This window comes from Ruminiclostridium cellobioparum subsp. termitidis CT1112 (assembly GCF_000350485.1).
Classification (GTDB): Bacteria; Bacillota; Clostridia; order Acetivibrionales; family DSM-1351; genus Ruminiclostridium; species Ruminiclostridium termitidis.
Genome location: NZ_AORV01000033.1, coordinates 1 through 191,869, shown reverse-complemented (window position 1 = coordinate 191,869; position 191,869 = coordinate 1). Strand labels below are relative to the sequence as shown.

Below are 191,869 nucleotides of genomic sequence, written 5' to 3'. Positions count from 1 at the left end.
AAATTATTTCTAAAACAAGAACTGTTGTAAATATCATTATAAAATATAACATTACAAAAGATAAAATCTTGATAGATAGAGTAGTTAATACATTAAACGATGTTAAAAAAGAAGAAATTGAAATTTTGAGTCAGTTGCTTTAAATAGACCAATAATATTATCAGAGTCGAAATATCTGCATCCCAACCTACTGAACAACTAAACATATAAACTTATAAGTCCAAATTAATAAGTCGCATAAATACTAAGATTCTTGCATTTGACCTATGCTTTTATATAAATAAGCCGATCAGAAATATGACTTGTCAAAGATTTCATTTTTTAATTAGAACAGGTCAAATTAAAAATAAAAAATATTAAAATTGCTTAATATTTTGGAAAAACAAATAAGGGAGAATAAGTATGATTTATTTAAACGAAGAAGATTTGCTAAAAATCGGTATAGACTGGACATCAACAATTAATATAATAGAAGATGCTGTGAGATGCTTAGAAAAAAAGGATTTTGCTCAGCCGATAAAGCCTTATTTAAGGTATAGAGATCTCAAAAATAGGATAATTGCAATGCCTGCGTTCTTAGGAGGTAATGTAAATGCCTCAGGAATAAAATGGATAGCCAGTTTTCCAGATAATATTTATAAAGGGATACCAAGAGCGCATAGCGTGGTTATTTTAAATGATATCGATACCGGTAAACCTGTTGTAATTATAAATACTGCCCTTCTGAGTATTATCCGTACTGCATCTGTGAGCGGGTTAATGATTAAGCACTATGATCGAATAAGAAATCTTAAAGATATAAAGATCGGCATAATTGGATGTGGTCCAATCGGACTGCATCACTTGAAGGTTTGTGATAAATTACTAGGAAACAGAATATCAAAAATTTACTTGTATGATATAAGACCTATTATAGATACAGAAAATATAGGTTATGTCGATAAAGATAAAATAGTTATTGCTAATAGCTGGCAGGAGGCTTATGATGGCGCAGACATATTTATAACTTGTACTGCATCCAAGGAGCCTTTCGTTGATCTACCTCCCAGAGAGGGATCGCTTCTGCTAAATGTATCACTTAGAGACTATAAAATAAACATCCTAAATTACGTAAGACAGTCAATTATCGTTGATAATTGGGAAGAGGTGTGTAGGGAAAAAACTGATATTGAAATGATGCATATACAAAAACAATTATTAAAGGATGAAACAAAATCCATAGTAGATGTTGTATGCAATAACTGTATGAAGGAGTACGAAAGAGACCAGACAATAATGTTTAATCCGATGGGGATGGGTGTGTTTGATATAGCTATGGGTTCTTATTATTATTATAAGGCGCTAGAAGAAGGTATAGGAATCAATCTTGATTAAAGATTTATTGAAATTGTAAGGAAACAAGGTAACGGTTTTTTAGTACCATATAATGAATGAAGGAAAAAATTAGAATTAAATTCACTTTTAGTAATAAAAATGATTGTCAAAATTAAGAAGAAATTTAATATTGAGATGGATTTAGATGAAGGCAATGTTGATATCTTGTATAAAATAGATTAAATTGAAAATATATGGTTTTATAAAAAGAAACTGGTTAGACTTAATTCCTTAGCAAAAAAATGCAATAATATTATTCATATGTGTAAAGCTTGGCGATGTAGAAAATCAAACAATGGTTTTCAGATGAGACGCATCTTATAACTGTAGCTGCGTACTTACTAAATATTTCCCAAGAGAGTGTCAACTAAGTGCTGTTTAGGACAGAAAGGAAAAGTAAAAAGTAACTAATTTTGGGTAAGAAAAAGGCAAATATAAAGAGGAGCCAAATGGAGGAAATGAATCAGATAAAACGAAACGCCTTTCTTAAAAAAGTTCTGGGATAAAATTAGAGCCAGACAAATTGGAAATGTCAAACATTCACTTTATAAACTGGAACGTAGATAATAATACGAGTCTGCAAATAGATATGAAGAAGTAGGCGGCCATACGTTTGAAGTAGCCCTGAGATATACTAGAGATTCAGAGAATGCTAGAGGGGGACGTAGTATACTTACCAAGGAAGAGAAAGGTCATATATTTAACTCGGGAAAGATTTTGGATAAAAGGAATTTAATAATTAATACCTTTAATAAAGTTTTATCAGCTCCATATTTCAACGGTATCAGTAAATTTGATGAATATGGTTATTACACTGTAAGCGGAAAAAATATAAATTTAGGTTGACTGAAAGCTCCTGGTTGCAGATAAAAGAAATGATTTCGCTGAAAGATGAGTCTAGAAAAAATGAACCCAAAGATACAAGAATTGGGATAGAGGAGTATTAAGTCACCTGATAATAATATATGGTGGTGGTTTGAAGCATATCTCCAGGAGTTACCTCAACTGCCCCCGTAAAATGTAGAAGAGTATTTTTGTCCGCACCCCCGTGTCCTAAATAAAAATATTTCCAGCCACCTTAAATCTCGCATATCTTAAGGATAACTGGAAATATTTAAATAAAATCATAAGTCAATTTACGCCTTCCCGATTAATTTCTTCAGCCTTCCCCCAAGAGAGGTGCTTTTTCGTTCTCTCCAGCTGGTGATATTTCTGTCGACCTCCTGGAAGTGTCTGTCAAGTTTGATCTCAAGTTTTCTTGAACTGTTTTCAACACATGCTCCCAGCTCAAGCTTCGATTTATGTATCTCCTTTGATATCTGTTCCCTGGTTGACAAAAGCTCTGTGGAAATATTATTAAAAACCTGTTCTTTCATTTTGTTGAGTGCATCGATAATTGCAGTAAGCTCGGTGCTGCTCAGTTGTGAAGCAGCATGGCCCATGACCGCGGGCAATTGAGCCTCATTAAGCTGAACTGATGAATTTAAAGCTGTACCCGGAGGACTGACCTTTATGATATGCTCATCTTCCAGTATTTTTCTTATGGCTTTAAGTTCGAGTCCCTGATCGCGCATATCCTTGATCTGGTACATGACATTGGCCAGCTCGGTGGTATAAAATCTTCTGCCTCTGCTGTCCTTGGGGATTTTCAGCCCGAACTCCTTTTCATAAAATCTTAAAGCATGATCAGTTATATTTAAACATTCGCTTAACTCTGTTATAGAATACCGATCCTTTAAAATATCCATATAAAATTCCTCCTGACAAATCCTTCTTCATTTGTAGAACCGGTATTTTAACCCGGCGCAAATCTATTTCATATGAAGATAGTAGCATATCAGGAGGTTGATGTAAAATATTTACAGACTATTTCGCATTATTTCCAGCACTGCCTTTATGTCCTGGGGCAGTTCAGCATTGAAGATAACTTCCTTACGGGTTTCAGGATGAACTATTTTGGTAATATGGGAATGGAGAGCCTGACGGGAAATTAATAAACCTGTATTTTCAGAATAAAGTGTATCTCCATATATGGGAAAACCCATGGCCTGGCAGTGGACTCTGATCTGATGGGTTCTTCCGGTTTCCAACTTAAATCTAAGTAAAGCTGCATTATGCGAAGGGAAACTCTCCATGACCTCATAATGTGTTACCGAAGGTGCTCCCGTCTCGGAAATATGTCTCAGCATAATGCTTCCCGGCTTTCTGTCAATGGGCAGATCAATGGTGCCTGCGTTTGAAGGTGGAATACCCTGGACAATGCCCAGGTACTCCTTTTCAAAAATTTTTGCCTTCATCTGCCGGATAAGTGCCTCCTGTGCAAACTGATTTTTTGCAAAGATAATAATGCCGGAGGTTTCTCTGTCCAGCCTGCTGACAGGTCTAACTTTTTTGGAAATGCCTTTTCCCTTCAGATAATAAACAATCCCGTTCGCTATTGTGGAGTCGGGATGGCTGCTGGTAGGGTGAACCACGGTTCCGGACTGCTTGTTCAGCACCAGGAGGCAGTTATCCTCGTGAATTATATCTATGGGAATGTCCTGTGGTTCGATATACTCACAGTCTTCTTCAAGTTCGAGTTCAACTCTAATCTGATCGTTTTCTTTTAAAATGTAATTTACGTGGACAGCTTCACTATTTACATAAATTTTATTTTGGAATTTTAGTTTTTTAACCAACCTTTCGGATATTTGCAGTCTGCCCTTCAGAATGTATTTCAGGGGCCTGCCTGCATCGGAAATATCAGCTTTGTGCTCTAAAATCATTATTTCCTCCATGGATAAACAGCTGTTATAAGATATATACATCTATTATACAGGTAAAGCACCATAAACTGCAACCTGCCTGACTATAGGGTATTGCCCGCACCTGGCCGTGAGGCACTGCCTGCCGGTATAATTTACTTCCGGACTGTTATTGCTTCTGGATGTTATCACTCCCGGAAGCATTATAAGCATTATTATAAAAGTATTTTGAACTGAAGAAATGCAGTTTTTCAGGTTAATATACGATAAAACTGGCGGGAAGGCGGTAAATGGTATATAATTCTATTAAAAAGCTAATTTTTATTCATACTTATACGAAAGAGGAATGGTTGATGGATTTTAAAATAAGGGAATATTTGAAACAGCACTTTGAAATTGAGGACAGGGTGATTGAACTGGCTGAGCAGGCCGAAAAGGACGCTCAGAAGGTTTTTGAAAGAATAGAGAATACCAAACAGATAAACCAGTTAAAAGTAATCAAGGCAATGCAGGACAATAAACTCAGCGATTCACATTTCAACGGAACTACCGGCTACGGTTATGATGACAGGGGAAGGGAAGTTCTCGACAGTGTGTATGCAAATATTTTTGGTGCGGAAGATGCACTGGTCAGACATCAGATAGTCTCAGGTACACAGGCTCTGGCACTGTGTCTTTTTGGCAATCTCAGACCGGGAGACCAGCTGGTGGCTGTTACCGGCAAACCCTATGATACATTGGAGGAAGTAATAGGGATCAGAGGTGAGAACTGCGGTTCTCTGAAGGAATTCGGAGTCAATTACAGACAGGTGGAATTAAAACCTGACGGGAAACCTGATCTGGAACAAATACGCAGGGTTGTCACGCCTTCAACAAAAATGGCAATGCTCCAGCGCTCAAGAGGGTATTCCTGGAGAGATGCATTGTGCATTGAAGACATAAAAAGTGTTATAAGCACTGTCAAGTCCATAAACAGTTCAATAATTGTCATGGTTGACAACTGCTACGGGGAATTTGTAGAAGAGGTTGAACCGATTGAGGCGGGAGCCGATATAATAGCGGGCTCCCTTATAAAAAATCCTGGAGGCGGACTGGCTTTGACAGGGGGCTATATTGCAGGCAGGAAAGAGCTGGTGGAGCAGGCTGCCTTTAGACTGACATCTCCGGGACTGGGAAAAGAAGTCGGAGCTTCACTGGGCAATAACAGGCTGATGTTCCAGGGCTTGTTCATGGCACCTCATGTTGTAGCCGAAAGCTTGAAGGGGGCGGTGTTCTGTGCTGCCCTTATGGAACGTGCCGGCTTTGAAACACTGCCTTCAGTCGATGTCAAAAGAAGTGACATAATTCAAGCTGTAAAATTCGATAACGAACAAAGCCTCATAGCATTCTGCCAGGGTATCCAGAAGGGTTCACCGGTGGATTCCTATGTAACACCCCAACCCTGGGAGATGCCTGGCTACGATTCCCCGGTTATAATGGCGGCGGGAGCCTTTGTTCAGGGCTCCTCCATAGAGCTCAGCGCCGATGCGCCAATAAAGAGTCCGTATATAGCGTATATGCAGGGCGGTCTGGTATATGAGCATGTAAAGCTTGGAAATATCATAGCGCTGCAGAAATTGTTCAATAGCAGGGAAAAATAGCCGCTGCGGAAATGGAGTTGTACATGAGTGTTTTTAAAAAGCAGAGTGTCAGAATAGGAACCCTCATAGCAGGTGTATTTTTGTTAATATACCTTCCGGCGCTGTTATTTATCATATATGGAAACGGTGTCGAAACTGACATACTTAAAATAGGCAAGATAGAGGATACACAGAATATAGACGGAGTTTTCATAAGAAATGAAGAACTCATTTTGTCTCCCGAAACAGGCAATTGTGTAATGGATGCGGTAGACGGGGAGAAGGTCCCTGCCTTTTACAGAATAGCTTCTGTAGTCAAAAATGTTCCGGTATCCACCTATGAGGAGCTAAAAACCAAGGAAATGGAGATTGAACGGGCACAAAAGGCACAGAAGGAAAATATAAATATGTTTTCCAGTGACATAAAAAAACTGGATTTGGAAATAATTGAAGAGGTTAAAAATCTTGCCCAGCAATCCATCCGCGGCAGCCTTGTTGAAAGCTACAACAGTCTTTCCAGCATAGACAGGATCGTTTACAGGAAGTCTGATATTTTTGGTGACAGCAGCAAGTCGGCGGCGTATATAAACAAGCTTAAGAATGAAAAAGCCGCTATACAGGGCAAATTGAACAACAATATCAAAGAAATACGGACAAAGAGTTCAGGATTGATATCCTATGCCATAGACGGCTACGAATCCATACTCACTCCTGAGACCATCAGGAATATTACACCGAAGGAGCTTGAGAAAATAACAACCAGGGAAACCAACAGGGATTTCAATGTCATTGATGCGGCCAAGGGGAAACCCGTTGCAAAGCTGGTCAAGGATCTGGACAGCTACATGGTGACGGCAGTTGATGAAAAATACTGCAAATCCCTGCAGCTTGATAAAACCGTCACCCTCAGGATCAATGATACGGGATTGAATATCGAAGCAAAGATAGTTTACAGCTCTGACCTTATTGACGGAGAAAGAATCATAGCCTTTAAATTTGATGCGGGCTTAAATGAGACAGTGGGTTTGAGAAGGGTAAACGCAGATATAATATTATCCAGCTATACGGGGTTGAAGGTACCCTACAGCTCATTGCAAAACATTGATACCAAAAATAAAACTGCGTTGATCACTGTTGTCAAGGGTCATACGGCTGCCATAAAAAAGGTGAGGATCGTAGGTATGAATGAGAGTGCAGTCATTATCGACAATTTAGAGGGCGAAAATACAAATACCATCGCCTTGTATAACACATATATCCTAAATCCTAAGAATATACAGGAGGGACAGACAGTTGATTGATACAGAGATTAAAAGCAATCTGGATAATATTTTTAAAAGGGTGGGAGCGGCAGCCGAAAGGAGCGGCCGCACAATGGAAGACATCAGGGTGATAGCCGTTACCAAGACTGTTGAGGCAGACAGGATCAAAAATGTATATGAATACGGTCTTCTCGATATGGGTGAGAACAGAGTGCAGGAATTAACCGAAAAATATGACAAGCTTCCTACAGACTGTAAATGGCATTTGATTGGGCATCTCCAGACCAATAAAGTCAAATATATAATCGATAAGGTTGAAATGATACATTCCGTGGACAGCATGGAGCTTGCCAAAGAAATTAACTCAAGGGCTGCAAAGCATGGGAGAAAGATCGATATTCTTTTGCAGGTCAATGTTTCAGGAGAGGATACAAAATTTGGAATAAGTCCTGGTGATGTAGATGAATACGTAGGTATAATTTCCCGGATGGAAAATATTTCTCTCAGAGGGCTTATGACCATAGCCCCATTTACTCAGGACCCACAGGTCATAAGGCCTGTATTTAGGAATCTTTATAATATATATATTGACATAAAGCATAAAAATATAGATAATGTTAATATGGATTATCTTTCCATGGGTATGAGCAACGATTTTGAGATAGCCATTGAAGAGGGGGCAAACATTGTCAGGATCGGTACCGGTATATTTGGAAAGAGGGATTACACAAAGAAGTAAATTTTACAAGCGAAAAGATTAAATAAATTACTAAAGACGCAGGAGGTATTTGAAATGTCAAAACTTCTAAACAAAGTTTTTAATTTCGTCGGATGGGAAGCAATTGACGAGGAGGAGGATGAAGACTTAGATCTTCGCGATACAGACTATAGGGAGGATATTAAAAGCGAACCTATTCAAACGCACTTCTTCAACAATTCCAAAAAGCAGCAGCAGTCAGGCAAAGTAGTAAATATTCATTCTGCAAATCAGTTTAAGATGGTTGTTTCTCAGCCGGATACATTTGATGATGCTCAGGATATCTGTGATCACCTGAAGAGCAAGAAGCCTGTGGTTATTAATCTGGAGGGCATAGAAAAAGCAGATGCCCAGAGGATAATTGACTTCTTAAGCGGGTCTATCTATGCCCTTGACGGAAGTATACAGAAGGTATCCAGTGATATATTTGTTATAGCTCCAAACAATGTGGATGTTAGCGGAGACTTGAAGGAAGAACTCAGAAATAAAACAGTATTTCCATGGGCTAAATAGGAGAACATTGACTGGTGATATTTGGGGCTGATAATAAGGTTTTCTTATTTCGGAGGAATTTTGATGGATGCAGTTTTATACGCTATAGATTGGGTATTGAAAATATTTGAGTTTGCACTTATTGCCAGAGTGCTTATCTCATGGCTGCCGGTATCAAGATATAACAAGGCAGTTGATTTGTTATACACAATTACCGAACCGGTGCTTGCACCCATAAGAAAAATGTTGAATCAATCCAGGTTATTGAACAATTCCATGCTTTCCATGATTGATTTTTCGCCCATAGTTGCATTTATACTTATAGGTGTGCTGAGAAGAGTAATTTATATTTTGTTTAATATGTTTTATTTTTGACGCTATATATGAATAAAAACGAATTATTAAAAATGGTTTCCGGGATTGAGGATAGGGTAATGGTTTCGCGTCTTCTGGATAAGGCAGAACAATGCCGTTATTCCTCTTTTGTATATTCGGATTTTCTTTCTCCCCATGAGGCGGTTATTGCCAAACGTGTATTGGACAAGGTCGAAGGGGTTTTTTATACCTTTATGGGTGGTTTTGAAGGAGCAGAGCGGGTCATGGCCGCTATGAGCTCTGACTTCATAGATGAAGAGGAAGCTCTGGACAATGCTCCCATAAGTTATCTGAGGATAACGCCTGTTATTGATAAGGACTTGTCTCACAGGGATTATCTCGGTTCGATCCTGGGCCTTGGGATAAAGAGGGAAAAGGTAGGGGATATACTTGTCTACGAGAACTATGGTGATGTATTTTTAATTGATAAAATTGCGGAATATATTTCATACAATCTGGACAAAATTGGTAATACAAAGGTTGAATGCGAACTTCAGCAAGTCTACCGGTACACACCTCCCGAAAGGAAGGAAAAAATAATCAATACCACAGTTGCGTCTGTAAGAGCTGATTCTGTGACTGCAAGCGGTTTTGGCATGTCCAGGACCAAGGTTATGGAGTATTTTAAAGCCCAGCGGGTAAATGTAAACTGGGAGCCGGTTTCAAACCCGTCGAAGCAGCTGTCGGAAGGCGATGTAATTTCCATTCGGGGCAAGGGAAGGATTTTATTGGACAAGGTTGGCGGAACTACTAAAAAGGATCGCATTAATATAATTATCAAACGTTTTGAATAAGGATATTATATCAAGGAACTTTTAGTTCCGTGGAAAGGTTGGCTTATTATGAACTATACTCCAAATGATCTTGATAATATCAAGTTTAAGAAGAACTTCATGGGCTATAAGGAAGACCAGGTTAATGAAGTTCTGGACAGCATTATACAGGACTACGAACTATACATAAAGGAAAACATTGAACTCAAAGACAGAATTTCTGTTTTAAACGAAGGAATACAACATTACAAAAATATAGAAGAGTCCTTGCAGAACACATTGATCGTAGCACAGCAGACAGGTGAAGAAATCAAGAAAAATTCCTACTCCAAAGCCGAAAATATTATTAAAGAGGCTGAACTAAAGGCCCAAAAGATTATCAATGATGCAAATCAGGAAGTAATTAGAATCCGTTTTGAGTATGAAGAAATGAAAAAAAGACTGCATTTGTTTAAAACCAAGTCCGAAACTCTTCTGCTGTCACAGCTTGAACTGCTGAAGCAGGTCTTTAGCACGGATGATGATCTGGAATAACTGACTATATGTATATTTCTCATAGTTACTCAAACCCCCAAAAATGAACCAGGCAGCGTTGAAGCTTGGTTCATTTTTGGGGGTTTTATATTAATAGATGGCAAAGAATCAGACTTTTGACGGGCATAATTTATAGTGCTATACTGAATTATCTAAAAAATACACATATATGGCTTGATAGGAGAATTTACATGGAATCTTCAAAAAAGTCAAAAAGGACCCTTTCTATCAGAACAAAGATATTTCTGTTTATGCTTGCGGTATCAATCATCCCTACCATTCTGATCACTGCGCTGGCTGCGTTCAATACCTATGATTCGCTATACAGGCAGTTGATTGCAATAAACAAGGATGGAATGCTGTGGGGCAGCGACAGGGTGTCACAGTTTTCAGACGAGTTAAAAAATACCTTTTATTCCATGGAGTTCGACAAAAGCTTCAGAAACGCTGTCCTCAAATGGGGTAAAGACAGCGATTCCTATCAGGACAGCGCAATTCTGCGAAATACCTTCAATGGGACCTTAAATAAAAATAACCTGTTCTCTTCCATAGAGCTATACCTTGTCAGTGACAGGAGTGTTATTAAGGCCAAAAGAGCCGGAACAACACTTCAAAGTGATGAGGAGGGTTTTTCCAATACCTTTAACCGCCCGGCCGAGATGCAGACCAATATGTATTTGAAACTAACCGGTCAGGGCCTGTATGCCGTACATAACATAAATACTTTCGAAGACCGCAACCTGGTTGCAAAACTGGCATTGCAGCTGCGGACGGGAGAACTTCAGGGAATTCTTGAAAAGCTTAAAACAAGTCAGGATGAACGGGTTTATCTTCTCAACGATCAGAGTGAAATTGTCATGTCAATTAATAAGGGGTTTGATGATGAGCAGCTTTTGGCAAAAAGTATAAGCCTCATCAATACCGGCGGTTCCGGAGAGTACTTTTCAATTGACAACAATATAGTATTTTACGGTCAGGACAGGGGCGGGAAACTTGGCATAATAAAAATAATTCCCCGGAATGAAATAGTGAAAGCCACCAGACCAACCGTATTTGCCGGTATCTTTATGGGTATTGCCTGTGTTTTTGCCGCAATAATGCTATCCGCATTGATTTCTTTTTATATAAGTTCTCCCCTCTTGAAATTGGCCGACAAGGTAAAGAATATACAAATGGCCACATTGGAGATAAAAACAGGTGAGTATTCCAGAAATGAAATCAGTGTGCTGGAAAATCATATAGCCCTCTTTGTTCAGCGTATTAAAGATCTGATACATCAGGAATACGTTATAAAGCTCCAGGCCAAATCAGCCCAGATCAAGGCCTTGCAGGCCCAGATAAATCCGCATTTTCTGCACAACACCCTGCAGCTGATAGGCAGCATATCACTGTCAAAGGGAGTCGGGGAGGTCTACAATATTGCAGGTGCATTAAGCAGCATGATGCGCTACAGTATGGATTTCGAGAGCGGGTTTGTGACACTGGGAAGTGAATTGGAGCATCTTGACAATTATTTGCTTATACAGAAGGAAAGGTTCTATGACAAATTCAGTATCGAGCTGGATATACAGGAGGAAGTAAAAAACTGCCTTATGCCCAAGCTCCTGCTGCAGCCCATAGTGGAAAACTGCTTTCAGCACGGGTTTGACAGGAGAACCGGAGATTGGAAGCTCTGGGTAAAAGCATATTTCTCTGAAGATAAAAAGGTTCACATTACAGTCCGGGATAATGGCGGCGGAATGAGCCGGGAACAGGTGGAGGCTCTGAATGAGGAAATGAAGGATGCCGCCTATGGAAGCATAAAGAGCAGCAGGCATATCGGACTTTTGAACGTAAATTCCAGGATAAGGCTCAACTTTTCTGAAAACGACGGGATAACCGTATACAGTGAAAAAGAAGAGGGAACCCGTATAGAGTACATATTTGATGCACAGGGAGTGGGGGAAGACAATGGATTACCGGGTAGTGATAATTGATGATGAAGCCTGGACAAGGGATACAATAAAGAGAATCGGTAACTGGCCGGAATATGGGTTTCAGATGGTAGGCGAGGCCGCCGACGGGGTTTCGGGTATAGAATGTATCAAACAGCTGAAGCCCCATTTGATAATCACCGATATGAAAATGCCGGGAATTGATGGGGCAGAGCTGCTTCAGCTGCTCTCACAGCAGAATATAAAGGCCAAGGTCATAGTTATCAGCGGCTATTATGATTATAACTACACCAGACAGGCGTTGAACAGCCATGTAATGGATTATTTGCTGAAGCCCATAAAAGAGGATGAATTCAACCGGCTGATAAAACGCTGTTCTGATGAACTGGACCGTGAAACGCTGATGGAAGAACAGAATGAAATAAGTCTGGTTGGCATTGCCGATACAAGCTGGTTGACGAAATATATCGAAGCACGGGATGACACCAGAAAATGCCTTGAAGGCCTCTCCAAAAAAGGAGTCCGGTGTGCTCTGGATAAAATGAAGGCTTTACTTGAGCAGCAAAAGGATGACAGGGCAAAGCTGAAACTGGTCATTAATATGAATTATGATCTGCACAAGATAGTGGAGGAAACAGTCATTGCCAAATATAATGCAGCCGTGGACCGGTCATTTGCGGTTGAGCTGCCCTTTACCATCAGAGAAAGCGGAACCCATGAGGAGTTTATCAGGCACTATACTGACATAGCGGATAAAATAATAGATGAAGTTAATTTGCAGAGGCAGAGAAAAAACAAGATAGATATTCTGGCAATCAAGCAGTTTGTAGATAATAATTTTTCCGGTAACATTTCTCTGGAGGAATTGGCCAAAACCAATTTTGTAACAAAAGAATATCTTTCTTCCGCATTCAAAAAGGAGTTGGGTATGACTTTTTCCGATTACCTGACCAGAGTCCGCATGGAAAAGGCAAAAGAGCTGATTGTGGAATATGGTCTGCCCATACAGGCTGTTTCGGACATGACTGGTTACCTGGATATTGCCCACTTCTACAAAACCTTTAAAAAGTATTTTGGAACGTCCCCGGGTAAAATGCGATAAAAAAGCTGAGAATTATGACATTAAAATTTGACTATACATGTGATTAATAAGGGCAAATGTAAATTTGTATTTTCCGAAGTATGATAATGGTACAGAGAATAATTTATTTAGGAGGAATTAAAATGAAAAAATTACTGTCGGTACTGTTAGTCATTTGCATGATCTCAGTAATGCTTGCAGGGTGCGGCAACGACACTCAAGGCACAAACGTAGCTTCAGCAGCGCCGTCTTCGGCTGCGGTTTCCGGTCAGGCTGCAGCCTCAAGCAAAGCAGAACCAACCAGGGCAACTCTTAATGTCATGATGAGTTTTCCACGTTTTACAGATCAGATGGAAGCATATTTGAACCAGTTCAAGGCAAAAATTCTGGCAGAAAAGAATATGGAAGCTGTAATAAACCTTGAAATGCCAAGCAGTGACCAATACGGAAATATTATTCAAACAAGACTTTCTTCCAATGATGCTCCTGATCTTTTTACACTTCACGCCTCTGCCGATCTGCCTACATACGTTAAAGCAGGTTATGTTGCAGATCTGACCTCACAGCCTCTGGCAGATAAGCTGTACGACGATGTACGCAAAACAGTTACCATTGATAACAAGGTTTATGCCGTACCATTTGAGAGTACTGTATGGGGCTATTTATACAACAAGGACATATTTAATAAATTAGGCTTAAAGGTCCCGGACACTCTCGACCAGATGAAGACAGTAGTAAAGACCTTAAAGGACAACGGGTATACTCCTTTTGAACTTGCCTTCCAGGAACAGTGGGTGCCGCAGCTTATGACCGCACTTACTCTGGGAGGAAAAGTGAGCGGAAGTATTCCTGACTGGACCGACAGAATGTACAAGGATCAGGGCTCCTACAAAGAGGTTGTTGAAATATTTGACGTAATTGACCTCATTATGCAGAATGGGACCAAAAATGCTCTGGATAAGGGCTCTGAACAGGGGGCCGCCGATTTTGCAAACGGCAAGGCGGCAATGTTTGTACAGGGAACATGGAGTGCCGAAAGCATATTAGGGGTCAATCCCGATATAAAAATCGGCGTGGGCGCACTCCCGGTAAATAACGATATCAACTGTACAAAGATAAATCTGGCTACAACCACTTCTCTTGCAGTGTATTCAGGCACGAAGGAAATGGAGACGGCGCTTGCTCTGGCAAACTATATGCTGGATGACAAGGATTCCTCAGCTTTATATAAGGAATTAAAATTTAACCCGGTGGCAAAATGCCACAGCTTTGAACAGTATTCCTGGGCAAAAGAGGCAAGCAGCTATGTTGAACAGGGACGTTCCTACCGGGATCTCGTATTGCCCAATGCCGTCACCGATGAACAGGGCAAGCTGCTGCAGAGCTACTATGCAAAGAAAACCACTAAAGATGAGTTCATAAAAGTTATGGATAAGACCTTCAAGGATGCCAACAGGGCAGCGGCCCAGGCCAAATAAATATAACAGGTGTGGGACCGGCTGTATCAAAAAATAAGACAATTGCAATACAAGATTTTCACATGTATTTCAATTGTCTTATTTTTGAGCAGAAATCATTTTTAATTCTAATTCAGCTGTGGGGTGGAATAATTGAACATTAATAAAAAACAATCTCAGAATTTTACCTTGATTTTATTCGTATTGCCCGCATTTATATTTTTTGCGGCCTTTAAACTGATTCCTGCGGTACTGGGCCTATGGTACAGCTTTACCAACTGGAACGGAATAAATCCTACATATAAAATTATAGGCTTTGAGAATTTTGCCGAGATATTTACAGGTGATGCGGATTTTTGGAGGGCTATGCTGTTCACCTTGAAATACGTAGGGGCAGCAATAGTTGCGTTGAATGTATGTGCACTCGTGCTTGCCGTATTGATTGAGTCTGCCCGCAAAGGCAGGAGCTTTTTCAGGACGATTTTTTATATGCCCAATATGATAAGCATGATTATAGGCGGGTATATGTGGAACTTTATATTTACACAGGTTCTTTATTATATTGCCGACAATACCGGGTTGGAGTTTTTAAACAAGTCCTGGCTGGGAGATCCGAAATATTCCTTCACAGCAATTGTTATTGTTGCCGTCTGGGGCGGTGCGGGCTACCTGATGGTGATTTATATTGCTGCAATACAAAGTGTTCCCACAGCATTGATAGAAGCGGCGGTGGTGGACGGTGCATCAGCCTTCAGACGGTTTATAAGTATTACACTTCCAATGATAAAGCAGGCCTTTACAATATGTCTTTTTGTTACCTTAAACAGTGCCTTCCAGGTTTTTGATGTGGTATTTTCCCTTACGGGAGGCGGACCGGGCAGGTTGACACAGGTGGTTGCCATCAATATTTATGAAGAGGCCTTTGGCCGTTCAAACAGGCTGGGCTACGCAACTGCCAAGTCAACAATACTGTTTTTGGTTATAATGCTGATTACGCTTATTCAATTGCGGGTTATGAAAAAGGGAGAGGAGGAAATGTAATATGCATTTGACCAAAAAAGCAAAAACGGGTACCGTCCTTGTAACGGTTTTTCTTTCTGGCGCATCGGTATTTTGCTTATTTCCCATATTAATGGCTTTAATGAACTCCTTTAAAACAAAATCAGAAATATTTACAAATATTCTGGCTTTACCGGCACATTTCAATTTTGACAACTATGTGCGAAGCTTCAATAAAATGAAGTATTTTACCAGCTTCTTCAACACGTTGGCAATTGTCGTCATTGGTATCCTGGGAATAGTTGTATTTTCCGCAATGGCAGGCTGGATTCTCTGCAGGACCAAAACCAGGCTGAGTTCCTTTGTTTTCGGGCTCTTTGTCTTCTCCATGCTGATCCCCTTCAATGCAGTAATGATACCCCTTTACAGGGTGGCAAAAATATTGCATTTCTCCAATAAAATATATGGAATGGGATCAATTTATGTAGGTCTGGGAGTGAGTATGGCAATTTTCATGTACCATGGCTTTGTAAAGGGAATACCGTATGAAATTGAGGAATCGGCTTATATTGACGGTTGCAGCAAGGCTCAGATGTTCTTTAAAATAGTTCTTCCGCTGCTGGGACCAATAACTGCCACAATAAGTATAATGAATGTCCTGTGGATGTGGAATGATTTTCTGCTGCCGCTGATCATACTTGCCACACCTCAAAAATATACTTTGCTGCTTTCCACAAATATGCTGTTCGGGCAGTATACCAGTGACTGGCCCGCAATACTCAGCGGACTGATCCTGACTGTGATCCCTGTAATACTTTTATATGCATTGCTGCAAAAAAATATTTTAAAGGGTGTTGTGGACGGAGCACTGAAAGGATAATGCGGATATGGAGCTTCTTAAAACATGCGGAACAAGAATAGTTAACAAAAGGAATGAGGAGATTTTACTGCAGGGCTTCGGTCTGGGGGGCTGGTTTTTGCCCGAAGGTTATATGTGGAAGCTTTATACAAAATGTGACCGCCCGCGGAGAATGGAAAAGCTCATAGAGGAATTATGCGGACCGGCATATGCTGAAAGCTTCTGGGAACGCTATCTGGACAGTTACATAACCTGTACGGATATTGCGTTCATAGCTCAAAAGGGTTTCAATTCGGTAAGACTCCCTCTAAATGCGAGAACACTTTTTAATGAGGAGACACAGTCATTTTATCCCGGTATGATCGCCCGCATAGATAAGCTCATTGAGTGGTGCCGGGAATTTGGAATATATGTGATTCTGGATATGCACGGTGCTCCCGGCGGTCAGACCGGTACAAATATAGACGACAGTGAAAATGACATGCCCGAACTTTTTACGGTTCAAAAACACAGGGAGGATTTAATACTGCTCTGGAGCCTGCTGGCCAGGAGATATAAAGATGAGGACTGCATTGCGGGATATGATCTGCTCAATGAACCGCTGCCAAATTGGTTCGGCAGGTATAACGGGCTGGTGCTTCCATTGTACAAAGACCTTGCAAAGGCAATCAGACAGGTGGATACAAGGCATATGCTCATACTGGAGGGTGTTCATTGGGCAACGGATTTTGAAATATTTGATGAACTGGAGAGCGGGGAATTTGACGGCAACTACATGCTCCAGTTCCACAAATACTGGAGCACCCCCGACATAGAGAGCATCCAGAAATATGTCGATTGCGCCAATAAACTCAATGTACCGCTTTTCATGGGCGAAGGAGGCGAAAACAATCTGGATTGGTATGCGGGATTCTTCAATATGCTGACCGGTCATGAAATTTCGTACAGCTTCTGGAGCTATAAGAAAATGAAATGTGACAACTCTCCCGTGACATTTGAAATGCCCGGGGGCTGGGATAGACTCATAGAGTATATGGACAACCGGGCAAAGCTTTTACTGCCGGAGGCATGTGACATATTTGACGGATTTATAAAAGAAATAAACCGCTCTGTAATTAATAATGATGTCATAAATGCTATCAGGAGGCAGATACCCGTATCAATACCGGCTGAATACTTTGATGAAGGCTATTCTGTTTCCCAAAGGGAAAAAGGTGCAGAAATCAGAATGACAGAGGGTATTACAATATTATTCGAAAACGGAAAAACCGGTGTTCCCGATTACAGGCGCTACGGTGGTGAAGTACAGTCCGATACCGAGCTTGTGGCTGTCAAACTTTTCGGTGGAGAATGGGTAAGGTACGATTTTGAAGTGCCGGAGGAAGGGAAATACCAGATACAGGTTCACTGCCGGGCCCGGGAGGATAATACCCTGGCATATATAGTGACGGACCGGGGCATTTCAGCAGACATAAAAATTGGTGTGCAAATGAGCGGAATAAATGCCGGTGGGGAATTGTTTCTTGAAAAAGGCCGGCATAGCATTAAGATTTGCTCCAAAGGCATTATTTACTTGAGTAAAATAAGAATTGCATGAAACTGAATAAAGTATTGTAAAAGAAGGGGATTTCTCAAAGTGAGATCCTCTTCTTTTGCATACTCTAAACCTGTGTGGAATAATTCTCGAAAATGTGATATAATTTCTTCGTGTGCCAGCAAAAGGCAATATATTTGGTTTATACTTAGATTAACTACTAATGAGGGGTGTTACTTTTGAAAGTCAAAAAGGTTCAAAAGAAGAAAAAATACAGGAGAGTTGAAAGCGGTTTTTCAAAGTACAGGAATGAAATTTTAGGCCTGGTGCTTTTTGCTTTTGGTGTTTTGGCACTTTTCAGTTTTATATTCAGCAAATCAATGGGCGTTTTCGGAAAAGCCGTTACTAATATTCTTCTGGGGTTTTTAGGTGCGCCAGCCTTTGCAGTTCCGGTCATTCTTATTGTTTACGGAGCTGCCATGATCTTTAAGAAGGACTCTCATATCTTTAAGCTTAGGGTTATTTATCTGAGCATTTTTATTGTACTTTTATCGTCGTATATCCATGTGGCCGGGTTCGAATATGATGAGTATGCCGGCAGGTCTTTTTACGCCAGCCTTAAGGAGTTCTACACCCAGGGTACTAAAATAAGCGGAGGAGGACTTCTGGGAGGACTTGTAACACTGCCGTTTCTGATGACTTTTCAGATATTGGGGACCATTATCATTCTCACAACAATATCCGTAATAGATATAATCCTTCTAACAAATGTTTCAATGGCGGCATTTCTTGGGAACCTCTCGGCTTTTTTATCAAAAAGGTTCAAAGCTGCAAATGAGACAAGAAAAATAAAGAAGGCTGAGAGACAGAAGGAAAGGGAAGCCGCACTTGAAAACGGAGAAACAGAGGCGGAAGATGAGGCAGCGGAAGGCGGGAAGCGTAAAATAATCAACTTTAAAATAGAGAGAGAAAACAGGGCAAACAAAGCTCCCAAAAAGCTGGGCAGGAGCGGGGAGGATGAAGCTGCGGCAGCGGCTGATCCGGAAGATACGGCCAATGCAGCCGTTGTGCCGGAAGAGGATTTCACTGTGGGGCTTACCGGTTTCAATGACGATATAGCTGAAGATATGGTGGTAGCTGATATAAAAGGCCTGGGGATTTCACCCGAAGGTCTGGCTGAAGCGGAACAGGACCTTGATATAGTAAATTCGGGAGTATCGGAAAATCAATCGGCCGGACATGGCAATATGAATGGAACCCAGGGAGCAAAACAGGATGTTGCCCACTCCGGAACCGGCAACAACCCTGATGACGGCGGAGATATAGTCATACCGCAGCAGGAGCAGACTAAACCGCTTATTTACAATTATCCGTCACTGGACCTTCTGGATGAGAGCAAGGACGACGCCACCAATGTAAAGGCATTGAAAAACACTGCCCTAGAAGGGGCGAAAAAGCTTGAGGATACCTTGAAAAGCTTCGGTGTAGAGGCAAGGGTGATCAATATCAGCCGCGGCCCGGCTGTCACCAGGTATGAAATCCAGCCAAGCCCCGGAGTCAAAGTCAGTAAAATAGTGAACTTATCGGATGACATAGCACTGAATCTGGCGGCAGCCGGGGTCAGGATCGAAGCACCTATTCCGGGAAAGGCGGCAGTGGGGATAGAAGTTCCCAACAAGGAAATGTCTGCGGTATTGTTAAAGGACATTCTGGAATCGAAAGAGTTTTCAAACCATTCGTCAAAACTGGCCTTTTCGGTGGGTAAGGATATCTCGGGAGAAACAGTTGTGGCCGACATCGGCAAAATGCCTCACCTGCTTGTTGCAGGAGCCACCGGTTCGGGTAAGAGTGTATGTATAAACAGCCTTATAATGAGTATTTTATTTAAAGCTTCACCTGAAGAGGTAAAGCTGCTTATGGTTGACCCAAAAGTAGTTGAGCTGGGAATTTACAATGGTATCCCCCATTTGCTGATACCTGTCGTCACTGACCCCAAAAAGGCCGCTGGGGCCTTGAACTGGGCGGTACAGGAAATGGTCAACAGATATAAGCTCTTTGCCGACAAGGGTGTCAGGGATTTAAAGGGTTATAATGCCATGCTGAAAGCAAACGATGAGCCCGGCATATTGCCTCAGATAGTAATTATTGTTGATGAGCTTGCAGACCTTATGATGGTTGCTCCCAACGACGTGGAGGATGCAATATGCCGTTTGGCACAGATGGCCAGGGCAGCAGGCATGCACCTTGTTATTGCGACGCAGAGGCCGTCTGTGGATGTCATAACAGGAGTAATAAAGGCCAATATACCGTCCAGAATATCCTTTGCGGTGTCGTCGCAGGTGGATTCCAGAACCATACTGGATATGAGCGGAGCCGAGAAGCTGCTTGGCAGAGGGGATATGCTGTTTTATCCGGTTGGGGAGCCAAAACCTCTGCGTGTTAAGGGTTCCTTCGTCTCGGACAGTGAGGTTGAAAAGGTGGTTGAGTTCATAAAGACCCAGGGCTATTCAAACTATGACGAGAATATTATTGAAAAAATAAATGACCACAGCGCAGGAAATGAAGAAAGTTCAGGCGACAATGACGAATTGCTGAATCAGGCCATCGATATGGTGGTTGATGCAGGACAGGCTTCTGTTTCACTGGTGCAGAGAAAGTTCAAGGTGGGTTATTCCAGAGCTGCCAGAATCATAGACCAGATGGAAGCGAGAAACATCGTCGGTCGGTTTGAAGGCAGCAAGCCAAGGCAGGTTCTCATTTCAAAACAGCAGTGGATGGAGATGCAGATGAATGAAAAAGACAAACAGAATGCCAAGCAGCAATAATTATATTTCCCTGGGTTAATAATTGTCTGGACTATTTAATATAATACAAAAAAAGGTATTAAATATTAATTTGCAAAAGATTCGGATTCGGGTACAGGTGAAAATATAGGGCTGCTTTGCCTGTTTTCAGCAATGACCCGGCCGGAAATACGCGGGGGTGCATGTATGTTTCTTTTAACTGCATTTAACATGGTTATTTTAGTTGTACTGCTGGTTTATGTTTTTTACAGGCTTCTCAAAACAAAAAGCCTTGTTACTCTTGTTTCCTTTACACTTCAGCTTTCTGCTCTGACAATAGTTGTACTGTCCCTGATCAATCAGGTTCAAACCAGCAATAATGTTGAACTGTTTTATCTGTTTTGCGGAGTGGTTTTGCCCTGTTTATTAATTGCATCCGATTATCGTTCAATGATAAGGAAAATTAAAGAAAAGGGAAGCTTTGAGGGCTTTATCACAGTCGATCAGAACACGGCCGATAGAAATGAAGATGCTGCGGAGATTATGAGTGTGATCAGCGACGAAACCTTTGTAAACGACACAATTTCCGAACTGGGATTCATTAAGGAAGAACTTTATAGGGGCATCAGGAAAAAGCTTGTACAGGCCGAGCACCTGTACAGCGACGGCAATTTTGACGATGCCTGTGAGCTTTACGGCAATTTGATAGCTTTAGTGGGTTCTTCATCAAATCTCTACTTCAGTTATGCCAATGCAACTTTTAAAAAAGGTATGTACAGTGAGGCACAGGGCTACTACAGAAAAGTGCTTGAACTTAACGGACAACTTATCGAACAGTTGAAGAAGGCAGCGCATAATTCTTCCAATTCCGAAGTTATCAGTAAAATTCAATCAAAACAATATCTGGTTTATTACAATATCGGCGTAACTTATCTGAACATTGGAAAGCTGGATTTTGCCCTTGAAAATTTCCAAAAGGCTCTTGAAATAAACCCGGGCTTCAATATAGCAAAAGAGGGTATAGGAAGGATATTCGCAGAAAGGGGCAACAAAATCGAGGCCGTTAAGTATTATGAAGATATTCTTGAAAAAGACGGCAATAACTACGTTATTTCTCTGCTGTTGGGAAAATTGTTCATGGAGTTGGAGGATATGGGTCAGGCAGAGACCTGCTTCAGAAAATGCATAAAACTTTCCCCCGAAAAATCCGAGGGATATGCCGAACTCGGCAAACTCTTGATGGCCCGGAAGCACTATGAGCAGGCTGCTAAAGTATATAAAAGCTATATAGCCATTAATGAAACGGATTATTCAGGACATTACAATCTGGCCGGCTGCTATTTCAGGTTAAAGGAGCCTGACAGGGCTGTTCTTGAGTATAAAAGAGCGCTGGAGCTGAATCCTGACAGCCATAACTGCCTTTTTAACCTGGCTTTGGTGTACGAGGATATGGGAGAATATGATAAGGCCATTGATCTATATAAAAGTGCAATTCTTATTAAAATAGACTTTGTTGATGCATATAATAATCTGGGAATATTGTTTTCAAAAATCCAGAGTCCCATGGAAGCTCTGGCTACCTATACAAATGGTATCAAAGCCTGTTCCGACAACGGCGGGTTATATTACAACATGGGTGTGGTACTGTTTGATCTGAGGAGATACCAGGATGCTGCAGATGTGTTCAGACGTGCCATAGAGAAGAATCCGGGGGATACGGATGTTTATTATTATCTGGGTGCATCGCTTACCGAAGCAAAGAAATATGACGAAGCCATAAAGGCGTACGGCAGGGCTCTGGATCAGAATATGAGCGAAGCAGAAATTTATTATAATATAGCTGCAGTATACGCACTGATGAAAAAACAGGACATTGCCATGGATAATCTGAAAAAGGCAATAAGCATAAACCCTGACATCAAACAGCAGGTATATGTAAACAATGTTTTTGACTTCTTGCAGGGGCAGCTGCTGATGCTGGAAGAAAACTAGCGGATGCCTGAAAAAATAGTATGATTTTTACCATTTTCAAACAATAACTTTTATGTTATAATGGACCTGTTATATTTATGTTGCTGCATCAGCGGGATGGGAGAGTTACATGGGTAATGACGAAATGTTACTGGCAATAAAAGAGATGTTTGATCAAAGTATTGACAAGGTTGAAAAGAAATTTGATCAGAAAATTAATGAAGTAAAAGTTATTCTGGAAGATCTTGACGATAAGATAAAGATTGTTGCAGAAGGCCATGATGTTTTAAATAACAAGATGGACTCACTTGAAAAAAGGTTTGACAAACTTGAACAAAAGGTTGACACTCTTGAAATCAAGTTTAGCATACTTGACAAAAAAGTCAGCTCAATGGATAAAAGACTTGACGCCATGGATAGAAAATTTGACTTAATGGATACAAGACTTGATGCCATGGATAAAAGATTTGATTCAATGGATAAAAGACTTGATGCCATGGACGGAAGATTTGATTCAATGGATAAAAGATTTGATGCCATGGACAAAAAGTTTGATTCAATGGATAAAAGATTTGATGCCATGGATTACAAACTGGATTCCATTGACAGGAGGGTTGGAAACCTCGAAAAAGATATGGTTATTGTCAAAGGCTATGTAATTGGGGTTGATGCCAAGCTGAATGAGCATGATACAATACTTAAACGAGTAAAGTAATATAGTATAAATTGCAGCGTTGAATAAAATTTAAAAAACTATAACGCCGGTTTTCCGAGCTCAGGTTATTAAGTCGGAAGCCGGCTTTTTGATGTTGTGAATCAACTTTGCGCTTAATGTAGTTTACTGCTTTCTTTTTTGTGCTAGAATAATACTGATTCATATTTGCTTTGTTCAGTATTTACTTCGGTTAAATTTTTTGAAAAGGACGATATAAATGGCTTTTTTACCTGTAAGCTTTGAGGATATGAATGAGAGAGGCTGGGAACAGCTGGATTTTTTATATATAAGTGGAGATGCATATGTTGATCATCCCAGCTTTGGTCATGCAATAATAATGAGAGTATTGGAAAGTGAGGGCTTTAAAGTTGGAATTATAGCACAGCCCGACTGGAAAAAGAGTGAGGACTTCAAGAGGTTAGGACGTCCTAAATACGGAGTTCTTATCTCATCAGGTGTTATAGATTCAATGGTCAATCACTATACCGCCGGTAAAAAGAAAAGATCAGGCGATCTGTACTCGCCGGGCGGGAAGGCCGGTTTCAGGCCGGATAGGGCTGTTATAGTTTATGCCAATAAAATCAAGGAAATCTTTAAGGATACGCCGGTTATAATAGGGGGAATCGAGGCCAGTCTCAGAAGATTTGCACATTATGACTACTGGGATGATAAGGTCAGAAGATCTATTCTGGTTGATTCCAAGGCAGACATTTTATCATATGGAATGGGCGAAAAACCCATTGTTGAAATTGCGAAACTTTTAAGGAAAGATGTTCCTGTCGCCAGTATAAAGCATACAAGGGGATGCTGCTACCTGGCCTCTTATGATGAACTGCCTGCCGAAATAAAAAATGCCCTGGATTCGAATGGTTCGAAGACAGTGGCAGTACTGCCTTCTTTTGAAGAGGCGGCAGAAGACAAGAAAACCTATGCCGAAGCATTCAAAATACAGTACAATGAGCAGGATGCCGTCAGCGGCAGGATTCTGGTTCAAAGGCACGGAGACAGATACCTTGTGCAAAATCCTCCTTCTTTACCCATGTCTGTTTCAGAGCTGGACAGGGTATATGCACTGCCCTACGAAAGAACCTATCATCCTGAATATGAAAAATTTGGCGGGATACCTGCCATATCCGAAGTTGAATTCAGCATAACCAGCCATAGGGGCTGTTATGGGGGCTGTTCCTTCTGTGCTCTTAATTTTCATCAGGGCAGAGTTATTCAAAAGCGCAGTCAGGCTTCGGTTATGAATGAGGCAAAAAAACTTATCTGGACCGAAGGCTTTAAGGGCTACATTCATGATGTGGGCGGACCGACGGCAAATTTCAGGAGCATAGCCTGTGAGAAGCAGGTTAAGCATGGAGTTTGCAAAGACAGGCAGTGTCTGCACCCGACTCCATGTAAAAATCTGATAGTGGATCATTCGGAATACCTGGACCTGCTGAGAAAGCTGAGAGCACTTCCCGAAGTGAAAAAGGTATTTATTCGCTCAGGAATCAGGTATGATTATCTGATGCTGGATAAAAACGATGACTTTTTTACCGAACTTTGTGAGCATCATGTCAGCGGGCAGCTGAAAGTTGCTCCGGAACACGTGGTTGACAGAGTCCTTGAAAAGATGGGCAAGCCTGACCGTCAGCTTTATGACAGGTTTGTAAAGAAATTTTACAATATCAACAGAAAAATAAATAAAGAGCAATACCTGGTCCCATACCTGATTTCAAGCCATCCCGGCAGTGATTTGAATGCTGCGGTTGAACTGGCGGAATATTTGAAGGAACATGGAATTAATCCCGAACAGGTGCAGGATTTTTATCCGACGCCGGGAACATTGTCCACCTGCATGTTCCATACAGGTTATGACCCAAGAAATATGAAAAAGGCATACGTTCCGAGAGCTCCAAAGGAAAAGGCCATGCAGAGGGCTTTGTTGCAGTACAGGAGAAAAGAAAATTATCACCTTGTTATTGAAGCTCTCAAAGAAGCCCATAGAGAGGATTTGATAGGCTTTGGGCAAAACTGTCTGGTTAAACCGCTGAAAGGTATGAAATTTGAAGCAGCGGATGGGAAACCTGCCGGTAAAAAGCCATCAGACAAGAGGTCATCGGGTAAAAAGCCTTTTGAAAAAAAGCCATCCGGCAGAAGACCAGCAGTTGACACTCCCAAGTCGGGAGGCAATAAAGCGGCTTCCGGAAGTAAAAAGTTGTCTGCCGGCAATGAGAAGTCAATAAAAAACCGAAACAGGGATACTGACAGAAATCCTTCATCGCCCGGCCGAAAGACTGGTGACAAAAAGAGGAAAGGCCGATAATACAATTTTAAATAAATTGACAACTAAAAATCCTTAAAATAAAATATATAGAGGATCTGTTTGGATTATTCTGGCACTTTCCATTCAGATTGTAAATTACAAAAGAGAGGAACATTTTTATGTCGGCAAAGGTATTAAATGGAACGGAACTCGCCGGGAAGGTTAAAGCTGAGCTTAAGGAAAAAGTTGAAGAGCTTAAGCAAAAGGGCATAAATACCGGACTTGCAGTAATAATAGTGGGAGATGACCCCGCCTCAAGAGTATATGTAAATCATAAAAAAAACGACTGTGCTGAGATAGGGATTAAATCCTTCGAATATGCACTTCCTGCATCGACTTCAGAGGATGAACTGCTGGAATTGATCGAAACCTTGAACAATGACAATAGTGTTAACGGTATACTGGTTCAGCTGCCCATACCCAAACATATTAACGAGGATAGAGTTATTGCGGCAATTAATCCTCTTAAGGATGCAGATTGCTTTCACCCTGTAAATGTGGGTAATCTGATGATTGGCAGGCCGCAGTTCCTGCCGTGTACTCCTGCCGGAGTTGTGGAACTGCTGGAGGCGAATGGTATTCAAATCGCCGGAAAGAATTGTGTTGTGGTGGGAAGAAGTAATATTGTCGGAAAGCCGCAGGCTATTTTACTTCTTGCAAAAAATGCTACGGTGACCATATGCCATTCAAAGACTGCCGATATTGCTGCCGTATGCAGGAGCGCGGACATTCTGGTGGTTGCAATCGGGAAGGCCGAATTTATTAAGCCTGAATATGTCAAACCTGGTGCGGTTGTAGTTGACGTAGGAGTATCTAGAGGGGCAGACGGCAAGCTGGTGGGGGATGTGCAGTTCCAGACGGTTTCCGAAATTGCATCTGCAATAACAAAAGTTACCGGAGGAGTAGGTCCCATGACCAGGGCGATGCTGATGAAAAATACGGTAAAAGCTACTTTGCTTCAAAACAATTTATATTAAGGTTTTGTTAAGTGTTTTGTTAAGTGTTTGGTTGTGCATTGGTTTTGCTTAAGTTTTTACGTATTATTTTGGATTTTTAATTTAAAATTTTAGTGAAATGTCACAAAAAAACACGGCAATAATCCATGAAATTTTTAATTCTTGACATAAAAATTAAAAAAGATTAAAATTAACTTGATTATGGCAAGTAAGTTGGTTGTATTGTAGAAGGTAATTAATATCAGAAAACACATTTGTCAGATTAATGACTTATTGAATATAAGCTTGTTTTAGGCTAATTTATATATGCAGGTTTGTTTTACATCTCATATCGAATTTGTGTACATTTTTTAATGTACAAATATAGCCATAGGCATAAATGCTTGTTTTTTGATCGTACTGTTTGCAATGCAGTAAGGATTTTCCAGTTTCCTATCCGACTTGTTTCCAGTCATATAAGTCAATTTCCTATGATACTTTGAACATCAAAGTTTATAATTGACTAACTATTTTGAATATGAATTTTGAAATTTGAGCATTGAAAACTGAATAAGGAGGAGGTGTGTAACAATCGAACTTACAAGCATTTTAATTGGAGTCGGTGGTGGATTGGTTATCGCAGTAATTGCTTCATTTATATCTTACAAAGTCTCTTTTAACAAAGGATTTGAGGCCAGAAAGAAAGAAGCTGAGGCCACAATCGGAAGTGCCGAGCAGGAAGCTCAAAGAATAGTCGGAGAAGCTTTAAAGCAAGGTGAAGGTAAGAAGAGAGAAGCACTTCTTGAAGCTAAGGAAGAAATTCACAAGAGCAGAATTGAACTCGACAGAGATATCAAGGAAAGACGTAATGAATTTCAGAGGCAGGAAAGAAGATTGGTTCAGAAAGAAGAAACCCTTGACAAAAAGGTTGAAGCCCTTGAACATAAGGACGAGGCTTTAAACAAAAAAATCAAGGATATAGAGGTTTTACAGGAGCGTTCAGAAGAGCTTGTTAAAAAGCAAACTGAGGAACTTGAAAGAATCTCCGGTTTATCTGTAGAAGATGCAAAAGAGTACCTTCTCAGAAATATTGAAAATGAAGTTAAACATGAGGCGGCAGCTCTTATTAAGGAAATTGAGGCCAACGCGAAGCAGGAAGCAGACAGAAAGGCCAAGGACATTCTGGCCACTGCTATTCAGAAGTGCGCTGCCGATCACGTATCTGAAGCTACAGTTTCTGTAGTACCTTTACCGAATGATGAGATGAAGGGAAGAATAATTGGCCGTGAGGGAAGAAATATCAGAACTCTCGAGACATTAACAGGAATTGACCTGATTATTGATGATACATCGGAAGCGGTAATATTGTCCGGGTTTGACCCGATACGCAGAGAGGTTGCAAGATTGACACTGGAAAAGCTTATACTTGACGGTAGAATTCATCCTGCAAGGATTGAAGAAATGGTTGAAAAGGCCAAAAAGGAAGTTGACAACACTATTCGTCAGGAGGGTGACAACGCCGCATTTGAAACTGGTGTTCACGGTTTGCATCCTGAGCTTATAAGATTACTGGGTAAATTGAAATTCAGAACTAGTTATGGACAAAACGTACTTAACCATTCAATAGAGGTATCTCACTTGGCCGGAATAATGGCGGCTGAACTGGGAGTTGATGTTCCTCTTGCAAAGAGAGCCGGTTTGCTTCATGACATTGGTAAGGCTATCGACCATGAGGTTGAAGGATCACACGTTACAATCGGTGCCGATGTAGCCAAGAAATATAAAGAGGGCGCTGATGTTGTAAATGCTATCCTTTCCCATCACGGCGATGTTGAGGCTACAAGTATAGTTTCGGTGCTGGTGCAGGCTGCGGATTCAATTTCTGCTGCAAGACCCGGGGCCAGAAGAGAAACTCTTGAATCCTACATCAAACGTCTTGAGAAGCTTGAAGAAATTGCAAATTCTTTTGAAGGAGTTGAAAAGTGTTTTGCAATTCAAGCGGGTAGAGAAATAAGAATCATGGTAAAACCTGAAGTTGTAAATGATGCAGATATCGTACTCAAAGCCAGAGAAATAGTTAAAAAGATAGAAGACGAACTTGAATATCCCGGACAGATAAAGGTTACTCTGCTCAGGGAAACAAGAGCTATTGAATATGCTAAGTAATTTATACGGACCTTTAGGTTGGTTATAACAGAAAAAGCGTGGGGGGAAACCCCCACGCTTTTTTGTTATAGGCTATAGTATATTAAACTGGCTTGGAAATTTACCATCAACTTCCAATATCAATATCGGCTTCTTCAGGCATACTGTACAGTGAGAAAATAAATTCTGACGTATTTAGTGTTTTGTATTACCAAAGTCAATTACGGTTGGAAGCCTTCGCCTTCCAGGGGAATATTGCTTTAAGCCGATAATAATTGACTTTTACGCGTTTCAATGAGGCAATGGTGTATGCTGACACCCTGGATATGCCCTCGCCGCCGAAACCAAAGAGGTAAGGGTCATCTATTGCCTCGTTATAAATGTTAATGGTATAATAATATATTAGCGGACCAGTTAAAGTGTCCGGTTTTATTTGTGATTACTGTACGGAATAACCTATCTATTAGTTTTGGAGGAAATGCTTTGAAGATACTTTTTATTGGGGATATTTATGGAAACCCGGGAAGAAAGGCTGTAAAGGAATGTGTACCGCAACTGAGAAAGGAACTTGACATAGATTTTTGTATTGCAAACGGTGAGAACTGTGCCGCTGGCAGCGGAATAACATATATTATAGCACAGGAGCTGTATAAGGCCGGAGTGGACTGCATTACAATGGGCAATCACACCTGGTCCAAAAAAGAGATTCTGAATTTTATTGATTCGGATGATAAAATAATCAGACCTGCAAATTTCCCGGACAATGTACCGGGAAGGGGACATACAATACTGAAATCAAATGGCAGGGAACTGGCGGTACTGAATCTGATGGGAAGAGTGTATATGGATAGCATTGACTGTCCTTTCCTCACAGCCGACAGAGAATTGCAGATAATAAAATCAAAAACAAAGGTTGTCTTTGTTGACATGCATGCCGAAGCAACTTCGGAGAAATGCGCGCTTGCCTGGTATCTGGACGGAAAGGTCTGTTGCGTGGCCGGTACGCATACACATGTTCAGACGGCAGATGAAAGGATTCTGCCCTTTGGAACGGCAATTATATCCGATGTGGGAATGACCGGTCCATACGACGGAGTTATCGGAGTTGATAAGGAATTGATAATTGAAAGATTCATTACCAGAATGCCGCAAAAATTTGAGGTCGCCAAGGGACGGGTACAATTTTGTGCCATTTATCTGGAAGTTGATGATAAAACAGGTAAAGCCGTTAAAATAGAGCGGATCAGCAGGCTTTTTGACGATCAGCAGCTGGCTTAGTTAAAATTGCACGCATATGGAGGCGTATATGGTAGAAAGTAATGACAGAATTATCGTGCAAAAGAAATCCGATTTAAAATTTTTAGAGTTCAGAAATCTGAAAACCCACCAGGACATATTGACCCATTGTTTTACAACAAGGCTTGGAGGGGTCAGTTCAGGTGAATGTACCTCACTTAATCTCAGTTTTAACAGAAATGACAGCAGGGAAAATGTATTGGCCAATTACTGTATAATTGCCGGGGCAATGGGAGTGGATTTTGATAGAATGGTGCTTTCCCATCAGGTGCATGGCAATAAAATAAGATATGTGGGTCCGGAGGATGCCGGAAAGGGTCTGGCAAGAGAAAGTGATATCATAGGCTGCGATGGGCTTACCACCGATGTGCCGGGTATACCTCTGGTAACATTTTATGCCGACTGTGTACCTGTGCTGATGCTGGATCCTGTAAAAAAAGCCATCACGGCGGTACATTCAGGATGGAAGGGCACTTTGGCAAATATTTCCCTGGAAGCGCTGAGGCTTATGGAAGAAAAATATAAAAGCAATATGGAGGACCTGCAGGTTGCTGTCGGGCCTTCAATATGCAAAAACTGCTTTGAAGTCGGAGCAGAAGTGTATGAGTTTTTTATAAACAAATATCCCTGGTGTGATATATACATAGACAGGTGTAATGAAAAGTATCATATCGATCTGCAGCAGATAATCAAACGGGTGCTGACGGATTATGGGGTGCAGGAAAAAAACATACTGTTAAGCGATACCTGTACGAAATGCAACAGTGATGTGTTTTTTTCCTACAGGGGAGACATGGGAAAAACCGGAAGCCTTGCTGCCATAATGATGCTCAGGGAGACAATTTGAGAAACTGGAAGCAATGGGGAAAATGCTTGCAGGAAAAGACTAAAGTACGGAGAAGATTATGAAAACAATCAGTAAATTATCAATATTATTTATCATAAGTATACTCCTGGGTGCCTGTACGGTAAATCTGGAGAGGAACAAGCCTGTAGAGGACGATGTATATGAAGATAAATACGATGTTATAGATAGAGGACCTGTTAAAGGGGGCTCAATCAGACTTTTTACAACTCCGGTGGACACCCTTAACCCTGTTCTTACAAATAACGTACATGTCCAGGATTTCCTGGGACTGGTATTTGAAGGGCTTTATGCTCTGGACAGCAGTCAGCGGCCTGTTCCGGTACTGGCCAAAAGTTCCTCGCTGTCAGCCGATGGCCTGACCCTGACAATTAACCTGAGGGAAAATATAAAGTGGCACGACAAAATGCCGTTTAAAGCAGAGGATGTTGTATTTACCATCAATACATTACTGGACACAAAGATTAACAGTGTGTATTCAGTCAATGTAAAACACATTGAATCGGCAGCTGCAAGCGGGAACAGCGTTATTATAAAGCTGAAACAGCCATATTCTTTAATTAGAAATGAACTGACTTTTCCTGTTATTCCGGCACATCACTTTGTAAATGAAAAGCTGACCGATAAAAATTCAAAGGCAAATCTCACACCTGTGGGAACAGGCCCATATAGCTTCAATTCCTATAATGCCAAGACGGGAGTTAAATTGAGGCTCAGTGAAAACTGGTGGAATGCTGAAGCCTCAGCAAGTGAGGCCTCAAACAATTCATCGGCCAAAGGTGCTGAAAATTTAAATTCCGATGTAAAAAAAGCTCCGTTGAAGCTGCCCTATCTGTCCAATATCGAGATAAAGGTTTTTAACAACATAAACAGTGCAAACGCAGGCTTTCAGGCCAGGGATATTGATGTACTTCCGGCTCAGTACGGCGAGTATAGAAAGTATATTGGCCGTACCGATATGAATTTGAAACGGTTTGAGAGTAGAAATTATGAGTTCTTAACCTTAAATATCAAGAAAGGACTCTTAACAGATAAGCGCCTCAGAAATGCTCTTAATTACTTAATAAATAAAAAGAAGCTGGTAGATGAGGCGGCGACAGGAATAGCCGTACCGGCAGAATTGCCCGTCGTCCCCAATTCCTGGGTTTATCAGCTTGTGGATTTTAATGAGAAGGACGCCTTGGGCAAGGCTAAGGAATTTTTGAATCAGAGCGGATATGTGCTGGATTCTAAAAATAAGTATGTCAATAAGACAAGCAGAAAGGCACTGACATTAAAGCTGATAGTAAACCAGGAAAATTCCTTAAGATTTAACACCGCTTCGGAAATAGCTTCACAGCTTGGGAAAAGCGGTATAACGGTTCAGGTGGTTAAACTTTCCTGGGATGCTTATAAAAATGCATTAAAAACCGGTGCATATGATCTGGCATTATCCGGATATAGAATTACATCAGTACCGGATTTGTCTTTTGCGTATTCCACCCAAGAAATTCAATCGGGCCTTAATGTGGCGGGATACAGCAATCCGGAAGTTGACGGGTACCTGCAGCAGATATTGACCGAGAACAATCCGGATGCACAAAAAAATATATTTACGAAATTATTGAATACCGTACTTGATGACAGGCCATATATAGGTTTGTACTTCCTCAATGACGGTATGATGTACAGCAAGAACATCAAGGGTACGGTCAATCCTTATGTATGGAACAAGTATAATGACATTACAAAATGGTATTTACCATAATTTAACTATTTATGTGGCTGCAAGGCAGCGGGACAGGAGACTATATGATTTGGGCATTAATAATCATTGCAGGATTTGTGCTGGACAGGCTGACAAAGATTTGGGTTGTGGATTCAATTGTAGGCAATCCCATAACAGTAATCAATAATTTCTTTTATATCAGGCATTTGGAAAACGAAGGTGCAGCCTTCAGCATTTTAGAGGGAAAAACCGTATTGCTGGCCGTTATGGTATCTGTTGTGGCTCTTGTGATTTTTGGGGTAATCATAAAAAATAAGAACAAGTTCCTTCGGACAACCCTTTCAATAATACTTGCAGGTGCACTGGGAAACCTGTATGATAGAATCTTCAATGATGGGAAGGTAGTTGATTTCCTGGAGTTCCATTTCGGAAGCTATACATTTCCAACCTTTAATCTGGCAGACTGCCTTGTTGTGGTAGGAACCATATTGCTGGCAATCTATATACTGTTTATATATAAGGAGGCCAAGCCTGAAGCCGGGTCGGTGGAAAAATCCGAAGCCGCAGGTACAGACGAGGATAAAAAATAATAATTGTTGTGAGTCTTGTTTAAAACATCTGTTAAAGATTATGATTAATAAAATGTAAGTAATATTTTATAGCGGAGGCAAATTTGAAAGAAATCATACTGGAATGCGATGAAAACTCAGCACGTATAGATGCATGGCTGGCAGGGAAACTGGAGGAATACTCCAGATCATATATTCAGAAGCTATGCCAGGACGGACATATTACAGTCGATGGTGTGGGGGTAAAATCCAACTACAGGCTTAAGACGGGTGAAAGGATAACCGCCCTGATTCCTGAGGCGGAAGTACTGCAGGTAACAGCAGAAGAAATTCCACTGGATATAGTCTATGAGGATGAACATATTATTGTTATAAACAAACCCAAGGGGATGGTAGTGCATCCCGCGGCCGGAAACTATACGGGAACCCTTGTCAATGCATTAATGAAACACTGCGGTGAAAGCCTGTCCGATATTAACGGAATTATCAGACCGGGAATTGTGCACAGGATTGACAAGGATACTTCAGGTCTGCTGGTTGTAGCAAAGAATAATCATGCCCATGAATTCCTTTCAAAAAAGTTAAAGACTCACGATATCAAAAGAGAGTATATCGCTTTGGTTGAAGGTATTATATATGAAAGCACAGGCAAAATAGATGCGCCTATAGGCAGACATCCTGTTGAAAGAAAGAAAATGAGCGTTAACGTGAAGTCGGGGCGGAATGCCGTAACCCACTTCAAGGTGCTGGATAGGTTTCCTGCTGCAACCTATCTGGAGCTAAAGCTGGAAACCGGCAGGACTCACCAGATAAGAGTACACATGGCATATATAAATCACCCTGTCATCGGGGATGAAGTATATGGCAGGAAAAAGCAGAGATTTGATACCCGGGGACAGGTGCTGCACGCCAGGAGACTCACCCTTGAGCATCCTGCGACCGGAGAGCTGATGGAATTTGAAGTACCTGTGCCGGATTATTTCACCCGGCTTATACAGGAGTTGAAGGAAGTAAGGTAATGGTGTATTAAACTCCCGTTAGTCAGGCAGGATTTTTGTTAAAAAAGTTATGGACAACATTAACTTGTTATGTTATGATTTTAAGAAATAAATGGTTTACCTTTAAATTAGTCCAGAGAGGCTATAAGGTGAGAGATATTAAACTTAACATGAATTCTTTATAATCAATGCTGATTCGGATAAAGTATACCTGTTCAGCATCCGGATTATATTTGATATGTTTAAGCTTCTTGCCTATGGCGGGAAGCTTTTTTGGTTCTGTTAAATTAAATCAACCGGCTGGATTTTAGCAGAAAATAATGCAATGAAAGAAATAAGACTTTTAAGAAATTGAAAATAGCTAATATTAAATAATTAAGATGGATTTTTAGCATAAAAAGAGAGGATGATCAGGATGCAGAAAACAGAAATAATGGATGAAAGCGCAGTAAGCAGGGCTATTACAAGGATTTCCCATGAGATAATTGAAAAAAACAAGGGAATTGAAAATCTTGTGCTGATTGGAATTCAGAGAAGAGGAGTACCGCTGGCCAAGAGAATAGCAGACAAGATCAAAAGTGTTGAGAACAGTGAAATTCCGGTAGGCATACTGGACATAACGCTTTACCGTGATGACCTGAGTTTGTTGAATGAGCATCCTGTAATTAACGGAACTGAAATTAATTTTGATATTGCCAACAAGAAGGTGGTTCTGGTAGATGATGTCATATATACCGGGAGAACAGTCAGAGCCGCAATTGATGCCATAATGGACATAAACAGGCCACAGATGATCCAGCTTGCGGTACTCATCGACAGGGGCCACCGTGAATTGCCCATAAGAGCCGATTATGTGGGCAAAAATGTACCCACCTCAAGAAGTGAGATAGTTCATGTAAATGTGCTTGAGATTGACGGAGAGAACAGTGTAACCATATCAAACAAGGAATAAGAAAGGCTAACGGAGGTTACTATGAATCTAAAATCTAAAGATTTGCTTGGACTTAGAGATATTACGGCAGAAGAGATAGAATATATCCTTAATACTGCAAAAACAATGAAATACATCATTACCACAAACAATAAGAAAACTGCTCATCTTCAGGGGAAATCGGTAATTACGCTTTTCTATGAAAACAGTACCAGAACCAGGCTTTCCTTTGAACTGGCATCAAAATACATGGGGGCCAACGCTGCCAATATTTCAGCTTCCGGCAGCAGTGTCCAAAAGGGTGAAAGTCTCATAGACACAGGAAAAACCATAGACAGCATGGGCTCGGATGTCATAATAATAAGACACCCCATGTCAGGAGCGCCCCATCTGTTGGCCCAAAACGTAAAATCCTCGGTAATAAATGCCGGGGATGGGATGAATGAACATCCTACACAGGCATTGCTGGACATGTTCACCATGGTTGAAAAAAAAGGAAGCCTGAAGGGCTTAAAGGTTGCTATCGTCGGGGATATTCTTCACAGCAGAGTGGCGAGAAGCAATATCTGGGGACTCACCAAAATGGGTGCCGAAGTAAATATAGCCGGACCGGCAACACTGATACCGCCCGGCATAGAAAAACTCGGAGTCAACGTTTTCAGCACAGTACAGGAGGCATTACTGGATGCCGATGTGGTAATGGGCTTAAGGATACAGCTGGAACGTCAAAAGAAAGGCTTATTCCCATCAATCAGAGAATATTCAAGATTCTTTGGTCTGGACGACAAGCGTCTGAAACTGGCCAGGGAGGATGCCATAGTTATGCACCCCGGCCCTGTTAACAGGGGAGTGGAGCTTTCATCAATGGTTATGGACGGAGATCAGTCCACAATAAATGAGCAGGTCACAAACGGTGTTGCAATAAGGATGGCTTTACTATATCTATTGACCAGGAGGGGAACAGCAAATGAAGTTATTGATTAAAAATGGACATGTTATTGATGCTAAAAGTGGCTTGGACAAGGTTACCGATATACTGGCGGACGAGGGCCTTATAGCGGATATCGGGGAAGATATAGATCCGACAGGCTGTGAAATCATTGAAGCAGACGGAATGTACGTTATACCCGGGCTTGTTGATGCTCACTGCCATCTGAGGGATCCGGGCTTTGAATACAAGGAAGATATAGAGTCGGGAACCAGAAGTGCCGCAAAGGGCGGTTTTACCTCGGTAGCCTGCATGCCCAACACAAATCCCGTACTTGATAATGAAGCAATGATCAAATACGTCATAAATAAGGCAAAAGCGGAAGGGCTGGTAAACGTATACCCTATCGGCGCCGTATCAAAAGGACTTAAAGGAGAGGAATTAAGTGAAATAGGCGAACTGAAATTTGCGGGGGCGGTTGCTCTTTCAGATGACGGGAAACCTGTAAACAACTCTTCATTAATGAAAAAAGCAATGCAGTACGCATCTATGTTTGATATAACCATAATATCACACTGTGAGGATCTGGATCTGGTGGATGAAGGACTTATGAATGAAGGCTATTACTCATCGGTACTGGGGTTGAAGGGAAATCCCGCACCCGCCGAGGAAGTAATGATTGCAAGAGACCTTATACTTGCGGAATACACCAGGGCAGCAGTCCATATAGCACATGTAAGCACCGAACTTGGAGTCGATCTCATCAGAAATGCAAAAAGACGCGGCGTCAATGTAACCGCAGAGACCTGTCCCCACTATTTTTCACTGACAGATCAGGCCTGTGAAGGCTTCAATACAAATGCAAAAGTAAATCCCCCCTTAAGGACTCAAAAGGATGTTGATGCAATTATTGAGGGCTTGAAGGACGGAACATTGGATATAATTTCAACCGATCACGCTCCTCATCACAGGGATGAAAAAAATGTTGAATTCAAACAGGCCGCAAACGGTCTGGTGGGCTTTGAAACGGCATTTCCTCTCGCAATAACCTGTCTTGTCAAACCGGGACATCTCACTTTAAAGCAATTGGTTCAAAAAATGTGTGCAAACCCCTCCAAAATGCTGGGCCTGAACAAGGGAACAATTGAAGTCGGATTCAGTGCAGACCTTATGATATTCAATATAAATGAACAATATACGGTTGACATCAACAAGCTGGAATCAAAGGGCAAAAATTCACCCTATAACGGCTATAAACTATTCGGACAGCCTCAATATACAATTGTTGGCGGCAATCCTGTAGTAAGGTCAGGACAGATAGTCTAGTACAATATTCTGCATACTGCCGGCCCTTTTGCAAACTATTTATGCCGCTGCCTGAAGCGGCGGAATGGAGAGAACGATTAATATGTTTATTGACAAACTCATTGAAAGTATCAAGGAAAAGAACAATCCAACGGTAGTGGGGCTTGATCCCAAAATTGAATATGTACCTTCCTTCATTAAGGAAAAAGCTTTTAAAGAATTCGGAGTGACCTTAAAAGGTGCGGCACAGGCCATCATACAATTTAACAAACAGCTTGTGGATGCGGTTTATGACCAGGTACCTGCAGTAAAGCCGCAGCTTGCCTATTATGAAATGTATGGTATTGAGGGTATGATAGCCTTTGACGAGACCTGCAGGTATGCCAGGGGCAAAGGCCTTCTGGTCATAGCAGACGGGAAGAGGAATGACATCGGTACAACAGCCGAAGCCTATTCAAGGGCATTTTTGGGAGAAACGGTTCTGGCGGATGGGATAAAACAAAAGGCCTTTGATGCGGATGCACTCACTGTCAGCCCATATCTCGGCATAGACGGTATCAAACCCTTTATAGACGACTGTGATAAACATGAAAAGGGTATATTCGTACTTGTCAAAACCTCCAACAAATCCTCGGGGCAGCTTCAGGACCTGGTTACACAGGATTGCAGAAGCATTTATGAAATAATGGCTTCATATGTAAATGAATGGGGAAAAAATGTCAGGGGACAGTATGGCTACAGCAGCGTGGGAGCGGTTGTGGGGGCCACCTATCCAAACCAGGCAAAGCTGCTGCGTTCAATTATGAAACACGCATATATTCTTGTACCGGGCTACGGCGCACAGGGCGGAACTGCAAGGGACTGTGTCAACAACTTTAACAGCGACGGTCTGGGGGCCATAGTCAATGCCTCAAGGAGTATAATGTGCGCATATATGTCGGATAACTGGAAGAACCTGTACAGTGAAGATAAGTTTGCAGAAGCTGCGAGAGCTGAAGTAATCAGAATGAAGGAAGATTTAAACAGTGCTCTTGCCGGATATAGATAAAAAGAAATAAAATTATTTTGTCCCGTATGACCGGTGGGACAGCCACCGGCACATGGGTGTCATGGAGGTTACAATGAAGGCATTTTTACTGCTTGAAGATGGAACGGTTTTTGAGGGAAACAGTTTTGGAAAGGAAGGAAAGGTAGTAGGTGAAGTAGTATTCAACACCGGCATGACAGGATATCAGGAAGTTCTGACCGATCCCTCCTACTGCGGACAGATTGTCTGCATGACTTACCCGCTGATAGGCAATTACGGAGTTAACCTTGATGATATTGAATCCGTAAAGCCCCAGGTAAAGGGGTTTATAGTAAGAGAACTTTGTAAGACGCCCAGCAACTGGAGATCCATAGAATCCCTCAATGAATATTTGAAGAGACATGGGATAATCGGGCTGGAAGGTATAGATACAAGGGCACTTACCATAATATTGAGAAACAGGGGAACAATGAAGGGGACCATAGTCACCTGTGAGACTCTTGAGGAAATTGAAGAAAAAATAGCTGAAGTTAAAGCCTATACCGTAAGCAATCCGGTTTTGCAGGTTACAACTCCCGAAATAAAACATTACAGCGGAGAAGGCTACAAAATCGCACTGCTGGATTACGGTCTCAAGAAAAACATCGTTAGATCACTGCAAAAAAGGAACTGTGAGGTATATGTATTCCCATGTACGGCTACTGCAGAGGAGGTTCTCACTGTTGAACCAGACGGAATAATGCTGTCAAACGGACCGGGAGATCCAAAGGATTGCAGGTTTCAGATAGATAATATTAAAAAGCTGATAGGTAAAAAGCCCATTTTCGGAATATGCCTGGGACATCAGCTCACTGCACTTGCCAACGGAGCCGATACCGAAAAGCTCAAATACGGCCATAGAGGCTGCAACCATCCTGTCAAAGATATTGAAAAGGATATGACTTACATCACTTCTCAAAACCATGGGTATACCATCATAAAAGAATCACTTGATCCGGAAATAATGAAAATAAGCCATATAAATATGAATGACGGAACCATAGAAGGTCTTAAATATAAAAATGCCCCCATGTTTACGGTGCAATTCCATCCTGAAGCATCGCCGGGACCGGGGGATACGGCTTATCTCTTTGACGAGTTTATTAAAATGATCGATGAAGCCGGCAGCTTGAACAAATAGACAAAACACAAATGCTTTTCGTTAGTTAATAACAGCCGCACAGCGGCAGATCGGAGAATAGAATGCCAAGACGTAATGATATTCACAAGGTATTGGTTATCGGGTCAGGCCCTATCATAATAGGCCAGGCAGCCGAGTTTGACTATGCAGGAACCCAGGCATGCCAGGCACTTAAGGAAGAAGGAATCGAAGTTGTACTTGTAAACAGCAATCCTGCTACAATTATGACTGATACAAATATAGCGGATAAGGTATATATTGAACCACTGAAAGCCGAGGTTGTAAAGAATATTATCCTGAAGGAAAAGCCGGACAGCATACTGCCCACTCTGGGAGGCCAGACCGGACTTAATCTTGCAATGGAACTGGCTGAATCAGGTTTTCTGGAAGCACAGGGTGTAAAGCTGCTTGGAACTGCAACCGAAGCAATTAAAATGGCTGAGGACAGGCAGGATTTCAAGGATACCATGGAACGCATAGGTGAACCCTGTATTGCCAGCAAGGTTGTCACTACCATAGAGGATGCCGTAGCTTTTGCAAAGGAAATTGAATACCCTGTCATTGTAAGACCGGCGTACACACTTGGCGGCACGGGCGGCGGAATTGTCAACAACGAAGAGGAACTGAAGGAAACAGGCGGTCATGGACTACGGCTCAGCCGCGTTCATCAGGTTTTGATTGAAAAATGTATTGCCGGCTGGAAGGAAATAGAATATGAAGTAATGCGTGACAGCAAGGGAAATGTAATCACCGTATGCAATATGGAAAACATTGATCCCGTCGGTGTACATACGGGTGACAGCATAGTCGTGGCACCTTCTCAGACCCTGGCAGACAAGGAATATCAGATGCTGAGGACCTCTGCCCTGAAAATAATATCGGCGCTTGGAATACAGGGCGGCTGTAATGTTCAGTACGCACTGCACCCCACAAGCTTTGAGTACGCAGTCATCGAGGTTAACCCAAGAGTCAGCCGGTCTTCGGCTTTGGCCTCCAAGGCAACGGGTTACCCAATCGCAAAGGTTGCCTCAAAGATAGCCATCGGATACGGCCTGGATGAGATAAAAAATGCGGTTACCGGCAAGACTTATGCCTGCTTTGAGCCCACCCTGGACTATGTGGTTGTAAAGATACCAAAATGGCCTTTCGACAAGTTTGTCAGAGCAAAAAGAACACTTGGGACACAGATGAAGGCAACCGGAGAGGTAATGTCCATCAGCAGCTCCTTTGAGGCGGCTTTAATGAAAGCCATACGGTCACTGGAACTGGGTATATTCACACTTGAACAGGATATTTATAAAAAACTTGAAGGAAATGAGCTGGTAAGAAAGCTCTCAGATATAAATGACGAAAGAATTTTTGTAATAGCGGAGGCAATACGCCGCTCGGTCACCCTGGAAGAAATTTATGAAATAACAAAAATAGATTATTTCTTCCTATGCAAGATAAAGGAACTTGTGTTGATGGAAGAAAAGCTGAAGTCCTATACACCCGGCCAGCTGACAGGGGATATTTTAAGAAAAGCCAAGAAAATGGGCTTTACAGACAGAGTAATCGCCAAACTGACGGGGACAACAAAGGAGAATATAACAAACCTGAGAAAACAGCAGGGAATTATGGCAGCCTACAAAATGGTTGACACCTGTGCGGCTGAATTTGAGGCGGCAACTCCGTATTACTATTCCACCTATGACAATAACTCCGAAGTCAAGCAATCCTCCAGGGAAAAGGTTCTTGTGCTGGGATCGGGCCCTATCAGGATCGGGCAGGGAATAGAATTTGACTACTGTTCGGTTCACTCTGTCTGGGCACTTAAGGAAATGGGTTACGAAACCATAATAGCAAACAACAACCCCGAGACAGTAAGCACCGACTTTGATACTGCCGATAAGCTGTATTTTGAACCGCTTACACCCGAGGATGTGCAGAATATAGTTGAAGCAGAAAATCCCAAGGGAGCTATAGTCCAGTTCGGAGGCCAGACAGCCATAAAGCTGACAAAAGCACTGGATGAGATGGGTGTAAGGATATTCGGAACAGAGCCTGAAAATGTAGACGCTGCCGAAGACAGGGAAAAGTTTGACGAAATACTGGAAAAGACAGGTATTCCGAGGCCCCAGGGCAAGACAATATTTACACTTGAGGAGGCACTTGCAGCCGCAAACGAGTTGGGCTATCCCGTACTTGTAAGACCTTCCTACGTACTGGGCGGGCAGGGTATGGAAATTGCCTTTAACGACAGGGATGTAGCTGAATTTATGGAGATAATAAACAGAACCGTGCAGGAGCACCCCATCCTCGTTGATAAATACATGATGGGTAAGGAAATAGAAGTAGACGCCATCTGCGACGGTGAAAACATATTGATACCAGGTATAATGGAGCACCTTGAAAGAGCGGGGGTACACTCTGGTGACAGTATTTCGGTATATCCCACCCAGACGGTCAGTGACAAAATTAAAAAAGTCATTGTGGATTATACTGAAAGGCTTGCAAAGGCTCTCAATGTAATAGGACTTGTAAATATACAGTATGTTGTCTACAACAATGAAGTTTACGTAATAGAAGTCAATCCAAGGTCAAGCCGTACAGTACCCTATATAAGCAAGGTTACGGGAATACCAATGGTAAATCTGGCTACCAGGTGCATGATGGGAATGAAGCTGGGTGATTTCAGATTTGGAACCGGTCTCTACAAGGAGCCCGAATATGTATCTGTTAAAGTACCGGTGTTCTCCTTTGAAAAGCTTCATGACGTGGATATCAGTCTGGGGCCTGAAATGAAATCCACCGGTGAGGTTCTGGGAATCGCCGATAATTTCCCTGAAGCGCTTTATAAGGGTATCATAGCATCGGGGATCAGGCTGCCTCAAAAAGGCGACGGAATATTGATGACGGTAAGGGATACCGACAAGCCCGAGCTTGTGGGAATAGCGGAAGAATTTGAAAAGCTGGGCTTTACCCTGTACGCAACAGGCAAGACAGCTCACATGCTGAACCACAACGGTATTGCCACAAATGCGGTCAAGAAGCTGGATGAAGGTTCACCCAACATACTTGACCTGATACAGTCAGGCAAGCTGGGAATGATCATAAATACTCCTACAAAAGGCAGAAAGCCGGACAGGGATGGCTTCAAAATAAGAAGAAAAGCCGTTGAAATGTCAATTCCATGTCTGACATCACTTGATACGGCTTCTGCAATAATCAGATGTCTCAAGCTGGGCAAGACCGAAGGCCAGCTTGAAGTGCTGAACCTGAGTATATTTGAATAGAAATGGAGATAACCATGAAGAAAGTTCTTACTGAACAGATTGCAGACCTGGAAAAGCTCTGTGACGATGTGTACAAAATGACCGTCAGATCGGAGTATGTGGCACAGAATGCTGCACCGGGCCAGTTTGTCAATGTGAAGTGCGGAGGCATAGAGGCTTTTCTCAGAAGACCTATAAGCATTTGCGACGTGGACAGGGCAAACAGCACCTTTGATATTGTTTTTCAGGTAAAGGGCAACGGGACCGAGAGGCTGAGCTGCAAATGTACAGGCGAGGTTGATATTATGGCTCCGTTGGGAAAGCCCTTTGAAATAGATGACAGGTATAAAAGCATTGTTGTTGTTGGAGGCGGAATAGGTACCTTTCCTCTGCTGTATCTTTTAAACAGCAGTAAAGCGGAAGAAAAGACAGCTTTGCTGGGTTTCAGGACAAAAACCTCCGTGGTGCTGGAAAACCGGTTCAGGGCCGCGGCACAGCATGTGGAAATAGCCACCGATGACGGTACTTACGGAAAGCAGGCTTTTGTCACAGAACTGCTGGAGCAGCGTATACTCGGCCAAAAGCCCGATATAGTGTATACCTGCGGCCCCGGCATCATGATGCGCAAGGTGGCAGCTATAGCAGAAAAAAATGGTATTCCCTGCCAGGTCTCCATGGAGCAGAGAATGGGCTGCGGAATAGGTGCCTGTCTGGTCTGTGCCTGCAAGACCAAAAAGGGAGAGGATGACTGGGGTTTCGCTCATGTTTGCAAGGACGGCCCGGTATTCTGGAGCACAGACATCTGCTGGGACCAATGCGAAGATAGCAGATAGTGCGTACATCACTTGCCTTCGCATATGAAAAACGCAGGCGTTTTTCCCCGGTGTAGTGCATAGAGGCATACGCCGGGGAGCTTGGCGCATTAAAAAACCACTGACATTTAGATGTACAGATTGGAGAGTAATATGTCAAATAACATTGATCTTAGTGTAAATATAGCAGGAATCAGTTTTAAAAATCCGGTCATCATGGCATCAGGCACCTACGGCTTTGGACATGAATACAGTGAATATATTGATTTGAATACTCTTGGCGGGATATCCGTGAAGGGACTTACCCTGAAAGAACGGAAAGGCAATCCTCCGCCCAGAATAGCCGAAACTCCGGCAGGCATACTCAACAGTGTGGGGCTTCAGAACCCGGGAGTTGAGGTGTTTAAAAAGCATGACCTGCCCTTTCTGAAACAATTCGATACAAGGGTAATCGCCAATATAGCCGGAAATACCATAGAAGAGTACTGTGAAATGGCCGAGATACTTGGAGATTCGGAAATTGATGCCATTGAGCTCAATGTTTCCTGCCCCAATGTAAAGGCCGGAGGACTGGCCTTTGGCACCGATCCGCTGCTTATTGAGGAAATAACGTCGGCTGTAAAGAGATACTGTAAGCAGCCTTTAATTGTAAAGCTCTCGCCAAATGTGGGAGACATAAAATCTATGGCCAGAGCGGCCGAAGCGGCTGGGGCGGATTGTGTATCACTTATAAATACAATACTGGGAATGGCAATTGATATTCATAGAAAAAAACCGGTGCTTGCAAATAATTTCGGAGGGCTTTCAGGGCCTGCCGTAAAGCCTGTAGCCGTAAGAATGGTGTATGAGGCCGCCCATGCGGTCAAAATACCTGTGATCGGTATGGGCGGCATAGCCTGCGGTGATGATGCGGTGGAGTTCCTGCTTGCGGGTGCGGCCGCGGTCATGGTCGGCACAGCCAACTTTATTAATCCTGCCGTACCTTTGGACATTATTTCGGGACTGAAAGAATACATGAAGAAATACCGATACAGTAATTTAAAGGATATCACAGGCAAGCTGGAATTAAATTAATCCTTTGTGCCGGTTAATAATATGTGAAAAGTTTGGTATAATTAAACCGAAGGTAACAATTTTTGCATTGGAGGATGAGATGATAACCAGACTTATTTTTGTAAGACACGCAGAGGCGGAGGGCAATATTAACAGACGTTTTCATGGATGGTTTGACAGCAGGATAACCGAAAAGGGCCACAAACAGGCCTTGAAAGTTGCCGAAAGGCTGGCTTCCATGCCTATTGATATAATATATTCAAGCAGTTTGACCCGTACCTTGCAGACGGCACAGTATATTGCCGATGTAAAGCAGCTTCCCATAATCCGTACCGATAAGCTGAGGGAGATAAACGGAGGGGATTGGGAGGATATGCCTTTCGATCAGCTTCCGGTACTGTACCCCAAAGAAAATAAAACCTGGGAGGAAGAGCCGCATCTTCATCAAATGCCTAACGGGGAATGTGTTTCAGAGTTTTATGACAGGCTTATTGGGGAAGTAAAGCATATTATCAGCAGCAACCCGGGAAAAAATATCTGTATTGTGACCCACGGGGCAGCAATACGCACCATGCTTTGCAGATTTTACGGACAGAAGCTTGAGTATATTAAAAATATATTCTGGCATGATAATACTTCGGTTACCGTAGTAGATTACGATGATAAAAAGGATGAATTTGAAGTGCTGATGGAAGGCGATACAGAACATCTTGGTTTTGAATTGAGCACAATAGAAAATCAGGAATGGTGGCAGGAATTTATGGAAGAAAAGCGCAAGCAAAATAAACTGAAATGAGAAATATAAACGGCAAGTGCTGTAAAGATGGATTTGTGCAATTTGCACATTGGCAGATTCATTTTTATTGTGCCAGCGGAAATGGAGCTTAAATGGAAAAAAATAAACTTATAACCTGGCTTTTCAAAACAAATGCAGTCAGAGTATGCCCTGAAAACAAGCCATTCTGGTACACATCATCCAAGATCGGCCCTTATTATATAAATACCCACTTCCTTTACGGCAGTGAGGAAAAGGCCAACAGCCTGCTGAAAGTGATTGATGTCTGCAAGGAAAACAAGCTTGGATGTTCTGAGATAGTTTTGCAGCTTGCCCGCAAAAATTTTGAAACCGATGAGATTTTCAAGGGTCTAATTTCTTCAATGTGTGAGTATATTAAAAGTAATTTCAATATGAAAAATATCGGTTACATATCAGGGGGAGAAAGAAGAGACTGGTTTTTTTCACTGATAATAGCGGATATGCTTAAAATTCCGCATATAACAATATTTAAGGACCTGACGGCTGTTTTGTTTCAGAAGGGTGTATCATCTGAGGTTAAGGATATAAAAAACGAAAATGTCCTTCATATAGCTGATATAATAACCGAGGCTTCCAGCTACACCAGAGCATGGATACCGGCTGTCCAGTCCCTGAACGGAAATTTGAAATACAGTCTGGTGGTTGTCGACAGACTTCAGGGCGGTGCAGAAAAGCTCAATGGTGCCGGAGTGGAATCACATGCTTTGATGAATGTTGACAAAGACCTGTTCAACGGGGCCTTGGATGAAAATTACATTACCGGGCAACAGCATAAAATGCTTATGGATTATCTTGAAAGACCCACTGAAACTATGAGGGCTTTCCTTGTGGAACATCCGGAATTCATTCAAAATTCTCTGCAGGCTGATCCAAAGACTGCCGAAAGAACAAGGATATGTATAGAACAGAACATTTACGGATTATCCTGATCGGCAGGTTAGGCACAAGGAAGATTCCAATGACGGATAATCCGGTTATTTATAGCTGGAAACGGGGATCGGTATGAAAAATGGCTTTTTACGAAACATAAAAAACAGCGGCAGAAAAAATATTATTACAGCGTCCATAGTATTGGCATTGGGATTTGCAGCTCTATTGGGCTACAACAAAATTGTTTATCTGGATGCTTTTTTCTTTTTAAAAGGTAAGGTTACTGTTGAAAAGATAGTTTGTGAAGGGGATATGGACGGGGATGGTATCTCCGACATGGATGACATAGTCCAGGGTGCCAGGAAGGAAGTACTTAACCGGACAAAATACCAGAGTACCTATTATGAAGGAGGATACCCTCCCGAGTGGGAAGGAGTCTGTACCGATGTTATCTGGCGGGCGTTGAAAAATGCAGGGTATGATTTAAAAAGCAATATGGACAGGGATATTCTTGACAATACTGAAGATTATAAAAATGGTGTAAAGGTACCCGATCCCAATATCGATTTCAGGCGTGTAAAAAACCAGATAGTATTCTTTGAAAAGTATGCCGAAAGCCTGACATGGGAAGTTAAACCCTATGACAAAAAGAACCTGTACCAATGGCAGCCCGGCGATATAGTGGTATTGAACAGGTCCGACCATGTGGCCATAGTGTCTGATAAAAGACGCAAGGACGGAGTGCCGTACATCATACACAATGCCAGTACCGTAGCGGTTGAGGAAGAAAATATTCTGCTGAAGTGGAGCAAGAGCGGCCGGATTATCGGTCATTTCAGGTTTCCAGAGGAGCAGCTGGAATAAAAGTAAAAAGGATATGGGGAAAGGGATTTTTTTTGATATACTGATGCAATAACAGGAGGAAACATCAATATGGGAATTCAAAAGACGAATGTTATGAGAATATTGGATAGTGCGCATATTCCATATAATACATATACCTATGAAAACAGGGACGGGGCTATAGACGGGGTTTCGGTGGCCAATAAGATCGGACAGCCCGAAGAAAAGGTATATAAAACTCTTGTTACAAGAGGTGCCAGCAAGAATTTCTTCATTTTTGTCATTCCTGTGGGTAAGGAACTGAATCTTAAGGCCGCGGCAAAATCGGTGGGCGAAAAGTCGGTCGAAATGATCAGAATGGATGAAATAAACAGGGTAACCGGCTATATTAGAGGAGGCTGCTCGCCCATAGGAATGAAAAAGGATTACACGACGGTTGTGGACAGCTCCTGTGGGAATATTGACTCAATAATATTCAGTGCGGGAAAAATCGGCTTTCAGGTAGAGATAAAGCCCCATGAGCTGGTTGATTTTATAAAAGCCGGTGTCGCACCTGTAATAGACTAATGTTCAGGACTTTGCTGTGAAGTTGAGTGTCATTAAACTCATTGCACCAATGATATTTTGTTTTGCTTTACAGATAGATTTAATTAGAATCAACTGGTACGTGAGTACAACTTCATGAAATAGGATGCACGGTTAAAAACAATTGAGATAAATTGTCGACGAAGGTAAAGCGGTTCTGCCGGCAAAGCAGCAGGAGGCGGCTTTGAGCTTCAAATCGAGACAGGATGTCGAGTTTGAGCGGCGGCAAAACCGCTTTAAATGAGGCGATACAATTTTCACAATTGTTTTGGGGCATCTCTATTTTATGAAGTTAGTACGGAAGTACAGTTGATATATATAATTACACAGGTAAAGCAAAATTTAAATAATTAGCGCAACGCGTTAAATAATATACTTTATCTCCCCATTCTCAAAAAGCTCTGATATCTCCTTCTGAAAAAACTCTTTAATCTGAGACATGGTTTCCCTGGGATAGACATATTTTCCATAACCGAATTGACCGTATTTAAACTGCCTGTTTCCGTTGTCCATGTCCAGGGTGGTTTCAGGAAAGATTTCAGTTATTTTATTTCTGGCTTTTGTGGTATACCTGTGGGAAATAACCTCAAAGGTCACAGGATTTGAGGCTGAGGCCGGAAATTCCTGCCGCAGTGCGGACAGAAGCTCTCTGTATTCCTTTTCCCAGCCCTCATAGATAAATACAGGTGCAATTATAAAGCCAACAGGATAGCCGGCTGAATATAATTTGGCACTTGCCCCAATACGTTTTTTTGCCGAAGCGGTTTTATGTTCGTACTTTTTTATTATGGACTCGGTATTCAGACTGAAGCGTATTTCTGTACGGTTTTTGTGTTCCAGGGTCAAGAGATCATCAATATCGGTATATTTGGTGACAAACCTGAAGCGGGCCTTTTCCTGGGCGGCAAAGTAGCGTATGGCCATTTTCAACGCCCCGGTATACGGTTCCACGGGAACAGGGTCGGAGGTTGCAGAACCTTCAAAGATAGTCTCCTCCGGTAATCTTTCACCAATATATTTATCGGCTTGCCGGAATATGTCTTCAAGATTTACATGAATTCTTATAAAAGGTTTGTCGCCCAATTGGGTATTGAGATAGCAGTATTCACACTGACCGATGCAGCCGCTTACCAGAGGCAGCTGGTAATGGGCCGAGGGCTTGCAGCTCTGAAAGCTCAAGCTCTTTTTTACACCCACAACAAGGGTGTTTTTTCCGCTTTGATACAAAGCAGCTGTTGTTTCTCCGGGAATATGACTTTTTACTTTATTCAATGAGCTTTCGATTATCTGAAGGTTGCCGGCTTTGAAGCTTTCATACAGCTGCCGTCCCAGGGGATAGTCCAGAGAGCCTGTTTCGAAAATTACTCTTTGCGGTACAAACATATATAACCTCTTCTAATGTTATTTTAATTTAGTTTGCACCAATCAGACAAAATTCATAATAAAAATTTCGGGAAAACCAGTTATTATTTCCAGCCATCGGTATAATCATCCTGAAATTCATCAGAAGAGGGAAGTTTATGGGCTTTGAATCCGGGTTTGACTCTTTCGGAAAACAAATAGGCGCATATGAGGGAGGTAACAGGAATGGTTACCAAAATACCGAAGCTGCCTATCAGTGCCTGAAGAATCTCAACCACGATCATCTCCTTGTTCATAAGCTCCAAAACAGAGCTATTATAGGATACCAGCAGCAGAACCACCGAAAGTGAGCTCCCGATATAGGCCAGGATCAAAGTATTGGCCATAGTTCCCATTATATCCCTTCCTATAGCCATACCGGATTTAATAATAAGGCTGAAGGGAGTGTATTCGAGTTTTTCCTTGAATTCGGCAAGGGCGGCCGCTATGGACATTGATACGTCCATTATGGCTCCGATGGCTCCGATAAGTATAGCTGCAAATATTATTGCCCTGAGATCTATAGGATGATTGGGATTGACTCGGATTACATAAAGGGATTCCTCACTGACCAGACCGGTAAGCTTTAATACGTTGTCCATTATAAGGGTAAGAAAACCTGACACCAAAATACCGGCAAAGCAGCCTATTCCAGCCGAAAGGCTTTTCTTGTTGGCACCATAAATGATAAGGAAGGACATTGTTATTATAAAAATGCAGGTTATTATGGACCAGAAATATATATTGAAGCCCTGGAGTACGGCCGGAATAAATACAGCAAAAATTGCTGCACAGGTAAAGATAAGAGAAATAATTGTATTGAAGCCTTTAAAACGTCCGAAAATCACAAGAAATACAAAAAAAGCAATTCCCATTATCAAAAGCGAATCAGATCTCAGGTACTCGCCCAACACCCAGTCATTATCGGAACCTTCGTTATCCAGCCTGTAAAGTATTACCTTGTCCCCTGCCTGAACCTCTTTCAGGGAAGCTCCGGTAAAAGGGTCTATGGTTTGCAGTGCCATAATCTCAGTACCCTTGTCATCACCGGATAAAACCCTGGCCTGAAATATGATTTCCTTGCCTGTATCGGGATTTTCGCCCCCCAGATCATATTCTGTCTTCTTTGTACTGACAACTTTTATGACCTGTGCCTTTTCAGCGGTAACTCCTTCTGCTCCGCTCAGCATGTTCAGGTTTTTGGTGGTCATTTTGTTGCCGGCTACCAGAATGACTACTGAAAAGATTATTGCTAGAAGATATACCAGGGTTTCTCTATTTAAAAATGATTTAACTTTTATTGACATGTTTCCTCCGGATACTGAAATGATCAATTGCATTATTTAATGATAGCACAGTAAATTTTTCAGTACAATAGGAGCAGCGGAGGAGAAAATCAAATTTGATAATCGGTATAGTCGGTATTCCGGAATTCCGAAGGACTTAATCCGTATATCTTTTTAAACTGTTTCATAAAATAGTTCAAGTCACGGTAGCCTATCTGAAAGCCTATTTCATAGGTTTTCAAGTTTGTACTTTTAAAAAGATACTCTGCACGGGTCATCTTGACCATGGTGACATAATCGTTGAAATGAATACCTGTTTTGGCCGGAAAGGAATTACTCAAATACGTATTGTTAATGAAGAATTTTTCGGCTATTACTTTCAGTTTCAGATCATCTTCAGGATTATTCAATATGTATTCGCAGATATGCCGGATATTTTCATCCTGAGTATCGGGCTGAAACTTTACAATAAACCTGATTAAATAATTTAATTTTCTCATATAAAACTCTTTAAAGGTATCAGTATCGCCGTCGTGTAAAAAATCCACTTCTTCAAAATAATTGATCCCGATAAAATTTTCAAGCCACTTAAATTCTTCATAAACTGCTTTTATAAGATTGTGATACAGCTTTTTGATAATAATATCTGCTTTAATAATGTTGTCGGATAAAGCCAGGTATAAATTTTCTGCAGTTGAACCAAACAAATGAACGGCCGAGAAGTCCCTGTTTTTAATATAATTAAAAATATTTTTCTCCTCAGCTGCCGGATATATCCAGTCATTGTTATCGGAAACATAGCTCGAGGTTTCCTTTAAAAAGTTCCCTGCTCTTTGCAGAACCTGCAGCAAACTTTCCTCGGCGGCAGGTTTTACGAGATAGTCAAATGCTCCCAAAACTATACCCTGCCTGGCATAGTTAAATTCACTGTATTCACTGATGATAACAACGCAGGAGCATAGATTCTCCTTTTTAATTTCCCTTAAAAGCTGAAGCCCATCAATTATGGGCATTCTAATATCTGTCAATACCAGATCGTATTCGTTATTTTTGAGTAAATCAATAGCCTGACTGCCGTTACTGGCTTTTCCGGCAACTTCAAAACCTGATATTTCACCCCATACCTTAAGGCGCTCCAATTCAATAAGAAAAATATCCCGGTCGTCAACGATTAATGTTTTGTACATTTTTGATTCACCTCAGTTCTATAATGCCCGCAGTTATTTCAATATATTTTCCTGGCTGATAGTAAAGTAAACACAGGCGCCTATTCCAACCTCACCTGTTATCCAGACTCTGCCTCCGGATTTTTCTATTATTTTTTTTACAATTGCAAGGCCTACACCGCTGCCTTCAAAATCATTTATGGAATGCATACGCTGAAACATACCGAAAAGATTCTCTGAAAACTTCATATCGAAACCGACACCGTTATCCCTTATGTAAAATCGGTTTTCATTATTGACAAGCAGATAGCCTACGGTAATGATTCCAATATCCACATTTCTGGTAAACTTTAAGGAATTTGAAATTATATTTGTAATTACCTGTTTCATCAGCACTTTGTCTGCCAAAATAAAAGGAATATCATCTTCAAACCTTAAAATCATTTTCTGATTTTTTGAATAACCGATTACAAGCTCATCGAAAACAGCCTTAACCATTTCCTTCAGATCCAATGCCTCCAGGATGGGCTCAAAATCAGTAAACCTGGTATACTCCAAAAGCTTGTTTATCAAAATCAGGGTATCACTGCATATACCTCTGATGTTCTGAATAAGCTCAATACCTTCTTGGGCAACGGTATTTTTGTAATCCTCGATAAAAATTCTGGCATAACCGTCTATCGCCCGGACCGGAGCCTTAATTTCATGAGATATGGTATAATTAAAGGCGTGCAGCTCATTATTTGAAATCTGAAGCCTGCTTGCTATTTCCTGAAAGTCTAAATTATTTAAATTTTTTATATCAGAATTATCTTTGTTATTTATAGAAATCACTCCAAAACGATTAATTCTTCAAGGTTCACGTTTTTATCCGCTATTATAAAACTTTTTAAAACAGGACTTTTACAGTTTTCGAGAGATAAAATCAAATAACTGATACCAGGATCAAAAGCCAATCGTATATCCTCTTCGGAAGGTCTTGCAGGAGAAGAAGGATGGCTGTGAAAATTTGCTAAAAGCTGCCACCGGTTTTTGCGTATATCAGATATTACTTTAAATTGTTCCTGAGTATCCATGGAAAAATGTTCGGGGCTCTGATCAATATTTTTTAAGGGATAAACTTTTTGAACAATTTTTTTATCTCCGTCAATAATTCCGCCCAAAAGACCACAGCTTTCATTTGGCAAGCCATTAATCGAATGGTTGAGTATATCATTGAAATGCCGTCTTTCCAATATAAACATAGCTAACCTCCAAAAAACTTATTTATCCCTAAATAACATACTATAAATATATGTATAATATATAATTTTAAGTATTATTTGTCAATTGCAATACCTACTAAAAATATTTGTTTAATAAGTATACTAGCACATTACTTTTTAAAGTCAATTTCAAAAAAGAATACCTAAATATAAACCACTTAAATTCTAAATTTAGTCTTGTTGCCAGTCAAAACCAGAAAAACTATAATTTATAAATGAAGAATTATCTGCAATGCGGCTTTTCATAATATTTCTGTCGCTGCATAGCAGCGGGATGAGGGGTTTATATGCAGAAAATAAAAGTTTTAATAATTGAAGAGTTTAAATATATTGCCGATTTAAATGTCCTTGAGCTCAAAAGAGGCGGATTTGAGGTGGAGAGTCTGTATGTGTGCAGTGAGGATGCCATGAGACAGGCTTTAAGCTTTAGCAGTTATGATATTATTTTGTCCGATAATTCAACACCCCACTTTAATGCAATCCAGGCCCTGTTTACCAGGAACGAACTGGCACCGAAAACGCCATTCATAATAGTTTCTGAAGATGTATCGCCTGAAAGCATAAAATTTGCCATGAAAAACAGCTGTTGTGCGTATCTGCTGAAGGAAAATCTTCATCAGCTTGCCATTCTTGTTAAAAATATAGTGAACCGTACTATATAATGTCGGCCAGGTGATGCAACTCATAGATGATAATTGGGAGATAAGTTAATGAGATTTATTGGAAAAGGCAGATCATGTTTAAACGTATGCGGTTAAAATTTTAAAAAGGAGAGTTGTATTATGTTGATTACTGTAAATGGAAAGGAAACTGAGCTTGAAAGGGAAGTAAACATTACCGGACTGCTTAATCAGGGATATGTTGAAATGCAGGAATATGTGACAGTTCAGGTCAATGACACCATAGTTCAGAAAAATGAATACGATGGATTCATTATAAAAGAAGGAGATATAATTGAATTCCTATACTACATGGGCGGAGGGAACTGCCCATAAAAGCTGCCGAAATAGAAGGAATAAATCTAAATTTAGTCTACTATTTATCAAAATTTACTCCATTGTAATGAAAAATGCATAATATTAAAATAAACATATCGGAATAGTATATATTTAATTGCAGCATGAGAGCAAGGTGATCGGCAGAGCATTTGGAGTGGAGCTGCAGCAAAGACGGAATTGATCAGAGAAATTGATTCTGCCTTATTAATAAAAATTAATATAAAAGGAGAAGTATTTATGGCTAGATTATTTACATCAGAATCAGTAACGGAAGGACATCCGGATAAAATATGCGATCAGATATCAGATGCAATACTCGATGCATTAATCGAACAGGATCCTTATTCAAGAGTTGCCGCTGAAACAACAGTAGCAACCGGTCTGGCTTTAGTGGTAGGTGAGATATCCACCAAGGCGTATATTGACATTCCCAAAATCATAAGAAATACAATCAGAGAAATCGGTTATACAAAAAATGCCGATGGCTTTGAGGCCGATTCCATCGCTGTTCTGACCTCAATAGATGAACAGTCTGCGGATATCGCACTGGGTGTAGACAGGGCATATGAGTCAAAGACGGGTGATTCGAAGGAGGACTTTGGAACAGGTGCGGGAGATCAGGGAATGATGTTCGGTTATGCAACAAATGAAACCCCGGAATATCTCCCCATTACAATTTCATTTGCACACCGCCTGACCAGAAGGCTTACAGAAGTAAGAAAGAACGGAACTCTCACATATCTGAGACCTGACGGAAAATCCCAGGTGACTGTGGAATTTGATGATGCCGGCAATGCTAAAAGAATAGATACAGTTGTCATCTCCACACAGCACAGTGAAGAGGCGGCATTGCAGCAAATCAGAGAAGATATTATAAAGTATGTAATCAAAGAAGTAATTCCTGCTGATTTGCTTGATGAAAACACCAAATATTTCGTTAATCCCACCGGCAGATTTGTGATTGGAGGTCCTCAGGGAGATGCCGGCCTTACAGGCAGGAAAATAATTGTTGATACATATGGCGGAGTTGGAAGACACGGGGGCGGAGCTTTTTCCGGCAAGGATCCTACAAAGGTTGACAGATCGGCGGCCTATGCGGTCAGATGGGTTGCAAAAAATCTTGTAGCTGCCGGGGTTGCAGACAAGCTGGAAATTGAAGTTGCATATGCAATAGGTGTTGCCAAACCTGTTTCCATCTCGGTTGATACCTTTGGCACAGGGAAGATCCCGGATGAAAAAATTGTTGATATCATCAGCAGGGAATTTGACTTGAGACCGGCCGCAATAATTGACTCGCTGGACTTAAGAAAACCCATATACAAACAAACCGCAGCATATGGCCACTTTGGCAGGCCGGATATTGATCTGCCCTGGGAAAGGCTTGACAGGGTTGCGGCTATTAAAAAGCATCTCTAAAACAAGATTAAAATTTTATTAAATAGCTGTATAGGTTTTTTAAATCGGACTAAAAGGAGATCGGTATCCAATGGCAGTTGAATTATTGAATAAAAAGCAAACTGAACTGACTCTGAAGGAGGTAATTGAAAAATACAGCGATATATCTCCATACGCAATAATTAAAGCAGATGTTCAGCGAAGAACGGTGGTATACAGTGAAAGGGCATTGGAAGCTGCCGATAAGAACATTCATCAGGTCCAGGCAAGAGGGATTTTTGCTTCGGTAGGTGAAAAACATGACTATATGCCGGTATCCTTGATACTGAGGGACGGCCTTTCCATACTTACAGGGCCTGTTCCTACCTTGAGAAATGCTCCCTATGTAGTGGATAAAATTGACGGAAAATTGTATCTCACCGATAATGGAGAGCTTGTTGAAGAGGTTGAATATTGGTATAAGCCTGATTTTCAGGATAAACTCACCTCCTCGGGAAAGCCAATGTGGCAGATAGCCACCGCAAGGCCTCAAAGGCTGGATATTGACCCCTACAGCTATTGCCATTTCTGGGATAAGGGAGACGGCTGCAGATTCTGTAACATGGGGGCTAATTTCAACAGGAGCAAACGTGAATTTAACAAGCCTGCCAGGCTGGATGCGGAGGATGTTTATGAAACAGTCCGTGAAGCATTAAAACAGCCTGGAAGGTTCACAAACATAAAAATGACGGCAGGCTCGATTTTGAGCGGTGAGGAGATTTTTGACGATGAGGTGGAAATGTATATCGAAATTCTCCAGGCCGTGGGCAGGAATTTCAAAACCAAAAGGTTTCCAAGCCAGATAATAGCTTCAGCGTTTTCTGAAAAGCAGCTGGCAAGGGTATATGAAAATACGGGGGTAATGTCCTTCACCTCCGATATGGAAGTATTGAATGAAAAGCTTTTTGCCTCGGTCTGTCCCGGTAAAAGCAAGCTTGTTGGCTACAAGGAATGGAAGCGCCGCATATTTGCAGCGGTGGATATATTCGGGAGAGGCTTTGTAAATACCGGAATCGTAGGCGGGGTTGAAACAGCGCAGCCCGGAGGCTTCACCACAGAGGAGGATGCTCTGAAGGCTACGCTGGAAGAGGCTGAAGACTTCGCTCAGCATGGTGTAAGTACGGTGCATTGTGTATGGGTTCCATATCCTGGGTCAGTGTTCCAGAATCAGAACAATCCTTCCCTTGAGTATTATGTCAGGTTAAGCAAGGGGCTTTATGAACTCCGAAAAAAGTATGACCTTTCAATCGATATGGATAATTACAGACGCTGCGGAAACCATCCTGACTCGGATCTGGACCGGGTACTGTAGAGAGGAGAAAAAAATATGGCTATACGACTTGAAAAAGATATCATTGAGCTGGTGGAAGAGGACAAAGCCGTCAAGGTGCTTGCTACCACTGATAAAGACGGTGTGCCGCATGTAGTTTTTAAAGGCTCCCTCAATGTTGACCGGGATGGAAATCTTGTTTTTCTTGAGCTCCTGGAATCCTCCAGAACCAACAGCAATCTTGTAAACAGTATCTGGTTTAAGAAAAAGGTTGCGGTATCTGTAAAATCAGAAGATGGCAGAAGTATACAAATAAAGGGCATTCCGGTCAAGTGCCATATAACCGGCCCTGTTTTTGAACACTATTACAAAATAATCAGCCAGAGGATTCCGGATGCCGATCTGGCTGCGGTATGGGTAATAGAACCCGAGGAAATACGGGAAGAGACCTATAAGATAAGAAAAGCGGAAGAGGAAAAAAACCATCCTCTTTTACTGCACCTGGATAGATTGGCAAAATAAAATTAAAAACCCAAAAATAAAGAGGAGGCATTTCCATGCTAAAAAATAAAATTATAAAAAGAATATTATCAACATCTTTATCTTTACTGCTCATTACAACAACAGCGGGATGCGGTAATACCTCCGGTGATACAAAGTCTGCAGCATCGACACAAAGCTCTGCCGTTTCAACGGCTCCGGCAGGTACATCACAGTCTCAGGCTGCCGGCACCTCTGCACAGAGCACTGAACAGGAAACCTCTGCAGATAAAAATATAGTTGTTAAATACGGTTATCAGCCGGGACATTCGCAAGTTGTAATAGCAGATAAAAAAGGTTTCTTTAAAGAGGAATTTGAAAAGGACAATATTACTTTTCAATTCAGCAAATTCCAGTCAGGACCTGCGCTGATCACCTCTCTTACAGCTGGAGAACTGGATTTCGGTCAAACAGGCGACATACCTGCGCTTTCGGCAAGGGCAAATAATGTAGATATTAAAATAGTGGGAAAATATATCAGTTCCGATCAGGTTAACAGCCTGCTTGTAACCAAAAATTCTGGAATAAAAACCATAGCAGAGCTAAAAGGCAAAAAGGTTGGTGTTACTATAGGTTCAACCTGCCATCAGTTGCTGTACATATATCTGGAATCAGCAGGTCTTAAGCCGGCAGACATTCAGCAGGTAAATCTGATGCCCGGCGACATAGTCTCAAGTCTGGTGTCGGGAAATGTTGATGCGGCGGTTACCTGGGAACCCTATGCCAGCATGACTCTTGCAAAGGGAGTTACAGATAAACTGGCTGACGGCGTGGGTTATAAAAAGGAAGTTGATGTCATTATTGCAAATAACCCGTTTTTGCAGCAGCATCCTGATGTAACTGCCAGAATTCTGAAGGTGCTTGACAAAGCTGGAAAATGGGTTGCACAAAATCAGGAGGAGGCACTTAAGATAGTCGGCACCGATGCCGGTGTTGACCCGAGCGTTTTAGCACCCATGTTTTCAAAAGTGGTTGTGGATGATATAGGCTTAAATTCCGAAGATATTGATTCAATAAAGAAATCCCAGGAATTCTTGAGAAAATATCAGATTATCAAGAAAGATGTGGACGTGGACGCACTTATTGATACTCAATATTTAAAATTGGCAGGTATTCAGAATTAGGCTTTAAGTGATTCCTCAAAAAAATCACTACATTGGTTTCAGACGTAAATAAATCTATAGAAATACCGCCTGAGCAGGGTGAATGTGTATTCATCCTGCCTGCGCTATTTAAGGGGTGAAATGTATATGAGTTTCAAAATGAACACTAAAATAAGCCGTTTTGATAAACGCCTGAATATTTTACTGATGTTTCTGACGCCTGTCCTGATAGTGGCAGCCTGGCAAATAGCCAGTGAAAACGGTAAAATCAATGCTTCGGTGTTGCCTTCACCTTTTACCATAGGCGGAACACTGGCTGCCATGGCACAGAGCGGAGAATTGTTTCAGCATTTGAGCGTTAGCCTGCTCCGGGTAATAAAAGGATATCTGCTGGGATGCATACTGGGCATAATAGCAGGAACACTTATGGGTCTCATAAGAAAATTTGAAAGTGCCATGACTCTGGTTTTTGGAATAATCAGACCCATTCCAATAATTGCATGGGTTCCCATATTAATTCTCTGGATGGGGATTGACGAATCGTCCAAAGTAACGGTGATAGCTTTCGGTACATTTTTTCCTGTAATGCTTAATACTGTTTACGGTATCCAAAGCACCGACAAAAAATATCTCGAGGTGGCATATTCTTTAGAAAAAAGTCCTGTCAGGATCCTGCTTAGAGTTATTTTTCCATCTGCTCTTCCTGCCATATTTACAGGAATACGCATAGGTCTGGGAATAGCCTGGATGAGTGTTGTGGGCGCCGAGCTGATAGCTGCTTCCTCAGGCATAGGTTATCTTATATCGTATGCGGGACAGTTATCCCAGCCTGATGTGATGCTGGCAGGAGTTATTTCAATAGGAATAGTGGGACTGCTGCTGGATATACTGCTCAGGGCGGTTGAAAGGCTGGTTTTGAAATGGAATATAACAAGCAAGTAAATATTCACCGTCTGTACGTTATAAATATCAATCGGTAAAACGGAGGTTAACCTGATGACTGATGCAAATAAAGAAATTCTTGAAATAAAAAATTTGAATATCAATTTTACAATTGATTCGGGTATGCTTCAGGTTTTGAACAATATAAACCTTACCATTTCAAAAGGTGAATTCATATGTATTGTGGGAGCCAGCGGCTGCGGAAAAAGTACTCTGCTTCGTATAATCGGCGGCCTGGAGCAGAGCTATACGGGCAGTTGCCTGTTTAAGGGACAGGAAGTAAGAAAGCCGTCGGTAGACCGCGGCTTCGTGTTTCAGGAATCGAGGCTCTTTCCATGGCTGACAGTTGAGAAAAATGTGGAATTCGGCCTCAGAGATGCTTCGGAAGAAAAACAAAATAATAAATTCAAAAAAGCAAAAGAAAAACTGTGCGGCAGCATCTGGAATTAGTCGGGCTTGAGAACTTCGGCAAGGCATATCCCAATCAGCTTTCGGGGGGAATGCAGCAGCGTGCCAGCATAGCCAGAGCATTGGTAAACAATCCCGACATGCTCCTGCTGGATGAACCCTTCGGTGCATTGGATGCTTTCACAAGGATAAATATGCAGCAGGAAATACTTAAAATCTGGCATAAGGAAAAGAACACAATGCTTCTGGTGACCCATGACATTGACGAAGCTGTTTATCTGGCCGACAGGGTTGTTCTGATGTCCCAGAGGCCCGGAACCATAAAGAGGATTGTCAGGAATGATGTTCCCAGGCCAAGAAACCGGAAAAATCCCGAGTATACAAAAATAAGGAATGAGATATTTGAAGAGTTTTTTTCAGAATTCGAGACCGATATTGAGTATTTTATTTAACCGGAGTAACAGGACTTTGTTAAAATTTTATTATTTTATAGCCGCTTACCGGCTCAAAGCCATAACACGGCTCATGGAGGTTAACATATGCTTAAATTTCCCAATGAGGGTTCGGATTTGAAGACAATTTATTCAAATATGGATGAACTCAAAATAAAAGATGGAAACTGGAAGGAAGGAAAGACCTGGAGTCTTGTATATTATGCAGGTGAAGAAATAACCAAAGTCGCCCAAGAGGCCTACTTGAAATTTTTCCATGCCAATGCCTTAAATCCTACGGTCTTCAACAGCCTGCGCCAGTTTGAAAACCATATTCTGTCCATGACTGCCGACCTGTTTCACGGCGGTGAGGAGACTGCCGGAAGTCTGACCAGCGGAGGCAGCGAAAGTATTCTTATGGCTGTTAAGACATACAGGGATGAGGCCCGGGCTCTTCATCCGGAAATCAGGGAGCCCGAAATGATTTTACCTGTGTCGGCCCATGCTTCCTTTGAAAAAGCAGCTCATTATTTTGGTGTCAAAGCAAAGCATATACCGCTGACTGATGAGTATAAAGCTGATCTAAAAGCACTTGAGCAGGCAATCACACCCAATACAATACTTATAGTGGGGTCAGCTCCGGCGTATCCACAGGGGATTGTCGACCCAATAGCTCAAATGGGTCAGCTTGCGCTTAAACATGGACTGCGGTTTCATGTGGATGCCTGCCTGGGAGGATTTATCCTGCCTTTTATAAAGGATATCGGTTACCGGGTTCCGGATTTTGATTTTTCTGTTCCGGGTGTAAGTTCTATTTCTGCAGACCTGCATAAATATGGCTTTGCAGCAAAGGGAGTGTCTGCCATACTGTACCGGAACAGCACTTTGAGGAGATACCAGTATTTTGCCTATGCCGATTGGCCGGGCGGCCTGTTCGTATCTCCATCGGCTACAGGCACCAGGCCGGGCGGTGCAATAGCAGCCGCTTATGCGGTTCTGAACTATTTGGGCCGGCAGGGTTATCAGAAGCTGGCCCGCACAGTTATGGACATAACCGGACAGCTGCAGAAGGGCATAACGGAAATTCCCGGACTGTTTATACTCGGGAAACCTGAAGCCGGCGTCTTTGCTTTTGGTTCAGACAGTATAAATATTCATGCCCTGGCAGATAAGCTGGAGGAGAAGGGGTGGGTAATAGATCAGCAGACAAATCCGGACTGTCTGCATTTTATGGTGACGCCGGCTCACGAGAATGTTGCCGAAAGTTTTCTGAAAGATTTAAAAACTGCTGCAGCAGAAGTAAAAAGCAATCCAGAAGCTTCGACGGGAAACAGTGCGGCGCTTTATGGTATGAAAGCGGCGCTGCCCCCGGGAAAGACCGAAGAATATCTGCTGGACAGCCTGAATAAGCTGATGGGACGGAATGAGTAATAGTTTGATGAAACGAAAAAATGAATGAATAGAATCAATTAATAGGACGAACGAACAGGATATTTTAATATAAATTAATCTGTTGTGCTAGTTGAAATTTTGTTTTGCTTTACAGATAAATTTATTTGGAATCAACTGGTACGCGAGGACAACTTCATGAAATAGGATGCATGGTTAAAAACAATTACGATAAATTGTCGACGAAGGTAAAGCGGTTTTGCCGACAAAGCAGCAGGACGCTGCTTTGAGCTTCAAATCGAGACAGGATGTCGAGTTTGAGCGACGACAAAATCGCTTTATTAATGAGGCGGTACAATTTTTGTAATTGTTTTGGTTGCGTCCTATTTCATGAAGTTAGTGCGGAAGTTACCAGTTGATATAAAGAATTACACAGGTAAAGCAAATCTAAATTAACTAGCACAACGTGTTAAATTATGTAAATTGATTGGGGAGTTGCAAATATGAAATTTGAAAATGGAGACTTTTTAATAAAGACAGCTGAGGAAAAGGACATTCCCGTAGTCTTGAATATGAGAAAGAAACTTTTCAGTGATACGGGTGTCCCGCGGGATGCGTTTAGGGACGATCTGGATTCTACTTTGCTGCAGGATTATACTGATGCATATAAAAGAAAGGATATGCTTCATTTCCTTGCCTATGACAGGGAAACGGACGGACAGCCTGCAGCAATTGCCGGATTGCTGCTGAAAAGGGACTTTCCCTACTATTTGTTTAAACCGGGTTATTACGGCTGGGTTATTGATGTTTACACCGAACCCGAATACCGCGGCAGGGGTCTGGCCACAAGGCTTCTGGAAAAGGTAAGGCTCTGGGGACAGGAAAAAGGGGTTGCCGAGCTGAAGCTTATTTCAGCCAGTCAAAATGCCCGTAAAATTTATGAAAAATTCGGATTCCGGCCCACTTCTGAGATGAGCATGAATATAGGAGGACAAAACACCTATAATGAACTTATTGACCTTGCAAATGGAATCAATAAACCTTAAGGGCTATAGTGAACAGGCAGGATTACAGGTCTTAATCCAAATATAGTCAGTTAAATATCTAAATTTAATCTATTGTTGCATAACCTGATTGTAAATATAATAATAAATATAAACATACATAGAGGAATTATATGACATAATTCATTTATAACACTGGCGGTAAAAAGAATTGAATATTTTCAAAATCCAATATATCTGATTAGAAAACTAAAGGATAATTGTAGTTAAATGCTGTGATTATTCTTTAGTTTTTTTAATTCCATAAAATAAAAAATAAATTTTTAAATTCAATACTAAAAGTAAAAGAAAGCGCGGGTGTAATATGAAAAACAAAAAATTCAAGCTTCCAGTTGCAGCTTTAATGATTATCAGCCTTTTGTCCGGTGGAATTACAGGCTGCGGCAGCAACTCAAACAGTGATTTGAAGGCTGCGGCACAAAATACGGAATCAAATTCTACAACAAAAGCAGTATCAGGTTCGGAAGATAAAGATACCTTCAAAATCAATATTGCAGTAGATTCAGGTACTTTTGCATATCCCTTCTGGGTTGCCAAAAACAAAGGAATACTGAAAAAATACAATATCGAAGCAAACTATCAGACTTATGCATATGGGATTGATACCATAAATGCAGTTCAGCTGGACCAGGCTGATATTGGAGAAGCCATGGATTTTGCGGCGGTAAGCCGGCTGGGCGGAGCAAGCGAGCTGCAATTTATTTCTTTTATCGCTGGTAATAAATTAAGTGCAGCAAAATTATATGTACTCAAAGACAATATTCAAAAAGTTGAAGAGCTGTCAGGTAAATCGGTAGTTGTACAAAAAGGAACCGTAAATGAATATGTCTGGGCACAGACTTATGACAAATTCGGTATTGATCCGAAATCGGTAAATCCTCTTTATATCAGCAGCACTGCAGAGGGGCTTGCACTCGTGAAATCAGGGGATGCCGATGCAATCTGGGCAGGAGCGGATATCAGCAGCCAGGTTGAAGAACTGGGAGGCAGAAATCTTGGTGATTACAGTCTAATAGGATTTGCTCCGCAGGGATTTCTGATGCTCAAAAAAGGATATCTTGAAAAAAATAATGAAGGCGTACAGCGTCTTTTGAAAGCTTTAAAGGAAGCAGTTGATATGATCAACGCTGATCCGGAGGAAGCTGCCAATATTGTAAAAGATAACTTTAAAATACCTGTAGAGAATATAGCAAGGGTATTGGGAGATACAATTTTTGATATCAGACTGAGTCAACAGGATGTGGACCAGCTGGACAGTGTTACAAAATGGTCAATCCGGAATAAATTGATCAAATATGATTTCAGTGTCAGGGATTATATATATTTAGAGCCTCTTCAAGCGGTATTCCCGGATACAATTACCTATAAAAAATAGACAATCTCAAAAAATCAATCTGTTAAGTACCGATAATAAAAAGAAAGTATGGTGAGCAAATGAGTATCAGCAGTGGCACATGCATTAAAATAGATAATCTCTCAAAGGATTATACAAATGATTTCAGCATAAAAAAATCTGGCCGTAATGTAATCAAGGATATCAATCTTGAAATAAAGAGCGGAGAGTTTCATATCATACTTGGTCCGAGCGGATGCGGAAAATCGACACTGTTGAATATTATTGCCGGATTTATTTCCAAATCTGAAGGCAGCGTCACACTGGGCGGTATTGAAATTAAAAAACCCGGACGGGATAGGGGTGTGGTATTTCAAAATGCAGATTCGGCAATATTTCCGTGGCTGACTGTCAGGGGAAATGTGGAATACGGCTTAAAAATGAAGGGAATCAAGTCCAGGGAGCGCAGACAGATATCGTCTGAATATATTAAGCTGGTCGGCCTTGAAAATCACGAGGACAAATATCCGGGGGAGCTGTCCGGAGGAATGAAGCAGAGAGTTCAAATGGCAAGAAGCCTCTCCAATGATTCTGAAATTTTAATTATGGATGAACCCTTCGGAGCATTGGATGCGCATACAAGAAGGATCATGCAGATCGAACTTGTAAAGATCTGGCAGAAAACCGGTAAAACTATTATTTTTGTAACGCACGATATAACCGAAGCCATACTTTTAGGACAGAGAATAAGCATTATGTCCAAATCACCCGATGCAACCATTTATAAAATATATGATAATGATTTGTCCTATCACAGAAACGTAACGTCTCCCGAATTCGTAAAGTTGTTCAAACAGATACAGGGACACTTTGATTTTGGGGAAAATATTTAAAATTTGTGTCTGACTTGTGCAGCACACAGGAAAGGAGAATCGAAGGTGGAAAGAGCAATAAAAATAACTGAGCCGGATATTACATCAAATGAAGTGAAGCACCCGGAAGAAGCCTATACATCAGTAAATAAAGAACCAGAAGCTCTTTACAGTACAGGGAATAACGTCAAAAGAACCGTCTGGTTTTTAGCGGAGAAAGGCATTTTGACCTGGTTGCTGTTATTCAGTATCTGGGGTATCGCCTCACTGGCGTATACAGTCGACTTTTTACCCAGTCCTTTTGAAACAATAGCAGGAGCAAAGGAAATAATACTTGACGGAACCTTGATAAAGTTTATTTTAATAAGCTCCCAAAGAGTATTGTCAGGCTGGGGACTTGGCATTTTATTTGCCATACCCGTGGGTCTGGTAATTGGTCGAATTGAGCTGTTGCGCAGGATATTCGAACCCTTTATTGATTTTCTCAGATTTATTCCCGCAATAGGTTTTTTGACATTATTCCTGATGTGGTTCGGAGCGGGTGAAAAATCCAAGATCATACTTATTTTTTATGCTACCGTGTTTGTAATTCTGATAAATACAATCGTTGGTGTTCTCAGTATTGACAAGAACAGGCTGCAGGCTGCCAGGTCGCTTGGTGCCTCGGAATTCCAGATTATTTATTCTGTTTTGATCCCGTCTGCACTTCCTCATATATTTACCGGGATCAGGCTTGGGCTTGGAGGGGCATTTACCTCCATCGTTGCAGCTGAAATGCTTGCAGCCAAGGAAGGCATCGGGTTTCTGATATATACCTCAAGGCTGTATTTCAGGACCGACTGGATATTTGTCGGTCTGCTGACACTTGGCTTGATGGGGTACATATCGGACCGGCTCATAAGATTATTCGGAAAGATAGTTCTGGGCCGCTATGGAATTAATGATACCAAGAAATTTGACTAAAAGACTGATATTTTTTTATGTAAAGGAGTTGCTGAAAATGAGTTTAAAATGCAAATTGTATGAGGAAGTAAGACTGAAAAATGAAGTTACCGTAGAGGGAATAAATATAACTGACGAAGTTGATTTACTGCTGAGAAATCTGGATCTGGGAGGAAAATATCAGGAAGAGGTTCACGGCATGTTTGAATATGACAGAGAGCCTCATGCAGGTATTGCCCATCCGGTAGGCTTCCGGTCTCCAAACGGGTTTTTGTTCCCTTTCAATTCGTACAGAAAATCCAGATTTTCCATTGGCTATGACAAGGGCTCATATATTCTCACAGAAAACGGGAATAAGGTTTTTGATATTGACTTTCTGGAGAGGCCGGAATATTACCGTCATACTACCAGTGACGGAGTTCAGATGAAGAATATAGCGGTATATAATCACGAGGGGGTTGTATTTGTTACATACAGCAATGAATGCCATTTGAAGGAAAAAGGTCTGGACTGCCTTTACTGCAATATTAATGCCACAAAGAGTACATATGCCGATGTGGAGGGTATCAAGTGGAAATATCCGAAGCAGATCGCCGAAACAGTAAAGCTGGCATATGAAGAACCCGGCAGACATCATGTTACTTTGACTGGAGGTTTTGTTCCGGAGCATCGCGAAATGGATTACTATTTTGATGTTGCCGAGGCTATTCAGAATGAAACCGGTTTGAATGATTTCAATGGAACGGCAGTAATCGGTGCGCCGGAGGACCATGGCATCATAGACAGATACAAAGAGGCAGGCTACCGCACACTGGCCATAAATATCGAATTGTGGGATAAAAACATTTTCAAAGCTATCTGCCCCGGAAAGGAACAGCTGAGCGGAGGCTGGGAAAACTGGAAATCCTCTCTTGAACATGCCGCAAAAGTATTTGGCCACGGAAGAGTACGTTCCAATATTGTGGCAGGTTTGGAGCCAAAGCGTTCAACACTGGAGGGAGTGGAATATCTGGCCTCAAAAGGTATAGTTTGTTTCGCAGGGGCCTGGTGCCCGAATCCGGGTTCCGAACTGGAGAACCATAGAAGCCCTGAACCTGAATGGCATTGGGACCTGGTTATGAAAATGTCCGAAATATTCCGCAAAAACGGGTTTACATATGATCAGCTGTATGATTGCAGTGCTTCTGCAAATTCGTGCATACATGATATTTATAGAATTGAGCATGGACTTTTACCTGTATTGAAACAGGCAATATAACCAAGGGATAAGCGTTAAGAAAAGAGGAAAAAATAAATGGGCAAAAGGATTTTAATTACCGGCGGAACAAAGGGTATTGGGCTGGAAACAGTGAATCAGCTGATTGACAGGGGGCACAATATCATAGTGATAGGAAGGGATTTTTCAAAATTTCCCTTTGAGAATTCAGGGCAGGTTAAAACTATAGCTTTTGATGTGAGCAAGGTAGAAGAAATTCCGGCGTTGGTTTCAGAAATCGGTGAGATAGATGTACTTATTAACAATGCAGGGATCGCAAAAGCAGTTTCTTATTTCGATTATACTCCTGAACAAAAGGAACATATCATAAAAGTAAATCTTGATGCTCCTGTTACTTTTATAAGGGAGGTATCCAGATATTTTCTGAAAAAAGGAGAAGGAAGAGTGGTTAATGTGGCCTCTCAAGCAGCGCAGGTCGGACATCCGGACATCTGGTACGGAATAACCAAAGCCGGACTTATCAATGCAACCATCAGCTTTGCCAATTTATTGGGTGAGAAAGGGATTGCAGTAAATGCAGTCGCTCCTGGACCGGTTTCTACCGATATGATAAAAACTGCTCCACCTAACAAAAGATTGGAGCAAGTGCTCCACCGGACCTATCTTGGACGGGCGGCGACTGCTGCCGAAGTTGCTGAGGTTATCGTATGGCTTGCAGCTGAAAGTCCTGCATATGTCAACGGTGAAGTTATAAATATCAATAATGGTGTTCAGTATGTAAAAAATATACTCTAGCCCGAAGACACTATTTCATAAACAAAGATCCATAAAAGGGCTGTTGCGAAACAAAATTGATTTAATAAAATTTGTTTTAAAACATGTCCTTTTATCCAAAGATAGTCTAATAAATATCTAAATATACTCTATTGTTTGCAAAAACGTATGATACTAAAATTAATGTAATAGAAATGACAGTTAAAACCTAGTAAATATATATGTGAAATATAATAACTTGCAGGAGGGATTGCATGGGAAGTCTTAAGGAAAAATTATACGAAGAACTAAAACTGAAATTAACGTTGTTCATTGAAGGAGTAAGCTATGAGGAGGGAATTTTTGACAAACTCATAAATAATGACAGTACTTTGAAGAAACAGGAATATTGTACCTGGGATAAGGAGCTTGTTACAAAGAAGAACTTTAACCTGCCATATACATTTACTCTGGAAAATGGATCCGGAGTACCAATTGTAGTAGATAGAAATTCCCCGTATAAAATAGAGGAAAATGAAGGCATATTCAGTCTTTCATACAAAAATAAAAAGATATCGGATATAACTTTTCCAAAGGCGCCGGAATTTTACTCAAAGTTCACCAGAGATGGTGCCAGCATGAGAAACATTGCCAGTGAAAGCTCATTTGGAAGTGAAGACAAAAGTATTATTGTTTCTTACAGCACCGAATGTTCGGTAAAGGATAAAGGCCAGACCTGTCTCTTTTGTACCATGAATGGGACAAAAGGACTGGAAAAGGGAGAGGAAAGGCCGCCATGGAAATATCCCAATCAGATAGGAGAGACAGTAAAAGCCGCCTACGATGAAGGCTTCAGTCATTTGACAATTACCGGGGGCTTTGTGCCCGAAAGGCGTGAAATGGAATATTATCTGGATGTGGCCGACAGTATCAAGGAAGCACTGGGCAGAGATGAGTTCAACGGTACTGCATGTATCGGAGCACCTCTTGATTTTTCGGTGATTGATAAATACAAGGAGGCAGGCTTCAGCACCATCGCGTTTAACACAGAAGTTTGGGGCAAAAACTACTTTGATATTATTTGTCCTGGAAAAGTGGAAGAATGCGGGGGCTTTGACAATTGGATAAAAGCAATTGAATATGCCGTACAGGTATTTGGCAGGGGAAAGGTAAGAAGTAACTTTGTATGTGGTTTGCAGCCAAAGGAAGTATTGTTGGAGGGACTTGAATACCTGGCTTCAATCGGGGTGGTTACCGTGGCATCCAGCTGGATTCCCGGCATAGGCTCTCCGCTTGAAGGTCACAGGTCACCTACAGTGGACTGGCATTGGGATGTACAGCTGAAGCATGCGGATATACTCAGAAAATATGGACGTACATATGAAGAAATTTTCAATGCCACACCCAATAGAAATTTTGCACATGAAATTTATCAGATAGAGGATGAGACCCTGCCAATATTTAAAAAGCAGGAGCTGCTAGCTAAATAAGCAAGACCGGACAATCGGAGCAGGTATGTATTCTGAAACAGTTATACAAAAAAAGTTAAAAAGGAGAGAGAGGACTATATTATGTCAATTAATAACGAGGAAATAACAGCCTATTTAAAAAATAGCAAGAGTCTGGTGCTGGCAACTGTGAATGAGGCGGGAGAGCCCGATATAAGAACTCTTGGCGGATACGGGGTATCGGGACTGGAAATTTATTTTGCCACAGCAAAAGAAAGCAGTAAAGCCAAGCAGTTGAAGGAGAGAAATGACGTTGCTGTTTTATTCCAGCACGAAAATCAGGTAATACCTGATTTTGTGAATATTACATTATACGGTAAAGCTGTCCTTACCGGCGGCGAAGAGTTCAATACGGGAAAGCAGCTTATATTAAACAGGAGACCCCAACTGTCGGCAGGAATTGATAATCTGAATATTTACCGGGTAAAGGCTGAAAGGATAAAGGTTTTGGATTTCAAGGCTTCCAATCCCGCTGAGAGAGTCCATACCATTACTATATAGAAAATAGCCCGGCAAAATTAATTAGGGGGACTTCAGATAATGAAAAAAATAAAAGTTATTCTACTCAGCCTCATCATACCTGTAACAGTGATTATGGTCTGGAGTATTGCAACAGCCAGGGGAGTTGCGCCCGAAGCCATATTGCCCAGCATAAAGAGTGTTTTGAATGCATTCAGGGAAAATCTGGCTTCGGGACAGCTTGCCAAGGATCTGGGAATAAGCCTCTCAAGAGTGGTAAAGGGGTATTTTGCAGCAGTACTGCTGGGAGTGACTCTTGGAACGGTAATGGGTATGTCAAATAACGTCAACCACATATTTTCCCTTACACTTAATGCAATACGCCAGATCCCGATGATGGCATGGATTCCGTTAATCATTCTATGGTTCGGTATAGATGAACTTTCAAAGATAGTTGTAATTATTCTGGGAGCCTTCTTCCCGATAATGGTCAACACTTTCAGCGGCATCAGAGGAACCCCTCCCGGTTACATAGAAGTTGCAAGGCTGTATAAATTGAGCCGTTGGAATACCTTTAGAAAAGTATATCTTCCGTCTGCAATACCACAAATATTTGTGGGTTTAAAACTTGGACTGGGAATTTCATGGATGGCGGTGGTTGCGGCGGAATTAATAGCATCCACCGAAGGAATTGGTTTCAGGATCAGTGATGCCAGGAGCATGATGAAGCCTGATATAGTGATTATGGGAATGGTTGTTATCGGCCTTGTGGGAATAGTGATGGATAAATTATTGACTTTTGTTTCGAAGAAATCCACTCCCTGGATAGGAAATAAGGGATAGGGCACATGGAGGTTAAAAAAATGAACGGGGGCGGAAGTATGCCGGAACACGTTTTAAGAATTAAAGACTTATATAAATCCTTTAAGGTTGGCAGGGAAGATATCCCGGTTTTGCAAAATATCAATCTGGAGTTCCGCAAAGGTGAATTTATTACAATCGTAGGGCATAGCGGATGCGGAAAGAGTACTTTGCTGAAAATCATAGCGGGGCTGGTGGAATATGAGGCAGGAGAGGTATCCTACTCGGGTAAAAGGATAGTTGAACCTGGAACCGACAGGGGAATGGTATTTCAGGAGCATAGACTGCTGCCCTGGCTGACTATTTCAGAAAATATAGGCTTTGGGCTATTTAATTTGCCTAAGGAAGAAAAAGAAGAATCAATTTCGAAGCATATTGAATTGGTGCAGCTCAATGGCTTTGAAAAAGCATATCCCAATCAGCTTTCAGGGGGAATGGCTCAGAGAGCGGCAATAGCAAGAGGTCTGGCAAGCAATCCGGAAATACTTCTGCTGGATGAACCCTTCGGGGCCCTTGATGCACTTACCAGAATTCAGATGCAGAAAGAAATCCTCAGGATATGGAAAGAGGAAAAAACAACTATGATCATGGTTACCCATGATATTGATGAGGCAATCTATCTGGGACAGAAAGTGGTGGTAATGTCTGCCAGACCGGGCGAAATTAAAGAAATAATCAATGTTGACACCTCCTCTCTAAAAGACAGGGGCAGTACTGAATTTGCACATATAAAGAAAAAAATATACAACCATTTCTTTCAGGATGAAAATATTGAAATCGAATATACCATCTGACTAAAAATCCAATTATTCAAACAGTTGCATAAGGGGGCAATTTTCATGAAAAAACTTACATTGAGGTTATTGTCATTAATTATAATAGTAGCATTTATAGCTGGGGGCTGCGGAGTAAATTCACAATCCGGAAGCGCTTTAAATTCAGATGCAGGTCAGAGCCCGGCAGCACAAAGTACATCGCAGCAAAATACTTCACCGCAAAATACACCTGCCGATTCAGGTTCAAAGACTGAAAAGAAAACAGTAACACTGGCAGTTGCACAGGAATCCAATGAACTGTCAGGAATCTGGGGCGTAGCCGATAAACAGAAATATATCGAGGAAGAGCTTGATAAAGTGGGCTATCAGCTTAAGATTCTGGGCTTTGCTGCGGCAGGACCGGCCGTAAACGAAGCTTTTGTATCAGGAAAGATCGATCTGGCATACTACGGTAATCTTCCTCCTGTGGTTTTAAAGTCAAAAGGTATTGATGTATCCATCGTTTCTATTGTTGATTCCCAATATAATTTTTCGGTAATTGTGCCGGCCGGTTCGGCAGTTAAGACGCCGAAGGATCTGGAGGGCAAGAGGGTTATAGTCGGGAAAGGTACGATTATTGATGAATATTGGGGCAATCTTGTAAAAGCCTATGGGATCGATGCAGGGAAAGTCAAAGTGATAAACGACGTGGCAAATGCAAACTCCACCTTTATCAGCGGTAACGCTGACGCTTTGATTTCAGCTGACTTTGCCGCTCATCTTATCAATAAGCAGTTCCCCATAAAGGTAATTGAAACAACCTCCGCAAGTCACCCTGAATTTGCAAGCCAGCTGGTTGTAGCTGCCTCAGGGAAATTCTCAAAGGAGCATCCAGAGGTTGTTACAGCATTGCTGAAGGCATATATCCGCGGCTATGACTATTCCCTGCAGCACAGGGATGAGGCATTGAAGGCTTTTGCCACAAACAGTATCCCTCTGGATGTAGTTGAAAAAGTATATTCCAACCGAGACAAAACCTTTGTAAATCTGGACGGGGGAATTGAACAGGCAGATAAGGAACGGTTAAAGAAATTGAATGATTTCCTGCTTGAGTATAAATACATAGAAAAAAGCGCAGATGTAAACAGTCTTGTGGACACCGGATTTTTTGAAAAGGCACTAAAGGAACTGGGGAAATAGCATCGGTCTGACCGGACAGGTTTGATGAATCAAGCATAATATATAAAACAAAAAGGATGATGTAAATGAGTAAAAAATCAAACATATTGCCATATACGGAAAAGGCGGCATCGGAAAATCCACAACCACCTCCAATATCAGCGCGGCGCTTGCAGAAGCGGGTTACAGGGTTATACAGATCGGCTGCGATCCCAAAAGTGATTCCACAAATACACTGAGGGGCGGCAATTATCTGCCGACTGTTCTTGACAGCCTGCGGGACAGCAGCAATGTAAAAATAGAGGATATATCGGTTGTAGGCTTCAAAGGGGTTTTATGTATTGAAGCCGGAGGTCCTGTTCCGGGAGTGGGCTGCGCGGGGAGAGGGATAAATGCCGCAATCACTCTGCTACAGGAATTGGACCTGTTTGAAAAGTTCAAGCCGGATGTGGTGCTGTATGATGTATTGGGAGATGTTGTGTGCGGCGGTTTTGCAGTTCCCATAAGAGAAGGGATAACCGACAAGGTATATGTTGTGAGCTCCTCTGATTTTATGGCCGTATATGCAGCCAATAACCTGTTCAAGGCAATCAGTAAATATGCACCGACGGGAGGAGCTCAACTGGGAGGCATTATTGCCAACAGCGTGCTTACACCATATGCAAAACCGCTGATAAACGACTTTGCTTCCAGAACAGGAACAAAAGTAGTCCAGTATGTCCCCAGGTCATCAATTGTTGCACAGAGTGAACTGCACGGAAAAACAGTTATAGAGGCAAATCCCGATGCGGAGCAGGCCGACGTTTACAGGGCTCTTGCAAAATATATAATTGAGGACCAGGAGGCAGCGGTACCAAATCCTTTAAGTGTCACCGAGCTCAGAGACTGGGCAAAGGATTGGGGAGACAGGATTTTAAAGATCGAAGCCGATGCGGCAAGTGATCTTAATGCCAATATTTAATCAATATACGACTAATATTCCGGTTATGGCCGCAGGCGGAGAATGGAGGCAATATGGCTGTTTTGAAGGGAAAGGCACCGGTAATCAGAGAAAAAAGTTTATCTGCCATCGGAGCTTATTATGGAACAGTAGAGGCTATATTAAGAGAATTTTATGACGGTAATCTGAAACAGCGTGTCAGAACCTTTTCTCAGGATACAAATTCGGATATTCTCTATGCTCTACAGGTAATAAATACCATTGAAAATGCAGGAATAATCATACATGGGCCCAGGGGCTGCGGGATAATTCAAAACCATTTCAATAACAGAAACTCGCTGGCCACCATGTGGGCAGTGACAAATATCGATGAGGAAGACTCTATTTTGGGCAGTGATATCAAGTTGAGAAAAACCGTAAAAAGTATTTATGAGGAAAATCATCCCGGGGTAATTTTTGTACTGACAACATCGGTAGTTGCTATAAACAATGACGATGTGGCCTCTGTTACCCAGGATTTGACTGAAGAACTGGGTATCCCTGTTGTTCCGGTATATACTGACGGGTTCAGATCAAAAGTGGGTGTAACAGGCTGTGATGTGGCCATTCATTCAATAGTGAAGTACTTAATTCCCAATAAAGCTGAAAAAGAAAATTTTATAAATGTTATTTCTGTGAATGAAAACAGGGAGAGCCTTGAGGAAATTGGCAGGCTTTTGGAGGCTTTGGAGGTTGAAACCAATGTGTTCCCGGGATTTTCAAAGCTTCAGGATCTGACAAGGGCGGGCAGTGCATTGTTCAACCTGGTAATCAGGAAAGGTGAGGGAGATTACTTTGCAAAGGTATTGAAGGATATATATGATATTCCTGAAATTGAGGTAAATGCACCTATAGGAATCAAAGCCACCGATAAATGGCTTGCCGGGATCGGCGAGCAGCTGGGAAAGGAACGGCAGGCAAGGGAACTGATTGAAAAGGAAAGTCTGTATACCGCCGATATCCTTGAAAAGTATAAATTGGACCGGACAAAGGTTTTTTTAAGCTGTGAGCCCGAATATGCAAATTCCGTAATCAGCCTGCTGGAGGATCTGAATGCCGAGATAACCGGTATTAAGGTACCCTATCTGGATATTACACATCTCAAGCATATGGAGAAGCTTTACAGAAAAAATCCGGAATTATCTTTGCTGATTGGAGAGGGGCAGCCCTATGAGCAAATAAATATTTTGAAGAAAACCGGAACTGAAATATTTGTAGGAAATGATCTGGCTGCCGGCTCAATAGCTGTTGAAGGCATTCCCGTTTTAAATATTGAGAACATAAATATTCTGGGCTATAGGGGCAGTATGGTTTTTGCGGAGAAATTGTATAAGCTGGTAAAGTACCGCGGTTTTGCAGAGAATTTCAAATATTCTTCAAACCGTCCCGTTTATCAAGCCGGGTGGCTGAAGAAAAATGCAAACTGGTATATCAAGCAGGAGGTGAAGTAATGGCAGATTACATAGAATTCAACAGGAATGGCTGTCTGCTGCAGGGAGCCGTGAGTGTTTTAAAGGCAATCGGCGGCGTTGTACCCATTATTCATTCGACCGCAGGCTGTGCAGTTCAGGAAAAATATATATCAAATGCTGCAAATGGATATGCTGCCGACAACTACACTCTTGCTTGTACAAATGTTATAGAAAAGCAGATAATTTTCGGAGGAAGCGCCAGGCTGAGGGAACAGATCAAAAATACCGTAAAGGTGCTGGAAGGTGAACTTTATGTGGTAGTCAGCGGCTGTGCCTCGGAAATTGTGGGAGACGACATGGGGGCAATGACGAAGGAAGCGGCGGAGCAGGGGTATCCAGTTATAAATATCAGCACTCCCGGATTTAAGGGCCACAGCTTTGATGCCTATGTAAAAGTAACCAGAGGGATAATAGAAGGTCTTTCCAGGAGCTATAACCAGGAATTGGCCGTAGACAGGGATTTAATCAATATATTCGGCATTGCTCCCAATATTGATCCCTATTGGGAAGGCAATCTGGGGGAGTTGTATAACTTGCTTGAAGAGGCAGGGTTCAGGGCAAATCCGCTGTTTGGTTACAGAAGCACCGTGGAAAACTGGAAGCAGATAAGAAATGCAGGCTTGAATGTGGTGTTTACGGGCTGGGGACTTGAAATAGCCCGTTATCTGGAAGAAAAGTTCGGCACTCCCTATATTTATATGGATGAAGTACCTTTCGGAATTGAAGGTATTGAAGAAATACTGGAAAGACTGGCCGATGCATACCAAGACAAAAAAGAGCTGCTTGACAGGATAAGGTGGCAGGCAAGGGATAAGTATCTTTATTTTCTGTCAAAATTAGCTCCCTGCTACTACAGACATCATATTCAAAAAGAAGCTGTGCTGGTGGGGCCTTCTTACATAGCCGCCCCGCTGGCAAAATTCCTTGAGAACGGCTTTGGACAAATCGTCAGGTCGGTAATCATTACAAATAATATACCACGACACGAGAAAGAGCAGCTTTTGAAAAAATTTGAAAATAGTGAAATTATTTTTTCAGAGGATGGCAGAAGAATAGAAGATAGAATCAGGGCCATAAGGCCTGAAATTATTCTTGGAAGCCAGCTGGAGACAAGCATAGCAAAGGAACTTGACATTCCCGTACTGTACATTTCTCTGCCCACAGAGGGGAGAATCATTTTGAACAAAAGCCTGCTGGGCGTGAGTGGAAGTCTTGCATTGCTGGAGGCATACAGCAATGCTTTTACCAGATAAAAAAGTATTGAAAATACTTTTTGGCGTGCCAAAGGCTTTAAAAAGAGCTCAATTCATTTTTGTGGCCACCAATGTGGCTTAAAGCCATACATGGCTCATGGAGGTTAATATGGGATTTCCAAGTGTAATACCTACAGGAACGACAATTTACAACAGGGATAAGGCATATGGCGGATATACCGTTTTACCCACACGAGAAGGAGCCCTGCTGATAGATATGAATGGAAGGGAATTAAAGCTGTGGAAGGGACTGCAGGGTTTTCCCAACAAATTGTTACCGGGAGGGCAGGTGTTTGGCTCCTCGGGTACCAGAAATCCAAAATACGGAATGCAGGACCAGATGGATTTATTGCAGGTGGATTGGGACGGCAATGTGGTTTGGAGGTTTGACAGGCTGGAGTACATTGCGGATCCGGGTGAAAAACCAAAATGGATGGCCAGACAGCATCACGATTTTCAGAGGGAGGGGTCGTCGGTGGGGTATTATGCACCCGGAAGCCTTCCGTTGACAGATAGAGGCAACACATTGATCCTTGTACATGAAAATGTTCATAATCCCAAAATATCCGACAAACTTCTGCTTGATGACAAGATAATTGAAGTTACCTGGGAGGGTGAAATTATCTGGCAGTGGAATGCAAATGAACATTTTGGGGAAATGGGCTTTGACGAGGCAGCCAAAAACATTCTGGCAAGGGATCCCAATATGCGTCCTGCAGGCGGAGGCATGGGAGACTGGCTGCACATCAATTCGGCATCTACACTGGGGGAGAACAGGTGGTATGACAGCGGTGACGTGAGATTTCACCCTGACAACATCATATGGGATTCCAGAGAAGCCAACATACTTGCCATAACAAGCAAGGAGACGGGCGGAATCGTATGGCGCGTAGGTCCTGATTTCAATGCTTCGAAAGAATTGATAAAACTGGGGTGGATAATCGGTCAGCATCATCTGCATATGATTCCAAGAGGTCTGCCCGGAGAAGGTAATTTACTTGTTTTTGATAACGGAGGCTGGGGCGGCTATGGAATTCCTAATCCGACTTCTCCCACCGGCCGCATGAATGCCAAAAGGGATTATTCCAGGGTGCTGGAATTCAATCCTGTCACTCTTGAAATTGTCTGGCAGTATACTCCTGCTGAAGCAGGCCTGGAAAATCCTCTGGATTCTTATAAATTTTACAGTCCGTTTATCAGCAGTGCTCAGAGACTGCCCAACGGAAACACATTGATAACCGAAGGCTCCAACGGGCGACTTATTGAGGTCACTGGCGGACACGAAATCGTCTGGGAGTACATAAATCCGTATTTTGGAGGCTTCGCCCCGTCAATGAACATGGTTTACCGTGCTTACCGTGCTCCCTATGATTGGGTTCCCCAACTTGCCGTTCCTGAGGAAATCAACATCGATAAGCTTGATATATCGAAGTTTAGAGTACCCGGTTCACCGGTTTATGACAAAACAAATGTAACTGAATTAGCCGGGGCCGAAAAGGAGGAATGGGCGGAAGAACCGGATAAAGCCGTATTCTGTGTTCTTTCCGATACCGAAAGAAATTCCTGACATTGCAAGACAAATTATTTAATTATATAAAAGGAGGCAGGGAATATGAGTGATCTGAAGGAACAACTGTATAAAGAGCTGAAACTGAAAATAGCCTTGGGTATTGAAGGTGTCAGCTTTAGTGAGGATGTCCTGAAAAAGCTTGCAGAAAAAAAGGAAATAAAAACGGTAGAATTCTGTGGACCGGGAAAATTTTCAGAAACTAAAAAACATCATTATTTTCCTCATGCAATTCATTTAAAAAATGGTTTTGGAGCATTCCCTCTGGCAGACCCCAATTCACCCTACGCTATAGTAGAGCGGAACGGAGTGTTTGGAATTGATTACAGAGGCAACTATCTGTCGGATATAAGTTTTGAAGAAGACCCCCGATTTTATTCCGGAAAAACAGAAGATGGGGCAAATATGAAGGATATTGCCCAGGACCGTTCGGTCAGCAGTTCCGATAAGAGCATAGTTGTCTGTTACAGCGAGGAATGTGCCGTAAAGGATAAGGGGCAGACCTGCCTGTTTTGTACCTTCAACGCAAAGAAGAAGTACGAGGACGGCCCCGACGGTCCAGTCTGGAAGTATCCCCGGCAGATAGGAGAGACAGTGAAAGCTGCATATGATGAAGGCTACAAGCATGTAACCATTACCGGGGGGTTCATACCCGAACGCCGGGAACTGGAGTACTATCTGGATGTGGCAGAAAGCATAAAGGATGCCCTGGGGAAAGATACCTTCAACGGCACGGCCTGTATAGGTGCACCGCTGGATTTTTCAGTAATCGAAAAATACAAGGAGGCGGGTTTCAGCACGATAGCCTTTAATACCGAGGTATGGGGCAAGGACTACTTTGAGATAGTATGTCCCGGAAAGGTGGAGGCCTGCGGCGGCTATGACAATTGGATAAAAGCCATTGAGTATGCCGTGGAGGTTTTTGGAAAAGGTAAGGTCAGAAGCAATTTTGTATGCGGCTTGCAGCCCAGGGAGGTTTTATATGAAGGCTTTGAGTATCTGGCTTCCAAAGGTGTGGTAACCATAGCCTCCAGTTGGGTCCCCTATGCGGGCTCACCGCTGGAAGGACACCGTTCTCCAACCATCGACTGGCATTGGGAGGTGCAGCTGAAACATGCTGAAATTCTGAGGAAATACGGACGTACCTTTGAGGAAGTGTTTAACGGGGCACCCGCAAGATTCCCCGTACATGACATATTTCAGATAGAAGACGGCACCTGGCCGGGCTCAGGTATAAAATAAATATTTTAAAATTATAAACTAAGGTTTTGGGATTCGGATATGTGTTTCTCAAAACCTTAGTTGCATTTGAGGGTTTATGCTGATTATACAGGTACATGAGTACAACTTTAAGGCTTACAAATATGTTGAAAATAAGAAAATTATGGTATAATATAAATTGTTATAAGTATTTCTCTAAAATGTAATACTGTTACCGGAATTATAAGAATTTATTTTTTATTAACTGAGGTATTTTCATGATGCTAAAAAATTGGAGTAGAATTTTATTGGCAGTATTCACATTTTCCTTAGTTCTATCATTGTCATTTACTGCTTCTGCATTTAGTATTGAAAAGCAAAAAAATATTCTGATAATTCATTCGTACAGTGAAGGTCTTCAATGGACCAGCGAGCAAAATGCGGGTATCATCGAAAATATCACCAAATCAAACAATAATTGTGCTATATTCGTTGAGTATATGGATTGGAAGAACTATCCCTATCAGAATAATCTTGATTCACTGTACAATTATTTAAAATATAAATATTCGGATAAAAAGCTGGACTTGATAATTACCACGGATGATGCTGCTCTCACTTTTGCATTGGAAAACAGGGGAGATCTTTTTTCCAATGCTCCCATTGTCTTTTCGGGAGTTAATCAGGAGAAAATATCCCAGATTCAGGGGAAATATGAAAATTTGACAGGTGTCATGGAAGAAATAGATCCTACCGATACAATCCGTATGGCCAGGAAAATCAATCCGGATATAGAGAATTTATATCTTATGGTTGACAATTCCGAAAGCGGAGTCACCACATCCAAGATAATATTGGAGAAAGTAAAACAAATGAATCCGGAAATAAAAGTCATTCCAATGAATAATATGAGTTTCAGCACCGTTATCGATACAGTAGGCAGGCTGGATAATAAGAGTATGCTGCTGTTTGCCACTTATTACAGTGATGGCACCGGCTCCATAATAGATTTTAACCTGGCATGCAGGGAAGTGAGCAAATACAGCGCCGTACCGACGTATCATCTGTATGATTTCGGCCTGAACAATGGTGCTTTCGGCGGTAATATGCTGAGCGGAAGATTATACGGTAATTATGCCGCCGAACTGGCTTTGAGGATTCTGGAAGGGGAAAGTGCCGATAATATCGCTATTTATTCACCAAAGGCAACCAGAAAGGTTTTTGATTACAACCAAATGAAAAGGTTTAATATTTCCCGGGATAAGCTGCCTTCGGATACCGAAATATTCAACGAGCCCTTTTCATTTTTTGAAACTTACAGGCTTCTGGTGCTGGCTGTGGCGGCAGTGTTCATATTTCTGATTTTATTCGTCATGATTCTTTTGATTTATATCAAGAAAATAAGAAGGATCCGAAAGGAGCTGCACATAAGCAACGAGGAATTAACCCAAACCTACGAGGAACTGGTGGCTACAGATGATGAATTAAAGAATCAGCTTCATGAGATTTCAGAGATACAGAGAAACCTGGCTGAAAGCGAAGAAAAATATACATATCTGGCACTTCACGATGTTTTGACAGGTCTGCCCAACAGGCGTTCGCTGTTCGAAGATGCAGACAGGATATTACATAAAGGAAATAAAAAAGCCGCCTTGCTTTTTATTGATATGGACAACTTCAAATATATAAATGATACAATGGGACATGAATTTGGCGACCTGCTGATCAAGGCTGCAAGTGACAGACTGTCCCTGGACCTGTTGGAAAAAAGCACTTTGTACAGGCTGGGCGGGGACGAATTTATAATCCTTGCGGAAGAGACCGGGCAGGATAGAGCCGAACAGCTGACTGCAGATATTCTGTACAGTTTTAAGGAGAATTTCTTTGTCAAGAATATAGGACTTCATATCAGTTTCAGCATCGGAATAGCGATATACCCCAAACACGGAAATAATATAGAGGAACTCATAAAATCCGCGGATATTGCCATGTACAAGGCCAAGGAGAGCGGAAAGAACAGGTATGTGCTATATGACAAAATCATGAATAAGGATTTTACCGAAAGGATGAATATTGAAAAACACCTGCATACTGCAATGGATAACAACGAATTCGAACTTTTTTACCAGCCGCAGTTTGATCTCAATACCAATAAGGTTACCGGACTTGAGGCTCTCCTAAGGTGGAGAAGTCCCGAACTGGGGCTTGTCTCCCCCATGAAGTTCATAAAGGTTGCTGAGGATACCCACCTGATAATTCAATTGGGGGAATGGGTTCTGATACAGGCCTGTGATTTTCTCAGCCATTTGCACAAGCAGGGTTTGACCGATATGAAAATGTCGGTCAATATCTCAACTCTACAAATATTCCAGTCTGATTTCAATACTAAAGTACTTAAAATTATTGATTACTTTAAACTCGACCCGAGCTCAATCGAACTGGAAATAACCGAAACAGTGCTTATTGAATCTTTTGAGGTGGTATATGATAAATTGCTGAAATTAAGGGAAAAGGGAATAGGAATTGCCCTTGATGATTTTGGAAAGGGTTACTCATCGCTGAGTTATCTGAAGCAGCTTCCAATAACCACATTAAAAATTGATAAAACCTTCATTGACAATGTTTCACTAATCCAGGAGAATAAAACCATTACCCAGCATATTATAAAAATGGGACGGTCAATGGGAATATCGGTCATTGCAGAGGGTGTGGAACATAACGATCAATTGGAATACCTTAAAAAATATGAATGTGATAAAATCCAGGGATATCTTTTTTCCAGGCCTTTGCCCAAGGAAGAGGTTGAGAAGCTTTTAAAGGGCTTGAAGTAGATTATTGGAAAAGTCCCATACCGGCAGCTGAAAAATGCTTCACGATATGGGACTTTTGCTTATTCGCGTACAAGTATTTTTTGAATTTCTGAAATATAGAGTGTATGATGGTCGGAATCGGGATAGAATTTGGAGTCAAGCTCGGTATCAATAAAGCATTCCGGCTTGTATTCCTGGGCATACAGCTTTTTGCATATAATAACGGTTTTTGCCTCGTCAAAATAGGGAACACCATTGTCATAAGAAACTATCAATTCCGTTTTGCCAATCTTATCCTCGTCCCTGCCCGAAACCGCACCAAGGTATCCCAACTGCTTTTTAAAGCTTCCGTCCAGGAAAGAGAGGGAAAACTGCTCCGAGCTGTCAATAAACTCCTTGGTAAAACGCTGCGGACGAATAACTATGAAAGATACATTTTTAGCCCACATCACGCCGAGACCTCCCCAGGAGGCAGTCATGGTATTGACTTTATCCGCTTTTTTGGCAGTCACAAGCATCCAGTCATGACCTATAATCCGAAATGGGCTCTGATCAAACTTCTCAGAACTGATTTCAATAAATTTATTCATATAAAAACTCCTTTTAACTATTTTCCTTTTAACTATTTATATTATGCTAATTATAATACTAATACAGGATTCAAAAAAATTCCAGTACTAAATAAATACCATGATTAAAATCCTGATACCGGCAATTCCAAGTGCCAGAGCCAGGCTCCTCACAATCCATCCGCCTTTAAGTCTCTTTGAAAGGCGGGCACCCAGCTGTGCACCAAATAATACACCTATGGAAAGGCCCGCTGTTTGCATGAGTCCGCTCGATAATACCCCTGTTGCCAAATGAACCATACTTCCGGAAAAGGACATGGAGGCCAAAACAAAATGGGAGGTGGCAGTGGCAAGATGTACCGGGAAATTAAGCACCTGAATCATGACCGGAACGTGGATGATACCTCCCCCAATGCCTAAAAGGCTTGAGAGAAATCCCACCAGTACACTTATCACAATCCCAAGTACAGGATTGTAGGAAAAGGTATGAACCACTCCGTCGATATCAGTGACAGACCGGATTACATCGCCTTTTGCAGACTTTCTGTCCCGGTTCTTGCTCTGAGGTTTTATAAAGAGGTAAACAGACCCTATTAACAATATCACTCCGAAGATCAGGTTGAAAATATTCCGGGGTATGAGAGAGGTGGCAAGAGAACCTAAAATCGATCCGGGTAAGGTTGCTATTGAAAAAATAATACCGGATTTGTAGTCAATTTTTTTCATCCGGGCATAAGCTACAGAGCCCGACAGTGAATTAAAAAATACAACTGCCAGAGATATGGCGGTGATGGTTTCAGGACTCTTATCCGGGTAGAGAAGCAGCATGACAGGTACAAGGATAAAACCTCCGCCTGCCCCAATCAGCGTGCCGAATGTCCCTACCATAAATCCCAAAGGTATTAGCCAAAATAATTGATACATATAAAACCCCTTTTATATACTTTAATACTTTGTAAATATATCAGAAAACCAATTTACATTTGTCCCGTAATAAGCTGTACACCTATGCTGGCGGCCGAAACGGCCATCCACACCAGCAAGCCCAGCAGCAAAGGCTTGAAACCGGTTTTCAGCATCTCCTTGAAATCTGCACTGAGCCCCACTGCCGACAATGCCATGACAATCATAAATTTGCCGGCTGAGGACAGGTGGGCCGCCATTGAAGGAGTAATTACAGAAAGTGTATTCAAAAGCGAGGTGGCAAGGAAACCGACAATAAACCAGGGAAAAATCTGCCTGAAGTTATAATTAACCATCCCGCCTGTTTTTGCAGCATTTCTTTTTTTCAGCATTGTAACAGCGGCAAATATTAAGGAAACCGGAATTATCATGGTGGTCCGGGTCAGCTTGACTATTGTCGCATATTCTCCCGCCATGCTGCTGAAAGCATAGCCGGCTGCAACTACCGAGGAAGTATCATTTACAGCGGTGCCGGCCCACAAACCGAAAGCTTTATCCGAAAAGCCGATCAAATGCCCAAGCGGAGGAAATATCAGTACTGCTATAATATTAAAAAAGAATATGGTGGATATGGAATAGGCAACTTCTTTTTCCTCTGCTTCTATCACCGGCGAAACTGCGGCAATTGCCGAGCCTCCGCATATTGCCGTTCCAACGCCGATCAGAGTAGTAAGATTATACGGTATCTTCAGCAGCTTTCCAAAAGCATATGCCGTTATAAATGCAATAGAGAGTGTAGCAAGCATTATATACAGAGATTCCATACCTGTTTTCCAAACCTGGGTCAGGCTTAATCCTGCACCCAGCAAAATTATTGCGTATTGAAGAACTTTTTTTGAGGTGAATTTTACACCTGATTTTGCCCATTCCGGTTTGCCAACGAAGTTGCTGATCAAAATTCCTAAAACTATCCCAAATACAGGTCCGCCTACCACAGGAAACAATCTCCCAAGCCATGATGCCGCAATTGCAAGCGATAACGAAAGTAAAATTCCTGCGATATTTCTTCTTAACCAGATCATTTTGAGTTCCACTCTGCCTTTCATTGTCAAATTTATTATGCCGGCCGGCACACAAAAATATTTATGATTTCCAATGCAAAATATTTTCTATAGATATTTTAGTGGTTATGTACTATAATTACAAATTATGATTTATTATAAATATATAAAAATAATTTATGATTGCAGTGGACAAATTTCATTATTTTTGTGACCGCGCTGTGGCTTAAAGCCACAACATGGCTTGGGAGGTTAACATGTTTGATTCCAAACTTCTCACTTTTATAAGTGTTGCAAGACTCAGGAATTATACACGGACGGCTGAAATTCTGAACATGACCCAGCCGGCCGTTACCCAGCACATTAAGCAGCTGGAGGAGTATTACTGCGTACAGCTTATAAAGAAAAAAGGAAGGCAGATAATATTGACTGAAGAAGGCGAAATGCTGTTAAAGTATGCAAAGGAACTGGAAGCAAATTCATTGAAATTTCAGAGGGCGCTGATAAATAAATCTGCAGTTGTCAAACGGTATGATATAGGAGCGACGCTGACTATCGGAGAATTTGTTCTGCCCGGACTGCTTGGAGAGCACAAACGGCTGTATGAAAACATTGATATTATATTGCATGTTTATAATCTGGAAGAAATCATAAAAAGGTTAAGTTTCGGACAATTTGATGTTGGAATCGTGGAAGGTCCTTTTGATAAGACCAGGTTCAAATATAAAAAATTAAAGGATGACGAACTGGTTTTAGCTGTATCGCCCCTGAGTGAGCTTGCTAAGAATGGGGAGGTGGAGCTTGCCGATATAATTACCGGCGGAAAGCTGATAATGCGGGAGAAGGGCTCCGGAACCAGAATAATATTTGAAAACAGGCTGCTGGAGCTTGGTATAAGCCTTGAGGAAATAAAAGTATACATGGAGGTGGGCAGTATAGGGGCAATTAAATCTCTGGTCGGGGCCGATCTGGGGTACACGGTGATCTCCAGGGAGGCTGTAAGGCAGGAAACAGAGGCTGGGACATTAAAAATAATACCAATTAAAGGTGTTAAAATAATCAGAGAATTTAACATCATATATCAGGATGACGTACAGAATGATTTTATCCGGGAGTTTATTGAATTTCTGACCGGTAAAAATAAATAAATAAAGTGGTAACAAAATATTAAATAATGCATATTATATATTGTAATATTTGAATATAACGATTGACAAATGTTATGTATTCAATTTATAATGTGTAAGTGAATACAAATATGTTTAAGGTATTAAAATTAATATACCGGAGGTATTTTATATGTCGGCTGTCAAAGCAAAAAATAATTATACGGGCCAGAGCGGATGCTCCAGAATGAATTGTGCACAGGCTGTATTGAGCGCTTTCAAAGAAGATTTTGACATAGATGAGTCTATGGTGGATACTTTTAAAGGTTACGGGGGAGGAAGAGCTCCCGGCGGCTTATGCGGCGCTTATTACGCTGTCAGGTATATCCTGGATGAAAAAGATCCTTCCAGGCTGGAAGAATTGGAAAAACACTTCCTTGAGCATGCGGGAGCATTGGAGTGCAGGAATATCAAGGGACTTAAAAAGCTCTCATGTGTCGGCTGTGTTGAAAAAAGCTCTGAGTTTTTAGAAAAATTGGGCTGAACATGAAAAAAATATTAGTTGTTAATATATCTCTTTTGGGCACTATAAATACTGTTTGCGGTACGCAGGAGAAAAGCTTCGTTCCTGCCGGAAAATAAAAAAGCGGCATGGGTACAAACCGGTCAACAAAGGAGTTAAGCAATGGAAATAAAACCTGAGGAAGCTAAAGCACGGCTTGATAAAGGCGAAAAGATCATTTTGCTGGATGTACGGACTGAAGAGGAATACAATGAGAAGCGCCTTCCGAACAGTATTCTGATTCCGGTTGAAGGTATTGATAAGGATGCACCGGCTAAACTTACCGATAAAAATGCTGCTGTTTTTGTCTATTGCACAACCGGCGGCAAAAGTGCCATAGCAGCGGAAGTTCTCACACTTATGGGATATACAAAGGTATATGACCTTGGAGGTATTGAAGACTGGCCATATGAGACAGTAAACGGTAAATAACTGTTACCGGAAAATAAATATTTAAGACAATCTTAGTATTCACTTTTTGTGAATACTGTTTTTTTGCGTCAATATAAATATGACATGCAGCTGTCAGGTTCTGATGATATAATTATTAATATGGAGGGCCTTATGCAGATTAACAGGTTATTTGAAATTGTGTACATTTTGCTGGATAAAAAAATAATAACCGCGAAAGAATTGGCAGAGCGCTTTGAGGTATCGGTGCGAACCATTTACAGGGACATTGATGTGCTTTCCCAAGCAGGTATCCCAATATATATGAGCAAGGGCAAGGGCGGAGGGATTAGTCTTCTGGATAATTTTGTACTGAATAAGTCCTTGTTGTCGGACACCGAACAAAATGAAATTCTGGCTGCGCTTCAGGGCCTCAACGCGGTACACTATCCGGAAGTGGATAATGTGATAGCAAAATTGGGACTTCTTTTTAACAAGGAAGACTATAACTGGATTGATGTGGATTTTTCACATTGGGGTGAAACTAACAGGAATAAATTTAATCTGATCAAGACAGCCATAATCAATAAAAGGGTAATAAGTTTTGATTATTCAAGCTCATACGGGCTAAGCAGCAGCAGGAAGGTTGAACCCGTTCAGCTCTGGTTCAAGGATAAAACCTGGTATTTGAAAAGCTATTGCCTGTCCAAAGAGGATTTCAGGATATTTAAACTTACAAGGATGAAGGAAGTCCGGGTTACCGACAATTCATTTCAAAAAAGACCCGATATGGAAATCTCCTTTGATGCCCGCAGGGATGAAAACTTCAGAACGGTAAATTTTAAACTGCATCTGGATAAGTCTGTTGCATACCGTGTATATGATGAATTTAATGAAAACTGTATAAGGCAAAACCATGACGGGAGCTTTGAGGTGACAGCCTCCTATCCTGAGAGCGATTGGGTGTACGGCTATATTTTGTCCTTCGGGAATGCGGCAAAAGTTATTGAGCCCGAGTATGTCAGGAATATTATAATCGACAGGCTGGAACAAACACTAAAGCAATATGCACATCAGCTGTAATATGAAAGTTCAGTGTTTTTATTTAAATATGACACAATGATGTCATATAAAGGCTGCTATCCTTTTATTAAAATATATTAAAAGGAGTGCAGGCAATGAATATGAATTATGAAACAGTAAATTTGTGCGAAATGACAGTAGCGGGTCTATTGGTGAGAACCACCAATGAAAACGGACGGGCCATGTCTGATATCGGAAGGGTTTGGGAGGAATTTTTGAAGAATGATGGTTATCCCGCGATTAAGAATAAGGTAAATTCCAAGAGCATAGGTCTTTATACCGATTATGAAGGGGATTTCACAAAACCCTATAACTTTTTGGCCTGCTGTGAAATCAGCGAGGCCGGAGAGCTGCCGGGGAAAATGGTTACAAAGACTATCCCTGCCGGAACCTACGCGAAATTTACCGTGAAGGGACATGTTCAGAGGGCAGTGGGAGAATTTTGGACAAACCTTTGGAGCATGCAGCTTGACAGGAAATACAGCTGTGACTTTGAAGAATACCAGAACAATTCGGGCGATATGGATCACCAGGAAATACATATTTATATTGCATTAAATGAATAGCCGTACGGCAGCAGAGCAGGAAGACGACCGGCAGACCGGAAATTTTCCTGCTATTTGTTTGACGGGGATGGTCAATGGATTTTATAAACGTAGAGGAGACAGGTTGATTTAAATGGAGTATATACCAGCAAAAACCATAATTTCAGGTTATGCCGAGAATAATAACTGGTTTGGCAACAACTATAACATGAATATATATAAGGGTTGTAATCATGGGTGTATTTACTGCGACAGCCGAAGCGACTGCTACCGTATTGACAGTTTCGATGAGGTGAAGGTAAAGGAAAATGCTCTTAATTTAATATATCGTGATATAAAATCCAAACGTAAAAAAGGAGTTATAGGAACGGGTGCCATGAGTGATCCCTATAATCCTTTTGAAGAGCAGCTTGAGCTTACAAGGGGAGCACTGGAAATAATCAATCAATTCGGCTTCGGAATTTCCATCGCCACAAAGAGCGACCTTGCAGCAAGGGATATCGATATATTTAAAAAGATACAAAAGCATTCGCCGGTGCTTGTTAAAATAACCGTTACAAGCTGTGACGACGGTTTGGCTGAAAAGGTGGAGCCCAATGCTCCCGTATCCTCCAGACGTTTTGCCGCAATTAAAAAACTCAGCGACAGCGGGATTTTTACAGGAATTTTAATGATGCCCATATTGCCGTTTATAGAAGACACCGAAGAGAATATCACAGGGATAGTCAGGCTTGCCCATGAGAACGGTGCCAGATTTATTTATCCAGCCTTTGGAGTGACACTGAGAATGAATCAAAGAGAGTGGTTTTATTCCAAAATTGATGAACTGTTTCCCAAAAAGAAGGAATTATATATCAAAGAATTCGGGGATTCCTACGGATGCCACTCACCAAAGGCAAAACAGTTAAAAGCCGTATTTAAGGAGGAGTGCCGCCGGTATGGGATTTTATATAAAATGGAGCATATTATTGCAGCGTACAAAAAGGGCTATTATGACAGGCAGCTGAGTTTGTTGTGAACGAGTACCTTACCATACGGGGTTACATATGATATTATAAAAAAGGCTGTTTCAGCAACAATACTGACGGCATAAATACAAGGATAATACGTGAACAGATTTCATTACATTTTGTGGCCGCAATGTCGGCCCAAAGCCATAACATGGCTTGGAGGTTAATATGCCAAGAAAAACTTATGTTACAAATATGCCGGATAAAACAGGAGCATTTATGCTGGCCTCGAAAATAATAGCAAACCATAACGGAAATATTGTCCGCGTAAGCTATAATAAAGCTGTTGACCTTCATACGCTCTTTATTGATGTTGAAGCTCAGGAGGGCGACCTGGCCAAAATAGCGGAGGAGTTGGCAAATATCGGCTACCTGAATGAAAAGATTTCGGAAACCAGAGTTGTAGTTGTAAATATCAAGATACCCGACAAGCCAGGTTCTGCACTGCCTATTCTGAGGATACTGGACAGATACGGCATAAATATTTCATACATTAATTCCAGCTCAAACAATACCGGGTTCCAGAATTTCAAGATGGGACTGCTCATAGAAAATCCAAAGGTAATAAAGATGCTGCTTGAGGATATCAGTGAAGTATATCAAATAGATATTACAGATTACGATGACTCTGAAAACAGCCTTGACAACACGATTTTCTATATCCGCCTGGCAAATGAGATGCAAAAACTAATGCATCTGAGCACTGAAACGACAATGGAGTTTATATCCGAATCCAACCGTATCTGGCAGGTGCTTCAGGAAAAAGGGGAGAATCCCAAAAAGGTTTTTGACTATATAAGGCGGTTTGCAAATTTTATAAGCCGGCATCGGGGCAGCAATTTTAATGCCGACATTGAAAGGATACAAATAAGCCCGTTGGTGACGCTATACAACATCCAGCCCCCCTGCGGCAGCAATACTTATGTTATGGAAACGGAGGACGAATTGGTACTTGTGGACACCGGCTACACAATATATTCCGGGGAAATGTTTGAAATTTTCAGCAGTCTCTTTAAAGATTGGGAAAAAAGAATTAAAAGGGTTTATATTTCCCATGCCGATGTTGACCACTGCGGTATGCTGTCCAGACTTGAGAATGCCGGAATATGTTTGAACAGGAAGAGTGCCGACAATTTAAGGCGTCAGTATGAAGGTGTTCCGGATTACAGGGAACACAATGACATCGGACTTGGCTACAGCAAACTGAGCCGTATAATTTCAGGCTATATACCTCCCGAAACACATAATTTTAAAATTCTGGATGACGGAGATACTCCCGAAGAACACGAAGAACTGCTGCATATAGGGAGTTTTTCGGTGGGAGATCTGGAATTTGAAGTATATGAGGGCAGCGGAGGTCATGTTTACGGCGAAATGGTTTTTGTCTGCAGAAAATTCGGAGTAGCTTTTACAGGAGATATTCTGGTCAACATAAGCGGTTTCAGTCCCGAACGTGCCGAGTTTAACTCTCTGGCACCATACCTGATGAGAAGTGTCAATTCAGATTCCGTAAAAGCTACCCAAATGAGAAAGCAGATAACCAGCCTTGCCGAAGAAATAGGTGAAAGCATACAAAAACCATGTATAATTTGCGGTGGGCATGGTCCGCTTTCCATAATATCCAATCGCAAGATTGTTAACATGCCCGGTACCGAAAGAGTGGCAATATAAAAGACAATTCTATCCCACCCTGCCGATGGTCAGTTCACTGCCGTACGGCCTGAGAAGACTGTCCTCCGGTGTGCAGGACGGGCTGATCCAGGCCGTTGCCCCAGGTTTGTCAAGAATGACCGGCATTCTGTTATGTATGCTCGACATCTGCCGGTTTGCGCCGGTGGTTATTATGACAAAGCGTGTTGAGAGGAGGCCTGTCCTATCTGAAAAGCTGCCGTACAAGCCTGCAAAATACATGAGGTTTGAAGCGGAAGCGCGTATGAGGTATTTGTCTTTTTTTCCGGCCCGGCCGTCGGCAGCTTTCCATTCGTAAAAGCCGCTTGCAGGTATGAGGCATCTGCCGGTGGAAAGCAGCTTGCGAAAGGTGGGCTTTTCATTGAGAGTTTCGCACCTTGCATTTATGATAACAGCGCTTGATTTCATATAGTTGGGAAAGCCCCATTTAAAAAGGTGCAGGCTCCTTGAATTGCCGGGACCGCCGGTAATAACCGGTGCGGTATCGGTAGGGAAGATTTCACCGGTTTTCACCTGCCGGGCTTCATTTTTATACCGCTGGTCTATGCCGCTAAGGATTTCTATCAGTTCCTCATTTTCTTCCTCTGTAAATACAACATATCGTCCGCACATTTTGATCCTCCTGTAAACAGAAACTTGGCATTTGTTATTTTTAAGACGTTTGCTTTCTTTAATGTAGCGTTAATATAGTTTTTAATATAGTTTAATGTATATAGTCTATTATATAATATTTGAGATATTTATGTAAGGAAGGGTTGTAAAATCCCTTCCTTCACCATGCCTCCTAAGCTTATCTGATGCATACAAAGGTGACGATATTGAAAGTAAAAACTTCAAAGTAAACCCATCTGCGGCCATCCCATCTGTAGCCGTAAACTACACGGGGAGTGACGCTTGAAATCCAGGCCCAGAAGTTTCTCCCGTTATTCAGCCATATATATGCAAATCTGTTCCGGCATTGTCTTACCGGGCCGGGTAAAAAACCGGGTCTCCGGGGAATAAAGCTCGGTGGACGCATATTTGGTGCAAATTGTCCGAAATTATGCGGTCCAGGTGAATATGGCAATAAACCGGGCTGCCCCTGAGGAGGGCCAAAGGGTGGTTGACCCTGAGGAGGGCCAAAGGGAGGCTGACCCTGGGGAGGGCCAAAGGGAGGCTGACCCTGGGGAGGGCCAAAAGGTGGCTGACCCTGGGGAGGTCCAAAGGGCGGTTGACCCTGGGAGGGTCCGAAAGGAGGCTGACCCTGGGGAGGCATCATGGGCCCCGGTGTTCCGTCAGGTCTGAAGTCATCCTCATAATAATCATAATCCTCATACCCCTCATATCTGTCATATCCATCATATTCGTCATATTGATCCGACATTAAAATCTACTCCTTATACGTAAGCTTTTAATACATAATATGGAAATGTTTAATATACGGTTACATAAAGAATATTGATAATGTAATGCACCAATCAGGTGTTATGCTCAGGTATTATATTGAGAGATCATTCACAGATGCAATTATCTTCTACCTCAATATAAAATCTTTGATTCCTAAAGCCTCCATCCTCAAAAAACAGCTGGAGCTTTGTTCCTTCACATATACAATTAAACCTCTGTGCATTTACTTTTTGCTTAAGGCTTTTTCCATTCCTGCTCTCCAGAACTTTGTTTATTTTATAAATACGGCCTTCCCATTCAATGGAATAGGGGATCAATTCTCCGGTGCTGCTGCGTCTGAGAGCCGTAACATTAAGATATACCCGCCTGTGCACAGTCATTTGCCCTCCATGAACCATTTGTCTTCCTCAAGAAAAATATATACCTCTTTGTTCATTACTCTGCATCTGAATCTTATTCCCTGACCGCCCACTTTCAGACTGGCGGCTTTCTGAAAATCCAACACCTTGTCTATATCATAGCGTGTTCCATCCTCCCACAAAAAGAACAGGAGAAGAAGCTCTCCATCCGTTGTAAAAGTTGACATAACATCCACATAAACCTTACGCATGAGACCTCCTCTTTTCTATCTGAAATAGGATACAGGAAAAATAACATTTTCTTCTATGGGGTTGGCATTAAGCTCTGTATCCTTTAACATCAGGGCTCTTTGAGTTGAGTAATGTCCGTAACGGCTTCTTATATCATCAATGCATTTTTCCAGCAGCTCTTTTTTCAGCCTTCTGTTGTCAGCATCAAATAAACTTAACTGGGTGCAGCCATCCGGTATTACAAGATCGGTAACTCTTACACCTATGGAACGTATGGGTTTATCCCAGGTCCAGTTTTTCAGGAATATTTCAAAAGCTTTTTCTGCTATCTCACTGCTGACAAAGGTATGAGTGTTCAACGGGGCCTGCCTGTCTATGGTCACCAGGTCCCTGTCACGCACGTGTATCTGTACTGTACTGCCTTTAAAGCAGTGACTGCGGAGTCTTTCGGCAACACTTTCGGAGAGTACGTAAAACAGCATTTTGACATCTTCATTGTTTTCCAGATCACGGGGAGTGGTCATACTGTTGCCGATACCTTTGATCATGCTCTCTGTCCCCAGAATTGACACAGGGGTTGTGTCGAGGCCATTGGCAAAACTCCAGAGATATTCGCCCCATTTACCCAGCAGACCGGTCAAAACAGCAGGCGAAACCGCTGCGATATCACCTATGGTGTAGAGTCCGATTTTTGCAAGCTTTCGCCTGGTAGAGGGACCCACGTATAAAAGTTCTTTTGCGGGGAGAGGCCAAACCCTTTGCTTATAGTTATCAGGACTGATGACTGAAACATCATCGGGCTTCTTTAAGTCGCTTCCCAGCTTTGCGAATATCTTGTTCCAGGAGACACCTACCGACACTGTGATACCGGTTTCGGCACGCATACGCCTGCGTATTTCATGGGCGATATGTTCGCCGTCTCCGAAAAGGCGGGTTGAATCAGTGACATCCAGCCAGTTTTCATCAATGCCGAAGGCCTCTATTTTGTCGGTATAGTCCCGGTATATCTCTCTGGCAAGTTTTGAAAATCTGATGTATTTGCCATAATCGGGAGGGGTGACAATTAAGCCGGGGCATCTCTGCCTGGCCTGCCAGATGGCCTCGCCGGTTTTGATGCCGAAGTTTTTGGCTATGGTGTTCCTGGCCAGAATGATTCCGTGCCGGCGTTCAACACTGCCTCCCACAGCGACAGGTTTGCCTTGCAGCTCAGGTTGATGCAGGCATTCAACACTGGCATAGAAGTTGTTTAAATCTGAATGCAAAATTACTCTTTCCATAAGGCCACCTAAATAATATGATCGAACGTGTGTTCGGTTATATTATATGCCGGCAATATGATTTTTACAAATGAAAAAATTAGAAATTATATAGCTTATGTGGAAATAATGGATGTGGAAAACGGCACAAAAATCATCACAGAAATCATTGATATGCAGCAGTATATGGGGTAATATGGAAGAAAGGACCGGACCATGCAGGGGAAAATGGGTATGAATACTGAATGAATACTAAATAACTATGATATTGAGAGAGGTGTATGATGGAGATTATAAAAGTAAAAAAAAGAAATATCGTATTCAAATATAATGTTGCAGACTGGGATTTAAATCTTCACTTGATTATGGGAAATAAATACAACTACATCATTGATACAGGATTGGGTTCCCTGAGTATTTCTCCTGTTATAGAATATCTGGGAAACAATCGCAATCCGGTTATTGCAGTTAATACCCATTATCATTGGGATCATATCTGGGGAAACGGTTTGCTTGAAAACTGTACAATCATATCTCATCAGCTATGCAGAAAAATCATTTCGGAAAAGTGGGATGAAATGCTGGAAAAGCGAAAACAATTTGTTAGAGGGGATGTTCAAAAGTGTCTTCCGAACCTGACCTTTGAAGATACTTTATATTTCCCTGACGACAAAATCAAAATTTTTTATACACCGGGGCATACGGTTGACTGCATAAGCGTACTTGACGAGGAAGAAGGAGTAATTAATACCGGTGACAACATAGGTGATACCATGGAGGAAATTGTTCCGTCGGTTGAGACAGGGAAGGAAGTATTCATTAATACTCTTTTGAAATATAAGGAGATGGATTTTGACACCTGTGTTTCGGGACATAATACTGTTCTTGGAAGAGAAGTTATCGATATAATTTTAAAAGAAATATAACAAGGTGTGAAAATGAAAAAAATATATATCATTGGGATTGTTGCCAGCGGTAAGACGACCCTCGCCCGAAAGCTCTCTCAAAAACTCGGTATACCGTGGTATGAGCTGGATTGCATTATTTACAATGACCATCCCGGCGGAAGGCACAAACGCACTCCTGAACAGCAGGTTGAACTGATACATGAAATAGATAAGGCCGGACAATGGATCGTGGAAGGAACCTACCGGCAGTCCTGCCACTGCCTGCTGGATATGGCGGATACAATAATATTTCTTGATCCGCCGTTATGGAAAAGGAAATTCCGCATATTAAAACGTTTTGTAAAACAACAGCTTGGGATTGAAAAATGTCATTACAAATCGAATATGAAAATGCTTAAACTAATGTACAGGTGGACAGGAGAATTTGAGGCGGGGCGGCAGAAATTCGAGGGCATGCTGCGGCAGTACAAAAGTAAGGTGGTAAGAGTGTCCGGCAATAGTGATTTGAGTTTAATTTAGTTCAATTGATGAAGCTGGGTACCCAAACTCCAAAGCAATGTTACCGCCTGGAAAAAAAGAGGGCATGGTAATCAAAAAGGTTTTGTGGAAAACCGGTAATAAAATATTTTATCCCAAAGGTGTTACTAATCCTGATTATTGTATATTAAAATTTACAGCTTACATTTAATTATTGAGTAAATTTAATTTTTGCAGTATAATTGATTGAGTTGTCAGTCAATATATAAAACAAAAGGAAGAAGGCTCTAAAATGCCACGGAATAAAGAAAAGAACGAGATTCTGACTCAGTCCAGGAAAGAGGATATATTACGGACTGCAATAAAGAAATTTTCCGAAAAAGGCTATAATGGCGTAAAAGTTTCTGATATAGCAAAAGAACTGGGAATAAGCCAGGGCATTATATTCTGGTATTTTCAAACAAAAGAAAATCTGTTTATAAATGCTTTTATGAAAGAGTTCCGGGAAATCAAGCTTGCAACCTCAAAAGTGATTCACTCTGCGGCCTTAACCCCTCTGGAAAAATTAAAAGCCATAATATTTGAAATGATTAAAGTTTACAATGCAAAAAAAGAGGGTTGTATGTTGATACTCCAGATTCTTTCCAATACCGGGATGCAGCGTATTCTTTCAATTGACATTTCAACTGTTTATAACGAACTTTACATTGATCTGGAACTTTTATTTAAAGAAGCAGGAGCATCGAATCCGGAGCTTAAAGCCAGAAATTTTGTGGCTTTACTTGATGGTTTCATGATACAGATAATTTTAGGTCTCGATATTGGAAATACAGAAATTCTCGTAAAGGATATCCTGCATAGATATGAGCTTATTTAAATTTGTAAAATCGGAAAAACATTAATGGAGGCAAATCAAGCTTTATGGAAACAACTAACAGACATAATACATACAACACCCTTTTTCACTGGCATAGTTTCAGATTGAAACTTGTTTTCGAAGGGATAGCAGTTGGAATTTTAGCCGGACTCTTAGTAGTATTATACCGGTTTGCTCTTGAAAGAGCCATGGTATTATTGCAGGGGATATATGGTACTTTATCTGCAAGACCGCAATTCATACCGGTTTGGCTTGGAGTTTTACTAATCATAGGTGTTATTTTAGGCAAACTCACAAAGTATGAGCCAATGGCGGGCGGCAGCGGTATTCCGCAGGTGGAAGGAATGCTGCTGAGAAAACTTAAAATGAACTGGTGGAAAGTGATTGTTGTGAAATTTTTTGGAGGTATTTTAGCTATAGGTTCAGGCCTGTCACTTGGGCGGGAGGGTCCTTCGGTCCAGCTGGGAGCGGCAGCAGGACAGGGGTTCAGCAAAATGCTTAAAAGGGTGAAGCTGGAGGAAAAGTATCTCATAACCAGTGGTGCAAGTGCAGGCCTTGCGGCAGCCTTCAATGCCCCTTTGGCAGGTGTTATGTTTGCGCTGGAGGAGGTCCACAAAAATTTTTCTCCCCTGGTTTTGTTGTCCTCACTTGCCGCAGCCCTGTCGGCCGACTATATTTCCAGCGGTTTTTTCGGATTAAAGCCGGTTTTCAATCTCAAGAGCTTGTCGGTGCTGCCGCTTAAGTCCTATTTATATATAGTCGTGCTTGGAGCTTTAATAGGAGTACTTGGAGTTTTATTCAACAAGTCCATTTTAAAGACTCAGCTTTTATATTCAAAGCTTAAGATCATACCAAAAGAATTATGGGTTATAATACCTTTAATGATTTCTGTTGTTTTGGGCTTTATATTGCCCCAGGTTCTTGGCGGAGGGCATGATCTGATAGTCGGGCTGCTGACGGGGGACGAATTCCCTCTGGCCTTTTTGTTTGTACTTTTACTGGTTAAGTTTTTGTTTACAATGATAAGCTATGGCTCGGGTGCTCCGGGAGGAATATTTCTGCCGCTGCTTTCCATCGGGGCTTTGATTGGGGGTATTTATGGTTTAGCGGTGGTAAACCTGTTCAATATGGACAGCAATTATATAAACAGTTTTATAGTACTGGCCATGGCCGGGTATTTTACAGCTGTTGTCAGAGCACCTATAACGGGTATCATATTAATAACTGAAATGACAGGGTCCTTTAATCACCTGTTATCCCTGGCGATAGTATCTGTAACAGCATATATTGTCGCTGATTTGCTGGGATCGAAGCCTATTTATGAATCCCTGCTGGAAAGAATATTGCAAAAGCAGGGCAATAATGATGCGGCTGTAGGTGATAAAAAGCATAAATTAATTCTTGAATTTGCAGTTTGCATGGGATCAATGGTGGACGGTAAACAGGTCAGGGATATAAAACTGCCTTCACATTGTCTTATGGTAGCAGTCCGGCGAGGAGAACGGGAAATAATCCCTAACGGTGATACCGTACTTTGTGCGGGGGATTATTTGATTGTGTTGACCAACGATGACAGAGAAGCTAAAATCAATGATTCTTTTACAAAACTTTGCGGAAGCTGTGAGGTACAAAAATAGCGGTAAAAAAGCAAATATTGAACAAAAAGTCTGTCAATACTTATGAAATAAATTTATAATGTATATTAGAACTAATAATATTATGACAAATGACAATAGATTAAGTTACGGACTAATATTAAAATTAACTTAACCCATAAGGATTGAGGAGAAAACTTAATGAAGACTATTGTAGTCTACAGGTCAAAAACCGGTTTTGCAAAACAATATGCAGAATGGATTGCAGAGGAATTGAAAGCAGATATTTTTGAAGCTTCGGGGGTTACTGTCCATATGCTTGAGGCATACGACAAAATTGTCTATGGCGGAGGCTTGTATGCCGTCGGAATAAACGGTGTAAAACTGATTACCGGCAATCTGGAACGGCTCAAAGGTAAAAGGATCGCTGTCTTTGCCACAGGCGCAGCTCCCCCGAGAAAGGAAGACATTGATAAAGTAAGGAATATGAATTTTACCGCGGAACAGCAGAAACAAATAGGATTTTTTTATTTAAGGGGAGGTTTTGATTACTCAAAATTAAATTTTGCCGATAAGTTACTTATGAATATGCTGAAATTGAAGATAAGGGCCAAAAAAAAGAAAACAAAGCTTGAGCCCGATGAAATCGGCATGCTGGCAGCATATGACAGGCCTGTTGACTTCACAGGGAAAAAGAGCACAGAAGAGCTTTTAGCATATATAAATTCTTAATTACAGGAGGAATACATAATGAAGATTAGATTTGGAATAGTTGGTTTAGGCGGCATAGCTGCCAGGTTTGCAAAGGTGCTCAATACTGCCGGAGGAGTTGAACTGGCAGCTGTAGCATCCCGTGACATGTCAAGGTCAAAGGCTTTCGCGGAAAAATTCGGTTCAAAAAAAGCCTATGGCAGCTACAGTGAACTTATTGCCGATGCAGAGGTTGACGTTGTTTACGTTGCATTGACACATAATTTTCACTATGAAATAGTAAAGGAATGTCTTAATAACAAAAAGGCTGTTATTTGCGAAAAGCCTTTTGTACTTAATAAAAAAGATGCAGAAGAGCTGTCACGGCTTTCCAAAGAAAAGAACGTACTTCTGATGGAGGCCATGTGGACCCGGTTTATTCCCGCTTTCAGAAAAGCCAGGGAATGGGTGAAATCGGGCAAAATAGGGGGAGTTAAACTGGTCAGTGCATCCTTTTGCTTCAATATGCCCTTTAATCCTGAAAGCCGGCTCTACAATCCCAGGCTTGCAGGCGGCAGCCTGTATGATGCCGGGGTTTATCCAATTGAATTCACCACCGGAATACTTGGTGAAAATCCTTCGAAGGTCAGCGGTATGGCAACCTTCAGCAAAACCGGCGTCGACGATTTTGCAGTAATAAATATGAGTTTTGAAAGCGGTGCGCTTGCTTCACTGAGCTGTGGTGTCACGGCGGCTGCCAACAGGGATGCAAGGATATGCGGAACAGAGGGGAATATCATAGTATATGATTTTTTAGGTTCAAGAAAGTGTGAACTGTACGATAATGAGAATAAACTGGTGGAAAGCTTTGCAGAAGATTTTGATGACGGCTTTATATTTCAGATAAACCATTTCAGAGATTTATTCATAAGCAATAAGATCGAGAGCGAAATAATACCGCATAGAGATACCATTGCCTGTGCTGAAGTATTTGATGAATTGATGAACCAGTGGGAACTTGGAGGCTCGAATGCTGCGATTTAATTGTGACTACAGTGAAGGTGCACATCCGAAGGTGCTGGAGAAGCTTGTTGAAACAAATATGGAGCAGACTGCAGGCTACGGTGCCGACCCCTATTGTGCCCGAGCCGCACAGCTGATCAAAAGCAAATGCGGCAGGGACGATATAGACGTACATTTCCTGGTGGGAGGTACCCAGACAAACCTGACGGTGATAACTGCGGCTCTGAGGCCGCATCAGGGTGTTGTTTCGGCCCATACAGGACATATAAATACCCATGAGACAGGGGCTATAGAGGCCAACGGACACAAGGTGCTCGCACTTCCGGCAGTTGACGGCAAGCTGACCGCTCAGGCAGTTCAGGATTGTTATGAGGCCCATGTCAACGACGAGACCAGGGAGCACATAGTGCAGCCCAAGCTGGTATATATTTCGAATCCCACCGAAATTGGCACCATATACAGCAGAGCCGAGCTGACCGATATAAGTGAAGTCTGCAGAAAGAATGATCTGTTTCTCTATGTGGACGGAGCGCGTTTGGGCTATGCCCTTTGCGCAGAGGACAATGATCTGGATCTGCCTGCATTGGCCCGGTTGTGCGACGCTTTTTATATAGGCGGAACCAAAATAGGTGCACTCTTTGGAGAGGCGGTGGTTTTGTGCAGCGACAAAATCAAGAGGGATTTCAGATATATTATAAAGCAGAAGGGCGGGATGCTTGCCAAGGGAAGATTGCTTGGAGTGCAGTTTGCCGCTCTGTTTGAGAAGGATTTGTACTTTGAGATGGCAAGCCATGCCAATAAAATGGCTCTGCTTATAAAAGCTGCCTTCAAAAGAAACGGCTACGGCTTTTTGGTGGAATCCACCACAAATCAGCAGTTTCCCATAATACCGGATGAAATTCTTGCGAAATTAAACGAAAAGTTTGAATATTCATTTTGGGAAAAGGTTAGTGCCGATACCAGCGCGGTCAGGTTTTGCACAAGCTGGGCAACGGAACCTGACGCTGTGCGGCAGTTGATTGAAGAAATTGATAAATACCCACCTGTAGCATAGGAGGGATGCATCTCATGAGCAAAATATATGAGTTTGAAGCCGAAATAAAAAAAGTACCTGACATTGACGGTGCGTATATAGAATTTCCCTATGATGTAAGACAGGAGTTTGGAAAAGGCAGGGTGAAGGTACTGGCTTCCTTTGATGGCGAGCTCTATGAGGGCAGTCTGGTGAGGATGAAAACACCCCGCCATATTATAGGTATCAGGAAGGAAATCAGGGCGAAAATCGGAAAACAGCCCGGTGATACAATAAAGGTAACAATCCGGGAAAGATAATGACAGCATAAAGATAAAGAAAGAGTTGAATAAATGACAGAGTTTAGTTTCAGTGATTTTCATTTAAGCGGTGATATCATAAAAGCAATTGAAATGCTTGATTATAAAAGTCCCACAGCTGTTCAGCAGAAAGTTATCCCTGCTTTGCTGAACAAAAGGGATATAATAGTGAAATCCCGTACGGGGAGCGGAAAGACCGCTTCTTTTGCAATTCCGGTATGCCATATGGTGGAGTGGGCTGAAAATAAACCCCAGGCTCTGGTGATTACTCCAACCAGGGAACTGGCCATACAGGTAAAGGAGGATATATTTAATATCGGCAGATTCAAGAGGCTCAAAGTACCGGCTGTATACGGCAAGTCATCTTTTTATAATCAGGAAAAGGAGCTTAGGCAAAAAGCTCACATTGTGGTAGGTACCCCCGGGCGTTTGATAGATCATCTGGACAGAGCCACCCTGGACACTTCGAATATAAAATATCTGGTTATCGATGAAGCTGATGAAATGCTGAACATGGGGTTTATTGAGCAAATTGAGGATATAATAGCCCGATTGTCCGGGGACAGGCTGACTGTATTGCTGTCTGCTACCATGCCGGGGACCATAAAAGAGTTATGCGGCAGGTATATGAAAGCTCCGGAGCTCATTGAAATTGAAGAACAGAGCACAATTGCCGGAAGGATACTTCAGGAACAATGCCGGATTGAGGCGAAGGATAAATTGGGATTGCTCAGGGATATTACAATTGTTGAAAATCCTGAGAGCTGCATAATTTTCTGCAACACGAAACACATGGTAGATGCGCTGCAGCATGAACTTGAAAAGCTCAAATATACCTGTGAGAAAATCCACGGCGGGATGGAACAGCGGGACAGGCTCAAAGTGATGAATGAATTCAAGCAGGGCCGGTTCAGATATCTGGTTGCAACCGACGTAGCAGCCAGAGGAATAGACATAGATAAGATATCACTGGTAATCAACTACGATGTTCCCATTGACAGTGAAGACTACGTGCACAGGGTAGGGAGAACCGGACGCGTCGACAGTACCGGCAAGGCAATCACTTTTGCTACGCATAATGACGAAAAGTATATGGCTGCAATAGAACAATATACGGGCAAGGAAATACCAGCGGGAGAAAGACCCTCTCCCGAGACGGTAAACAGCTTAAAAGAACAATTTGCCGAGAAAATGATTTCCGCCCCTGTCCTGAAACAGGCAAAAGGTGCACGAATGAATAAGGAAATATTGAAATTGCATATAAACGCCGGCAAGAAAACAAAAATGAGGCCGGTGGATATTGTGGGAACGCTTTGTAATATTAAAGGCATGTCGGCAGAGGACATAGGAATAATAAATATCGCTGATGTTTCCACCTTTGTGGAAATACTTAACAACAAGGGGGAGCTGGTCTACGGAGAGCTCCAGAAAACCCCCATAAAAGGCAGGTTGAGAAAGGTCAGCAAGGCAGAATAAATGATAGATTTTTAATTAAAAATTACACAAAAACCAAAAGAGATAAACGACATCCTTCGACAGATTATTCAAAATGAAAACTGTATTATAAATAAATATGATACATATTGTTTTTGTGTAAAGTGCAAGGTGGAAATATGCTGATGTTCAGTTATATAGAAATTAATTTGATTGCTGCCACTATCCTGATAATAATATTTTTTAATATGAGAAATAAAAAAGAAAAATATTTATATGATCAGAAGCTATTTATGCTTATATTATTTTTTAATATATTGATCTTAATAGTAGATACAGCAACGTGGGTTCTGAATATGAAAAGCGGGGACCCTGCAAGGTACATGAATATTATATCCAATACGGTCTATTACATTCTCAATCCCGTGCCTTGCATGCTTTGGTCCGTTTATGCCGATTTTCAGATTAACAAGGATATAAAGCGTGTCAAAAAAATCAGCCTGCCGTTGAGTCTGCCGGTACTTTTTAATGCGGTACTGGCTCTTTTAAGTCCGGCAACAGGCTTATTATTTTATGTCGACAGCAACAATGTATATTACAGGGGAAAATTGTTTCTGCTCATGTGTCTCATATGTTATTTCTATTTTGTCTATACATTTGTCATGCTGGTCAGCAGGAAGGACCGCATTGACAGGAGGCAATACACAGCCCTCATTGCCTCTGCCTTTCCGCCGTTTCTCAGCGCTGTTTTTCAAATAATGTTTTACGGGATATCCGTGATATGGATATGCATGGCCTTCTCTCTGCTGATTGTTTTTATTAATATCCAGAACAACCGGTTATACACCGACTATCTGACAGGTTTGTACAACCGGAGGCAGCTGGACAATTATTTGTATCAGAAAATAAAAAGCAGGGTGCAATCCAAATATCTGGCCGGTATAATGATCGATGTTGACTCCTTCAAGCAGATAAACGACTTATACGGGCATACCGCAGGTGATAATGCATTAATCTGTGTAGCCGAAATTCTTAAAAAGAATTTCAGGAAAGATGACTTCATAGCCAGATACGGCGGTGATGAATTTGTTGTTGTTATGGAAATAATGGAGGAGTCTGAGCTCATAAGTATGATAAGACGGCTTAAAGAGTACATTGAAGTATATAACAGCAAAAATGATATTCCGTATGAAATAAGTCTCAGCATTGGGTATGACATATACAAAACCAAATCAGGAGTTTCCATACAAAAGTTTTACAAGCATATTGACAAACTGATGTATGAGGATAAAAGGGGAAGGGCTGTGAGCTGAAGAACTTTCATTGTGCCGGGCTCATTCATTTGAAAAAAATAAGCAGCAGCTTTTTATACTTTCCAGCATATTTGTTTTATGATACCATATACATTATTTAGAAATGCTGTGAATAATATTATTCTCTGGTACTATGTCAACTTTAAAAAGTATATTACCGGTGGCATAGTACTGGTATAACGGGAGGCGTATTTTGAAAAAATTTCTTGCAATCATAGTAATCTTAATTTTTATATTGGCTTTGACCAACCCATCCCAGGCAGATTACAATTCCTGGGTCAACGGCAGACTTGCAGATCAGTTGAACTATAACTCCCAGGGTACGTTGGGAAAAGCAATTTCAAAAATATCCGATCTTCTGGTGGAGCCAGTAACTGAAAGACATAATTATGTTCTGTTCTCTACATATGAAACAAAGCTTGCAAACACTCAGATAACAAAAACATTAGGCATTTTTAAATTTTTTATAAATTTGAAGTAAGAATGTTTTAGCCGTAATTTGTAAACTTATAGGATTGTTATCATATAATGATTACATACGATATTATGAAAGAGGACGTATTGTATGAGTATTGCATTATTTGATGAAATAAGGATCTATTACGGAAGCGACAAATTGGCCACAATTTTTCGAGATATGGTAGACAACGATGTTGAAGAGGCACTAAAGTCACTTAATCAAAAGAATTTACTATTTCCTTCACTTTTTGTACTTCACAACGAGATTAATAATGTCGGGCTTAATGAACGCTTAAGCAACCGGAACAAGTATGCAATGGATCTCATAAATCAGGTGCTGGCAGATGAAGAGCTTGATTCTGAGAGGCTGCAGTCTGGAAATATACAGGAGAATCTTACAGCTGCCAGGTGGATATTGGAGTCGGGTTCTTCGGAGGACGGACTGAGTGACGAATTCGACCAGGTTCTTGACACTTCGGCAATTGTTCTTTGCAAGTTATATAATGACAGAAGCTGTCTGAGAACTGTTGAAACTCTTATATTTGACCGCCACAGAAAAGGGTCATATACTTATGATCTGACCTGGGTATTTTTTGAGACCCTGAATCCGCAAAATTTAAATACTCTGGCTAACAGATTGCGTTCCGCCAATCCAAAAGACGTCGAACTTGCCCGGAAATTTCTAAATTTCATCCCCGACCTTGACAACAGAAATAATGATGCCAGGAAACAGCATCAAATTGCGTCGAGATGGATCAACAGGAATCAGAATTTTTTATATTTCACAGGTTCTTCAAATCAACAGACAATAGATCCTATGAGATATGAGGTTTCCCTGGAAGCCAAGTATCTGCAGAGACCTGTCGGTAGTATTATGACGGAGCAGTCCAGAGCCTTGCGCAAGGAAGAGGTTACATATCTGGATAACTTCAACAAGCTCGATGATGATGTAAAGCTGCTGCTTTCAAACTGTTCCGATTATCTTTGCCGTTCTGACAGGTATAAGTGGAGCAAATGGCTCCATAGTCCTTTAGAAAAGCAAATTGAGATGGCTGAGAGGATGGTGGGGAATCAGAATGATTAGAATAAACGGTAACCCGGTTGACTCAAGTATTGTTGGTCAATATGGAACAAACACTGTCGAAGGAAAAACTTTAAGTATTTTAATGACCAGTAGCCAGGTTTATAATTATGCTTCTCTGAATGAACTTAAATTTGAACTGACCCTGAGAAGAAGCATTGTAAATGCTGCTAAAGACCTGAATAGAAGCCGTATGGATTTTTTAGTCTTTAGAAAGTCCAAATGCAATCCGGAGTTCTGGTACAGGACGGGTGAAGGAGGCTTTGAATTAAAAAGCGGAGTCAAACCTTCGGATGCCATAAAGGATATATACATAAACAGTTCCAAATATGGTACCGAATGTGCCACGGCAATGGTCATCGTATATTATAAGGCACTGGTTGATGTACTGCCGGAAGCATTGTTCAACAGAATGTTTCCAAGGATATATCTTATGAACTGGCAGCACCTGGACAATGATATGGGAATAGTGGACTATATGAGGGTAGCCGATTATCTGCCGGGGGATTGCAGGTATTTTAAAAATCCTGATGTTGATCCTCTGAAGCCTGAGTGGCAGGGTGAAAATGTTTTTTTATTGGAAAATGGTCTGTATTATGGACACGGTATAGGCATAACCTCGGGAGACAGAATAATTGAAGCACTGAACAGGAGACGGCGAAGGGGATCGACAATTTCAGCCTATTTGCTGCCATCGGCCAAACGCATGAATTTCAAGTATCTTAGCAGCCAGTATTATAGTTTCTCCCCCGGTTCGAGAGAGGACTACTATTCCATTAATACTTTAATAAGCAATTGAAATATGTGTTAAAGCACTCTTCTGTTTTAAGAAATAAAATGCTACCATAGAGAGAAACAGAGACAAAAGATACCACTTGCGGGGAGGCTTGAGGATGAAAGGCAAAACAAATTGTGAATGCTGTATAAACTATATTTACGATGATGAATTTAACTGCTATCAATGTGAAGTTAATCTGGATGAAGATGAAATGAGTCAATTTCTCAGAAACACTTTTGATAATTGTCCCTATTTTCAGTTTAATGATGAGTATAGGACTGTAAGAAAGCAGAACTAACAATATTCCTACTCGAAGCTAAAAATGTCCATTGAGGACATTTTCTAAACGCTCCGAGCCCTCCCGGGTTCAAGTCCCAATAAACGAACAGCAAAAAAACCACCGAATAACTCGATGGTTTTTCTTTGGTGCGATCGATGGGACTTGAACCCATACGGTCTCCCACACGCCCCTCAAACGTGCGCGTCTGCCAGTTCCGCCACGATCGCATTTGCGGTGTTTTGATGCGTTCCCGCATCAGCAAGTATGATTATACTAGGATATATTGAGAGTGTCAATAATAATTTATAAAAAATACGAAATTAGTGCAAAATATTTTTAAAATCCCATATATACTGATTTTTCATGTGCTTAAGTCAGTTAACAAATTGTAAATAAATTAAGTATTTTTTCAAAATGTGTTGAAGGAAGCTCACAGTATTGGTAAAATACTTATTATCATACCAGCATAGTATTTATTACTGTGAAAAAAGAAAAGGAGAGTTGCGCGTGGGGTTATTCAGTGCAAACTACAATAAACCGGGCCCTGGAGTAGATAAGGACGCTCCTCCCAAGCCGAGATTTTTTATATTTTTTGAAGTACTAAAGCGTAAATTCTGGCATTTGCTCAGAGTTAACATGATGTTTGTCTTATTTAATATTCCTGCATTGCTGGCTGCTTTTTTTATAGCAGAAGTTTATTTGCAAAGAATTAAATTTGACGCCGGTGGGATAGGTGATTTTTATCTCAGACTCTTTTTAGCGTCACTGCTAACTTTGATTCCGGTGATTGCCTTCGGACCTGTACAGGCTGGCTTTACCTATATCCTGAGGAATTATTCAAGGGAAGAGCACTCCTTCATATGGTGGGATTTCAAGGAAACCTTTGTTAAAAACTTTAAACAGGGTATGGCAATTACTGTTATAGATTTGGCCGTAATGTATATTCTGGGTTTGGCAATTAATTTCTATGCCGGTCAAAATGGATTGATCTTTACTGCTGCTACATCCTTTGTATCTTTATCCCTTGTAATTTTTGTGATAATGCATTTATACATTTATCCCATGCTGGTTACAGTAGATTTAAGCATTAAAAATATTTACAAAAATGCTTTTATTTTTGCAATACTCAAGTTCCTGCCCAATCTGCTGTTTTTCATTTTAAACATAGCAATCGCTTATGCCGCCTTCTTTAATGTGCTGATTGGCTGTATTCTCTATATATTCCTGCTGCCCAGCTTTATAGGCTTGATGAACAACTTCTATGTCAATCCTATTATAAAGAAATATGTGGTTACTCAAACCGAACAGCTGGAAGAAGAGGACGATGAGGAAGAGGATGACGGAGAGGGCTTCTACAAAAAGGATTATGAGGAAGAGGGCAATAGGGCCGAAACTGATGATTCCGATGATTTCGAAGAAAAATAAAAGAGATTAATATAAAAAAATATCTTGACTTATAAAAGGAGCACTGACCTTATTGAAAGGCACAGTGCTCCTTTATGTAAAAACAATATTCAATATCAAACAAAGTAAAATACTTACCGCTTGAGCTTTGATCTCTAAAGCGTGAATTCCTCCTTTACGGCCGATACAGCCCTGTCGGTATCCTTATCATAAATAAGAAAAGAGATATCAACTTCGGATGTAGTGATAAGCTTTACTTCTATTTCATTGGCTGCCAGGAGTCTGAACAGCCGTGCCGCAACTCCGGGTATTTCCTTCATGGCCTGGCCGAATACGCTTATCTTGGTGCTGTTGGAATCAATGCCTACCCGCAGGTCGGGAACGGAACTTTTATATGCATTGAGCAGGGCTATGACCCTGGCAATGTTATCTGCAGGCATACTGAAGGAAATATTGATTTTTCCTTTATAAGGAGGGGATTGGCTGATCATATCAATATTTATGTTTTCTTCTGCTATCTTACTGAACATTCCTGATATGAGCAGCATATCATTCGGAAGATTGTCTGCCGTCACCAGTGCTACATTGTACAGGATACTCATACTTGTAACCGAATTACTGGACATAAGAATTTCCTCCTTAAAAAGTTAAAATTTATTTTATTTCAGCAATCAGATCAGTCATTGAATACAATCCGGGCTTTTTGGCCGCCAGAAACAGTGAGGCTTTTAAGGCACCGACACCGAATATTTCCTTTGACGTGGCAGTGTGGTTAATTTCAATTATTTCATCATTGCCTGCAAATATTACCGAGTGGTCGCCTACGATTGTGCCGCCGCGAACCGCATGTATCCCGATTTCCTGCCTGCCGCGTTTTTTTCTTCTGGAATGCCTGTCATACATGTATTCACATTTTTCTTCCAATGTTTCGTTAATTGCATCTGCGATGGCCAGAGCGGTGCCGCTGGGAGCATCGATTTTTTGATTGTGGTGTTTTTCAACAATTTCAATATCAAACTGCCCTTCAAGTACCTTTGCAGCTTTTTTGACCAGATCAATAAGTAAATTAACCCCGATGGACATATTCGCTGAAAAAAACACAGGAATATGCTTTGATACTTCATCCTTCAAAACATGAGTCTGCTCGCTGGAAAGTCCGGTGGTGCACATGACAACAGGGATTTTCCTCTCCTGTGCAAATTCAATCAAACCACCGAAAGCTTTAGGGTTTGAAAAATCCACGATGACATCGGCCTTTACATTGCATTCCTTTAATGAAGTAAAAACAGGGTAGGGGTTATTTATATTATTATTTATGTCAAATCCGGCAGCTATCTTTAATCCGTTAAAGCCGTCAGCCAGCCTGGTAATAACCTGACCCATCTTTCCATTGCATCCGCTTAGTAAAACATTGATCATTTGTTTTTCACATCCTAATCTATATTATAAGTATATTAGTTAAACAGTATTTTAAGTAACTATTGTTTCAATTATGTCAAATCTGCAAGCCGTCTATTTAAGCAAGCCGTATTTCTTCAGTTCATTTTTAAGAAGTTCCAGATTCTTCTCGGACATGTCAACCAGAGGCAGTCTGCAGCTGCCCACATTCATACCGAGCAGGTTCATTGCCGCTTTTATGGGAATGGGACTGACTTCAACAAATAAAGCCTTAATAAGGTCAAGAGTCTTTAACTGCAGTTTCCGGCTGCCCTCAACATCACCGGAAAGATATTTTGCCACAATATCATGAGTGTCTTTGGGTATGATATTTGCCATTACCGAAATAACACCCTTTGCCCCCATGGAAAGGAAGGGGACTATAGCTCCGTCCTCTCCGGAATACACTGTAAAATCTTCACCGCAGAGGTTTACAACATCGCCCACCTGAGATAGATTGCATTCCTTGATTGCAACGATATTGTCAATTTCAGACAATGCCTTGATGGTTTCGGGGGCAATATTCAGGTTTGTTCTGGAAGGCACGTTGTATAGTACGGCAGGAATGCTGATACTTTTTGCGATAAGCTTGAAATGCTCATATAATCCCTTTTGGGTGGTTTTATTGTAGTAAGGGGTTACAGTCAGTATTGCATCTGCTCCGACTTCCTGGGCATATTTGCTCAGCTCTATTGCATGTACGGTATGGTTGCTTCCTGTTCCGGCTATAACCGGGACTCTTCCGGCAACTTTTTCAACAGTAAATTTAATTGCTGCCTTATGTTCTTCATCATACATGGTAGACGCCTCGCCTGTGGTGCCCACTATAATTATGGCATCGGTGCCTTCCCTGATCTGATATTCAATTAATTCGGAAAGTTTATTGTAGTCTGTACCTTCATCTGTAAATGGAGTAACTATTGCAACGCCTGATCCTGTAAAAATTGGTTTTCTCATAATAACCTCCGTCTGCGCTGTGACACGCTGTTCTTTTTTCTATATACAATATATAATTAAATATAATTAAAAAACGCTGGCAAGAGCCAACGTCTGTTTTAAGCATTATAACCTGAAATTATAATAAACAGATAGCGCTCCACCACATCATTATGATGACAGTCACAAGGCTCTTAACCTTGAAACCAGGTATTACACAGGAAATGGGATGTAAATGACCTTCGGCGTTTTTTCCTTTGACTGCAAATCACAAGACCCCAGAATCCTCATTGCAGATACTTATAAAAAACGCACCTCTATCTAAACCGTATTTATTTCATTTATCATATCATTGGTGAGTAAATGTGTCAAATACTTTTACTCTCTTTTTATAGTATATGACTATAGTATATGCGGCATATTTCAATTCTGTTACAATTTCCGACTCAGGCAGGAGGTAGAATATCCCTTGTCGAAACAAGCTAAAAAAAAATGACGAAAAGACAAGGAGTTTGTTACAAATGAAGAAAATTTGCTTATTTTTAAGCATAGTATTACTTTTAACCGTTTTTCCAGGTATTAACCGCTTTAATGCTTACGCAGCCTCGAATCAAATTGTGAAAATCGGATTGTACTATGGTTCAAAGGCACAGAGCCAGATGATAATCAGTGCGGATAAGGGTGTGGCATACAGCGCATATGACGCCGCTGCAAATACATATTCCCAGGTTTTCAACTCAAGTCCGGGTCAAAGTATCAATATCAGAAAAGACAGCTACTTTTCAGGCAGCGGGGCAAATCTGACAGCTGTTTCAGCCGAAGGAAGTCCAACAGTCGGCCCGTTTCATTTGAAACTGAAGAATACTTATAAAACCTATAATGAAACATTACCGGTCATAAATACATATAAGCAGAAGGGAATTACGGCATATCCCGTATTTACCGACGACGGCTGGAATATCTGGACTGGTTTCTATCTTGACCATGCCGCAGCCGAGAGTGCAATTGCGGCAGTTAAGCAAAAACTGGGACAGCTGGAATGCACCGTAATTGATAATGTTGAGACAAGGATATGCGGTGCCGACGGAAATACCGGCGATATCATTTTCATGTATGCGGCAGGACAAAAACTTTTGAGAGGCAGGTCGCTTGCAGAAGGTGAGCCCATACAAATAGGAACCGGTAAGCTTAATACATACAGAGGGCAGGTGGAATTCCTGAGGGCAACCGGCAGCGATATGACCATTATTAACGTCTTGCCCATGGAAGAGTATCTTTACGGTGTGGTTCCCAATGAAATAGAAAGTTTCTCCAATGTTGAGGCACTCAAGGCGCAGGCGGTGGCTGCCAGAACCTATGCCTACCTCAATCTGACGAAAACCAGCAAGTCAAACCCGCATTTAAATTATGGTTTTAATCTCTGTAATGACATTCACTGCCAGGTCTATAAGGGGATGGGCTCTGAAAATGCATTTACAAATGCTGCTGTTGATGAAACCAAGGATATGGTCATAACTTATGAAGGCGGTTTGATAGAAGCGGTTTATTCCGCTTCCAGCGGCGGCCGGACCGAGGATGCTTCAAATGTGTGGGGCGGTGCTCCCTATCTGAAAAGTGTCGAGGATAAATATGAATCGGGGAAATCTCCCAAATACAACTGGACATTAACTTTTACTGCCGATGAAATCAGTCAGAAGCTGAAGAATTATGATATAGGCAATGTTACCGGTATAGAAGTTACCAAGCTGTCAGATGCCGGCAGACCTATAGAAATTTTAGTCAAAGGCACCCTAAAGCCGGAGGGGATTAAGTTTACAAAAGACGGCTGCAGAACATTTTTAGGATTATACAGTCAATGGTATACTGTGACAACCAATTCGGATGTTACCGTCCTGGTGGACGGCAAGGAAGAAAAGAAGCAGCTTGGAGAGCTGACGGTAGTTACAGCCGATGGCGAGACAAAAAGTACCGGGCCGGATGAAAAGCTGACGATAGTGGGTGCCGAGGGGCAGACTGCCGAAGTTGGGGCAGCTCCCACAGAATATATCTTCACCGGAAAAGGTTATGGCCATGCCGTAGGAATGAGCCAGGAGGGGGCCAAGGGCATGGCGGATGCCGGCTTTAAGTTTGATGAAATACTGACTCATTACTATACCGGGACCCAGATAGAAGTGAAGAAATAATTATTGATCAAAATTTACGTAAAGAGGAGCCGGAATAGAACTTACCCACAGGTAGGTCCTATTCCGGCTCCTTTAATCTAACTTGTAATATTGACTATAAATAGAATAATATGGTAAAATATTGTTATTAGGTATTAACATCAGGTAATAAATGAAAAATGATAAGGAGGTAAAGATGCAGTACAACTCAAGTTCAAAAATCACAGGGGTAGGTGCATACTTACCGGAAAAAATTCTGACTAATCATGACCTTGAAAAGCTTGTTGATACTAATGATGAATGGATTGTACGCAGAACGGGAGTTAAGGAAAGAAGAACAGCACAAAAGGATGAGTTTTCAAGTGATATGGCAATAAAGGCTGTAGAAAATCTATTGACCAGGCATAGCGCTGCTATTGATGAAGTGGATATGATAATTGTTACAACATTTACCCCAGATCATTTGACCCCGTCGGTTGCTGCTTTGGTCCAGGGATATTATGGTATACAAAATGCGGGAACCATGGATATAAATGCGGCCTGTACGGGATTTACCTATGGGCTGTGTGTGGCCGATTCATTAATAACAGCAGGAAGCTTCAAAAAAATATTGCTCATATCCTCGGAAGCTACATCAAAAATAATGGATTATACCGATAGAAACACATGTATAATATTTGGTGATGCAGCAACTGCATTTGTAATAGAAAAAACAGACGGAAAGGGAAGTATTCTGGCCTCCAGTTTTAATTCCGACGGGAAACTGGCCGAAAATGTAACCTGCAGTGTGCTGTCGGACCGGGTGAATGGCAGAATACTTACCAAAGACAGGTTGTTCCAGCAGGAAGGGAAATTCCTGTATGAATATGTGGTAAAAACCATTCCTGACGGTGTGCAGAATTTGCTGAAAAAATCCCAACTCTCTTTGGAGGACATAGCCTGGTTTGTGCCTCACAGTGCCAATTTACGCATGATTGAGGCACTTTGCAAAAGGTTGGAATTCCCAATGGAAAAAACATTGATAAGCAACGAGTATTACGGAAATACTTCCTCTGCAACAATACCTCTTGCGATATGGATGGCTTTGCAGGCTGCCAGAATCAAAACAGGCGATAAAATGGTTCTGTACGGCTTCGGAGGAGGTCTGACGCATGGAGGCGTTGTACTGGAGTGGTAAAACAGATTAAAAAATAGGACTTTCTGAAAACAAACAGATAAAAATCATGGGGAGCACTTTTAAATGCTCCCCATATATTTTTACATGTATTCAAATTGTATTAGTTTTGCAATATGTCTTTATATGAGTATTTTTATTTATGAAAAAATTCGTTATACAGGGATATGACAGCTTTGCTTGATTCGTTCTCTCTTACGGCAAACATCATTGTTATTTCGGAAGAGCCCTGATTTATCATTTCAAGGCTTATGGATGCCTTTGCCAAAGCGGATGTGGCTCTTGCAGCGGTTCCTACGGTATTCTTCATGCCCTCGCCAACTATAATAACTATTGCCAGGTTATGGTCGATTGAAACATCGTCGCAATCCAATTCATTCTTTATACGGTCAAGCACCTTTTGTTCAACGTTAGGAGTCTTGAACTGGTTCTGCTTCAGAATAACAGAAATATTGTCAATACCCGAAGGCGTATGTTCATATGATATGCCTTCTTCCTCAAGTATCTGAAGGAGCTTTCTGCCAAAGCCGACTTCCCTGTTCATCATAAATTTGCTGACGTATATGCAGCAGAAACCTGAATCACTGGCTATACCAACCACATGGTTGGGAGTTATGTCTCTTTTAAGTACTATCTTTGTTCCGGGAGCAGCGGGATTGTTGGTATTTTTGATACAAACCGGAACACCTGCCATAAAGACCGGAACAAGGGTATCTTCATGTAAAACGGAGAAGCCTGCATATGAGAGCTCTCTCATTTCCCTGTAAGTAAGTTCTGAAATTGCCGCAGGATGGTGTACAAGACCGGGATGTGCCGCGTATACCGCATCTACATCGGTAAAGTTTTCATACAGGTCAACCTTGAGGGCAGCGGCAAGTATGGAACCGGTAATATCCGAACCTCCGCGGGGGAAGGTGGCAACTTTGCCTTCCAGGGTGTAACCGAAGAAGCCGGGGAAAATAATGATGCCGTCGTAATTGTTGAGCCTTTTAAGATTTTCAAAAGATTGGGGCAGAACCTGTGCATTTCCGAATTCACTGCTCATTAAGAGGCCTGCCTGCCTGGGGCTGACATAGTGGGCTTTTTTACCTATGCTGTTAAGGTAGGCGGCAACCAGCTTGGCGCTGTTGTCTTCTCCTGCCGCCTTCATGGCGTCCATAAACATCCCATGATGACTGGTATCCAGCTTGACTCTTTCTTCAAGGTCTTTTCTTATTTCATTGACAATACTGCCGTCAAGTTTGAGATCGTCTGCTATGTCCTTGAATCTCTGTACCACGGCTTCCAGCTCTGCGGTTGAATTTCCGGTTTCAAGCTGCTTATCGGCACAGGCGATCAATAAATCCGTAACCTTTGTATCCTCTTTATTTCTTTTGCCTGGTGCAGATACTACAATAATTTTTCTGTCACTATCAGATAGAATAATATCGCAAACCTTTTTTATCTGTTCAGCGTTGGCAAGTGAAGTTCCACCAAATTTTGCTACTTTCATGCTGTTGCATCCTCCATCCATAATAACTTATTATTTTATATACTTGACAGGAGTCATTCAAACAGTTTGCGGAATATGATAACAAGCAGCCGGCTGTAGGCCGGCTTTAATAATTATTCTTAATTCACTCTTCCTGGTAAATGATACGAAATAACTCCCGGTATTTTCTTATGAACTCATTTTGAACAAGTCGAACAAGTCTGTGTTTCAGGAATATATCTCATAAATTATACAAAAAAACAATATATATGGCAATAAGTATTTGTAATATAAGTAATTATAATGTATGATATTTATTGTTTATTTGCTACCGGTTTTAAGGCGGTCGTTATTACATATAATAATACCCTCTATTGACAATGTACAATACGTTTTTGAGTGGTTAATTTGCCTTGCGGCAAGCCAAAATAGCCGGCGTGAGGCGTGTTATACATTGTCAATAGAAGGTAAGAATATACAAGAATAATTTGTGTCGTTGTTGGAGGAATTTTTGTGAATTTACAGGAGTTTGATTACTATTTGCCTGAAGAGCTGATCGCCCAGCACCCGTTGGAAAGACGGGATATGTCGAGATTGATGGTGCTGGACAGGGAATCGGGTGAAATTGATCATAAATTGTTTAAGGATATAACGAATTATTTTGCAGAGGGCGATTGCCTGGTTTTAAACAACACCAGAGTGATACCCGCGAGACTTCTCGGGCAGAAGGAAGGCAGCGGAGGGAAAATAGAGTTTGTTCTTTTAAAAAGGATTGCAGGCGATACCTGGGAGGTCATACTCAGGCCGGGTAAAAAAGCAAAGCCCGGAGCCAGGTTTGTGTTCGGCAGCGGAGAGTTGAAAGCTGAAATACTTGAAGTACTTGAAGAGGGGAACAGGCTTGTACGGTTTATATATGAAGGCGTTTTTGAGGAAATACTGGACAAGGTGGGCATAATGCCCCTGCCGCCGTATATTACCGAGAAGCTGGAGGACCCTGAGCGATATCAGACTGTCTATGCAAAATATAACGGCTCGGCGGCGGCACCTACTGCCGGTCTGCATTTTACCCGGGAACTGCTGGAATCCTTAAGGAATAAAGGTGTTCAAATCGCTTATGTGATGCTTCACGTGGGGCTGGGCACCTTCAGGCCGGTGAAGGTTGACGACATAACACAGCATAAAATGCACTCGGAGTACTATTCCATCGGACAGGAAGCCTGCGATATGATAAATTCAGCAAAAAAGGCAGGTAAGAAGGTGGTGGCTGTGGGCACTACCAGCTGCAGGGTGCTGGAAACGGTGGGCGGCAATAACAACGGAGAAATGAAAGCCTGCGACGGCTGGACGGATATATTCATATATCCCGGTTACAGGTTTAAAATAGTGGACAGGCTCATAACAAACTTCCACCTGCCCGAATCCACTCTCATAATGCTGGTCAGCTCACTTGCGGGCAGGGAAAATGTCCTTGGCGCCTATGCTGCTGCGGTCAAGGAGCGTTACAGATTTTTCAGCTTCGGAGATGCAATGTTTATAAAATAAAAAGTTATGATTAGATTCGCAATACTACCACAAAATATGAATGGAAGGTTTATAAATATGGCGGCAGTAACTTATGAATTGATAAAAACCTGCAAACAGACCGGCGCGAGGCTGGGTAAAGTGCACACTCCTCATGGTTCCTTCGACACCCCGGTGTTCATGCCTGTGGGGACGCTTGCCACTGTTAAGGGAATGTCACCTGAAGAATTGAAGGAAATAGATGCAAAAATAATTTTAAGCAATACCTATCATTGTTATCTCAGGCCGGGTCAGGACATTGTAAAGCAGGCAGGCGGACTGCATGGCTTTATGAACTGGGACAGGGCAATACTCACCGACAGCGGCGGATTCCAGGTGTTCAGCCTCAGCGGCTTGAGAAAGATCTCCGAGGAGGGAGTAATCTTCAGATCCCATCTGGACGGCTCAAAGCATATTTTCACACCTGAGTCGGTCATGGGCATAGAGAATGATCTGGGCGCAGATATAATAATGGCTTTTGATGAGTGTGCCCCATATCCTGCCGAATACGATTATGTGAAGAAATCCATGGAAAGAACCACACGCTGGGCAAAAAGATGTAAGGATGCGCATGCAAATACCGAAAAACAGTCCCTGTTTGGCATAGTACAGGGCGGAATGTACAGGGATTTGAGGATAGAGAGTGCAAAACAGCTCAATGAACTTGAATTTCCGGGCTACGCCATAGGAGGTTTGAGTGTGGGAGAACCCGCCGAACTTATGTACGAAGTACTGGATTACACAGCTCCGCTGCTCCCTGCCCACAAGCCCAGATACCTGATGGGAGTCGGTTCTCCCGATTACCTTATAGAAGGAACCATAAGAGGGATAGATATGTTTGACTGTGTACTGCCTACCAGAATAGGGCGCAACGGAACAGTTATGACAAGCCAGGGCCGGGTAATAATCCGTGATGCAAAATATGCCAGAGATTTCTCCAGACTGGATCCGGGATGTGATTGCTATGTCTGCCGCAACTACTCAAGGGCATATATAAGACATTTGCTCAAATGCGGTGAGGTCCTTGGATTAAGATTGACAACCTGGCATAACTTATATTTTCTAATTAACTTGATGAAACAGGTAAGACAAGCTATAATTGATGATAGATTGGGTAGTTTCAGAGATGAATTCTACTATAAGTACGGCTATTCAAAGAACTAAATTCTGGTTAATACAGGAACACTGTGTTAAATAAATAATTTTTACGGAGGTTTTTAATTTATGGAACAAATACTGGTTGGATTTGTCCTGCCTATGGCGTTAGTATTCGGTCTTATGTATGTTATGCTTATTCTCCCGCAGAAGAGAAAAGAAAAAAAGACAAAGGAACTGCTCAATTCCTTACAGGTAGGATGGACTGTTACATCAATCGGCGGGATATACGGAAAGATAGTAAATATCAAAGATGATGAAGTCACTATCGAAACCAGCGTGGAAAAGACAAAAATCGTTGTTAAGCGTTGGGCTGTTAAGGATGTAGTTAAACCTGCAGAAGGTTAATAAATTTTATAGACAAATTAGTTACGGCTTGTTCTAAGGTGCCTGCCCCAAAAATAAGATATAAGAGAAGGGATTATTATATTTTATTTTTGGAGGTACAATATGGCCGGACAGATACCAGGACTAAAGAAGCAGCTTGATGAACATGTAAATTTACCGAGAGTATTAAAAGGATTAATATTATCGTTTCTCATAACACTTCCATGTTTTCTTGGCTTTGCTTTATTTTTGACGTACACGGATTTTCCTGAAAAATATACTTTCATTGCTGTATTGATTACCACTGTCATCAGTGTTCTGACGGCATCTGCATACTCCACCAGGAATGTGAGAAGCAAGGGCTGGATGAATGGGTGTATAGTGGGGGTATTGTATGTTGCAATTCTTTACCTGGCAAGCAGCATAGTTTTCATGAATTTCGCCATTGATGTCCAGGTGCTTTTGACTGTTGTGATAGGAGCAATCGTAGGTTGCCTTGGCGGTATATTCGGAATCAATCTCCGTTGATTTTGTTATCACAAACAGGGTTAACGGTTAAACAGCTTTACAAATTATGCCTTTTCAAACCCTTTGAAATGTGCTATAATCTGCTAAGAATAACTAATAGGAGGGACTAAAAGAGATGAAACACATAAAGACAATTAACAGTGCCACTTTAAAAGAAAGCCTTTCTCATGGTGGCTGCGGCGAATGTCAGACTTCATGTCAGTCAGCCTGCAAAACATCATGTACTGTTGCAAACCAAAGCTGTGAAAAGAAGTAATAACTTTAAGTTTATATTGGATATTAATATTAAAAGTGAAAGGTGTTAAAACACTTTTCACTTTTTTATGGGACAAACGCGAGGTTCATATTCAGGCTTGCATGCTGTTCTTCGCGTCCTCAAACCCCAGCGTATTATTTACTGATTTTTATGCGTGCCCCTGCGCTTGAGGAACAGGCACGCGGATGGAGAGACAATGATTCACAAGTACAAAATGTATGATACCAACATAGTCCTGGATATAAACAGCGGAGCGGTGCACGTATTTGACGATGCTGCCTGCGATGTTGTCGACATATACAGGACCAGGTCCAGAGATGAGATACTGGAAACTTTGAGTTCAAAATACAGTGAAGAGGAAATCCTGGAGGCTTATAATGAAGTATCCGCTCTGGAATCCAAGGGGCTGCTCTTCAGTGAGGATTCATATGCTGATGCTGTTGGGAAGTGGGAGAGAAAGCCGGTGGTCAAGGCTTTGTGCCTGCATATATGCCATGACTGCAATTTACGCTGCAAATACTGTTTTGCTTCAACGGGAAGCTTTGGCGGACACAGGACAATGATGGATGCCGGGACCGGAAAAAAAGCCATTGATTTCCTCATAGAAAAATCGGCCAACAGGCGCAATCTTGAAGTTGACTTTTTCGGCGGAGAGCCTCTCATGAACTTTGAGGTAGTAAAGGAAATAGTTGAATATGCCAGGAGCAGAGAAAAGGAAGCCGGAAAAAATTTCAGATTTACAATAACCACCAATGCGTTATTATTAAATGGAGACAATAAAGAATTCATTAATAAAAATATGCACAATGTGGTCCTGAGTATTGACGGCCGAAGTGAAACAAACGATAGAATGAGACCGAGGATCGACGGCTCAGGCACTTACGGCAGTATTCTCCCCAAAATAAAGGACATGGCCGAATCAAGAAATCAGGATAATTATTATGTGAGAGGTACTTTTACCAGAGAAAATCTTGATTTTGCAGAAGATGTACTCCATCTGGCAGATCAGGGTTTTAAGCAAATCTCGGTGGAGCCTGTGGTTGCCGCCAGGGATTCAGGCTATGATATCAGGGAACAGGATTTGGACATGCTGTTTTCAGAATACGAGAGACTGGCATATGAATATGTAAAGAGAGAAAAGGAAGGTAAAGGCTTTAATTTCTTTCATTTCATGATAGATCTGCAGCAGGGGCCCTGTGTAATAAAAAGGCTTGGAGGCTGTGGCTCGGGCCACGAGTACCTGGCTGTGACTCCTGAGGGTGATCTGTACCCCTGCCATCAGTTCGTGGGGGACGAGAAGTTCAAGATGGGCAATATCCATCAGGGCGAGTTTAACGCAGGCTCCCAGCAGGATTTTCAGAAATCAAATGTCTATACTAAGAAGGATTGTGCCGACTGCTGGGCAAAATTTTATTGCAGCGGCGGCTGTGCTGCCAATGCATATCAATTTAATAATGACATCAATGTCCCGTATAAGATAGGCTGTGAACTTGAAAAGAAGAGAGTTGAATGTGCAATCTGGATAAAAACTCAAGAATGAGAAGGGGTAAACATTGTGATTAGAGATTTTAACAACATTACACCAAAGATTCATGAAACTGCGTTTGTCGCACCAAACAGCACCGTTATAGGTGACGTTGTGCTGGGAGAAAGTGCGACTGTCTGGTACAATGCGGTTTTAAGAGGAGATATTGATAGCATAGTTGTCGGTGACTTCACCAACATACAGGAAGGTTGTATTCTGCACTGCAAAAAAGGTGCGGACGTAAAGATCGGTTCACATGTTACAGTGGGACACGGAGCAATACTGCACAGCTGCCATATAGGCAACAATACGCTGATCGGAATGGGTGCAATAGTGCTTGATGATTCGGTAATAGGCAATAATTGTCTTGTTGCCGCCGGAAGCGTAGTTACTCCCAGGACCAGGATACCTGACGGAAGCCTGATTGCCGGCAGTCCTGCGGTAGTGACCAGGGTTTTGTCGGAGCAGGAGATAGAAGAGATAAAGCTCAATGCCAATGAATATATAAGTCTGTTAAAATATTACAAATAATTTTTTTAAAAGAGACATATATTCTATAATTGTTGCATTTTGTGTTGATTTGGTTCATAAAATAAGTAAATAGTTGTAAATTTATAGTGAACTTTGAGACTTACTTGTTGACTAGCATTTTTCTTAGTTATATAATGGCGTAAGTGGGATGAATCTTTGCCGCAAATGCAAATGTAGTCTGCAAAATTCAGTCCTTCTTTTGCAGTCCAAAAAATGAAGATTCATCATTAAATTTAAGGGGGAATACAACAGATGAGAGGAAGCAACGCGGTTAAATTTTTCTCGATATTAGTTATCACCGGAATTTTAACCTGGATAGCAGCTTTCGGTTCTTTCGCAGGATTTGACATACCAGGTGCGAAGGATATCAGACCGGGTATTGATATTCAGGGAGGAGTAGACGCAAAGCTTTATGCAATAACCGAAGATGGGAAAAAACCATCTGAAAAGGACTTGGATTCAGCTAGGTTTACCATAGAAAAAAGATTGGATTCAAATAATATTTTTGACAGAGTTGTAACTGTCGATTATCAGAAGGGTTACGTTCTTGTTCAGATTCCACACAAAAAGGGCGAATCATTCGACCCTCAGAAATCAATAGAAGAAATAGGAAAGACAGCTCTTTTGACATTCCAGGAAGTCGATGAGACCAAAAAGAACGCAGATGGCACTTATATTCCTGCCGACCCGACAAAAGAGGATGAAAAGAAAAGAATAATCCTTCAGGGCCAGGATATAAAAGATGCTACCTCGGAGCCATCACAGGACGGTTCGGGATTCCAGATCTCACTTAAGATGTCCGACGAAGGAGCTAAAAAGTTTGCTGAAGCTACAGCAAGACTTGTCGGAAGGCCTATAGCAATATTCATGGACAATAAGCAAATCAGTGCTCCGGTTGTTAATGAAGCAATTCCAAACGGAACAGCAAGGATATCCCTTAATGGGACACCCGCAAACGAACAGAAGGCAGAAGCCAAAGAACTCGCAGGACTTATAAAATCCGGTGCTCTGCCTTTCAAGCTGGAGGCAAAACAGGTTAACAATATAAGCCCGACGCTTGGATCAAATGCTCTGTCGGTTAGTATTGAGGCATTTGTTGTAGCTTTTATTTTGATATGTATATTCATGGTTGGATATTATAGATTACCGGGCTTTATTGCAGCTATTGCCCTGTTTCTGCACACAGTAATGGAGCTTCTGGCTTTATCCTGGATGCATATTACAGTTACACTGCCGGGTATCGCCGGTCTTATCCTTACGATTGGTATGGCGGTTGATGCCAATGTAATCATATTCGAAAGAATCAAGGAAGAAATCAGAGACGGAAAAACACTCAGAACTGCCATTGAAGTAGGATTCAAGAGAGCATTCTCTGCGGTTCTTGACGGTAACATAACGACAATAATAGCAGCCCTGGTACTGTTGAAATTTGGTACAGGCCCAATCCAGAGCTTTGCGTACACTCTGTTGATAGGTGTTATATTAAGCTTCATAACTGCGGTTACAGCAACCAGACTTATGCTTAATGCAGTATCTGATCTGGATATAGCAAAGCACCCTGTTTTATATGGTGTAAGCGCAAGACTGAAAGGGGGCAAGGCAAATGGTTAATTTATACACTAAAAGAAATTACTTTTTCATACTTTCAGCTATAATCATTCTTGCTGGAATAGTATCCTATTTTGCAATGGGCTTTAAGCTGGATATCCAGTTCGAAGGCGGGACAGTTATTGAGTTGAGAGCTAACAAGGGCATGTTTACCGATGCAAATACCCAGCAGCTGCAGACACAAATTGCGGAGTTTGTAACCAAAACAATAGACAAGCCTTCATCTGTTCAGAAGTCTGCCGCATTTGATGTAAATGGCAGCAACTCCAGCTATGACGTTATAAAGATAAATATAGGCAGTGAGAATACACTTACAAATGCTGAGGTAACAACGGTTGAAGAAGCAGTAATCAAGGAATTCAAGCTCACTTCAGACGATCCTGTTATCAGTGAGGAAAGTGTTGAGCCGTTTATAGGCAAGGAAATAATGCAGAATGGTTTAAAAGCTGTAGCAATTGCTTTTGCACTGATTATCATATATGTTTGGATCAGATTCAGAGTAATGTCAGGTTTATCGGCCGGTGTTTTTGCAGTTGTAGGTGTTTTACATGACGTATTGATTATGATATCGGTTTATCTGATATTCCAGATTCCGGTCAATGAGTCGTTTATAGCAGCCATCCTCACAGTTGTCGGTTATTCAATGAATGATACCATCATTATATACGACCGTATCAGAGAAAATAACAGACTTCTCAGGAAAGTGCCGCTGCCTGAGCTTGTTAATGACAGTATAATGCAGACTCTTAACAGATCAATAAATACTGTTGTAACATCGCTGATCGCTATCACCACCGTTTACATTTTTGCAAAAGTCAACGGTATAGTATCAATAGAAGAATTCAGCTTCCCGCTTATAATAGGTATAGCTGCAGGTTGTTATTCATCAATCTTCATAGCCAGCCCGTTATATGTTATGTGGAAGGAAAGTCAGAAGAAAACTAAAGCTGTTAAAGCTTAATCTCAACAATATGAAAAAATCCGGGAGCCGCCGTAAGCTCCCGGATTTTTTTAGTGTATACAAACTTCGGTATGTTAAAATAAAAAGAACCCGCATATGGAGAATATCCATTCAGAGGTTCTTATTTCATAGCAAAAATTGTCGAAAGATAATTATTGTGATCTTTTCTTAATAATTATATCAATAACCAACGAGGCTATTATGAATTCTGCCAATACAAATATGCTGTTGGAAATGAGAGTGGTTGTTGTGAATTCAAAAACACTGCTGAAATTACTGCTTGTTTTATTGGCTACGAATAAGACGGTGGCTATTGCCAATACGGTTAAAGTTGCCGGAGTCGCGTACTTCAGCATTTTTTTAGGAAATTGCTCCATATCACAAATTGCAGAATTCACAAGTTTGAGAATACTTAACCTTCTTGATTTGTTTTTTTCCTTGCTTTCCATGGAATACCCCCCTGATCTGAACTGAAAGAATTAAAATATAATAAGTAAGTATATTCTGAGGAATCATTAAAACTTGAAGAAAAAATGACCTGGCTCACATAAAATATTATCATCTATAGGGTATAAGTTCAATGTAAATAATTGATAATATTGCATACTTCGACATCATAATTACAATCTTTGGAATTAATTTATGCTAAGCAGTCGAATTTACTAAAAACTTTTGTGTAGATGTAGAGTCAGGCAATATATTATAATTACGCTATAGACACTTATAGGATACTGTAAAACAAATGAGGAGGTAAATGAGATGGAACTGATCTGCTCAAAGAAACTGGAAATTGATGAATCGGTGCAATACAAAAGCAAAGAACTTAATTTGGATTATTATTTGGTGTGCTGTGAAACTGACAATTCCTGTACATATGGAATTCAGATTAACATGACCAAGGACAGCGGTGAATCAGAGACAGCCATAATAAATGATGTTTTACCTTCCAAAGACCAGACCATGGAATTGATAAATCTTATGCACAAAAATTCTGTCACTCCTGTAAGTGCCCGGGATGTTATATATGATTGTATAGCATAAATCCCATTCTTAAAATGTTCAACAGAATACTGTTATATATGTATTATAATGAAAAAGTTCAGCAATAAATAAAGATGGAATTCAAAAAAGGATCAATCAGGGTATGCTCAAAGGTTAATGAAAATTACTTTGGGTATACTTTTTTTATTAAAAAGAAGGAATATTAATAATAATGTCGAACAATTATTAAGTCAATTACTATCGGTTATTATCAATTATCCGGGTAATACGGGCTTCGGTTGTAATTGGCAGATATTTGTGCTATTTCAAAATAAATAGCAGTTTATATGTTTATAATATTTGATAAATCAATTAATTGTTTATCAAACAAGATTGGACTGTAGTGCATAATGGCATATTTATTTCCTGAGGATCTAATTGAGGAAATTCGAGTAAATAATGATATTGTTGATGTAATCTCCGAATATGTTAAGTTGGATAAGAAGGGAAAGAATTATTTTGGCAGATGTCCTTTTCACAATGAGAAAACCGCGTCTTTTTCGGTTGAGCCTGTAAAACAAATATTTAACTGTTTTGGATGTGGAAAAGGCGGCAATGTGATTCACTTCATTATGGGAATAGAAAATTTGGACTTCCCGGAAGCATTGAAATTACTTGCAGAGAGAGCTAAAATACCAATTCCCGAGACTGATACAGGTGTTCAGGATGACGCAAAGGCCAGATTGAAAAAGGAGCTTCTGGAAATAAACATAGAGACTGCAAGGTTTTTTCACAACAACCTGATGAACGGTAATAACAAAGTGCCGCTGGCATATTTGCTGGACCGCAGGATTGAGAGGCAGACTATTATAAAGTTTGGTCTGGGATACGCAGTTGACAGCTTTGATACACTTTACAGACACCTTAAGAGTAAAGGCCATAGTGAAAAAAGCATCATAAGCAGCGGATTGGTTATATTTAAGGAAGAGACAAAAAAGATTTATGACAGATTCCGGGGAAGGATTATGTTTCCCATATTTGACATAAGGGGAAATGTAATAGCCTTTGGCGGAAGAGTAATGGATTCATCACAGCCCAAATATATGAATTCCCCTGAAACCGAAGTCTATCATAAGGGAAAGCATCTGTATGCCATGAATTTTGCCAAAAATGCCTGTGCCAAACAGATAATTTTAGCAGAAGGCTACATGGATGTTATATCCTTACATCAAAGTGGAATAATAAATGCAGTTGCACCTTTAGGTACGGCATTAACAGAGAATCAAGGCAAGCTTCTTAAAAAATATACGGAAGAAATAGTATTATCATTTGATTCTGACAATGCCGGACAGGCCGCTGCACTTAGAGGCTTGGATTTACTCAATGAAATCGGCTGCAATGTCAAGGTTTTGACATTGCCCTCCGGCAAAGACCCGGATGAATTTATTAAAACGCGAGGTGTTGACGAATTCAGGAGAATTGTAAGCAAAGCCAGAAATCTGGTGGATTTTAAACTCGATCTTCTGGATAATAAAATCGACACCACGACAAATGACGGAAAAGTCAAGTTTATTGATAACGCTATGGTTATCCTGGACAAAATTGACAATAATGTAGAAAGAGAGCTTTATGTAACAAAGCTGTCCAGGGAAATTGGAGTAAGTGAACAATCCATTTACTCCGAACTGGCAAAGCGGCAGCAGCGAAAGGACAAAGCCGGCATAAGGCAGACAAGAGATATAGGATTGGTAAAAAAGAACAGTGTCAAAAGGGAACGCAAGGCTGAAACAACCGAGGAAAGGCTTAATAAGCTGGAACTGATGCTGCTGTCTACAATCTGTATTGAAAATAATGTGTATTTTCAGATCAAGGATTCTATAAAGCTTGAAGACATAAAATCAAGTGAAATAAGACAGGCCTTCAGTTTTGCAATTGAAAGGATTGAAAATAAGTCCGGAATATTGACCGGAGAGATATTAAATAAACTTTCACCGGCTCTTGCCGAAAGTTTTGCAAATATAATACAATCACAGAGTGTTTTCGAGGACAATAGGAAAGCAGCACTGGATATACTAAAAAGAATGAATCTAATTGGTTTGGAAGCAAGAAAAGATGAAATTATCGAATTAAAAAAGAGATCTGATCTGACAGAAGGAGATGTTGAGTTATTAAATCGGGAATTAAGCAGTATTGTATTGAATATAGCTGTAATGAAGAAAGGTTTATAATTTTCCATGAAAGGAGGGGAACTTATGAAGCATAATCAGGAAACCAGAAAAGCAATACTTAAGGATTTGATTGATAAGGGCAAGTCGAAGGGAATGCTCACCTACAAGGAAATAATCGATGCTTTTGAGGAAATAGAGCTTGAACCGGAACATATAGAAAAGATATATGAGACCCTGGAAAATATGGGTATTGATGTTATTGGCGATATTGAAGCCGAAATGGAAGAAATACAGCTGGCCGATGAAGAGCTGGACATCAGCATACCTGAAGGAATAAGTATTGATGACCCTGTAAGAATGTACCTTAAGGAAATCGGTAAAGTACCCCTTTTAACGGCGGATGAAGAAATAGATCTTGCCCACAGAATGGAAAACGGCGATATTGAGGCTAAGAGAAGGCTTGCCGAAGCAAACCTGAGGCTGGTTGTAAGTATTGCAAAAAGATATGTAGGCAGGGGTATGCAGTTCCTGGATTTAATACAGGAAGGTAATCTGGGTTTGATCAAGGCTGTTGAAAAGTTTGATTACAGAAGGGGCTTCAAGTTTAGTACCTATGCCACCTGGTGGATAAGACAGGCCATAACCAGAGCCATTGCGGACCAGGCCAGGACTATACGTATTCCGGTTCATATGGTTGAAACTATAAACAAACTTATCAGAGTATCAAGGCAGCTGCTCCAGGAATTGGGAAGAGAACCCCAGCCTGATGAAATTGCCAAGGAAATAGGCATGTCAGTTGACAAGGTGCGGGAGATAATGAAAATATCACAGGAGCCCGTATCATTGGAAACACCTATCGGTGAAGAAGAGGACAGCCATCTGGGTGACTTTATTCCCGATGATGATGCACCGGCACCTGCTGAAGCTGCGGCATTTACTTTACTCAAGGAACAGCTTATTGACGTTCTGGACACACTGACAGCCCGCGAAGAAAAGGTGCTCAGACTGAGATTCGGTCTTGATGACGGCCGTGCCAGAACCCTTGAAGAGGTTGGTAAGGAATTCAACGTAACAAGAGAACGTATCCGTCAGATTGAGGCAAAGGCGTTGAGAAAATTAAGACATCCAAGCAGAAGCAAAAAGTTAAAGGACTATTTGGATTGATATAAGATGAAAAAAGAAAATAAAAGACTCGAAAGCGGGTCTTTTTTCTTTCTTTTGTTATTTTCCAACAAAAATCCGGTAGATATTGTTGGAATTTTGAATATGTAATTATTAGCAACACGTAGCATTGTGAAACAAATAAATGAAAGGGAGTAATAATCTTGCTAAATAGTTCAATAGCGGGTATTTTAATGTTGACCGTGTGACAGTTCGTAAGTATAATATTATTTGTGCTCGTGAGAAAACACTCCGAAACACAATGATAAAGCGGTGTTAAGCCGATTGTATCAAAATTTAAATATTCCTCAATAGCTCAGTCGGTAGAGCATGCGGCTGTTAACCGCAGGGTCGTAGGTTCAAGTCCTACTTGAGGAGCCACAACGGGCCTTTAGCTCAGTTGGTTAGAGCAACCGGCTCATAACCGGTTGGTCCGGGGTTCGAGTCCCTGAAGGCCCACCAAATAGAAAAGAGAACATACATATGTATGTTCTCTTTTCTATTTGGTGGGCCTTTTCTCGCTGCCGCTCGATGGGGCTTAATATGGCAGATATAACGAAAATACCCATCTGAATTTGTACAGAATTTCAAAAATGTTAGATATTAGTTTACAAGGCAAAATTCACAAGTTAAAATAGAAACTATGGAAATCTAATTTAAGTTGGGGCAAGGAAAAGGAGTGTGCTTTTTATGATATCCCGTATCTGTAACGGGTTGTCCAATTCAGGATGAGATATGTTTAATTAATGCCAATCCATTGCAGTAACATGAGGAAGCTGGTTGTAATAGTATAATTGTAATTATGTAATAATGATTTTTGCTCTTTATTTACAGTTTGGAGGAATTACTTTATGCGGCATATTTATATTACAGCGCAAAGTTGTGTTGCAGGGATGCTCTTGACAGAAGATATTTGTACTGAAGCAGGTGCCTGTCTGATTCCAAAAGGCACATATATTACCGAGACTCTGGAGAAAAAGGTCAAAAGGTTCAGGTTGAAACCTATCCAGGTCGAAATTTATGATGATAATATTGTTGTAGAGGAAATAAGCGGCTTCGAAAAAGATATTAAGAAAAGAGAAATGTCTGAAGAACTCACACAGTCATATACAGAGGCCAAGCAGGAGGTAAAGGAAGTTCTGGACACCATTAATTCAGGAAAAAGCCTGGACAGCAGAAATGTAGATCATGCATTGGTTAACATAAGAAAAAATGTACATGATTCCTTTGACGTTCTGAAATGTATTGATTCAATCCGCACAGTTGACGAATATACATATGCCCATTGTGTAAACGTTTCTCTATTGGCCATGACTCTGGCAAAGTGGCTTGGCTGTGACGCCAAATCGGTGGAGGAGATTGCCAAGGCCGGTCTGCTCCATGATGTAGGGAAAGCAAAGGTTGACACAAATATTTTGAATAAAAAGGGCAGTCTGCTGCCCGAAGAGCTGGAAGAAATACAGAATCATACAACTTATGGGTACCGTATGATAGAAAACATGTATGACATCAGCAAGGGAATTAAGATGGCTGTACTCATGCACCATGAGCGGACCGACGGCTCAGGATATCCGCTGGGGGCCAAGGATGACCAGATTCATCAATACGCAAAGGTGCTAGCCATAGCGGATGTATATGATGCCATGACCTCGGACAAGGTTTATTCAAAGAGAAAATCGGTATTTGAAGTATTGAAATATATGCAGGATGAGATGGCCAATCAGTTGGACCGGATCATGCTGAAAGTGTTTATCGAAAGGATTGTATGCCATTATATCGGGGATTATGTAATGCTGAATACAGGTGAGATCGGGGAATTGATGCATGTAAACCCGCTGAATCCGCTGAAACCCATAGTAAAGGTCCAGAATGTTTTTGTGGATCTGACATATGAAAAGGATGTGGAACTGAGCGAGCTGTTGTGGGATTACAGTAAGTACATGTATACCGATCCCCGTTAGTTTTTATTTTTATAAATCTGATGCAGGCTGTCTGTTATAATCAATGATATCATACATAGCTAAGGCCACAATACCGAACTGGGAACTGCGGCTTTAGCTATTTGATTTTCTTTGTAAAATCCATACTCAGATCTTCATCCTGAAGCTCCAGGTCTGTTTTATTAATTGCAGAAATGTTCGGATTTATTCCAAGAATATCTCTGCCGAGTATATTGGTTGACAGAGGCCTTTCAATATCATTTACCTTATTTGTTTTTTTGTAGGGAGGCATTTTGCTCATTAATTCCTTTCCAGTTGATAATTCATTAATATTATGTGTATAATTTACCTTGACGATACAATAAAAATAAAAAAGATTTAATTCCGGAGGACGATTTGAGTTTGGAGCTTAAGGGAAGGCTGAAATTAATTGCAGACAAGGTTCCTGAGTGCGGCACAGTGGCAGATATCGGAACGGACCATGCTTACCTGCCAATATACCTGATACAGCAGGGAAGATGCAAAAAGGCAATTGCTTCTGATGTCAGGATAGGGCCGGTTCAGGTGGCGGATAGAAATATATTGAAATACAAACTTTGTGACGTGATTGAAACAAGAATGGGCAGCGGACTTGAAACCATAGAAAAAAATGAAGCAGATGCTATAATCATTGCGGGTATGGGAGGTACACTTTTAACGGAATTATTGGAAGCCGATGCTGAAAAAGTCTGCGGTGAAGCTGTGCTGGTATTACAGCCCATGAATGACCTGGATGTGGTAAGAAAATGGCTGTACCATCATAATTTTAATATTTTTGACGAAGAGCTTTCGGCAGAGGGAAATAAAATATATTGTGTTATGGCTGCCAGATTTGATGGGCAGAATAAAGGCTATGAAAATTTTCAGCTGCATGTGGGAGAGTGTCTTATAAAAAAACAGGATCCGCTGTTATTGTCCTATTGTGAAATGAAGGTGCGGCAAATAAACAGGGTGCTGGGGCAGCTGGAGGATATGCGTGATAATGACGGGCTTTTAAATCATTATCAGAGTTTAAAAAGTGATTATTTAAAGCTAATATGTCAACTTGATAAAGGTAAATCATAGAATAGTTTATAAGGAGTAGGAGTATATGAAGGTTGGAGAGGTACTTGATTTTATAAATAAGCTTGCGCCGTGGGATTACGCTGAAACATGGGATAATGTGGGGCTGATGGTTGGCAGCCGGCATAACGGGGTGAAAAAGGTACTGCTGTGCATGGACGTTACTTCAAGGGTCATCAGGGAGGCAATAGACTGTGAGGCTGAGCTTATAGTATCACACCATCCCTTTCTGTTTTCAAAGCTTGGCAAGCTGGATTTTGACACAATCAAAGGGCAGCAGATCCAAACCCTTGTTACAAAGGATATCAGTGTGATAAGCGCTCATACAAATCTAGACGTTGCGGCCGGAGGGGTAAATGACACTCTGGCAGAAACCATAGGACTTAACGGTTTAAAAGCATTAAAGACTTATGTTCCACAGGGATATGATCAGGATCTGGGTCTCGGCAGGACAGGAACTCTGGAGAACGAGTCTGATTTTAATGAATTTATTGACAATATAAAGAAAAGCTTGAATATAACAAATCTCAGAGTTATAGGAGCACATCCCGATAAAGTAAAAAAAGTTGCTGTATTTTGCGGAAGCTTTGATGTCGAACTGGATTACTTAAGGAGTCTTGGACAGGATGTGCTTATAACAGGGGATTTAAAGTATCATACTGCTCTGGATGCCAGGGAGATGGGACTGTGTATTGTAGACGTAGGGCACTTTGCATCTGAACATGTGATACTGTCCAAACTGCAAAAACTTTTGGCTGATGAATTTGCTTCAATCGAGGTGATATGCAGCAAAATGGAAAGCGATCCATTTATTTTTGCTTGACATATCCAAATTCAGCAACTATAATAAGTTGTCCAAGGATGATATATTATAAAGTTAAATATATTCAAATAAATAATTGAGTAAGCCAGATGATCGCAGGTACAGCCTGAAAAGGCGTACATGAGGAAAGTCCGGGCTCCATAGGGCAATGGTGCCGGGTAACTCCCGGTGAAGGTGACTTTAAGGAAAGTGCAACAGAGATATACCGCCGTTCCGGTGGTGGGAAGTGGAATGTTAAAGTGATTTTTCCCACTTTGACATTTTAGTTCCCGCTTCCGGAGCGGTAAGGATGGAAAGGTGAGGTAAGAGCTCACCAGCGGCATGGTGACTTGCCGGCTATGTAAACCCCACCTGGAGCAACGCCGTGGAGGGACGCAATGACTGCCCGTCAGTCCCGGGGAGGTGGCTTGAGCGCTGTAGAAATGCAGTGCCTAGATAGATGATCATTTAATACAGAACCCGGCTTACAGACTTACTCATTCAACCATGCTTAAACACTGGCTTTCAAGGCCAGTGTTTTTGGCTTATACGCTGTTTTTTTAGTCTACAAGTCGGGTTTTAAATTGGTGAGTATGTTTTACGCTTTAATGTAGACGGAGAGTCTTTTGATGATATTTTTAAAATGGAGTGGAAAGATTGGATTGGTATATAACAATTGAGAAACAGGTAAGAAAAGAACGCTGAGATAATAAAAACTTTATTAGCACACGGATTAGATATTGAAATGATTTCAAAAGTAACAGGGGTAAGCCAGAAGAGATTAAAAGGATAAGAGAGCAAAAATAATAGCCTTTATAGAAGGTCATAAGGGTGTTTCAGACTGGAGAAATAACCATATTAAGGTGTATCAATGAATAAAAGAATAAAAAGAAAATTACATAAAAAATATATAATTGATATTGTATACTATATTAGTTTATCTCCATTATGGAGAAAAAGATTATTTGATAGTAAATATGGAGAAAAATTTACTATCAGTTATCAGAATCTTTATGAGTTACCTCAATATGTTAAAAAAACAATAGCCAGATATAAATTGAATTACTTTGTTTATAAAACAGAGGAAATTCTTGATGAGGATTTTTATTATGAGGGTGGTGTATTCTTTAAGTTTGAGTCGGTGAAGTTTAAAGGTATTACTAACTATTCTTTTAATAATACCGAAGTAACCTGATTTGTACATTAGGAAACTGTAACAAACCAGTAATAAGTAAGGGAATGGGGCTCCTATCTCCAGCTTTGAATATTTGTAATGTGGCACGGGGAAGGACTGACTGTTTTATTGATTTTGGAAGTAATATGGAGGGACATGCCGGAGCTGCGCTGATACTTGAAAATGCAGGTGGTTCAATTTGTAATTATGATCTTTCAGAATGGAGTCATAAAATAAAAGGGTGTATAGCAGCCAGTAAAAACTTCTATCATAAGGTCAGAGACTGCCACTTCTGAGCAGGTCAAGCTTCGTATGGAGGATATCCTAATTCAGAAAGACCATCGTGTTTTTGTTGCTGAAACTGCTAATGGCAAGGTTGCTGGATAGTTCCATGTACACCTGTATCCGCTGCTTGAGAGTGACTTGATGGCCGAAATTGGCGGGCTGGTTGTGGATGAGCAGTGAAGGGGAAAGGGAATTGGGCGAGAGCTGATGCAGTGTACCGAAGAAAGGAATAGTCTTTACCTTGTGAAATAACACTAAATTAACATATTGTGCTAATTGAAATATTGTTTTGCTTACAGATAGATTTAATTAGAATCAAATGGTGCGCGAGGACAACTTCATGAAATAAGACGCACGGTTAAAAACAATTGCGATAAATTGTCGGCGAAGGTAAAGCGGTTTTGCCGGCAAAGCAGCAGGACGCTGCTTTGAGCTTCAAATCGAGACAGGATGTCGAGTTTGAGCGACGGCAAAATTGCTTTATAATGAGGCGATACAATTTTCGTAATTGTTTTGGGTGCGTACTTATTTTATGAAGTTAGTACGGAAGTCACCATTTGATATAAAAAATCACACCGGTAAAGCAAAATTTAAATTAATTAGCACAACGAGTTAAATTAAGGACTGGAGGCTCTCAAATGAAAAAATCGATTATCTTGTCTATAATTTTTCTTGCTAATTTGATTATGGCAGCTGGTATTTCTACTTATCGAACGGTTTATACAACTACATATATTGAGGATTTTGCATAGCTCTTTGTAAAAGTTGCAAAATATAATATAAAAAACATTGACATTGTTTAGAGATATTGTATAATAAAATATATGGCGGAATCGGTTACGCCAAATTACATTGCTAATATCAAATATGATTATTTATAGAGAACAGCTTGAAATGATTTAAATGAAAACAGCTGTGCATATTAGTGGAATAGGAGGATAAAATGGGCGCCACACTGGATGATATTGCTGCAAAAGTGGGAGTATCCAAGACTACAGTATATAGAGCATTAAATGGAAAAGACCGCATCAGCAGTGATACCCGTGATGCAATACTGGCTGTCGCCAAAGAACTGGATTACCGTCCGAATATATTGGCCAGTGGTTTGCGCTCAAAACGTTCAATGGCTATCGGCTTGATTTTTAATGATTTAATGGCCGGACACTTCTATGCCGAAATATTTCATGGAATTGAAGATATTGCAACTCAAAACAACTATGGTGTTATCCTGGGATGTACCAATGGAATAGTCGAAAAAGAAAAAAGCTCATCAACCTTTTTATTGAAAGACGGGTAGATGGAATTATTGTATCTCCCACCCATGGTGTGGATATTGGCTGCTACCTCCGACTAAAAAAAGAAAAAATACCTTTTGTATTCATAGACAGGCGTATTGATGGCATAGACACCGATATCATTACAACCGATGATTTTATGGGTGCATATGAAGCCACGAGTCATTTCATATCTCTTGGACACAAGAAAATTGTCCTTTTAAATGGCCCGGAGTATCCCTGTTCTACTATTGAAAAACGTATAGAAGGATATACGACCGCTCTTAAGAATAATGGAATTAAGGACACCAAAATAATCAGTTTATCCGACAAGACTCTTGATCAGAAAAAATATGGGTATATGGCTATAAAGAAATACCTGGCTTCAGGGCCTTTGGATTTTACTGCAGTGTTTGCAATTAACGACAGTCTGGCTATCGGAGCTTACAAGGCCCTGGTGGAAAGCGGTGCAAGGATTCCCGAGGATGTTGCAATTATTGGTTACAATGATGATGAAATGGACCAATATCTTGACGTGCCTTTAACAACCATATCCCAACCAAAGTATGAAATGGGTAAAAAATCCATGGAATTGCTGTTAAAGCGTATGAATGATGAGGTTGTCAAAGCGGGAGATACATACGAAAATATGGTGATGAAACCCAATTTAATTATTAGAAAGTCTTGCTGAAATACTTTTTTCATGTTTGCGTAATCGATTACACATTTACTATCTACTTAATTTTATGGAATAAATTAATAACCCACACTTATAAAAGTATAAATACAGTCCTGTGTAAAAAAATAATTTAAGGCTGGAGGTGACTATATTCAATCTGCTTCTAATAAAAGGACGGTATTTTACTTTCTTTAAATAACAGCAAATATATAAAGGATTAAAGGGAGGATTATTTTATGAAACGTGGTTTAGCCTTGCTTTTGGCAGTAGTTATGGCTGCAGGTATTTTCCTGGCAGGATGCGGAAACAAAAATGAAAATCAATCAGTGCAGTCTACTGCAGCACAGTCCAATGCTGCACAGTCCGAACAGAGCTCAAAAACCGATAATTCAAATGCAAATGTAACCGTAACTCCTCAATTAATAGGAGATAAAAATGCCAAAACCGAAATTACCTGGCAGCCGGTTCCTGCACACTCCATGATGGATTCCAACCAGGCAAAGGTTGAATATCTGACAAAGAAGGCAAAGGAATGGGCTGAAAAACACCCTGATGTTAAAATTGTACCAATACAAACAACTATCGCAATAAGCGATTCTATGGCAAAGATTCTTGTTCAGGCAGCATCGGGACAGGCACCGGACATAGCGGCAATTGACTCTTATATATTCCCTAATTTTACAAAATACGCACAGCCAATTGATGATATCGTGCAGGAGAAAAACCTTGATATCAATGACTGGTTCCCATTTGCCCAGAATGTTATGAAGCCGGAGGATAAGATACTTGGACTCTGGTACACAACTGATGTCCGCGCTCTCTTCTACCGCAAGGATATTGTAAAAAATCCTCCTAAAACCTGGCAGGAGCTTTTGGATTTAGGAAAACAACTAAAAGGCCAGGGATATGATGCATTTTTATACTCGGCAGGCCGTGACGAAAATGTAACTATGAATACCCTTCCATATTTCTTCGGACAGGGCGGAAAACTGGTGGATGACAACGGAACACCTGTTTTTGGAGAAGGTGAAAACAGGGCGGCCATGATAAATTATATAAATTTCTTAAAAAGCACTGTGGATACAGGTGTTACACCAACCCGTGTCCTGAACTTCAAGAGTGATCCAAATATGAATGCCGACCTGGCTGCCGGAAAGGTCGCGATGTTCGTAGGTGTAAGCAATATGGCAGCCCAACTCAGATCGGTTATAGCCGATAAATTTGATGAACTGTGGGATGTGGCGCCGATTCCCATGGCAGAGGCCGATCAGAGGGCAAGTACTGCCGGCGGATGGGTATCTACCGTATTTACCGAGGATGATCAAAAACGCAAACTTGCAGCTGACTTTATCATCGACATGTATGTGAATGACCAGGGAATGGAAGGCTGGTGCAGTGCCGGCGGATATCTGCCTCCAAGAAAAAGTGTATTTGAAAAGGCGGAATTTTTAAAGAGTGATCCTTTTGCACAGAAATTCAAGGAAGAATTGCAATTTGCTTATGTCCGTCCGGCTGCAAATATATATCCCACAATTTCACAAGAAATTCAGATTGCAATCAATAATGTTCTGGCAGGGCAAACAACACCTGAAAAAGCTGTTGATAATGCCTGGAAAATTGTTACTTCTAAAAAGTAAAAGGACAAAGGTGTGAAAATATGAGCCGAGAAACTATTGGTAAATCAAACCGTTTGTCAGGCAGGAAGGGATTGGGCGAAACCCCAATCCCCTGGCTGGCTCCGTTGGTAATAATACTTTTAACTTTGTTTATCTATCCCATGTTTGATATTCTCCGACTTAGTTTTACCAATGCACGTATCGGTGAGACGGAGTATAATTACACATTTAATTCATTTTTGAATCTGTTTCAGGATTCAGGATTTTATGCAATGTTAAAGGTCACAGCATTTTTTGTTTTCTTCAGCGTAGTATTTCAAATGGTGCTGGGATTCATTATTGCCCTGTCGGTTGACAAGGGCGAAAGTATGAATTTGCGCGGAACTGTATTTGTAAGAACTGTTGCATTGATATCAATGGTAATTCCGGGAGTTATCATCGGTATTATCTGGAGGATGATGTATGATGAATCCCCGACGGGTATTTTAAACTACTTCCTAACTTTGATAGGAGTGGGACATGTAAGGTTTCTTACCGACCCTTTTATAGCCGTTGTTTCGGCTACGGTAGCAAATGTCTGGAGAGGAACTGCCCAAAGTATGATATTGCTCTACTCAGGGCTAAAAACAGTTCCGGGAGAGACCCTGGAGGCTGCAAGAGTGGACGGGGCCAGTGCGGCAGGAAGACTGTTCAAAATTATAATTCCGTCTGTCATGCCTGTTATGCTGATTAATCTTATTTTAAATACAATATATACATTTAATACCTTTGACATGGTAATGACATTAACAGGAGGCGGACCCGGAAGAAGTACCGAAGTATTGGCTTTAAGCGCCTATACGCAGATTTTCCAGCTGCTTGATTTAGGAAGGGGTTCTTCTGTCGCCGTATTATTATTGCTGATAAATTCCATAATGGCGGCTGTTTATTTCTATATAATGAAAAAAAGTGAGGTGTGAGACAGCATGAAGAAAAAGTATAATCAAACCGGGGCTAAAGTGGGAATTTATTTGATTTATATTCTAACAAGCCTGTTTTTCCTCTATCCGGTGGTTTGGGTGCTGTCTCTTTCACTGAAGACGGTACCGGAATTATTTATGGTGCCACCTAAAATTTTTCCGAAAAGCTTTAACATCGAAAATTATATATTTGTCATAAATAATACGCAAATTCTGAGAAATCTCTGGAATTCCCTATACATTGTAATATGCACAGTGGCAGGGACCTTATTGATTACGCTTCCGGCCGGCTATGCCTTTTCCAGATTGAAATTCAAGTTTAAAAGAAGCATGATGTTTGGAGTGTTGATTTTTCAGATGATTTCACCATTGGTAATTGTTATTCCTTTATACCGGTATTTCAGTCAAATTAATATGACCAATAGCCAGGTTGCATTGATACTGGTATATATAGCGATAAGCGTTCCATTTGCAACATGGTATATCAAAGGATATCTGGATACAATTCCGGTACAGCTGGATGAAGCTGCTCTTATTGATGGCTGCGGCAGATTGAAGGCACTGAGGAAGATCCTGATTCCGGTAACTATTCCCGGAATTATCTCAGTATCACTGCTGATTGCGGTAAATAGCTGGTCACAGTTTGTGGTTCCGTTTATTTTACTGGATGACGGCAGGAAGTTCCCTATCTCGGTGGGACTTGTCAATCTTCAATCGACAACGGAAGCGGTTACTACACACTATCTGGCAGCGGCATGTGTAATTGGAATTTTACCTACGATGGTACTGTTTATTATACTGCAGAGATTCATTGTGTCGGCACTGACTGAAGGCGCAGTGAAGGGATAAAAATTTGGGGGGTACTTTCATGGAAAAAAGTAAAATTGCACATATCATTTCCCACACACACTGGGACCGGGAATGGTATTTAAACAGTAAATATACAAATGAATGGCTGGTTCCTTTTTTTGAATCACTTTTCGATATGATGGAGAAGGAACCTGAGTACAGATTCGTTCTGGATGGGCAGACCTCAATGATAGAGGATTATCTGGAGCAGCTGGAACAACAGGGGAAAGATGTAGACTGGTACAAGCAGAAAATAAAACAATATGCCTCCTCAAAAAGACTGGTTGTGGGGCCCTACTATTTGCAGCCCGACTGGCAGCTCATCAGTGAAGAAGCAATTGTCAGAAATCTTATGATAGGTTTTAAAACAGCTTCGGAATTTGGTGAACCAATGCAGGTAGGCTGGCTGCTGGATAATTTCGGACAGATCTCTCAGGCGCCTCAGATCCACAAGCAGTTCGGCATGTTCGGATTATTTGTCTGGAGAGGCGTTGAAATGGATCCCAATGACTTAAACTCCGAATTTGCATGGGAATCTCCTGACGGCACGGTAATGCCCGGCGTATACTTTTTAAGCAGCTATAGAAATGCAATGAGGCTTGCCGAGTATCAGGGCATGATGCAGGAAAGGGTTGAAAATGAAGTAAAAAAAATATTTCCATTTGCAACTACGCCTAATGTGCTGCTGATGAACGGATATGACCAGGAGATGGTGCCTGATGATATAATTCCGAATATTCAAAATGGAAAAATGGACTTTGAGGATTTCAGGGTGATCCAGAGTACACCTGAAGATTACATGAGGGCAGTATTAAGCCATGCCCCTGCACTGAAAAAATTAAAGGGTGCGCTGTACAGCGGAAGATTCATATCGGTATTCCCGGGAATTTTATCCAGCAGGATGTATCTCAAAATCCAAAATGACATCTGCCAGAATGAGCTTTCAAAATATGCCGAGCCTCTGCAGACGATTTTATGGTGCAATGGAGGGGAATATCAGGCTGCAAAGCTTGATAAGTCCTGGAAGGTGCTTTTAAAGAACCATCCCCATGACAGCATATGCGGAGTAAGCATTGATGATGTGCATACCGACATGGAAACCAGATTTGATGAAAGCTATTGTATTTCAAACGGGCTGGTAAATGAATCCTTGCGGATATTTGCAGGTAATGTCGATACAGTAAAGTATCCTGATGCATTATTCAGCATCATTGTATTCAATACGATGGCAACAGAACGCAATGGTATGGCAGTAATAAGGATCGAGAACAAGCCGGATTTAATATTTAAGGACAGCCATGGAAACCTTATTCCCGGTCAAAAGGATGAAAACTGTACTGTAAAGATATATCTAAAAGAAATTCCGGCTTTGGGGTATACCACATTATTTGCTTTCCCGGCTGAGAAAGCCCGAAATGAAGAAATTTTTGATGAAAATGACAGGCTCATAGTTGATGAAACGGCCGGAACCATTGAGAACAGGTTTGTAAAGGTGGAAATAAACGAGAACGGCACCTTAAATGTTTTTGATAAGCTGAATGATATGATTTATTCCGGTATCGCATCCTTCGAAGACGGTGCCGACGCGGGCGACGAATATAATTATTCCTATCCTGAGAAGGACAGGGTGTTTACCAGCATAAATAAAAAAGCTGAAATTGTTTTTGATGAAAAGGGTCCCCTCCGTGCTTTGGTCAGGGTAAAGCTGGTACTTGATTTGCCCGAAGGACTTTCCGGGGAATCAGGTATACGAAGTGAAAAGTTGCGCCGGATGCCGGTTATTACGTGGATTACTCTGGAATCAAACAATCCGGTGATTAAATTTAAGACAAAGGTACTTAATACTGTTAAGAATCATAGATTCAGGGTTTTGTTCCCAACGGGAATCAAAAGTGATGTATCCTTTGCAGAGACACAATTTGACGTGGTCCAAAGGAAAATTATACCCGATGGCTTTGATAACTCAACAATACCTGAAAATGTGAGAAGGATAATAATTGGTGCCAGGGAACCGAAGCCCATTACAACTTTCCCGCAGAGAACATTTGTAGCTCTGAGTGACGGGAAAACAGGAGCGGCCGTCTTTAACAGAGGACTTCCGGAATATGAAATAATAAAAGAAAAAAGTACAATAGCGATTACCCTGTTCAGAGGAATCAACTGGATTACCAGGGACGATTTGAAAACAAGGATCGGTGATGCAGGACCGGCTATTTGTGTACCTGACGCACAGTGCCTGAGAGAAATGGAGTTTAACTATGCTTTTTATTCACATAGGGGGAACTATGAGGATGGAAAAGTATTACCCCATGCAGACAAGTTTAATACCGGCATTATTTCTGTAAAAACAGATATCCATAAGGGAACTCTGCCCGGAATGCTCCAGCTTGCCAGGGTGGATGACAGCACAGGGTGCATCAAGGTTTCGGCTGTAAAAAGGTCGGAAGACGGGAAAGGCATCATAATAAGACTATTTAACTCTTCCTGCCACGAGATATCCAGCGGAATAAAATTCTCTTCAAAAATCAGAGGTGCTTACCACTGTGATCTGAATGAGAGAATTACCGGAGAGGTTGGGAGGATAAACGGGGATACCCTTGATATAAGCGTGAAACCCAGGAAGATAATGACACTTAAAGTTGAAATCCCGTTAACTAATAAAATAAATAATGCAAATGATTCACTTTTGGAGATTTATAGGGATGAACTTGCAGAAGCCTGTGATTTTAAAGATTACCAGGCAGTGGAGCTGATAACCCGAGAAGAAATTCAAAGAGAAGAGGAAAGAGCCCTTGCACTTGAAAAGGAATTTGAAGCCCGGGAAAATGCATTGGAAGAGTATAAAAAGAATAACAGTAATCAGAAGGAAAAGGATGAATGGAAGAAAGGATGCAACAAACTGCAGCTGGATGTGGAAACCTGCCGGAGAGCTTCTTTGGAAGCCAGATTGTCCGTCCTTTTAATCAGAAAGAAAGCAATAGAAAATAACATAGTTGAGGTTGCTTCAAAAGAGAAGGAAATACAGGCAATTGAAGATGAAATAACGGCAATAGGATATAAACTCAATGGGGCCAGAGTGAGCAAAAGGGTGTATGAATACATTGCTGATATCGGATCACCTTTTACTTAATGACTGACAACTATGAGGTAATTAAGAATTTGAGAGGTATCGTTTATGAAGATATTATTTGCCCCCGATTCATTTAAGGGTACCATGTCCTCAATGCGGGTGATAGAGCTCCTGGCTGACGCAGCAAAGCAGACTTTTCCGGATTCGCAGTTGGTAACGGTGCCCATAGCCGACGGCGGGGAAGGAACGGTGGAAGCCCTGGTTACAGCAGCAGGAGGTCAATATAGAACGGTCAATGTCACCGGTCCCTTAGGTGAGAAGGTTAGTGCGGTTTATGGCGTAATCGGCGGTAAAACTGCCGTTATTGAAATGGCCCAGGCCTCTGGGATAATGCTTTTGAAGGAGGAGGAAAAAAATCCCCTCCATACCACAACCTATGGCACTGGAGAGCTCATAAAGGCTGCCCTTGACCAGGGGATCCGCCGGCTGGTTATTGGCATTGGCGGCAGTGCGACCAACGATGGGGGAATCGGTGCGGCACAGGCGCTGGGGGTGAGCTTCCTGGATAGGAATGCTGCCGATGTGGGCTATGGCGGAAGGAACTTATGTAATATAACCAGGATAGATGCATCCAATATGGATCCAAGAATAAAGGAATGTGAAATTAGTGTTATCTGCGATGTCAGCAATCCTTTGACAGGACTGGCAGGTGCCACTTATATCTATGGACCGCAAAAGGGCGCCGGTAGAGAGTGCTTGGAGCTGTTGGAAAGCGGTATGGAAAATTATCTGCAGGTAATAAAGCAGTGCATTGGAATGGACATGAACCAGGTTCCTGGCTCCGGAGCAGCCGGAGGGTTGGGCGCCGCAATGGTGGCATTCTTCGGCGCCAGCCTGAAATCAGGCATAGATACGGTACTGGACTTTGTTGATTTTGAAAGTTTGCTGAAGGATGTGGATCTGGTTGTCACGGGAGAAGGAAAAATTGACAGCCAGTCTGCCTATGGAAAAGTACCGGTAGGAATTGCCAAACGTTGTAAAAGCAAAGGTATCAAGGTAATAGCCATAGCCGGCTGCATGGGGAAAGATGCCCGGAGGGTATTTGACTATGGTATTGACAGCATTATGGTTACTGTAAATAACAATCTCAGTCTTGAAGAGGCATTGCTGAGAGCGGGGGAAGATCTCTTTGACGCTGCCGACAGGATGTTCAGACTCATAAAGCTTGGTATGGATTTAAAGACATAGGATTGCAACAATGCGCATAACAATTGTGCTGTAATATTTTGGTGATATTTTATTTACCCGTAGAACACCCGCTGTGGAGGCGGGTGTTTTTCATATAAAAATTTATTCTCCGGCTGCAGGGGTAAAATATTTATTTTACAGGGGGTATATTTGGAAGTATTTAAAACACGGAGGACTATAAGTTTTATACGACGAATGACTGAATAAGGCTGTTGAGGGAATATAATTTTATTTGTTTAATTTAATGGAATTTGATTTTATTGACAGGAACATATGTTTGGTATATTGTATTAGTGTAATACCTGTAAAACTTGTTAAAATGAAAGGGAAAGAAGTGAGCGGTTCTTTACAAAACAAATATACAAAACAGCAAATATGCAACTATCTGGTGAAATATCAACATCTATGTGATGACGCTGGACTTACGGGCAGCGGTCATCTTGTGGAATATATCCGCAAGGTAGGATGTGTTCAGTATGATCCGCTGGATGTGGTAGGTCGCAATCCTGATCTGGTATTACAGGCACGCTGCAGCGAATACCTGAAGGGTGACATTGAACAATATCTTTATGAGGACAGAGCTCTTTTTGACGTTTGGGATAAAAATATGTCCATATGTTCTGTTGAGGATTGGCCTTATTTTGGGAGATTCAGAAAAAGATATTTAAGCTGGTGTGATGAACACAAAGATACTATAAATAAAATTGTAAGATATTTAGAAAAAAATGAATTTGCCTGTTCCTCGGATTTTAAACTTGAAGAAAGGGTTGACTGGCATTACGGACCGCAGAGACTTGCGAAGGCAGCCCTGGAGTGTATGTGTTATGCGGGGCTTGCCGTAGTTCACCATAAAAAGGGTGCAAGGAGATACTACTGTTTATCTGATAAATTCATTCCTAAAAAGTATTTTACCATGAAAGATCCCAATACAACTGATGAAGAATATTTCAAGTGGGGTGTGTTACGCAGGATCAACAGTATCGGTGCCTTGTGGAACAGGCAGAGTGATGCCTGGCTTGGCATAAGTGGCCTGAAAAGCGGGCAGAGAAATAATGCCTTCAACGCCCTGCTGAAAGAGAGAAATATCCATGAAATTATGGTAGATGGCATAGAGTACCCTTTGTATATTGCAGCCGGGAATCTTAAATTTCTGCAATCTGCTAAAAACAGGCCTCTCGAAAACAACTGTGTTCGAATCATTGCACCTTTGGACAATTTGCTCTGGGACAGAAAGCTGATTAAGGAATTATTTGATTTTGATTACAAATGGGAGGTTTATACTCCCGCTGCCCAGCGGAAGTATGGACATTACGTTTTGCCTGTTCTTTGCGGCAGTAAATTTATCGGAAGAATTGAAATGGAAACCGATAAAAAGAGCAAAATATTGAATGTCAAAAATTTTTGGGCTGAAAATGAAGGGGAAGTATCATTATATAAAGATAATATTATTTCGGGAATAAACAGGTTTGCAAAATATAATCTTTGTGACACACTGCCGGCCGACCTGATAAAAGTTTTGCGGTAAATGAATATAGTAACAATTTTTGATGGGGGCTTTGGTATGAACAGAAGATATCGTAGGATATATATTGTTTGCGGTTGGTTTTCATGCATTGGCTTCCTGCAGTGAACACTTCAAAAAGGCTTCATTTCACTTTTGATTATATTTGCTATAATGAGATTTATGAAGGTTTGCAGAGAAAATTTATAACAAGGGAGAAATACAGATGATAAATGAAAGACTGTTTAAACAGATAGAGTTCATTACCGAAATTGACAGGCTAAAAAATATATTCCGGCAGAATGTTGTCATTGGAACCACCCGCAATGAGAACGATGCCGAACATTCCTGGCATATGGCAGCAATGGCTGTCATTTTGTCGGAATATTCAGCCCATAAAAACCTGGATATCCTGAAGGTCTTAAAACTGATACTTGTTCATGATCTTGTTGAAATAGATGCGGGAGATACCTTCTGTTATGATGAAAAGGGCCTTGAAGACAAAGCCGAGCGGGAGGAGAAAGCAGCCCGGCACTTGTTCAAGCTATTGCCGGAGGATCAGGCCCAGGAGATTTACAGCCTCTGGAGGGAATTTGAAGAACTCAGTACCCCGGAAGCCGGATTTGCCGCATGTCTGGACAGACTGCAGCCGCTGATACTGAATTATAATACAAACGGCCATACCTGGCAGAAGCCCGGTGTCACAAGCGAGAAGGTTATTAAGAGGAACCGTATGCTGGAAGAGCATGCACCCGAGTTGTGGCGGCTTGCTGAAGAAATTATTGAAACCTCAATTGAAAAAGGTATACTGAAAAAATAATAACCTATTATAACGAAATCTTTTAAATGTAAAACGGAGGCTGAAATATGTTTAAGGAAATGAGAAAAAGTGACAGACAGATCAGCGGTGAAGAGGCAATAAAACTCCTGGAGGAGGCTCAATTCGGAGTTCTCTCAACAGTCGGAGAAAACGGTTATGCCTATGGAGTGCCTTTGAATTATGCATATTCCGACGGCAGTATTTATTTTCACTGCGCCCAGGAGGGTGCGAAATTGAGCAATATTGCCTATAACAATAAGGTATCTTTCTGTGTTACAGGCAATACCGAGCCCATTCCCGACAAATTCAGCTATAGATATATAAGTACAATTATTTTCGGATGCTGTACCGAAGTCAGCGGAAATGAAAAGGAAACGGCTTTGATTGCCATATTGAAAAAATATTCCGGAGAATTTATGGAAAAAGGGATGAAGTATCTTGAAAGAGATATAAATGTTCCAAAAGTGATGAAAATAAGTATTGAGCATATAACGGGTAAGGCCAGAAGGTAATTATCATAGAATATTAAAATGCCAAATTATTATAAGAATAAAAATTCCTCTAAGCCAAATAATATTAATAAGAAATAAATACAAAAAATTTTTTGGAGGAATTGTGACATGAAAGCTACTAAGATGGATCATCCAAACCAGGGAATAAAATGTGTTGTTAATACCTGCACCTACTACATGCAGGGAGATCACTGCTCAGCTGATAAAATAGAAGTTCAGCCAAGAAATGCTTCAAGATCACAGGAGACAGACTGCTCGACATTTGCTCCGGGAGTCAGTATCTAACCCAGCAAAAGCTTTTAAACCACCGCAAGCCTGTTAAAGTTCTTAACAGGCTTGAATTTTTGATACATATAAAGTAACATTTAATGCATGGTGTTTGTAAAATTACATAAAGCGGGAGGCCTGTCGTTATGAAATATTTCGAAATATCTGATGCTGACAATAAATCAATCAGGATTTCCAGGATTATCCTGGGAGGAGTTCAATTCGGTACAACCCTGACCAGGGAGCAGTCCTTTGAATTGATGGATAAATACATAGAGCGTGGAGGCAATACATTTGACACTGCCAGGGTCTATTGTGACTGGCTTGAAAATGGTCATTCAGCCAGTGAGCGTACTATAGGCGAATGGATAAAGTCCAGAAATAACAGAAAAGAAATAATTCTGGCTACAAAGGGCGGTCATCCCGCAGCAGCAGGCGTATCACGGCTTTCAAAGGAAGATATCCTGGGGGATATGGATAAAAGCCTTGAGACTTTGCAAACTGATTATGTGGATTTATATCTTTTACACAGGGACGATGTAAATATACCTGTCAATGAAATCATGGATACTCTGCATATTCTGGTTCAGCAAGGTAAGGCAAGGGCTGTCGGAGTTTCCAACTGGACCTGTGAAAGGATTAAGGAAGCTAATGCCTATGCCATGGAATATGACAAAACAAAGCTTGTGATTTCACAGATCCAGTGGAGTCTGGCCGAATGTTTCCCTCAGAATTTTAATGATTTAACCCTTGTCTGTATGAATCCAAAAGAATACCGGCAATATGTTGAGATGGGAATGCCGGTAATGGCGTATTCTTCCCAGGCTAACGGCTTATACTCCAAAGCCAACGAAAGGGGTCTTGAATATGTTCCCTCGAAACTCCAAAAATTCTTGACACTGGAGAACATCAACCGCTATAACAATTTACTCAAACTATGCCGGAAAAAAGGCTACAGCAGGACTGCCGTGGCATTGAACTATATTATGGACAACAGGTTAAACGGGTCGGCTATTATAGGCTGTACTAACCTTGACCAGCTTAACGATTGCATGATGGCGGCCGAGATTACCCTTACCGAAGAAGAAATTGAAATGCTGGTTTAAAAAATCCAGCTGTCAGATGTGACTCTGCCGGCGATAAAATGTAAATTGAACATCTGTTCGGTTTGTGCTATAATTACCATACTAATGTAAGGGTCGGTGTTAGGGAAAAAGTATGGAAAAAGCTCAGATAAAAATTTCAATCAGAAATCTTGTCGAACTTGTACTGCGGTCGGGGGATATCGACAACAGGCTTGTCTCTTCCAACCGCATGCTGGAGGGCACCAGAATCCATCAGAGGATACAGAAGGAAAGCGGAGACAAGTATGCAAAGGAAGTGTACCTGTCCTTTGACTATCAGCTGGAAAGCTTCACTATCAGGCTGGAGGGCAGGGCTGACGGAATAATAACCGAACCGGAAGGCATGGTCATCGATGAAATAAAGTCAACAGCGAGACCGCTGGAATATATTGACGACGAATTCAGTCTGCTGCACTGGGCACAGGCAAAATGCTATGCTTATATTTATTGTATCCAAAATGAGCTGAAAGACATTTTTGTTCAGCTTACCTATTTCCAGATAGATACCGAAGAGAAGAAAATAATACGGAAGCCCTTTGCCTTTCAGGAGCTCCAGGAATTTATGAGCGGGCTTTTGGACAGGTACCTTGTATGGGCAAGTATGTCGGACAGCTGGAATACTTTGCGGGATATGTCCATCAGGGAGCTCCGCTTTCCCTTTGAAAATTACCGCAAAGGGCAGAGAGAACTGGCTGTTGCAGCATATAAAACAATAGTACAGGAAAAAAAGCTTTTTGTTCAGGCCCCCACGGGCATTGGAAAGACCATATCAACTCTTTTTCCGGCAGTAAAAGCCTTTGGAGAGCAGCACATATCAAAAATTTTCTATTTGACTGCGAAAACCATAACAAGGCAGGTGGCTGAGGAGGCCTTTACTAAAATGAGGACAGCCGGTCTTAAATTCCGGACCTTGACACTGACTGCCAAGGAGAAGATATGTTTCAGGGATGAAGTCATCTGCAATCCTGACTTTTGCGAGTATGCAAGGGGGCATTATAACAGGGTCAATGATGCATTGACTGATATATTGCAGAACTCTGAATACCTGACCAGAGAAATTATTGAAGAGTACGCCCGAAAGCACAGGGTGTGCCCCTTTGAATTTGCACTGGATCTGTCGCTTTGGGCAGATTGCATCATATGTGATTACAACTACGTGTTTGATCCCAGAGTATATCTCAAGAGATTTTTTCTGAACAATGACGGTGATTATGCCTTCCTGGTGGACGAGGCCCATAACCTTGTGGACAGGGCAAGGGAGATGTTTTCGGCCCAGATAAGCAAGGCTGCTTTCTTTGAAGCAAAGAAGGCCATGAAAAATCACCAGCCGAAGATAGTAAAATGCCTCAACAGGATAAATATGCATATGGTTGCGCTGAGAAAACAGTGCGGCCAGGATGGATTTATTATTCACAAAAGTGAACTGAGTGATCTGTATAGACTTCTTAACAACTTTATAACCGAGGCCGAGGAATGGATTGTAAAAAACCAGAACAAGGATATCGAAGGCTTTGAACAGCTGCTTGAAGTATATTTCAGCGCTATCTCCTTTTTGAAGATTTCAGAGTTTTTTGACCAAAGATATGTCACCTTTATTGAGGCAGGCCGAAGCGAAGTAAGGGTCAAGCTGTTTTGCGTCGATCCTTCCTACCTGCTGGCCGAGGCAGTCAAGAGAGGCAAGACGGCTGTTTTCTTTTCGGCAACCCTGACGCCGCTGAGTTATTTTATGGACATCCTGGGCGGTGACAGCGAGGACTATAATATCAATCTGTGCTCTCCCTTTGATAACAGGAAACTCTGCCTGCTGGTGGAGAGCGGAGTATCCACCAAATACAAAAACCGTGAAAACAGCTATGACTCCATTGTGGAAATAATAAAGGCCGCAGTTGGGAAGCGCAAGGGAAATTATCTTGTCTATTTTCCCTCCTATAAATATATGAACGAAGTATATTCAAGGTTTCTGGAAAAATATCCTGAAATTGAGACATTTGTTCAGGAGAGCTTCATGACTGAGGAAGAAAGAGAGAGCTTTCTGAACAGGTTCCAGCCTGATAAAGCCGCTTCCATGGTATGCTTCGGAGTCCTTGGGGGAATATTTTCAGAAGGTATTGATTTAAAAGGAGAGAGGCTGATCGGAGCAATAATTATAGGTGTGGGCCTGCCCCAAATCAGTGTGGAACAGGATATCATCATGGATTATTTTCAAAGGAAAAACGGGATGGGCTATGAAAATGCCTATATGTATCCCGGAATGAACAAGGTGCTGCAGGCTGCCGGACGGGTCATACGCTCCGAAAGCGACAGGGGGATGGTTCTGCTGGTCGACGAGAGGTTCTCTCACAGAACTTACAAAAATCTGTTCCCAAAGCATTGGGAGCACTCCAGAGGAGTAAGAAGCACTGCAGAGCTTCAGGCAAGGCTCGAACAGTTTTGGAAGGAAGGTTGATTTGAACTTTTTTGACACAATGAAAAGCAAATACGGTATAGATTTAAATGCCGAACAAAGGAAGGCCGCATGCCATGTAACTGGTCCAGCGCTGATTCTGGCAGGGCCGGGTTCGGGAAAGACAACTGTAATAACCGCAAGGGCTACGTACTTAATCAGGGAAGCAGGTGTTGACCCGAGGAGTATATTGACCTTGACCTTTAATAAGGCTGCCCAATTGGAGATGGATAAGCGCTTTAGCAGGCTTTATGGCGCTGAAATCCCTGAGAAAGTACATTTTGCAACGCTGCACAGCTTTTGCAACAGAGTTGTACGGGATTATGAAGGGATGAAAGGCAGGACACTTAAGCGCATTGAAGGAAATGACCAGGATGTGAGCAAGCACCAGCTGCTCAAGGATATTTACCAGAACATAAATAATTCAAGGATCGGCGATGATGAGCTGGAAAATCTCATAAATGAAATTGGTCTTGTTAAAAACAGTCTTATAAAGGACTTTGAGGAGCTGAACACCAGCACCAAAAAATTTTCCCTGATATACAAGGCCTATGAGGATTATAAGAGAAGCAACCTTCTGATTGATTTTGACGATATGCTCACCTATGCCTTCAATATCCTTTCAAAATATCCCGCACTGCTTCAGAGGTACAGAAACAGGTACGGCTATATACAGGTGGATGAAGGACAGGATCTTTCAAAAATACAGTTTGAGATAATAAAACTATTGTCGGCCCAAAACCGGAACCTGTTTATGGTGGCCGATGACGACCAGTCAATATACGGCTTCCGGGGAGCAGAGCCCGGGAACATCCTGGATTTTGAAAAGCAATTTGAAGGCTGCAGGATATTCAGACTTGAGAACAATTACCGCTCTTCTGAAAATATTGTAAAGCTCAGCAGCAGTTTTATAAAACAAAATAAAAACAGGTATGAAAAAAATCATGTAACCTGCAATTTGGCTGCTAAAGAACCGGAAATAGTCAAAGTCAGGGATCAGCAGGAACAGTTGAAGTTTGTTTTGGACAGGCTTAAATCCGGAATAAATGACATTAAATGCGAAAACGGAGGCAGACGAAGAAAAAAGCAAGTTGCCGTCCTGTACAGAAACAACCTGTCTTCAATACTTATAGCAGATTTGCTTGATAGAAACAAACTGCCCTTCAAGGTACGGCAAAACAGGCTGTACTTCTTTAAGCACTGGCTGGTACAGGAGGTAACGGCGTTTCTGCACTTCGCGCTTGACCCCCAGGATGTGGAGGCCTTCTCAAAGATATATTACAAAATGAACAGGTACATATCAAAAGCAATGCTGGAATGCGCCATGGAAGGAAACGGAGGCAGGCCGGTAATTGACCGCATTATGAATGGTGTGGAGCTGAAACCCTTTCAGATAAACAGTTTGCAGGAATTGAAACTGGAGTTTTCAAACCTGGCAAAAAAGCGGCCCTGGAATGCCCTGGAATATATTAAGACCAATTTTAATTATCTGGACAGCATTAGGGAATATTGCCGGCTTGCAGGGCTTTCTTTCGAATACCTCTGGAAACTGTTTGATATTCTGCAGGGGATTGCCTGCAACTGTCAGACACTGCTGGAGTTCCTGGGCAGACTGACTGAATTGGATAACCTCTTTGAAGGAGATAATAAAATAAAAGAGCAGGAAGTGGATTTGGATATTACCCTTAGCACAATGCATTCCTCAAAAGGGCTGGAATACGACGGTGTATTCCTCATAGACCTCATAAACAGCGAGCTTCCGGGGGACAAGGTGCTTGAAAAGGCCTCCGAAACAAAAGACCTGACCGAACTGGAGGAGGAAAGAAGGCTTTTTTATGTGGGTATGACAAGGGCCAGGCAGGAGCTGTTCCTGATATATCCTGCTTCTGCCAATCTTGAAAAGCATATGCCTTCAATATTTGTAAAGGAGGTTAACCGGCTTGTAAAAAATGACTTTGCGGTCGGTTTGGGAGAAGGAATGATTGTAAAGCATTCAAAATTTGGAAGAGGTGCCGTTATATCAATAGAACCTCCAGATCAGCCAAATCCCATATCAGGACAGACGGTGGAAATCAAATTCTTTAACGGAACGGTCAAAAAGCTGGATTTACAGCTTTGCCTTGAAAACCGTATACTTGAAATAGAAAAATGAATTTGAACAGCAATAATAAAAATTGAAATACGGAAATTAAGTATTTAATTTCATGTTTTAAATGATACTAATACTATTGAAAGCTTGTGCAGCAGCCAATCTTTTGTTATTATTAATAAATTAATGGAGGAAAATAACAAATGATCGAGAAGTATTATCCTGATTTATATTATGACAGCATAAGGCATATAGACCTGGATATGCTTGAAAAAAAAGGCATAAAGGGTTTCATACTGGACATAGACAATACGCTTGTTCCAATGCACAGCAAGGATGCCGACCAAAACGCCATTACCTGGATTGGGGAACTTAAAAAAAGAGGCTTCAAGGTATGTATTTTATCCAATGCGGCCCGGAAACGGGTTATAAGGTTCAACAGGGAGATTGCGGTAACAGCAATCCACAGAGCGTACAAACCTTCAGGCAGGGCCTTTTTAAAAGCGGCCGACGTACTGGAGCTCGAGCCGGAAAGCATTGCAGTTGTGGGAGACCAGGTATTTACCGACATCCATGGCGGCAATAAAGCCAATATGCTCACAATACTGGTCAAACCCATAGATAAAAGGGAAATTCTGTATGTGAGAGTTAAGCGGTGGCCTGAAAAGCTCATTCTTGCCAGGTATATGAAAAAACTCGAGCACCAGCTCAAAAGAAGAGAGCTCTGGAAGAAAAACAGGCTGGCCATGGAAAAAGCCAGATACAAAAAATAATTAATGGGGAGAGGAGCTTTTATATGAATCTTGTAGAAACCGTCAATGGAAAAACCGGGCTTCTGGGGCTGATCGGCTGTCCGGTGGAACATACAAAATCTCCGTACATTCATAATACTTTATTCAGAGAATATAATATAAATGCCATCTATGTACCAATACATGTCAACGAAGGGGAACTGGAGAGGGCGGTTAACGGCTTTAAGGCCCAGAACTTCATCGGTTTTAATGTTACGGTACCCTATAAAAAGGAAATCATTAAATATCTTGATGATATTTCAAATGATGCTCTCCTGATGGGAGCTGTCAATACTGTCAAAAATATCGAAGGCAGACTGAAAGGGTACAACACCGACGCGGAAGGGTTTGCCCGGGATTTCAGGGATGCTTTTGAAACCGGTTTTGCAGGCAAAAAGGTCGTACTGCTTGGAGCCGGAGGCACTGCAAGGGCTCTGGCGGTGAAGCTGGCAGCTGAAGGGGTAAAGCATCTGACGATTGTCAACAGAACCCTGGCCAATGCAGAGAATATCGTTGAACTGGTTAAAAACAATTTCGGCAGTATTGTAACAGGTATCGTTCCGGAGGAGCCGGGATTTTCAGATTGCTTCAAAAGCAGTGATATAGTTATAAACACCACACCGGCAGGAATGAGTACATATGAAGCTAGAATCCCGTTTGACTTCAGCTTTGAATTCCAAAGGCATCAGCTGGTATATGATATTATTTATACTCCCCGAAAAACTGAGTTTCTTAAACAGGCAGAATTGAGAGGCTGCAAAGTGCGAAATGGTTTTGGAATGCTGATAAATCAAGGAATATCTGCATTTGAGATATGGACAGGCAAAGCCGTCTCCAAAAATCATGCCGTTGAAATATTAAATCTTATAAATAAATTAGAGGAATTATAAAATAAATACCGAATAATACATAAGATAAAAAGATTATTTTTTATTAATTTTGTAAAATGCATGTGATTTGTATAAGGAGGATAAAAATGGTTGTTATAAAAAATTATATGGAAGAAGTGGTCTTAAATTTAATGGAAGGTGTCCTTGACGACATAAACATGTGCAAATGTGAGATGTGCGTCATGGATATTGCAGCCCTTGCATTAAATGACCTGCCTCCCAAATACATAGCAACTGAAAAAGGAGAGCTGTATTCAAAGGCAAATGCTCTTAGAAATCAGTTTGAAGTGGATGTCATTGCTGCCATTACAAAAGCGGCCGTACTTGTGAAAAGATCTCCGAGACACAAGTAAATTATTCATGATAACACTGCATAATTATTGATAAATAAAGCGTTAGCAGGCCGACACCTGACTAACGCTTGTCATTTCATATCATATAAAAAATAAAACTAAGGTTTGTCTTTTCCGTTACCCTTTGAATCCGTTTGAGAATTTGAAGGGTTTTTCACGGTTGATCTTGCAGGCTTTTTTGTTGGCTTGTCGTCTTCATCATCCCGGTGTTTCGGCACAAACAACTCGGAAGGAGTAACAATTCCGCCTGCTGATTTAAAGTACCGGGATACGATGTCTTCGGCCGGAAGGGATTCCTTGGAGTCAATATTGATAATCTTACCGTTATATTCATAGAACCAACCGCCGTTAATTATCTTGTCCTCACCGTCCAGCCTGAAGGAATTAAAATTGTCGGCCGAGATATTGATCACACCGGAGGTCAGTTTTAACGCGTCACTTAACATCATATTTGTTATAATGTTTTCAAAAGCGTAATTGATTACCGAATTAAATTTGGGCAGATATTGGATATTCAGCTTTTGTCCTATAAACTCCTTAATAAATTTTACCTGCATTTCAGTTCTTTTGATGTCACTGCCGTCATAGAACTTTCTCAATTCCTTTAATTCCTCACGGGAATAAAGCCTTTCGTTTGGTTTTCTGAACCTCAGCAGCTGTTCAACCTTGTCGCCGTCCAGGAGCTGGTAGCCTTTTTTCAAATTGATGTACAGGTCCTGGGTAGGATCTTCATATCTTAAGTCGGCAGGCACATCAAAACTGACTCCTCCCAGCATATCGGTTATTTTCTTAATGGAAGAAATATTTATGTGGACATAGTAATTTATGTTAATACCTGTAAGGTTGCTTACTATTTCAGCCGCGTACATGGCACCGTCATGTTCTCTGCCCCCGGCAGCATATGCCGCATTTATCTTGGGCAGGATATTGTTCCTGAGCTTGACATGGGTGTCACGGGGAATGGTGACAATGCTTATCTGCTTTGTATCGGGATTATAGTTTGCAACCATCATTGAATCGGTATTACCGCTGGATTTATCCCCAACGAGTACAAGAAAATTCATGGGATCGTTTTTCTTTGTACCGCTAAGACCGTTTAATATATGAGGTATGGGTGTATCCGAGCCCGGCTCGGGAGCAATATTATTTATATAAAACATAAAAAACGTTCCAAGTGCAAAAAGAAACGTCCCAAGTATCAGCGTAGTTATATACGTAAATTTTCTCGTGTTCATTTCGGACCTCATTAGTATATATTATTTTTATTTTTATCATCATAGAATTATATCATAAAATATAGTATATACCATATATTATCACCCATTTTTTTATAAAAATAAGTGACTGTAAATGTTGAAAGTATTCCTTCAGCATCGGCCGATGTAACATATTATGTTTACACAACATAATATATATTAGAGCGTTTATAGCTTTTCTAAGGGAGGAATAGTACTTGGATTATATGGATATTGACAGGTTGAAGAACATATTTTCAGATATGCTCAGGAACCAATACACCCTGAGGAGTATGGAGCTTGGAATAGACGGAAAACTTATGGCGGTCGGCTATAAACCATATTGGACCAGCCGGCAGGATTCTAAAATTGAAACACTGGAACTGAACTTTCTCAGCAGTAAAGGAGTCATGGTTCCAATAATATTGAGAAATGTTGTCAGTTATGAACTCTATCCCAAAGAGGGCAGAAAAAATAAAAAATACAGGGTAAATATGATTGAACTGCTGATTTTATCACCTTATATGCTGGCAAGGAATTCGAAAGACGTTTATGATAAAATTAAACTTGAAATAATCTATGAGGATTAGCTGCTGACACAATAAATTGCCTCCGCTTTGGAAGTCAATTACAACCGGCCTCCTGTGCCGATAGTAATTGACTTTTATAAAAATAATCCATTATAATATTAACAATGGTTTAGCGCTATAAATTATTAAAATATTATAGAGAATTTGGATTACTTATTAAGCGTGTGCAAGCGCGCGGATGGAGGTTAAAATGAAGAAGCTCATGCTTGGCAACGAAGCTGTGGCAAGAGGGGCATATGAGGCGGGCTGCACCATAGCGGCAGCTTATCCGGGTACGCCCAGCACTGAAATTACCGAATACATAGCAAAATATGACGAAATATATTCCGAATGGTCACCAAATGAAAAGGTGGCCCTGGAAGTTGCTATCGGAGCATCTATCGGAGGGGCAAGGGCCATATGCTCAATGAAGCACGTAGGACTTAATGTTGCCGCCGACCCGCTGTTTACTGTTTCCTATTCTGGAGTAAACGGCGGTCTTGTTATTATGGTGGCGGATGATCCGGGAATGCACAGCTCGCAGAATGAGCAGGACAGCAGATTTTACGCCAGATCTTCAAAAGTGCCCATGCTGGAGCCTTCTGACAGTCAGGAATGTAAGGATTTTGTAAGATATGCTTTTGAAATCAGCGAACAGTTCGACTGTCCTGTGATTGTCCGCCTTACCACCAGGGTATCCCACTCACAGAGCTCGGTGGAAATCGGTGATAAGGAGAATTTCAAACTGAAGGATTATGTAAAGGATGCCAACAAATATGTAATGATGCCTGCAATGGCCAGAAGAAGACATGTTGAAGTGGAAAAAAGAATGGCAGCCCTCAGGGAGTTCTCCAATTCCAGTGAACTCAACAAAATCGAGCTGGACAGCGAGGAAGTAGGCATCATTACCAGCGGTATCTCATATCAATATGTTAAAGAAGCCGCTCCAAACGCATCAATACTGAAAATAGGCATGGTTCATCCCATACCTGAAAAAATGATTTCAGAATTTGCTTCAAAGGTAAAAACATTATATGTAGTTGAGGAACTGGAACCTTTCTTTGAGAACCAGATTTTGAAAATGGGGATCAAGGTTACAGGCAAACAGAAGCTTCCTGTCATGGGTGAACTCAATGCCCAGCTGATAGCCGAAAAGCTTTTTGACAGAAAGTTTGAGGCTTCACAACAGGTTCAAGCCGGCCAGCCCATACCTGTAAGACCGCCTGTTATGTGTCCGGGATGTCCACACCGGGGAATGTACTACGTATTGAAAAAATTAAAATTAAATGTAAGCGGGGACATAGGCTGCTATACTCTCGGTGCACTGCCTCCCAACGAATGTATGGACACCTGTATCTGCATGGGTGCCAGCATTGGTGTGGCACATGGTATGGAAAAGGCCCGGGGCAGTGAATTCAGAAAGAAGACGGTAGCGGTTATCGGGGATTCAACCTTTATTCATTCGGGGATTACAGGACTTATTGACGTAGTATATAACAAGGGAAATTCAACCGTGATGATATTGGACAACTCCATAACAGGTATGACCGGACACCAGCACAATCCTACCACCGGCTTTACAATCAAGGGAGAACCCACCAGACAGGTGGATCTTGAGCTGCTCTGCAAGGCTGTGGGGATAGAAAGGGTTACAGTGGTTGATCCCTTTGATGTAAAAGAGCTTGAAAAAGTGGTAAAAGCCGAGATAGAAGCAGATGAGCCGTCGGTTATCATATCACAGAGACCCTGTGCCCTGTTGAAAAGTGTTAAATTTGAAGGCAGCCGGAAGATTTCCAGGGAAAAGTGCAAAACCTGCAGAGCCTGTATGAAAATAGGATGTCCAGCCATAGTTGACAAAAAAGACCACCTGGAGATCAATCCTGCGCTTTGCGTTGGCTGCAAGCTGTGTACAAAAGTCTGTAGCTTTGATGCAATAGAAAGGATGGACACTTAAAATGGATAAATTGAATTTGTTGATAGTTGGTGTGGGCGGACAGGGAACTTTGCTGGCCAGCAAAATACTGGGCACTGTTGCATTAAAAATGGATTTTGATGTAAAGGTTTCGGAAGTGCATGGAATGTCCCAGAGAGGCGGAAGTGTGGTTACCTATGTCAGGTTCGGAAAGAAAGTCTATTCACCGCTGATCGAAAAGGGTGAAGCCGATCTGATAATTGCCTTTGAAGAGCTGGAAGCATTAAGATGGATCGATTACCTTACCGGAGACGGCAAAATGATAATAAATGAGCAGGAAATTGATCCGATGCCGGTCATTATAGGAAAGGCAGAATATCCCGAAAATATTCTGGAAACACTTAAGGCCGAACACAGCATATATTCACTCGATGCTTTGAAAATTGCCCGGCGGTGCGGTACAATTAAGGCTGTAAATATCGTGCTTTTGGGTGTGATGGCACGGCTTATCGGAATTGACAGGCAGATATTTGCGGATGCCATCCATGAGGTGGTTCCGGCCAAGGTTTTAGACGTCAACCTGAAGGCCTTTGAAGAAGGATATAATTATCACAGGTAAATAAATAATTTCTTAGCATTTGAAAATTAAGCCGATTGCTTTTGTGTGGGGCGGCCCTGCTGTAAACCCTGAAAGCCATTCCGGGGTGGGATGTTTGGCGAAATATAAAGAGGTATTGATAAATGCTTTGCATTTGCCATGCCTTAAACTAAATATCTGAATCTTGGAGGGATTGTATTATGTCTTATTGGAACGAGAAATACGAATGTATGTCCAGAGACGAAATGAGAAAAGTTCAGACCGAACGGCTCATAAAAACAGTTAACAGGGTGTATGACAATGTACCGCACTACAGGAAAAAGATGGATGAAAAAGGTATTTTGCCCGGAGATATCAAGTCGGTGGACGACTTGAAGCATTTGCCTTTCACTTATAAACAGGATTTGAGAGATACATACCCGTTTGGATTATTTGCAGCACCCATGAATGAGATTGTCAGAGTTCATGCTTCCTCCGGTACCACCGGCAAGAAGACGGTGGTAGGTTATACAAAAAATGATATTGAGGTTTGGGCCGAGGTTATGGCCCGTACCTTTGCAGGCGCCGGAGCAGGGAAGGATTCCTTTTTGCAGGTTTCCTACGGCTATGGCCTGTTTACAGGAGGTCTGGGCGCCCACTACGGCGGTGAATATCTGGGAGCCACGGTAATTCCAACTTCCTCCGGCAACACAAAACTCCAGCTGTCCCTCATGCAGGATTTCGGGACAACCCATATTGCATGTACTCCATCATATGCTTTATATCTGGCCGAAGAGATGCAGGAACTTGGCATCAAACCTGAGGAACTCAAGCTCAAAGCGGGTATTTTCGGCGCCGAGCCCTGGTCTGAAAGCATGAGGAAGGAAATTGAACAAAGACTTAATATCAAAGCTTTTGACATATACGGGCTGAGCGAGGTAATAGGTCCCGGTGTGGCCTGTGAGTGCGAATACCAGTGCGGCATGCACATTCCGGAAGACCATTTTATCCCTGAGATAATTGATCCTGAAACGGGAGAGGTACTGCCCGAAGGAACGCAGGGTGAAATTGTATTTACAACTATTACCAAGGAGGGCCTGCCGCTGATAAGATACAGGACAAGAGATCTTTCCTCCTTGAATTATGCACCCTGCAAGTGCGGCCGTACAGAGACCAGAATGAACAAGGTGACCGGAAGAACAGATGACATGTTGATCATAAGGGGTGTAAACGTATTCCCTTCGCAGGTTGAAAGTGTTCTGCTGTCAATAGGCGAAACTGCACCGCACTACATGCTGATAGTTGACAGAAAGGACAATCTTGATACACTTGAAATACAGGTTGAAATAACTCCTCAGCTGTTTTCGGACGAAGTTAAAAAGCTGGAGGATATTGAAAGAAAGATCAGGAAAGAGATTGAAAGTACTCTTGGAATCAGCGCAAAGATAAAGCTGGTGGAGCCTAAATCCATCCAGCGCAGTGAAGGCAAGGCCAAGAGAGTAATTGACAAGAGGGTATTATAAACTGTAACTCTATAATACAAAAAGGTCTTTAATGTAAAGACTTTTGAATATGATAATAAAAAAGGAGGCCTGTAACATGCTGGTAAAACAGATATCTGTATTTCTGGAAAACAAGTCCGGCCGCTTGGCGGATGTAACCAGAACCCTGGCTGATAATCATATTAATATTTGTGCTCTTTCAATTGCCGATACCACTGATTTTGGTATTCTAAGGCTGATAGTCAACAAACCCGAGGAAGCAGAAAAAATATTAAGCGACGACCAGTTTACGGTAAGCTGCACAAGTGTAATTGCAATCGGTGTGGAGGATAAGCCCGGAGGCCTGGCGAAAGCCCTGGATATTCTCCATGTGAACAATATAAGCATTGAATATATGTATGCTTTTGTGGGTAAAACAGGAAATGAAGCTTTTGTCATACTGAGGGTTGAAAATCCTGACGAGGCCGTAAAGACCCTGGCAAGCTGTGACATATCCATAATACCAAGCCAGCAGGTATATTGCATGTAAATGTAAAGGTTACAATATTGTAAAGAAGTCGGAGGATGTATCCTCTGGCTTTTTTTTATTATTTATTATAATATGGATTTATGGGGCTTTTTAATAAAAAATGTTATATATTGGGAGAAAATCAAAATGAGTAAAAAATTTACTTTTATCCTGGTTCTGGGGTCCATTTCCATAATTCTTATTATAATCTGTATAGGTTTCCTTTTTCTATCTACCTTTACAAAGACGGCGGCAGTTTCGGGAGCTTTGTCCTCAGGAGGGACGGCAGAAACGTCCATAGCCGATAATGGGATGGCAAACTCCAGGGTGGATGGAATTTCACCAAAGGACAATAAGAGCGGCCCAGCCGATGCGACTATTAAAAATGCCATTATATCGGATGCTGAAAAGCTGATTGAGCAGACCCATTATAAGCAGGCAGGTCTGCTATTGGAAAAGCCTCTGGAGGAATATCCCGATGATAAGGAGCTTTCAGCCGTAAAAGACAGGGCGGACAACCTGGAAAAGCAGACGGTCATTTATAAAGGCCCCGTATATCACGTGTTTTTTCACAGCCTGATAGTTTATCCCGAGCTGTGCTTTACCGGTGACTCCATGGAACAGGGGTATAACTACTGGATGACCACTGTAAAGGAATTTAAAATGATGATACAGGAAATGTATGACAGGGGTTATACACTGGTCGACCTGAGAGATATGTTCAAGATGGATTCCTCCGGAAAAATGCAAAAGCAGGATATTTTTCTCCCTGAAGGGCAGAAGCCTTTGATTATTTCAGTGGATGATATGAGCTATTACAAATATATGGAGAATGACGGCTTTGCAAAGAAACTGGTAGTTGATCAGCAGGGAAAGCTGGCTTCACTTGTGAAAACCCCACAGGGAAATGAAATAATTTCACCCGATGGAGATGTGGTCCCTATTTTAAATAATTTTGCCGATCAAAACCCCGATTTCTCATTTAAGGGCGCAAAGGGCACCCTGGCATTGACAGGCTACGAAGGAATACTGGGCTACAGGACCAATCACGACAATTCCTCCTGGCAGACAGAGAAGGAAAGCGTGCTGCCTGTTATAGAAAAACTTAAAGAGACGGGCTGGGCTTTTGCAAGCCACAGCTATACCCATAGGAGAACCTTTTCCGAAGGCACTATCACACTTGATTTTCTTAAATATGATACAAAACGGTGGAGGGATGAAGTAGGGAGCCTTGTGGGTGAAACCAATTTATACATATCCCCGTTTGGAGCAACCTTCAAACAGAACGATGCCAGGATGCGTTACATAGTCAGCCAGGGCTTTAATGTATACTGTGGTGTGGGGCCTGCACCTGATTACATATTATACAAAGATAATGCATATATGGAGAGAATTGATCTTGACGGATACAAAATGTTTCATAAACCTGAATGTATGAAGGAGCTGTTTGACGCCGGAAAAATACTTGACCCCGTCCGGCCTGCCTTCAAATAAAAGCCGGGTTAACATGTTGTGCAGGATAAGTAATCAATTTGCTGTAAAATTGTTACTGATCATACTGGTGCTTCCATACTAACTCAAGCAATGGATTGCACACAAAGCGCTTACTTGAAATAGTACGATTCACAATAAGCATTTTTGCCGTGCTATCCATTGCTTGAAGTTGTACTCGCGTACCAGTATAATCATCTTTATTTGCCTGAAAAGTTGAAGATCCATTTTAACTGGACACGAGCTTTAAAACTTCTTTATGGAGCCGCGATAATTTTCTATAACCCTGTCACACCAGGAGTCAAACTCAGGGTCTGCCTTTTGCAGTTCGGGATTTGACAGGACCTTGTCCAGAATTATTTTTATCCCCTGGTCAAAGCGGACCGTTGCATTGAAACCGGGCACAAGCCTTTTCAGCTTTGAGTTGTCGAATACTACGGTATTTGCCTTGTCGCCTATGAGAGAACCTGTAAAATCATAATTGCTGCAGGCAGCAAGATAATCTGACGGAATGTGTACCGCATTGAGCTTGACACCCAATGCCGCAGCTATGATCGCATAAATCTGATTCCAGGTCAGACTTTCGTCAGAGGTTATGTTCACAGCCTCGCCTACAGCATGAATATTTCCCATCAGGCCTATAAAACCTTTTGCAAAATCACTGTTGTGAGTGAGAGTCCACAGGGAAGTACCGTCACCATGGATTATTACAGGTTTGTTTTCCAGCATCCGTTTGGCTACCTGCCAGCTTCCCTTGTCGCCGTGCACCCCAAGAGGTATGCTGCGGTCGTCATAAGTGTGGCTTGGACGGACAATGGTGACGGGAAACCCATTTTTACGGTACTCGGAAACAAGCAGTTCCTCACATGCAATTTTATTTCTTGAGTATTCCCAATATGGATTCGACAGGGGGGTGGATTCGGTTATTCTGTAGTCTGAAAGAGGCTTCTGGTATGCCGAAGCCGAACTGATGAATATATACTGCCTGGTCTTGCCTGAAAAAAGTCTTATATCACGTTCAACCTGGGAAGGTACAAAAGCAATAAAATCAGCAACAACGTCGAAATCAAGGTCTTTTATAAGGTCTGCCGCCTTTGCTTCATCATTTATGTCGGCCTTGATGACCTTTGCACCCTCAGGAACACGGTCCGTATTATTTCCACGATTTAATAAATATAATTCCCAGCCCTGCCGGACCAGAGAACTTGAAATAGCAGTGCTGATTGTACCTGTACCACCGATAAATAAAGCTTTCATGAAAATTCCTCCCGAAAGATAATTTTAAAGTTTAAGAACTATAGAACTATTATATAACGGATTGGTAAAATATGATAGTAGCAGGAATCTATTGCCGAAAAGTAAAATATTATTGTATTTTATGGATTATATGGTATAATTTATACAATACGTTTCAGTATTGATCAATTCGAACTCGTAAAATTTCCTTCCCGGTTTCAGCTTTATCTCATTTATCTTCCGTTTAATCTTTTTATTCATTAACAGCTTACTTTTTGCCAACAGGTTGGTATAATATTTAAAGAAATAATAATTAGTTCTAATTTGTTGTGTACCAAAAACCATAAGGAGATGACTGTAGTTGAAAGCAGAAATATTAGCTGTTGGAACCGAACTGCTCATGGGGCAGATTGTAAATACAAATGCACAGTACCTGTCTTCAAAGCTGCCGGATGTGGGCATCAGTGTTTATTATCATAGTGTGGTTGGAGACAATCCCGAAAGATTGAGAGAAAGCCTTGAACTTGCCTTGAAGAGATGTGATGTGGTAATAACGACGGGAGGCCTTGGCCCCACCCAGGATGATCTGACAAAGGAAACCATTTCAGAGGTCTGCGGCAGAAGGCTGGTACTCCATCAGGAAAGCCTTGATGCCATCAAAGCATTTTTTAAAAAAATCGGCAGGGAAATGACACATAATAATGAAAAGCAGGCGTATATGCCCGAGAACTGCACGATACTCAAAAATAATAACGGCACAGCTCCGGGCTGTATAATAGAGCAGGGGGGAAAGGTGATCGTCATGCTGCCAGGCCCTCCGTCCGAAATGAAGCCGATGTTTGACGACTCTGTATTTCCCTATTTCAGGGAGAGAAGCAGCTATGCCATAGAATCGAAGTTCCTGAGAGTGTTTGGGATAGGCGAATCGGCCATGGAGACAAAAATCCTGGATCTGATCGAAGGGCAGACAAACCCTACCATAGCGACCTATGCCAAGGAGGGGGAAGTAACCATAAGAGTATCTGCCAGGGTTGAACAGGGGAAGGATGCTGAAAAGCTGCTTGGCCCGGTAATTGAGGAAATAAGGAAAAGAACCGGTGACAGTCTGTATTCGGAAGAAGACCGTACTCTTGACCAGGTGGCGGCAGAGCTTTTATCCGGGCACAAACTTACCCTGGCAACAGCTGAATCCTGTACCGGAGGCCTCATTTCCCAAATGCTGACCAACATACCTGGAATATCAAGTGTATTTATGGGCGGTGCGGTAACTTACTCAAATGATGCAAAAGAAGAATACCTTGGAGTGAGAAGAGACACCCTGCTGCAATATGGTGCTGTGAGCCGCCAGACAGCAGCGGAGATGGCCGCCGGGGTCAGAAGCAGATTAAAGACCGACATCGGAGTGGCTGTTACCGGCATAGCAGGCCCGGACGGAGGCACGCCCGATAAGCCGGTAGGCCTGGTGTATATCGGTCTTTCCTCCGAAAAAGGCACAGTTACAAAAGAACTCCGGCTGCTTGGAAACAGGAAGAGAATCAGAACTATCACTGCCCTGCATGTTTTTGACATGATAAGAAGGCATGTTTCCGGTCTTGAAATTGACACCGGCGACAAGGAATAATACAAAAGAAAAACTAGTGCCGCATGGCCGGTTAATCTCCTTTATCCGCTATAGGGATACGGGGGCAGGCCCTTTTATTAAGGGACAAATGACCGCTGTACGGCTCAAAGCCATAGCATGGCTATGGCTTAGGAGGTTACGTTGAGCTCAAATAATAAAAAAATTACAGCCGCCGCCATTATAGTAATGTCTTCCCTGGTAGTTAGCAGAATAACCGGTTATGTGAGGACCATACTGATTAACAATTTGCTTACGGCGTCCCAGTCGGATTCACTTCTGGCGGCTTTCAGGACCACCGACCTGATGTACAACCTGCTTATCGGCGGCGCAATATCTGCTGCATTGATCCCCATACTTTCGGGCTATCTGGCCAGAGGTGAGGAGGAAGACGGCTGGAAAGCCGTAGGGACCTTTATAAATGTCATATTTCTGAGTATGCTGGCGGTGAGCACCCTGGGAGTGATTTTTGCCCCCTGGGTCGTTTCCATGACAGCATCGGGGCTTGAAGGCGAAGTGAGGGAAACGACCATCCAGCTGACGCGCATTCTATTCCCCTCGGTGGGTTTTATGATGCTGGCAGGGATGACAAACGGAGTACTGAATTCATACCAGAGGTTTGCGGCAGCGGCCTACGGACCGTCGCTGTACAACCTGGGAACAGCCTTAAGCATACTGGTGCTCAGCCGGTTCGGAGTCAAGTATGTGGCAATTGGCGTGCTGGCCAGTGCCATAATGTATTTCCTGATTCAGATTTCATTTGCACTTCCGAACTTCCAGTTTTACAGACCAAAACTGTTCTGGAATCATACCGGCTTCAGGAGGCTGTTCAAACTTGCAATACCGTCTCTGGCCGCATCTGCCATAGTGCAGGTGAATATTCTGATTTCTCTGAATTTTATATCCATGTTCAAGCATGAAGGAAACATTACGGCGTATTACAATGCAAATGATATCTGGCAGCTGCCCTACGGCATATTTGCAATGGGGCTGGGTACGGCACTTTTGCCGACTCTGTCTGAAAAGCTGGCGTTAAAGCAGGTGGATGAATTCAAGAATATCCTAAACGGTGCCTTTAAAACAATTCTCTATCTCATAATACCGTCTGCCATGGCTTTTATAGTTATGCCCGAGCCTGTGATCAGCGTGGTTTACAAGTGGTCGTCAAACATCGGCAGTGAAAGGATTGTGATGGCAGGGAGCATCCTGCTGCTGTTCACGGCGGCCATGCTTGCCCAGTCCATGCTTGCCCTTCTGAACAGAGCTTTTTATGCAAATAATGATACCAAAACACCGCTTTATGCCGGGATTGTTTCAGTAGTACTAAATTTTGCGCTTTGCTATATTTTCCTCAATGCAAACCTGGGACCTGCCGGCATGTCACTTTCATATTCCATTCAGAGTCTGGTGAACATGTCTTTGATGATGTACATATTGTCAAGGAAAATGAACGGGATGAATTGGAAAGGGCTTGCGGTTTATTCTGTCAAGCTTGTGGAAGCCGCAATAGTCATGGGGACGGTGATATTTACCGTAAATAAATTGCTGCCCGTTGACTTTACACAGACCTATTCAATGCATTCCAAGCTTATCGAGATAGCGGTGCTGGGTACCGAAATCGTTGCGGGAGCCCTGGTATATTTCGGCGTTACAATGCTGCTCAGGGTTGAAGAAGCCGTAGCATTTAAAAACAAACTTTCAGGAAGGTTTGCCAGAATACTGAAAAAATAAAAATTTTAAGTTGACTTAGTTAATAAAAATCTATATAATAAAAACAGAACAAATGTTCTATAATTGTGAGGAGGTCACCCCATGTTAGAAAAGAAAAAAGCACTTGAAATGGCTCTTGGCCAGATAGAAAAACAATTTGGCAAAGGCGCCGTTATGAAATTGGGCGAGAGCGCACACTTGAACGTAGAAGTTATTCCCACAGGGTCCTTAAGCCTGGATATTGCTCTTGGCGTTGGCGGAGTGCCCAGAGGGAGAATTGTTGAGATATATGGACCGGAATCTTCAGGTAAGACGACCGTAGCCTTGCACATAATTGCCGAAGCGCAAAAGGCGGGCGGCGAGGCTGCATTTATTGATGCAGAGCATGCCCTTGATCCTGTTTATGCAAAAAAACTTGGGGTTGATATAGATAATTTGATAGTTTCACAGCCCGATACGGGAGAGCAGGCTCTGGAAATAACAGAAGCTCTTGTGCGAAGCGGAGCCATAGATGTCATTGTCGTTGACTCTGTAGCAGCCCTTGTGCCAAAAGCGGAAATCGACGGTGAGATGGGTGATTCTCATGTGGGTCTGCAGGCCAGACTTATGTCCCAGGCACTTAGAAAGCTGGCGGGTGTTATCAGCAAGTCCAGGACCACATCCATATTTATAAATCAGCTTCGTGAAAAGGTAGGTATTATGTTCGGAAACCCTGAGACCACTCCGGGAGGACGAGCTTTAAAATTCTACTCTTCGGTACGTCTGGACGTAAGAAGAATAGAATCCATCAAGCAGGCCAATGAAGTGGTAGGAAACAGGACCAGGGTGAAAGTTGTCAAAAATAAGATTGCACCTCCCTTCAAAGAAGCGGAGTTTGATATAGTTTATGGTGAAGGTATTTCCAGGGAAGGCAGTATCCTCGACATAGCTGTAAACAGTGAAATCGTAAACAAGAGCGGTGCATGGTTCTCCTACAACGGGCAGCGTATCGGACAGGGAAGAGAAAACGCAAAGCAATATCTGAAGGAAAATCCCGCAATGTGTATGGAAATAGAAAAGCTGGTCAGAAGCAATATGACAGTGGCACCTGTGGTAAAAGAATCCGCGGAGGAAGTTGAAGAGGAAGAACTGGACTGATCATTTAAATGATTTCAAAAAAGATTAATTAACCATTTAAATAAAAAAGACATTACAGATAATATAATTAACCTATTGTGCTAATTGGAGTTTTGTTTTGCTTTACAGATAGATTTAATTGAAATCAAATGGTACGCGAGGACAACTTCATGAAATAAGAGGCACGGTTAAAAATAATTGCAAAAAATTGCCGCCAAAGGTAAAGCGATTTTGTCGGCAAAGCAGCAGGACGCTGCTTTGAGCTTCAAATCGAGACAGGATGTCGAGTTTGAGCGACGGCAAAACCGCTTTAAATGAGGCGATGCAATTTTCGCAATTGTTTTGGGTGGCTTCTTATTTCATGAAGTTAGTGCGGAAGTTACCATTTGATATAAAAAAATCACACACGTAAAGCAAAATTTAAATTAACTAGCACATTGTGTTAATTTAAATTTTAAAAAATCACAAATTATTTTGGCATACCGGATTAGAGCCCGCTTATCAGGCTTTGTTTGTCCGGTATGCCTTTTAGAATTGGTAGGGGGTTTTTATGAAAATAATTGGGATAGAGAAGAATGAAAAAGTTTCCTCAATGGCTGCCGTAATTCTTGATAACAATATTACTTTCAGTTTACCCAAAAAGCGTATTGAGCTGCTTGAGCTGAAAGAAGGTAAAAGCATTACGGAAGAAGTTTTAAAATATTTATTGGACACTGAAGTTTATGCCGCTGCCAGGAGTGCTGGGGTCAGTTTTCTTGCCACGAAGCTTCGCACAGCATATGAGGTGTCTCAAAAGCTTTCGGATATGGGGTATGAAGAAACCACAATTGAAAAAGTCATTGACAGTTTAAAGGAGATAAACTATATAGACGACTTTAATTATGCCTGCAAATACATATCTGAAAAATCAAAACTTAAGCCGAAATCGGCCAAACTCTTATCAATGGAATTGAGCCAGAAAGGTATTAAGGACGATATTATAAGCAGTGCCCTTGAAGAGTTTGAACTTGATGAAGGGGAGGTTGCCCTCCAACTTTTAAGAAAAAGATATTCAAAGTATACCAGCTTTGATGAAAAAATCATTCAAAAAATGAAGACTTTTCTAATGAGCAGGGGATTCAGCTACAGTCAGATATCAAAAGCTGTCAGTGAGTTTCTACCTGATGATTGAATTTTTAAACATAAATTGCCGTTGTGCACATTTCGTCACATGTTTCATATTCTGAAAATATAATCACGAATTACCAAATTTGTAGAATTAAATACAATCTTATTGTACCATAAGCTGTAAAGGAAAGAATTTTAAAAATATAAATTTTTCTATAAACATTGACAAGTTATTAATATTATTAAATAATTTTTACTAGAGTCTTGTTTTATAGAATAATATTTGAGGACTTCTTTGTACCATATGGCTTAATTCGTTGTAAATTTTTGATGCAGATAACATAAAACAAAATTGAGGAGTGTAATTGGTGAATAAAAAAATAGGTATAGTGTCTTTAGGATGCCCGAAAAATCTGGTGGACAGCGAGATCATGCTGGGTATGCTGAAACATGCGGATTACGAAATCGTTAACCATAAGGAGAATGCCGACATACTTATAGTTAACACCTGCGGCTTTATAGAATCTGCCCAGCAGGAATCAATAAATACTATCCTTGAGATGGCAGAGGAAAAGAAACGCAGCTGTGAGGTTCTCATAGTTACCGGCTGTATGGCCGAAAGATACAGGGAAAAAATCCTTGACCTGATACCGGAAGTGGATGCCGTTTTGGGAACAGGTAATTATAAGGAAATAGCAGAGGTAATAAACAGGGCGTATCAGGGCGAAAAAGTCGTTTCCTACGGAAAACTCAATGAAACAGACTATCTGGATGAGGAGAGGATTATTTCGTTCTCCGGACATTCGGTTTATCTGAAGATATCCGAAGGCTGTGACAACCGTTGTACCTATTGTATTATTCCATATTTAAGGGGAGATTACAGAAGCAGAAAAATTGAAGCCCTTGTCAAAGAGGCGAAAGTTCTGGCGGAAAACGGTGCGAAGGAATTAATTCTTGTGGCTCAGGATACCACACGGTACGGCATTGACATATATGGTAGGAAAATGCTTCCAGAATTGATAAGGGAATTATCAAAGATCGAGGGAATTGAATGGATAAGACTGTTATACTGTTATCCGGAAGAAATTGACGATGAATTGATAGAGGAGGTCTCTTCAAATCCGAAGGTTTGCAAATACATGGATATTCCGGTTCAGCATGCCTCTGACAGGATATTGAAGCTGATGGGAAGAAGGGGAACAATAGCCGAAATCAGAAATGCTCTTACCGGGCTCAGGGAAAAGGTAGAGGGTATTTCAATAAGAACTTCATTGATAGTCGGTTTTCCCGGGGAAACAGAAGAGGATTTTCAGCAACTGGCTGATTTTGTCCGGGAATTCAGGTTTGACAGGCTGGGTGTATTCACCTATTCAAAGGAAGAAGGAACGCCTGCAGCCAGGATGAAAGGGCAAATAAGAAAAAATATCAAGCTAAAGCGGCAAAAAACAATATTAGAACTACAAAATTCAATCAGCAAGGAAATAAATGCCAAAAGAATTGGGAAAGTTTATAAAGCCATTGTTGACGGGATTGCCGATGATGGTATATTCTATTATGGACGAACTTATGCAGAAGCTCCTGAAATTGATGGGACAGTGTATTTTACAAGTCCTGAACCATTGGAAACCGGGTGTTTTGTTGAAACCAGAATTTTAAATTCAGAAGATTATGATTTGATAGGAGAGGTCATAGCGTGAAAAATATATTTGAGCATTCATTTGTGCCTTTCACGCAGCAAAAACCCGCATAGCGGCTTTTCATTACTATTTGCGTACGCGCTATGCGCGTAGATGGGAGATTATAATGAACTTACCAAATAAAATAACAATATCCAGAATAGCTTTAGTTCCACTGTTCATGATTTTCGTAATACCAATACCGGATGCCACTGTTAATCTTCCGCTTTTGTCTTTTATCAGGAATGAGATGCTTGAAATCAATAAATTTATAAACAGCTACGGCACTTATGTGGCAGCCGCACTGTTCATTCTGGCAGCAAGTACCGACGGTGTTGACGGGTATATAGCAAGAAAACACAAGATGGTAACCGCCTTTGGAAAATTTCTTGATCCCATAGCCGATAAATTGCTTATAACTGCCGCGTTGATAGCACTGGTACAGAGAGAGGTTGTTACAGGCTGGGCCGCCATGATAATAATTTCAAGAGAATTACTTGTAACCGGGATGAGATTGGTGGCTGCTGGTGAAGGCCAGGTGGTTGCTGCCAATAAATCCGGAAAAATAAAAATGGTTTGTCAGACTGTAGCAGTATCGGTAGCATTGTTAAATAATTTCCCGTTTTCATTGTTCACAGATATTCAGATAGATGCTTATCTTATGTTTATTGCTGTAGTTGTAACTATTTATTCGGGAATTGATTTTTTTGCAAAGAATATAAAAGTAATAAAACCCGACGAAATGTAAGTTAATATGACACAATTCATAGCCGTAAATACTTGCGGCTATTCCTTTTTGCCCGGTTGGCCATACCGGACAGCTCACCTTTTTTTTAATCAAACATACTCTCTATTGACAATGTACAACACGCCTCACGCCGGCTATTTTGCCACTTTTCTTTGTTGTCGTCCTTGCCTTGTGACAAGGCAAAGACGCGCAGAAAGGCTTTGTGTATTGCAAGCGGCTTCAACGCAGCCGCAGGGCAATTCACCACTCAAAAACGTATTGTACGTTGTTAATAGAGGGTAAGGAAATAAAATTAAATATAAATCACTTTGTGAATAGGAAGAAGATTTATTGTATAATATTATGTGTAGGTCATAAATAAATTCTTCCTTTCAGATTTCTGACTTGCAGGACAAGCTATTGTTTTTATGGGCCGAAACTCCGGAAAGTATCTTTCTGTACGTGCCGGACTATATGGAACGTAGTAAATTCAGGTAATATTATTAGAAAATAGTTGCAATAATAATAAAGTTAATATATAATTTTGTTATCAGCAATTAGTATCTGGTAATAATTATAATTATTATAAGGGGTGTGGTTGTTAGTGAGCAGATCGTCTTCACAGAAACAACAGAGACAGAAAATTCTACTTGAAAAAATCAAGTATGACCCGTTTTTAACAGATGAAGAATTGGCTGATTTTTTTAAGGTAAGTGTGCCGACTATAAGATTGGATAGACTGGAGCTTGGTATTCCGGAGCTCAGAGAAAGAATTAAACATGTTGCCGAATCCAATCAGGAGAAGCTTAAATCTATTGAAGGCAGGGAATTTATCGGAGAGCTGATTGATCTACAACTGGGACAGAGCGCCATTTCACTTATGGAAACAAACAGTACGATGGCCTTTGAGAAAACACATATTGTCAGAGGACACTATATTTACTCACTTGCAGAGACTCTGGCCATAGCGGTCATAGATGCACAGGTTGCACTGGTAGGAATAGCCAACATAAAGTACAAGATACCGGTATACTCTGGTGCAAAGCTGGTTGCAAAGGCTGAAGTAAGAGACTCCAGAAAGAATAGATTTATCGTTTGGGTAAAAATATATGAGAAAACTGTAGAAGTCTTCAGAGGTAAATTTATACTGGTCACAATAGATAAAAGCACTGTAAAGGAACAGCAAAGCAAGTAATAACTAATAACTAATAGAAACAAATAAAAGAGGTTATTACATACTTGTTCCTTATTAATTGGAGGATATTTAAATTATGATAAATATTATTGTTGATGCTATGGGCGGCGATAATGCTCCGGATGCTGTTATTGACGGATGCATTGAAGCCTTGGATAGGCAGGACGGTTTTAAAATCACATTAGTCGGAATGCAGGAAATTATAGAGGAAAAGTTAGGTAAAAGGGATTACAACAGAGACAGAATTGAAATAGTAAATGCCGCAGAAGTAATTACCGGCAGTGACACTCCCACAAAAGCCATTAGAAGTAAAAAAGATTCATCAATGGTTGTCGGCTTGAGGCTTTTAAAAGAAAAAAAAGGTGACGCTTTCCTGTCGGCAGGAAATACCGGTGCCCTCATGGCGGGAGCTCTGCTCATAGTGGGCAGAATGAAGGGCATTGACAGGCCTACAATGCCTGCGCTGGTTCCCACAAAAAAGGATATGTGCCTGATAATTGATGCCGGTATGAATACGGTTTGCAGACCTGTAAACTATGTGCAGTTCGGTATCATGGGTTCAATTTATATGAAATTGCTTTTTAATCTTGAAAACCCGAAAGTTGGACTGCTGAATGTGGGTTCTGAGGATGCAAAGGGAAATGATACCTTAAAGCAGGCTTTTGGGAGCTTATCTTCATCAGCTGTCAATTTTGCAGGTAATATAGAAGGAAATGATATCCCCGGCGGTGATGTGGACGTTGCCGTATGTGACGGATATGTGGGAAATGTTGCGCTGAAGTTATATGAAGGTGCCGGTGATCTTTTCCTGAGGGAACTGAAGAAAATATTTACAAAAAATCTCCTGACAAAAATATGCTATCTACTGATAAAGCCTTTTTTCAAGGATTTCAAAAACAAATTTGATGCCGATGAACTCTCAGGCGCACCTGTTCTGGGGATAAACGGACTTGTGATAAAAAGTCATGGATCTTCAAAAGCAAAGACAATCAGAACTGCAATTTTGAAAAGAACAATACCTTTAATTAAATATGGCATTGTAGAAGAAATTAATCAACAATTCAAAAACATGGAGGTGAAGCCCTCTGAAGACGATATCGACTAAAAACGTAGGAATATTGGGGACAGGAAGCTGTTTACCCGAAAAAGTGCTCACAAACAGTGATTTGGAGCAAATGGTTGAGACATCTCATGAGTGGATTATCAAAAGAACTGGAATTTCCGAAAGAAGGATTCTAAGAGACGACGAGCCTGCCTATAAGCTGGGAATTGAGGCGGCTAGAAAAGCATTGGAAAATGCAAATGTACAGGCAGAAGACATAGATCTTATAATTCTGGCAACAGAATCACCTGACTATATGACCCCATCAATAGCATGTATAATCCAGGGTGCAATAGGAGCCCGCAATGCAACGGCCTTTGATTTAAATGCCGCATGCACGGGCTTTATATACGGACTGGTAACTGCCCAGCAGTTTATTGCCAACGGAATCTTCAAACAGGCGCTTGTCATCGGCTGTGAAGGACTTTCAAAGGTTGTGGACTGGAAAGACAGAAATACCTGTGTGCTCTTTGGCGACGGCGCCGGTGCGGCAGTTCTCGGAGAAGTTGATGAAGGCCATGGAATACTTAATTCCTATCTTGGATCAGATGGTACGGCAGGTATGAATATAACAATACCAAATCTCTACCTTACTGAGGCTGAAAAAGAAAAAAGACCGAATGAGAAATACAATTCAATCTGGATGGATGGAACTGAAGTATTTAAATTTGCTGTAAAAGCCATGTCTTCAGCAACCGTAAAAGTACTTGAAGATGTGAGTATGTCAGTTGAAGACCTGGATTACATCTTCCCTCACCAGGCAAATACCAGGATTATTGACGGGGCCATAAAAAAGCTGGGTATTACAGATGAAAAGCTGCATTACGTCATACAAAAATACGGGAATATATCATCTGCGTCAATTCCGGTTGCTATGGATGAAGCAAACAGGGGAGGAAAGTTCAAAAAAGGCGACAATATGGTATTAGTCGGCTTTGGCGGCGGTTTGACCTGGGGTTCCATAGCATTAAAATGGGCCAAATAATTTGATTTTATAATATTAACTTGGAGGTTTGTATGGGCAAATTGGCTTTTATATTTCCCGGACAGGGAGCTCAGTATGTAGGCATGGGTAAAGATATTGCTGCTCAGTACAAGAGCGCTGACGCAATATTCGATGAAGCTGCTGAGGCGTTAGGATTTGATATAAAAGAAATGATTTTTAACGGTGATGATGAAACTTTAAAAATTACCGAAAATACTCAGCCGACTATCGTTACCACAAGTGTGGCATGTATGCAGCCACTGCTTGAAAAAGGAATCAAACCTGATTTTGTTGCAGGCTTGAGCCTTGGCGAATATGCCGCTCATGTTGCGGCAGGTACCATCAGCTTCAAAGATGCGGTTGCTCTTGTGAGAAAGAGAGGAAAGTTTATGCAGGAAGCAGTTCCTGTGGGAGTTGGTGCAATGTCGGCTATAATCGGCCTTGACAATGACTCTGTAATTGAAAGCTGCAAGGAGGCATCTGCTGTTGGCGTTTGCGAACCTGCAAACTTTAACTGCCCCGGCCAGCTGGCAATTGCCGGAGAAGTTGCGGCGGTGGAAAAAGCCAATGAGCTTTGCAAGGCAAAAGGTGCAAAGCGGGCCATGATGCTGCCGGTAAGTGCGCCATTCCACTGCAGTCTGTTGAAACCGGCAGGTGAAAAGCTTGCGGCAGAACTGGAGAAAATCACATTAAATGATATTAAGGTACCCGTTGTTGTAAATGTTACGGCACAATGTGTAACAAACAGGGATGAGGTCAAAACTACTTTAATAAATCAGGTAAGCAATTCTGTTCTGTGGGAGAATTGTGTAAAAACCATGCTGGAGCAGGGTGTGGACACCTTTGTTGAAATAGGACCGGGAAAGGTTCTCAGCGGTTTTGTAAAGAAAATAAACAAGGATGTAAAAGTTCTCAATGTTGAAAATCTTGACAGCCTCAATGCAACTTTAGAGGAATTATCAAAATAATTTTAATAAGATAGTACCGGAATCACACAAACGGTATGCCTTAAAGAAATTATTGATGTTGGAGGTGTAAGAGAAATGCAATTCAAAGGAAAAACTGCTGTGATCACAGGTTCCTCACGGGGACTTGGGAGGGCTATTGCAGAGAAACTTGGAAAATTGGGAGCTAATGTGGTCCTCACAGGAACATCTGATACTGTTCTTAAAACAGCCTCTGAACTTGAAGAAATGGGAATCAAGGTGGCGGTAGTTGTTGGAGATGTAAGAAATGCAGATGATGTGAAGGCCATGATGGCAAAAGCAGTGGAGAGCTTTGGAGGCGTTGATATTCTAGTCAACAATGCCGGGATAACAAAGGATAAACCAATGGCAATGATGTCTGAGGATGATTGGGACACCGTCCTGGATATTAATCTTAAAGGTTGTTTTCTTTGTACAAAAGCAGCTGCCAAGTTAATGATTAAAAAGAGATATGGCAGAATTATAAATGTTTCGTCAGTTGCCGGAGCTTATGGAAATCCAGGCCAGGCAAATTATTCGGCTTCGAAGGGCGGTATGCTTGGTTTGACCAAGACTGCTGCAAAAGAGCTGGCGCCGAGAGGAATAACCTGTAATGCCGTTACACCCGGTTTGATTGAAAGCGATATGACGGAAATATTACCTGAGGATCTGAAGCGGAAGTACCTTGAAAAAATTGCACTCGGAAGGTTTGGGACACCTGAAGATGTTGCAAATGTTGTGGCTTTTCTCGCATCAGACGAAGCAGGTTATGTTACCGGACAAGTAATAGATATTGACGGTGGACTTGTTATGTAATAATATTAGCATGTGTGTGCTTGTTAAATTCAAGCAGGCAGGCTAAATTTTATTAAAATTGCATACTATATAATCAAATGCGGGCTTTGCATACTGGGGAATAGTGGCGATTTATAAAACCATCCTTTGGAAGGAGGTGAATATATGGTTTTCGAGAAAGTTAAAAAGTTAATTGTTGAGCAGTTAGGCGTTGAAGAAGACGATATACAAATGGAATCTTCTTTCATAGATGATCTCGGAGCGGATTCTCTTGATATAGTTGAGCTTATCATGGCACTTGAAGAAGAGTTCAGCCTTGAGATTCCGGACAATGAAGCAGAAAAGATCACTACAGTTGGTGATGCTGTTGAATACATTCAAAAGAATACTTAAAAAAGTACCCCAATACGGGACTTTTTTTAATAATAGGCAGCTTAAGACAAACCTATTCAAAGCACATCAATAAAGTTTTTCTGCTATAATGCTATAATATATTCAGTCAATTAGTCCGGTTGTTCACGGGACGTTTATATAGATCTTAAAGTAAATTCTAAAATTAATAAAATATATGGAGGTTAATTTAATTTATGAGCAGACGTGTAGTTATTACAGGTGCTGGTGTTGTATCTTCTTTAGGAATGGGAGCAGAGCAATTCTGGGATGCCATTAAAGAAGGCAAAAACGGTATCAGCGAAGTAACAAGAATTGATGTATCAAACCTTTCAACAAAAGTTGCGGCCGAAATAAAAGAATTTGATGCTTCACAATATATTGACAAAAAAGAAGCCAGAAGAATGGACAGATATAACCAGTTTGCAATGGTTGCGGCAAAAATGGCCGTAGAAAATTCAAAATTGGATCTGGAGAGCCTTGACCTTGATAAATGCGGTGTAATAGTAGGCTCAGGTATCGGCGGTCTGGAGACCCTTGAAGACCAGCATTCGGTAATGCTTAACAAAGGACCTGGAAGAGTAAGCCCATTCTTTATACCCATGATGATTTCAAACATGGCGGCGGGCAGAATAGCTATCGAGTATGGCTTCAGAGGTTTTAACGAATGTGTCGTCACTGCCTGTGCAACTGGAAACAATGCAATAGGAGACGCTTTCAAGGTAATTGAACGCGGTGATGCTGATGTTATGATAACAGGCGGTGCTGAAGCTTGCATCACAATAATGAGCTTTGCAGGTTTCTGTTCTATGGGAGCCATGTCGAAGAACCCTGATCCAAACACCGCATGCAGACCTTTCGACAAGGACAGGGATGGCTTCATTCCCGGGGAAGGCTCAGCTATTCTTATTGTAGAAGAATTGGAACATGCTCTTAAAAGAGGTGCCAATATTATAGCTGAAATAGTCGGTTATGGCTGTACCTGTGATGCCTACCATATTACTGCTCCTCATCCTGACGGAGACGGCGGTGTAAAAAGTATGAACATGGCCATCAAGGATGCAGGCATAAAACCCGAACAAGTTGGTTATGTCAATGCGCATGGTACTTCAACACCGTTAAATGATCCTACCGAAGTAAACATTGTAAAGAGAGTATTCGGTGAGCATGCAAAGAACCTTGCAATGAGTTCTACAAAATCAATGACCGGTCACCTGCTGGGTGCCGCCGGTGCAATTGAGGCTGTTGCTACTGCAATGGCTCTCAAGGAAGGTTTTTTGCCTCCTACAATAAACGTGCAGAATCAGGACCCTGAATGTGACATTGACTGTGTACCAAATGTTGGCAGAAAAGCAGACATAAAATATGCATTGTCAAATTCTCTTGGTTTTGGCGGTCATAACGCAACATTATGTTTAAAGAAATATGAATAAGTCAACAGGCACACATTGTATTGATGATATTAATATAAAAGTATAAAATAAAGGTGGGGATAATCCCTTCCTTTATTTTTTTATAAAGGAAACAGCTTGCGGAAGAATGCCTTTTTCCTTGTGAGGGGGACAGAGAGGAGATTAAGGTAATATAACATTTATCAGCGGTAGCAACGGAGGAAATAATGAGTAATAATTCAAAAAACGAAACAAACAATATATCAATTCTTGAGGAAAGAATCAATTATGTATTTAAGGATAAAAGTACCGTTTTGACTGCCATAACCCACAGTTCCTATGCCAATGAGAAAAAAGCGGGGAAGCTCAAGTACAATGAGAGGATAGAATTTCTTGGGGATTCGGTTTTAAGCCTTACAATAAGCGAACATTTGTATAATATGTATCCTGACTTGCCGGAGGGGGAACTGACAGTGACCCGTTCAAAAATCGTTTGCGAAAACTCCTTGTCCAGGTGTGCGTCAGATATTGATCTGGGAGAGCTTTTGCTGCTTGGAAAAGGAGAAGAGCTTTCGGGAGGAAGAAGAAAAAGCTCCATACTTTCAGATGCTTTTGAAGCCTTGATTGGAGCAATTTATATTGACGGGGGCTTTGAAACGGCAAAAGCCTTTATTCTCAAAAATATGGAGAGTATCATTAAAAGCAGTATGCAGGGGAAGCTTTTCTATGATTATAAAACCCAATTGCAGGAAAAGATCCAGCAAAAGGGTGAGCAGCAGATAACTTACACAGTTATTGAAGAGAGAGGTCCCGATCACAATAAGACCTTTGTCACACAAATTAAAATCAATAATATTGTCTGCGGACAGGGAAGCGGACGTTCAAAGAAGGAATCCGAGCAGAATGCTGCCAAGGATGCTTTGGACAAACTGCCGGCCCAATGACACAGACCGGGGGAGTGTTATAAATAAAAAAACATATGGTAATACCTGTTTTCGTTCCTCATAAAGGCTGTCCTTTTGACTGTATATACTGCAATCAAAAAACTATCAGCGGACAGGCCGGAGAGGCCGGCGAAGCAGATATAAGAAAAACAATAGAAGAATATTTGCAAACCAGCCGGGATGCTTTTGTTGAAATAGGCTTTTACGGCGGAAGCTTTACCGGTATTCCGAAGGAAGAACAGCAATGGTATCTTGAGATAGGCGCAAGTTATATAAAATCCGGCAAGGTAAAGCAAATGCGTCTCTCAACCAGACCGGACTATATAAATTATGATATTCTGGATTTTTTATCAGGGTATGGTGTAAAGACCATAGAACTGGGTGCTCAAAGTCTTGACAACCAGGTTTTGAATTTCAGCAACAGGGGCCATGATATGGAGACAGTCGTAAAAGCTTCCCGAATGATCAGGGAAAAGGGGTTTTCGCTGGGCATCCAGACAATGATAGGCCTGCCCGGTGATACAGTGGAAAAGGCGTTAAATACGGCAAGAGCAGTAATTGCCATGGCCCCGGATATTGTCAGAATATATCCCACACTTGTAATAAGGGACACCTTCCTGCAAAAAATGTATGAGTCCGGGAAATATATGCCTTTGTCTCTGGAGGAGGCAGTTGACATATCTGCTCGGCTTTTGGAGCTTTATGAAGGAAATAATATAAATGTTATCAGGATCGGGCTCCAGCCCACAGAAAATATCAGCGAAACAGGCGATGTGGTTGCGGGCCCGTTTCATCCAGCCTTCAGACAGCTGGTCCAGTCCAGGCTCATGAGAAACAGGCTTGAGGAATATTTCCGGGAGAACGAACTTTTTAATATTAAGGAAATTAATATTGAATGCAGTCCCCAAAATATATCGAATATAATAGGGCAAAAGCGTGAAAACCTCAGAAAAATCATGAATGAATTCAACATCGGAAATATAAGGGTTACAGCTAAGGATAAAGTCGATTTATTTAATGTGAAAACGTGACAAATTTAGTCAATGATGTTTATATAATTTTTTAAATGTAAAAAGAAGGAATTTGAAGTAATATATAGAATACTAATAGATAGATATATAAATTGTTTTTTTTTATTATTTTATTAAGCATTTTTTAGGAGGATGTATTTATGGAAGTTCTAAAAGTTTCAGCTAATTCGCAGCCCAAATCTGTTGCTGGAGCATTAGCCGCTGTATTACGCGACAACAATTATGCGGAAATCCAGGCAGTTGGCGCCGGTGCAGTGAATCAGGCGGTTAAGGCAATTGCAATTACTAGAGGATTTGTTGCTCCTAATGGAATTGATCTGGTTGCAGTTCCTGCTTTTGCTGAGGTTAATATCGATGGGGAGGAAAGAACAGCCATTAAGTTCTATATTCAGCCCCGCTAATTTTAAAATTGGATTTACAGGCTCGCTGGAAAGCGAGCCTGATTATTTTCTGCCGAGTGCGTCAGATACCCATGGTAAGTGTTACCTGGCCGTTCAGAGCCATCAAAAGCCTCCGCTCCACTTCATGCCAGTTTATAAGCTCCCACCAGGCGTCAATATATTTTCTTCTGTTATTCTGATAATCCAGGTAATAGGCGTGTTCCCAGGTATCGCAGACAAGTATCGGGATACCGCTCCATTGTGTAAGATTCTGGTGTTTTTCAGACATCAATATTTCAAGCCTTTTCCAGGTGGGCTGCCAGGTAAGTATTCCCCAGCCTGAAGCCTCAACTTTCTCGGCCGCCGATTTGAATTGTTCTTTGAAGGCGTTAAAATTGCCGAAATATGCCATTATGTGATTCATAGTACTGGAACCAGGCTTGCCGCCCATGCCCAAAGGGGCCATAATTGTCCAGTAAATACTGTGCAGTATATGTCCCGAGCCATTAAAAGCCAGCTCATTTTCCCAATATTTTATCAAATCATAATTGTTGCTCCTCCGCGCCTGCTCAAGACTTATTTCCGCTTTGTTCAAGCCATCTACGTAGGTCTTGTGGTGCTTATCGTGATGCAGCCTTAGAGTAGTTTGGCTTATCACAGGCTCAAGCGCACTATAGGTGTAGGGAAGCGGCGGCAGCTGGTGCTGACCTGTAGGTACCATATTAACTAACATATTAACCTCCTAAGCCATGTATGGCTTTGAGCCGCATAGCGGCCACAAATTTTGATGAGATTCAAGCTAATCCACCAAGCCATGTATGGCTTTGAGCCGCAATAGCGGCCATAAAATAGTTATGAAAACGCAAGATAAAATCGTTTTATATTAAATCAGGACATATAAGAAATAGTCCTATTTTATTATATTAAAATGAACTGATGCTTGTGATATTCTGTAAAAAAAGAAAAACAAAAAAAGTACTGCCTGAAATTGGATTTACGGCTAAGACACTGGTATTCCACCGTGATTTCAGGCATGTACCTCTGATGAGCTTCCCACTTATTGAAGTTGTACTGTACTAATAGAAGCCGTATCCTCCGGGATAGCCGAAACCATAGCCGTAAGGACGGCGTCTTCTTCTGAGCAATTCCCTTAACAGGATGATAGAAACCAAATCCCTGCGGAACCGTCTTCTTCCTCCGAAAAAACCTCCTCCGAAACCAAATTGTCTATCGTCACGTTCTTTTTGGAAATTCTCAAAAGCACCCATTTTTTCGAAGTTCTCAAAAGTACCCATAGTTTCAGGATTTTCTGCGTATTCATTATCCTCGTATTCGGCTTCAACCTCATGACCGACTCTATTGTCGATATCATCGATAATATTTTCCAACTCTTCACGGTTAGGAGTATACATTGTTCCTTTTTTTGAAACCATTCTGTCACAATGTCGGCATACCTCAGGATAAATTATATAGTAACATCTTGGAAACATTGATTCCAGCTGCTCCTGGGGCATTTCCATCATGGGCTCGTATTTCTGAGGGAGATTCATCATATGCATATATGGGTTATTAGACCAATCGTTTGGCATCAGGCCAACCTCCTTCTACTTTGTAAAATACTTACAGAATATTTTATGCTATGAGAAATTATAAGGTTACGAATTATACGAAATTATGTAAACAACATAAGCTATGATTAATCCGAATATATTATATAAATATTGATTTTTATTTTATAAGAGATAATAATAGGTATCAGAATTGTTTTAAACCATGATACTTATCGTTTTGGTAAATAAGGAGGATATTATGCTGGAAGAAATAATGCTTGGAAAAAAGATATGGGCCGTAGTCGGCGCAAACCAGGATCAGGAGAAATATGGGAATATGATATTCAGAAAGCTGAAATCAAAAGGCTACGAGGTTTATCCGGTGAATCCAATGTACGATACTGTGGAAGGTGACAAATGCTATAAGGATCTCACATCTCTACCAGTTGTTCCTGAAGTAATTGACATGGTTGTCTCGCCAAAAAGAGGAAGAGCCTTTATTGATGAAGCTGCAAGGCTTGGCATAAAATATATCTGGCTGCAGCCGGGAACCTATGATGCTGAACTGCTGAAGCAGATAGAAGACCTGGGCCTGCAGCAGGTTCAGGCCTGTGTGCTGGTATCGGTAAGGTAGTTTATCAAAGTCAATTACGGTTGAAAGCCTTTGCCTTCCAGGCCAATATTACTTTTAAGCTGGCTTTCAACGCAGTTTGGGTTTGACTGATTTTTGTACTTCAGAAGGCTTTAGCCTTAACTATCGGCTTTCAGCCGATAGTAATTGACTTCGGGAAATAGTTTGGAAATTACAGCTCTTTCTTAAATATCATTGACATTACAAAAATTGAACGCTATACTGAATGACATACAGTATCACGTTCAATTTTTTTATGGCACGCAGATGGGGGATAGAATGAACGAAAAGGAAACCGCCAAACAAAGGCTTATAAATGTAACAAGAGAACTTATCTGCAAGGGAAAGAAGCCGGGCGATATAACAGTAGCCGAAATCACCGAAGCAGCCGGTGTTGGAAACGGTATGGTCAACTACCACTTTCAAAGCAAGGACAATTTGATGAAAACCGCAGTCCGCGAGGTAATGGTAGAAGCTAAGGCCAAGCTGCATCAAAAGCTTAAAAGATATGAAAATCGTCCTGCAAAGGAACGCCTGACATTCATTTTAAAAGAGGTTGCCGACTTTTTAGCTGATAATCCCGAAATAAGCAGGATAGCAATTCTGGATAATTTGGCTGAGAACGACGGGCAGCCGCATATTTTGAGCGATATACGGGAATTCAACCAAAGTCTTGACGAACTGCTGGAGGGCAATACAAAAACAATTCTCATCAAGAACTTCTTAATAGCAGGTGTTTTTAATTTTGTATTCTTAAAAACCGATATTATAAAACAACATACGGGCTTTGACTTTTATGATAAAGCTCAGAGGTCGGAGGGAATTACGGGCTTTGTCAATGAAATACTGGCCGGAAATGATTTGAAGGACATAAAAAAATGTAAAGGAGGAATGTGTAAATGACCAACGGTGAGCTTTACAATGTGATTTTTAACAGGAAATCAGTCAGGAGGTTTGATATGACACCTCTGGGACAGGAGAAGCTTGATCAGCTTAAGACTTTCATGCAAGGTGTCAAAAGGCTGGATGAAGGCATCAAAACCGAATTTTCCATTCAGTCGGGTAATGAGGTCAGCAGTATTTTTGCTATAAAAGCACCTCATTACATATCCTTTTACTCCGAAAAAAAAGAGGGCTATTTGATAAATGCGGGCTTTATAATGCAGCAGATAGATCTGTATCTTTCGGCAAACCAGCTGGGAAGCTGCTGGCTGGGAGCAGCAAAGCCCAACAAAAGTGTTCCACAGGGCAGGGATGGCTTTGAATATGTAATCATGCTGGCATTTGGAAACCCGTCCGAACCTGTTCACAGAACAGGCATAGAGCAGTTTAAACGAAACAGCCTGTCAGAGATTACTTCAATCAAAGGCGCCGAACAACTGCTTGAACCTGTGAGACTGGCACCCTCGGCTGCCAATACACAGGCCTGGTATTTCAGCGGGGACGCACAGGAGATCATTGTCAGCCGCAAAAAGCTGAATATAATAAAAGCACAGCTTTATGGAAGGATGAATATTATTGACATCGGAATAGCATTATGCCATCTGTGGCTGTCTGCGGAACAGCAGGGTAAGGCAGTTGAGTTCGATTTGTCCGGCGGGCCTGCTCCCGAAGGACATGAATACATGGCAAAAGTAAGGTTAAGGGATTTATAATTGAATTTGGCGGCCGCTGTTGCGGCTCAAAGTCATAAATATGGCTTAGGAGGTCAATATGTTAACAAGAAAAAATCAAAAAAACGGTGAGGAACTTTCCATATTAGGCTTTGGGTGCATGCGGTTCCCTACAAAGACCGGCAGTATAGACGAGCCAAGAGCTATTGCCATGATCAGGGATTCAATTGAAAAAGGTGTCAACTATTTTGACACTGCATATATATACCATGCCGGCAGAAGTGAATCCCTCCTGGGGCAAGCTTTATCGGGCGGGTACAGGGAGCGGGTCAGGATTGCTACCAAGCTTCCGCCGTTTATGGTCAGGAAAATTGAAGATGCCCGCAAAATATTTGAAAAACAGCTTTCCCGGCTCAAGACTGATTATATTGATTATTACCTCCTGCACATGCTTACCGATAAGCCGTCCTTTGACAGATTGGCCGGGCTTGGCGTATTGAAGTGGCTTGAAGAGCTCAAGGAAAAAGGTACCGTCAAAAATATCGGCTTCTCCTTTCATGGAGGGAAAGCTGATTTTGAGTCGATACTCAAGGCTTATCCCTGGGATTTCTGCCAGATACAATACAATTATATGGATGAGAACAACCAGGCCACCAGGGATGGATTGAGGCTTGCCGCAAGCATGGGGATTCCTGTAATAGTCATGGAGCCCCTGAGAGGAGGAAAGCTTGTAACGCACCTGCCCCAGGAGGTTAAGAAGGCTTTTAATGATTACGATAAGGACAGGTCTCCCGCCGAATGGGCTTTTCGATGGATTTGGAACCATCCGGAGGTCAATGTGGTCCTGTCTGGTATGAGTGATGAAGCACAGGTTGCAGATAATATACGGATGGCTTCCGATGCAGTACCCAACTCACTCTCAAAAGAAGAACTTGCTGTTTTTGAAAATGTGAAGAAAGTCATGCATGAGAAGACAAAGATTCCGTGCACAGCCTGCGGTTACTGTTTGCCCTGCCCTGCCGGAGTGGACATCCCGGCCTGCTTTTCACACTACAATGATAAATATCTTACGAAGGACAGATCGGTTAGAATAAGATATTTCCAGAGCCTTGGGGCATTGGCAGCCAAACCGGCCTATGCTTCCCGGTGCATGAATTGCGGAAAGTGCGAAAGTCACTGCCCCCAAAGCATCGCCATACGCAGCCAGTTAAAAGTGGTCAGCCGGGAAATGGAAGGTATTCTGTACAGGCCTATTGTGGGAATAGCACGAAAATTTATGAGGATAAAGTGAGGAATACCGTCAGTCTGAAAGGAATCGGGCTGATGGTATTGTTTTATTTCCTTCCCTTAAGACTTAAAGTATGCTAAAATTTAACCAAGTTTTAAAAAGGTTATCAACTAATTTTCGGGGTGTGTAAATGTATCTGAAAAAACTTGAAATACAGGGGTTTAAATCATTTGCAGATAAGATAAATCTGGATTTTACATCAGGTATTACTGCTGTAGTTGGCCCTAACGGAAGTGGTAAAAGCAATATCGGTGATGCGGTCAGATGGGTTTTAGGTGAGCAAAGTGCAAAAACTCTCAGGGGCAGCAAAATGGAGGATGTGATTTTTGCAGGAACCGAACACAGAAAATCTGTGGGTTTTGCTGAGGTATCTCTGACAATTGATAATTCGGATAACTATCTTCCTGTATCCTACAGCGAAGTTACCATTACAAGAAGAGTTTACCGTTCAGGTGAAAGTGAATATTACATAAACAAGACGTCATGCCGGCTTAAGGACATACATGAGCTTTTCCTTGATACGGGAATAGGCAGGGACGGATACTCCATCATCGGTCAGGGCCGTGTTGATGAAATCCTCAGTTCCAAATCCGAGGACAGAAGGCACATATTTGAGGAAGCCTCAGGAATAATGAAGTACAAGGTCAGAAAACAGGAGGCCGAGAGAAAGCTTGAGCTTACCGAACAGAATCTTGTGCGTATCAACGATATTATCAACGAGCTTGAAAGTCAGCTGGAACCCCTCAGAGAACAGTCTGACGCAGCAAAGAAATATCTTTCCCTGAGAGAAGGTTTAAAAGAGCTGGAAGTAAACGTCTATCTGGACAGTATAGATAAATTCAAGGAAAAGATAAAGGAATACGAGGGTCAGTTCAAGGATATAAAGGATAATATAGAGGCTGAAGAGAGAAAGCTTAGAAATATTACAGCCCAAAACCAGCAGAAAACCGAACTGCTGAAGACCCTGGAAGAAAAAATCACCGAAGCCAGGGAGAAGTTTTATGTCATTGAAACAAATCTCGAAAAAAACAGTTCGGAAATAAATCTTAACAATGAAAAAATCAATGGCCTTGATCAGAATATCAAGAGACTTGATGATGAAATATCTGAAATACAAACCAAATCCGAAGAGCTTTTAAAGGAAGAAAAAACCCGGCAGGGGAAAATCGATTATTTGAACAAGCAGTATGCCGATTTTTCAAAAAAGCTTGAGGCTTACCAGTCTGAGCTTGATGCAATTATTTCAACCCTGAGCGAGAGTGAACAGCAGATTGAAAAAATGAAGGCCGGTATTATGGATAAGCTTGACCTTCAATCGGACAAGAGGACACAGATAAACAATATCAGGAATCATATAGAAAATCTTAAGAAAAGACAAAATTCCATTGGGACAGAAATATATTCCTTGAAGCTGGAAAAAGACAAGGATAATATGAAGAAGGAAGATCTGGCCGAAAGTATAAGGAATACTGTCCTGCTTATAAAGCATTCCAGTACAAAAATGCAGGAGCTGAGCAATGAGAGGAATGAGCTTCAGAGCACCCTGCAAACCATGGAAAAACAGCACGGAACCGTTAAAACGGATATTCAGGTCAAATCCTCCAGACACCGGATGCTGAAGGATATGGAAAAAAGCATGGAGGGCTACAGCAGGAGCGTCAAGGAAATAATGCACGCCTGCCAGTCTTCGGGCGAATTTGGGAGCGGTATACATGGTACGGTGGCCCAGCTTATTTCCGTTGACAAAAAATATGAGACTGCAATAGAAATGACCCTGGGCAGCGCGCTTCAGAACATAATTGCATCAACCGAAGAAGATGCAAAAAAAGCAATAGAATTTCTGAAAAGGAACAGAATAGGAAGGGCTACCTTTTTGCCTGTTACGGCTGTTAACGGTAAACGCCTGGATGATAATACCATCCGGAGGCTTGAAGAATTTAAAGGCTTTTGCGGTCTGGCTTCAGATCTGGTCACCTGCGACAGCAGGTATAAGGGCATAGTTTTAAATCTTCTGGGCAGGGTGGCAGTGGTTGAAAACCTGGATGCAGGTATAGGCATTGCTAAAAAATTCGGTTATACCTTTAGAATAGTTACGCTTGAAGGAGATATATTGAGTACAAGCGGCTCCATGTCGGGAGGAAGCAATGATCACAAAAGCTCTGGCATATTGAGCAGAAGCAGGGAAATTACCGAACTTGAGACGTCAGTCGAAGCCCTGAAAAAAGAGGAGGTTTCTCTGGGCAGCAAAATCAATGAAGTGAGAAGTATGCTTTCAGAGGTAGAAACAGAATATAATGAAGAAAATAATAAACTCAGGGACAGTGAACTTGTGAAAACAAGGGATGAAAACCATCTGGGCATGCTTGAGGACAACATGAGAAAAACAGATGCCAAAATCGGCATGCTCAACGATGAAAAGGCTCAGATTGCAAAGCAGGAGCAGGAAACCGTCCTTGAACAGAAAAAATATGAGGAAGAACTTGAGAATATAGAAAAAGATATTGCCCAAACAAAATCCATTATCGCAGAGCACCAGGAAAAATACAAAGCCGACCAGTCTGTGAGGGATGAGCTGCATCAGGAAATAACCGACTTTAAAATTTCGGTCAATTCCATTGTTGAAAGTATTCAGAGTGTAAATGAACACATGGATAGAATCGGCTCTGAAAAAGAAGCAATGCAAAAGAGCATTGCAAGAAAGCAAAATGAAAGGCAGCGGGCGGCCAATGAAACTCTATCCCTCAGGCAGGCCATTGAAGGTCTTGAAAATCTGATAAAAGGTTTGCAGAATGAAAAAACAGGCAAGACTTTTGAAATAGACAGGCTTGTTGAAGAGAAGAAGGTTTTGGAGGAAGAATCCTCAGATTTCATTGAAAAGCTGAATTCCACCAATAAGACCATACTGCTGCTCCAGGAGGAATATAACAGGATAGATGTCAGGAATACCAGGGCAGAAGCTGAAATGAAGGCAATACAGGACAGGATGTGGGACGAATATGAACTGACCTATTCCAATGCCCTTGAAATTAAAAAAGAGCTCCCAAGCATTCCGCAGGCCCAAAGGACAATCAATGACTACAGGGCACAGATAAAAATGCTTGGCCCGGTTAATGTATCGGCTATTGACGATTATATAAAAACCAGGGAACGCTTTGAGTTTATGTCTGTTCAAAAAAATGACATGGAGCAGGCCAAGGACAAGCTGCATAAAATCATTACCGAAATGGTTCAAATAATGAAGAAGCAGTTCATTGAGCAATTCAAGCTTATCAATGAGAACTTCGGCATAGTATACCGGGAGCTGTTCGGCGGCGGCAGAGCCGAGCTTATCATTGCCGATCAGGAAAATGTTCTTGAGAGCGGAATTGAGATCGAGGTTCAGCCCCCAGGAAAAAAGCTTCAGAACATGATGCTGCTCTCGGGAGGCGAGCGTGCCTTTACGGCCATTGCCCTTTTATTTGCCATACTGAGGCTGAAACCCACACCTTTCTGCCTTCTGGATGAAATAGAGGCGGCGCTGGATGATGCAAATGTTTACAGGTTTGGCGAGTATGTGAAGAAGTTCTCGCAAAAGACCCAGTTTATCATTGTAACACACCGCAAGGGCACCATGGAGGCCTCCGACACCATGTACGGTGTGACCATGCAGGAACATGGCGTATCCAAGGTGGTTTCCATGAAGATGGGCGAAAAGGCAAGCTGAGAAAGTTACAAAAACATACATTAAAAATTTGGAGGATTGGAATGGGCTTTTTCGATAAACTTAAAGACGGATTGATGAAAACCAGAAAAAGTATCACTGAGAAAATAGATCAGGTACTTGTATCATTCGGCAAGGTAGATGAAGAGTTGTTTGATGAGCTGGAGGAAATACTGATCACTTCCGATCTTGGGATAGACACGACCATGAGGGTTATAGAGGATATCAAGTCCAAGGTGCGCGAAAGAAAAATAATTGATGCCATGAAGGTAAAAGACCTTTTAAAGGAGGAACTTCAGGAAATTCTTTCAAAAGGCGGCAATGAGTTTAAGTTGGATACCAAACCTGCTGTGATCATTGTCATCGGGGTAAACGGGGTGGGCAAAACCACATCCATAGGGAAAATTGCCAACCTTTACAAACAGCAGGGCAAGAAAGTTCTGCTGGCCGCCGGGGATACCTTCAGAGCCGCTGCCATTGACCAGCTTGAAATATGGGCCGAACGGGTGGGCGTGGACGTAATAGCTCAAAAGGAGGGTTCTGATCCGGCAGCGGTAATATATGATGCGGTGCAGGCGGCCAAGTCCAGAAAGGCCGATTTGCTCATTTGTGATACGGCGGGAAGACTTCACACCAAGAAGAACCTTATGGAGGAGCTCAAAAAAGTATCCAGGGTTCTGGACAGGGAACTTCCGGGAGCCGACCGCGAAACCTTGCTTGTACTTGATGCCACAACAGGTCAGAATGCAATATCCCAGGCCAAGACCTTCAGTGAAACCGCCGACATAACAGGTATAGTCCTGACAAAGCTGGACGGAACGGCAAAAGGCGGTATAGTGGTAGCAATCAAGTCCGAGCTTGATATACCTGTCAAGCTCATAGGAGTGGGAGAACAGCTAGATGATCTCCAGAGGTTTGATGCAACGGAATTTGTTGAAGCATTATTTTCATAATGCCGATGCAATAAATTCAGAAGGTGGTATGAGTGATATCACCACATCTCTCAAAGCTTTATAAAATTATTTTCAGGGGTATTTGACCGGGGAATGGGTGCGAAAGGAGTAAACATGGAAAAAGAAATAAATTATGATTACTACAAGGAAAAAAATAAAAAGAGCAATACGGGCAAAATTACATTTATAGTTATACTTGCAGTTTTGATTGTCGGCGCCATAATAGGCAGTTCCATATATATGGAATTGATACAGCTCAGGGAACTGAATCCAAAAGCCGATTATCCGTCGGTTTTTACAACAAATCTGCTGTATAAGATTATTTTCATTTTATTGAGCTTCGTTGTTATAAGTTTGTTTGTATATATTTCAAACATTTTTATTATCAAAAATCTTAAGAAATATTTCGCTCATAACAATCTGGAAGCCAGAAAAATGTATAATGCTCCCATTGCTTTGATCATTGGGATTATAGGAGCATACCTGACAAAGGATTACTTTTACGGTAAGGCACTCCTGTTCTTGAATTCGGTTAAATTCGGAAGGGTTGATCCCCAATTCGGACAGGATATCGGATATTACATGTTCCAAAGGCCCTTTTATATGTCGCTTCTGGACTTCATATCCAACCTGTGGCTGTTCATTGTGATCTATTCGGCAATTTATTATGTCCTGGTACTGCTGACGGCTTTAAACAACACTTTTTCAGCAGATACCCTTAAGGATAAGATATTGCTCCGACACAACCTGTTAAACGTAGCCATATTTTTTGTACTCAAATCGGTATCCTACAAGTTTCAGAGAGAGGGACTTTTGTATTCAAGCTTTACTGAAACGGGAGTGAACGGTTCAGGCTTCTCCAGCACAAATATATGGATCAGGTTTTATACCATTGCACCGGTCATTGTGCTGGCCATAGTTATCATTGCCTTTCTTTTCATGTGGAAGGGAAAGCTGAAAAAAGCCGCCTTCACCATAGCAGTTTATCCTGTGCTCTTTATACTGGTCACAATAACCTCCGGAATAATCCAGACGGTTTTTGTCAAACCAAATGAGTTTGAATATGAAAAAAATTATCTGAAAAACAATATGATTGAAACAAGGGCAGCCTATGGACTTGATAAAATAAAGCAGTACGATTTCAAAACCATAGAGGATTTGACACCCGAAATAATCAAAAATAACAGAAATACCATTGACAACATAAGAGTTGTTGATTATGCTCCTACTCTTAACAGCAATAAGCAGCTTCAAAGCAATACAAACTTTTACACCTTTTCAACAGGGGATATTCTGAATTATACAGTAAACGGCAAAGAGATACCTGTACTCATTTCTGCAAGAGAAATCAACACGTCAAATCTTCAGAATCAAAACTTTGTCAACAGGACTTTCAAATACACCCACGGTTACGGGGTGGTTGTCAATCCCATAAACAAGGTAACTGCACAGGGACAGGTGGAATTCCTGTTAAGCGGTCTGAAAATGGACACAGTTGACAAGCAAAATCTCAATATTACCGAACCCAGGATATATTACGGAGAACTGACCAACAACTTTGTCATTGTCAATCCCAAGGCTTCAAAGAAAGAGGCTGAAATTGATTATGACGGAACCGCAGTCAACTATTTTGAGGCCGGGGACACAGAAAAAATAAAGCTGAATCTGCTGAACAGATTGCTGTTTGCAACCAAGTACATGGATGCAAACATACTGGTGTCCAGTAACATAAATTCCGAATCACAGATACTGCTGAACAGGAATGTTGTGGAAAGAGCCCAAAAAGGAGTTCCGTTCCTGAAGGTTGATTCGGACCCTGCCATGACCATAACCTCTGACGGAAGGCTCAAGTGGGTGCTGGACGCATACACCGTCTCAGATAACTACCCCTATGCACAGAACTTTTATACCCAGAGCAGCGAGCCCGATCTGAGAGCTTTGAACGGTATAAACTACATCAGAAATTCGGTGAAGATAACTGTTGACGCATATGACGGGACTGTCAGGTATTATGTGATAGATAAGGAAGATCCTATAATCCAGGCATATCAGAAGGTTTATCCGGAGGTATTCTCAAAGGAGCCGCTGCCTGAGGATATAGCTTCGCATACAAGGTATCCTGAAACCTTGTTCAAGATACAGACCGAGGTTTTAAAGAAATACCATCTTGACCCCAATGAGCATGAGGAAAACATATCGAATTTCTATACAAACCAGGATGCCTGGAATATCGCAAAATATCCCGATGAGAACAGCCCCGATAAAGTCAGGGATATAGATGCCTATTACAATATGATCAAGCTCCCCGATGATTTGGGCAAGACAGAGGAGTTAATACTCATGAGACCGTTCACTCCTTCGGCAGGCAAGCATAATATGATATCCTGGCTGGCTGTAAGAAATTCAAAGGATAATTACGGTGAGATGATACTTTTCAACTTCCCCAAAAATACAAATATACTGGGACCTGACCAGGTTGAGGTCAATATCAACCAGATCAGTGAAATATCCGAATACAATACATTATGGGGACAGGGTAAATCCAATGTATTTAAGGGCAGTCTGCTTGTAATACCCATAGAGAACAGTGTACTTTATGTGGAACCAATATATATCCAGTCAAAAAGCGAATCCTCAATACCCCAGGTCAAAAAGATAATAGTGGGGTATCAGGACGGGACCGATTTCAAGCACGGAATCGGAAATAACCTTGAAGATGCGCTGAATAATCTGTTCGAAGGTGATCTGAAACTGACCGGAAATAAATTGCCGACAGTGGATCAGAAGGAGCAGAACGGGGAGGAAGAAACCCAAAACGGAGAGACACCAAATGAAGGCAATAATCAACCTGCTGAACAGACTTCAACTGATACCGGAACCCCGCCGGCCGAT

The 191,869-nt window shown here is 41.4% G+C and carries 176 protein-coding genes, 3 tRNA genes, 1 other RNA gene and 1 riboswitch; of the genes, 154 read left to right on the top strand and 26 right to left on the bottom strand.

What is annotated here, in order from left to right; genetic code table 11:
- Positions 1–402: 402 nt before the first annotated feature.
- On the top strand, positions 403–1,374 hold the full coding sequence (locus tag CTER_RS12680) for a hypothetical protein (protein WP_004625872.1): 972 nt from the start codon (positions 403–405) through the stop codon (positions 1,372–1,374).
- A gap of 1,136 nt (positions 1,375–2,510) precedes the next feature.
- Here the strand turns inward: CTER_RS12680 and CTER_RS12675 are convergent.
- Both CTER_RS12675 and CTER_RS12670 read right to left on the bottom strand, forming a co-directional pair.
- Positions 2,511–3,122, bottom strand: coding sequence for a MerR family transcriptional regulator (locus tag CTER_RS12675; RefSeq protein ID WP_004625798.1), 612 nt, complete (start codon positions 3,120–3,122; stop codon positions 2,511–2,513).
- Between the two features lie 111 nt (positions 3,123–3,233).
- On the bottom strand, positions 3,234–4,139 hold the full coding sequence (locus CTER_RS12670; protein WP_004625836.1) for an RluA family pseudouridine synthase: 906 nt from the start codon (positions 4,137–4,139) through the stop codon (positions 3,234–3,236).
- Between the two features lie 332 nt (positions 4,140–4,471).
- Between CTER_RS12670 and CTER_RS12665 the strand changes: the two genes are divergently transcribed.
- From CTER_RS12665 to ybaK, 36 genes are all read left to right on the top strand, one after another.
- Positions 4,472–5,758 (top strand): methionine gamma-lyase family protein, encoded by a 1,287-nt coding sequence (locus tag CTER_RS12665; RefSeq protein ID WP_004625765.1) that lies wholly within the window; start codon positions 4,472–4,474, stop codon positions 5,756–5,758.
- A 23-nt stretch (positions 5,759–5,781) separates the two neighbouring features.
- Positions 5,782–7,038, top strand: a complete 1,257-nt coding sequence (locus tag CTER_RS12660; RefSeq protein ID WP_004625843.1) for a biotin/lipoyl attachment domain-containing protein — start codon at positions 5,782–5,784, stop codon at positions 7,036–7,038.
- The gene (locus CTER_RS12655; protein ID WP_004625751.1) at positions 7,031–7,738 is read left to right on the top strand and encodes a YggS family pyridoxal phosphate-dependent enzyme; all 708 of its coding nucleotides are present in this window, start codon (positions 7,031–7,033) and stop codon (positions 7,736–7,738) included. Before CTER_RS12660 ends, CTER_RS12655 begins: the two co-directional genes overlap by 8 nt.
- Before the next feature lie 54 nt (positions 7,739–7,792).
- Positions 7,793–8,269, top strand: coding sequence for a cell division protein SepF (locus CTER_RS12650; RefSeq protein WP_004625869.1), 477 nt, complete (start codon positions 7,793–7,795; stop codon positions 8,267–8,269).
- A gap of 63 nt (positions 8,270–8,332) precedes the next feature.
- A complete protein-coding gene (locus CTER_RS12645) occupies positions 8,333–8,623 on the top strand; it encodes a YggT family protein (RefSeq protein ID WP_004625808.1) in 291 nt (96 codons plus the stop codon).
- Positions 8,624–8,631: 8 nt separating this feature from the next.
- Positions 8,632–9,417: a YlmH family RNA-binding protein gene (locus CTER_RS12640; protein ID WP_040761023.1), complete on the top strand. Its 786-nt coding sequence runs from the start codon at positions 8,632–8,634 to the stop codon at positions 9,415–9,417.
- A 48-nt stretch (positions 9,418–9,465) separates the two neighbouring features.
- A complete protein-coding gene (locus CTER_RS12635; protein WP_004625802.1) occupies positions 9,466–9,930 on the top strand; it encodes a DivIVA domain-containing protein in 465 nt (154 codons plus the stop codon).
- Between the two features lie 191 nt (positions 9,931–10,121).
- Positions 10,122–11,906, top strand: a complete 1,785-nt coding sequence (locus CTER_RS12630) for a sensor histidine kinase (protein WP_004625834.1) — start codon at positions 10,122–10,124, stop codon at positions 11,904–11,906.
- Complete coding sequence (locus CTER_RS12625) at positions 11,881–12,966, top strand: response regulator transcription factor (RefSeq protein ID WP_004625774.1); 1,086 nt, start codon at positions 11,881–11,883, stop codon at positions 12,964–12,966. Before CTER_RS12630 ends, CTER_RS12625 begins: the two co-directional genes overlap by 26 nt.
- 122 nt (positions 12,967–13,088) lie before the next feature.
- On the top strand, positions 13,089–14,423 hold the full coding sequence (locus CTER_RS12620) for an ABC transporter substrate-binding protein (RefSeq protein WP_004625844.1): 1,335 nt from the start codon (positions 13,089–13,091) through the stop codon (positions 14,421–14,423).
- 132 nt (positions 14,424–14,555) lie between these two features.
- Positions 14,556–15,443 carry a carbohydrate ABC transporter permease gene (locus tag CTER_RS12615; RefSeq protein WP_004625740.1) on the top strand — a complete coding sequence of 296 codons (888 nt, stop codon included), beginning with the start codon at positions 14,556–14,558 and terminating at the stop codon, positions 15,441–15,443.
- A 1-nt stretch (position 15,444) separates the two neighbouring features.
- Complete coding sequence (locus CTER_RS12610; RefSeq protein ID WP_004625766.1) at positions 15,445–16,281, top strand: carbohydrate ABC transporter permease; 837 nt, start codon at positions 15,445–15,447, stop codon at positions 16,279–16,281.
- Between the two features lie 7 nt (positions 16,282–16,288).
- Positions 16,289–17,857 (top strand): cellulase family glycosylhydrolase, encoded by a 1,569-nt coding sequence (locus CTER_RS12605; protein ID WP_004625760.1) that lies wholly within the window; start codon positions 16,289–16,291, stop codon positions 17,855–17,857.
- Between the two features lie 176 nt (positions 17,858–18,033).
- On the top strand, positions 18,034–20,619 hold the full coding sequence (locus CTER_RS12600) for an FtsK/SpoIIIE family DNA translocase (protein WP_004625719.1): 2,586 nt from the start codon (positions 18,034–18,036) through the stop codon (positions 20,617–20,619).
- 165 nt (positions 20,620–20,784) lie between these two features.
- Positions 20,785–22,569, top strand: a complete 1,785-nt coding sequence (locus tag CTER_RS12595; RefSeq protein WP_004625842.1) for a tetratricopeptide repeat protein — start codon at positions 20,785–20,787, stop codon at positions 22,567–22,569.
- 109 nt (positions 22,570–22,678) lie between these two features.
- On the top strand, positions 22,679–23,263 hold the full coding sequence (locus tag CTER_RS12590; protein ID WP_004625876.1) for a DUF16 domain-containing protein: 585 nt from the start codon (positions 22,679–22,681) through the stop codon (positions 23,261–23,263).
- Positions 23,264–23,480: 217 nt separating this feature from the next.
- Positions 23,481–25,574 carry a YgiQ family radical SAM protein gene (locus CTER_RS12585; protein ID WP_004625749.1) on the top strand — a complete coding sequence of 698 codons (2,094 nt, stop codon included), beginning with the start codon at positions 23,481–23,483 and terminating at the stop codon, positions 25,572–25,574.
- A 119-nt stretch (positions 25,575–25,693) separates the two neighbouring features.
- On the top strand, positions 25,694–26,551 hold the full coding sequence (gene folD, locus CTER_RS12580; RefSeq protein ID WP_004625889.1) for a bifunctional methylenetetrahydrofolate dehydrogenase/methenyltetrahydrofolate cyclohydrolase FolD: 858 nt from the start codon (positions 25,694–25,696) through the stop codon (positions 26,549–26,551).
- Between the two features lie 588 nt (positions 26,552–27,139).
- A complete protein-coding gene (gene rny / locus CTER_RS12575) occupies positions 27,140–28,675 on the top strand; it encodes a ribonuclease Y (RefSeq protein ID WP_004625799.1) in 1,536 nt (511 codons plus the stop codon).
- Between the two features lie 462 nt (positions 28,676–29,137).
- The gene (locus CTER_RS12570; RefSeq protein ID WP_004625838.1) at positions 29,138–29,932 is read left to right on the top strand and encodes a TIGR00282 family metallophosphoesterase; all 795 of its coding nucleotides are present in this window, start codon (positions 29,138–29,140) and stop codon (positions 29,930–29,932) included.
- A 28-nt stretch (positions 29,933–29,960) separates the two neighbouring features.
- Positions 29,961–30,797 (top strand): peptidoglycan editing factor PgeF, encoded by an 837-nt coding sequence (gene pgeF, locus CTER_RS12565; RefSeq protein ID WP_004625891.1) that lies wholly within the window; start codon positions 29,961–29,963, stop codon positions 30,795–30,797.
- 58 nt (positions 30,798–30,855) lie between these two features.
- Positions 30,856–32,562 (top strand): ABC transporter substrate-binding protein, encoded by a 1,707-nt coding sequence (locus CTER_RS12560; protein WP_004625833.1) that lies wholly within the window; start codon positions 30,856–30,858, stop codon positions 32,560–32,562.
- A gap of 44 nt (positions 32,563–32,606) precedes the next feature.
- The gene (gene lspA, locus CTER_RS12555) at positions 32,607–33,113 is read left to right on the top strand and encodes a signal peptidase II (RefSeq protein WP_004625841.1); all 507 of its coding nucleotides are present in this window, start codon (positions 32,607–32,609) and stop codon (positions 33,111–33,113) included.
- Between the two features lie 83 nt (positions 33,114–33,196).
- Positions 33,197–34,111 carry an RluA family pseudouridine synthase gene (locus CTER_RS12550; RefSeq protein ID WP_004625734.1) on the top strand — a complete coding sequence of 305 codons (915 nt, stop codon included), beginning with the start codon at positions 33,197–33,199 and terminating at the stop codon, positions 34,109–34,111.
- Positions 34,112–34,505: 394 nt separating this feature from the next.
- On the top strand, positions 34,506–35,042 hold the full coding sequence (gene pyrR / locus CTER_RS12545; protein ID WP_004625806.1) for a bifunctional pyr operon transcriptional regulator/uracil phosphoribosyltransferase PyrR: 537 nt from the start codon (positions 34,506–34,508) through the stop codon (positions 35,040–35,042).
- A 21-nt stretch (positions 35,043–35,063) separates the two neighbouring features.
- A complete protein-coding gene (locus tag CTER_RS12540) occupies positions 35,064–36,005 on the top strand; it encodes an aspartate carbamoyltransferase catalytic subunit (protein WP_004625791.1) in 942 nt (313 codons plus the stop codon).
- A complete protein-coding gene (locus tag CTER_RS12535; RefSeq protein ID WP_004625726.1) occupies positions 35,989–37,275 on the top strand; it encodes a dihydroorotase in 1,287 nt (428 codons plus the stop codon). The genes CTER_RS12540 and CTER_RS12535 overlap by 17 nt, the downstream gene beginning before the upstream one ends.
- Positions 37,276–37,357: 82 nt before the next feature.
- Positions 37,358–38,302 (top strand): orotidine-5'-phosphate decarboxylase, encoded by a 945-nt coding sequence (pyrF, locus tag CTER_RS12530; RefSeq protein WP_004625837.1) that lies wholly within the window; start codon positions 37,358–37,360, stop codon positions 38,300–38,302.
- Between the two features lie 73 nt (positions 38,303–38,375).
- Entirely contained in the window at positions 38,376–39,461 is a 1,086-nt protein-coding gene (locus CTER_RS12525) for a carbamoyl phosphate synthase small subunit (RefSeq protein ID WP_004625745.1), read from the top strand.
- A 62-nt stretch (positions 39,462–39,523) separates the two neighbouring features.
- Positions 39,524–42,736 (top strand): carbamoyl-phosphate synthase large subunit, encoded by a 3,213-nt coding sequence (carB, locus tag CTER_RS12520; protein ID WP_004625818.1) that lies wholly within the window; start codon positions 39,524–39,526, stop codon positions 42,734–42,736.
- 14 nt (positions 42,737–42,750) lie between these two features.
- A complete protein-coding gene (locus CTER_RS12515; protein ID WP_004625747.1) occupies positions 42,751–43,548 on the top strand; it encodes a dihydroorotate dehydrogenase electron transfer subunit in 798 nt (265 codons plus the stop codon).
- Positions 43,549–43,680: 132 nt separating this feature from the next.
- Positions 43,681–44,601 (top strand): dihydroorotate dehydrogenase, encoded by a 921-nt coding sequence (locus tag CTER_RS12510; protein WP_004625867.1) that lies wholly within the window; start codon positions 43,681–43,683, stop codon positions 44,599–44,601.
- Between the two features lie 79 nt (positions 44,602–44,680).
- The gene (locus CTER_RS12505) at positions 44,681–45,376 is read left to right on the top strand and encodes a histidine phosphatase family protein (protein ID WP_004625826.1); all 696 of its coding nucleotides are present in this window, start codon (positions 44,681–44,683) and stop codon (positions 45,374–45,376) included.
- Positions 45,377–45,468: 92 nt separating this feature from the next.
- Positions 45,469–46,326: an orotate phosphoribosyltransferase gene (locus CTER_RS12500; protein ID WP_004625718.1), complete on the top strand. Its 858-nt coding sequence runs from the start codon at positions 45,469–45,471 to the stop codon at positions 46,324–46,326.
- Between the two features lie 73 nt (positions 46,327–46,399).
- On the top strand, positions 46,400–47,131 hold the full coding sequence (locus CTER_RS12495) for a DUF1287 domain-containing protein (RefSeq protein WP_004625720.1): 732 nt from the start codon (positions 46,400–46,402) through the stop codon (positions 47,129–47,131).
- 69 nt (positions 47,132–47,200) lie between these two features.
- On the top strand, positions 47,201–47,677 hold the full coding sequence (ybaK, locus tag CTER_RS12490) for a Cys-tRNA(Pro) deacylase (RefSeq protein ID WP_004625883.1): 477 nt from the start codon (positions 47,201–47,203) through the stop codon (positions 47,675–47,677).
- A 381-nt stretch (positions 47,678–48,058) separates the two neighbouring features.
- On the opposite strand, the gene splB is transcribed toward ybaK, so the two are convergent.
- The 5 genes from splB to CTER_RS12465 form a co-directional block, all read right to left on the bottom strand.
- Positions 48,059–49,078, bottom strand: a complete 1,020-nt coding sequence (gene splB, locus CTER_RS12485) for a spore photoproduct lyase (protein ID WP_004625825.1) — start codon at positions 49,076–49,078, stop codon at positions 48,059–48,061.
- Between the two features lie 83 nt (positions 49,079–49,161).
- Positions 49,162–50,403 (bottom strand): YibE/F family protein, encoded by a 1,242-nt coding sequence (locus tag CTER_RS12480; protein WP_004625863.1) that lies wholly within the window; start codon positions 50,401–50,403, stop codon positions 49,162–49,164.
- Between the two features lie 89 nt (positions 50,404–50,492).
- Positions 50,493–51,569: a response regulator transcription factor gene (locus tag CTER_RS12475; protein ID WP_004625733.1), complete on the bottom strand. Its 1,077-nt coding sequence runs from the start codon at positions 51,567–51,569 to the stop codon at positions 50,493–50,495.
- 33 nt (positions 51,570–51,602) lie between these two features.
- Positions 51,603–52,382: a sensor histidine kinase gene (locus CTER_RS12470; protein ID WP_004625756.1), complete on the bottom strand. Its 780-nt coding sequence runs from the start codon at positions 52,380–52,382 to the stop codon at positions 51,603–51,605.
- A complete protein-coding gene (locus tag CTER_RS12465) occupies positions 52,379–52,792 on the bottom strand; it encodes a M67 family metallopeptidase (RefSeq protein WP_004625845.1) in 414 nt (137 codons plus the stop codon). Before CTER_RS12465 ends, CTER_RS12470 begins: the two co-directional genes overlap by 4 nt.
- Positions 52,793–53,100: 308 nt before the next feature.
- Here CTER_RS12465 and CTER_RS12460 point away from each other — a divergent pair, with 308 nt between their 5' ends.
- The 27 genes from CTER_RS12460 (at position 53,101) to CTER_RS12335 (ending at position 81,572) form a co-directional block, all read left to right on the top strand.
- The gene (locus CTER_RS12460) at positions 53,101–53,475 is read left to right on the top strand and encodes a DNA-binding transcriptional response regulator (protein WP_004625853.1); all 375 of its coding nucleotides are present in this window, start codon (positions 53,101–53,103) and stop codon (positions 53,473–53,475) included.
- Between the two features lie 120 nt (positions 53,476–53,595).
- Entirely contained in the window at positions 53,596–53,808 is a 213-nt protein-coding gene (thiS, locus tag CTER_RS12455; protein ID WP_004625854.1) for a sulfur carrier protein ThiS, read from the top strand.
- A gap of 240 nt (positions 53,809–54,048) precedes the next feature.
- A complete protein-coding gene (metK, locus tag CTER_RS12450) occupies positions 54,049–55,227 on the top strand; it encodes a methionine adenosyltransferase (RefSeq protein WP_004625730.1) in 1,179 nt (392 codons plus the stop codon).
- Between the two features lie 70 nt (positions 55,228–55,297).
- The gene (locus CTER_RS12445) at positions 55,298–56,557 is read left to right on the top strand and encodes a radical SAM protein (RefSeq protein ID WP_004625885.1); all 1,260 of its coding nucleotides are present in this window, start codon (positions 55,298–55,300) and stop codon (positions 56,555–56,557) included.
- A gap of 15 nt (positions 56,558–56,572) precedes the next feature.
- On the top strand, positions 56,573–57,037 hold the full coding sequence (locus CTER_RS12440) for a pyridoxamine 5'-phosphate oxidase family protein (protein WP_004625731.1): 465 nt from the start codon (positions 56,573–56,575) through the stop codon (positions 57,035–57,037).
- 35 nt (positions 57,038–57,072) lie between these two features.
- Entirely contained in the window at positions 57,073–58,179 is a 1,107-nt protein-coding gene (locus tag CTER_RS12435) for an ABC transporter substrate-binding protein (protein ID WP_004625839.1), read from the top strand.
- Positions 58,180–58,305: 126 nt separating this feature from the next.
- Positions 58,306–59,100 (top strand): ABC transporter permease, encoded by a 795-nt coding sequence (locus CTER_RS12430; RefSeq protein ID WP_242834978.1) that lies wholly within the window; start codon positions 58,306–58,308, stop codon positions 59,098–59,100.
- 54 nt (positions 59,101–59,154) lie between these two features.
- A complete protein-coding gene (locus CTER_RS29180) occupies positions 59,155–59,550 on the top strand; it encodes an ATP-binding cassette domain-containing protein (protein WP_004625805.1) in 396 nt (131 codons plus the stop codon).
- Entirely contained in the window at positions 59,529–59,960 is a 432-nt protein-coding gene (locus tag CTER_RS29175; protein ID WP_004625787.1) for an ABC transporter ATP-binding protein, read from the top strand. Before CTER_RS29180 ends, CTER_RS29175 begins: the two co-directional genes overlap by 22 nt.
- Before the next feature lie 87 nt (positions 59,961–60,047).
- Positions 60,048–61,370 carry a pyridoxal phosphate-dependent decarboxylase family protein gene (locus CTER_RS12420; RefSeq protein WP_004625875.1) on the top strand — a complete coding sequence of 441 codons (1,323 nt, stop codon included), beginning with the start codon at positions 60,048–60,050 and terminating at the stop codon, positions 61,368–61,370.
- Positions 61,371–61,831: 461 nt separating this feature from the next.
- Positions 61,832–62,374: a GNAT family N-acetyltransferase gene (locus CTER_RS12415; protein ID WP_004625780.1), complete on the top strand. Its 543-nt coding sequence runs from the start codon at positions 61,832–61,834 to the stop codon at positions 62,372–62,374.
- Between the two features lie 322 nt (positions 62,375–62,696).
- Positions 62,697–63,767 carry an ABC transporter substrate-binding protein gene (locus CTER_RS12410; RefSeq protein ID WP_004625744.1) on the top strand — a complete coding sequence of 357 codons (1,071 nt, stop codon included), beginning with the start codon at positions 62,697–62,699 and terminating at the stop codon, positions 63,765–63,767.
- A gap of 59 nt (positions 63,768–63,826) precedes the next feature.
- Entirely contained in the window at positions 63,827–64,618 is a 792-nt protein-coding gene (locus CTER_RS12405; protein WP_004625882.1) for an ABC transporter ATP-binding protein, read from the top strand.
- 45 nt (positions 64,619–64,663) lie between these two features.
- Positions 64,664–65,560 (top strand): ABC transporter permease, encoded by an 897-nt coding sequence (locus tag CTER_RS12400; RefSeq protein ID WP_004625737.1) that lies wholly within the window; start codon positions 64,664–64,666, stop codon positions 65,558–65,560.
- 37 nt (positions 65,561–65,597) lie between these two features.
- Positions 65,598–66,797, top strand: a complete 1,200-nt coding sequence (locus CTER_RS12395; RefSeq protein WP_004625758.1) for a radical SAM protein — start codon at positions 65,598–65,600, stop codon at positions 66,795–66,797.
- A gap of 36 nt (positions 66,798–66,833) precedes the next feature.
- Complete coding sequence (locus tag CTER_RS12390; protein WP_004625820.1) at positions 66,834–67,550, top strand: SDR family NAD(P)-dependent oxidoreductase; 717 nt, start codon at positions 66,834–66,836, stop codon at positions 67,548–67,550.
- Positions 67,551–67,783: 233 nt separating this feature from the next.
- A complete protein-coding gene (locus CTER_RS12385) occupies positions 67,784–68,998 on the top strand; it encodes a radical SAM protein (RefSeq protein ID WP_004625851.1) in 1,215 nt (404 codons plus the stop codon).
- 81 nt (positions 68,999–69,079) lie between these two features.
- On the top strand, positions 69,080–69,517 hold the full coding sequence (locus CTER_RS12380; RefSeq protein WP_004625792.1) for a pyridoxamine 5'-phosphate oxidase family protein: 438 nt from the start codon (positions 69,080–69,082) through the stop codon (positions 69,515–69,517).
- Positions 69,518–69,556: 39 nt separating this feature from the next.
- Positions 69,557–70,318, top strand: coding sequence for an ABC transporter permease (locus CTER_RS12375; protein ID WP_004625795.1), 762 nt, complete (start codon positions 69,557–69,559; stop codon positions 70,316–70,318).
- 20 nt (positions 70,319–70,338) lie between these two features.
- Positions 70,339–71,130 carry an ABC transporter ATP-binding protein gene (locus tag CTER_RS12370; protein WP_004625860.1) on the top strand — a complete coding sequence of 264 codons (792 nt, stop codon included), beginning with the start codon at positions 70,339–70,341 and terminating at the stop codon, positions 71,128–71,130.
- A 45-nt stretch (positions 71,131–71,175) separates the two neighbouring features.
- On the top strand, positions 71,176–72,291 hold the full coding sequence (locus CTER_RS12365; RefSeq protein ID WP_004625816.1) for an ABC transporter substrate-binding protein: 1,116 nt from the start codon (positions 71,176–71,178) through the stop codon (positions 72,289–72,291).
- Positions 72,292–72,367: 76 nt separating this feature from the next.
- Positions 72,368–73,231 carry a nucleotide-binding protein gene (locus tag CTER_RS12360; RefSeq protein WP_040761017.1) on the top strand — a complete coding sequence of 288 codons (864 nt, stop codon included), beginning with the start codon at positions 72,368–72,370 and terminating at the stop codon, positions 73,229–73,231.
- Positions 73,232–73,284: 53 nt separating this feature from the next.
- A complete protein-coding gene (locus CTER_RS12355) occupies positions 73,285–74,700 on the top strand; it encodes a nitrogenase component 1 (RefSeq protein WP_004625873.1) in 1,416 nt (471 codons plus the stop codon).
- The gene (locus CTER_RS12350; RefSeq protein ID WP_004625821.1) at positions 74,700–75,974 is read left to right on the top strand and encodes a nitrogenase component 1; all 1,275 of its coding nucleotides are present in this window, start codon (positions 74,700–74,702) and stop codon (positions 75,972–75,974) included. The genes CTER_RS12355 and CTER_RS12350 overlap by 1 nt, the downstream gene beginning before the upstream one ends.
- 109 nt (positions 75,975–76,083) lie before the next feature.
- Positions 76,084–77,541, top strand: a complete 1,458-nt coding sequence (locus tag CTER_RS12345; protein WP_004625723.1) for an aryl-sulfate sulfotransferase — start codon at positions 76,084–76,086, stop codon at positions 77,539–77,541.
- A 45-nt stretch (positions 77,542–77,586) separates the two neighbouring features.
- The gene (locus CTER_RS12340) at positions 77,587–78,783 is read left to right on the top strand and encodes a radical SAM protein (protein WP_004625815.1); all 1,197 of its coding nucleotides are present in this window, start codon (positions 77,587–77,589) and stop codon (positions 78,781–78,783) included.
- Between the two features lie 266 nt (positions 78,784–79,049).
- Complete coding sequence (locus tag CTER_RS12335) at positions 79,050–81,572, top strand: ABC transporter substrate binding protein (protein ID WP_242834977.1); 2,523 nt, start codon at positions 79,050–79,052, stop codon at positions 81,570–81,572.
- Positions 81,573–81,631: 59 nt separating this feature from the next.
- Here CTER_RS12335 and CTER_RS12330 read toward each other — a convergent pair whose 3' ends face one another.
- The 3 genes from CTER_RS12330 to CTER_RS12320 form a co-directional block, all read right to left on the bottom strand.
- Positions 81,632–82,141, bottom strand: coding sequence for a flavin reductase family protein (locus CTER_RS12330; RefSeq protein WP_004625884.1), 510 nt, complete (start codon positions 82,139–82,141; stop codon positions 81,632–81,634).
- Positions 82,142–82,228: 87 nt separating this feature from the next.
- Entirely contained in the window at positions 82,229–83,044 is an 816-nt protein-coding gene (locus CTER_RS12325; protein WP_004625772.1) for a sulfite exporter TauE/SafE family protein, read from the bottom strand.
- Positions 83,045–83,097: 53 nt separating this feature from the next.
- Positions 83,098–84,105, bottom strand: coding sequence for a YeiH family protein (locus tag CTER_RS12320; protein WP_004625850.1), 1,008 nt, complete (start codon positions 84,103–84,105; stop codon positions 83,098–83,100).
- 236 nt (positions 84,106–84,341) lie between these two features.
- Between CTER_RS12320 and CTER_RS12315 the strand changes: the two genes are divergently transcribed.
- The 7 genes from CTER_RS12315 (at position 84,342) to CTER_RS12285 (ending at position 90,451) form a co-directional block, all read left to right on the top strand.
- Positions 84,342–85,232, top strand: a complete 891-nt coding sequence (locus CTER_RS12315) for a LysR family transcriptional regulator (RefSeq protein WP_004625797.1) — start codon at positions 84,342–84,344, stop codon at positions 85,230–85,232.
- A gap of 151 nt (positions 85,233–85,383) precedes the next feature.
- Positions 85,384–85,734, top strand: coding sequence for a C-GCAxxG-C-C family (seleno)protein (locus CTER_RS12310; protein ID WP_004625741.1), 351 nt, complete (start codon positions 85,384–85,386; stop codon positions 85,732–85,734).
- 141 nt (positions 85,735–85,875) lie between these two features.
- Entirely contained in the window at positions 85,876–86,184 is a 309-nt protein-coding gene (locus tag CTER_RS12305) for a rhodanese-like domain-containing protein (RefSeq protein WP_004625886.1), read from the top strand.
- A gap of 132 nt (positions 86,185–86,316) precedes the next feature.
- Positions 86,317–87,225, top strand: a complete 909-nt coding sequence (locus tag CTER_RS12300) for a helix-turn-helix transcriptional regulator (protein ID WP_004625888.1) — start codon at positions 86,317–86,319, stop codon at positions 87,223–87,225.
- 95 nt (positions 87,226–87,320) lie between these two features.
- Positions 87,321–87,791 (top strand): GyrI-like domain-containing protein, encoded by a 471-nt coding sequence (locus CTER_RS12295; RefSeq protein ID WP_004625817.1) that lies wholly within the window; start codon positions 87,321–87,323, stop codon positions 87,789–87,791.
- 112 nt (positions 87,792–87,903) lie between these two features.
- Positions 87,904–88,788: an SPL family radical SAM protein gene (locus tag CTER_RS12290; RefSeq protein WP_004625763.1), complete on the top strand. Its 885-nt coding sequence runs from the start codon at positions 87,904–87,906 to the stop codon at positions 88,786–88,788.
- Between the two features lie 160 nt (positions 88,789–88,948).
- Complete coding sequence (locus tag CTER_RS12285) at positions 88,949–90,451, top strand: MBL fold metallo-hydrolase (RefSeq protein ID WP_004625829.1); 1,503 nt, start codon at positions 88,949–88,951, stop codon at positions 90,449–90,451.
- Positions 90,452–90,460: 9 nt separating this feature from the next.
- Here CTER_RS12285 and CTER_RS12280 read toward each other — a convergent pair whose 3' ends face one another.
- The 5 genes from CTER_RS12280 to CTER_RS12260 all read right to left on the bottom strand — a co-directional run bounded on the left by CTER_RS12280 (position 90,461) and on the right by CTER_RS12260 (position 93,722).
- The gene (locus CTER_RS12280) at positions 90,461–91,081 is read right to left on the bottom strand and encodes an SOS response-associated peptidase (protein WP_004625793.1); all 621 of its coding nucleotides are present in this window, start codon (positions 91,079–91,081) and stop codon (positions 90,461–90,463) included.
- 178 nt (positions 91,082–91,259) lie between these two features.
- Positions 91,260–91,832: a hypothetical protein gene (locus CTER_RS28830; protein ID WP_004625865.1), complete on the bottom strand. Its 573-nt coding sequence runs from the start codon at positions 91,830–91,832 to the stop codon at positions 91,260–91,262.
- A 127-nt stretch (positions 91,833–91,959) separates the two neighbouring features.
- Positions 91,960–92,235 (bottom strand): hypothetical protein, encoded by a 276-nt coding sequence (locus tag CTER_RS12270; protein WP_004625779.1) that lies wholly within the window; start codon positions 92,233–92,235, stop codon positions 91,960–91,962.
- A complete protein-coding gene (locus CTER_RS12265) occupies positions 92,232–92,465 on the bottom strand; it encodes a hypothetical protein (protein WP_004625881.1) in 234 nt (77 codons plus the stop codon). The genes CTER_RS12270 and CTER_RS12265 overlap by 4 nt, the downstream gene beginning before the upstream one ends.
- A gap of 15 nt (positions 92,466–92,480) precedes the next feature.
- Entirely contained in the window at positions 92,481–93,722 is a 1,242-nt protein-coding gene (locus tag CTER_RS12260) for a DNA polymerase Y family protein (protein WP_004625857.1), read from the bottom strand.
- A gap of 260 nt (positions 93,723–93,982) precedes the next feature.
- On the opposite strand from CTER_RS12260, the gene CTER_RS12255 reads away from it, so the two are divergent.
- From CTER_RS12255 to CTER_RS12190, 14 genes are all read left to right on the top strand, one after another.
- Complete coding sequence (locus CTER_RS12255) at positions 93,983–94,627, top strand: MBL fold metallo-hydrolase (RefSeq protein WP_117387196.1); 645 nt, start codon at positions 93,983–93,985, stop codon at positions 94,625–94,627.
- 12 nt (positions 94,628–94,639) lie between these two features.
- On the top strand, positions 94,640–95,128 hold the full coding sequence (locus CTER_RS29170; protein WP_004625877.1) for a P-loop NTPase family protein: 489 nt from the start codon (positions 94,640–94,642) through the stop codon (positions 95,126–95,128).
- 250 nt (positions 95,129–95,378) lie between these two features.
- Positions 95,379–95,963 (top strand): TetR/AcrR family transcriptional regulator, encoded by a 585-nt coding sequence (locus CTER_RS12245; RefSeq protein ID WP_004625809.1) that lies wholly within the window; start codon positions 95,379–95,381, stop codon positions 95,961–95,963.
- Positions 95,964–96,007: 44 nt separating this feature from the next.
- Positions 96,008–97,600, top strand: a complete 1,593-nt coding sequence (clcA, locus tag CTER_RS12240) for a H(+)/Cl(-) exchange transporter ClcA (protein WP_004625812.1) — start codon at positions 96,008–96,010, stop codon at positions 97,598–97,600.
- Positions 97,601–97,759: 159 nt separating this feature from the next.
- Positions 97,760–98,290, top strand: coding sequence for a flavodoxin domain-containing protein (locus CTER_RS12235; RefSeq protein ID WP_004625788.1), 531 nt, complete (start codon positions 97,760–97,762; stop codon positions 98,288–98,290).
- An 18-nt stretch (positions 98,291–98,308) separates the two neighbouring features.
- Positions 98,309–99,292 (top strand): Gfo/Idh/MocA family protein, encoded by a 984-nt coding sequence (locus CTER_RS12230; protein ID WP_004625761.1) that lies wholly within the window; start codon positions 98,309–98,311, stop codon positions 99,290–99,292.
- A complete protein-coding gene (locus CTER_RS12225; RefSeq protein WP_004625814.1) occupies positions 99,279–100,325 on the top strand; it encodes a threonine aldolase family protein in 1,047 nt (348 codons plus the stop codon). Before CTER_RS12230 ends, CTER_RS12225 begins: the two co-directional genes overlap by 14 nt.
- Before the next feature lie 14 nt (positions 100,326–100,339).
- Positions 100,340–100,603 (top strand): DUF1905 domain-containing protein, encoded by a 264-nt coding sequence (locus CTER_RS12220; protein ID WP_004625724.1) that lies wholly within the window; start codon positions 100,340–100,342, stop codon positions 100,601–100,603.
- A 33-nt stretch (positions 100,604–100,636) separates the two neighbouring features.
- The gene (locus tag CTER_RS12215) at positions 100,637–102,079 is read left to right on the top strand and encodes a DEAD/DEAH box helicase (RefSeq protein ID WP_004625827.1); all 1,443 of its coding nucleotides are present in this window, start codon (positions 100,637–100,639) and stop codon (positions 102,077–102,079) included.
- Between the two features lie 137 nt (positions 102,080–102,216).
- Positions 102,217–103,350 carry a GGDEF domain-containing protein gene (locus tag CTER_RS12210; RefSeq protein ID WP_040761014.1) on the top strand — a complete coding sequence of 378 codons (1,134 nt, stop codon included), beginning with the start codon at positions 102,217–102,219 and terminating at the stop codon, positions 103,348–103,350.
- Positions 103,351–103,543: 193 nt separating this feature from the next.
- Entirely contained in the window at positions 103,544–103,831 is a 288-nt protein-coding gene (locus tag CTER_RS12205) for a DUF4359 domain-containing protein (RefSeq protein WP_004625782.1), read from the top strand.
- Between the two features lie 84 nt (positions 103,832–103,915).
- The gene (locus tag CTER_RS12200; RefSeq protein ID WP_004625784.1) at positions 103,916–104,893 is read left to right on the top strand and encodes a hypothetical protein; all 978 of its coding nucleotides are present in this window, start codon (positions 103,916–103,918) and stop codon (positions 104,891–104,893) included.
- The gene (locus CTER_RS12195) at positions 104,886–105,689 is read left to right on the top strand and encodes a protein-glutamine gamma-glutamyltransferase (protein WP_004625762.1); all 804 of its coding nucleotides are present in this window, start codon (positions 104,886–104,888) and stop codon (positions 105,687–105,689) included. The genes CTER_RS12200 and CTER_RS12195 overlap by 8 nt, the downstream gene beginning before the upstream one ends.
- Before the next feature lie 94 nt (positions 105,690–105,783).
- Positions 105,784–105,966, top strand: coding sequence for a DUF6472 family protein (locus CTER_RS12190; RefSeq protein WP_004625722.1), 183 nt, complete (start codon positions 105,784–105,786; stop codon positions 105,964–105,966).
- Positions 105,967–106,092: 126 nt separating this feature from the next.
- Here CTER_RS12190 and CTER_RS12185 read toward each other — a convergent pair.
- A tRNA-Leu gene (locus CTER_RS12185) sits at positions 106,093–106,175 on the bottom strand.
- Positions 106,176–106,455: 280 nt separating this feature from the next.
- On the opposite strand from CTER_RS12185, the gene CTER_RS12180 reads away from it, so the two are divergent.
- Positions 106,456–107,373, top strand: coding sequence for a YesL family protein (locus CTER_RS12180; RefSeq protein WP_004625878.1), 918 nt, complete (start codon positions 106,456–106,458; stop codon positions 107,371–107,373).
- Positions 107,374–107,507: 134 nt separating this feature from the next.
- On the opposite strand, the gene CTER_RS12175 is transcribed toward CTER_RS12180, so the two are convergent.
- The 3 genes from CTER_RS12175 to dapA form a co-directional block, all read right to left on the bottom strand.
- Positions 107,508–107,978, bottom strand: a complete 471-nt coding sequence (locus CTER_RS12175; protein ID WP_004625773.1) for an ACT domain-containing protein — start codon at positions 107,976–107,978, stop codon at positions 107,508–107,510.
- Positions 107,979–108,006: 28 nt separating this feature from the next.
- Positions 108,007–108,771, bottom strand: coding sequence for a 4-hydroxy-tetrahydrodipicolinate reductase (dapB, locus tag CTER_RS12170; RefSeq protein ID WP_004625846.1), 765 nt, complete (start codon positions 108,769–108,771; stop codon positions 108,007–108,009).
- Positions 108,772–108,864: 93 nt separating this feature from the next.
- Entirely contained in the window at positions 108,865–109,746 is an 882-nt protein-coding gene (gene dapA, locus CTER_RS12165; protein ID WP_004625777.1) for a 4-hydroxy-tetrahydrodipicolinate synthase, read from the bottom strand.
- Positions 109,747–109,870: 124 nt separating this feature from the next.
- Positions 109,871–110,053: riboswitch (Lysine riboswitch) on the bottom strand.
- Positions 110,054–110,246: 193 nt separating this feature from the next.
- Between dapA and CTER_RS12160 the strand changes: the two genes are divergently transcribed.
- Positions 110,247–111,908, top strand: a complete 1,662-nt coding sequence (locus CTER_RS12160; RefSeq protein WP_004625847.1) for a SpoIID/LytB domain-containing protein — start codon at positions 110,247–110,249, stop codon at positions 111,906–111,908.
- 175 nt (positions 111,909–112,083) lie between these two features.
- Positions 112,084–113,064: a ketoacyl-ACP synthase III gene (locus CTER_RS12155; protein ID WP_004625783.1), complete on the top strand. Its 981-nt coding sequence runs from the start codon at positions 112,084–112,086 to the stop codon at positions 113,062–113,064.
- Between the two features lie 133 nt (positions 113,065–113,197).
- On the opposite strand, the gene CTER_RS12150 is transcribed toward CTER_RS12155, so the two are convergent.
- Positions 113,198–114,553 carry an aspartate kinase gene (locus CTER_RS12150; protein WP_004625887.1) on the bottom strand — a complete coding sequence of 452 codons (1,356 nt, stop codon included), beginning with the start codon at positions 114,551–114,553 and terminating at the stop codon, positions 113,198–113,200.
- 492 nt (positions 114,554–115,045) lie between these two features.
- Between CTER_RS12150 and queA the strand changes: the two genes are divergently transcribed.
- The 9 genes from queA to secF all read left to right on the top strand — a co-directional run bounded on the left by queA (position 115,046) and on the right by secF (position 122,983).
- Positions 115,046–116,074: a tRNA preQ1(34) S-adenosylmethionine ribosyltransferase-isomerase QueA gene (gene queA / locus CTER_RS12145; protein ID WP_004625824.1), complete on the top strand. Its 1,029-nt coding sequence runs from the start codon at positions 115,046–115,048 to the stop codon at positions 116,072–116,074.
- 57 nt (positions 116,075–116,131) lie between these two features.
- A complete protein-coding gene (gene tgt, locus CTER_RS12140; RefSeq protein ID WP_004625727.1) occupies positions 116,132–117,256 on the top strand; it encodes a tRNA guanosine(34) transglycosylase Tgt in 1,125 nt (374 codons plus the stop codon).
- Positions 117,257–117,316: 60 nt separating this feature from the next.
- Entirely contained in the window at positions 117,317–117,595 is a 279-nt protein-coding gene (gene yajC, locus CTER_RS12135; protein ID WP_004625828.1) for a preprotein translocase subunit YajC, read from the top strand.
- Positions 117,596–117,697: 102 nt separating this feature from the next.
- Entirely contained in the window at positions 117,698–118,102 is a 405-nt protein-coding gene (locus CTER_RS12130; protein ID WP_004625739.1) for a TIGR04086 family membrane protein, read from the top strand.
- A 115-nt stretch (positions 118,103–118,217) separates the two neighbouring features.
- Complete coding sequence (scfA, locus tag CTER_RS27625) at positions 118,218–118,358, top strand: six-cysteine ranthipeptide SCIFF (protein ID WP_004625848.1); 141 nt, start codon at positions 118,218–118,220, stop codon at positions 118,356–118,358.
- A 196-nt stretch (positions 118,359–118,554) separates the two neighbouring features.
- Complete coding sequence (gene scfB / locus CTER_RS12125; RefSeq protein ID WP_004625767.1) at positions 118,555–119,898, top strand: thioether cross-link-forming SCIFF peptide maturase; 1,344 nt, start codon at positions 118,555–118,557, stop codon at positions 119,896–119,898.
- A 15-nt stretch (positions 119,899–119,913) separates the two neighbouring features.
- The gene (locus CTER_RS12120) at positions 119,914–120,414 is read left to right on the top strand and encodes a gamma carbonic anhydrase family protein (RefSeq protein ID WP_004625750.1); all 501 of its coding nucleotides are present in this window, start codon (positions 119,914–119,916) and stop codon (positions 120,412–120,414) included.
- A 252-nt stretch (positions 120,415–120,666) separates the two neighbouring features.
- On the top strand, positions 120,667–122,025 hold the full coding sequence (secD, locus tag CTER_RS12115) for a protein translocase subunit SecD (protein WP_004625813.1): 1,359 nt from the start codon (positions 120,667–120,669) through the stop codon (positions 122,023–122,025).
- On the top strand, positions 122,018–122,983 hold the full coding sequence (secF, locus tag CTER_RS12110; protein WP_004625735.1) for a protein translocase subunit SecF: 966 nt from the start codon (positions 122,018–122,020) through the stop codon (positions 122,981–122,983). Before secD ends, secF begins: the two co-directional genes overlap by 8 nt.
- A gap of 152 nt (positions 122,984–123,135) precedes the next feature.
- Here secF and CTER_RS12105 read toward each other — a convergent pair whose 3' ends face one another.
- Positions 123,136–123,432 (bottom strand): hypothetical protein, encoded by a 297-nt coding sequence (locus tag CTER_RS12105; RefSeq protein ID WP_004625855.1) that lies wholly within the window; start codon positions 123,430–123,432, stop codon positions 123,136–123,138.
- Between the two features lie 310 nt (positions 123,433–123,742).
- On the opposite strand from CTER_RS12105, the gene CTER_RS12100 reads away from it, so the two are divergent.
- The 6 genes from CTER_RS12100 to CTER_RS12075 all read left to right on the top strand — a co-directional run bounded on the left by CTER_RS12100 (position 123,743) and on the right by CTER_RS12075 (position 129,254).
- Entirely contained in the window at positions 123,743–124,024 is a 282-nt protein-coding gene (locus CTER_RS12100; protein WP_004625776.1) for a DUF6514 family protein, read from the top strand.
- Positions 124,025–124,374: 350 nt separating this feature from the next.
- Entirely contained in the window at positions 124,375–126,192 is a 1,818-nt protein-coding gene (gene dnaG, locus CTER_RS12095) for a DNA primase (RefSeq protein WP_004625748.1), read from the top strand.
- Between the two features lie 24 nt (positions 126,193–126,216).
- Complete coding sequence (gene rpoD / locus CTER_RS12090) at positions 126,217–127,296, top strand: RNA polymerase sigma factor RpoD (protein ID WP_004625832.1); 1,080 nt, start codon at positions 126,217–126,219, stop codon at positions 127,294–127,296.
- A gap of 302 nt (positions 127,297–127,598) precedes the next feature.
- A tRNA-Asn gene (locus CTER_RS12085) sits at positions 127,599–127,674 on the top strand.
- Positions 127,675–127,678: 4 nt separating this feature from the next.
- Positions 127,679–127,755, top strand: a tRNA-Ile gene (locus tag CTER_RS12080).
- Positions 127,756–128,144: 389 nt separating this feature from the next.
- A complete protein-coding gene (locus CTER_RS12075) occupies positions 128,145–129,254 on the top strand; it encodes an HD-GYP domain-containing protein (RefSeq protein ID WP_004625786.1) in 1,110 nt (369 codons plus the stop codon).
- A 97-nt stretch (positions 129,255–129,351) separates the two neighbouring features.
- Here CTER_RS12075 and CTER_RS12070 read toward each other — a convergent pair whose 3' ends face one another.
- Positions 129,352–129,534, bottom strand: a complete 183-nt coding sequence (locus tag CTER_RS12070) for a hypothetical protein (RefSeq protein ID WP_004625743.1) — start codon at positions 129,532–129,534, stop codon at positions 129,352–129,354.
- Positions 129,535–129,629: 95 nt separating this feature from the next.
- Here CTER_RS12070 and CTER_RS12065 point away from each other — a divergent pair, with 95 nt between their 5' ends.
- The 22 genes from CTER_RS12065 to CTER_RS11975 all read left to right on the top strand — a co-directional run bounded on the left by CTER_RS12065 (position 129,630) and on the right by CTER_RS11975 (position 153,080).
- Positions 129,630–130,337, top strand: coding sequence for a tRNA (adenine(22)-N(1))-methyltransferase (locus tag CTER_RS12065; RefSeq protein ID WP_004625753.1), 708 nt, complete (start codon positions 129,630–129,632; stop codon positions 130,335–130,337).
- Between the two features lie 25 nt (positions 130,338–130,362).
- A complete protein-coding gene (locus CTER_RS12060; protein ID WP_004625819.1) occupies positions 130,363–131,157 on the top strand; it encodes a Nif3-like dinuclear metal center hexameric protein in 795 nt (264 codons plus the stop codon).
- 77 nt (positions 131,158–131,234) lie between these two features.
- An RNA gene (gene rnpB, locus CTER_RS26990) (RNase P RNA component class A) lies at positions 131,235–131,640 on the top strand.
- Between the two features lie 367 nt (positions 131,641–132,007).
- On the top strand, positions 132,008–132,331 hold the full coding sequence (locus CTER_RS12055) for a hypothetical protein (protein ID WP_004625794.1): 324 nt from the start codon (positions 132,008–132,010) through the stop codon (positions 132,329–132,331).
- A 44-nt stretch (positions 132,332–132,375) separates the two neighbouring features.
- Entirely contained in the window at positions 132,376–132,606 is a 231-nt protein-coding gene (locus CTER_RS27620) for an inositol monophosphatase family protein (protein WP_083908985.1), read from the top strand.
- A 932-nt stretch (positions 132,607–133,538) separates the two neighbouring features.
- A complete protein-coding gene (locus CTER_RS12050) occupies positions 133,539–133,892 on the top strand; it encodes a LacI family DNA-binding transcriptional regulator (protein WP_040761011.1) in 354 nt (117 codons plus the stop codon).
- Entirely contained in the window at positions 133,829–134,560 is a 732-nt protein-coding gene (locus CTER_RS12045) for a substrate-binding domain-containing protein (protein ID WP_083908984.1), read from the top strand. Before CTER_RS12050 ends, CTER_RS12045 begins: the two co-directional genes overlap by 64 nt.
- Positions 134,561–134,784: 224 nt before the next feature.
- Positions 134,785–136,185 carry an extracellular solute-binding protein gene (locus CTER_RS12040; protein ID WP_004625870.1) on the top strand — a complete coding sequence of 467 codons (1,401 nt, stop codon included), beginning with the start codon at positions 134,785–134,787 and terminating at the stop codon, positions 136,183–136,185.
- Positions 136,186–136,205: 20 nt separating this feature from the next.
- Positions 136,206–137,123, top strand: coding sequence for a carbohydrate ABC transporter permease (locus CTER_RS12035; protein ID WP_004625835.1), 918 nt, complete (start codon positions 136,206–136,208; stop codon positions 137,121–137,123).
- 6 nt (positions 137,124–137,129) lie between these two features.
- Positions 137,130–137,972, top strand: a complete 843-nt coding sequence (locus CTER_RS12030) for a carbohydrate ABC transporter permease (protein ID WP_004625778.1) — start codon at positions 137,130–137,132, stop codon at positions 137,970–137,972.
- Positions 137,973–137,991: 19 nt separating this feature from the next.
- Positions 137,992–141,102, top strand: a complete 3,111-nt coding sequence (locus CTER_RS12025) for an alpha-mannosidase (RefSeq protein WP_004625752.1) — start codon at positions 137,992–137,994, stop codon at positions 141,100–141,102.
- Between the two features lie 45 nt (positions 141,103–141,147).
- Positions 141,148–142,290, top strand: coding sequence for a glycerate kinase family protein (locus CTER_RS12020; protein WP_004625811.1), 1,143 nt, complete (start codon positions 141,148–141,150; stop codon positions 142,288–142,290).
- A gap of 277 nt (positions 142,291–142,567) precedes the next feature.
- Positions 142,568–143,815 (top strand): DNA glycosylase AlkZ-like family protein, encoded by a 1,248-nt coding sequence (locus tag CTER_RS12015; RefSeq protein ID WP_004625810.1) that lies wholly within the window; start codon positions 142,568–142,570, stop codon positions 143,813–143,815.
- Positions 143,816–144,017: 202 nt separating this feature from the next.
- A complete protein-coding gene (locus tag CTER_RS12010; RefSeq protein WP_004625866.1) occupies positions 144,018–144,611 on the top strand; it encodes an HD domain-containing protein in 594 nt (197 codons plus the stop codon).
- A gap of 47 nt (positions 144,612–144,658) precedes the next feature.
- A complete protein-coding gene (locus CTER_RS12005) occupies positions 144,659–145,123 on the top strand; it encodes a pyridoxamine 5'-phosphate oxidase family protein (protein ID WP_004625768.1) in 465 nt (154 codons plus the stop codon).
- Between the two features lie 108 nt (positions 145,124–145,231).
- A complete protein-coding gene (locus CTER_RS27615; protein ID WP_004625725.1) occupies positions 145,232–145,408 on the top strand; it encodes a DUF1540 domain-containing protein in 177 nt (58 codons plus the stop codon).
- A 128-nt stretch (positions 145,409–145,536) separates the two neighbouring features.
- A complete protein-coding gene (locus tag CTER_RS12000) occupies positions 145,537–146,496 on the top strand; it encodes an aldo/keto reductase (protein WP_004625831.1) in 960 nt (319 codons plus the stop codon).
- Between the two features lie 112 nt (positions 146,497–146,608).
- Positions 146,609–148,960 carry an ATP-dependent DNA helicase gene (locus tag CTER_RS11995; protein WP_004625764.1) on the top strand — a complete coding sequence of 784 codons (2,352 nt, stop codon included), beginning with the start codon at positions 146,609–146,611 and terminating at the stop codon, positions 148,958–148,960.
- Position 148,961: 1 nt separating this feature from the next.
- A complete protein-coding gene (locus CTER_RS11990) occupies positions 148,962–151,109 on the top strand; it encodes an ATP-dependent helicase (RefSeq protein ID WP_004625801.1) in 2,148 nt (715 codons plus the stop codon).
- 140 nt (positions 151,110–151,249) lie between these two features.
- A complete protein-coding gene (locus CTER_RS11985; RefSeq protein ID WP_004625874.1) occupies positions 151,250–151,819 on the top strand; it encodes a YqeG family HAD IIIA-type phosphatase in 570 nt (189 codons plus the stop codon).
- 23 nt (positions 151,820–151,842) lie between these two features.
- The gene (gene aroE / locus CTER_RS11980) at positions 151,843–152,727 is read left to right on the top strand and encodes a shikimate dehydrogenase (RefSeq protein ID WP_004625861.1); all 885 of its coding nucleotides are present in this window, start codon (positions 151,843–151,845) and stop codon (positions 152,725–152,727) included.
- Between the two features lie 86 nt (positions 152,728–152,813).
- The gene (locus CTER_RS11975) at positions 152,814–153,080 is read left to right on the top strand and encodes a late competence development ComFB family protein (protein WP_004625862.1); all 267 of its coding nucleotides are present in this window, start codon (positions 152,814–152,816) and stop codon (positions 153,078–153,080) included.
- Positions 153,081–153,178: 98 nt separating this feature from the next.
- Here CTER_RS11975 and CTER_RS11970 read toward each other — a convergent pair whose 3' ends face one another.
- Complete coding sequence (locus CTER_RS11970) at positions 153,179–154,315, bottom strand: LCP family protein (protein WP_004625840.1); 1,137 nt, start codon at positions 154,313–154,315, stop codon at positions 153,179–153,181.
- Between the two features lie 218 nt (positions 154,316–154,533).
- Here CTER_RS11970 and CTER_RS11965 point away from each other — a divergent pair, with 218 nt between their 5' ends.
- From CTER_RS11965 to CTER_RS11940, 6 genes are all read left to right on the top strand, one after another.
- Positions 154,534–154,905 carry a hypothetical protein gene (locus tag CTER_RS11965; RefSeq protein ID WP_004625823.1) on the top strand — a complete coding sequence of 124 codons (372 nt, stop codon included), beginning with the start codon at positions 154,534–154,536 and terminating at the stop codon, positions 154,903–154,905.
- A gap of 190 nt (positions 154,906–155,095) precedes the next feature.
- Entirely contained in the window at positions 155,096–156,838 is a 1,743-nt protein-coding gene (iorA, locus tag CTER_RS11960; protein WP_004625775.1) for an indolepyruvate ferredoxin oxidoreductase subunit alpha, read from the top strand.
- A 1-nt stretch (position 156,839) separates the two neighbouring features.
- Positions 156,840–157,415 carry an indolepyruvate oxidoreductase subunit beta gene (locus tag CTER_RS11955; RefSeq protein WP_004625789.1) on the top strand — a complete coding sequence of 192 codons (576 nt, stop codon included), beginning with the start codon at positions 156,840–156,842 and terminating at the stop codon, positions 157,413–157,415.
- A 179-nt stretch (positions 157,416–157,594) separates the two neighbouring features.
- Entirely contained in the window at positions 157,595–158,896 is a 1,302-nt protein-coding gene (locus CTER_RS11950; RefSeq protein WP_004625852.1) for a phenylacetate--CoA ligase family protein, read from the top strand.
- A gap of 76 nt (positions 158,897–158,972) precedes the next feature.
- Positions 158,973–159,404 carry an ACT domain-containing protein gene (locus tag CTER_RS11945; RefSeq protein ID WP_004625728.1) on the top strand — a complete coding sequence of 144 codons (432 nt, stop codon included), beginning with the start codon at positions 158,973–158,975 and terminating at the stop codon, positions 159,402–159,404.
- A gap of 126 nt (positions 159,405–159,530) precedes the next feature.
- Positions 159,531–160,877 carry a polysaccharide deacetylase family protein gene (locus CTER_RS11940; protein WP_004625892.1) on the top strand — a complete coding sequence of 449 codons (1,347 nt, stop codon included), beginning with the start codon at positions 159,531–159,533 and terminating at the stop codon, positions 160,875–160,877.
- Positions 160,878–161,120: 243 nt separating this feature from the next.
- Here the strand turns inward: CTER_RS11940 and CTER_RS11935 are convergent, their stop codons facing one another.
- Positions 161,121–162,131 carry an SDR family oxidoreductase gene (locus tag CTER_RS11935; protein ID WP_004625755.1) on the bottom strand — a complete coding sequence of 337 codons (1,011 nt, stop codon included), beginning with the start codon at positions 162,129–162,131 and terminating at the stop codon, positions 161,121–161,123.
- A 340-nt stretch (positions 162,132–162,471) separates the two neighbouring features.
- Here CTER_RS11935 and CTER_RS11930 point away from each other — a divergent pair, with 340 nt between their 5' ends.
- The 16 genes from CTER_RS11930 (at position 162,472) to CTER_RS11855 (ending at position 179,263) form a co-directional block, all read left to right on the top strand.
- The gene (locus CTER_RS11930) at positions 162,472–163,731 is read left to right on the top strand and encodes a competence/damage-inducible protein A (RefSeq protein ID WP_004625858.1); all 1,260 of its coding nucleotides are present in this window, start codon (positions 162,472–162,474) and stop codon (positions 163,729–163,731) included.
- A 141-nt stretch (positions 163,732–163,872) separates the two neighbouring features.
- Positions 163,873–165,459 carry a murein biosynthesis integral membrane protein MurJ gene (gene murJ, locus CTER_RS11925; protein WP_004625800.1) on the top strand — a complete coding sequence of 529 codons (1,587 nt, stop codon included), beginning with the start codon at positions 163,873–163,875 and terminating at the stop codon, positions 165,457–165,459.
- A gap of 81 nt (positions 165,460–165,540) precedes the next feature.
- Positions 165,541–166,575 carry a recombinase RecA gene (gene recA, locus CTER_RS11920; RefSeq protein ID WP_004625803.1) on the top strand — a complete coding sequence of 345 codons (1,035 nt, stop codon included), beginning with the start codon at positions 165,541–165,543 and terminating at the stop codon, positions 166,573–166,575.
- 529 nt (positions 166,576–167,104) lie between these two features.
- Positions 167,105–167,725, top strand: a complete 621-nt coding sequence (locus CTER_RS11915; protein WP_004625759.1) for a regulatory protein RecX — start codon at positions 167,105–167,107, stop codon at positions 167,723–167,725.
- A 304-nt stretch (positions 167,726–168,029) separates the two neighbouring features.
- Positions 168,030–169,358, top strand: coding sequence for a 30S ribosomal protein S12 methylthiotransferase RimO (gene rimO, locus CTER_RS11910; protein WP_004625864.1), 1,329 nt, complete (start codon positions 168,030–168,032; stop codon positions 169,356–169,358).
- Between the two features lie 106 nt (positions 169,359–169,464).
- Positions 169,465–170,085 (top strand): CDP-diacylglycerol--glycerol-3-phosphate 3-phosphatidyltransferase, encoded by a 621-nt coding sequence (pgsA, locus tag CTER_RS11905; protein WP_004625742.1) that lies wholly within the window; start codon positions 169,465–169,467, stop codon positions 170,083–170,085.
- A 583-nt stretch (positions 170,086–170,668) separates the two neighbouring features.
- Positions 170,669–171,259, top strand: coding sequence for a transcription factor FapR (fapR, locus tag CTER_RS11900; RefSeq protein ID WP_040761007.1), 591 nt, complete (start codon positions 170,669–170,671; stop codon positions 171,257–171,259).
- 76 nt (positions 171,260–171,335) lie between these two features.
- Entirely contained in the window at positions 171,336–172,364 is a 1,029-nt protein-coding gene (gene plsX, locus CTER_RS11895; protein ID WP_004625738.1) for a phosphate acyltransferase PlsX, read from the top strand.
- Positions 172,345–173,346, top strand: a complete 1,002-nt coding sequence (locus CTER_RS11890; protein ID WP_004625770.1) for a beta-ketoacyl-ACP synthase III — start codon at positions 172,345–172,347, stop codon at positions 173,344–173,346. Before plsX ends, CTER_RS11890 begins: the two co-directional genes overlap by 20 nt.
- Positions 173,347–173,378: 32 nt before the next feature.
- Positions 173,379–174,314, top strand: a complete 936-nt coding sequence (gene fabD / locus CTER_RS11885) for an ACP S-malonyltransferase (RefSeq protein ID WP_004625721.1) — start codon at positions 173,379–173,381, stop codon at positions 174,312–174,314.
- Positions 174,315–174,389: 75 nt separating this feature from the next.
- Positions 174,390–175,127 carry a 3-oxoacyl-[acyl-carrier-protein] reductase gene (fabG, locus tag CTER_RS11880; RefSeq protein WP_004625893.1) on the top strand — a complete coding sequence of 246 codons (738 nt, stop codon included), beginning with the start codon at positions 174,390–174,392 and terminating at the stop codon, positions 175,125–175,127.
- A 144-nt stretch (positions 175,128–175,271) separates the two neighbouring features.
- On the top strand, positions 175,272–175,499 hold the full coding sequence (acpP, locus tag CTER_RS11875; protein ID WP_004625729.1) for an acyl carrier protein: 228 nt from the start codon (positions 175,272–175,274) through the stop codon (positions 175,497–175,499).
- Positions 175,500–175,693: 194 nt separating this feature from the next.
- Complete coding sequence (gene fabF, locus CTER_RS11870) at positions 175,694–176,929, top strand: beta-ketoacyl-ACP synthase II (protein WP_004625790.1); 1,236 nt, start codon at positions 175,694–175,696, stop codon at positions 176,927–176,929.
- A 185-nt stretch (positions 176,930–177,114) separates the two neighbouring features.
- The gene (gene rnc / locus CTER_RS11865) at positions 177,115–177,831 is read left to right on the top strand and encodes a ribonuclease III (protein ID WP_004625890.1); all 717 of its coding nucleotides are present in this window, start codon (positions 177,115–177,117) and stop codon (positions 177,829–177,831) included.
- A 35-nt stretch (positions 177,832–177,866) separates the two neighbouring features.
- A complete protein-coding gene (locus CTER_RS11860; protein WP_004625736.1) occupies positions 177,867–178,862 on the top strand; it encodes an elongator complex protein 3 in 996 nt (331 codons plus the stop codon).
- A gap of 140 nt (positions 178,863–179,002) precedes the next feature.
- Positions 179,003–179,263: a stage V sporulation protein S gene (locus CTER_RS11855; RefSeq protein WP_004620400.1), complete on the top strand. Its 261-nt coding sequence runs from the start codon at positions 179,003–179,005 to the stop codon at positions 179,261–179,263.
- 61 nt (positions 179,264–179,324) lie between these two features.
- On the opposite strand, the gene CTER_RS11850 is transcribed toward CTER_RS11855, so the two are convergent.
- A complete protein-coding gene (locus CTER_RS11850) occupies positions 179,325–179,975 on the bottom strand; it encodes a superoxide dismutase (RefSeq protein ID WP_004625796.1) in 651 nt (216 codons plus the stop codon).
- A gap of 343 nt (positions 179,976–180,318) precedes the next feature.
- Positions 180,319–180,831 (bottom strand): hypothetical protein, encoded by a 513-nt coding sequence (locus tag CTER_RS11845; protein ID WP_004625880.1) that lies wholly within the window; start codon positions 180,829–180,831, stop codon positions 180,319–180,321.
- 220 nt (positions 180,832–181,051) lie between these two features.
- On the opposite strand from CTER_RS11845, the gene CTER_RS11840 reads away from it, so the two are divergent.
- From CTER_RS11840 to CTER_RS11810, 7 genes are all read left to right on the top strand, one after another.
- On the top strand, positions 181,052–181,426 hold the full coding sequence (locus CTER_RS11840) for a CoA-binding protein (RefSeq protein ID WP_004625771.1): 375 nt from the start codon (positions 181,052–181,054) through the stop codon (positions 181,424–181,426).
- Positions 181,427–181,702: 276 nt separating this feature from the next.
- On the top strand, positions 181,703–182,326 hold the full coding sequence (locus tag CTER_RS11835; RefSeq protein WP_004625754.1) for a TetR/AcrR family transcriptional regulator: 624 nt from the start codon (positions 181,703–181,705) through the stop codon (positions 182,324–182,326).
- Positions 182,323–183,078, top strand: a complete 756-nt coding sequence (locus CTER_RS11830) for a nitroreductase family protein (RefSeq protein ID WP_004625871.1) — start codon at positions 182,323–182,325, stop codon at positions 183,076–183,078. Before CTER_RS11835 ends, CTER_RS11830 begins: the two co-directional genes overlap by 4 nt.
- A gap of 58 nt (positions 183,079–183,136) precedes the next feature.
- Positions 183,137–184,327, top strand: a complete 1,191-nt coding sequence (locus CTER_RS11825; RefSeq protein ID WP_004625785.1) for an aldo/keto reductase — start codon at positions 183,137–183,139, stop codon at positions 184,325–184,327.
- 127 nt (positions 184,328–184,454) lie between these two features.
- Positions 184,455–188,027, top strand: coding sequence for a chromosome segregation protein SMC (gene smc, locus CTER_RS11820; protein WP_004625757.1), 3,573 nt, complete (start codon positions 184,455–184,457; stop codon positions 188,025–188,027).
- Positions 188,028–188,068: 41 nt separating this feature from the next.
- Positions 188,069–188,977 (top strand): signal recognition particle-docking protein FtsY, encoded by a 909-nt coding sequence (ftsY, locus tag CTER_RS11815; RefSeq protein WP_004625868.1) that lies wholly within the window; start codon positions 188,069–188,071, stop codon positions 188,975–188,977.
- 114 nt (positions 188,978–189,091) lie between these two features.
- Positions 189,092–191,869 (top strand): UPF0182 family protein (locus tag CTER_RS11810; protein WP_004625830.1); only part of this gene is annotated, 2,778 nt, incomplete at its 3' end.

What these genes read in the sequence shown, in the direction of transcription:
- CTER_RS12680 (WP_004625872.1), top strand. Translation starts at nt 403, where the DNA reads ATGATTTATTTAAACGAAGAAGATTTGCTAAAAATCGGTATAGACTGG.
- CTER_RS12675 (WP_004625798.1), bottom strand. Translation starts at nt 3,122, where the DNA reads ATGGATATTTTAAAGGATCGGTATTCTATAACAGAGTTAAGCGAATGT.
- CTER_RS12670 (WP_004625836.1), bottom strand. Translation starts at nt 4,139, where the DNA reads ATGATTTTAGAGCACAAAGCTGATATTTCCGATGCAGGCAGGCCCCTG.
- CTER_RS12665 (WP_004625765.1), top strand. Translation starts at nt 4,472, where the DNA reads ATGGATTTTAAAATAAGGGAATATTTGAAACAGCACTTTGAAATTGAG.
- CTER_RS12660 (WP_004625843.1), top strand. Translation starts at nt 5,782, where the DNA reads ATGAGTGTTTTTAAAAAGCAGAGTGTCAGAATAGGAACCCTCATAGCA.
- CTER_RS12650 (WP_004625869.1), top strand. Translation starts at nt 7,793, where the DNA reads ATGTCAAAACTTCTAAACAAAGTTTTTAATTTCGTCGGATGGGAAGCA.
- CTER_RS12645 (WP_004625808.1), top strand. Translation starts at nt 8,333, where the DNA reads ATGGATGCAGTTTTATACGCTATAGATTGGGTATTGAAAATATTTGAG.
- CTER_RS12640 (WP_040761023.1), top strand. Translation starts at nt 8,632, where the DNA reads ATGAATAAAAACGAATTATTAAAAATGGTTTCCGGGATTGAGGATAGG.
- CTER_RS12635 (WP_004625802.1), top strand. Translation starts at nt 9,466, where the DNA reads ATGAACTATACTCCAAATGATCTTGATAATATCAAGTTTAAGAAGAAC.
- CTER_RS12630 (WP_004625834.1), top strand. Translation starts at nt 10,122, where the DNA reads ATGGAATCTTCAAAAAAGTCAAAAAGGACCCTTTCTATCAGAACAAAG.
- CTER_RS12625 (WP_004625774.1), top strand. Translation starts at nt 11,881, where the DNA reads ATGGATTACCGGGTAGTGATAATTGATGATGAAGCCTGGACAAGGGAT.
- CTER_RS12620 (WP_004625844.1), top strand. Translation starts at nt 13,089, where the DNA reads ATGAAAAAATTACTGTCGGTACTGTTAGTCATTTGCATGATCTCAGTA.
- CTER_RS12610 (WP_004625766.1), top strand. Translation starts at nt 15,445, where the DNA reads ATGCATTTGACCAAAAAAGCAAAAACGGGTACCGTCCTTGTAACGGTT.
- CTER_RS12605 (WP_004625760.1), top strand. Translation starts at nt 16,289, where the DNA reads ATGGAGCTTCTTAAAACATGCGGAACAAGAATAGTTAACAAAAGGAAT.
- CTER_RS12595 (WP_004625842.1), top strand. Translation starts at nt 20,785, where the DNA reads ATGTTTCTTTTAACTGCATTTAACATGGTTATTTTAGTTGTACTGCTG.
- CTER_RS12590 (WP_004625876.1), top strand. Translation starts at nt 22,679, where the DNA reads ATGGGTAATGACGAAATGTTACTGGCAATAAAAGAGATGTTTGATCAA.
- CTER_RS12585 (WP_004625749.1), top strand. Translation starts at nt 23,481, where the DNA reads ATGGCTTTTTTACCTGTAAGCTTTGAGGATATGAATGAGAGAGGCTGG.
- folD (WP_004625889.1), top strand. Translation starts at nt 25,694, where the DNA reads ATGTCGGCAAAGGTATTAAATGGAACGGAACTCGCCGGGAAGGTTAAA.
- pgeF (WP_004625891.1), top strand. Translation starts at nt 29,961, where the DNA reads ATGGTAGAAAGTAATGACAGAATTATCGTGCAAAAGAAATCCGATTTA.
- CTER_RS12560 (WP_004625833.1), top strand. Translation starts at nt 30,856, where the DNA reads ATGAAAACAATCAGTAAATTATCAATATTATTTATCATAAGTATACTC.
- lspA (WP_004625841.1), top strand. Translation starts at nt 32,607, where the DNA reads ATGATTTGGGCATTAATAATCATTGCAGGATTTGTGCTGGACAGGCTG.
- pyrR (WP_004625806.1), top strand. Translation starts at nt 34,506, where the DNA reads ATGCAGAAAACAGAAATAATGGATGAAAGCGCAGTAAGCAGGGCTATT.
- CTER_RS12540 (WP_004625791.1), top strand. Translation starts at nt 35,064, where the DNA reads ATGAATCTAAAATCTAAAGATTTGCTTGGACTTAGAGATATTACGGCA.
- CTER_RS12535 (WP_004625726.1), top strand. Translation starts at nt 35,989, where the DNA reads ATGAAGTTATTGATTAAAAATGGACATGTTATTGATGCTAAAAGTGGC.
- pyrF (WP_004625837.1), top strand. Translation starts at nt 37,358, where the DNA reads ATGTTTATTGACAAACTCATTGAAAGTATCAAGGAAAAGAACAATCCA.
- CTER_RS12525 (WP_004625745.1), top strand. Translation starts at nt 38,376, where the DNA reads ATGAAGGCATTTTTACTGCTTGAAGATGGAACGGTTTTTGAGGGAAAC.
- carB (WP_004625818.1), top strand. Translation starts at nt 39,524, where the DNA reads ATGCCAAGACGTAATGATATTCACAAGGTATTGGTTATCGGGTCAGGC.
- CTER_RS12515 (WP_004625747.1), top strand. Translation starts at nt 42,751, where the DNA reads ATGAAGAAAGTTCTTACTGAACAGATTGCAGACCTGGAAAAGCTCTGT.
- CTER_RS12510 (WP_004625867.1), top strand. Translation starts at nt 43,681, where the DNA reads ATGTCAAATAACATTGATCTTAGTGTAAATATAGCAGGAATCAGTTTT.
- CTER_RS12505 (WP_004625826.1), top strand. Translation starts at nt 44,681, where the DNA reads ATGATAACCAGACTTATTTTTGTAAGACACGCAGAGGCGGAGGGCAAT.
- CTER_RS12500 (WP_004625718.1), top strand. Translation starts at nt 45,469, where the DNA reads ATGGAAAAAAATAAACTTATAACCTGGCTTTTCAAAACAAATGCAGTC.
- CTER_RS12495 (WP_004625720.1), top strand. Translation starts at nt 46,400, where the DNA reads ATGAAAAATGGCTTTTTACGAAACATAAAAAACAGCGGCAGAAAAAAT.
- ybaK (WP_004625883.1), top strand. Translation starts at nt 47,201, where the DNA reads ATGGGAATTCAAAAGACGAATGTTATGAGAATATTGGATAGTGCGCAT.
- splB (WP_004625825.1), bottom strand. Translation starts at nt 49,078, where the DNA reads ATGTTTGTACCGCAAAGAGTAATTTTCGAAACAGGCTCTCTGGACTAT.
- CTER_RS12480 (WP_004625863.1), bottom strand. Translation starts at nt 50,403, where the DNA reads ATGTCAATAAAAGTTAAATCATTTTTAAATAGAGAAACCCTGGTATAT.
- CTER_RS12475 (WP_004625733.1), bottom strand. Translation starts at nt 51,569, where the DNA reads ATGTACAAAACATTAATCGTTGACGACCGGGATATTTTTCTTATTGAA.
- CTER_RS12465 (WP_004625845.1), bottom strand. Translation starts at nt 52,792, where the DNA reads ATGTTTATATTGGAAAGACGGCATTTCAATGATATACTCAACCATTCG.
- CTER_RS12460 (WP_004625853.1), top strand. Translation starts at nt 53,101, where the DNA reads ATGCAGAAAATAAAAGTTTTAATAATTGAAGAGTTTAAATATATTGCC.
- thiS (WP_004625854.1), top strand. Translation starts at nt 53,596, where the DNA reads ATGTTGATTACTGTAAATGGAAAGGAAACTGAGCTTGAAAGGGAAGTA.
- metK (WP_004625730.1), top strand. Translation starts at nt 54,049, where the DNA reads ATGGCTAGATTATTTACATCAGAATCAGTAACGGAAGGACATCCGGAT.
- CTER_RS12445 (WP_004625885.1), top strand. Translation starts at nt 55,298, where the DNA reads ATGGCAGTTGAATTATTGAATAAAAAGCAAACTGAACTGACTCTGAAG.
- CTER_RS12440 (WP_004625731.1), top strand. Translation starts at nt 56,573, where the DNA reads ATGGCTATACGACTTGAAAAAGATATCATTGAGCTGGTGGAAGAGGAC.
- CTER_RS12435 (WP_004625839.1), top strand. Translation starts at nt 57,073, where the DNA reads ATGCTAAAAAATAAAATTATAAAAAGAATATTATCAACATCTTTATCT.
- CTER_RS12430 (WP_242834978.1), top strand. Translation starts at nt 58,306, where the DNA reads ATGAGTTTCAAAATGAACACTAAAATAAGCCGTTTTGATAAACGCCTG.
- CTER_RS29180 (WP_004625805.1), top strand. Translation starts at nt 59,155, where the DNA reads ATGACTGATGCAAATAAAGAAATTCTTGAAATAAAAAATTTGAATATC.
- CTER_RS12420 (WP_004625875.1), top strand. Translation starts at nt 60,048, where the DNA reads ATGCTTAAATTTCCCAATGAGGGTTCGGATTTGAAGACAATTTATTCA.
- CTER_RS12415 (WP_004625780.1), top strand. Translation starts at nt 61,832, where the DNA reads ATGAAATTTGAAAATGGAGACTTTTTAATAAAGACAGCTGAGGAAAAG.
- CTER_RS12410 (WP_004625744.1), top strand. Translation starts at nt 62,697, where the DNA reads ATGAAAAACAAAAAATTCAAGCTTCCAGTTGCAGCTTTAATGATTATC.
- CTER_RS12405 (WP_004625882.1), top strand. Translation starts at nt 63,827, where the DNA reads ATGAGTATCAGCAGTGGCACATGCATTAAAATAGATAATCTCTCAAAG.
- CTER_RS12395 (WP_004625758.1), top strand. Translation starts at nt 65,598, where the DNA reads ATGAGTTTAAAATGCAAATTGTATGAGGAAGTAAGACTGAAAAATGAA.
- CTER_RS12390 (WP_004625820.1), top strand. Translation starts at nt 66,834, where the DNA reads ATGGGCAAAAGGATTTTAATTACCGGCGGAACAAAGGGTATTGGGCTG.
- CTER_RS12385 (WP_004625851.1), top strand. Translation starts at nt 67,784, where the DNA reads ATGGGAAGTCTTAAGGAAAAATTATACGAAGAACTAAAACTGAAATTA.
- CTER_RS12380 (WP_004625792.1), top strand. Translation starts at nt 69,080, where the DNA reads ATGTCAATTAATAACGAGGAAATAACAGCCTATTTAAAAAATAGCAAG.
- CTER_RS12375 (WP_004625795.1), top strand. Translation starts at nt 69,557, where the DNA reads ATGAAAAAAATAAAAGTTATTCTACTCAGCCTCATCATACCTGTAACA.
- CTER_RS12370 (WP_004625860.1), top strand. Translation starts at nt 70,339, where the DNA reads ATGAACGGGGGCGGAAGTATGCCGGAACACGTTTTAAGAATTAAAGAC.
- CTER_RS12365 (WP_004625816.1), top strand. Translation starts at nt 71,176, where the DNA reads ATGAAAAAACTTACATTGAGGTTATTGTCATTAATTATAATAGTAGCA.
- CTER_RS12355 (WP_004625873.1), top strand. Translation starts at nt 73,285, where the DNA reads ATGGCTGTTTTGAAGGGAAAGGCACCGGTAATCAGAGAAAAAAGTTTA.
- CTER_RS12350 (WP_004625821.1), top strand. Translation starts at nt 74,700, where the DNA reads ATGGCAGATTACATAGAATTCAACAGGAATGGCTGTCTGCTGCAGGGA.
- CTER_RS12345 (WP_004625723.1), top strand. Translation starts at nt 76,084, where the DNA reads ATGGGATTTCCAAGTGTAATACCTACAGGAACGACAATTTACAACAGG.
- CTER_RS12340 (WP_004625815.1), top strand. Translation starts at nt 77,587, where the DNA reads ATGAGTGATCTGAAGGAACAACTGTATAAAGAGCTGAAACTGAAAATA.
- CTER_RS12330 (WP_004625884.1), bottom strand. Translation starts at nt 82,141, where the DNA reads ATGAATAAATTTATTGAAATCAGTTCTGAGAAGTTTGATCAGAGCCCA.
- CTER_RS12325 (WP_004625772.1), bottom strand. Translation starts at nt 83,044, where the DNA reads ATGTATCAATTATTTTGGCTAATACCTTTGGGATTTATGGTAGGGACA.
- CTER_RS12320 (WP_004625850.1), bottom strand. Translation starts at nt 84,105, where the DNA reads ATGATCTGGTTAAGAAGAAATATCGCAGGAATTTTACTTTCGTTATCG.
- CTER_RS12315 (WP_004625797.1), top strand. Translation starts at nt 84,342, where the DNA reads ATGTTTGATTCCAAACTTCTCACTTTTATAAGTGTTGCAAGACTCAGG.
- CTER_RS12310 (WP_004625741.1), top strand. Translation starts at nt 85,384, where the DNA reads ATGTCGGCTGTCAAAGCAAAAAATAATTATACGGGCCAGAGCGGATGC.
- CTER_RS12305 (WP_004625886.1), top strand. Translation starts at nt 85,876, where the DNA reads ATGGAAATAAAACCTGAGGAAGCTAAAGCACGGCTTGATAAAGGCGAA.
- CTER_RS12300 (WP_004625888.1), top strand. Translation starts at nt 86,317, where the DNA reads ATGCAGATTAACAGGTTATTTGAAATTGTGTACATTTTGCTGGATAAA.
- CTER_RS12295 (WP_004625817.1), top strand. Translation starts at nt 87,321, where the DNA reads ATGAATATGAATTATGAAACAGTAAATTTGTGCGAAATGACAGTAGCG.
- CTER_RS12290 (WP_004625763.1), top strand. Translation starts at nt 87,904, where the DNA reads ATGGAGTATATACCAGCAAAAACCATAATTTCAGGTTATGCCGAGAAT.
- CTER_RS12285 (WP_004625829.1), top strand. Translation starts at nt 88,949, where the DNA reads ATGCCAAGAAAAACTTATGTTACAAATATGCCGGATAAAACAGGAGCA.
- CTER_RS12280 (WP_004625793.1), bottom strand. Translation starts at nt 91,081, where the DNA reads ATGTGCGGACGATATGTTGTATTTACAGAGGAAGAAAATGAGGAACTG.
- CTER_RS28830 (WP_004625865.1), bottom strand. Translation starts at nt 91,832, where the DNA reads ATGTCGGATCAATATGACGAATATGATGGATATGACAGATATGAGGGG.
- CTER_RS12270 (WP_004625779.1), bottom strand. Translation starts at nt 92,235, where the DNA reads ATGACTGTGCACAGGCGGGTATATCTTAATGTTACGGCTCTCAGACGC.
- CTER_RS12265 (WP_004625881.1), bottom strand. Translation starts at nt 92,465, where the DNA reads ATGCGTAAGGTTTATGTGGATGTTATGTCAACTTTTACAACGGATGGA.
- CTER_RS12260 (WP_004625857.1), bottom strand. Translation starts at nt 93,722, where the DNA reads ATGGAAAGAGTAATTTTGCATTCAGATTTAAACAACTTCTATGCCAGT.
- CTER_RS12255 (WP_117387196.1), top strand. Translation starts at nt 93,983, where the DNA reads ATGATGGAGATTATAAAAGTAAAAAAAAGAAATATCGTATTCAAATAT.
- CTER_RS29170 (WP_004625877.1), top strand. Translation starts at nt 94,640, where the DNA reads ATGAAAAAAATATATATCATTGGGATTGTTGCCAGCGGTAAGACGACC.
- CTER_RS12245 (WP_004625809.1), top strand. Translation starts at nt 95,379, where the DNA reads ATGCCACGGAATAAAGAAAAGAACGAGATTCTGACTCAGTCCAGGAAA.
- clcA (WP_004625812.1), top strand. Translation starts at nt 96,008, where the DNA reads ATGGAAACAACTAACAGACATAATACATACAACACCCTTTTTCACTGG.
- CTER_RS12235 (WP_004625788.1), top strand. Translation starts at nt 97,760, where the DNA reads ATGAAGACTATTGTAGTCTACAGGTCAAAAACCGGTTTTGCAAAACAA.
- CTER_RS12230 (WP_004625761.1), top strand. Translation starts at nt 98,309, where the DNA reads ATGAAGATTAGATTTGGAATAGTTGGTTTAGGCGGCATAGCTGCCAGG.
- CTER_RS12225 (WP_004625814.1), top strand. Translation starts at nt 99,279, where the DNA reads ATGCTGCGATTTAATTGTGACTACAGTGAAGGTGCACATCCGAAGGTG.
- CTER_RS12220 (WP_004625724.1), top strand. Translation starts at nt 100,340, where the DNA reads ATGAGCAAAATATATGAGTTTGAAGCCGAAATAAAAAAAGTACCTGAC.
- CTER_RS12215 (WP_004625827.1), top strand. Translation starts at nt 100,637, where the DNA reads ATGACAGAGTTTAGTTTCAGTGATTTTCATTTAAGCGGTGATATCATA.
- CTER_RS12210 (WP_040761014.1), top strand. Translation starts at nt 102,217, where the DNA reads ATGCTGATGTTCAGTTATATAGAAATTAATTTGATTGCTGCCACTATC.
- CTER_RS12200 (WP_004625784.1), top strand. Translation starts at nt 103,916, where the DNA reads ATGAGTATTGCATTATTTGATGAAATAAGGATCTATTACGGAAGCGAC.
- CTER_RS12195 (WP_004625762.1), top strand. Translation starts at nt 104,886, where the DNA reads ATGATTAGAATAAACGGTAACCCGGTTGACTCAAGTATTGTTGGTCAA.
- CTER_RS12190 (WP_004625722.1), top strand. Translation starts at nt 105,784, where the DNA reads ATGAAAGGCAAAACAAATTGTGAATGCTGTATAAACTATATTTACGAT.
- CTER_RS12175 (WP_004625773.1), bottom strand. Translation starts at nt 107,978, where the DNA reads ATGTCCAGTAATTCGGTTACAAGTATGAGTATCCTGTACAATGTAGCA.
- dapB (WP_004625846.1), bottom strand. Translation starts at nt 108,771, where the DNA reads ATGATCAATGTTTTACTAAGCGGATGCAATGGAAAGATGGGTCAGGTT.
- dapA (WP_004625777.1), bottom strand. Translation starts at nt 109,746, where the DNA reads ATGAGAAAACCAATTTTTACAGGATCAGGCGTTGCAATAGTTACTCCA.
- CTER_RS12160 (WP_004625847.1), top strand. Translation starts at nt 110,247, where the DNA reads ATGAAGAAAATTTGCTTATTTTTAAGCATAGTATTACTTTTAACCGTT.
- CTER_RS12155 (WP_004625783.1), top strand. Translation starts at nt 112,084, where the DNA reads ATGCAGTACAACTCAAGTTCAAAAATCACAGGGGTAGGTGCATACTTA.
- CTER_RS12150 (WP_004625887.1), bottom strand. Translation starts at nt 114,553, where the DNA reads ATGAAAGTAGCAAAATTTGGTGGAACTTCACTTGCCAACGCTGAACAG.
- tgt (WP_004625727.1), top strand. Translation starts at nt 116,132, where the DNA reads ATGGCGGCAGTAACTTATGAATTGATAAAAACCTGCAAACAGACCGGC.
- yajC (WP_004625828.1), top strand. Translation starts at nt 117,317, where the DNA reads ATGGAACAAATACTGGTTGGATTTGTCCTGCCTATGGCGTTAGTATTC.
- CTER_RS12130 (WP_004625739.1), top strand. Translation starts at nt 117,698, where the DNA reads ATGGCCGGACAGATACCAGGACTAAAGAAGCAGCTTGATGAACATGTA.
- scfA (WP_004625848.1), top strand. Translation starts at nt 118,218, where the DNA reads ATGAAACACATAAAGACAATTAACAGTGCCACTTTAAAAGAAAGCCTT.
- scfB (WP_004625767.1), top strand. Translation starts at nt 118,555, where the DNA reads ATGATTCACAAGTACAAAATGTATGATACCAACATAGTCCTGGATATA.
- secD (WP_004625813.1), top strand. Translation starts at nt 120,667, where the DNA reads ATGAGAGGAAGCAACGCGGTTAAATTTTTCTCGATATTAGTTATCACC.
- secF (WP_004625735.1), top strand. Translation starts at nt 122,018, where the DNA reads ATGGTTAATTTATACACTAAAAGAAATTACTTTTTCATACTTTCAGCT.
- CTER_RS12105 (WP_004625855.1), bottom strand. Translation starts at nt 123,432, where the DNA reads ATGGAAAGCAAGGAAAAAAACAAATCAAGAAGGTTAAGTATTCTCAAA.
- CTER_RS12100 (WP_004625776.1), top strand. Translation starts at nt 123,743, where the DNA reads ATGGAACTGATCTGCTCAAAGAAACTGGAAATTGATGAATCGGTGCAA.
- dnaG (WP_004625748.1), top strand. Translation starts at nt 124,375, where the DNA reads ATGGCATATTTATTTCCTGAGGATCTAATTGAGGAAATTCGAGTAAAT.
- rpoD (WP_004625832.1), top strand. Translation starts at nt 126,217, where the DNA reads ATGAAGCATAATCAGGAAACCAGAAAAGCAATACTTAAGGATTTGATT.
- CTER_RS12075 (WP_004625786.1), top strand. Translation starts at nt 128,145, where the DNA reads ATGCGGCATATTTATATTACAGCGCAAAGTTGTGTTGCAGGGATGCTC.
- CTER_RS12070 (WP_004625743.1), bottom strand. Translation starts at nt 129,534, where the DNA reads ATGAGCAAAATGCCTCCCTACAAAAAAACAAATAAGGTAAATGATATT.
- CTER_RS12060 (WP_004625819.1), top strand. Translation starts at nt 130,363, where the DNA reads ATGAAGGTTGGAGAGGTACTTGATTTTATAAATAAGCTTGCGCCGTGG.
- CTER_RS12055 (WP_004625794.1), top strand. Translation starts at nt 132,008, where the DNA reads ATGAATAAAAGAATAAAAAGAAAATTACATAAAAAATATATAATTGAT.
- CTER_RS27620 (WP_083908985.1), top strand. Translation starts at nt 132,376, where the DNA reads ATGGGGCTCCTATCTCCAGCTTTGAATATTTGTAATGTGGCACGGGGA.
- CTER_RS12050 (WP_040761011.1), top strand. Translation starts at nt 133,539, where the DNA reads ATGGGCGCCACACTGGATGATATTGCTGCAAAAGTGGGAGTATCCAAG.
- CTER_RS12045 (WP_083908984.1), top strand. Translation starts at nt 133,829, where the DNA reads ATGTACCAATGGAATAGTCGAAAAAGAAAAAAGCTCATCAACCTTTTT.
- CTER_RS12040 (WP_004625870.1), top strand. Translation starts at nt 134,785, where the DNA reads ATGAAACGTGGTTTAGCCTTGCTTTTGGCAGTAGTTATGGCTGCAGGT.
- CTER_RS12035 (WP_004625835.1), top strand. Translation starts at nt 136,206, where the DNA reads ATGAGCCGAGAAACTATTGGTAAATCAAACCGTTTGTCAGGCAGGAAG.
- CTER_RS12030 (WP_004625778.1), top strand. Translation starts at nt 137,130, where the DNA reads ATGAAGAAAAAGTATAATCAAACCGGGGCTAAAGTGGGAATTTATTTG.
- CTER_RS12025 (WP_004625752.1), top strand. Translation starts at nt 137,992, where the DNA reads ATGGAAAAAAGTAAAATTGCACATATCATTTCCCACACACACTGGGAC.
- CTER_RS12020 (WP_004625811.1), top strand. Translation starts at nt 141,148, where the DNA reads ATGAAGATATTATTTGCCCCCGATTCATTTAAGGGTACCATGTCCTCA.
- CTER_RS12010 (WP_004625866.1), top strand. Translation starts at nt 144,018, where the DNA reads ATGATAAATGAAAGACTGTTTAAACAGATAGAGTTCATTACCGAAATT.
- CTER_RS12005 (WP_004625768.1), top strand. Translation starts at nt 144,659, where the DNA reads ATGTTTAAGGAAATGAGAAAAAGTGACAGACAGATCAGCGGTGAAGAG.
- CTER_RS27615 (WP_004625725.1), top strand. Translation starts at nt 145,232, where the DNA reads ATGAAAGCTACTAAGATGGATCATCCAAACCAGGGAATAAAATGTGTT.
- CTER_RS12000 (WP_004625831.1), top strand. Translation starts at nt 145,537, where the DNA reads ATGAAATATTTCGAAATATCTGATGCTGACAATAAATCAATCAGGATT.
- CTER_RS11995 (WP_004625764.1), top strand. Translation starts at nt 146,609, where the DNA reads ATGGAAAAAGCTCAGATAAAAATTTCAATCAGAAATCTTGTCGAACTT.
- CTER_RS11985 (WP_004625874.1), top strand. Translation starts at nt 151,250, where the DNA reads ATGATCGAGAAGTATTATCCTGATTTATATTATGACAGCATAAGGCAT.
- aroE (WP_004625861.1), top strand. Translation starts at nt 151,843, where the DNA reads ATGAATCTTGTAGAAACCGTCAATGGAAAAACCGGGCTTCTGGGGCTG.
- CTER_RS11975 (WP_004625862.1), top strand. Translation starts at nt 152,814, where the DNA reads ATGGTTGTTATAAAAAATTATATGGAAGAAGTGGTCTTAAATTTAATG.
- CTER_RS11970 (WP_004625840.1), bottom strand. Translation starts at nt 154,315, where the DNA reads ATGAACACGAGAAAATTTACGTATATAACTACGCTGATACTTGGGACG.
- iorA (WP_004625775.1), top strand. Translation starts at nt 155,096, where the DNA reads ATGAAGAAGCTCATGCTTGGCAACGAAGCTGTGGCAAGAGGGGCATAT.
- CTER_RS11955 (WP_004625789.1), top strand. Translation starts at nt 156,840, where the DNA reads ATGGATAAATTGAATTTGTTGATAGTTGGTGTGGGCGGACAGGGAACT.
- CTER_RS11950 (WP_004625852.1), top strand. Translation starts at nt 157,595, where the DNA reads ATGTCTTATTGGAACGAGAAATACGAATGTATGTCCAGAGACGAAATG.
- CTER_RS11945 (WP_004625728.1), top strand. Translation starts at nt 158,973, where the DNA reads ATGCTGGTAAAACAGATATCTGTATTTCTGGAAAACAAGTCCGGCCGC.
- CTER_RS11940 (WP_004625892.1), top strand. Translation starts at nt 159,531, where the DNA reads ATGAGTAAAAAATTTACTTTTATCCTGGTTCTGGGGTCCATTTCCATA.
- CTER_RS11935 (WP_004625755.1), bottom strand. Translation starts at nt 162,131, where the DNA reads ATGAAAGCTTTATTTATCGGTGGTACAGGTACAATCAGCACTGCTATT.
- recA (WP_004625803.1), top strand. Translation starts at nt 165,541, where the DNA reads ATGTTAGAAAAGAAAAAAGCACTTGAAATGGCTCTTGGCCAGATAGAA.
- CTER_RS11915 (WP_004625759.1), top strand. Translation starts at nt 167,105, where the DNA reads ATGAAAATAATTGGGATAGAGAAGAATGAAAAAGTTTCCTCAATGGCT.
- pgsA (WP_004625742.1), top strand. Translation starts at nt 169,465, where the DNA reads ATGAACTTACCAAATAAAATAACAATATCCAGAATAGCTTTAGTTCCA.
- plsX (WP_004625738.1), top strand. Translation starts at nt 171,336, where the DNA reads ATGATAAATATTATTGTTGATGCTATGGGCGGCGATAATGCTCCGGAT.
- fabD (WP_004625721.1), top strand. Translation starts at nt 173,379, where the DNA reads ATGGGCAAATTGGCTTTTATATTTCCCGGACAGGGAGCTCAGTATGTA.
- fabG (WP_004625893.1), top strand. Translation starts at nt 174,390, where the DNA reads ATGCAATTCAAAGGAAAAACTGCTGTGATCACAGGTTCCTCACGGGGA.
- acpP (WP_004625729.1), top strand. Translation starts at nt 175,272, where the DNA reads ATGGTTTTCGAGAAAGTTAAAAAGTTAATTGTTGAGCAGTTAGGCGTT.
- fabF (WP_004625790.1), top strand. Translation starts at nt 175,694, where the DNA reads ATGAGCAGACGTGTAGTTATTACAGGTGCTGGTGTTGTATCTTCTTTA.
- rnc (WP_004625890.1), top strand. Translation starts at nt 177,115, where the DNA reads ATGAGTAATAATTCAAAAAACGAAACAAACAATATATCAATTCTTGAG.
- CTER_RS11860 (WP_004625736.1), top strand. Translation starts at nt 177,867, where the DNA reads ATGGTAATACCTGTTTTCGTTCCTCATAAAGGCTGTCCTTTTGACTGT.
- CTER_RS11855 (WP_004620400.1), top strand. Translation starts at nt 179,003, where the DNA reads ATGGAAGTTCTAAAAGTTTCAGCTAATTCGCAGCCCAAATCTGTTGCT.
- CTER_RS11850 (WP_004625796.1), bottom strand. Translation starts at nt 179,975, where the DNA reads ATGTTAGTTAATATGGTACCTACAGGTCAGCACCAGCTGCCGCCGCTT.
- CTER_RS11845 (WP_004625880.1), bottom strand. Translation starts at nt 180,831, where the DNA reads ATGCCAAACGATTGGTCTAATAACCCATATATGCATATGATGAATCTC.
- CTER_RS11840 (WP_004625771.1), top strand. Translation starts at nt 181,052, where the DNA reads ATGCTGGAAGAAATAATGCTTGGAAAAAAGATATGGGCCGTAGTCGGC.
- CTER_RS11835 (WP_004625754.1), top strand. Translation starts at nt 181,703, where the DNA reads ATGAACGAAAAGGAAACCGCCAAACAAAGGCTTATAAATGTAACAAGA.
- CTER_RS11830 (WP_004625871.1), top strand. Translation starts at nt 182,323, where the DNA reads ATGACCAACGGTGAGCTTTACAATGTGATTTTTAACAGGAAATCAGTC.
- CTER_RS11825 (WP_004625785.1), top strand. Translation starts at nt 183,137, where the DNA reads ATGTTAACAAGAAAAAATCAAAAAAACGGTGAGGAACTTTCCATATTA.
- smc (WP_004625757.1), top strand. Translation starts at nt 184,455, where the DNA reads ATGTATCTGAAAAAACTTGAAATACAGGGGTTTAAATCATTTGCAGAT.
- ftsY (WP_004625868.1), top strand. Translation starts at nt 188,069, where the DNA reads ATGGGCTTTTTCGATAAACTTAAAGACGGATTGATGAAAACCAGAAAA.